The sequence below is a fragment of the Bombella pluederhausensis genome (genome assembly GCF_026385525.1).
Lineage (GTDB): Bacteria > Pseudomonadota > Alphaproteobacteria > Acetobacterales > Acetobacteraceae > Bombella > Bombella pluederhausensis.
The window spans coordinates 342,786-573,471 of sequence record NZ_JANIDY010000001.1; the positions used below are offsets into that span (position 1 = coordinate 342,786).

Annotated in this window: 200 protein-coding genes and 5 tRNA genes (1 of these 205 running past the window's edge); 122 read left to right on the forward strand and 83 right to left on the reverse strand. The window is 57.4% G+C overall.

Features of this window, described 5'->3' with window-relative positions:
- Together NQF86_RS01500 and cysS are read right to left on the reverse strand one after the other, a co-directional pair.
- Positions 1–604 carry the 5' portion of an RNA methyltransferase gene (locus tag NQF86_RS01500; RefSeq protein WP_266116429.1) on the reverse strand. Its footprint begins 182 nt before the window's first position, so 604 of the gene's 786 nt are visible here — the first part of the coding sequence; the start codon lies at positions 602–604; its stop codon lies beyond the left edge, outside the window.
- 8 nt (positions 605–612) lie between these two features.
- Complete coding sequence (gene cysS, locus NQF86_RS01505) at positions 613–2,001, reverse strand: cysteine--tRNA ligase (protein ID WP_266115848.1); 1,389 nt, start codon at positions 1,999–2,001, stop codon at positions 613–615.
- 93 nt (positions 2,002–2,094) lie between these two features.
- On the opposite strand from cysS, the gene NQF86_RS01510 reads away from it, so the two are divergent.
- The 5 genes from NQF86_RS01510 to NQF86_RS01530 all read left to right on the forward strand — a co-directional run bounded on the left by NQF86_RS01510 (position 2,095) and on the right by NQF86_RS01530 (position 8,723).
- Positions 2,095–3,492, forward strand: coding sequence for an MATE family efflux transporter (locus tag NQF86_RS01510; RefSeq protein ID WP_266115849.1), 1,398 nt, complete (start codon positions 2,095–2,097; stop codon positions 3,490–3,492).
- Between the two features lie 247 nt (positions 3,493–3,739).
- Complete coding sequence (locus NQF86_RS01515) at positions 3,740–4,039, forward strand: YtcA family lipoprotein (RefSeq protein WP_266115850.1); 300 nt, start codon at positions 3,740–3,742, stop codon at positions 4,037–4,039.
- A gap of 10 nt (positions 4,040–4,049) precedes the next feature.
- Positions 4,050–5,102 (forward strand): multidrug transporter subunit MdtN, encoded by a 1,053-nt coding sequence (gene mdtN / locus NQF86_RS01520; protein ID WP_266115851.1) that lies wholly within the window; start codon positions 4,050–4,052, stop codon positions 5,100–5,102.
- Positions 5,095–6,951: an FUSC family protein gene (locus NQF86_RS01525; protein ID WP_266115852.1), complete on the forward strand. Its 1,857-nt coding sequence runs from the start codon at positions 5,095–5,097 to the stop codon at positions 6,949–6,951. The genes mdtN and NQF86_RS01525 overlap by 8 nt, the downstream gene beginning before the upstream one ends.
- Positions 6,951–8,723 carry a TolC family protein gene (locus tag NQF86_RS01530; protein ID WP_266115853.1) on the forward strand — a complete coding sequence of 591 codons (1,773 nt, stop codon included), beginning with the start codon at positions 6,951–6,953 and terminating at the stop codon, positions 8,721–8,723. The genes NQF86_RS01525 and NQF86_RS01530 overlap by 1 nt, the downstream gene beginning before the upstream one ends.
- Before the next feature lie 26 nt (positions 8,724–8,749).
- Here NQF86_RS01530 and NQF86_RS01535 read toward each other — a convergent pair whose 3' ends face one another.
- Positions 8,750–9,952: an MFS transporter gene (locus NQF86_RS01535; protein ID WP_266116430.1), complete on the reverse strand. Its 1,203-nt coding sequence runs from the start codon at positions 9,950–9,952 to the stop codon at positions 8,750–8,752.
- A 333-nt stretch (positions 9,953–10,285) separates the two neighbouring features.
- Here NQF86_RS01535 and rpsD point away from each other — a divergent pair, with 333 nt between their 5' ends.
- Positions 10,286–10,903: a 30S ribosomal protein S4 gene (gene rpsD, locus NQF86_RS01540; protein ID WP_266115854.1), complete on the forward strand. Its 618-nt coding sequence runs from the start codon at positions 10,286–10,288 to the stop codon at positions 10,901–10,903.
- Between the two features lie 90 nt (positions 10,904–10,993).
- The gene (locus NQF86_RS01545) at positions 10,994–12,535 is read left to right on the forward strand and encodes a peptide chain release factor 3 (protein ID WP_266115855.1); all 1,542 of its coding nucleotides are present in this window, start codon (positions 10,994–10,996) and stop codon (positions 12,533–12,535) included.
- A gap of 51 nt (positions 12,536–12,586) precedes the next feature.
- Here NQF86_RS01545 and NQF86_RS01550 read toward each other — a convergent pair whose 3' ends face one another.
- From NQF86_RS01550 to NQF86_RS01570, 5 genes are all read right to left on the reverse strand, one after another.
- A complete protein-coding gene (locus NQF86_RS01550; protein WP_266115856.1) occupies positions 12,587–13,543 on the reverse strand; it encodes an endonuclease/exonuclease/phosphatase family protein in 957 nt (318 codons plus the stop codon).
- Positions 13,536–14,228 carry a carbonic anhydrase gene (locus NQF86_RS01555; RefSeq protein WP_266115857.1) on the reverse strand — a complete coding sequence of 231 codons (693 nt, stop codon included), beginning with the start codon at positions 14,226–14,228 and terminating at the stop codon, positions 13,536–13,538. The genes NQF86_RS01550 and NQF86_RS01555 overlap by 8 nt, the downstream gene beginning before the upstream one ends.
- A 304-nt stretch (positions 14,229–14,532) precedes the next feature.
- On the reverse strand, positions 14,533–17,172 hold the full coding sequence (gene alaS, locus NQF86_RS01560) for an alanine--tRNA ligase (RefSeq protein ID WP_266115858.1): 2,640 nt from the start codon (positions 17,170–17,172) through the stop codon (positions 14,533–14,535).
- 103 nt (positions 17,173–17,275) lie between these two features.
- A complete protein-coding gene (locus tag NQF86_RS01565) occupies positions 17,276–17,719 on the reverse strand; it encodes a GtrA family protein (RefSeq protein ID WP_266115859.1) in 444 nt (147 codons plus the stop codon).
- Positions 17,720–17,899: 180 nt separating this feature from the next.
- Positions 17,900–19,060: an OmpA family protein gene (locus NQF86_RS01570; protein WP_266115860.1), complete on the reverse strand. Its 1,161-nt coding sequence runs from the start codon at positions 19,058–19,060 to the stop codon at positions 17,900–17,902.
- Positions 19,061–19,175: 115 nt separating this feature from the next.
- Between NQF86_RS01570 and NQF86_RS01575 the strand changes: the two genes are divergently transcribed.
- A complete protein-coding gene (locus NQF86_RS01575; protein WP_266115861.1) occupies positions 19,176–19,334 on the forward strand; it encodes a hypothetical protein in 159 nt (52 codons plus the stop codon).
- 2 nt (positions 19,335–19,336) lie between these two features.
- Here the strand turns inward: NQF86_RS01575 and aroB are convergent, their stop codons facing one another.
- The gene (gene aroB / locus NQF86_RS01580) at positions 19,337–21,016 is read right to left on the reverse strand and encodes a 3-dehydroquinate synthase (protein ID WP_266115862.1); all 1,680 of its coding nucleotides are present in this window, start codon (positions 21,014–21,016) and stop codon (positions 19,337–19,339) included.
- A 135-nt stretch (positions 21,017–21,151) separates the two neighbouring features.
- On the opposite strand from aroB, the gene NQF86_RS01585 reads away from it, so the two are divergent.
- Genes NQF86_RS01585 through NQF86_RS01595 form a run of 3 tightly spaced genes read left to right on the forward strand, consistent with a single transcriptional unit; the run spans position 21,152 to position 23,382 of the window.
- Positions 21,152–21,355, forward strand: coding sequence for a hypothetical protein (locus tag NQF86_RS01585; protein ID WP_266115863.1), 204 nt, complete (start codon positions 21,152–21,154; stop codon positions 21,353–21,355).
- A 14-nt stretch (positions 21,356–21,369) separates the two neighbouring features.
- Complete coding sequence (locus NQF86_RS01590) at positions 21,370–22,374, forward strand: tyrosine recombinase (RefSeq protein WP_266115864.1); 1,005 nt, start codon at positions 21,370–21,372, stop codon at positions 22,372–22,374.
- 39 nt (positions 22,375–22,413) lie between these two features.
- Entirely contained in the window at positions 22,414–23,382 is a 969-nt protein-coding gene (locus NQF86_RS01595; RefSeq protein WP_266115865.1) for an acetyl-CoA carboxylase carboxyltransferase subunit alpha, read from the forward strand.
- Positions 23,383–23,458: 76 nt separating this feature from the next.
- Here the strand turns inward: NQF86_RS01595 and NQF86_RS01600 are convergent, their stop codons facing one another.
- Entirely contained in the window at positions 23,459–24,226 is a 768-nt protein-coding gene (locus NQF86_RS01600) for a competence/damage-inducible protein A (RefSeq protein WP_266115866.1), read from the reverse strand.
- 111 nt (positions 24,227–24,337) lie between these two features.
- Here NQF86_RS01600 and NQF86_RS01605 point away from each other — a divergent pair, with 111 nt between their 5' ends.
- A complete protein-coding gene (locus tag NQF86_RS01605; protein ID WP_266115867.1) occupies positions 24,338–25,237 on the forward strand; it encodes an SMP-30/gluconolactonase/LRE family protein in 900 nt (299 codons plus the stop codon).
- 50 nt (positions 25,238–25,287) lie between these two features.
- On the opposite strand, the gene mutT is transcribed toward NQF86_RS01605, so the two are convergent.
- Positions 25,288–25,707 (reverse strand): 8-oxo-dGTP diphosphatase MutT, encoded by a 420-nt coding sequence (mutT, locus tag NQF86_RS01610; RefSeq protein WP_266115868.1) that lies wholly within the window; start codon positions 25,705–25,707, stop codon positions 25,288–25,290.
- Positions 25,708–25,925: 218 nt separating this feature from the next.
- On the opposite strand from mutT, the gene NQF86_RS01615 reads away from it, so the two are divergent.
- Positions 25,926–28,481, forward strand: a complete 2,556-nt coding sequence (locus NQF86_RS01615) for a TonB-dependent receptor (RefSeq protein WP_266115869.1) — start codon at positions 25,926–25,928, stop codon at positions 28,479–28,481.
- A 57-nt stretch (positions 28,482–28,538) separates the two neighbouring features.
- Here NQF86_RS01615 and NQF86_RS01620 read toward each other — a convergent pair whose 3' ends face one another.
- On the reverse strand, positions 28,539–29,414 hold the full coding sequence (locus tag NQF86_RS01620; protein WP_266115870.1) for an ATP-binding protein: 876 nt from the start codon (positions 29,412–29,414) through the stop codon (positions 28,539–28,541).
- Positions 29,415–29,499: 85 nt separating this feature from the next.
- Between NQF86_RS01620 and yajC the strand changes: the two genes are divergently transcribed.
- Positions 29,500–29,856 (forward strand): preprotein translocase subunit YajC, encoded by a 357-nt coding sequence (yajC, locus tag NQF86_RS01625; protein ID WP_266116431.1) that lies wholly within the window; start codon positions 29,500–29,502, stop codon positions 29,854–29,856.
- 105 nt (positions 29,857–29,961) lie between these two features.
- On the opposite strand, the gene NQF86_RS01630 is transcribed toward yajC, so the two are convergent.
- The 3 genes from NQF86_RS01630 to NQF86_RS01640 form a co-directional block, all read right to left on the reverse strand.
- The gene (locus tag NQF86_RS01630) at positions 29,962–30,570 is read right to left on the reverse strand and encodes a superoxide dismutase (RefSeq protein ID WP_266115871.1); all 609 of its coding nucleotides are present in this window, start codon (positions 30,568–30,570) and stop codon (positions 29,962–29,964) included.
- 146 nt (positions 30,571–30,716) lie between these two features.
- Positions 30,717–31,592, reverse strand: a complete 876-nt coding sequence (locus tag NQF86_RS01635) for an NAD(P)-dependent oxidoreductase (protein WP_266115872.1) — start codon at positions 31,590–31,592, stop codon at positions 30,717–30,719.
- 141 nt (positions 31,593–31,733) lie between these two features.
- A complete protein-coding gene (locus NQF86_RS01640) occupies positions 31,734–32,339 on the reverse strand; it encodes a LabA-like NYN domain-containing protein (RefSeq protein ID WP_182040291.1) in 606 nt (201 codons plus the stop codon).
- Positions 32,340–32,636: 297 nt separating this feature from the next.
- Between NQF86_RS01640 and rpoZ the strand changes: the two genes are divergently transcribed.
- The 28 genes from rpoZ to NQF86_RS01780 all read left to right on the forward strand — a co-directional run bounded on the left by rpoZ (position 32,637) and on the right by NQF86_RS01780 (position 59,576).
- Positions 32,637–33,002 carry a DNA-directed RNA polymerase subunit omega gene (gene rpoZ, locus NQF86_RS01645; protein ID WP_266115874.1) on the forward strand — a complete coding sequence of 122 codons (366 nt, stop codon included), beginning with the start codon at positions 32,637–32,639 and terminating at the stop codon, positions 33,000–33,002.
- 96 nt (positions 33,003–33,098) lie between these two features.
- On the forward strand, positions 33,099–35,420 hold the full coding sequence (locus tag NQF86_RS01650) for a RelA/SpoT family protein (protein ID WP_407652836.1): 2,322 nt from the start codon (positions 33,099–33,101) through the stop codon (positions 35,418–35,420).
- A gap of 5 nt (positions 35,421–35,425) precedes the next feature.
- Complete coding sequence (acpS, locus tag NQF86_RS01655; protein ID WP_266115875.1) at positions 35,426–35,830, forward strand: holo-ACP synthase; 405 nt, start codon at positions 35,426–35,428, stop codon at positions 35,828–35,830.
- A gap of 125 nt (positions 35,831–35,955) precedes the next feature.
- Positions 35,956–36,795, forward strand: a complete 840-nt coding sequence (lepB, locus tag NQF86_RS01660) for a signal peptidase I (RefSeq protein WP_266115876.1) — start codon at positions 35,956–35,958, stop codon at positions 36,793–36,795.
- Positions 36,795–37,553: a ribonuclease III gene (gene rnc, locus NQF86_RS01665; protein ID WP_266115877.1), complete on the forward strand. Its 759-nt coding sequence runs from the start codon at positions 36,795–36,797 to the stop codon at positions 37,551–37,553. Before lepB ends, rnc begins: the two co-directional genes overlap by 1 nt.
- A complete protein-coding gene (era, locus tag NQF86_RS01670) occupies positions 37,546–38,472 on the forward strand; it encodes a GTPase Era (RefSeq protein ID WP_266115878.1) in 927 nt (308 codons plus the stop codon). Before rnc ends, era begins: the two co-directional genes overlap by 8 nt.
- A 93-nt stretch (positions 38,473–38,565) precedes the next feature.
- Complete coding sequence (gene pyrH, locus NQF86_RS01675; protein WP_266115879.1) at positions 38,566–39,303, forward strand: UMP kinase; 738 nt, start codon at positions 38,566–38,568, stop codon at positions 39,301–39,303.
- A 71-nt stretch (positions 39,304–39,374) separates the two neighbouring features.
- Positions 39,375–39,941 (forward strand): ribosome recycling factor, encoded by a 567-nt coding sequence (frr, locus tag NQF86_RS01680; RefSeq protein WP_266115880.1) that lies wholly within the window; start codon positions 39,375–39,377, stop codon positions 39,939–39,941.
- 50 nt (positions 39,942–39,991) lie between these two features.
- Positions 39,992–40,705 (forward strand): polyprenyl diphosphate synthase, encoded by a 714-nt coding sequence (gene uppS / locus NQF86_RS01685; RefSeq protein ID WP_266116433.1) that lies wholly within the window; start codon positions 39,992–39,994, stop codon positions 40,703–40,705.
- Entirely contained in the window at positions 40,702–41,472 is a 771-nt protein-coding gene (locus NQF86_RS01690) for a phosphatidate cytidylyltransferase (RefSeq protein WP_266115881.1), read from the forward strand. Before uppS ends, NQF86_RS01690 begins: the two co-directional genes overlap by 4 nt.
- 94 nt (positions 41,473–41,566) lie before the next feature.
- Complete coding sequence (gene dxr / locus NQF86_RS01695; RefSeq protein ID WP_266115882.1) at positions 41,567–42,751, forward strand: 1-deoxy-D-xylulose-5-phosphate reductoisomerase; 1,185 nt, start codon at positions 41,567–41,569, stop codon at positions 42,749–42,751.
- Positions 42,744–43,829: an RIP metalloprotease RseP gene (gene rseP / locus NQF86_RS01700; RefSeq protein ID WP_266115883.1), complete on the forward strand. Its 1,086-nt coding sequence runs from the start codon at positions 42,744–42,746 to the stop codon at positions 43,827–43,829. Before dxr ends, rseP begins: the two co-directional genes overlap by 8 nt.
- A gap of 223 nt (positions 43,830–44,052) precedes the next feature.
- The gene (gene bamA / locus NQF86_RS01705; protein WP_266115884.1) at positions 44,053–46,557 is read left to right on the forward strand and encodes an outer membrane protein assembly factor BamA; all 2,505 of its coding nucleotides are present in this window, start codon (positions 44,053–44,055) and stop codon (positions 46,555–46,557) included.
- A 77-nt stretch (positions 46,558–46,634) separates the two neighbouring features.
- Positions 46,635–47,573 (forward strand): OmpH family outer membrane protein, encoded by a 939-nt coding sequence (locus tag NQF86_RS01710; protein ID WP_407652837.1) that lies wholly within the window; start codon positions 46,635–46,637, stop codon positions 47,571–47,573.
- 12 nt (positions 47,574–47,585) lie between these two features.
- Positions 47,586–48,629 carry a UDP-3-O-(3-hydroxymyristoyl)glucosamine N-acyltransferase gene (gene lpxD / locus NQF86_RS01715; protein ID WP_266115885.1) on the forward strand — a complete coding sequence of 348 codons (1,044 nt, stop codon included), beginning with the start codon at positions 47,586–47,588 and terminating at the stop codon, positions 48,627–48,629.
- Positions 48,630–48,799: 170 nt separating this feature from the next.
- Entirely contained in the window at positions 48,800–49,219 is a 420-nt protein-coding gene (gene fabZ, locus NQF86_RS01720) for a 3-hydroxyacyl-ACP dehydratase FabZ (protein WP_266116435.1), read from the forward strand.
- A gap of 5 nt (positions 49,220–49,224) precedes the next feature.
- Positions 49,225–50,082 (forward strand): acyl-ACP--UDP-N-acetylglucosamine O-acyltransferase, encoded by an 858-nt coding sequence (gene lpxA, locus NQF86_RS01725; protein WP_266115886.1) that lies wholly within the window; start codon positions 49,225–49,227, stop codon positions 50,080–50,082.
- Complete coding sequence (locus tag NQF86_RS01730) at positions 50,079–50,936, forward strand: LpxI family protein (protein WP_266115887.1); 858 nt, start codon at positions 50,079–50,081, stop codon at positions 50,934–50,936. Before lpxA ends, NQF86_RS01730 begins: the two co-directional genes overlap by 4 nt.
- Positions 50,933–51,328 (forward strand): lactoylglutathione lyase, encoded by a 396-nt coding sequence (gloA, locus tag NQF86_RS01735; protein ID WP_266115888.1) that lies wholly within the window; start codon positions 50,933–50,935, stop codon positions 51,326–51,328. The genes NQF86_RS01730 and gloA overlap by 4 nt, the downstream gene beginning before the upstream one ends.
- 173 nt (positions 51,329–51,501) lie before the next feature.
- Positions 51,502–51,636 carry a 50S ribosomal protein L34 gene (rpmH, locus tag NQF86_RS01740; protein ID WP_018979184.1) on the forward strand — a complete coding sequence of 45 codons (135 nt, stop codon included), beginning with the start codon at positions 51,502–51,504 and terminating at the stop codon, positions 51,634–51,636.
- A 2-nt stretch (positions 51,637–51,638) separates the two neighbouring features.
- A complete protein-coding gene (gene rnpA, locus NQF86_RS01745) occupies positions 51,639–51,986 on the forward strand; it encodes a ribonuclease P protein component (RefSeq protein ID WP_266115889.1) in 348 nt (115 codons plus the stop codon).
- A 14-nt stretch (positions 51,987–52,000) separates the two neighbouring features.
- Positions 52,001–52,213, forward strand: a complete 213-nt coding sequence (yidD, locus tag NQF86_RS01750) for a membrane protein insertion efficiency factor YidD (protein WP_457851393.1) — start codon at positions 52,001–52,003, stop codon at positions 52,211–52,213.
- A gap of 123 nt (positions 52,214–52,336) precedes the next feature.
- Positions 52,337–54,115 carry a membrane protein insertase YidC gene (yidC, locus tag NQF86_RS01755; RefSeq protein WP_266115891.1) on the forward strand — a complete coding sequence of 593 codons (1,779 nt, stop codon included), beginning with the start codon at positions 52,337–52,339 and terminating at the stop codon, positions 54,113–54,115.
- A complete protein-coding gene (yihA, locus tag NQF86_RS01760; RefSeq protein WP_407652838.1) occupies positions 54,112–54,780 on the forward strand; it encodes a ribosome biogenesis GTP-binding protein YihA/YsxC in 669 nt (222 codons plus the stop codon). The genes yidC and yihA overlap by 4 nt, the downstream gene beginning before the upstream one ends.
- Before the next feature lie 26 nt (positions 54,781–54,806).
- Positions 54,807–55,745 carry an acetylglutamate kinase gene (argB, locus tag NQF86_RS01765; RefSeq protein WP_407652839.1) on the forward strand — a complete coding sequence of 313 codons (939 nt, stop codon included), beginning with the start codon at positions 54,807–54,809 and terminating at the stop codon, positions 55,743–55,745.
- A 55-nt stretch (positions 55,746–55,800) separates the two neighbouring features.
- Positions 55,801–56,631: a 2,3,4,5-tetrahydropyridine-2,6-dicarboxylate N-succinyltransferase gene (gene dapD, locus NQF86_RS01770; protein ID WP_266115892.1), complete on the forward strand. Its 831-nt coding sequence runs from the start codon at positions 55,801–55,803 to the stop codon at positions 56,629–56,631.
- An 8-nt stretch (positions 56,632–56,639) separates the two neighbouring features.
- Positions 56,640–57,785: a succinyl-diaminopimelate desuccinylase gene (dapE, locus tag NQF86_RS01775; RefSeq protein ID WP_266115893.1), complete on the forward strand. Its 1,146-nt coding sequence runs from the start codon at positions 56,640–56,642 to the stop codon at positions 57,783–57,785.
- Between the two features lie 9 nt (positions 57,786–57,794).
- Positions 57,795–59,576, forward strand: a complete 1,782-nt coding sequence (locus NQF86_RS01780) for a chloride channel protein (RefSeq protein ID WP_266115894.1) — start codon at positions 57,795–57,797, stop codon at positions 59,574–59,576.
- 12 nt (positions 59,577–59,588) lie between these two features.
- Here NQF86_RS01780 and NQF86_RS01785 read toward each other — a convergent pair whose 3' ends face one another.
- Entirely contained in the window at positions 59,589–60,725 is a 1,137-nt protein-coding gene (locus tag NQF86_RS01785) for an AGE family epimerase/isomerase (RefSeq protein ID WP_266115895.1), read from the reverse strand.
- Positions 60,722–62,212, reverse strand: a complete 1,491-nt coding sequence (gene rfaE2, locus NQF86_RS01790) for a D-glycero-beta-D-manno-heptose 1-phosphate adenylyltransferase (protein WP_266115896.1) — start codon at positions 62,210–62,212, stop codon at positions 60,722–60,724. The genes NQF86_RS01785 and rfaE2 overlap by 4 nt, the downstream gene beginning before the upstream one ends.
- 217 nt (positions 62,213–62,429) lie before the next feature.
- Between rfaE2 and NQF86_RS01795 the strand changes: the two genes are divergently transcribed.
- Entirely contained in the window at positions 62,430–63,248 is an 819-nt protein-coding gene (locus NQF86_RS01795; RefSeq protein ID WP_266115897.1) for a sulfotransferase family protein, read from the forward strand.
- Between the two features lie 12 nt (positions 63,249–63,260).
- Here the strand turns inward: NQF86_RS01795 and truA are convergent, their stop codons facing one another.
- From truA to def, 3 genes are read right to left on the reverse strand one after another with little or no spacing between them, the layout of a single operon-like run.
- Entirely contained in the window at positions 63,261–64,052 is a 792-nt protein-coding gene (truA, locus tag NQF86_RS01800; protein ID WP_266115898.1) for a tRNA pseudouridine(38-40) synthase TruA, read from the reverse strand.
- Positions 64,045–64,977: a methionyl-tRNA formyltransferase gene (fmt, locus tag NQF86_RS01805; protein ID WP_266115899.1), complete on the reverse strand. Its 933-nt coding sequence runs from the start codon at positions 64,975–64,977 to the stop codon at positions 64,045–64,047. The genes truA and fmt overlap by 8 nt, the downstream gene beginning before the upstream one ends.
- Positions 64,978–64,981: 4 nt before the next feature.
- Positions 64,982–65,542 (reverse strand): peptide deformylase, encoded by a 561-nt coding sequence (gene def, locus NQF86_RS01810; RefSeq protein ID WP_407652840.1) that lies wholly within the window; start codon positions 65,540–65,542, stop codon positions 64,982–64,984.
- Between the two features lie 138 nt (positions 65,543–65,680).
- On the opposite strand from def, the gene NQF86_RS01815 reads away from it, so the two are divergent.
- On the forward strand, positions 65,681–66,199 hold the full coding sequence (locus NQF86_RS01815) for an Hsp20 family protein (RefSeq protein WP_266115901.1): 519 nt from the start codon (positions 65,681–65,683) through the stop codon (positions 66,197–66,199).
- Entirely contained in the window at positions 66,186–66,449 is a 264-nt protein-coding gene (locus NQF86_RS01820; RefSeq protein WP_266115902.1) for a DUF1150 family protein, read from the forward strand. Before NQF86_RS01815 ends, NQF86_RS01820 begins: the two co-directional genes overlap by 14 nt.
- Positions 66,450–66,773: 324 nt before the next feature.
- Here the strand turns inward: NQF86_RS01820 and lptB are convergent, their stop codons facing one another.
- The 6 genes from lptB to NQF86_RS01850 all read right to left on the reverse strand — a co-directional run bounded on the left by lptB (position 66,774) and on the right by NQF86_RS01850 (position 70,976).
- Positions 66,774–67,514 (reverse strand): LPS export ABC transporter ATP-binding protein, encoded by a 741-nt coding sequence (lptB, locus tag NQF86_RS01825; RefSeq protein WP_266115903.1) that lies wholly within the window; start codon positions 67,512–67,514, stop codon positions 66,774–66,776.
- A gap of 2 nt (positions 67,515–67,516) precedes the next feature.
- Complete coding sequence (locus tag NQF86_RS01830) at positions 67,517–68,446, reverse strand: LptA/OstA family protein (RefSeq protein ID WP_266115904.1); 930 nt, start codon at positions 68,444–68,446, stop codon at positions 67,517–67,519.
- Positions 68,447–68,453: 7 nt separating this feature from the next.
- Positions 68,454–69,194 (reverse strand): LPS export ABC transporter periplasmic protein LptC, encoded by a 741-nt coding sequence (lptC, locus tag NQF86_RS01835; protein WP_266115905.1) that lies wholly within the window; start codon positions 69,192–69,194, stop codon positions 68,454–68,456.
- Positions 69,191–70,168, reverse strand: coding sequence for a KpsF/GutQ family sugar-phosphate isomerase (locus NQF86_RS01840; RefSeq protein ID WP_266115906.1), 978 nt, complete (start codon positions 70,166–70,168; stop codon positions 69,191–69,193). The genes lptC and NQF86_RS01840 overlap by 4 nt, the downstream gene beginning before the upstream one ends.
- Before the next feature lie 12 nt (positions 70,169–70,180).
- Positions 70,181–70,831, reverse strand: a complete 651-nt coding sequence (locus tag NQF86_RS01845; RefSeq protein WP_266115907.1) for a ribonuclease D — start codon at positions 70,829–70,831, stop codon at positions 70,181–70,183.
- Between the two features lie 58 nt (positions 70,832–70,889).
- Positions 70,890–70,976 (reverse strand) — tRNA-Leu (locus NQF86_RS01850).
- Positions 70,977–71,345: 369 nt separating this feature from the next.
- On the opposite strand from NQF86_RS01850, the gene NQF86_RS01855 reads away from it, so the two are divergent.
- The 4 genes from NQF86_RS01855 (at position 71,346) to NQF86_RS01870 (ending at position 80,700) form a co-directional block, all read left to right on the forward strand.
- Positions 71,346–72,776, forward strand: coding sequence for an NAD(P)-dependent oxidoreductase (locus NQF86_RS01855; protein WP_266115908.1), 1,431 nt, complete (start codon positions 71,346–71,348; stop codon positions 72,774–72,776).
- Positions 72,776–77,335, forward strand: coding sequence for a glutamate synthase large subunit (gltB, locus tag NQF86_RS01860; protein WP_407652841.1), 4,560 nt, complete (start codon positions 72,776–72,778; stop codon positions 77,333–77,335). Before NQF86_RS01855 ends, gltB begins: the two co-directional genes overlap by 1 nt.
- A gap of 79 nt (positions 77,336–77,414) precedes the next feature.
- Positions 77,415–79,271: a M3 family oligoendopeptidase gene (locus NQF86_RS01865; RefSeq protein WP_407652861.1), complete on the forward strand. Its 1,857-nt coding sequence runs from the start codon at positions 77,415–77,417 to the stop codon at positions 79,269–79,271.
- Positions 79,272–79,341: 70 nt separating this feature from the next.
- Positions 79,342–80,700: an ABC1 kinase family protein gene (locus tag NQF86_RS01870; protein WP_266116439.1), complete on the forward strand. Its 1,359-nt coding sequence runs from the start codon at positions 79,342–79,344 to the stop codon at positions 80,698–80,700.
- Positions 80,701–80,755: 55 nt separating this feature from the next.
- Here NQF86_RS01870 and NQF86_RS01875 read toward each other — a convergent pair whose 3' ends face one another.
- Positions 80,756–81,112, reverse strand: a complete 357-nt coding sequence (locus NQF86_RS01875) for a hypothetical protein (RefSeq protein WP_266115910.1) — start codon at positions 81,110–81,112, stop codon at positions 80,756–80,758.
- A gap of 164 nt (positions 81,113–81,276) precedes the next feature.
- On the opposite strand from NQF86_RS01875, the gene uvrB reads away from it, so the two are divergent.
- From uvrB to gshB, 4 genes are read left to right on the forward strand one after another with little or no spacing between them, the layout of a single operon-like run.
- Positions 81,277–83,394: an excinuclease ABC subunit UvrB gene (uvrB, locus tag NQF86_RS01880; protein WP_266115911.1), complete on the forward strand. Its 2,118-nt coding sequence runs from the start codon at positions 81,277–81,279 to the stop codon at positions 83,392–83,394.
- A gap of 2 nt (positions 83,395–83,396) precedes the next feature.
- Positions 83,397–84,302 carry an aldose 1-epimerase gene (locus tag NQF86_RS01885; RefSeq protein WP_266115912.1) on the forward strand — a complete coding sequence of 302 codons (906 nt, stop codon included), beginning with the start codon at positions 83,397–83,399 and terminating at the stop codon, positions 84,300–84,302.
- 5 nt (positions 84,303–84,307) lie between these two features.
- Positions 84,308–84,808 (forward strand): transcription elongation factor GreB, encoded by a 501-nt coding sequence (gene greB, locus NQF86_RS01890; RefSeq protein ID WP_266115913.1) that lies wholly within the window; start codon positions 84,308–84,310, stop codon positions 84,806–84,808.
- A gap of 59 nt (positions 84,809–84,867) precedes the next feature.
- Complete coding sequence (gene gshB / locus NQF86_RS01895; protein ID WP_266115914.1) at positions 84,868–85,854, forward strand: glutathione synthase; 987 nt, start codon at positions 84,868–84,870, stop codon at positions 85,852–85,854.
- Positions 85,855–85,888: 34 nt separating this feature from the next.
- Here gshB and NQF86_RS01900 read toward each other — a convergent pair whose 3' ends face one another.
- Positions 85,889–86,014 (reverse strand): hypothetical protein, encoded by a 126-nt coding sequence (locus NQF86_RS01900; RefSeq protein WP_266115915.1) that lies wholly within the window; start codon positions 86,012–86,014, stop codon positions 85,889–85,891.
- A gap of 348 nt (positions 86,015–86,362) precedes the next feature.
- On the opposite strand from NQF86_RS01900, the gene NQF86_RS01905 reads away from it, so the two are divergent.
- The 3 genes from NQF86_RS01905 (at position 86,363) to NQF86_RS01915 (ending at position 89,306) form a co-directional block, all read left to right on the forward strand.
- Complete coding sequence (locus tag NQF86_RS01905; protein WP_266115916.1) at positions 86,363–87,019, forward strand: class I SAM-dependent methyltransferase; 657 nt, start codon at positions 86,363–86,365, stop codon at positions 87,017–87,019.
- Between the two features lie 64 nt (positions 87,020–87,083).
- Positions 87,084–88,328 (forward strand): hypothetical protein, encoded by a 1,245-nt coding sequence (locus NQF86_RS01910; RefSeq protein WP_266115917.1) that lies wholly within the window; start codon positions 87,084–87,086, stop codon positions 88,326–88,328.
- A gap of 72 nt (positions 88,329–88,400) precedes the next feature.
- Positions 88,401–89,306 (forward strand): heme o synthase, encoded by a 906-nt coding sequence (locus tag NQF86_RS01915; protein WP_266116440.1) that lies wholly within the window; start codon positions 88,401–88,403, stop codon positions 89,304–89,306.
- 204 nt (positions 89,307–89,510) lie between these two features.
- Here the strand turns inward: NQF86_RS01915 and NQF86_RS01920 are convergent, their stop codons facing one another.
- The 7 genes from NQF86_RS01920 to NQF86_RS01950 form a co-directional block, all read right to left on the reverse strand.
- Positions 89,511–90,497, reverse strand: a complete 987-nt coding sequence (locus NQF86_RS01920) for a Tim44 domain-containing protein (RefSeq protein ID WP_266115918.1) — start codon at positions 90,495–90,497, stop codon at positions 89,511–89,513.
- 7 nt (positions 90,498–90,504) lie between these two features.
- The gene (locus NQF86_RS01925) at positions 90,505–91,854 is read right to left on the reverse strand and encodes a TldD/PmbA family protein (RefSeq protein WP_266115919.1); all 1,350 of its coding nucleotides are present in this window, start codon (positions 91,852–91,854) and stop codon (positions 90,505–90,507) included.
- Positions 91,851–93,119 carry a M16 family metallopeptidase gene (locus NQF86_RS01930; protein WP_266116441.1) on the reverse strand — a complete coding sequence of 423 codons (1,269 nt, stop codon included), beginning with the start codon at positions 93,117–93,119 and terminating at the stop codon, positions 91,851–91,853. The genes NQF86_RS01925 and NQF86_RS01930 overlap by 4 nt, the downstream gene beginning before the upstream one ends.
- Before the next feature lie 158 nt (positions 93,120–93,277).
- On the reverse strand, positions 93,278–94,675 hold the full coding sequence (gene thrC, locus NQF86_RS01935) for a threonine synthase (RefSeq protein WP_266115920.1): 1,398 nt from the start codon (positions 94,673–94,675) through the stop codon (positions 93,278–93,280).
- 27 nt (positions 94,676–94,702) lie between these two features.
- Entirely contained in the window at positions 94,703–95,740 is a 1,038-nt protein-coding gene (locus NQF86_RS01940; RefSeq protein WP_266115921.1) for a hypothetical protein, read from the reverse strand.
- 31 nt (positions 95,741–95,771) lie between these two features.
- Positions 95,772–96,053, reverse strand: coding sequence for a hypothetical protein (locus NQF86_RS01945; RefSeq protein WP_266115922.1), 282 nt, complete (start codon positions 96,051–96,053; stop codon positions 95,772–95,774).
- Positions 96,050–97,501, reverse strand: a complete 1,452-nt coding sequence (locus tag NQF86_RS01950) for a PepSY-associated TM helix domain-containing protein (protein WP_266115923.1) — start codon at positions 97,499–97,501, stop codon at positions 96,050–96,052. The genes NQF86_RS01945 and NQF86_RS01950 overlap by 4 nt, the downstream gene beginning before the upstream one ends.
- A gap of 205 nt (positions 97,502–97,706) precedes the next feature.
- Between NQF86_RS01950 and NQF86_RS01955 the strand changes: the two genes are divergently transcribed.
- A complete protein-coding gene (locus NQF86_RS01955; RefSeq protein ID WP_266115924.1) occupies positions 97,707–99,968 on the forward strand; it encodes a TonB-dependent receptor in 2,262 nt (753 codons plus the stop codon).
- A gap of 60 nt (positions 99,969–100,028) precedes the next feature.
- On the opposite strand, the gene NQF86_RS01960 is transcribed toward NQF86_RS01955, so the two are convergent.
- The 3 genes from NQF86_RS01960 to NQF86_RS01970 form a co-directional block, all read right to left on the reverse strand.
- Positions 100,029–102,836 carry a [protein-PII] uridylyltransferase gene (locus tag NQF86_RS01960; protein ID WP_266115925.1) on the reverse strand — a complete coding sequence of 936 codons (2,808 nt, stop codon included), beginning with the start codon at positions 102,834–102,836 and terminating at the stop codon, positions 100,029–100,031.
- Between the two features lie 54 nt (positions 102,837–102,890).
- Positions 102,891–105,620, reverse strand: coding sequence for a DNA mismatch repair protein MutS (mutS, locus tag NQF86_RS01965; protein ID WP_266115926.1), 2,730 nt, complete (start codon positions 105,618–105,620; stop codon positions 102,891–102,893).
- 270 nt (positions 105,621–105,890) lie between these two features.
- Entirely contained in the window at positions 105,891–106,730 is an 840-nt protein-coding gene (locus NQF86_RS01970; RefSeq protein WP_266115927.1) for a hypothetical protein, read from the reverse strand.
- 14 nt (positions 106,731–106,744) lie between these two features.
- Here NQF86_RS01970 and NQF86_RS01975 point away from each other — a divergent pair, with 14 nt between their 5' ends.
- Entirely contained in the window at positions 106,745–107,188 is a 444-nt protein-coding gene (locus tag NQF86_RS01975; protein WP_266115928.1) for a hypothetical protein, read from the forward strand.
- Positions 107,189–107,288: 100 nt separating this feature from the next.
- Positions 107,289–107,756, forward strand: coding sequence for a GAF domain-containing protein (locus NQF86_RS01980; protein ID WP_266115929.1), 468 nt, complete (start codon positions 107,289–107,291; stop codon positions 107,754–107,756).
- Here NQF86_RS01980 and murJ read toward each other — a convergent pair.
- From murJ to tsaD, 4 genes are read right to left on the reverse strand one after another with little or no spacing between them, the layout of a single operon-like run.
- Entirely contained in the window at positions 107,753–109,309 is a 1,557-nt protein-coding gene (gene murJ, locus NQF86_RS01985) for a murein biosynthesis integral membrane protein MurJ (protein WP_266115930.1), read from the reverse strand. The genes NQF86_RS01980 and murJ overlap by 4 nt on opposite strands.
- A gap of 2 nt (positions 109,310–109,311) precedes the next feature.
- Positions 109,312–109,809 carry a glutathione peroxidase gene (locus NQF86_RS01990; RefSeq protein WP_266115931.1) on the reverse strand — a complete coding sequence of 166 codons (498 nt, stop codon included), beginning with the start codon at positions 109,807–109,809 and terminating at the stop codon, positions 109,312–109,314.
- An 11-nt stretch (positions 109,810–109,820) separates the two neighbouring features.
- Positions 109,821–110,792 carry an NAD(P)H-dependent glycerol-3-phosphate dehydrogenase gene (locus NQF86_RS01995; protein WP_266115932.1) on the reverse strand — a complete coding sequence of 324 codons (972 nt, stop codon included), beginning with the start codon at positions 110,790–110,792 and terminating at the stop codon, positions 109,821–109,823.
- The gene (tsaD, locus tag NQF86_RS02000; RefSeq protein WP_266115933.1) at positions 110,789–111,916 is read right to left on the reverse strand and encodes a tRNA (adenosine(37)-N6)-threonylcarbamoyltransferase complex transferase subunit TsaD; all 1,128 of its coding nucleotides are present in this window, start codon (positions 111,914–111,916) and stop codon (positions 110,789–110,791) included. Before tsaD ends, NQF86_RS01995 begins: the two co-directional genes overlap by 4 nt.
- Positions 111,917–111,985: 69 nt before the next feature.
- Between tsaD and hemC the strand changes: the two genes are divergently transcribed.
- Both hemC and NQF86_RS02010 read left to right on the forward strand, forming a co-directional pair.
- Positions 111,986–113,035: a hydroxymethylbilane synthase gene (gene hemC, locus NQF86_RS02005; protein WP_266115934.1), complete on the forward strand. Its 1,050-nt coding sequence runs from the start codon at positions 111,986–111,988 to the stop codon at positions 113,033–113,035.
- A gap of 5 nt (positions 113,036–113,040) precedes the next feature.
- A complete protein-coding gene (locus NQF86_RS02010; protein ID WP_266115935.1) occupies positions 113,041–113,724 on the forward strand; it encodes a uroporphyrinogen-III synthase in 684 nt (227 codons plus the stop codon).
- A gap of 70 nt (positions 113,725–113,794) precedes the next feature.
- On the opposite strand, the gene secB is transcribed toward NQF86_RS02010, so the two are convergent.
- A complete protein-coding gene (secB, locus tag NQF86_RS02015; protein ID WP_266115936.1) occupies positions 113,795–114,313 on the reverse strand; it encodes a protein-export chaperone SecB in 519 nt (172 codons plus the stop codon).
- A gap of 320 nt (positions 114,314–114,633) precedes the next feature.
- On the opposite strand from secB, the gene NQF86_RS02020 reads away from it, so the two are divergent.
- From NQF86_RS02020 to NQF86_RS02050, 7 genes are all read left to right on the forward strand, one after another.
- Positions 114,634–115,317: a Tim44/TimA family putative adaptor protein gene (locus NQF86_RS02020; protein ID WP_266115937.1), complete on the forward strand. Its 684-nt coding sequence runs from the start codon at positions 114,634–114,636 to the stop codon at positions 115,315–115,317.
- Positions 115,298–116,656, forward strand: coding sequence for a murein transglycosylase A (gene mltA, locus NQF86_RS02025; RefSeq protein ID WP_266115938.1), 1,359 nt, complete (start codon positions 115,298–115,300; stop codon positions 116,654–116,656). The genes NQF86_RS02020 and mltA overlap by 20 nt, the downstream gene beginning before the upstream one ends.
- A complete protein-coding gene (locus NQF86_RS02030; protein WP_266115939.1) occupies positions 116,653–117,477 on the forward strand; it encodes a DNA-methyltransferase in 825 nt (274 codons plus the stop codon). Before mltA ends, NQF86_RS02030 begins: the two co-directional genes overlap by 4 nt.
- Before the next feature lie 21 nt (positions 117,478–117,498).
- Positions 117,499–118,068 (forward strand): Smr/MutS family protein, encoded by a 570-nt coding sequence (locus NQF86_RS02035; RefSeq protein WP_266115940.1) that lies wholly within the window; start codon positions 117,499–117,501, stop codon positions 118,066–118,068.
- 152 nt (positions 118,069–118,220) lie between these two features.
- Positions 118,221–119,360: an ABC transporter substrate-binding protein gene (locus NQF86_RS02040; RefSeq protein WP_266115941.1), complete on the forward strand. Its 1,140-nt coding sequence runs from the start codon at positions 118,221–118,223 to the stop codon at positions 119,358–119,360.
- A complete protein-coding gene (locus tag NQF86_RS02045; RefSeq protein WP_266115942.1) occupies positions 119,350–120,444 on the forward strand; it encodes a FecCD family ABC transporter permease in 1,095 nt (364 codons plus the stop codon). The genes NQF86_RS02040 and NQF86_RS02045 overlap by 11 nt, the downstream gene beginning before the upstream one ends.
- A 1-nt stretch (position 120,445) precedes the next feature.
- Entirely contained in the window at positions 120,446–121,243 is a 798-nt protein-coding gene (locus NQF86_RS02050; protein ID WP_266115943.1) for an ABC transporter ATP-binding protein, read from the forward strand.
- A gap of 64 nt (positions 121,244–121,307) precedes the next feature.
- Here the strand turns inward: NQF86_RS02050 and hemF are convergent, their stop codons facing one another.
- Positions 121,308–122,219 carry an oxygen-dependent coproporphyrinogen oxidase gene (gene hemF / locus NQF86_RS02055; protein WP_407652842.1) on the reverse strand — a complete coding sequence of 304 codons (912 nt, stop codon included), beginning with the start codon at positions 122,217–122,219 and terminating at the stop codon, positions 121,308–121,310.
- 258 nt (positions 122,220–122,477) lie between these two features.
- Between hemF and NQF86_RS02060 the strand changes: the two genes are divergently transcribed.
- On the forward strand, positions 122,478–123,377 hold the full coding sequence (locus NQF86_RS02060) for an S-methyl-5'-thioadenosine phosphorylase (protein WP_266115945.1): 900 nt from the start codon (positions 122,478–122,480) through the stop codon (positions 123,375–123,377).
- Between the two features lie 72 nt (positions 123,378–123,449).
- On the opposite strand, the gene NQF86_RS02065 is transcribed toward NQF86_RS02060, so the two are convergent.
- On the reverse strand, positions 123,450–124,238 hold the full coding sequence (locus tag NQF86_RS02065; protein WP_266115946.1) for an SDR family oxidoreductase: 789 nt from the start codon (positions 124,236–124,238) through the stop codon (positions 123,450–123,452).
- 322 nt (positions 124,239–124,560) lie between these two features.
- Here NQF86_RS02065 and groES point away from each other — a divergent pair, with 322 nt between their 5' ends.
- A complete protein-coding gene (gene groES, locus NQF86_RS02070; protein WP_266115947.1) occupies positions 124,561–124,851 on the forward strand; it encodes a co-chaperone GroES in 291 nt (96 codons plus the stop codon).
- Positions 124,852–124,901: 50 nt separating this feature from the next.
- Positions 124,902–126,563 (forward strand): chaperonin GroEL, encoded by a 1,662-nt coding sequence (gene groL / locus NQF86_RS02075; RefSeq protein ID WP_182081194.1) that lies wholly within the window; start codon positions 124,902–124,904, stop codon positions 126,561–126,563.
- 102 nt (positions 126,564–126,665) lie between these two features.
- Here groL and NQF86_RS02080 read toward each other — a convergent pair whose 3' ends face one another.
- Complete coding sequence (locus tag NQF86_RS02080; RefSeq protein WP_266115948.1) at positions 126,666–129,653, reverse strand: ATP-dependent DNA helicase; 2,988 nt, start codon at positions 129,651–129,653, stop codon at positions 126,666–126,668.
- Between the two features lie 106 nt (positions 129,654–129,759).
- Here NQF86_RS02080 and NQF86_RS02085 point away from each other — a divergent pair, with 106 nt between their 5' ends.
- Together NQF86_RS02085 and NQF86_RS02090 are read left to right on the forward strand one after the other, a co-directional pair.
- Complete coding sequence (locus tag NQF86_RS02085) at positions 129,760–131,388, forward strand: lysine--tRNA ligase (protein WP_266115949.1); 1,629 nt, start codon at positions 129,760–129,762, stop codon at positions 131,386–131,388.
- Between the two features lie 3 nt (positions 131,389–131,391).
- Positions 131,392–133,413, forward strand: coding sequence for a lysylphosphatidylglycerol synthase domain-containing protein (locus tag NQF86_RS02090; RefSeq protein ID WP_266115950.1), 2,022 nt, complete (start codon positions 131,392–131,394; stop codon positions 133,411–133,413).
- Here the strand turns inward: NQF86_RS02090 and NQF86_RS02095 are convergent.
- Positions 133,410–134,003, reverse strand: coding sequence for a 2'-5' RNA ligase family protein (locus tag NQF86_RS02095; protein WP_266115951.1), 594 nt, complete (start codon positions 134,001–134,003; stop codon positions 133,410–133,412). The genes NQF86_RS02090 and NQF86_RS02095 overlap by 4 nt on opposite strands.
- Positions 134,004–134,164: 161 nt before the next feature.
- On the opposite strand from NQF86_RS02095, the gene NQF86_RS02100 reads away from it, so the two are divergent.
- The 5 genes from NQF86_RS02100 (at position 134,165) to cyoD (ending at position 139,338) form a co-directional block, all read left to right on the forward strand.
- Complete coding sequence (locus NQF86_RS02100) at positions 134,165–134,932, forward strand: Bax inhibitor-1/YccA family protein (protein ID WP_266115952.1); 768 nt, start codon at positions 134,165–134,167, stop codon at positions 134,930–134,932.
- A gap of 430 nt (positions 134,933–135,362) precedes the next feature.
- Entirely contained in the window at positions 135,363–136,355 is a 993-nt protein-coding gene (cyoA, locus tag NQF86_RS02105) for a ubiquinol oxidase subunit II (RefSeq protein WP_266115953.1), read from the forward strand.
- Positions 136,356–136,369: 14 nt separating this feature from the next.
- The gene (locus NQF86_RS02110; protein WP_266115954.1) at positions 136,370–138,367 is read left to right on the forward strand and encodes a cbb3-type cytochrome c oxidase subunit I; all 1,998 of its coding nucleotides are present in this window, start codon (positions 136,370–136,372) and stop codon (positions 138,365–138,367) included.
- Positions 138,368–138,385: 18 nt separating this feature from the next.
- Positions 138,386–139,000 (forward strand): cytochrome o ubiquinol oxidase subunit III, encoded by a 615-nt coding sequence (gene cyoC, locus NQF86_RS02115; RefSeq protein ID WP_266115955.1) that lies wholly within the window; start codon positions 138,386–138,388, stop codon positions 138,998–139,000.
- On the forward strand, positions 139,000–139,338 hold the full coding sequence (gene cyoD / locus NQF86_RS02120; protein ID WP_266115956.1) for a cytochrome o ubiquinol oxidase subunit IV: 339 nt from the start codon (positions 139,000–139,002) through the stop codon (positions 139,336–139,338). Before cyoC ends, cyoD begins: the two co-directional genes overlap by 1 nt.
- A gap of 166 nt (positions 139,339–139,504) precedes the next feature.
- Here cyoD and fdxA read toward each other — a convergent pair whose 3' ends face one another.
- The 3 genes from fdxA to NQF86_RS02135 all read right to left on the reverse strand — a co-directional run bounded on the left by fdxA (position 139,505) and on the right by NQF86_RS02135 (position 142,806).
- Positions 139,505–139,837, reverse strand: a complete 333-nt coding sequence (fdxA, locus tag NQF86_RS02125; protein WP_266116442.1) for a ferredoxin FdxA — start codon at positions 139,835–139,837, stop codon at positions 139,505–139,507.
- Between the two features lie 102 nt (positions 139,838–139,939).
- Positions 139,940–140,227 (reverse strand): RNA-binding S4 domain-containing protein, encoded by a 288-nt coding sequence (locus tag NQF86_RS02130; protein WP_266115957.1) that lies wholly within the window; start codon positions 140,225–140,227, stop codon positions 139,940–139,942.
- Positions 140,227–142,806 carry a helicase-related protein gene (locus NQF86_RS02135; protein WP_266115958.1) on the reverse strand — a complete coding sequence of 860 codons (2,580 nt, stop codon included), beginning with the start codon at positions 142,804–142,806 and terminating at the stop codon, positions 140,227–140,229. The genes NQF86_RS02130 and NQF86_RS02135 overlap by 1 nt, the downstream gene beginning before the upstream one ends.
- A 99-nt stretch (positions 142,807–142,905) precedes the next feature.
- Between NQF86_RS02135 and NQF86_RS02140 the strand changes: the two genes are divergently transcribed.
- From NQF86_RS02140 to NQF86_RS02155, 4 genes are all read left to right on the forward strand, one after another.
- Complete coding sequence (locus tag NQF86_RS02140) at positions 142,906–144,297, forward strand: leucyl aminopeptidase family protein (RefSeq protein WP_266115959.1); 1,392 nt, start codon at positions 142,906–142,908, stop codon at positions 144,295–144,297.
- Positions 144,298–144,539: 242 nt separating this feature from the next.
- Entirely contained in the window at positions 144,540–144,941 is a 402-nt protein-coding gene (locus tag NQF86_RS02145) for a MarR family transcriptional regulator (RefSeq protein WP_266115960.1), read from the forward strand.
- A gap of 4 nt (positions 144,942–144,945) precedes the next feature.
- Positions 144,946–146,094: a DegT/DnrJ/EryC1/StrS family aminotransferase gene (locus NQF86_RS02150; protein WP_266115961.1), complete on the forward strand. Its 1,149-nt coding sequence runs from the start codon at positions 144,946–144,948 to the stop codon at positions 146,092–146,094.
- Positions 146,084–146,494, forward strand: a complete 411-nt coding sequence (locus NQF86_RS02155; protein ID WP_266115962.1) for a hypothetical protein — start codon at positions 146,084–146,086, stop codon at positions 146,492–146,494. The genes NQF86_RS02150 and NQF86_RS02155 overlap by 11 nt, the downstream gene beginning before the upstream one ends.
- 16 nt (positions 146,495–146,510) lie before the next feature.
- Here NQF86_RS02155 and NQF86_RS02160 read toward each other — a convergent pair whose 3' ends face one another.
- Together NQF86_RS02160 and NQF86_RS02165 are read right to left on the reverse strand one after the other, a co-directional pair.
- The gene (locus NQF86_RS02160; RefSeq protein WP_266115963.1) at positions 146,511–147,722 is read right to left on the reverse strand and encodes an AI-2E family transporter; all 1,212 of its coding nucleotides are present in this window, start codon (positions 147,720–147,722) and stop codon (positions 146,511–146,513) included.
- Positions 147,723–147,789: 67 nt separating this feature from the next.
- Complete coding sequence (locus NQF86_RS02165) at positions 147,790–149,706, reverse strand: ABC-F family ATP-binding cassette domain-containing protein (protein ID WP_266115964.1); 1,917 nt, start codon at positions 149,704–149,706, stop codon at positions 147,790–147,792.
- A 112-nt stretch (positions 149,707–149,818) separates the two neighbouring features.
- Here NQF86_RS02165 and ndk point away from each other — a divergent pair, with 112 nt between their 5' ends.
- Positions 149,819–150,241: a nucleoside-diphosphate kinase gene (gene ndk, locus NQF86_RS02170; RefSeq protein ID WP_043560494.1), complete on the forward strand. Its 423-nt coding sequence runs from the start codon at positions 149,819–149,821 to the stop codon at positions 150,239–150,241.
- An 83-nt stretch (positions 150,242–150,324) separates the two neighbouring features.
- Here the strand turns inward: ndk and purN are convergent, their stop codons facing one another.
- Together purN and purM are read right to left on the reverse strand one after the other, a co-directional pair.
- Entirely contained in the window at positions 150,325–150,909 is a 585-nt protein-coding gene (gene purN, locus NQF86_RS02175) for a phosphoribosylglycinamide formyltransferase (RefSeq protein ID WP_266115965.1), read from the reverse strand.
- Between the two features lie 8 nt (positions 150,910–150,917).
- The gene (purM, locus tag NQF86_RS02180; protein ID WP_266115966.1) at positions 150,918–151,976 is read right to left on the reverse strand and encodes a phosphoribosylformylglycinamidine cyclo-ligase; all 1,059 of its coding nucleotides are present in this window, start codon (positions 151,974–151,976) and stop codon (positions 150,918–150,920) included.
- Positions 151,977–152,110: 134 nt separating this feature from the next.
- Here purM and NQF86_RS02185 point away from each other — a divergent pair, with 134 nt between their 5' ends.
- From NQF86_RS02185 to NQF86_RS02200, 4 genes are all read left to right on the forward strand, one after another.
- Positions 152,111–152,830 (forward strand): DnaA/Hda family protein, encoded by a 720-nt coding sequence (locus tag NQF86_RS02185; RefSeq protein ID WP_266115967.1) that lies wholly within the window; start codon positions 152,111–152,113, stop codon positions 152,828–152,830.
- A gap of 237 nt (positions 152,831–153,067) precedes the next feature.
- Positions 153,068–155,266, forward strand: coding sequence for an RNA degradosome polyphosphate kinase (locus NQF86_RS02190; RefSeq protein WP_266116443.1), 2,199 nt, complete (start codon positions 153,068–153,070; stop codon positions 155,264–155,266).
- A gap of 2 nt (positions 155,267–155,268) precedes the next feature.
- A complete protein-coding gene (locus tag NQF86_RS02195) occupies positions 155,269–156,780 on the forward strand; it encodes a Ppx/GppA family phosphatase (RefSeq protein ID WP_266115968.1) in 1,512 nt (503 codons plus the stop codon).
- Between the two features lie 5 nt (positions 156,781–156,785).
- Entirely contained in the window at positions 156,786–157,535 is a 750-nt protein-coding gene (locus NQF86_RS02200) for a CDP-diacylglycerol diphosphatase (RefSeq protein WP_266115969.1), read from the forward strand.
- A gap of 14 nt (positions 157,536–157,549) precedes the next feature.
- Here the strand turns inward: NQF86_RS02200 and NQF86_RS02205 are convergent, their stop codons facing one another.
- The 5 genes from NQF86_RS02205 to NQF86_RS02225 all read right to left on the reverse strand — a co-directional run bounded on the left by NQF86_RS02205 (position 157,550) and on the right by NQF86_RS02225 (position 162,368).
- A complete protein-coding gene (locus NQF86_RS02205; RefSeq protein WP_266115970.1) occupies positions 157,550–160,279 on the reverse strand; it encodes a DUF4175 family protein in 2,730 nt (909 codons plus the stop codon).
- Positions 160,230–161,555 carry a diaminopimelate decarboxylase gene (gene lysA / locus NQF86_RS02210; RefSeq protein WP_266115971.1) on the reverse strand — a complete coding sequence of 442 codons (1,326 nt, stop codon included), beginning with the start codon at positions 161,553–161,555 and terminating at the stop codon, positions 160,230–160,232. Before lysA ends, NQF86_RS02205 begins: the two co-directional genes overlap by 50 nt.
- Before the next feature lie 151 nt (positions 161,556–161,706).
- Positions 161,707–161,783, reverse strand: a tRNA-Arg gene (locus NQF86_RS02215).
- A 29-nt stretch (positions 161,784–161,812) separates the two neighbouring features.
- Positions 161,813–161,889: transfer RNA gene (locus NQF86_RS02220), tRNA-Arg, on the reverse strand.
- A gap of 101 nt (positions 161,890–161,990) precedes the next feature.
- Positions 161,991–162,368, reverse strand: coding sequence for a hypothetical protein (locus NQF86_RS02225; protein WP_266115972.1), 378 nt, complete (start codon positions 162,366–162,368; stop codon positions 161,991–161,993).
- Between the two features lie 162 nt (positions 162,369–162,530).
- Between NQF86_RS02225 and guaA the strand changes: the two genes are divergently transcribed.
- Entirely contained in the window at positions 162,531–164,126 is a 1,596-nt protein-coding gene (guaA, locus tag NQF86_RS02230; RefSeq protein ID WP_266115973.1) for a glutamine-hydrolyzing GMP synthase, read from the forward strand.
- Positions 164,127–164,369: 243 nt separating this feature from the next.
- Here the strand turns inward: guaA and NQF86_RS02235 are convergent, their stop codons facing one another.
- From NQF86_RS02235 to NQF86_RS02260, 6 genes are all read right to left on the reverse strand, one after another.
- Complete coding sequence (locus tag NQF86_RS02235; protein WP_266115974.1) at positions 164,370–166,976, reverse strand: DEAD/DEAH box helicase; 2,607 nt, start codon at positions 166,974–166,976, stop codon at positions 164,370–164,372.
- Positions 166,977–166,981: 5 nt separating this feature from the next.
- Positions 166,982–168,697: a site-specific DNA-methyltransferase gene (locus tag NQF86_RS02240; RefSeq protein WP_266115975.1), complete on the reverse strand. Its 1,716-nt coding sequence runs from the start codon at positions 168,695–168,697 to the stop codon at positions 166,982–166,984.
- Positions 168,690–168,899, reverse strand: coding sequence for a type II toxin-antitoxin system Phd/YefM family antitoxin (locus NQF86_RS02245; RefSeq protein WP_266115976.1), 210 nt, complete (start codon positions 168,897–168,899; stop codon positions 168,690–168,692). Before NQF86_RS02245 ends, NQF86_RS02240 begins: the two co-directional genes overlap by 8 nt.
- 182 nt (positions 168,900–169,081) lie before the next feature.
- Positions 169,082–169,471 carry a hypothetical protein gene (locus NQF86_RS02250; protein ID WP_266115977.1) on the reverse strand — a complete coding sequence of 130 codons (390 nt, stop codon included), beginning with the start codon at positions 169,469–169,471 and terminating at the stop codon, positions 169,082–169,084.
- Positions 169,472–169,840: 369 nt separating this feature from the next.
- A complete protein-coding gene (locus NQF86_RS02255; RefSeq protein WP_266115978.1) occupies positions 169,841–170,158 on the reverse strand; it encodes a hypothetical protein in 318 nt (105 codons plus the stop codon).
- A complete protein-coding gene (locus NQF86_RS02260) occupies positions 170,155–171,363 on the reverse strand; it encodes an MFS transporter (RefSeq protein WP_266115979.1) in 1,209 nt (402 codons plus the stop codon). The genes NQF86_RS02255 and NQF86_RS02260 overlap by 4 nt, the downstream gene beginning before the upstream one ends.
- A gap of 197 nt (positions 171,364–171,560) precedes the next feature.
- Between NQF86_RS02260 and NQF86_RS02265 the strand changes: the two genes are divergently transcribed.
- Positions 171,561–172,409, forward strand: a complete 849-nt coding sequence (locus tag NQF86_RS02265; protein ID WP_266115980.1) for an SH3 domain-containing protein — start codon at positions 171,561–171,563, stop codon at positions 172,407–172,409.
- 24 nt (positions 172,410–172,433) lie between these two features.
- Positions 172,434–173,798, forward strand: a complete 1,365-nt coding sequence (gene pyk, locus NQF86_RS02270) for a pyruvate kinase (protein ID WP_266115981.1) — start codon at positions 172,434–172,436, stop codon at positions 173,796–173,798.
- Between the two features lie 118 nt (positions 173,799–173,916).
- On the opposite strand, the gene NQF86_RS02275 is transcribed toward pyk, so the two are convergent.
- Positions 173,917–174,798, reverse strand: a complete 882-nt coding sequence (locus NQF86_RS02275) for a prephenate dehydrogenase/arogenate dehydrogenase family protein (protein WP_266115982.1) — start codon at positions 174,796–174,798, stop codon at positions 173,917–173,919.
- A gap of 35 nt (positions 174,799–174,833) precedes the next feature.
- Positions 174,834–175,844 carry a lysylphosphatidylglycerol synthase domain-containing protein gene (locus NQF86_RS02280; RefSeq protein ID WP_266115983.1) on the reverse strand — a complete coding sequence of 337 codons (1,011 nt, stop codon included), beginning with the start codon at positions 175,842–175,844 and terminating at the stop codon, positions 174,834–174,836.
- Positions 175,845–175,974: 130 nt separating this feature from the next.
- Between NQF86_RS02280 and hpnA the strand changes: the two genes are divergently transcribed.
- The 11 genes from hpnA to cls all read left to right on the forward strand — a co-directional run bounded on the left by hpnA (position 175,975) and on the right by cls (position 189,514).
- Positions 175,975–176,982, forward strand: a complete 1,008-nt coding sequence (gene hpnA, locus NQF86_RS02285; RefSeq protein ID WP_266115984.1) for a hopanoid-associated sugar epimerase — start codon at positions 175,975–175,977, stop codon at positions 176,980–176,982.
- A gap of 91 nt (positions 176,983–177,073) precedes the next feature.
- A complete protein-coding gene (gene hpnC, locus NQF86_RS02290) occupies positions 177,074–177,937 on the forward strand; it encodes a squalene synthase HpnC (protein ID WP_266116444.1) in 864 nt (287 codons plus the stop codon).
- Between the two features lie 118 nt (positions 177,938–178,055).
- Positions 178,056–178,940 (forward strand): presqualene diphosphate synthase HpnD, encoded by an 885-nt coding sequence (gene hpnD, locus NQF86_RS02295; protein WP_266115985.1) that lies wholly within the window; start codon positions 178,056–178,058, stop codon positions 178,938–178,940.
- Positions 178,937–180,229, forward strand: coding sequence for a hydroxysqualene dehydroxylase HpnE (gene hpnE, locus NQF86_RS02300; protein ID WP_266115986.1), 1,293 nt, complete (start codon positions 178,937–178,939; stop codon positions 180,227–180,229). The genes hpnD and hpnE overlap by 4 nt, the downstream gene beginning before the upstream one ends.
- A gap of 61 nt (positions 180,230–180,290) precedes the next feature.
- Entirely contained in the window at positions 180,291–182,264 is a 1,974-nt protein-coding gene (gene shc / locus NQF86_RS02305; RefSeq protein WP_266115987.1) for a squalene--hopene cyclase, read from the forward strand.
- Positions 182,264–182,902 (forward strand): nucleoside phosphorylase-I family protein, encoded by a 639-nt coding sequence (locus tag NQF86_RS02310; RefSeq protein WP_266115988.1) that lies wholly within the window; start codon positions 182,264–182,266, stop codon positions 182,900–182,902. Before shc ends, NQF86_RS02310 begins: the two co-directional genes overlap by 1 nt.
- A gap of 178 nt (positions 182,903–183,080) precedes the next feature.
- Complete coding sequence (gene rpsB / locus NQF86_RS02315) at positions 183,081–183,848, forward strand: 30S ribosomal protein S2 (RefSeq protein ID WP_266115989.1); 768 nt, start codon at positions 183,081–183,083, stop codon at positions 183,846–183,848.
- Between the two features lie 148 nt (positions 183,849–183,996).
- Entirely contained in the window at positions 183,997–184,908 is a 912-nt protein-coding gene (gene tsf / locus NQF86_RS02320) for a translation elongation factor Ts (RefSeq protein WP_266115990.1), read from the forward strand.
- A 41-nt stretch (positions 184,909–184,949) separates the two neighbouring features.
- Positions 184,950–185,756, forward strand: coding sequence for a DNA repair protein RecO (gene recO / locus NQF86_RS02325; protein WP_266115991.1), 807 nt, complete (start codon positions 184,950–184,952; stop codon positions 185,754–185,756).
- 39 nt (positions 185,757–185,795) lie between these two features.
- The gene (gene parC / locus NQF86_RS02330) at positions 185,796–188,006 is read left to right on the forward strand and encodes a DNA topoisomerase IV subunit A (RefSeq protein ID WP_266115992.1); all 2,211 of its coding nucleotides are present in this window, start codon (positions 185,796–185,798) and stop codon (positions 188,004–188,006) included.
- 89 nt (positions 188,007–188,095) lie between these two features.
- Positions 188,096–189,514, forward strand: coding sequence for a cardiolipin synthase (gene cls, locus NQF86_RS02335; protein ID WP_266115993.1), 1,419 nt, complete (start codon positions 188,096–188,098; stop codon positions 189,512–189,514).
- A gap of 3 nt (positions 189,515–189,517) precedes the next feature.
- On the opposite strand, the gene NQF86_RS02340 is transcribed toward cls, so the two are convergent.
- A complete protein-coding gene (locus NQF86_RS02340; RefSeq protein ID WP_266115994.1) occupies positions 189,518–190,309 on the reverse strand; it encodes an endonuclease/exonuclease/phosphatase family protein in 792 nt (263 codons plus the stop codon).
- 163 nt (positions 190,310–190,472) lie between these two features.
- Between NQF86_RS02340 and metC the strand changes: the two genes are divergently transcribed.
- Complete coding sequence (metC, locus tag NQF86_RS02345) at positions 190,473–191,699, forward strand: cystathionine beta-lyase (RefSeq protein ID WP_266115995.1); 1,227 nt, start codon at positions 190,473–190,475, stop codon at positions 191,697–191,699.
- 2 nt (positions 191,700–191,701) lie between these two features.
- On the opposite strand, the gene NQF86_RS02350 is transcribed toward metC, so the two are convergent.
- The 3 genes from NQF86_RS02350 to NQF86_RS02360 form a co-directional block, all read right to left on the reverse strand.
- Positions 191,702–193,198 (reverse strand): YifB family Mg chelatase-like AAA ATPase, encoded by a 1,497-nt coding sequence (locus NQF86_RS02350; protein ID WP_266115996.1) that lies wholly within the window; start codon positions 193,196–193,198, stop codon positions 191,702–191,704.
- Positions 193,199–193,292: 94 nt separating this feature from the next.
- Positions 193,293–194,558, reverse strand: coding sequence for a phosphoglycerate dehydrogenase (gene serA, locus NQF86_RS02355; RefSeq protein ID WP_266115997.1), 1,266 nt, complete (start codon positions 194,556–194,558; stop codon positions 193,293–193,295).
- An 80-nt stretch (positions 194,559–194,638) separates the two neighbouring features.
- On the reverse strand, positions 194,639–195,433 hold the full coding sequence (locus NQF86_RS02360) for an inositol monophosphatase family protein (protein ID WP_266115998.1): 795 nt from the start codon (positions 195,431–195,433) through the stop codon (positions 194,639–194,641).
- 65 nt (positions 195,434–195,498) lie between these two features.
- On the opposite strand from NQF86_RS02360, the gene NQF86_RS02365 reads away from it, so the two are divergent.
- From NQF86_RS02365 to smpB, 4 genes are all read left to right on the forward strand, one after another.
- Positions 195,499–196,248, forward strand: a complete 750-nt coding sequence (locus NQF86_RS02365) for a 3-deoxy-manno-octulosonate cytidylyltransferase (RefSeq protein WP_266115999.1) — start codon at positions 195,499–195,501, stop codon at positions 196,246–196,248.
- Entirely contained in the window at positions 196,239–197,078 is an 840-nt protein-coding gene (locus NQF86_RS02370; RefSeq protein ID WP_266116000.1) for a prephenate dehydratase, read from the forward strand. Before NQF86_RS02365 ends, NQF86_RS02370 begins: the two co-directional genes overlap by 10 nt.
- Before the next feature lie 96 nt (positions 197,079–197,174).
- On the forward strand, positions 197,175–198,074 hold the full coding sequence (gene dapA, locus NQF86_RS02375; RefSeq protein ID WP_266116001.1) for a 4-hydroxy-tetrahydrodipicolinate synthase: 900 nt from the start codon (positions 197,175–197,177) through the stop codon (positions 198,072–198,074).
- A 10-nt stretch (positions 198,075–198,084) separates the two neighbouring features.
- The gene (gene smpB / locus NQF86_RS02380) at positions 198,085–198,588 is read left to right on the forward strand and encodes an SsrA-binding protein SmpB (RefSeq protein WP_266116002.1); all 504 of its coding nucleotides are present in this window, start codon (positions 198,085–198,087) and stop codon (positions 198,586–198,588) included.
- A gap of 125 nt (positions 198,589–198,713) precedes the next feature.
- Here the strand turns inward: smpB and NQF86_RS09125 are convergent, their stop codons facing one another.
- Entirely contained in the window at positions 198,714–199,406 is a 693-nt protein-coding gene (locus tag NQF86_RS09125; RefSeq protein WP_323670739.1) for a cold-shock protein, read from the reverse strand.
- A gap of 281 nt (positions 199,407–199,687) precedes the next feature.
- The gene (recG, locus tag NQF86_RS02395; RefSeq protein ID WP_266116003.1) at positions 199,688–201,790 is read right to left on the reverse strand and encodes an ATP-dependent DNA helicase RecG; all 2,103 of its coding nucleotides are present in this window, start codon (positions 201,788–201,790) and stop codon (positions 199,688–199,690) included.
- A 114-nt stretch (positions 201,791–201,904) separates the two neighbouring features.
- Between recG and mfd the strand changes: the two genes are divergently transcribed.
- Positions 201,905–205,399 carry a transcription-repair coupling factor gene (mfd, locus tag NQF86_RS02400; RefSeq protein WP_266116004.1) on the forward strand — a complete coding sequence of 1,165 codons (3,495 nt, stop codon included), beginning with the start codon at positions 201,905–201,907 and terminating at the stop codon, positions 205,397–205,399.
- A 12-nt stretch (positions 205,400–205,411) separates the two neighbouring features.
- Here mfd and hmpA read toward each other — a convergent pair whose 3' ends face one another.
- A complete protein-coding gene (hmpA, locus tag NQF86_RS02405; protein WP_266116005.1) occupies positions 205,412–206,620 on the reverse strand; it encodes an NO-inducible flavohemoprotein in 1,209 nt (402 codons plus the stop codon).
- Positions 206,621–206,838: 218 nt separating this feature from the next.
- Between hmpA and NQF86_RS02410 the strand changes: the two genes are divergently transcribed.
- Positions 206,839–207,303, forward strand: a complete 465-nt coding sequence (locus NQF86_RS02410; RefSeq protein WP_266116006.1) for an RrF2 family transcriptional regulator — start codon at positions 206,839–206,841, stop codon at positions 207,301–207,303.
- Between the two features lie 6 nt (positions 207,304–207,309).
- On the opposite strand, the gene NQF86_RS02415 is transcribed toward NQF86_RS02410, so the two are convergent.
- Positions 207,310–208,185, reverse strand: coding sequence for a glycosyltransferase family 32 protein (locus NQF86_RS02415; RefSeq protein ID WP_266116007.1), 876 nt, complete (start codon positions 208,183–208,185; stop codon positions 207,310–207,312).
- Complete coding sequence (locus NQF86_RS02420; protein WP_266116008.1) at positions 208,151–208,942, reverse strand: RlmE family RNA methyltransferase; 792 nt, start codon at positions 208,940–208,942, stop codon at positions 208,151–208,153. The genes NQF86_RS02415 and NQF86_RS02420 overlap by 35 nt, the downstream gene beginning before the upstream one ends.
- Before the next feature lie 124 nt (positions 208,943–209,066).
- Here NQF86_RS02420 and NQF86_RS02425 point away from each other — a divergent pair, with 124 nt between their 5' ends.
- The 8 genes from NQF86_RS02425 (at position 209,067) to NQF86_RS02460 (ending at position 217,737) form a co-directional block, all read left to right on the forward strand.
- Positions 209,067–210,122 (forward strand): DUF475 domain-containing protein, encoded by a 1,056-nt coding sequence (locus NQF86_RS02425; RefSeq protein ID WP_266116009.1) that lies wholly within the window; start codon positions 209,067–209,069, stop codon positions 210,120–210,122.
- A gap of 69 nt (positions 210,123–210,191) precedes the next feature.
- A tRNA-Gln gene (locus NQF86_RS02430) sits at positions 210,192–210,265 on the forward strand.
- Between the two features lie 40 nt (positions 210,266–210,305).
- A tRNA-Gln gene (locus NQF86_RS02435) sits at positions 210,306–210,379 on the forward strand.
- A gap of 115 nt (positions 210,380–210,494) precedes the next feature.
- A complete protein-coding gene (gene hemN, locus NQF86_RS02440) occupies positions 210,495–211,883 on the forward strand; it encodes an oxygen-independent coproporphyrinogen III oxidase (protein WP_266116010.1) in 1,389 nt (462 codons plus the stop codon).
- 149 nt (positions 211,884–212,032) lie between these two features.
- Entirely contained in the window at positions 212,033–213,517 is a 1,485-nt protein-coding gene (gene guaB, locus NQF86_RS02445; RefSeq protein WP_266116011.1) for an IMP dehydrogenase, read from the forward strand.
- Between the two features lie 60 nt (positions 213,518–213,577).
- Positions 213,578–214,891 (forward strand): RsmB/NOP family class I SAM-dependent RNA methyltransferase, encoded by a 1,314-nt coding sequence (locus NQF86_RS02450; protein ID WP_266116012.1) that lies wholly within the window; start codon positions 213,578–213,580, stop codon positions 214,889–214,891.
- A gap of 167 nt (positions 214,892–215,058) precedes the next feature.
- Entirely contained in the window at positions 215,059–216,909 is a 1,851-nt protein-coding gene (locus NQF86_RS02455) for a cation:proton antiporter (protein WP_266116013.1), read from the forward strand.
- A gap of 126 nt (positions 216,910–217,035) precedes the next feature.
- Entirely contained in the window at positions 217,036–217,737 is a 702-nt protein-coding gene (locus NQF86_RS02460) for a response regulator transcription factor (protein ID WP_266116014.1), read from the forward strand.
- Between the two features lie 67 nt (positions 217,738–217,804).
- Here the strand turns inward: NQF86_RS02460 and NQF86_RS02465 are convergent, their stop codons facing one another.
- Positions 217,805–218,599 carry an exodeoxyribonuclease III gene (locus NQF86_RS02465; RefSeq protein WP_266116015.1) on the reverse strand — a complete coding sequence of 265 codons (795 nt, stop codon included), beginning with the start codon at positions 218,597–218,599 and terminating at the stop codon, positions 217,805–217,807.
- A gap of 102 nt (positions 218,600–218,701) precedes the next feature.
- Here NQF86_RS02465 and NQF86_RS02470 point away from each other — a divergent pair, with 102 nt between their 5' ends.
- From NQF86_RS02470 to rpmG, 5 genes are all read left to right on the forward strand, one after another.
- The gene (locus tag NQF86_RS02470; protein ID WP_266116016.1) at positions 218,702–219,730 is read left to right on the forward strand and encodes a dipeptidase; all 1,029 of its coding nucleotides are present in this window, start codon (positions 218,702–218,704) and stop codon (positions 219,728–219,730) included.
- 306 nt (positions 219,731–220,036) lie between these two features.
- Positions 220,037–221,914, forward strand: coding sequence for an excinuclease ABC subunit UvrC (gene uvrC / locus NQF86_RS02475; protein WP_266116017.1), 1,878 nt, complete (start codon positions 220,037–220,039; stop codon positions 221,912–221,914).
- Positions 221,915–221,958: 44 nt separating this feature from the next.
- Positions 221,959–222,522 (forward strand): CDP-diacylglycerol--glycerol-3-phosphate 3-phosphatidyltransferase, encoded by a 564-nt coding sequence (gene pgsA, locus NQF86_RS02480; protein WP_266116018.1) that lies wholly within the window; start codon positions 221,959–221,961, stop codon positions 222,520–222,522.
- 140 nt (positions 222,523–222,662) lie between these two features.
- Positions 222,663–224,036, forward strand: coding sequence for a hypothetical protein (locus NQF86_RS02485; RefSeq protein WP_266116019.1), 1,374 nt, complete (start codon positions 222,663–222,665; stop codon positions 224,034–224,036).
- Positions 224,037–224,210: 174 nt separating this feature from the next.
- Positions 224,211–224,378, forward strand: a complete 168-nt coding sequence (rpmG, locus tag NQF86_RS02490) for a 50S ribosomal protein L33 (protein ID WP_043561310.1) — start codon at positions 224,211–224,213, stop codon at positions 224,376–224,378.
- A 138-nt stretch (positions 224,379–224,516) separates the two neighbouring features.
- On the opposite strand, the gene NQF86_RS02495 is transcribed toward rpmG, so the two are convergent.
- Positions 224,517–224,840: an FtsB family cell division protein gene (locus NQF86_RS02495; protein WP_266116020.1), complete on the reverse strand. Its 324-nt coding sequence runs from the start codon at positions 224,838–224,840 to the stop codon at positions 224,517–224,519.
- Positions 224,841–225,037: 197 nt separating this feature from the next.
- On the reverse strand, positions 225,038–226,321 hold the full coding sequence (eno, locus tag NQF86_RS02500; protein WP_266116021.1) for a phosphopyruvate hydratase: 1,284 nt from the start codon (positions 226,319–226,321) through the stop codon (positions 225,038–225,040).
- Between the two features lie 113 nt (positions 226,322–226,434).
- Between eno and NQF86_RS02505 the strand changes: the two genes are divergently transcribed.
- Positions 226,435–226,917, forward strand: coding sequence for a DUF3429 domain-containing protein (locus NQF86_RS02505; RefSeq protein ID WP_266116022.1), 483 nt, complete (start codon positions 226,435–226,437; stop codon positions 226,915–226,917).
- Positions 226,918–226,939: 22 nt separating this feature from the next.
- Here the strand turns inward: NQF86_RS02505 and kdsA are convergent, their stop codons facing one another.
- The 4 genes from kdsA to tpiA all read right to left on the reverse strand — a co-directional run bounded on the left by kdsA (position 226,940) and on the right by tpiA (position 230,621).
- Positions 226,940–227,764 (reverse strand): 3-deoxy-8-phosphooctulonate synthase, encoded by an 825-nt coding sequence (kdsA, locus tag NQF86_RS02510; protein ID WP_266116023.1) that lies wholly within the window; start codon positions 227,762–227,764, stop codon positions 226,940–226,942.
- On the reverse strand, positions 227,761–229,404 hold the full coding sequence (locus NQF86_RS02515; protein ID WP_266116024.1) for a CTP synthase: 1,644 nt from the start codon (positions 229,402–229,404) through the stop codon (positions 227,761–227,763). Before NQF86_RS02515 ends, kdsA begins: the two co-directional genes overlap by 4 nt.
- 74 nt (positions 229,405–229,478) lie before the next feature.
- Positions 229,479–229,808: a preprotein translocase subunit SecG gene (gene secG / locus NQF86_RS02520; RefSeq protein ID WP_266116025.1), complete on the reverse strand. Its 330-nt coding sequence runs from the start codon at positions 229,806–229,808 to the stop codon at positions 229,479–229,481.
- A gap of 18 nt (positions 229,809–229,826) precedes the next feature.
- Positions 229,827–230,621, reverse strand: coding sequence for a triose-phosphate isomerase (gene tpiA, locus NQF86_RS02525; RefSeq protein ID WP_266116026.1), 795 nt, complete (start codon positions 230,619–230,621; stop codon positions 229,827–229,829).
- Between the last annotated feature and the right edge of the window lie 65 nt (positions 230,622–230,686).

Genomic DNA, 230,686 nt, shown 5'->3' on the forward strand with positions numbered 1-230,686 from the left:
GGGTCATGAAGTTCTCAACCTCGCCCTTGGTGGCCACATGCGTCTCATTGGTCATGAGATACTGTTCCGGCACGGTATCTTCGGTCAGATACCATTCATAAGCCATAACAAGCACGGCCTGCGCCAGATTGAGCGACATGAAGCGGGGGTTGAGCGGATAACGGATGAGCGTGTCGGCTCGGGCCATATCCTCATTATCCAGCCCAGCCCGTTCTGGGCCGAACAGGATGCCGCTTTTCAGCTTCCGGCTGCTGGTGGCCCGTAGTTCGGCGGCTGCACCACGGGCTGTCATGACCGGCTTGATGACATGGCGGGGGCGGGGGCAGGTGGCAAAAACACGGTGAAGATCGGCGATGGCATCATCAACCGTTTCAAAGACCGTGGCTTCTTCCAGAATACGGTCCGCACCGGAAGACGCATACCAAGCACGGGGCTGAGGCCAGCCATCCCGTGGCGCTACCAGGCGGAGATGAAACAGCCCACCATTTGCCATAGCCCGGGCTGTGGTCCCGATATTTTCAGCCAGCTGGGGGCGGACAAGAATGACAACAGGGTCAAAAGGAGCGGGTGGGGCCAGATCAGCCCCGCCATTACGGCCTGTCATGAGTGGTGTTATCCTTTCCGCCATGTTGTGCCTGCTGGGCCATCTTCCAGCAGAATGCCTTTTTCGGCCAAATCATTGCGTATCTGGTCGGCTAGAGCAAAGTCACGGGCCTTGCGGGCGGCCAGACGTTTTTCAATCAGGGCTTCAATGGCGGCAGGGTCAAGTTCCGTTCCCCCTTGAAACCAGTCTGCCGGACTCATGCTGAACAGCCCCAGAAGCTGCCCCCCTGCCAGAAGCAGGTTCGCAGCCTCTTGCTGGCCTTCGAGGGCAGCATCGGCATGGCGGTGCAGAACGCTGAGAGCCAGCGGCGTGTTGAGATCGTCACAGAGGGCATCCAGCATATCAGCCGGGACGGTTTCCGCTCCGGTGGGTGGGGTTTTCTCCAGTGCCCGGTAGAAGCGGTCCATGATGCGGCGGGCTTCGTCCAGCTTCTCCCATGTGAAGTCCAGAGTGGAGCGGTAATGCGAGCCGAGGAAAAGTAGGCGCAGGGCCTCGGCGGGGGTGCGTTCCAGCACTTCATGGATGGTGTGAAAATTGCCCAGAGATTTGGACATTTTTTCACCGCCGGAAAGCAGCATCCCGGTATGAACCCAGTGGCGGGCAAAATGGCTGTGCGGATAGCAGCAGAGAGACTGTGCCCGCTCATTCTCATGGTGGGGGAACAGCAGGTCATTCCCGCCGCCGTGAATGTCGAAGCTTTCCCCAAGATAACGCTCGGCCATGGCGGAGCATTCAATATGCCAGCCGGGGCGGCCACGGCCATAGGGGCTATCCCAGCCCGGTTCATCCTCGTTGGAGGGCTTCCAGAGAACGAAATCGCCGGGATTGCGCTTATAACCGGCGACTTCCACACGGGCACCGGCCAGCATGTCTTCTAAAGACCGGCCAGACAGGGCTCCGTAGCCGGGGAAGGATGTGACATCAAAAAGCACATGCCCGTCTGCTTCATAAGCGTGGCCCTGTGCGATGAGGCGGCCAATCATCTCCAGCATGGCCGGGATATGCTGTGTGGCTTTGGGTTCGATGGTCGGGGGGAGGATGTTCAGAGCCGCAAGATCGTCATGGAAGTCCTGCGTGGTGCGTCCCGTCAGGTTGGCGATGTCTTCGCCATTTTCCTGTGCCCGCTGAATAATTTTGTCATCAATATCTGTGATGTTGCGAACATAGGTGACCCGTGGGTAGAGCGCACGGAGCAGCCGGACCAGTATGTCCGCACTCAGCATGGAGCGCAGATTACCGAGATGCACCCGGTCATACACGGTAGGCCCGCAGAAATAGATGCGGACATTGGCGGCGTCATCAGGGGTAAAGGGGACAGTCGTGCGCTGGTGGCTGTTATGAAGCCTCAGGCCGTGCTGGGCGGAAGAAAGGTCTGTAGTGCTCTGCTGCGTGCTCATGCCTGTTCAATGCGACAGAGATGCGTCTGGTGCAACAGGGAATTCATTCTTTAACACTTGCACTTTGCGTTATATGCGATAGAGACGAAACTTATGTCCACATCAAGAATGAAACACTCTGCCCCTGTCGTGGGTATGTCCGCTCACATCCGCACTCTGATTCAGGTTGGTTTGCCCCTTGCGCTCTCCCAACTTTCGGAGATGGCCATGGGGGTGACGGATACCATCCTGCTGGGCAGCCTTGGCGTGGATGCTGTGGCGATTGGAGGAATTTCCAACAATTTCTTCTTCACGACCATGATTTCCTTTCAGGCGGTACTGGGTGGAGTCGGTGTTCTGCTCTCCCATGCTCGTGGTGGCGTGGAACATGGCCATGAAGGCGGGCATGACCGGCGTAGCATCATCAGTGCGGGCACGGTTCTGGGGGTGCTGTTCTTCATCCCGTGTCTGATCCTGTTGCTCTGTTCCAGCCAGATTTTCGGTCTGATGGGGGAGCCGATCATGGTGATTGAGCAGGGCGGGCGGTTCATTGATGTCCTGCTTTATGCCCTGCTGCCCAATTTGGTGTTTCTGGGGCTCTGCCGTGTGGCTCTGCCATCTCTGGGGGCTGAATCCCTGCTGCTCTGGACCATGCCCATCATGGCCCTGTGCAATGGCGTGCTGAATGCGGCTTTGATTCATGGCTGGTTTGGCCTGCCAGCCTACGGGCTGTTCGGCTCGGCTCATGCCACGATGCTGACAGGCTGGGGCATGAGCTTTGTCCTGCTGCTTCTTATTCTCTGCCGTGCCAATCTGAGAGACCTGTTGAAGCCTGTGAAAGTGCACTGGCCTCTCCTGAAGGAACTGATGATCCTTGGCCTGCCCATGATGGTCACGGCGGCTTCTGAGTTGCTTTTATTTCAGATCACCACGCTCAATGCGGGTCGTTTGGGGACACGCAGCCTTGCGGCGCATCAGGTGGCGCTGAATACGATTTCCCTGCTTTTCATGGTCTGTCTGGCAATCGGGCAGGCGGCTAATGTGCGGGTGGCCTATTGGCGAGGGGCAAAGCGGCGGGAGGAAGCCTGCCGGGCCTCCAGCGGAGCACTGCTGCTTGTATTGGCATGGACGGTCCTGACAGGGCTGGTCCTGATGCTTCTGCCGGATTGGATCGCCCGACTGTACTATACCGGTACTCCACCAGATGCTGGAACATTCGGTACGACCGTTCTTCTGCTGAAGATTGCAGGGATTTTCCAGATTGTGGATGGTGTGCAGGCTGTGTGTAACGGTGCCTTGCGGGGCTGTGGTGATACGTTTGTGCCGATGATGATCAGCATCGTGAGCTATGGGCTGATCGGCATTGGTCTGGGGTACTGGCTGGCTTTCTGGCGGGGCTATGGTGTGGAAGGTCTGTGGATCGGGCTTGCGGCGGGATTGGGCGTGACGGCTCTGGCGCTTGGTGCACGGCTCTATCTGCTGCTTTATCGCCGGAAGGATGTGCGGTCTTAAAAAGGCCACGCATGATGACTATTTGCCTGTCGGGCCGCCGTGGAAGGCACTGTGGGAGAGGAGTTGGATGGTTTCAATTCATTTGAAAAATAGAATGCGATTTCGTATGATTGGGCATTCCAACTCATTAAAATACATATATGATCCGATCGTTCAGAAGCTTTGCGATGGCAGCATCGACCTCGTGCCATGTGGGAGCGTGCTCCGCAGGGTCATATATTCCCCAGTAGCCGGAACAGGAGCATGCATGAAACTGCTTAGGGCGATCTTTCTTCGGGGTGGCGGAACACCGTGGTGGGTCGTATCTCTGCTTCTTGGCCCTTCGGAATGTTGGGCTGGGATCGGTGCACCGAGCTTCCCATTGGCGGGGGCGTATTTTCCGGCGTGGCTCATCTGCCTTTTCATCGGTGGCATAGGGGCGGCGTTGTTTCGGACGCTCTTTCTGGTACTGCATATCGATAGTCTGCTGCGGTTTCATCTGGTGACCTATCTCTCTTTGGGGACACTGCTGGGGCTGGCAGGTTGGCTTATCCTTTTCGGGCAATAAGGGCGGTTTCATGAAAACAGAACGGATCAAAGGCCGCTTCCCGGTAGGGAGCGTCATGGCTATGGCAGCGCTGCTTTGTGCGTTGCTGGGTGTTCTCTATGTGGATCATGAGTCAGGGCAGCATCCTAATAGTGATAGTGCCGTCATCTATACGGAGAGTGTGCATGTGGCTGCCCTCGTTGGTGGGCGGTTGCAGACTCTGGCCGTTAAGGAAAACCAGCTGGTCCATAAGGGTGATCTTCTCTACCAGATTGACCCGGAGCCTTATGAAATTGCTTTGCATAGAGCCGAAGCGAGCCAGACTCAGGCACAGGCAGATCTGAATGATGCCCGTCGTGCTTTGGCTGTTCGTATGGCGAATGCCGCTACGAGTGAGCGCAGGCAGCATCAGGCTGAGGATGAGAAGGACTTGGCATGGCGTACGGTGGTGCGTCTCAAGCCGCTTGCCCAGCAGCATTATGTCTCATGGCAGGCTTACGATCAGGCCGTGACGAAGTTCAATTCTGCCGTTGATGCATTGGCAGAGGCCCAGCACGAGCAGCAGGCTAGTCAGGTCGCCGTTGGTGACGTGAAGCACGCCGAAGCTGTGCTGCAGGAAGCGTCCGTTGCGGTGGAACATGCCCGTTATGAGCTGAGACAGACGCGTGTTTCGGCAAATATTGACGGTTATGTGACCAGTCTGAGCGTGAAGGAAGGTGAGGTACTTGGGGCGAACCAGGAGCTGTTTACGCTGGTTTCCAGTGATGAATGGTACGCTTTGGCACCAATCCGTGAGATCAATCTGGCGCCTGTCCGTCCGGGTTCCTGTGCAACTGTGTATTCCATGATCGACCGCAGCCATCCTATTCACGGTGTTGTGGAAAGTGTGGGCTGGGGTGTGCTGACCGACTATATGAAGGAAAACTCCCGTGGCGTGCCTTATGTCGAGCGGCAGATGGACTGGGTGCATATTGCCCAGCGTTTCCCGGTGCGTATCAAGATCGATCACGCTCCTGATTATCTTCTGAGACTGGGGGCAACGGCCAACGTGGAAATTCTCCATGGTGCGGCCTGCCATGGTTAAACCCTATATAGACGCTTTCATGCGTATATGGTGGTTGGCTGTAAGGCCAACCCGTGGTCGTACGGCGCTGGCCTTGCGTACGGCCATTATCTCCATGGTGGCCGTGCTGATTGGTGAAATCTGGCAGCTGCCCATGGTCAGCCTGCTGACCTTGACACTGGCGGCCCTGTGGCAGGGGAACCGGGTTGCCAATATGAAAGTGTCGGTGCTGTTCGTTGTTTTCTTTACGATTGTGACAGCGGCGCTTTATCTTGGCCTCAAGACAACCATAAATAATTTTCTTGCCACGCTCATCTTCAATCTCTGTCTTAGTTTTATATTCTTTTTCTTAAGCACGACCAGTATTCTCGGCATGATTAGTGTCATTGGTGGGCTTGTTCTTTCCTACATGCTGGTCTCGTTGGATAACATGCAGGTAGGGGACAGCATCATGCGCATGGTCCTCTCTGCATGGCGTGTGTTCTTGACCGTGGCGGGTTTGCTGGCTTTTGTTGGCAGCTGGCTTGCCCCATCTCCAGAACATACGCTTGTCGATCAGATTGTTGAGAGGTTGAATCTGGCGGCAAAATGTCTGGCACGGCGTGGCAGTGGGCAGCCTATTCCACAGGCATGGCAGGATGCTGTCATGGATACTGTGGGTGAGGGTGTCAGCGGCATGTTCGGGGCTCTTGGGCTGGCAGGCATGGAGCATCGCTGGAATGCTGATGATCTTTCCGCTCTGCGCCGGGCCGCTCTGAATAGCTTTGGCATATTGCAGCTGGTGGAGCAGTGCCTGAAACCGAGTGGTCGCATTTCCGAAGAAGACTGCACTTATCTGGCCGGACGTCTGGAGGAAATGGCTGAATGCTTTGTCTCAGACAGACGGCCAACCTCCATTGAGGAAACGCATGTCTGTTCTGGTGCCATTTCGCAGGAGATGGAGCGTCTGCTATGCGATTTTGCTCAGCCCATGACGGCGGAGGAGGCACAGCTTCCTTCCAGCAAGCCAGCAGCCCCGGCTAAGAAGCCGGGTTTCTTTCTGCCGGGAGCGTTTACGGATAAGGAACATATCCGTTACGCCGTTAAGGGAACGGTTTCTGTCTGTCTGGCTATCATAACGTATAAGATGCTGAACTGGCAGGGTGTGCATACCTGCATCATCACCTGCTTCATCGTGTCATTGCCGACCATGGGGGCCGTGCTGGATAAGCAAAGGCTGCGTATTTGCGGTGCCTTGATTGGGTGTAGCATGGCCATGGGGATCATCACATGGATCATGCCGCATATGACAAATATTGCACAGCTTCTTCTGGCTGTTGGTATTGTCATCTTCTTTGGGGCGTGGGTGAAAGCCGGGGATCAGCGGATTTCCTATATGGGGCTTCAGATTATCGTGGCGTTCTCTCTGTCCGATCTGGCCAAGTTCGTACCGACAACGGACCTGACAGTGCCTCGTGACCGTATCATCGGTATTCTGATTGGTCTGGGGATTTCCTTTGTTGTGCATACGGTGTTCTGGCCACGGAGCGCGATGACAGGGGCCCTTCAGAAGTTGAAGGCGCTGGATGGGTTGCTGGCAGAGGATGTGACGGGCTGGAATCACGATCAGCGTATGCTTCAGGCGGCTAAGGTGCAGGAAGCTGCAAGCGGGGCTATGAGTCAGCTGCGGCAGGCCATGATCGAGCCAGCCTATATGAGGCCGACACAGCACAGGATGAGACAATATATTCTGTTTCTGCGGCGTGCGGCCATGAATGCGAGCTGCCTGTTTGGCACCGTGGCAGCAAGCCATCAGAAAAAGGTGATCCGGTTAGGGCATATTCTGAAGGGAGAAGAAACAGCCTCTCTCAAGGAAGGGGGAAGTCTCTGATGAATGGCCCGTTGGGAAAAGATGTCATGGCGCAGGTGAAAAGGCAGGTACAGGGCATGGAGACTGGTTTGTCCCGGAAAAATGGAAGTTCTTTTGCTGTGTGTCTGTCTGATGGAGAAAGAGGGGCATATGGGCCGAGATGGCGCAGAGTTGCTCTGGTTTGTGCCGTATTGCTTGGCAGCAGTGCTCTGAGTGGCTGCCAGACAACAGCCATGCGGAATATGCCGCCTGCACCAAACCAGCCATGGAATGCGCCGGTTGATGGAAATGGCCATATCATAGAAGGGCATGAAAAGGGCGCTCCGGGTCAGAAGGGCGGGCGTGTCCTGAAAATGCCCGCCGGGTACCGTCTTTCATCAGACCGTGTCCTGCCTCAGCCTGCTGCGCTGGGGAACGTGCAGGTGGATCATTCCTATAACCTGGCTGACCTGATTGATATGGCCCAGTCCATCAATCCCTCCACACGTCAGGCATGGGATGCTGCACGGGCGAGTGCCGCCGAGACAGGTATTGCCCGTTCAGCCTACCTTCCACATCTGACGGCAACAGCCATGGGTGGATACGGGATTCTGGAACCTCATAACCGTTTTCGGGGTGGGGGGCTGAGAGCTAACACGGATAGCCGTCTTCATGGCACGTTGGAACGGCAGCAGGTGGGGCTGGAATGGCTCCTGTTTGACTTCGGTAAGCGCCGGGCCACCATGGAGGAGGCCACCCAGAAAAGCATCGGGCAGAATATCCTGTTCACGGGTGAGCATCAGAAGGTCATCCATCAGGTGGCGCTGGCCTATTACCGCTATTCAGCAGCTCTGAATAACGTATCGCTCGTGCGGCAATCTCTTGAGAATGCTCATGCGATTGCACGGGCAGCTGCCGCTAACCTGAAGAATGGAGAGGGCACGGTCGTTGACACGTCACAGGCCGAACAGGCCGTTGCCGAGGCAGAGCTGGTTCTGGCCCGGACAGAAGGGGACGTAGAAACATACCGGCTGGAGCTGTTGACAGCCGTTGGTCTGAATCCCTCCCAGCCGCTGCATATTCAGATTGATAACGGGCGTAATATCCGTGTCGATGACATTCGCCTGAGTGATGAAATGGTACATGAGGCCGTAGCCCGCCGGCCGGATGTTCTGGCAGCCTATACGAGCCTGCGGGCTGCCCAGAGTGCCGTGGAAGGGGCACGGGCCAGCTACAGGCCGCAGGTCTTCATGAATGGTAATGTGGGTTATAATTTTGATGACCTTCATTTCCGCAATCTGCCGCTGGTCAATGTAAACTCGATCAATGACCGGGTTCATACATTTGGAAGCCTGATTACGGCGGGTATTTCTGTGCCGATTTATGATGGTGGGCTGCGCCGCAATCGTTTGCGTCAGGCGCATGAGCGGGAAGATAGTGCCCGTGCTGCCTTGCAGGACACGCAGAACAATGCCGTCCGTACGATCGTGACGGCAGAGGCTATGCTGCATACGGGTATCACAGCCTATCAGGCCGCACTGAGCCTTCAGAAGGCCAGTCAGACCGGCTTTGATGCTGCTCTGACAGCCTATCGTTCTGGCGATGGCACAATGACCCGCATGTTGGAGCTTCAGAATACCCTGCTCAATGCTCGCCTGTCCGTGTCAGATAGTTATTACGGCATGCTGAGTGCAGCGGCCTCTCTGGCCTATGCTGCCGGGACGCTGGGCAGCAGCAGCGTGCTCTCTGATATTGAAGGATCACTGGAGGAAGCCCCGGCTCCCGTGCCAGTGTCCAGCCGTCAGATTCCCTGACGGCCAGACTGTTTATGATGCCCGTCTCACTGTGGGTGACGGCGGGCAACGTGAAGTGTGACAAGATAGATCAGCAGGCCACCTGCGGATAGAATAGCCCCGCCCCAGCCTACTGCACTGATACCCAGCCCGTTTTCCACCAGCAGGGCCCCTATGGAGGCCCCCAGAGCATTGGCGATGTTGAAGGCTGAGTGATTCAGCGAGGCAGAGAGTGTCTGGGCATCGCCTGCTACATCCATGAGACGGGCCTGCATGGCTGGGCTGAGAATGACGGTTGCGGCAGGTAGGAAGAAACAGACGACCAGCATGGCCCCGCTGAAGGGCAGGAGCAGCCAGAAGGCGAGCATGAAGATGATGCTGGCGATCAGGCTGAAGATGGTGGTGCGGTCCAGACTTTTGTCAATCATGGCACCCCCGAAGGAATTACCGGCAACCATCCCGCATCCCCAGATCACCTGATAGGCTGTAACCATCCAGTGATTAAGATGCGTTACCTGTCCCAGCCCGGAGGTGAGGAAGGTATAGACGGCAAACATCCCGCCAAAGCCAATGGCTCCCGTCAGCAGGGTCAGTAGCACATGGGGGTTTTTGAACGCTGTCAGTTCCGAACGGGCATTGACGTTGTTTTGAGGACGGTCTGCCGGGATGAGAATCCCGACCCCGGCGACACAGATCAGCCCCAGAACAGATAGGGCTCCGTAGATCACTTCCCACGGCACATATTGGGAGAGGAATGTGCTGAGCGGTGCTCCAATGACGGTAGAAATCATGATGCCAGAGAGCACCATACTGATGGCCCGTCCTCTCCGGGCTCGTTCGACCATGGAGGCCCCGGTCAGGGCCGCAATACCGAAATAAGCCCCATGCGGCAGCCCCGTGATGAAACGCATGATCTCAATGGGCAGGAGGGAGGAGAACAGAACTGTGCCGGTATTACCGATGCAGAACAGGGTCAGCAGCAGGAGCAGGATGGTACGGCGGGGCAGATGGGCGCCAGCAATGGCCATGACGGGCGCACCAACCACAACACCCAGCGCATAGGCTGTGATGACGGAGCTGGCCTGCCCGACTGATATGCCCAGAGCGTGCGAGAAAGCGGGTAGGATACCCATCATGCCAAACTCCCCCGTGCCAATGGTGAAGGTGCCCAGCATGAGGGCCGCAATGGCGGGGGCAACACCATGAGGTGGGGTCAGGCGTGGGCCTGTAACCGTTTCGGTCTGCTCCATAAGGGGGAGTGCTCCAGTCTGATTGGGAATGCTGGCGGTATAGGGGATAATGGCTGTTTTTTCCAAGATGTTCTGAATGTAAAGCATGTGGCCTGTTTTGTCGTGGCGCTGCCTCGTTTTCTTGACAGAGGTGGAAGCCTCGTGTAACGGCAGTTCCATTGCCGGGAATGTCGGATGGTCTGGCCGGGATGGTGCGTGCTGTGGCGCAGTGTTCCATGAGGTTAGCAGGCTGTTCCGTTCTTTCAGCTCCGTCTGGGGCGGGGAGGGCCTACCGGCGCAACAAAGGGCTGTCGCACAGGGCCGGTAGCCTGAGAGAGAATGCGGGTTTAACCGATGTCAAAACGTCTTGAGAGCAAGTACAAGATTAACCGCCGCCTCGGCGTCAACCTGTGGGGCCGTGCCAAGTCCCCGGTGAACCGCCGTGAGTACGGCCCGGGTCAGCATGGTCAGCGTCGTCGCCAGAAGCCGTCTGACTACTCCATCCAGCTGATGGCTAAGCAGAAGCTGAAGGGTTACTATGGTAACATCAGCGAGAAGCAGTTCCGCCGCTACTACGATGAGGCTGTGCGCCGCAAGGGTGATACCTCCGAGAACCTGATCGGTCTGCTGGAGCGCCGTCTGGATGCCGTCATCTACCGTCTGAAATTCGCCATGACCCCGTTTGCTGCACGTCAGTTCGTCAGCCACGGTCATGTGCTCGTGAACGGCAAGCGCGTCAACATCCCGTCCTACCTCGTGAAGGAAGGCGATGTGATCGAGGTGCGTGAGAAGTCCAAGCAGCTCGCTATCGTTCTGGATGCTGTCCAGAGCGGCGAACGTGACGTGCCGGAATATATCGAAGTGGATCATCGCCAGATGAAGGGCACCTTCATCCGTGTTCCGCAGCTTTCCGATGTGCCTTATCCGGTGCAGATGGAACCGAATCTGGTGGTCGAGTTCTACTCCCGCTAAGATACGGCTCTTGGCTGTATATGGGGACGCCGGGCGGTTTTACCGTCCGGCGTTTGCCGTTTCTTACGCTCTCTTTGCAGGAAAGCTGATATGTCCGACCCTACCATTGCTGCGGAAATCCCCCGGCGGCGTACCTTTGCCATCATTTCTCACCCTGACGCCGGTAAGACCACACTGACAGAACGCATCCTGCGGGCTGGTGGGGCCATCCAGATGGCTGGGAATGTTCGTGCCAAAGGAGAGCGGCGGCGCACCCGGTCGGACTGGATGAGCATCGAGAAGGACCGTGGCATTTCGGTCGTCACCTCGGTGATGACCTTCAATTATGGTGGCTGTGTTTTCAACCTGCTGGACACGCCGGGCCATGAGGACTTCTCTGAAGATACCTACCGCACGCTGACCGCCGTGGACTGTGCCGTGATGGTGATTGATGCCGCCAAGGGCATCGAGGCCCGGACACGCAAGCTCTTTGAAATCTGCCGCCTGCGGGATATTCCCATCGTCACCTTCATCAATAAGATGGACCGTGAGGCGCAGGACTGTTTTGCCCTGCTGGATGAGATTTCCAATGCTCTGGCTCTGGATGTGTCTCCGGCAACATGGCCGGTCGGACGGGCGGCGAAATTTGCCGGTATCTATGACATCCGCACGAAATCCCTGCATCTCAAGGAGGAGCTGGCGGAAGACGATGAGCGTCTGGCTCTGATGCGAGAGGAGGTGGAGCTGGCCGAGATGGCTCTGCCACCTTTCGAGAAAGAATTTTTTGATGAAGGCCATCTGACACCTGTTTTCTTCGGTTCCGCCATGAAGGAAATTGGCGTGACGGATCTTCTGGATGCTCTGGCTGCCTATGGGCCGCCGCCCCGTGCCCAGTCTTCCGAAACACGGGAGGTTCAGGCGACAGAGGAGAATGTCACGGCTCTGATCTTCAAGATTCAGGCGAACATGGACCCCAACCATCGGGACCGTATGGCCTTTGCTCGTGTCTGCTCTGGCAAGCTCAGTCGTGGGATGCGCCTGAAACATGTACGGACAGGCAAGCAGTTTGCACTTCATACGCCACAGTTCTTCTTCGCACAGGACCGTCAGCTGGTAGAGGAAGCCTTTGCCGGGGATGTGGTGGGGATTCCCAATCACGGGACCCTGCGTATCGGTGATACGCTGACGGACGGTGAAGACCTGCGCTTTACAGGGGTGCCTCACTTTGCGCCGGAAATCCTGCGCCGTGTACGGCTGGATGATGCCATGAAGGCCAAGAAGCTGCGTCAGGCTCTTGTCGAGCTGGCAGAGGAAGGCGTGGTGCAGCTTTTCCGTCCGCAGGATGGTGCTCCGCCGATTGTTGGCGTGGTTGGTACCCTTCAGCTGGACGTGCTGCAATCCCGTCTTCAGGCTGAATATAACGTGCCGGTTGGGTTCGAGAGTACGCCCTTCACACTGGCTCGCTGGGTGACAGGGGACAAGGCGGCGCTGGAGCAGTTTGAGGCTCTCAACCGGAGTTCCATGGCGGATGATCTGGATGGTGACCCGGTCTTCCTCGCTGGTTCAGGTTTCATGATGAACCGGGCCATCGAAATGAATGAAGCTCTGAGCTTCCATGACATTAAACAGATCGGCATGGCAGGCACAGCCTGAGAGGTTCTGAAAGCAAGGCCCGGGCGGGAAACCGTTCCGGGCCTTCCTTGTTTATGGAAGCTGCATCTGAATGGAGACGGGGCAGTGATCCGACAGGGTCAGCCCTTTCTCGGCATCACGGAAGGTCATGACCCGCAGGCTCCCCGGAATGAACCAGTCTCGGGCACGGTTGCCGAGCAGTATATGGTCGATGAACAGTTCTCCGTGACGGCGGCAGGGGCTGGTGTAGCCTGCCGTGGTCAGGGTCAGACGGGCATCAGACTGTAGAGCCTGCATGAGAGGATCAGCCGGTGTCAGGCGGCGGTTGAAATCGCCCAGAATGGCAAAGGGGATGCCGTCATCAAGCCGGTCCAGAATCCAGTTTTCAATGACATGAAACTGCTCATAGAGCAGGGTGCAGGCCCGTTTTTTGGCCGTGAGCGGTTGTGCCCAGCATCCGGTCTTGAGATGGACAACCAGAAGCCTCAGGCTGGACGATCTCTTCTGCAAGGTGACATCCATCCCACCCCGGAGAGGATAGTGACGGCCATGCTGGGGGATATTGAGGGCCGTGACCTCCGGGTTGATGGTCACAGTCAGGCCAGCATCACGGCGGACAGCGAGACCAACCCGTTGGGTGATGTGGTCGGGCGTGATGTAGAGGTCATAATCCTCGGCTGGGAAGACCTGCTGTGCGGCTTCCAGACTGTCCACTTCCTCAAAAGCAAGGACATCGCTGTGTAGCTTGGCGGCATAGTGGCGCAGAGCGGCGAAGTCGGCTGCTGTGCGTGTGGGAGCATCGGCTGGCAGGGCGTGGTCATTAGCAGGGCGGAGTGTCAGCCAGTCCATGTTCCAACTTGTCAGCTTGAGGCTCTCCGATGCCTGAGCCGTGGAGACCAGAAGCATGAGGCTGAGGAATGACAGGCCAAGCCGTATGAATCCGTTGGCAGAGAGCAGATGGCACAAAAAACCGCCTGCCACGAAGGGCAGGCGGTCCTTAGAGGCCAGACATGATGGTCTGTTAGTCATTGCTGGGTGAGTTGTTCTTTCTGAGAATGGCAATGGCGTCCTTAACGGAATGCTCCGTCTTGGTTTCCTCGCTGAGGATATGAATACGACCCTTTTTGATGTCGTAATACCAGCCTTGTACGTTCAGCTCGTTGCGGGAGAGGGCTTTGGCGACAATGGGGTGTGTCTTCAGATGGGTGATCTGTAGGCGCACATTGGCTTCGGCAAGGTCACGAACATCTTTGGGGCCGACATCTTCGGCACGAAGATCGCCAATGGTGGCAGCGGCGGCTTCGGCATTATGCAGCCAGCGGCGGACGGTCGGCATATCGGCCAGCTTGTCCGGGTTCGTGGCCAGATTAATGAGGGCAGACATGGCCCCGCAGTTGGAATGACCACAGATGATGATGTTTTTCACACCCAGGCCACCAACGGCATACTCAATGGCAGAGGCTACGGCGCCCACCATGTTGCCATAGGCTGGAACGATATTGCCCACATTGCGAATGAGGAACAGCTCGCCCGGTTCTGTCTGGGTAATCAGGCTGGGGCTGATGCGGCTATCGGCGCAGGTGATGAACAGGGTTGGCGGGGTCTGATCGTAAGCCAGACTCTGGAACAGATCCTTTTTCTGCGGATACACTTTTTCTTCAAAAGTGTGGACGCCATCGAGGAGCTCCAGCAGAGTGTTACGGTGGAAGACCATAGCGTTATGTTTCCTGACTTAAAGACGCATCATATGGAGTGGTAAAAGAACTCCGAGAAACCACTATGGGCGAGACGGGATAGTCTGCCCATAAGCAGAACACTAAAAATTTTTTTAATAACCGTCCAGCTTAAAGGGACTTTTGATTTATGAAATGTCTTTCATGAAGCCAGCCTATAAGGCCAAAGCAGGCATACTCCATTAGTCATAACGCATGATAGACAGGAAAAAAGCGCCAGACCTGTGGAATGGGTCTGGCGCTTTTTACTAAGGCTATTCTGTCATAAAGGCAGATGCAGGAGGCTTAACCTTCTGCCAGTGTTTTGCGGATCATGGCGAAGACGGCATCAGCTGCCGGTTCGGAACCACCGGCCTGAGCCATGTCCGGGCGTCCGCCGCCACCTTTGCCGCCCATCAGGGCGGAAGCCTCACGGGCCAGTTTCACGGCATCGAAACGGTCTGTCAGGTCTTTGCTGACGGCGATGACGATACTGCCTCGGTCATTGGCACCGGAGATCAGAGCCACCACACCAGAGGAGATCTGCTTCAGCAGGCCATCGGCCAGCCCTTTGAGGTCTTTGGGGTTTACGTCCTCAAGGAACCGGGCAGCCAGCGTGACGCCGTTGACGGTTTCGCTGGAGGCGGCGCCTTCACCTGTGGCCAGCTTGTGCTGGAGGGAAGAAATCTGGGCATTGAGGGCCTTGCGTTCTTCCAGCAGGGCGGCCAGACGGGCAGGGGCCTCGGCAGGTGTTACCTTCAGCAGGGCGGCCATTTCGGCCAGACGGTCCTCGCTGGTCTGGATGGTCTGCTCAGCGGCAGCGCCACAGACGGCCTCAATACGGCGGACACCAGAAGACACGCCCGTCTCGGAAACGATGCGGAACAGGCCGATCTCACCAAGACGGTTTACATGTGTACCGCCACAGAGTTCGATGGAATAGGCCTGACGGTTCTTCTCATCCTCATTGCCCATAAAGACAACACGAACTTCATCGCCATATTTCTCACCAAAGAGAGCCATGGCACCGCTTTCAATGGCCTGTTCCTGCGTCATCAGACGGGTTTCGACCGGGCTGTTCTGGCGGATGCGGGCATTCACCTCGGTTTCAATGGCCTTCAGCTCCTCATCCGTCAGCGGGCGGGGCTGGCTGATGTCGAAGCGCAGACGGTCCGGCGTGTTCAGGCTGCCCTTCTGGGTGACATGCTCACCAATATGGCGGCGTAGAGCTTCATGCAGCAGATGGGTCGCAGAGTGATGGCCCCGCACGGCGGTGCGGCGGGCATGGTCGATCTCGGCATGAACATCCATACCCGGCTTGAGTGTCCCTTCCACGATGCGGCCATAATGGACGATCAGGGAGCCGTTCTTCTTTTGTGTATCGGTGATGTCAATACGCAGGCCGGGGCCTGTCAGCGTACCGTGATCGCCGACCTGACCACCGCTCTCCCCGTAGAAAGGAGACTGGTTGAGCAGGATGGCAACTTCATCGCCAGCCTTGGCTTCAGCTAGCTCGTCACTGCCCCGGAAGATGGCTTGAACCTGAGCATCGGCTGCTTCGCTGACATAGCCAAGGAACTCTGTCCCGCCGAAACGGTCACGGGCATCGAACCAGACGGTTTCCACGGCGCTGTCACCAGACCCGACCCATGCGGCACGGGCACGCTGACGCTGCTCGGCCATGGCGCTCTCGAAACCGGCTTCATCGACCTTATGGCCCCGTTCACGCAGCACATCCTGCGTCAGGTCCAGCGGGAAGCCGAACGTGTCATAGAGTTTGAAGGCCACATCACCGGGCAGATGCCCGTTGCTGGAGAGACGGCCCATTTCGTCTTCCAGCAGAGCCATGCCACGCCCCAGAAGGGCGGAGAAGCGTTCTTCCTCGCCTTTCATGGTCTCGGTGATGAGGGCTTTATGCTGGTTCAGTTCGGGATAGGCATGGCCCATCTGCTGGATGAGGGCAGGGAGCAGACGGTAGAAGACAGGCTCTTTCGCCCCCATCAGGTGAAGGTGACGCATGGCACGGCGCATAATGCGGCGCAGCACATAGCCCCGGCCCTCACGGGAAGGAAGCACACCATCGGAGATGAGGAAGGCTGTGGAGCGCAGATGATCGGCCACGACACGGTGGCTTGTCTTGAAGCGCCCATTAGCATCCTGCTTCAGCAGGTCGGCAGAGGCTTCGATCAGGGCACGGATTGTATCTGTGTCGTAATTGTCCTTCTTCCCCTGCATGACGGCAGCGAACCGTTCCAGCCCCATGCCGGTATCAATGGAAGGGTGAGGCAGGTTAGTCCGCTTGCCTTCGCCTTCTTCAAAGAACTGCATGAAGACGAGGTTCCAGATTTCAACAAAACGGTCACCATCTTCGTCCGGGCTGCCGGGAGGGCCACCGGCTACGGACGGGCCATGATCGTAGAAGATTTCGGAGGATGGACCACAGGGGCCCGTGTCGCCCATGCGCCAGAAATTGTCAGAGGTCGCAATGGGGATGATTTTGTCATCCGAAAGACCTGCAATCTTCTTCCAGAGGGAAGCGGCCTCGTGGTCGTCTGCATAAACGGTGACAAGCAGCTTCTCGGCAGGGATGTTGAAGCCCTTGGTGAGCAGGTTCCACGCAAATTCAATGACTTCAGCTTTGAAGTAATCGCCAAAGCTGAAATTACCCATCATTTCGAAGAAGGTATGATGACGGGCCGTATAGCCGACATTGTCCAGATCGTTATGTTTACCGCCAGCCCGGACAACCTTCTGCGCTGTCGTGGCCCGCTTGAAAGGCAGTGTCTCCTGCCCGGTAAAGACATTCTTGAAAGGCACCATCCCCGCATTGGTAAAGAGCAGGGACGGATCATTCTGCGGAACCAGAGAGGCTGACGGGAGAATACGGTGCCCGTGAGATTCAAAATATTGGAGGAATTGCGCGCGGATATCGTTAGTACTGATCATGAGCCTGTTAGTCCGGGTTCCGGAGAAAGAAAGGATAGTTCCTGCTTTCTAGCTGATTTTCCAGTCATTGGGAATGGAAGACGCCAGCAGGCTCTGCCCGGTCTCAGGGAAGGGGCTTCTTCTTATGGAAAACGAAATGGTGGCAGAGGGCAAAGTTGATGAACATGCCACCAGCCGTCCCAAAGAGGAGCGCAATGACAGTATAATGGCGTGTCAGTGGCCAAAGGCTGAACAGGGCAAGGACGATTCCACGGTTGATGACAAAGCCCGGCACATTGGCAAGGATGAAGCGCCCCCATTGATGATGAACCTTATGGCTCTGGCGGCAGCGGTCCCGGAATGTCCAGTATCTATTGAGAATCCAGTTATTGCTGGAGGCCATGACATAAGCCAGCAGGGCGGCAACCCGTAATCCTACGACATGTCGAAAAAGGGACAGGCTTGTCCAGTCCACCAGAAATCCCACAGCCCCTACTGCACCGAAGTAAAAAAAGCGCTGTAGAAGCGGAAAGAATTTCATGAGGTTCTGAGAGCAAATCTGTTTCATATGACCTGATGACTGTGGATCGATCACCGTTGTGCAGCGTCTAACACAGCTTTGTATTCATGGGGTAAGATTTTCATCAGGAAGTTGTTACCATGGAATGAATGGAACAAAAAAAGGGTGCCCGGAGGCACCCTTTTTTCCGTAACCTCAGAGGGTCCGGGTTGTAATCAGCACTGAAGATTACTTCAGGATGATTTCAACGCGGCGGTTCTGCGGCTCACGGGTGTTCTTAGCTGTTGCCACCAGCGGGTTGGCATCGCCGTAACCGTGGATGTCGATGGCAGTAGCCGGGACGCCCAGACGGACCAGCTCAGCCTTGACGCTGTTAGCACGCTTGATGGACAGACCCATGTTGTACTTCTCACCGCGCGGACCCGGATGAGCAGCGGAGTTATCGGTGTAACCGTTAACTTCGATGCGTGTTGTCTGTACGTGTGTGGAAGCCTGAGCAGCCTGAGCAACGATCTCGCGAGCGCGGCCTGTCAGAGTAGCCTTGTCCCAGTCGAAGAAGACGAGGTAGGTACGAGCAGCCTGAGCCGGCGGCGGAACGACAACATGCGGAGCCGGCGGCGGCGGCGGCGGAGCATTGTTGAAGGCATAACGCAGGCCAAGCAGGAACTGGTGCGTGTAACGCGTGTTGAAGCTGACGCGGTCACCCTTACCGTGGTTCTCGTTGTTGTTATGCAGGTACTGACGGCCACTGGTCACGCCGGACATGGAGCCCGTCTGGCCCATGAAGCGGTACTGTGTTGTCAGAGCCAGACCCGGAACGCCCGGGATGTCGTAAGCAGCACCAGCGATGAACTGTGCAGCGAAACCGCCCTGCGTGTTGTTGAAGTTCGGGTCCGGACGACCTGTGCTGCGGTTGTACACCTTGCGGTAACGCTGCCACATGTAACCAGCACCGATACCAACGAACGGTGTGATCGGCACATCGTTCAGGCCGAACATGCCGAGATCGATGTCATACAGCACGTTGGTGAAAGCGCCCCAGCCTTCGCTCTTGCCGTGAGCCTTACGGCTGTCACCGCCAGCAGCAAAAGCACCGCCCAGACGGGTGATGTGTGTCTGGTTGTATGTACCTTCGATCTCAACGCGCAGGCCGTTACCGAAGCCATAACCGGAGGAGAGGTAGCCATTGAAGCCGGTGCCGGAGTGGGCGTTACCACCGATGCCACGACCGTGGGAGGTGCCGGGGTTACCCTGACGGAACTGCTGATGCTGAACCAGGTTGTAACCGCCTGCCATGTCAACATACGGGCCGGTGATCGTGCTGGCCATGGCGAATGACGGCAGAGCCACCATTGATGTCATGGCGAGAAGTGCATTACGAATACGCATTTACTTCCTCAGTCCTTAATTCTGTATACTTACGGCCATTACGGTTGGCGGGCGTCGGAACGATCACCGTATGGAGCCAGCGCGGCCGATAGCTGAGATGTAGTAGAAAGCTGCTATGAAGTTAAGTGCTTTTGCGTCTCCTGCCTGCAAAGGGCAGAGCACTGTGACCAATAAAGCACATATGCCTATTCTGGCAGAGCGTGGAGATTTCTTCTTTTCAACCCTGACCAGCGGAATCAGCAGGGAGATTCCGCTGGTTGGGGGTATGGGGTAGCCTCAGGGGGCAAATCCTTCTACCAGAAGGAGGGCACGGACATCATCCATTGAAACATCACGGCAGGTGAAAGCCTTACCGATCCCTTTCAGGAGGACGAATGTGATCCGGCCATCACGCAGTTTCTTGTCCCGTCCCATATGAGCCAGAAGCGTTTCCGTGCTGAGCATATGGGGCAGGTCTGCAACGGTGGCGGGCATACCCAGCGCATGAAGATGAGCATCCAGCCGGGTGAGGTCTTCTGCTGGTGCGAGGCCCATTTTCACGGAAAGGGCCAACGCCATGTGAAGACCGATGGATACAGCCTCGCCATGTAAGAGGCGACCATCGTAATGGAACTCGGCTTCAAAGGCGTGGGCAAATGTATGGCCAAGGTTGAGCAGTGCCCGCCCGCCAGAACTGGCCTGTTCCCGTTCATCTTTCTGGACGACTCCGGCCTTGAAAGTACAGGCCTGTCTGACGGCTTCGCCCAGTGCGGAGGCGTCTCCATCCAGCACCGCCTTGCCGTTGGCTTCGCACCACGCAAAGAGTGCAGCATCGGCAATGAGCCCGGACTTCACGATTTCGGCATAGCCCGCTACGAGCTGGCGGCGGGGAAGCGTGCCCAATGCCGCCGTATCCGCCAGAACAAGGCGAGGCTGCCAGAAGGCGCCAATGAGGTTTTTCCCGGCCTTGGCATTAATACCCGTTTTCCCGCCGACAGAACTGTCCACCTGAGCCAGTAAGGTCGTTGGAATCTGGATGAACGGGACACCGCGCAGAGCCGTTGCGGCTACAAAGCCAGCGAGATCGCCAATCACACCACCACCGAGAGCGATGATGGTGGTTCCTCGTTCAATGCCATGGGCCAGAATATTTTCCATAACCTCGCCAAAGCGGGAGAGGGATTTGCTGCCCTCGCCAGCAGGGACGGTGATGGAATGAAAACGGATATCAGCCTGTCGGAGGCTGTCTTCCAGTGTTTTCAAGTGGAGTGCGGCGACAGCTTCGTCTGTCAGGATGATGGCCTGACCGTTCGGGAGGTGAGGTTTCACCCTTAGGCCCGCATCTTTCAGCAAGTCGCTGCCAATGAGCACTTCGTAGCTGTGCCCTGCAAGGGCGACCGGAACGTGATGGGGAAGAACTGTCTTTTCGAGTGTTTCGGTAATGTTCCGGGCGCCTTGTTCCACGCTTTCATCTCCGCAGTTGATGATGATGTCTGCTTCAGCATAGCGTGGATAACGCTCAGTAGCGAGACGGTGCAGGGTTGCTGCTGGATCGCCCTGTGCGAGCAAAGGGCGGCTGCCACGGTTACCGAGTAGCCTGCCCAGCAGAACAGGCATGGGAACATGCAACCAGATGGTGCAGATGTCGGTCCGTTTGTGGATGAGCGCCCGTGTCTGTGGATGCATCCATGCGCCGCCTCCCGTGGCCAGAATGCACGGCCCACCATTGAGCAGTCGGCGGATGACACGGTGCTCACCGGCCCGGAAATGGGCCTCTCCATGATTGGCAAAAATCTCAGGAATAGTCTGACGGCAGGCTTTCTCGATTTCCGTATCCGTATCGATGAAGGGCAGGCCATAATGTTGGGCGAGCTGCCGACCAAGTGTGGTCTTTCCGGCCCCCATGAGACCGATGAGAACGATGATGCGGAAAGGCGGCGTGACGGAAGATACCGTGGTGGATGAGGAACGGGACATGTCCCCTTTATTATCACGGGCAAGGGAGTGGGGGTAGGTCTTCTGTTGGCATGATTATACCGGATGATAAGAGGGCTTTCAAAACCGGATGATGTCTTTATAAGTGTGGCGTATCCTTTGGTATGGAGCCGTTTTATGAAAACCGTTGCCCGTCTGGTACTGGTCTTGCTGGTTCTTATTGTGCTGGCTGGCGGGGGGTATCTTCTGACTGCCCATGGTGAGCAGCCGCCAGCGCCGGTAATGGTGCATCATGACCTCACGCCGCAGGTGGCTCCTGCCGGACCGGCGCAGGGCGGTGGCGCAAGCCTGCCAGACCTGCCGCCTGTTGGGGGGCACTGAAAGGCCCGTCTGCCATGACTGAGCGTCCATCTCATATCCGTCCCCCCATTGATCCTGAGTCTGAGGGGCTGATTGATGCGTTCCTCGAGACATTGCTGGCAGAGCGTGGTGCAGCGCAAAGAACGAGGCTGGCCTACAGGGCTGATCTTGAGGATTTTGCCCGTTGGTGTTCGCCTACGGCGCTGGCGGATGTAGGGAGCAGCCGGGTTCATACCTATCTGGCCGATCTGGGGCGGGCGGGTATTACGCCCCGCACGCAGGCACGGCGTCTTTCATGCCTTAGGCAGTTTGCCCGCTTCATGCTCCAGATGGGCGTGCGGGATGATGAGATGACAGCCGGGCAGATCACACCTCATTATCAGAGTGGGTTGCCGCATCCCCTGAGTGAGGAGGAGGTTAAGCGCCTTCTGGAAAAAGGAACTTGTGGCCATCCCGATTTACGGCGGGACCTGCTTTCTCGTGTGGCGCTGGAGCTGCTCTACACGACAGGTCTGCGCATCAGCGAACTTCTCAGCCTGCCTGCCACCTGTGTGCGGCATCGGGGTGGGATGCTTCCTGTGAGGGGGAAAGGCGGGCGAGAGCGGCTCGTGCCTTTCTCCAGTACGGCACGGGAGGCCGCCGAAGCTCTGCTGGCCTATGATGCCGTGCTGGACAGCCCGTGGCTCTTTCCGGGGCGCAACCCCAAGAAGCCGCTGACACGTCAGGGTTTTGATAAGATACTCTATGCCTGTGCCCTCAAGGCGGGGCTGGACCCGCAGCGTGTGAGCCCGCATGTGCTGCGTCATTCTTTTGCAACGCATCTGCTGAACAGGGGGGCGGACCTGCGGGCGCTCCAGATGCTGCTGGGTCATGCCGACATCACCACGACACAGATTTACACGCAGGTGATGACAGAACGGTTGAAAGAGGCTGTTAAGCAGCATCATCCGCTAGGGCAGGAGGCGGATGCGTCAGAAAAGCAGAATGATGGTGAACAGCCGGATACAGATGAGGTTTTTCTGGCAGGAAGCCAAAAATAGGACTGTCTTGCACTCCGTTTGCATGCTATCGGGCAGACTATGCGCCAGTTCCTAGATTTCGAAAAATCGGTTGCCGAGCTTGAGACCAAGATCGGTGAACTTCGTCAGGTTGGTCGCCAGGATGATGGCGCTGGTCTGGATGGTCTGAACATTGATGACGAGATGGCCCGCCTCTCGGAGAAAGCGGACAAGCAGCTCCGCAGTCTCTACAGCAAGCTGACACCGTTGCAGAAGGTGCAGGTGGCCCGTCATGCCCAGCGGCCTCATGCCTTGGACTATATCGAGTCCCTGATGACGGATTACACGCCGCTTGCAGGTGACCGTGTGTTCGGTGACGATCAGGCCCTCATCGGGGGGCTGGCCCGTTTCCGTGGTCAGCCGGTGATGGTGATCGGGACGGAACGAGGGTCTGATACGGAGAGCCGTCTGCGTCATAATTTCGGTATGGCCCGTCCGGAAGGGTATCGTAAGGCGCAGCGTTTGATGCGTATGGCTGAGCGTTTCGGTCTGCCAATCCTGACATTCGTGGATACAGCCGGTGCGTGGCCGGGGATTGATGCCGAGGCCCGTGGGCAGGCAGAAGCGATTGCCAGAGCGATTGATACCTGCCTTCAGGTCAAGGTGCCTCTGATTGCCACAGTGATCGGTGAAGGTGGGTCCGGTGGGGCTATTGCCATTGCAGCCGGTGACCGTGTGCTGATGCTGGAACACGCCATCTATTCCGTCATTTCTCCAGAAGCAGCGGCCTCCATTCTCTGGCGTGACCCGAAAATGTCCCCCGCCTCTGCCGAAGCTCTGAAGCTGACGGCACAGGACCTGAAAAAACTGGGCCTGATTGACCGCATCATTGATGAGCCCGTGGGTGGTGCCCAGCGTATGCCTGCCGAGGCTATTAACCGTGTTGGTGAGGCTATTGCGGCAGAACTGGCCAGCGTACAGGCCTTGCCGAAAGATAGCCTCCTGCTGCGCCGCCGGGAGCGTTATCTGGAGATGACCCGTGCCAGCTGATGGCCTGCGGTAAAATCCGGAGTTTCTGAAAAAGGCCGTTCCTGTATGGGAGCGGCCTTTTTCTGTTGGGGGGTGTTCAGTCCCGGCTGTGATGTGGTGGGTCGCCTTCCAGCGGGGTGAATCCCAGATCATGAAGCAGGGCCTTCAGGGCAGAGCCAGCATAGGCAACGGCAGCAGCGTCATAGCCTTTGGCGACCAGCGCTACGCCCCGCTTTTTGCCATCTTCAAACGGGTATGAGCCGAGATCAAGCATGGGGAAATTCTGCTGGATGGCTGTGAGTTTTTCGGCAAGGTCCCCTTCATAGATGTCGTAGCTGTACCAGCTGGCACTTGTCAGAGGGGCACCGGCCTCCAGACGGGGCATCAGCCATGCAACCATGGCTTGGAAGATGCGGGGCACGCCAGCCATGACATGCACGTTCCCCAAGGAGAAGCCGGGGGCCGTGGAGACACTGTTTTCGATGGGCGTGGCACCTTCTGGCAGCCATGCCATGCGTTGACGGGCCTTGTTGAACTCTCCAGCCGGAAAGAGTGCCTCTAGCTGGCGGAAGCTGTCTTCATGGCATTTCAGCGGGACATTGAAGGCTTCTGCCACGCAGGCAGCGGTGATGTCATCATGTGTCGGGCCGATTCCGCCACTGGTAAAGAGCAGGTCGAACCGGGCCCGGCAGTCATTGACGGTGGATATGATGTGCTCCGCTATGTCGGGGATCACCCGGACCTCCATAAGCCGGATACCTCGGCCATTGAGCGCTTGGGCAAGCACGCGGATATTGGCATCCTGTGTACGTCCGGAAAGGATTTCGTTACCAATGACAAGAAAACATGCCGTGCGGGGAGCCATGAGCCTGTAATTACCTTATGATGGCCGCAGCGCTGTCCGATGCGGGCGGTGAAAACTGAATGTATCGTCCCTGTACTATAGGGGAGGGTGCGGTCTTTAATAAAGGGAGAGATGCCTGTGACGCTGGAGCACCATAAGCCTGTATGTCTGTCGGATTTCCGGGCTGTGCTTGGGGAAGGGCCCGTCTGGATTGCGGCAGAAAACTCCTTCTATTTCGTGGATATTGTTGGTCGTCATGTGCACCGTTACAGCCTGACGGATGGTAAGCTGTGCAGTTGGGCAGCCCCCAATCGTGCGGGGTTCCTGCTACCCGTGAGTGACGGTACGTTTCTTGCCGGTCTGCCGGATGGTCTGCACCGTTTTGATGTAAAGACAGGCTATTTTGAACATGCCTGCACGATTGAGCCGGAAGATGAGGGTAACCGCCTGAATGATGGCTGCGTGGATCATAAGGGCCGTATCTGGTTCGGCACGATGGATGACGGAGAAAGCCGGGATAGTGGCTCTCTCTACCGGGTCGAGCATAAGAAGGGGCAGCTCAGTGTCTCTCATTGGGACAGTGGCTATACGGTGTCCAACGGCCCGGCCATCTCTCCCTGTGGCAAAGTGCTTTACGCCTGCGATAGCCCGCAGCAGCGTATCTATGCGTTCGACATTGCCGATGATGGCAGTCTGACCAACAAGCGTATCTTTGCCACCCTGACCAAAGGTTATCCTGATGGTGTGGTGACGGATAGCGAGGGGAACCTCTGGTGTGGGACATGGGCCGGTGGGCAGATCACCCGTTTCCGCCCGGATGGGACCATGATGGAGCCGATTGCCCTGCCTGTTGCGAATGTCACGAAAGTGGCTTTCGGGGGGGATGATTATCGGACGGTATTCGTCACGACAGCCCGCAAGGGGCTGAGTGAGGAGGAACTGGCAGCACAGCCACAGGCAGGGGGCGTTTTCGCTTTCCGTACGGATGTGCCGGGTAATCCGCAGCACAGCTTTGTGCTGGAACCAGTCTGATCTGAAAATGAGGAAGGAGCCTTTTTCAGGGCCCCTTCCTGACGGGCTTATCAGCCCAGAAGTGCCTGAATGCGTGGTACGAGAGGCGCATCGGCTTTAGGCATGGGGTAATTGCCCAGTTCGGAGGCTGGAACCCATGCCAGTGTCTGGCCTTCCCGGCCAATCGGGTCATGCTCCCAGTCCCGCACAAGATAGAGTGCCATGAGCAGATGGAATGTGGCACAGTCCTCGCTGACGAATGTAAAAGGTTCCAGCTTTTCCGGCTGGACAGTGATGCCAAGCTCCTCATTCAGCTCCCGGACAAGCGCAGCCTCCGGTGATTCCGGTACCTCTACTTTCCCACCGGGGAATTCCCACAATCCGGCAAATGTCTTGCCTTCGGGGCGTTGTGCCAGCAGGACGGTATTGTCTTTCTTGATGAGAATAGCCGCCGTGACGAGCAGCGTATGGGGTCGGAATGGTGTGGTCATGAAATGCTCCGCACGATGGGCAGGATGTTTTGTAGGATATGGACCAGAGATGCGCTTTTTATGCCACAGGGAAAAGAGGAAAAGTTAAAAAACCCGTACAGACCTTTGCGACAGGCGATGCGCCCGGTAGGAAGTCTGGCATACCGTGAATGGATAGCTGCCCTGACAGGAACACATCCTGCCATGGGCTTTTTCTTGTGTGCCGAGATTCCATAGGAGTGCCAGACGCATTGCGCCGCCATCTTCTTCTGTCCTCCGCTGCCATTTTTTTGGGAATAGGTAGCGGGGCTGCTTTTGCTCAGACCAGATCATCAGATTCGACCGTAACCTCTACGTCGGTAGCCAGTAAATCTACCGCATCGCATGGCAGTACGGTGGCCAAGCATCGCCATGTTGCCCGTAAAGGAACAACGGGTAAGGCAGCCGGGGCAGCGGGCAGGAGCACCGGCACTACTGGTATGGCTGCGGCCAGTACGGGACAGGTGAAGAAGGTTAGCCATCACAGGCCGAAATATGTGTCTGCCCATGGTGTGCAGAGCCTGTCCGTTCATGCCTCCCATGTCAGCCGGTCTTCGGAACTGGTCGTGCCAAAAAGCGTGATGAAGGAATACGTGCCGGGTACCAGCCCTTATAAAGCGCTGGACCGGATGCCGGGCGTGAGCTTTACCTCCACAGACCCGTTTGGTGTGGATAGCTTCGGGGCTAATCTGTACGTCCGTGGTTTCTTCATGAACCAGTTGGGCGTAACATTGGATGGCATTCCGCTGAATGACCAGACCTATCAGTCCGTCAATGGTCTGAGCCTCGCTTCAGCCATCATCCCCGATGATATTGGCAGCATGACCATGTCGCAGGGTGGGGGTGGCGTGGATGTGCCTTCTACCAACACGCTAGGCGGAACCATCCGGGTTACATCCAGCGATCCTTCCGACAGGATGGGCGGCAAGGTCAGTCAGGCCTTTGGCAGTTATGGCTCATATCGCACCTATGCCCGTCTTGATTCCGGCCGCCTGAATGAATCCGGCACGAAGTTTTACACCTCCTATGCCCGGACGGATGAAGGCATGTGGGAAGGTAAGGGGGACCAGTTCCTTCAGCAGGTGAATGCCAAGCTGGTGCAGCCTGTCGGGGAGCGTAGCAAGATTTCAGCCTTCTTTGACTGGACGGACCTTCAGCAGCAGAATTATCCGGACCTTTCACTGGGGATGATTAATAATCTGGGGTGGCGTGTGCCGCATCTCTACCCGGATTATAAGAAGGCTTATCAGTGGGCGCAGCAATGTAACAGCAGCCCGAATAATTTCATGGCCTATCCGGGGTCCAACGGGCAGGTGAATGCCTGCCAGATGCCCTATTATGATGGTGGCCAGCATGAGACCAACTTCCTCGGTGGGTTGAATCTTGATTTCGCCCTTACGGATCGTCTGACATGGCATACGACTGCCTACGGCCATGCGCAGTCTGGTAATTACAGCTATACAGCCGCGGCCTCTGCGGCTTCGACCGACCCTGACCTTCAGGTAGCTACGCCGAATGGTGTGCCGCTTTATCAGGAAGTCTGGAAGAACAGTCAGCAGCGCTTCGGTATCAATAGCAGCCTGAATTATCGCTGGGGGCACCATAAGATTGATACAGGCGTCTGGTACGAGAACAACAATCAGACCGCCGGACTGTATAATTATCTGGAGCCGGAGCTGGGTGCAGGCGCTCCCGTCAAGGCTGTTGGACCTTATGATGTCTATGGGCCAGCAGACCGGGTCTATAATTTCAGGTGGCGCACCAATGTGGTGCAGACCCATCTTCAGGACATCTACACCATTGTGAGGGGGCTGACCCTCACGGCGGGTTTCCGGTCCCTGATTTCCCAGACATCCGGTGGCGGTCATGAAAATGACAATTCATGGGCGGCTCTGGATGCTGGTGGGCTGCCTTCCGGGTCGTTGCACGCTACTGGTGCTTTCCTGCCTCATTTCAATCTGGACTGGCGCCTGAACCGGCAGCATGAGTTCTATATTGATATTTCCAAGAACATGCGGGCTTATGAGGTCTCTGGCACGGGTGTGGCCAACTCGCTGTTCTCTGTGCCCAATCAGCAGGAGTTCCTGCGGCAGAAGGCTCAGTCCAAGCCGGCCCGTGCATGGACCTATATGGGCGGGTACCGCTTTACGTCTTCCATCGTGCAGCTGGATGCCACGGTCTATCACTCCACCCTGATGCATGAGCTTCTGGCTGGGGCACGGGGAACGATGTTCAACCCGATCTCCGAGGAGTTTGATTTTGGGCGTATTTCCATGACAGGGGCTAATGGCAGCGTGTCTGTTCGTCCGCTGCCGGGATTGGTCATTACCAATACGCTCAGCTACAATAAGGGGACGTATGACCGTGATGTGACCTCCAGTGCCGGGAATTATTACCCGCTGAAGGGCAAGCACATCGTCAACTATCCATCATGGATGTATAAGACATCCATTGCTTATACATGGCATGGGATTAATGCGCATTTTGATGCCAATTACTTTGGCAAGCGTTATTACAGCTTCATGAATGATACATCCGTGGGCAGTTATTGGCTGGCCAATACGGGAGTGAATTATACCTTCAAGAAGCTGGCCGGTGTGCGGGACCTGACGGTCAGCTTCAATGTCTATAACCTGTTCAACAACAAATATATCGCCATGATGGGCGAGAACAACAACCCGCCCGTGGGGGATTATCAGTCTCTGGAACGGGGGGCGACACGGGAATATTTCGGGACGGTCAGTGCAGCGTTTTGATGGTCTGACAGGATGAGAAGACGGCCCGCTCTGGTTTCAGGCGGGCCGTTTTTTGTTTCAGCGAGCTTCTTCGGCCAGTTCAGCGCTGAGGGCGGTGATGAACTGGGCGGCGACCCGGCCGGAGCGGCTGCCCCGCTGGATAGACCATTGCAGCGCACGGCGGTGCAGCTCATCCTTGGCGATGGGCAGTTTTCTGTCTGCCGCATAGGCATCAATGATGCTCAGATAATGAGGCTGGGAGGCCCCATAAAGGCCGATCCATAGGCCGAAACGGTCGGAGAGGGAGACTTTTTCTTCAATGGCCTCACCCGGATTGATGGCATCTCCCGCTTCATTCTCAATCATGTTCTGGGGCATGAGATGACGGCGGTTGGAGGTGGCATAGACCAGAACATTATCCGGTCGCCCGGCAATGCCGCCATCAAGGACGGATTTCAGCGATTTGTAATCGGCATCCTGTGTTTCGAAAGAAAGATCATCACAGAACAGGATGACCCGGCGGGTGCTACGGCGCAGCAGGGCCAGAAGCTGCGGCAGAGTGCTGAGATCATCCCGTGGAATCTCGATCAATGCCAGAGGAGGCTGGCCGTTCCTGCGCTGTTCTTCATTGACAGCCAGCAGGCAGGCTTTGACCAGTGAAGACTTGCCCATACCTCTGGCGCCCCAGAGCATGACATTATTGGCTGTCAGCCCGTGGGCAAAGAAGCGTGTATTGCCCATGACCTGCCTTATCTGCCGGTCAATGCCTTTCAGCAGTTCCAGCGGGACAGCCTGCATCTGGGGAATGGGCAGCAAATGGCCATTACTCCCCTGCCAGAGGAAGGTATCCTGCGTGAGGTCATCCAGTATGGCGGGGTCTGCGGGAGGAGGCGCCATGCGCTCCAGACTTTCGGCAATGCGGGTCAGGAGGGGAAGAAGGGCAGTTGTGGGCATGGGCTTCCTGTATAATGAGCTTGACGTGACACCCCGGCACGATATGGTCCGGGAGTATCCCATAAAGATGGAACCAAAATCACCTATGAACAATATTCTTTTCTCTACAGCTTATGCTGCTGATGCCGGTGCCGCTGGTGGTGCTTTCAACTCGGCAGCGCTGATGCAGTATGCGCCGATCGTTCTGGTTTTTATCGTATTCTACTTTCTGCTCATCCGTCCGCAGCAGAAGCGTCAGCGTGAACTGCGTGAGCAGCAGGGTAATCTGCGCCGCGGCGACCGGATCCTGACGGCTGGTGGCATTCTGGGCACCGTGCAGAATACCCGTGAGGATTCGCAGGAAGTGGATGTGGAGATTGCACCGGGCGTGAAGGTGAAGGTTATTCGCAGCACCATCACGAACGTGCTGTCCCGTGAAGGCAAGGCTGCCAACGATTCATGAGGTAATGGTGGGGCAGGCCCTGTGTCTGCCTTTCCTGTTGAAAAAGAAAAACCCTGCCACGGTCTCACATGGCAGGGTTTTTTCATGAAAGGATGATCGGAAAGATCAGGCGCCCTTCAGGCAGCTCTCGGCATACTCATAGTTGGCAAGCCGGTCGAGGAAGTTGGTGACATAATCCGGACGGCGGTTGCGGAAGTCCAGATAGTAGGAGTGTTCCCACACATCCAGACCCAGAAGGGCACGGCCTTCATCTTCGGAGAGCGGGTTGGCGGCGTTGGCGGTCTTGGTGACCTTCAGCTTGCCGTCAGAACCCAGAACCAGCCATGCCCAGCCAGAACCGAACTGTGTCGTGGCAGCCTGCTTGAAAGCGGCCTTGAAGGCATCCACGGAACCGAAATCTTCAATCAGTTTCTTTTCCAGCGTGCCGGGGATGTTGCCACCCTTGGGGGAGAGGCAGTTCCAGAAAATGCAGTGGTTCCAGTGCTGGCCTGCATTATTGAAAACTGGCGCCATGGAAGACACGGCATGAGAATGGGCAATGATTTCTTCGAGAGACTTGCCTGCCAGCTCCGGCTTGCTTTCCACGAAGCCATTCAGAGCCGTGACATAAGCCTGATGGTGCTTACCGTGGTGAAGCTCCAGCGTTTCCTGGCACATGCCTGCATCGGCCAGTGCGCTCTCGGCATAGGGGAGTTTTGGGAGTTCAAAAGCCATGTGAATCTTCCTTGACATATGAGGGAAGGGCAGAAGCAGAAAGTACCCTTCTGCCCCTTCATGACACCCCTTTAGCTATGGTTGCGGAGCGGCAACGTCAAGGTGCCTGAAGGGCAGGGGCTTAAAAAAAGAGTAGGGCAGTCCTCTTACCGGTTGGCGATATTCTTTTCCATCTGGGCGATCAGGGCGGAGTAGTCATCATCAGCGTGATGGCGATTGGAGAAAGCCAGATTCTGGGAGGCTGCTGCCATGCCATGCAGTGGGACACCACAACGGCGGCCAGCATCCAACAGAAGGCCCATATCCTTGCTCATCAGGCGGGTAGGGAACTGGGACGGGAAATCACCGGCTTTGCCCATGCCAATCTTGCGCTTGTGATGGGGGCTGATGACAGCCAGCTCCTGCAAGGCATCAAAAAGGACGTTCCGTTCCACGCCAGAGGCCAGACCGTAGGCGATGCCCTCGGCAATGATGTTCAGTGTGCCGCCCATAATGCCATTGACGACCAGCTTCAGTCGGGCCGCACTGCCAGCCGGGCCAGCATGAATGGTGATACGGCCGATGCAGTCCAGTATAGGGCGGGCCCGTTCCAGAGTGGTTTCAGGGCCGCCTGCCAGCATGATGAGAGCACCTTTTTCGGCCTCCGGTGTGCTGCCTGACATGGGGGCGTCCATGACATCAACATTGCGTGCTTTTAGGAGAGAGGCGAGATGATCGGCCTGTTCCGGGGAAACGGTGGACGTATCCAGTACAAGCTGTCCGGCCCGTACTCCAGCTAGTAGGCCATCCGGGCCATGTAGCGCCTTGTTCTCGGCCTCATCATTCGGGACGCAAAGAATGATGGCGTCACTTTTCTCCGCCACAAGACGGGGCGAGGCAAGCATGGGCACATCTGCCTGTGCTCCATTGCTTTTGCCAGAAGGCGTATAGGCCACGATGCTGAAACCGGCTTGTGACAGGTTCTTTCCCATGAGGGAGGCCATGGCCCCGTAACCGATAAAACCGATGGTCTTGATGGACATGGGCAGATTCCTTTTGCAGTTCAGTGTGCTCTGTCAGGGAGATGGGCCAGCATGGCTTAGGATTAAAGAGACATGGCAGAACTGTGATGAGGCTCAGATAATAAAAAACCCCGCCGGAGCGGGGTTGAAAAGTGGAGACGATTATTCTTCGTCATCATAGTCATCGGCATCAGCCGGGTGACGGATGGGCGGCCGAGAACGGTTATCTGCATTGCGGCGGGTGAAGTGATGGGCAATGTCAGCCAGTTCCACAAAGTGATCCGTCTGGCGGCGCAGGTCATCACCAATCATTGGCGGGGTTGTCTTGACGGATGAGATCACCGTTACACGGACACCACGGGACTGGACAGCTTCCACCGCACGGCGCAGGTCTGAATCCCCGCTGATGATGACGATGTGGTCCAGCCGGGGGGCCTGTTCAATCAGATCAACAGCCAGCTCGACATTCATGTTGCCTTTTACGCGTCGCTGACCAGACTGGTTGGTGAACTCCCGTGCCGTCTTGGTGACCAGATGGTACCCGTTATAGGCCAGCCAGTCCGTCAGCGGGCGCAGCGGGGAGTAATCTTCTGTCTCCGGCATGGCCGCATAATAGAAGGCACGCTGGAAAGAGCATTGCTGCTCGAAAAGATCCCGGAGGGCGAGGAAGTCCACCTCGAACCCTAGATTGCGTGCGGCGTGATGGAGGCTGGCACCATTGATGAAAAGTGACGTACGATCGTTTTTGCGTAGAAGAAGATTGGACATATAACTCACATTATATTCTTGGATGCTGGGGTCGAGAACGTCCTGTTATGTTCCTGTTCCGTATAAAGTGGTAAGCGCTTACCAGATTTGAGGATGGAAGGCGTGTCAGGTAGAGAAGACAGGACAGCCTCTTTACAGTTCTTCTTACAGCTTTGCGTTGCGTCAATAAAGAGCTTTGTGATAGTTATCAGGAAGATTGTGCGATATGAGGGGATGGGCCTTTCCTACCTGTGTAGGGGCCAGTTCCCGCCCGATGGTGACGGGTATTACAGTATTGAAGTGGGGAGAGCCGGTTTTATGGCACGTGTGACCGTAGAGGACTGCATCGAGAAGGTTCCGAACCGTTTTGACCTGGTGCTGCTGGCTGCCCAGCGTGCCCGTGGTCTGTCTCGCGGGGAGGAGATGCAGGTTCCGCGGGATAACGACAAGAACACGGTTGTCGCCCTGCGTGAGATCGCCGAGGAGCATGTCAGCCTCGAAGGGCTGAAGAATGGCATTGTCCGTTCCATGGGGCATCAGCCTGAGGTTGAGCCTTCCGATGAGGAAGTCATGGACCTGATCCCGACAGACCAGAATATTTTCGGTCTTCAGGATGTCTCCGCTGAGGAAGAAGCTGCCAACATGGCCGCTGATGAAGCCGGCTCCGGCCGGGGACGCCGCTAAGCCTTACGAGGCATACGCCCTGAGGAAGGGCCGGATAATCTGTCAGTCCCGGCTGGCAGGGCAGGCCCTTCCATCAGAAGAATGGGGGGCATAGCCATGGCCGATGAAATGCTGCTTTCCACCACTCCCTCCGGGGATGTGGTGGCGCCTGTCGTGGAGGCATCCGGTCAGGATTTCCATCCCTCCATCAGCGGGTTGCTGGAGCGGATCAGACGATACGATTCCCACGCCGATCTGGCCAAGATAGAGGAAGCCTACGATCTGGCAGCCAAGGCCCATGAAGGCCAATGCCGTGACAATGGCGACCCTTACATTACCCACCCGATTGCCGTTGCCAATATTCTGGCAGGGTTCCGTATGGACCCGGTATCCATCATGGTGGGGTTTCTGCATGATACCGTAGAAGATACCAGTATCTCGCTGGAGATGCTGGGGCAGCGTTTCGGCAAAGATGTGGCTGCCATTGTGGATGGCGTCACCAAGCTGACCCGGCTGGAGCTTCAGTCGGACAGAACCAAACAGGCTGAAAACTTCCGCAAGCTAGTGTTGGCAATGTCACGGGACATCCGTGTGCTGATCGTCAAGCTGGCGGACCGTCTCCATAATATGAGGACGCTTCATTACGTTCAGCGGACAGATCGCCGTCAGCGTATTGCACGAGAAACACTGGATATTTACGCTCCGCTGGCCGAGCGTATCGGTATGGACCGGGTGAAGACGGAGTTGCAGGATATTGCCTTCGTCAATCTCGAGCCCGATGCCGATGCCACCATCCGAGCCCGCCTGAACTATCTGCGTGGTCAGGGTGCGGATATGATCGAGCAGATACGCTGCGAGCTGACCACACTCTGCAAGGAAGCCGGGCTGGAAGGTGTAACCGTCATCGGGCGGGAGAAGTCGCCTTACTCCATCTGGGAAAAGATGAAGCGGCGTAATGTCGCTTTCGAGCAGCTTTCAGACATCATGGCATTCCGCATTCTCGTGCCAACACGGGAGGCCTGCTATGCGGCGCTGGGGGCAGTGCATGGGGCTTACCCCATGATTGCCGGGCGCTTTAAGGATTACATTTCTACCCCCAAAACAAACGGTTATCAGTCCCTGCATACAGGGGTGACGCTTTATCGCCCGCATAGTCAGAAGATTGAGGTGCAGATACGCACGCCGGAAATGCACGATCTGGCCGAGAATGGCGTGGCCTCGCACTGGAGCTACAAGGACGGCACGAGCCCCAGCGAGCAGGAAACGGCTGTTCTTTCCGAAACATTCGGGGCCTATACGCGTAAGCTGCGCTGGGTACAGGACCTGCTGGATATTCTGGAAGACAGTCAGGGGCCGGACGAGTTCCTTGAGAACACCAAGCTGGAGCTCTATCAGGATCAGGTCTTCTGCTTCACGCCGAAGGGGCAGCTTATCTCCCTGCCTCGTGGCGCTACGCCGGTGGATTTTGCCTATGCCGTGCATAGTCAGGTCGGTGACCGTTGCGTGGGGGCCAAGGTCAATGGCCGTCTCGTTCCCCTGAAGCACGTTCTGGAAAATGGCGACCAGATCGACATCATGACGTCACGGGGCGGCACGCCGTCCCCCTCATGGGAGCGGTTTGTCGTCACCGGCAAGGCCCGCGCTCGTGTGCGGCGCTTCGTGGCCCTTCAACAGCGTCAGAACAATGTCGAGAATGGCCGTGGAGCCGTGGCTCGTGCCTTCCGCCAGAAAGGCGTGGATGGTTCGGAGAAGGTGCTGGAATCCATTCTTGGCACGCTGAAGCAGAACAGTCTTGATGATCTGTATGGCAGTGTCGGGGCTGGGCAGCTGGACCCACGGGATGTTGTGGGTGCCGCCTATCCTGAACTGTCCCGGCAGGGGCAGGTGCCTCGGATCGTCCCCGGCCTTTCGCCCCGGTTGGAGGAACGCCTTGACCAGAAGCCCCAGCCGGCCAAGCGGACCCTCAGCTATGAGGGGTCACTGGTCAATGGTGTTGGCCGGGGTATTGAACTGCATTTTGCTGGCTGCTGCCGCCCACTTCCGGGGGATCGGATTGTGGGGATCATTGCTCAGGGCAAGGGTGTGACCGTGCACCGGCGCAAGTGCCACAATCTCAGCATGTTTGCGGATATGCCCGAACGGTTCCTTGAAATCTCATGGACTGAGGAAGCCATGGGACGGACAGGCCGTGATGCTCCCCGTTATACGGCCCGTCTCTCTGTCGTGGCAGGGAATGACCCTGCTGTGCTGGCATCCCTGACCAACCTTGCGACACGGCATGAGGCATGTGTGGTCAATCTGCGTATTGTTAACCGCCAACTGGATTTCATGGAGATTCTGGTGGATATGGAGGTACGCAGTAAGGGCCATCTGGCAACGGTTCTCGCTGGGTTCCGGGCGGAGAAGGGTGTGCTTCAGGCGGAGCGGACAAAAGGGTGACCTGCATGATTCTGGGGATCGGGGTTGATCTCTGTTCCATAGAGCGGATCGGGCGGGCACTTTCCCGGCATGGGGATGCGTTTCTGGAACGGGTTTTCACGCCAGAAGAACAGGATTATGTGCAGAGCCTCCGAGGGGCTGTCCGTGTGGGGGCGTGCGCTAAACGGTGGGCCGCAAAGGAGGCCTGTGCCAAAGCTTTGGGGACCGGCTTTGCCCATGGGGTGCAGCTTCGGGATATTTCCGTGGGGCGTAATCCTTTGGGGGCGCCGGTGCTTAGCCTGTCTGGTGAAGCAGCCTCCGTTCTGGCAAGGCGCCTGCCAGAAGGATACAGGGCGGAGCTGCTGCTGAGCATGAGCGATGACCCGCCTCTTGCCATGGCACAGGTGTTGATACAGGCCATTTCTCTTTAAGAGAGTGTTCTAAAATCTCATCCGAAACAGAATTAACGCATGACCCGGCGGGCTAGGCAGGCTATGGCAGGGGCGATAGACAGGTGCTTCCTCCAGAGAGGTGCCAGAACAGGATTACAGGGATCATGAGCGAAGACAGACAGCCAGAACAGACAGATAAACAGGAAAGTCTTGGAGCATCCATACGGCAGATTCTTCTGTGGCTCATTCTGGTTGTTGCCGTGCGCTCACTGCTTGTTGAGCCGTTCAACATTCCTTCGGCATCCATGATCCCGACCCTGCAGGTTGGGGATTTCGTGGCTGTTTCCAAAATGAGCTACGGCTATTCCCGCTATTCTTTCCCGTTTTCTCCTTCTTTCATGTCGGGGCGTGTTTTTGCCACCATGCCGCACCGTGGTGATGTGGCGGTGTTCCGTTTCACTAAGGATACATCAGTCGATTACATCAAGCGGATTGTCGGTCTGCCGGGCGATCGCATCCGCATGGAGCAGGGGCGTCTGTTCATTAATGGTAAGGAAGTACCACGGGAGGATAAGGGTCATTACAGTGTGGTCGATGAGCGTGGTTATACGCTTTCCGGCACACGGTACCGTGAGATGCTGCCTCGTGAGGATGGCCAGACTGTTGCCCACGATATTCTGAAAATGCGGGATGATGATCTGGCCAACAACACGCCTGAATATACCGTGCCAGAGGGCTGTCTGTTTGCCATGGGTGATGACCGTGACGACAGTTCGGACAGCCGGTTTCAGGGAGGGCATGAGAGCGGAAGCTGTGCCGTACCTGCCGGTAATGATTATCTGACAGATAGCAGCGGGCATGATCTCGGGTTTGTGCCGGTTAATAATCTGGTGGGGCGGGCGAAGATCGTCCTGTTCTCTGTCGACATGCGCCATCCGACATGGCAGTTCTGGTACTGGCCGGCAGAAATCCGCTGGGGCCGTTTCCTGCATGGTATCGACTGATGATGACACGTGATGAAGCCGTTCGCCATGTTGAGGCGAAGCTGGAACACCGCTTTTCCGACCCCGCACTGCTCCATGAGGCACTGACGCACCGTTCCGCTGTCCCCAGACGACAGGGAGGGCGCAGCCGTGGCAAGCAGAAGGGGCGCCCGGCAACGAAGACGCCACGAGGGCAGGGGTCCAACGAGCGTCTGGAGTTCGTGGGGGACCGTGTGCTTGGTCTGCTGATGGCAGAATGGCTTTTCGAGCGTTACCCGGAGGAACAGGAAGGCGCCCTTGGTGCTCGTCATGCTCATCTGGTGTCCCGCCCCGTGCTGGCCCGCATTGCGGAAGGCATAGACCTTTCCGAGGCAATACAGATTGCCCAGCATGAGGAGAGTGCAGGCATCCGGGCATTGGCCAGTGTCATGGCGGATGCGATGGAGGCTCTGCTTGGGGCGCTCTATCTGGATGCCGGGCTGGACCCTGCCCGGCATGTGGTTCGCCGCCTCTGGGATCAGGACATCGAAAAGAGTGGACAGCCTCACAAGGAACCGAAAACGCTGCTTCAGGAGTTTCTGCTGGGGCGGGGTGAAGCACTTCCCCAATATGAGCTGACATCTGCTGATGGTCCATCGCATGCGCCGGTCTTCTGTGTGGAGGTCCGGGCGCTGGGTGAGACGGGCATTGGCCGTGCAGGCAGCAAGCGGCTTGCTGAGAGCGCTGCCGCCACGGATTTATTGAAGAAGATAGGGCAGGAGAAGACAGAACGTGCCTGAGGATACAGAGAAGACCGCCACAGGCGGCGAGACACGCTGCGGCTTTGTTGCTCTTGTCGGTGCGCCCAATGCGGGTAAGTCCACCCTGCTGAATCGTATGGCTGGGGCCAAGCTTTCCATCGTCAGCCCCAAGGCGCAGACGACCCGTTTTCGCACGCTCGGCATTGTCATGCGGGATACGGCACAACTTGTCTTCGTGGACTTGCCGGGTATCTTCAAGCCACGCCGCCGTCTGGATCGGGCGATGGTCAATGCGGCATGGAGTGGCTCACAGGATGCCGACCTGACCCTTCTTCTGGTCGATAGCCGCATCGGCCTGACGGATGAGATTAAGGAAATCATCGAGAAGCTGAAGGAAGGGAAGCGTCCCGTCTGGCTGGTGCTGAACAAGACGGACCTCATCCAGCGGGATCAGCTTCTTCCCCTGACAAAGGCCATCACAGACCTTCTCCCCGTGGAGGAAGTCTATATGGTCAGCGCTCGTTCTGGTGAAGGAGTGGATGGTCTGCTGGACGGGCTGGCCAAGGCTGTGCCTGTTGGGCCGTATCACTACCCTGAGGATGATCTTACGGACCTGCCGGACCGGCTTCTGGCGGCGGAAATCGTGCGGGAGCAGGTCTTCCTGCAAACGCATGAGGAAATTCCTTACCATGCCACGGTGGAGACGGAATCTTTCAAGACCCGCAAGGATGGTTCCATCCGCATTGATGTGACGATTTATGTGTCCAGAGCAGGGCATAAGGCCATTCTCATCGGGGAGCGGGGCCAGCGCATCCGGGAAATCGGGATGCGGGCACGGAAGCAGCTTGAAGACCTTTTGGATGCTCCCTGCCATCTTTTCCTGAATGTGAAAGAGCGGGCCGCGTGGGACAAGGAAACGGCCCGGCTGCGTGCCCTTGGCCTTGCGGATTATGGCTGAGGCACACGAGTTTCGCTTGTTCATGCAGGGCTGGCTCTGTATGAGAGAGCAGACAGATTTCAGGACATCATTAACCAGAGAGCCGGTACGACCATGAGCACCGCCCCCCAAGAACCAAACTTCCCTTATAAACGGGTCCTCCTCAAAGTGTCCGGTGAGGCACTGATGGGCAAGGGAACGGCGGGTGTCGACCCGGAGATGGTAGATATGGTGGCGGCTGATATTGCAGACGTAGCCTCCATGGGGGGGCAGGTCTGCCTTGTCGTGGGTGGCGGCAATATCTTCCGTGGTCTGGCAGCGGCTGCCAAGGGCATGGACCGTGTGCAGGGTGACTATGCCGGGATGCTGGCCACGGTCATCAATGCGTTGATGCTTCAGAATGCGCTGGAGAAGCGCAATGTGGAAACCCGTGTGATGACGGCCATCCATATGGCATCCATCGCCGAGCCCTACATTCGCCGCCGTGCTGTCCGGCATATGGAGAAGGGGCGTGTGGTCATTTTCGCTGCCGGTACGGGCAATCCTTTCTTCACGACCGATACAGCAGCCGCCCTACGGGCCAATGAGATGGAATGTGATGCGCTCTTTAAGGGCACGCAGGTTGATGGTGTCTATTCTGATGACCCACGCCTGAATCCCAATGCCGAGCGTTATGAACAGTTGACCTACATGGATGCGCTCGCCCGTAACCTGAAGGTTATGGATGCGGCGGCTGTCAGCCTTGCACGGGAAAATGCATTGCCGATCATCGTGTTCAACATGCATGCGCCGGGTGCTTTTGCCGCAGCGATGAAGGGTGAGGGACGTTTCACCCGGATTGTTGAGGACTGAGGATCACCGGATTATCATACCAGACCATAAGGGCTGGTAAGCAGAACTGATTATCGAGGAAATGACTTGTCATGAGCACAGAACTGAACGAACTGCTTGATGATCTCAAACGCCGCATGGAAGGCGCTCTGGAGAGCCTGCGCCGTGACCTTTCCGGTCTGCGCTCTGGCCGTGCCAGCCCGAACCTGCTGGAGCCGGTGCGTGTGGAGGCCTATGGCTCCGTTGTGCCGCTGTCTCAGGTTGGCTCCGTGGCCGTGCCAGAGGCCCGGATGCTGACAGTGTCCGTTTGGGATGCCAGTGTTGTTTCCTCCGTGGAGAAAGCCATCCGTGAGAGTGGGCTGGGCCTGAACCCGGCGACCGAAGGGCAGACCATTCGTGTGCCCATTCCGCAGCTGACGGAGGAACGCCGTAACGAGATGGCCAAGGCAGCCGCCCGTTATGCCGAAGGTGGTCGTGTGGCCGTGCGTGGTGTCCGCCGTGACGGTATGGACAAGACCAAGGCGCTGGAAAAGAGCAGCGATATCAGTCAGGACGACATGAAGGTCTGGACAGCTGCCATCCAGAAGCTGACGGATGACTATATTGGCCGGGTGGATACGATGCTGGCTGATAAAGAACGCGACATCAAACAGGTCTGATAGCAAGAACGTTGTCGGATTTTTCTTCTTCCACCATCCCGGCGGGGGAGATGCCGCCCGAGGCTCTCCCCCGGCATGTGGCTGTCATTATGGATGGTAACGGACGCTGGGCGCAGGCCCGTGGCGTTCCGGTCGTGCAGGGGCATCGTGAGGGTGGTGAGGCCGTGCAGCGCTGTGTTCGGGCAGCGATAGAGCACGGGATAACCTATCTGACACTCTATGCGTTTTCTTCGGAGAATTGGCGGCGCTCTGGCGAGGAGATCAGTGACCTGACGGGGCTGATGCAGTTCTATCTTCGTCATCGCCTCAAGGAGCTGGACGAGCAGGGCGTCCGGTTGCGGATCATTGGTGAGCCGGAGCGTTTTGGCGCTTCCTTCTGTCGTGAGCTGCGCCGTGCGGAGGAAAAGACGCGTGGAAACACGCGGCTGGTCCTCTCTCTGGCGCTTTCTTATGGGAGCCGTGCAGAAATTGCCGGTAGTGCCCGTATATTGGCAGAGCGGGTGCGGGCCGGCACACTGGCCCCGCAGGACATTGATGAAGACATGTTTGCCAGTGCTCTCCAGACGCATGATGTGCCGGACCCTGATCTTGTCATGCGGACAAGCGGGGAGAGCCGCCTGTCTAATTTCCTGCTCTGGCAGTCCGCCTATGCGGAGCTGATTTTTCTGGATGTACTCTGGCCGGATTTCAGTGAAAAAGATTTTGCCGAGGCCATTCAGCGTTACATGCGCCGTCAGCGGCGTTTTGGAGGGCGGCCCGAATGACAGAGTTACAGAAGCGCATTCTTTCCAGTCTTGTGATCGTACCAGTGGTTGTCCTCTGCCTCTGGTATGGAGGCTGGGCCTATAGGGCGCTTGTGCTTCTTGTCATGGTCGGGATTGTCTGGGAAGGGGAGACCCTGCTGGGTCAGCCTATGAAAGGCTTGCGGGGGCTTCTGCTTCTGCTCTGGCCTCTCTGTGGTGGACTGATTGCCATTAAGGGGCAGTGGTATGCTGCCTTTTACTTGCTCTCCACCAGTGTCTTGTTTGGCAAACGGGCTTTTGGCCCGGTTATGGTTGCCATGTTTGGCGGTTTTTCCCTTCTCTGGTTGCGGGAGCGGCCGGAAGGGTTTTATGAAACCTTCTTTGTTATTTTTGCCGTCATTGCGAGTGATAGCTGTGCCTATGCAACGGGGCGCCTGATTGGTGGACCAAAGCTGGCCCCGGCCATTTCTCCGGGTAAGACCATTTCCGGCTCAGTGGGCGGTATTGTAGGAGCGGTGATCCTCGGCGGTCTTGTCGGTCATTGGGCGGGGCAGGGCTGGTCTGTGTCTGCCTGCGTGACAGGGGGGCTCATTGCGGTGGCGGCCCAGATTGGCGACCTGCTGGAAAGTGCCTTCAAGCGGCAGCTTGGTGTGAAGGATTCCGGGCGTCTCATTCCCGGCCATGGCGGGCTTCTGGATAGGTTGGATGCGCTTCTTCTGGCGGCACCTGTTGCTGCCATTCTGGCTTTGATGGCTGGAAACGAGCCGTTCTGGCAGCTCTTTCGTTAATCGTTATTCTGGAGCAGCAGTCTCTGCTATAGGTCTGTCATGAGGCAGACCTGCCATTTCGTATCATGTTGAAATCATCAGGGAGAGGTAGTTCATGGGAGGAGGTTCTGAGCGGCGGCGTATCAGTGTGCTCGGCAGTACGGGCAGTATCGGTGTTTCGACAGTCGATCTTCTGAAAGAGCAGGCAGACTCCATCCAGGTGCGGGCCCTTGTGGGGGGAAAGAATGCCGCCCTGCTGGCAGAGCAGGCTCGTGAGCTGAATGCTGAACTGGCTGTTCTGAATGATGAAGATCAGTATGCGGAGCTGAAAGAACGTCTGGCCGGAACGAACGTGAAGGTTGCTGCTGGTCGGCAGGCTGTCATCGAGGCCGGTGCGCTGGAGGCTGACTGGACAATGGCGGCCATTACCGGGGCTGCCGGTCTGGCGCCTACGCTGGAGGCTGTCCGCAACGGGCATCAGGTGGCACTGGCTAACAAGGAAGCGCTTGTCTGTGCTGGTAACGTGATGCTGGAAGCCGTGCGTGACGCTGGGGCTGAACTTCTTCCCGTGGATTCCGAGCATAATGCGATCGTGCAGTCCCTTGGCGGGGCGGATATGTCTCTCGTGGAGAAGATCGTGCTGACGGCTTCCGGTGGGCCGTTCCGCTGCTCTACGAAGGAAGAGATGGCGAAAGCCACCCCGGAGCAGGCGCTGAAGCATCCTACGTGGTCCATGGGGGCCAAGATCACGATTGATTCAGCTTCCATGGCGAATAAGGGGCTGGAAGTCATCGAGGCAGCCCGTTTGTTCGACCTGCCGGAACATCAGATAGACGTGTTGGTGCATCCGCAGTCTGTCGTGCATGGGATGGTCTGTTTCCGGGATGGTAGCTTCGTGGCCCAGATGGGGACGGCGGATATGCGGATTCCCATCGCTCATACGCTGGCTTCTCCGACCCGGATGCAGACGAAATGTGAGCGTCTGGACTTCGTGAAGCTGGGGCAGATGAGCTTTGAAGCCGTGGATGAGGAACGCTTTGTTCCGCTGCGTCTGGCCCGTCAGGTTTTGCGGGCTGGCGGCGTGGCACCGACCGTGTTTTCTGCGGCTAATGAGATTGCTGTGGAGGCTTTCCTTGCCGGAAAGATCCGCTTCCTTGGCATTGGTGAACTGATTGATGCCAGCCTTCAGGCCATGCCGGAAAATCCGGTACCGACCTCTCTGGAGGATGTCTATCACTGGGATGAAATGGGCCGTGAACTGGCCCGGGCTCAGATAAAGCGGATGGCTGGCCATGCATAGTCTTCAGAGTATCATCGCCGGTCTGGTCGTTTTCGGGATTGTCGTTTTCATTCACGAGCTGGGGCACTATCTGGCTGCCCGCTGGCGTGGCGTGCAGGTCACGGTCTTTTCCATCGGGTTTGGACCAGCCCTGACATCATGGAAGGACAAGGCCGGGACACGGTGGCAGATCAGCCTTCTGCCGCTGGGTGGGTATGTCAAACTTCACGGGTTTGAAAATCGCCCCGATGCTCCACGAGAAGAAGGTGATGAGAATGCCTTCAATCGTAAATCTGTCCTGTCCCGGGCGATCGTGACAGTGGCGGGGCCTGTCTTCAATTTTCTGCTGACTATTCTGCTGTTCGTGGTGCTGCTTTCCTGTTTTGGGAAGCCGGAGGCACGGCCTGATATCGGCACGCTGGCCCCGGATGGCGCTGCCATGAAGGCCGGTTTGCAGGTGGGTGATGAAATCCAGCGTCTGAATGGCCATCATATTCTCAGTATCGGCGATATTCAGGCACAGATTGCCGCTCATCCGGGCGAGGTCATTAAGGTCGGTTTCCTGCGGAAGGGGCAGGCTCAGGAAGTGCCGGTTACGCTGGATCGCATTCAGCAGGGCGGGCATGATGTGGGTCGTCTGGGTGTCGGGTTTGCTGTCAGCCATACTGCGCCGCTGCCTGTCTATAAGGCTGTTCCGGCTGCCATCGGGCAGACATGGGACATGTGCGGCAATATGCTGGAAGGCATCTGGCAGATCATCAGCGGGCAGCGGAGTGCCCGTCAGCTTTCCGGGACCATTGGTATCATTCATATGTCCGGTCAGGCTGTGGATTATGGCGTGGCCAGTGCGCTGGGATTTGTAGCCCTGCTGTCACTCAATCTTGGCCTGCTGAATCTGTTCCCTGTGCCTATGCTGGATGGTGGGCATCTTCTTTTCTATGCCTGTGAGGCCATTCGAGGGAAGCCGCTTTCGGAGCGGACGCAGGGTTATGCGCTTCAGGTTGGGCTGTTTCTGGTAGCGGCGCTTTTCATCTTTTCAACAGTGAACGATCTCAGAGGGTTGGGAGTTTTTCACTGGTTGTTTGCACATGGGGGTTGATCTTTCCCCCTGCAATGATGGAAAAGACCTTCTAGGGTAGAGTATATGACTGAGACAGGTAGCTTCTTTGATTGTGACATTACAATCGGGAGCTGCCTGATGCGCTTGTGCGTATGGGACTGTCTGGGTGTCCCGCACGGGGTACGGCGTGATGGTTGTTCGTGGAATTTTGGGACGAGGAATACCGGTTTTGTCAGGATTGCGTACGAAAAGGTTCCGGCCTATGGCCGTTCGACTGGCTCTGCTGGCTTCTGTCTGTACGGCACCGGCCCTGCTCTGTGCGGCGGAGGCAGCATCACAGCAGGGGCAGGGCCGGTCTCGTCTTCAGCATGCTCATCCTGCGGGTGAGGGAGCGTATGCGCCAGCGGGCGGGGTGATCCAGTCCATTGAGGTGCAGGGTAATACAAGAATCGAAACTAGCACCGTTCTTTCCTATATGGTGGTGCAGCCTGGCGACAGTTTCAACCGTGACGCCCTGAATCGTTCACTGAAAACGCTTTATGCTACGGGTCTTTTCCGGGACGTGACGCTGAAACGTGAAGGTGGCACGCTGCTGGTGAACCTGACGGAAAATCCGGTAGTGAACCGTATTGTCTTTGAGGGCAATCATGCTCTTAAAGACAAGGACCTGATGAAGGAAATCAGCCTGCGGACCCGTGCTGTGTTCTCGGCTCAGACCGTGGCTGTGGACCGGCAGAAAATCCTGAACATGTATGCTGCCCGTGCCCGTTATGGGGCGACTGTGGTGCCGCAGGTGATCCGCCTTTCCCATAACCGTGTGGATGTGATCTTCAATATTAATGAATCACAGCAGACGCTGGTGCGGAAGATTGCATTCGTTGGTAATGAGAGTTTCAGCGAGGCGGCTCTGTCTCATGTGGTGTCCTCTAAGGAACATGCATGGTACCGTTTCTTCTCCTCATCGGATGAGTATAATCCGGAACGTATCCGGTATGATGCGGAGCTGCTGAGACGTTTCTATCTGCATAGCGGCTTTGTGGATTTCCACATGGTCGATGCAACGGGTGAGCTGTCTCCTGACCATAAGAGTTTCTACATCACCTATACCCTTCATGAGGGGCCACGCTATCGTCTGGGTAAGATTGGCGTGCGCTCCAATGTTCATCATGTCACGGCGGATATGATGAAGAAGCATCTGGAAGTGTATAAGGGCCAGTATTACGATGGTACGGCCATTCAGGATAACGCTACGGACATGCAGGAGTGGTTGCAGGCCAATGGGCACCCCTTCGCTATGGTGCGCCCTGAGATCGCCCGTAATCCTGAAAAGAAGGTCGTTGACCTTCTGTTCGATATTGTCGAAGGCCCACATGTCTATGTGGAGCGCATCGATATTAATGGCAACACGATCACACGTGACCATGTGATCCGCCGTAACCTGCCGATGGTTGAAGGGGACGCTTATACGCCTTTCAATCGTAAATATTCCAAGCTGGCCCTTCAGGATATGGGGTATTTCAGCAGCACGAATGTGGATCAGACGCAGGGGTCTGCGCCGGATAAGGTTAATGTCAGCGCCAACGTGGTGGAGAAGCCAACTGGTGAGTTCTCCCTCGGTGGTGGTTACTCGACTGACGCCGGTATCATGGGTAACGTGGGTCTGAAACAGCATAACCTGCTTGGTACGGGGATTGATGCCGGGTTCTCCGGTACGGTTGCTTACTATGAGAAGCAGGCCGATCTGTCCGTGACGGACCCGTACTTCCTTGGCCGTAACTTCGTGGCCGGGTTCGATATCTATACGATCCAGAACAATTATCAGACCTACCAGAGCTATAATGAAGGCCAGTACGGTGCGTCTGTCCGTCTGGGTTATGCCTATAACCGCTATCTGTCGCAGTCATGGACTTACACGGTTGTGGACCGCCACGTTGGTAACGGTGTGCCGGGAACGCAGTATCCGGGCTGGGAAGATGATACGCCGTCTGTCTATGTGCGTGATGCAGCTGGTTGGTCTCTGCTGTCGCAGATCGGCACGAATATCACCTATGACCGCCGAGATAACCGCATGAACCCACGTTCTGGTTATGTTCTCAGCGCTGGGGGTGATTTTGCCGGTCTGGGCGGTAATGAGAAATATTATCGTGTTAAAGCCAATGGTAGCTATTACCTTCCGCTGGATGATCTGACGGGTAACCATAGCTGGGGATTCCAGTTCAAGGGCGGCGTGGGCTACATGCATGACTGGAGTTCCAGCGGCGACCGCAACATCGTGGATAACTTCTATCTCGGTGGGCAGAATCTGCGAGGCTTCCTTCAGGGTGGTGTTGGGCCACGCAGCAGCCACTACAAAGCCCCCTGTCATAGTGGCGCTGCCAATACACCGCTGGGTCAGGCTCGTAACGGGTACTGTCCGGGGGCCGGTCAGGAAGACTTGCTGGGTGGTACCTTCATGTATACGGCATCCATCCAGCTGAATTTCCCGCTGCCCATGGGGGATAGTCTGGGTATTTCTGGGCGTGGCTTCATCGATGCCGGTAGCCTTTCCGGCAAGCGTGTGAAGGATCGTAACCACTACCGTAACTGGAACGACCCGTACTATACGCCGATTGGGGGAAGCACCATGACGCCGCGTGTCTCTGGTGGTCTTGGTATTTCGTGGAAGAGCCCGTTCGGTCTGGTTAATATTGATGGTGCTGTGCCGATCCATCGTGAGCATGGTGACCGTCTGTATCCGGTTCGCTTCGGGTTTGGTCAGCAGTTCTAAGAGAGTTTTGGGTCATCATCCGCCGGTCCTTTGGGCCGGCCTGCATGAGCCGGTTTCATTTTCATAAAGAGGTTTTCATGTCACGCTTTTCACTGCCTTTGACCCTGATGGCTGTAAGTGCTCTGGCATTCATGCCGGTGAGCCACTCTTTTGCCGCAGATAGCAACGATGGTAACGGGGCGTGGTTTGTGCCCAAGACGGCCCAGCCATCGGCTCCAGCTGCATCGCATCATCGTGCGGCACCCGTGGCGGCTCCTGCTCCGGCGGCTATGCCCGATATGGGAGGCATGGATGATGGTGATGGTGCTCCTGAAGGGGAAGGGCAGCTGGTTCCGCCTGTCCTGCCTCTGCCGCCTGTTCCGGCGTCTCCTGCCGTGCCGAAGGGCAATGCGCCGCCGCCTGTGACGGTTGGGCTGATTAGTGTGCAGGGTGTGATGCAGCTTTCCACCGCTGCACAGGAGATGCAGCAGGTTCTCGGTGAGCGGCGTGATCGTCTGGCCCATGCTGTGCAGAAGGAAGAAGCTGACTGGCGTGCTGAACAGCAGAAGCTTCAGGTACAGGCTCGGACTCTGACATCCGATCAGCTTCAGCTGCGTGTTCGTCATCTTCAGGAGAGACGGGCTAAGGATCAGCGTGATTTCAGCAATCAGGCCCGGATCATTCAGGAAGCCTATCAGGTGGCTTTCCATCAGATCGAGCGTGTGCTGGAGCAGCGTGATGGTATTATTGCCAAGGTTGCGGCTGCACATGGCATGAATCTCGTTCTTCATGCCGAGCAGGCTGTTCTGCATGTGGATGGACAGGACATCACGGAAGAAGTGGCAGATCTGCTTAATAAGGCTCTCCCGCATGTGTTCATTCCCGGTGATGGTGTGGACCCTGAAGTGCTGGCAAAGTCCGGCAAGATGCCGACAACAGCTGATGAGGAACGCCTGATGAATCAGGCAGCCGGGGCCCAGCCTGCGGCAGCTGCACCGGCTCCGGAGAAGGGGTCAATTCTGCGGCGCCAGCAGTAAGGGCGCCGGAGCATGTCGGCAGATCAGCAGCAGGACCAGCTTCCCGGAGATTCCCGCTTCTTTAAGCGTTCAGGGCCATTTGCTCTGAAGCGGCTTCTGGAGGCAACGGGTGCGGAGGCGGTCGGGAATGCGGATGCAGAGACCCTGTTTGAGGGTGTCGCTCCGCTCCACGCTGCTGGTCCCCGGCATGTGTCTTTTCTGGATAACCGCCGCTACCTGTCGTTGTTGCAGGAAACGGGAGCAGGGGCGGTCATTCTAGGGCCTGCCTTTGCGGATAAGGTGCCGGAAGGATGTACGGCACTGGTGAGCCGGGAGCCTTATCTGGCGTGGTCCCGTGTGGCTCGTCTTTTCCATCCGCTTTCACCGGCGCAGGAAAAACGCCACCCGACAGCCGTTATTGGTGAGAATGTCACAATTGGCCGTCAGGTGGAGATCGGGCCGTTTGCCGTCATTGGTGATGGAGCTCAGATTGGCGATGGCTGCGTGATTGGCGCTCACGCCATGCTGGGCGATCATGTTGTGCTGGGCGCCGGGTGCCGGATTGGTGCGCATGTAACCTTGAGCCATGCGCTGCTGGGGGAACGTGTCGTCCTGTATCCGGGGGCCCGGATCGGGCAGGATGGTTTCGGTTTTGCCGTTGGCTCAGAAGGATTTGAAACGGTTCCTCAACTTGGGCGTGTCATTCTGGAAGATGGCGTGGAGATCGGTGCCAATTCGACAATTGATCGTGGTTCCATGCGGGATACGGTGATCGGGGCCGGGACACGCATCGATAATCTGGTGCAGATTGGTCACAATGCCCGTTTGGGGCGGTGCTGTATCGTGGTGTCTCAGGCCGGAGTTTCTGGCTCCACGGAGATTGAGGATTTCGTGACGATCGCTGCTCAGGCAGGGTTGATCGGCCATATTCATATCGGCAGAAAGGCCCGCATCGGGGCTCAATGTGGTGTGATGAATGATGTGGAGGCTGGGGCGGATGTGATTGGCAGCCCGGCCATGCCGTTCCGTGAATTTTTCAGGAATGTGGCGACATTGAGAAAGCTTTCTCGCAAATAAGACTATGAGATTGGTCTTTCGGGATTTTTTTTGGTAATAAGGTGCGAACATTGACCGCTTTTCCTACCGGGATAGGCGGACGGTTGCATTTTGTCTAAAAAAGCCGGGAGATGAGATAAGTGGGAGATGCTGCTGAGCAGACACATCAGGTGCCTGAGAGCGTAGATGTGATGCAGATTATGAAGGCGATTCCGCATCGCTATCCTTTCCTTCTGCTGGACCGGATGGAAGAAATCAAGGCAGCGGAATCCGCTGTCGGCATCAAGAATGTCACGGTCAATGAGCCATTCTTTCAGGGCCATTTTCCGGCACGGCCTGTCATGCCGGGGGTTCTCATTGTCGAGGCCATGGCGCAGACAGCCGCAACGCTGGTTGTGCTGACGCTGGGTAAGGCGTTTGAGGGCAAGCTGGTCTATTTCATGACGGTAGAAAATGCCAAGTTCCGCCGCCCTGTCGGACCGGGTGACCAGCTGCGCATTCATGTGAGCAAGGAGCGTGCCCGTGGGACGGTCTGGCGCTTCCGTGGTGTTGCCAAGGTGGATGGTACGACAGTGGCCGAGGCTTCTTTCAGCGCCATGATCGTGGACTGATCCTGATGCCAGAACCGGGACAGCCCCCTGGAAAAACCGAGATTCATCCAACGGCTCTTGTGGACCCACGGGCGTCTCTTGGTGAGGGTGTGCGTATTGGCCCATGGTGCATGGTGGGGCCGGATGTTCAGCTGGGCAGAGATGTCCAGCTGCATGCGTCTGTCATGATTGAGGGGCATACGGTCCTTGAAGATGGCGTGGAAATCTACCCTTTTTCGACCGTAGGCTATCCACCGCAGGACCTTAAATATGCAGGGGAACCGACCCGGTGCCGCATTGGTGCCGGTACGGTTGTACGGGAGAATGTCACCATCCATCGGGGCACGGCTCAGGGTGCGGGGGAAACCCGCATCGGGCGGGATTGTCTCATCATGGCAAATGCTCATGTTGCTCATGACTGCGTGTTGGGGGATGGTGTTATCATCGTCAATAATGTGGTGATGGGCGGCCATGTGTTGATTGGTGATCATGCAAGGATCATGGGGTCGGCAGCGCTGCATCAGTTTGTCCGCATTGGTCATGGGGCCGTTGTGGGCGGTCTCTGTGGCGTGGAGATGGATGTCATTCCTTATGGCAGTGTTCTGGGGAACAGGGCCCGACTGGTCGGGCTGAATTGGATTGGCCTCAGGCGTGCCGGTGTGGATGCTGGTGAAATGCAGCAGATGCGTCTCGCCTTTCGGGAGCTCTATCCTCGCTCTGGTGGCGGTGGCCCATTGCTTGGGGAGCGTATGGAAAAAGTCCGTCAGCGTTACGGGCATATTGGCCGTGTGGTGGAGATGCTCCGTTTTATGGAAGAACCCAGCCGCCGTGGCCTGACCCGGCCGGGGAAAGGCGGTGCCTCCAGCAAGGATATGGAGGGGTGAGCCTGCCAGCACGGGTTGGGATTCTGGCGGGTGGTGGCCCGCTGCCTGCCCAGTTGGCTGAGACGCTTCGGCAGAAGGGGCAGGAGCCCTTTCTTGTGGGGTTCGAAGGGTTTGCTGATGAAACCCGTCTGGCCCCTTATCCTCATGAAATCATTCGTCTGGCGGCAGCAGGGGCCATACTCAAGGCGCTGCGAGCACATGGATGTCGTGAGCTTGTGCTCATCGGCCCTGTCCGGCGCCCGTCATGGCGGGCCCTGAGGCCGGATGCTGAGGGCGTGCGCCTGCTTGCTCGTCTTGGTCGTGCCATTTTTGCCGGGGATGATGGCCTTCTTGCTGCTATTGTGCGCCTTCTGGAGGAAGAAGGTTTTCGTGTTCGAGGGGCGCATGAGTTTCTCTTGGCAGATGAAAACCGTTATGGCCCATGGGGCCGGGTAAGGCCGGACAGGCAAGCTCTGGCGGATATTCAGAGGGCCGTGCATATTCTCTCGGTTATGGGGCCGCTGGATATAGGGCAGGGCTGTGTCGTGCAAAATGGCCTGACACTGGCCGTTGAAGCGTTGGAAGGCACAGATGCCATGCTGCGGCGTTGTGGTGACCTGAAGCAGGAAGGGGCGGGCGGTGTGCTCGTCAAGATGCCCAAGGCAGGGCAGGAGCTGAGGGCCGACATGCCGGCCATTGGCCCGGTCACGGTGTTGAAGGCGGCGGAAGCTGGTGTGAGAGGTATAGCCTTTCCATCACAGCTCACCTTGGTCATGGATGCGGATCGCTGTATAAAAGAGGCGGACCGTCTGGGGCTGTTTCTCTATGGGCTGAAGCCGGATTCCATTTCTGATAAAAGGAAGAAAGACATATGAGCATCTATCTTCATACGATGGTTCGTGTGCGGGACCTTGATCGTAGCCTGACATTTTATCGTCTGCTGGGAATGCGTGAGCTGCGCCGTCTGGAAGTGCCGGAAGGGCGTTTCACGCTGGTTTATATTGGCTATGAAGGCAATGCCCGGGGTGAGGGTGAGATCGAACTCACCTATAACTGGGACCAGACCGAGGATTACACGCACGGGACAGGCTTTGGCCATTTTGCCGTGGGTGTGCGGGACGTTGCCGCTGCGGTTGATACGGTCCGTCAGGGTGGCGGGCGTGTCACGCGTGAGGCCGGGCCGATGGGCAATACGGGGATTGTCATTGCCTTCGTACAGGACCCTGATGGCTATAAGATTGAGTTGATTGAAAAGAAAGACGCCTGAACGGTACGCAGGCGGAACCCCCATGTCCTGCGCCATTCGGATGGAATTGCAGGATTGACAGGACAGGGCCATCCCCTTAAAAGCCACTCCCTAAGTGGAGGGGCGTTACTGGGTGCGTCCTGTTCTGATACATGCTCTGCGGGGCGTGTTGTTAAGATTAGAGGATTGAAAAGATGAAGCGCACATATCAGCCTTCCCGTCTGGTTCGTAAGCGTCGCCACGGCTTCCGCACACGTTCCGCTACTGTTGGTGGCCGCCGCGTGCTGGCAAACCGCCGTGCCAAGGGCCGTAAGAAGCTCTCCGCCTGAGCATGAAACAGCCTGACCGCCTGCAGAAGCGGTCGCAGTTTCTGCGTGTGGCCCGCAAGGGCCATAAGGTTGTGTCTCCCGGGCTGATCGGTCAGGTATTGCTGGAGCAGGGGGACATGACAGTACGGGCCGGTTTTACCGTGACCAAAAAGGTTGGTAATTCCGTCATACGCAACCGTACACGCCGCCGCCTGCGGGAAGCCCTCCGGCTGGTGGTGAAGGAGGAAGGATGCCCTTCCTCGGGTGATCTCGTCCTGATAGGACGTGCCGCGACCAGAAAGCGGCCTTTCCCCCTTCTGAAAAATGACGTGCGCAAAGTTTTGCATGCCCTTGAGAAGGGGGCAGAGTGAAAGCGGCAGAAGCGCTGCTTTCCTTATGTCTGCTGGGGCTCATCAAGCTCTATCGTCTATGTCTCAGTCCACTCATGGGGCGGCAGTGCCGGTTTCATCCTAGCTGTAGTGCCTATGGTGAGGAAGCGATCCGCCGACATGGCCCGTTTCGGGGAGGGTGGCTGACGCTTTGCCGGATTTGCAGATGCCATCCTTTTAACCCGGGAGGGGTGGATTATCCCCCCTGATCTCCGCCTGATTCATCGGGTGAAACGTAAAAAAAATGGCGTGGCTATTGTTTTGGGAATGATTTTACGCCACTGAAGGGGCAAACTACCCTTCCAGAATGAAGAAAGAGCGGCTCCAGCCCGATGGAAAGTAGCAAACGTATTATTCTGGCCGTCGCCCTGTCGGCCCTGATCCTGATCGGCTTCAATTTCTTTCTGCCTCCCGACAGGCACAAACCTGTAGAGGCGCAGAATCCAGCTCCAGCGGCTGTTACGCAGGCGGCTCCGGCTGCTGCGCCTGTTTCTGCGGGGGCTGCTGAGGAAGCTGACGATCATGCGGAGCATCGACTGAAGGTTGCATCTGCTGATGTTCAGGGCTCTTTCAATCTTCGTGGGGCACGGCTGGATGATCTGGAGCTGACCCGCTACCGTGAGACCATCGCCAAGGATAGTCCGTTAGTCCGTCTGCTGGACAAAGCTGGCAGTGAAAAGCCGAACTATCTGGTTCTGGGCTGGGAAAATGCATCCGGTTTCACGACCCGCCTGCCGAATGAACGCTCACTTTGGCAGGTGGAAGGCGATCAGGCCGGCCTGACACCGGAAACACCCGTGACCCTGCATTGGGATAACGGGGCCGGTGTCCGCTTCATCATCCATCTGGCGCAGGATCACCATTATATGGTGACGGTGCGGCAGGAGGTGGAAAACCATTCTGGCCAGCCTGTGTCTCTCTATCCATTCCAGCGTGTGCAGCGTGATTACCTGCCGGAGGATACCGGGTCTTTCACGGCGTATGAGGGGCCGATTGGTGTCATCAACGGCAAGCTGGCGGACAAGGGGTACAAGTCCCTGCGGACGGACGGCAACGGGCCGGATCATGTATCATGGACCGACAGCGGCAAAGGCGGCTGGGGCGGTATTACGGACAAATACTGGCTTACAGCCGTTGGCGCTGATGCTGCTTCTGATGTCCGTATCCGTTACAGCTATGTGCCAGAGGGTGGCGGGTCTTACCGTGTGACCTTCACATCGCAGGAGCCGCAGGTCATTCAGGATGGCGCTCGTCTAGGACAGGGGAGCTACCTGTTTGCTGGGGCCAAGGAGCCGGGTCTGCTGCGTTATTATGGCCGCAAGCTGGGTCTGCCCCGTTTTGATGATAGCATTGACTTCGGTTGGTTCAGCTTCCTGACGAAGCCGATCCTGTTCCTGCTGCACTGGCTCTATGCGCATATCGGCAATTTCGGCCTTGGGCTGATGGCCATGACGCTGATCGTCAAGATTCTTCTGTTTCCGCTGGCTTCCAAGGCGGCGCAGTCTGCGGCTCGTATGCGCATGATCGCCCCGAAAGTGACGGAGATTCGGGAGCGGTTCAAAGATGATCCGATGACCATGAACCAGAAGGTCATGGCTCTTTATAAGGAAGAACAGATCAACCCGGCAGGGGGATGCCTGCCGATGCTCATTCAGGCACCGATCTTCTTCTGCCTGTATAAGATGCTCAATCTCAGCATTGATGAGCGTCATGCGCCTTTCTTCGGCTGGATCAGGGACCTGTCCGTGCCGGACCCGACAAACCTGTTTAACCTGTTCGGGCTGCTGCCGTTTGACCCCACGCATATCTTCTCCTTCCTGCATCTCAGCATCTGGGGGGCGGCGCTGGGTATCACCTTCTGGCTGCTTCAGAAGCACAGCATGGTCAACATGGACCCGGCTCAGGCCCGCATCATGCAGTTCATGCCAATCGTGTATGTCTTCGTGATGTCCAGCTTCCCGGCCGGTCTGCTGGTTTATTACACATGGAACAACGTGCTGACCTTCCTTCAGCAGCATTACATTGAGCGCCGTACCAGCCTGCCCGTGCCGCTGATGGGCCGTAAGGGTAAGTCCCCTCGCAAGACGGCCCCCAAGAAGAAAGGTTCATGATGCAGCTGATGCAGACAGTCCTCCCCAGTGAGGATGAGCTGGAGGAAGGCCGTAAGCTTTTTGCTGGCCCCTGTGACTTCTTTTTCGGGGCGCAGGCCATCGAGCAGCTTCCACCGCCGGATCGGGCAGAGATTGCGTTTGCAGGGCGCTCTAATGTGGGCAAGTCCAGCATCATCAATGCGCTGACGGGCCGTAAGGCACTGGCCCGTGCGTCTTCCGAGCCGGGGCGGACCAAGCAGCTCAATTTCTTCAATCTGGGCGGGCGGCTCTCCCTTGTGGATATGCCGGGTTATGGCTTCGCCAAAGCCTCTAAGGCCGTGAAGGAAGACTGGCAGCGGACAATGTTCGCCTATCTGCGGGGGCGTCCCAATCTGGCCCGTGTGATCTTGCTGATTGATGGGCGGGTTGGTCTCAAAGCATCTGATAAGGAAGTCTGCGACCTGCTGGATAAAGCAGCCGTTGTGTTCCAGATCGTGCTGACAAAATGTGATGCCCTGTCGGCGTCCGCTCTGGGCGGTCGTCAGAAGGAAGTGGAAGCGCTGGCGAGGACCCATGCGGCCGCTTTCCCGCACATTGTGGCAACAAGTAGCACGACCTCATTGGGTATTGCCGAGCTGCGTGGCATAATGGCGCGCTTCGCTGAGCCTGCCAGTGATCGGTCCTGAAAAGTTTTTCTGTAGAGTGAATGGCCATGTCTTCTCCTAAGTCTCCCTCCATGCCCCTTCCAGAAGACTTTCTGGCCCCTGACAGTCTGAGCGATCAGCAGCAGGCCGCTGTTCTGGCGGGTGCACTGCCTTATCTGCGCCGCTATGCCGGTGATACCATCGTGGTGAAGTACGGTGGTCATGCGATGGTCGAGAACAGCCTTGCTGCGACATTCGGTCGTGACATTGCTCTGCTCAAACTGGTGGGCATCAACCCGATCGTGGTGCATGGTGGTGGCCCGCAGATCAACAGCATGATGAAGCGGCTGGGTGTTGAATCCCGTTTCATTGACGGGCTGCGTGTCACGGACCGTGAAATGATCGATGTGATCGAGATGGTCCTGTCCGGTACGGTCAACAAGCAGGTAGCGGACCTCATCAGTCATGCTGGTGCTCTGGCTGTGGGGATTTCCGGCCGTGACGGGCGTCTGATTCAGGCGAGCCGTCTCGTTCATTACCATCGGACAGATGAGAATGAGAGCGAAGCGGTTGATCTCGGCTTTGTCGGCAAGCCGGAGCGGGTTGATCCCCGTGTGCTCTATGCGCTTCTTGGGGCTGGCCTGATCCCGGTCGTGGCACCGCTGGGTGCCGGGGATGAAGGCGAGATTTACAACATCAATGCTGATACCGCTGCCGGTGCCGTTGCCGGGGCCGTGCGGGCCTCCCGCCTGCTGATGCTGACGGATGTTCCCGGTGTGCTGGACGAGAACGGCCAGCGCATTGAGGAACTGACGGCAGAAGAAGCCCGCCGTCTCATCCGGGAAGGACACATCACGGGCGGTATGATCCCCAAGGTGGAAACATGCCTCAAGGCCGTGCAGGCCGGAGCCAAGGCGGCCGTCATTCTGGATGGCCGGGTGCCTCATACTTGCCTGCTGGAGCTGTTTACCAAGGCAGGGCAGGGTACGCTCATCAAAGCGGACTGAGTTGTAGGGCAGGCTCGCCTGCCCAGATTGTGGTTTAAGAATTAAGGAGCGTTTTATGGATCACGCAGAGCTTCGCAAGCAGATTGAAACCCTTTGGGAAGATCGTGCCAGCCTTTCCCCGCAGACGCAGGGTCAGGCTCGTGATGTTGTGGAAGCGGCTCTGGCTGGGCTGGATAACGGGACATTCCGTGTTGCCGAGCAGAAGGAAGATGGCCGTGTGGTATATGAATGGCTGAAGAAGGCCGTTCTGATGTCCTTCCGTCTGTATGAGTCTGAGCCAATGGCCAATGGCTGCGGTGGGGCTCCGGGCTTTGATAAGGTGCCGCTGAAATTTGCTGGCTGGGGCAAGGCCGAGTTCGACAAGGCTGGTTTCCGGGCCGTTCCGGGGGCTGTTGTCCGCCGTTCCGCTTACATCGCACCGGGTGTTGTGCTGATGCCGAGCTTCGTCAATTTGGGTGCCCGTGTCGAAAGCGGTACCATGATTGATACATGGGCCACGGTTGGCTCCTGTGCGCAGATCGGCAAGAACTGCCATATCAGCGGTGGCGCCGGGATTGGTGGCGTGCTGGAGCCGCTTCAGGCTGCTCCTGTCATCATCGGGGATGACTGCTTCATCGGTGCTCGTTCTGAAGTGGCTGAAGGCGTGGTCGTGGAGCGTGGTTCTGTCCTTTCCATGGGTGTGTTCCTTGGGGCTTCCACCAAGATCGTGGATCGCACGACGGGTGAAATCCATATGGGCCGTGTGCCGGCCTATTCCGTGGTTGTGCCGGGTACTCTGCCGCCGAAGACACCGGGCGGGCCGTCTCTGGCCTGCGCTGTGATCGTCAAGCGTGTTGATGAGCGTACACGCTCCAAGACGTCCATTAACGAGCTGCTGCGTGACTGAGTGACCTCATGACCAATCCATCATTTCCATCTGATCCGGTTGCCCTGTTGCAGGACCTTCTGCGGTGCCGTTCCGTTACCCCAGCGGATGATGGGGCCCTGAGCGTTGTGGCCCGGTCGCTGGAAATGATGGGTTTTGAGGTGACACGCCTTGCCTTTGGCCCGGAGGGTGAACAGACGCCCAATCTGTACGCCCGTCTGGGGCAGGGCAGTCCCTGTCTCTGTTTTGCAGGTCATACGGACGTTGTCCCCCCCGGTGAGGGCTGGAGCTGCGACCCGTTTGCCGGTGAAATTCGGGATGGGCATATTTACGGGCGTGGTACGGCAGATATGAAGGGCGGTGTCGCCGCTGCTCTGGCTGCCGTAGCCCGCCGACTGGAGGCCGGACCGCTGAAGGGCAGTCTGGCCTTTCTCATCACGGGTGATGAAGAAGGTCCAGCCCGTTACGGCACGAAGTCCGTGCTGGAATGGATGAAGGAACGGGGTGAAGCCCCTGATTTCTGCCTTTTGGGCGAGCCGACAAACCCGGCCGAAATGGGCGATGTCATCAAGATTGGCCGCCGGGGCAGCATGAATGTGGTGATTACCGTCAAAGGGGTACAGGGGCATGTGGCCTATCCCCATCTGGCAGATAATCCCATCCATCGCCTTGTACCAATCCTGCATGACCTGACAGCCCGCACGCTGGATCAGGGCAGCGAGTGGTTTGCGCCATCATCCCTACAGATCACAAGTGTGGATGTCGGGAATCCGGCCACCAACGTGATTCCGGCAACGGCACAGGCACGGGTGAATATCCGTTTCAATGATCTCCATACAAGCGACAGCCTGCGTAACTGGATTGAAGATGTCGTGGCCTGCCACGCACCTGATGCCGACATGGATGTTGCCGTCAGTGGGGAATCTTTCCTGACAGAACCGGGCACTGAGGTGGAGCAGCTGTCTCAGGCCGTGGAGGCTGTGACAGGACGGAAGCCGAAGCTGGATACAGGCGGCGGTACGTCTGATGCCCGCTTTATCACTCATTGCTGCCCTGTGGCTGAGTTCGGGCTTGTGGGGGCTACCATGCACAAGCGTGATGAGCATGTTTCCCTGACCTCCGTGGAACAGCTGACGCAGGTCTATCAGGATTTCATGCAGCGTTTTGGTGTCTGAGCCATCGGCTTGAGAGACACGTTTTCCGAGACAAAACGAACAACATGGCTCGCACCTTCAGGGTTGCGGGCTTTTGTCCGCCGTGATGGGCTGGGGCTGTTCCTTCTGGCTCTTGTGACGGGAGGGCTGGCAGGGTGCTGCGTCCTTCTGATCAATACCGTTACCCTTGCCCTGCATGTCTTGTTCTATGGCCTGTATAATGGCGGACACCTGTCGGAACTGCCTGCCTTGCCGCTATGGCGGTGCCTGCTGGTGCTGGGTGGTGGTGGTCTGGCTGTGGGGCTGCTGGGAGCCTTTCTGCGGCGCTGGATGAAACGCCGCCCGGTAGACCCGGTGGAGGCTAACGCCCTGCATGGGGGCCGCATGTCTGTGCGGGATAGTATTAGCCTTGCCTTACAGACGGTTCTTTCCAACGGGGTAGGGGCTTCCATCGGGTTGGAGGCAGGCTATGTGCAGATATCTGCGGCGTTCGGCTCATGGCTGGGGAGGGTCTTCCATGTCCGGCGGGAGGATATGCGGATTCTGGTGGGAGCCGGAGCCGCAGGGGCTGTCAGTGCCGGGTTTGATGCGCCCATAGCTGGGGCGTTCTATGCGTTTGAGCTGGTGTTGGGAACGTACAGCCTCGCCAATCTGTTTCCCATTGCTCTGGCGGCCATGGCGGGGCTGGGGGTGCGGCATCTTACGCAGATGGATGGCGGTCTGCCATCCCTGATGACGGGCTGGCATATGGGTTGGAGTGCTGTGCCGGGTGTTGGTTTACTGGCTATTCTGTGCGCTCTTACGGCCATCGTCATCATGTATTGTGTGACGCAGACGCAGGCTGTGTTTCAGAAGCTGCCTGTGCCTGTCTGGTTGCGGCCTGTTCTGGGAGGCTTGCTCGTGGCCTGTCTGGCGGCGTCCTTCCCTTCAGTGCTGTCGGCGGGGCATGGTGGGGTTGGGTTGGTGCTGACGGGGCAGGTTGTGCCTTCTGTGGCTCTGCTGCTCCTTTTGCTCAAGGCTGTGGCTTCCTGCCTTTCCATCGGGTCGGGATTCCGAGGAGGTCTGTTTTTTGCCTCGTTGTTTCTGGGTGTTCTGGCGGGTGAGGGCTTCGGGGCTTTGCTGGCTCCTTATGGGCTGGCCCCGGCAGACCTGTATATCTGTTCGATATTGGGCATGGTGGCGATGGCAACGGCCATCATTGGCGGTCCCATGACCATGATCTGCATGGTGTTGGAAATGACGGGCATTATGACACTGAGTAGTGCCGTGGTGTTGTCCGCTACTCTATCTTTGCTGACGGTCAGGCGACTGTTTGGCTATAATTTTGCGACATGGCGTTTCCACTTGCGGGGTGAGACGATCCGGTCCGCAGTGGATGTGGGTGGCCTCCGTGCTCTGACCGTGCAGAAATTGATGCGGGCGCAGGTACGCAGTTTCCCGGCAGACATGACCATTCGGCAGGCCCAAGGGCAGCTCACGCTAGGTATTGAGGAACGCCTCGTACTGGTGGATGAGGAAGGCCGCTATCAGGGGATTGCTCTGGTTTCCGAGATCACGGCAGCCTCTGCGAGTGACCGGCCTGTCTCCAGTCTGGCCTGTTATCGGGATGTCATGCTGGAGCCACAGATGACCATTCGTGAAGCAGCCGATTTGTTCGCCGAGGCAGAGGCTGATGTGTTGGCCGTGGTGGAAGATCGACAGTCCCGGCAGCTCGTTGGGCAGTTGAGCGAGCGGCACACGCTGCGCTGCTATGCTGTGGAGCTGGAGCGCAGTCGCCGGGACCTCGCCGGGGATGGCCGCTTTTCTGTGTGATGGTAGAACGCCTTATGAGGGCGCTCCCAGAATGACCTGTCCAGCACTATAGATGTGATAGAGGCTGCTGGCGGGCATGTGGTCCGTAGCTGTTTTTCCCTGATCGTCCAGCCGGTCGATCCAGCCGCCCTTGAGCGAGGTTGGGGTGTAATGGGTGAAGAAAAGCTGGCTCATCGTTGCAAGCTGTTCCTGTCGGGGCTGATGATTGGCCGGGGCGTGTTGGGCAAGCAGGCGCATCATTTCTGTCTGGGGCCAGATGCGTGTTGAGGCTTCCAGTATTGACCCATCATCCAGCAGGGCATCAGGCAGGAGCGGGTAGGGAGCGGTGGTTTCCTGAAGGCGGGCATAAAGGTCGCTTTGTGCTTTGCGAGCAGCGGTAGCGTGTTGTCCCTCTGGTGCCAGACGGAGATATTCGCCCAGAAGCCAGCACCATTCCGCCTGATGGCCGGGTTCGACACGATTCTGCCCCGCAGGCTGTTCCGGTTGCCAGTCTGGCGTGAAGAATTCTAGCAGGGCATTTGTTCCGGCTGGGATGAATGAATGCAGGGCCAGATTCAGGATAGAGTCCGCATGGCTGAGAAAAACCTCCCGGCCAGAAACTTCAAAAAGTGTCAGGCAGGCTTCCAGCAGATGCATGTGTGGGTTCTGGGAATGCCGGTCTGACGTGGTCGGGATGGCATCCCGGTATCCGCCATGGGTGGAGGGGAAGATGGTGTCAATTTCGGCCAGTGTTTCTTCAGCCTTATGGAGCAGGTCCGGATTGCTGGAAAGCCGATAGGCCCATCCATGAGCAAAGAGGATGAAAGCGTGGCCATACAGGTCCCGCTTTGTGTCGGAAGGCTTCTGGTCTGGCCCAAGGGCAAAAACCCAGCCCGGACTGTCATCAGCCTGATGATAGAACCGTGTGACATGGTCCAGCACCGTCAGGGCCTGTTCCCCAGCATCATAATGGCCGTTCAGAGCTGCCTGACAGTATGTGGCAATCTGCCGGGCCTGCACCATCAGGCGGCGGTGTGGCAGGGCGATGGGAGTGGCTTCAAAGGTCAGTCGTTCGTGATAGAGACCAGCCTCTTTATCAAACCCGGCCTGAGCCCAGAGGGGGAGAGCCCTCTGGAGAAGCCAGTCCTGCCATGTTTGTCTGTATGTCATTGCGAGGCGTCCTTTTCGGGGTGGCTGTCATCCATGGTCTGCACGATGCGGCTCGTGGAATGCCCGTTCAGTAGAGGCGCAAGGCAGACCCGCCCGCCATGCTCCCTGACGATGTCCCCACCAACTACTTCATCCTCTCGGTAATCGGCTCCTTTGACGAGAACATGCGGTTTCAGAGCGGAAATGATGTTCAGTGGCGTGTCTTCATCGAATAAGACAACCAGATCAACATGGCGCAGGGCACGGATGACCGTGGCACGGGCCTGTTCACTCTGGAGAGGGCGGCGTGGACCTTTCAGGCGTTTGATGGAAGCATCGGTATTGAGGGCTACGATCAACTTGTCTCCCTGACTGGCCGCAAACTGGATGAGCGAGACATGGCCGGGATGGAGCAGGTCGAAGCAGCCATTGGTCAGCACGACAGAGGCTCCATGCCGTTTCCAGTTCTCCACAATGGCGCAGGCATCGGGCAGGGGAAGGCAGGCTCCATTATCGGCAATTTCTTCCAATAACTTCTGGTGCAGTTCGTCACGAGTGACAAAGGCTGTACCCAGCTTGCTGACAGCAATGGCGGCGGCTGTGGTGGCCATGGTTACGGCGCTGGCCAGTGAGCGGCCACTGGCCAACGCACAGGCGATCGTGGCGATGACGGTATCGCCTGCCCCAGACACGTCATAAACCTCGGAAGGATGAGCCCGGCAATGCAGTGGGGCGGCTTTCTGCTGCCAGAGGGTCATTCCTTTTTCAGAGCGGGTCAGAAGAATATCGCTGCCAGTGAGGGGAGCGATGGCTGTGCAGGCCTGTTCCACTTCGGCATCATCCGTCAGGGTCCATGAAGTGCCAGTGGGATTGGCAAGGCCGGCAGCGGTAAGGGCCTTGCTGAGCTCCTGCCGGTTGGGCGTCAGCAGGCTGGCTCCCCGATAGGCGGAAAGGTCAGCCCGTTTAGGGTCCACCAGAACGGGAATGTTACGGGCACGGGCGGCCTTAATGACGGTTTTCAGCACCCGGTCAGACAGGACACCTTTGGCATAGTCGGAACAGATGAGGATGTGGCTCGTTTCCAGCGCCCTGATGGTGGAAGCGATGAGGGCGTCTTCAGTGATCTGGGAGAAGGGGGTGAGTTTCTCATTATCCAGCCGGACAATCTGCTGCCGCCCGCTGAGGACACGGGTTTTTGTGATGGTCGTCCAACCAGAGTCTTCGACCAGACCATCAAGCCGGATGTCCTTCCAGATGGACAGAGTTTGCCGGAGTGTATCGGCGGCCTGATCGGCGCCGACCACACCAATCAGATGGACTGGATGACCGAGGGCGGCGACATTCACGGCGACATTGGCGGCTCCGCCGGGCGTGGAACGCTGATGGCTGCTCAACAGGACAGGAACGGGAGCTTCCGGCGAGATACGGGTGACGTCTCCGGTGATGTACTGGTCCAGCAGCAGATCACCCAGAATCGTGATGGCACCGTCATTCAGCGTGTCAGTCAAAAAACGTCCCTCCCTCTAGGAGACAGCATGGCCCGAGGGGAAAGTTTAGGATGTTTTTACTGCTCTGTCGTCAGGGAAAGGGCATGTTCCGGGCGAGAAGGGGAATGAGGAGATAATAAATAATTTTTTACAATCTTTTTAAGTTGACAGTGGCAATAATGACACATACTCATGAAATTCAAATTGAAATCTCTGAATAGGGTCGGGAAGCGTGTAAATGTCTCGAAATTTTCATTTCATATCCGGCCTGCCTCGATCAGGAAGCACCCTTCTTAGTGTCTTGTTAGGGCAACATCCTGATATTTACTGCGATCCATATTCGACACCCGTCTGTTCTCTTATGACAAAGATGCTTTCTGTTATTTCAGAGGGTGAGTATAAAACAGAATTTACTGATGATAAGGTTGTCAATCTTCTTAAAAAGACGATGGATACTTATCATGACATATCATCAAGGCCGAATCTGATTATTGACAATAACCGGGCATGGTGCAGCAAACTTCAGTTGCTGGATTATCTCTATCCTGATGCAAAAGTGATCTGCTGCGTGCGTGACCCTGTCTGGGTCATTAATTCCTTTGAACGCATCATTGGCCGTGACCCGACCCTGTCTTCCTATCTCGTGCCCATAGAACATCGGGCTACGCTCCATCTGCGGGTGAATTACCTGCTCTCTCCTGCCGGGGCTTTCGGTTTTGCGTATCAGGCGTTGCAGGAGGCGTTTTTTGGGCAGTTTTCATCCAAGCTCGTGCTGGTTGATTATGACAGTCTGGTGACCAGGCCTTTGTCCGTCATGCGTCTGCTGGAGAAAGAGCTGAATGTTCCGTCCGCTACCTATGATATGGATAATGTCCGTTATGAGCCGCCAACCGCTTATGACGGGGCATTGGAAACGCCGGGATTGCACGAGATCGCCCCGAAAGTGGAGCCCCAGAGGCACCCGCTCATTTTGCCCCCTGACATCGTGAACCGTCTGGCGGGCTGTGCGTTCTGGAAAAACAGTAACATGAATCCGAAGTCAGTCCGGATCATATAATTTCAGTGGCGATTATGACCGGAAAGGATCATCCGGGTAGCCGACATCCATCAGGCATAGTCCATCGGGGGGAGCAGTGGGGCCAGCTTTGCAGCGGTCACGGGCTTCCAGTGCGTCTTTCACACGGTCGGGGTGCCATTGGTGATGGCCGACCAGTGCCAGCGTCCCGACCATGTTGCGGACCTGATGATGCAGGAAAGACCGGGCCTGCACATCCACATACACATACTCACCGGAGCGGGTGATGGTGAGTTCATCCAGTGTCCGCAGGGCATCACGGGCCTGACAGGCTGCCGCCCGGAAGGAGGTGAAGTCATGCCCGCCCAGCAGATGGTTGGCGCCTTTTTGCATGGCCTCAATATCCAGTGGGGCACGGATATGCCAGACGAACCCTTCCTGCATGGCCGGACGGGCCGGGCGGTTGAGGATGGTATAGCGGTAGCGCCGCCATGTGGCGGAGAAGCGGGCATTCCAGCCTTCAGGAGCCGGGGCGGCTTCCAGAATGGAAATGGGATGGGGCTTCAGGTGATAGCCGATGGCATCCCGCACGGCCTTGCGGGTCAGAGGGGCATCGTCCGGGAAGTCCAGATGGGCCACCAGCCCGGCAGCATGAACGCCTGAATCGGTCCGCCCCGCTGTCACGCTGCTGACCTTGCGCCCCTGCGTGAGATGTTCAGCGGCTTCTTCAATAAGCTGCTGGACGGAGAGGCCACTTTTCTGGCGTTGCCAGCCGACATAAGGACGCCCGTCAAACTCGATGCGAATGGCCCAGCGGCTGATTCCGGGTGGGGCGGCGTCAGTCAAGGCGCATCCCTTCGGTCAGTTTCGTCCCACGGAGGAAGGCATCCCGTTCCATCATGGCCCGGCCCGGTTTCTGGATGTACTCAATCCGCAGGCAGCCCGTGCCGCAGGCAATGGTCAGCCTGTCATCCAGCACGGTACCCGGAGCCGGTGACTCTGCCATGAGGGCGGTGGTGTTTGCGTCATCAGGAAGGCTGACAGCACCGATGCGGTAGGTCTGTCCATCCAGCAGGGTGTAACTTCCCGGCCATGGAATGAAGGCCCGTATCTGACGTTCGATCTCCACGGCAGAACGGGTCCAGTCGATTTGCCCATCCTTGCGCTCCAGCCGAGGGGCGTAGCAGCTTTGGGAATCATCCTGTGGCACGGGAGTGGGTTGTTCTTTCAGGGCACGGGCGACCAGACGGGCACCGATCTCTGCGAGCCTGTCATGCAGGCTGCCTGCCGTGTCGGAGGGTGTGATGGGCGTAGCCTCGGAGAGGATGACGGCACCCGTATCAAGCCCCTTATCCATCTGCATGATGCAGACGCCACTTTCCGCATCGCCCGCCCGGATGGCGGACTGGATGGGGGAGGCGCCCCGCCAGCGGGGGAGGAGGCTGGCATGAATGTTCAGGCAGCCAAGCCGTGGGGCTTTCAAAATGGTTTCGGGCAGGATGAGGCCATAAGCGGCGACAACGGCAGCATCGGCCTGCAAGCCCTGAAAGAATGCCAGTTCTTCGTCATTATGACGGAGTTTTTCCGGTGTTCGCACGGGGATGCCAAGCGCATCAGCGGCCTCATGCACGGGCTGCCGCCGCAGGGCCTTGCCCCGGCCTGCCGGGCGGGGAGGCTGGGTATAAACGGCAACAACTTCATGACCGGCTTCAATCAGGCCATGAAGGGCCGGAACGGAAAAGTCCGGCGAACCCATGAAAATGAGGCGCATGTACTTACCGTCTCCGCTTCTGTTCCTTGGCAAGACGCCGCATGATCATGTTGCGCTTCAGGGATGAGAGATGATCAACAAACAGGATGCCATCAAGATGGTCGATCTCATGCTGAATGCAGGTTGCCAGAAGGTCGGAGGCTTCCTGCTCAATGGTTTGGCCATCCAGATCACGATAGCGAACACGGATGGATTCTGGTCGGATAACCTCGGCGTACTGGTTGGGCAGGGAGAGACAGCCTTCCTCCCGCGCGGCCAGTGTCTCGGAGGAATCGATGATCTCCGGGTTGATGAGCACCATCGGGTTGCGGGGCTCATCCTCACGAGCAACATCGACCAGTACGAAACGCTGGCTGAGCCCTACCTGCGGGGCGGCCAGCCCAATGCCAGGGGCCTTGTACATGGCGGAGAACATGCCCGGTAGGGCCTCACGGATGGCGGCCATGTCTTCCGGGCGGACTTCGTGAGCCACCTGGCTCAGTACGGGCTGGGGAGCGACAAGGATTGATGTCGGGGCGATGTCATCAAGCCGGTCGAGAAACTCTAAATTTTTCATGGCAGACATGTTAGCGGCTGGTGATGGGTAATTCCAGCCCCTTGTATCGGGGGGATGGTGCCCTCATATCTCCCGGTGCGGGCGATGCCTTATGAGGGTCGCCTGCCTGTATTCACGTCTCGCTCCCGGAGGAGGCATTGTAACGTCATGTCGTCATCTGGACGCCTTTTTACATCCCCTATGTTTCTGGGGTTCGATCATCTGGAACAAATGCTTGAACGGGCATCAAAAACAGCATCAGACGGGTACCCACCCTACAATATTGAACAGCTGAGCCGCACGGCTCTGCGCATCACGCTGGCCGTGGCCGGGTTTGTCATGGATGACCTCCAGATCACGCAGGAGGACAACCAGCTTGTGATCCGTGGTCGGCAGGCGGACGATACGCAGGGGCGTGTCTTCCTGCATCGTGGGATTGCTGCACGGCAGTTTCATAAGGCTTTCGTGCTGGCGGAAGGGATCGAGATTGCCGGAGCATGGCTGGATAATGGCCTGCTGCATATTGACCTCCATCGCCCGGAACCGGAGGTGCGTGTGAAGCATATCGCCATCCAGCAGGGCAGCTCTGGCGGTGCCATGCGGCCACCCGCTCCACCAGCTCGTGATGTGGAACTGGCCCGTGATCTTTCTCCCGTTACCGAGGAGGAGCCTTTTGGCCGGGAATAATGAACGCAACCTCTCTGCCCGTCATGAGCGGGCAGAGGACGTGCAGAGCCGTGCCCGCTCCATGACAGGGGCGGAGCTGCGGGACTGGGGCATGAAGGAAGTGGCCTATTTCCGGACCATCACGCATGAGGGGGCTACGCTGGTGGCCATTCATGCGGCGGATGGGACTCCTGTTGGCATTGCCGAGGATGAGGATAGTGCCGTGGATGCCATCCTTGAGCAGGATATGGTGCCGACTTTCCTGCAATAAGCGGGGCCTCTCCTGTTATGAAGGGTTTTGCAGACTGGCGGGAGTGCGTGACCGGTGGTTCCGTCCGTAGCATCTGTCAATCCAGACCACAGGTATCAGCAGAAAACCGACAACCACGCCCACGCAGAGGGATTCGGGTAGGCTACTGAGCTGGATGCTGAAACAGTTTTCCAGTTCATTGACGATAGGCCGTGCGGGCAGAACCGAGGTGAAATACAGGCAGAACCGGGAGAGCTGATACAGCACCTTTTTCACGCAGTTCCTCCCATCCTTCAGTTCTTCATGAAGGATGGATAGCTGTAGATTGTGGCGAATGTTCTCCCGTTACAGGGAGAAGTTTTCTCCCAGATAGACCCGGCGTACGTCCTCATTGGCCACAATCGCTTCTGGCGTGCCTTCCATGAGGACACGACCACTATGAAGGATGTAGGCCCGGTCGATGACTTCCAGCGTTTCACGGACATTATGGTCCGTAATCAGCACACCGATGCCACGATCTTTCAGATGGGAGACGAGGTCACGAATTTCGCTGACGGCGATGGGGTCGATACCGGCTAGAGGTTCATCAAGCAGGATGTAGTTTGGCTGGCTTGCCAGAGCACGGGCAATTTCAAGACGGCGCCGTTCACCGCCTGAAAGAGCCAGAGCCGGGGAATGGCGCAGGCGGGTGATGCCAAACTCGGCAAGCAGGCCATCCAGCATGGCCTGACGTTTATCCCGGTTCTTCTCGACTGCTTCCAGCGCTACGAGGATATTCTGCTCAACATTCAGCCCACGGAAGATGCTGGCCTCCTGCGGCAGATAGCCAACTCCCAGCCGTGCCCGGCGATACATGGGCAGGGGAGTGATGTCGGCACCATCCAGTGTAATGCTGCCCATGTCGGCCTGTACGAGACCGACAATCATATAGAAGCTTGTCGTTTTCCCTGCACCGTTTGGCCCCAGAAGGCCAACAGCTTCCCCACGCTGCACATGCAGGGACACATCATGAACGACCGTCCGCTTTTTGTAGCTTTTTGCAATGCCATGGGCTGCCAGCCCTTGCGTGACCTGACTGTCTGCCATGATTATTTGCCTGTCTCGTTGGGAACGATCAGCCCCTGCACAGGGTCGCTTGAACCTGAAAGCATATGAGACACGCCGGTCTTCATATTTACGATGGCCTGAGACCCATTATTCTGGTTCTGCCCCTGTGTGACACGCACATGGCCGATCAGCCGTGCCAGCTCTGGCCCGGCCAGATAGACGCCACGGTCGCCTGTCGCAGTCTGCCGTTCCGTACGGATGACGAGGTGTCCCCACCCATAGGCACGGTCCAGATTGCCGCTTTTGGATTTTCCGGCCTCTGCCGTCTGGCTGGCCCTGTTAGCGGCCTTCTGAGCATCGGAGAGCTCAATGGCCTGAAGAATGTCAGCCGTGATGCGCTTGCCGTCACTGGTATTGACGGTGGCATCGCCCCAGCCAACAGAGACCCGTGTGTGCGGGTGATATTCCACAAGATCACGGGCTGTCATGAGCTGACGGGGGGTGGTGAATTTCATGGCCTTGCCAGTCATGAGTACAACGTCCTTATCAACGTCATACAGACCGTGATCGCCCCAGCCCTGATTTTGAAGATTGTAGATATGGACATGGCCGAAGGCCTCGACCCGGTAGAGCTCCATATCATCACCACCGCCAGTGGCTCCGCCGTCATCTGTGGTGGTGGCACCGGCTGGTTTCTTTTTGGGACGTAGATAGCCGACCAGCCTGTCCGCATCGACCGTCATGTCGCCCCGCTGGGCACGGGCGCCGCCTGTCAGAGTGACTGTCTGGCGGTTATGATCGTAAATTTCCTCTTTCTTCCAGAACAGACGGACGACCTGCCCGTGGGACTGGTCCAGAGTCGTGCTTTCAGCAGAAACAGCCTCTGAGGACGGTGTCAGGGCACTGGCCAGCAGACATCCGGTAGCAACGAGGAGAGCATGAGGGCGGAAAGAAACAGGGAGACGCATCATGCTTCCTTTATGGGCTTTTCGGCGCCGTGGGAGAAGAGGGGGAGGGTGATAAATCCTCAAAATGATTCGTTCGGCCTGCACCGACAAACTGGAGCGTGTTTGTCTGCTGGTCCATGAAGGCCCCTTCGGCATCCTGTGTTCCGAATGGTCCTTCAGCATGCACCCAGTCATGCGTGGCTATGACCTGTTGGGGGAGATCAATATCAGCGGAAGGGCTGTTCAGAAGGACGCCGTCACTGCGATAGATTACGACATGGCCATTCAGTGTCAGCGTTTGCTCATGCTGGAGATACATGCCGTTATCGGCTCTGGCATGAACCCATTGGTGGTTATGCAGCATGATGTCCGCTTCCGGCTCGATCATGTCGATGCGATTGTGCTCATTCTGTTGGGCGATGCGGGCCGTGATGGTGTAGGGGCGGTCATGGGCATCAATGTCGTGATAGGCGGCATGTTCCATCATGCCGCTATCGGTATGGGCACGCCGCATGATGGCCAGAATAGCACTGTTCTGATGGATGAGATGATTAATCTCCGGCCATGCTGCCACGGAGACCAGCAGGAGGGCTGCAAAACCGGGCAGAGCCCATTTGGCGCGTTTGAGGAGACGCCGCCGCCGGGCCATGGCCTCGGCAGAAGGAGGTGTCCGCCGCCGTGACATGGCTTCCTGCCGCATGGCGTCCAGCTGGCGGGTTTTCTCCAGACGGTCGGAATCGAAATCATCCCGTTTGGGCTGGGAGCCGTTCATGAAAGACCCGCCCGCAGAAGATCATGAAGATGGAGAATACCGACCGGATGCCGTGCTTCATCAATGATGAACAGGCTGGTCACAGGGACGGGACGGTCATTCATGAGATGCCGGACATCCTGTGCCCGCATGTCTGCTGTGCCTGTCAGCGGCGTGCGGTTCATGATTTCCACGGCTGTGGTGTTGTCGAGATCACGATCCAGAGCTGGACGGAGATCGCCATCGCTGATGAGCCCTGCGAGACGGCCTTCATCATCAAGAATACCGATACAGCCGAAGCTCTTGCGGGTGATTTCCAGAATTACAGCCCGTAGGGACATGTCTTCACGCCCGAGTGGCATGTCGGTGCCTGTATGCATGAAGTTGCTGACAGGGCGCAGCTGTGCCCCTAATGTCCCCGCCGGATGTAACAAGCCGAAATCATGGGCATTGAAGCCCCGCCGCTCCAGCAGAGCGATGGCTAGTGCATCTCCCAGTGCAAGCTGGAGCAGACAGGATGTTGTCGGTGCCAGTCCCATCGGGCACGCCTCTGGCGCAGCCGGAATGATGAGTGGAATCTGAACAGACTGCGCGAGGGTGGAGGTCGCCTTGGTTGTGAAGGCGATCTGCATCAGGTTCAGGCGGGCAGCGTGAAGCAGGACCGGCGCCAGTTCGTTCGTCTCGCCGGAATTGGAGAGGTAGAGGATGACGTCATCTGCCTCCACCATGCCGAGATCGCCATGGGCTGCTTCGGCAGGATGCAGAAAGAGGGATGGCGTACCCGTGGACGCCAGTGTCGCATTGATCTTGCGCCCGATATGACCGGACTTTCCCATTCCAGTCAGGATGAGGCGGCCTTTCATGCCCAATATGGCATTCAGTGCGGCTTCAAACCCTTGTTGCATGGGGCCACGCAGGGCGTCCTCAAGCTGCTCAAGCCCCTGCCGTTCTGTCTGGAGGGCACGGCAGGCGATTGAAAGGGATTGTGAGGTCATGGAGCGACTTTATCAGGCACGATGGGCGAAGATATCCGACACATCATAGCCGAGAAGGTCCAGCTTTGCACGGGCTGGGAGGAAATCATAGCAGCTCTGGGCGAGGTCACGCCGTCCTTCCCGGATGAGCATGGCTTCCAGCTTGTTCCAGAGAGCATGAAGATGCAGCACGTCAGACGCAGCATACTGAAGCTGGTCCTCTGTCAGGGTCGGACTGCCCCAGTCGGAGCTCTGCTGCTGCTTGGACATGTCAATTCCCAGCAGCTCCCGGCTGAGATAGGCAAGGCCGTGCTTGTCTGTAAATGTATAGACAAGACGGGCTGCAATTTTCGTGCAGATGATGGAATTGAGCGTGATGCCCAGATAATGCTGGAGCACGGCGACATCAAAGCGTGCAAAATGCATCAGTTTGGTGACGGAACTATCCTGAAGCAGGGCCTTGAGGTTGGGGCAGTGGCCATAGCCACGACCACCTAGATGTTCCGGCACAAACTGCACAAGATGAGCCTGACCATCCCCGGAAGAAATCTGCACGAGGCAGAGTCGGTCCCGGTGCGGGTTGAGACCCATGGTCTCGGTATCAATGGCGATGGTGGAGCCCAGCTCAAGATTGTCCGGGAGGTCGCCCTCATAAAGATGAATGGCGTTGCGCGGAGTGCTCATAATTTCACCGGATTTTCTGAGGGGGACACTTCTCCTTAACCTCGTAAGGAGAAAGCCTTGGTGCCCAGAAGAAGACTCGAACTTCCACGTCCTTGCGGACACAGGCACCTGAAGCCTGCGCGTCTACCAATTCCGCCATCTGGGCATAAAGCTATGAGAGGAAGCTGTTTTCCGTTTCGGAAGGCCGCCTCAGCTCTGTGAGGATGCTTCTACGGTGTAGGGGGCTCCCCGTCAACAGAGAAAATGCATTTTTCTTAAAAAACACAGAGAAGAAGGATATTTCTCATAAATGGTCCGTTTCGGTCTTAATTATACAGTTGTGACTGATAATCAGTCGCAATTTTGGAATGATTGGTGAGATATTTGGTAAATGATGCTGTCTATTTTTTTATAGGCAAGCTGGTATCTGTAATAAGGATTATCAGAGCGATCCAGCCACAGAGCTGCGGCTTCTGCCCATTATTCAGGGCAGGTGCATGTATATGGTGTGGGCAATTCAAGGATATATTTCGTAATGGCTGAACAGATGTTGCGGTTCGTAAACTGCTCTCAGAAACTTCCAGACAAACGCACGGCTGCCGAGAGACGGGAAGATTTTGGGGAGATTTACGCCGGGTTCAGTCCACAGCGAGCGCAGGAGCAGTCATCACGCTGCTCCCAGTGCGGCATCCCATATTGTACGGTTCATTGTCCGCTGGGTAATGTCATCCCCGAATGGCTGCGCCTGACAACGGAAGGACGGCTGAAGGAAGCCTATGAACTGTCCTCCAGCACCAACAGCTTTCCTGAAATCTGTGGCCGCATCTGCCCGCAGGACCGTCTCTGCGAAGGAAACTGCGTCATCCGTCCGGGCTTCAAGAGTGTGACCATCGGGGCGGTGGAACGCTACATCACCGAGACGGCCTTTTCGGAAGGCTGGGTGCTGCCCCGTCTGCCTGCCGAGGAAACGGGGCAGAGCGTGGGGATTGTCGGGTCTGGTCCGGCTGGTTTGGCTTGTGCCGAACGGCTGCGGGCCGCAGGGCATGAAGTGCATGTCTATGAGCGGCAGGAGAAGCCCGGTGGGCTGCTGATGTACGGTATTCCGGGTTTCAAGCTGGATAAGAGTGTCGTGGAACGCCGCTGGAAGCTGCTGGAAGAACAGGGGATCATCTTCCATCTGGGGCAGTCTGTCGGTCATGGTGAGGGTGCCCTGTCTCTGGAGGCACTGCGCCAGAAGCATGATGCTGTTTTTCTGGCTACGGGTGTCTATCGGGCCAGACAGGTGAAGGGACCGGGGGCCGGGCTGGCCAATGTTGTGGAGGCCTTGCCTTACCTCAAATCTTCCCAGACGGAAGAAGACGCCGGGGCCCTGACGGCGAAAGGCAAGCGTGTCGTGGTGCTGGGAGGTGGTGATACCGCCATGGACTGCGTCCGTACGGCCATCCGGCAGGGGGCGAAGGATGTCGTCTGTGCGTATCGGCGTGACCGTGACAACATGCCCGGTTCCCGTCAGGAAGTCCTCAATGCCGAGGAGGAAGGGGCCCGTTTTGAGTGGATGGTCACGCCGGAAGCCTTTCTGGGGGATGATAGTGTGAAATCTGTCCGTCTGCGGGAGATGCGTCTCGGTGCCGTTGATGCGGAAGGCCGCCGTGCCGTGGAGCAGACAGACACCGTACGGGAGCTGAAAGCCGATCTGGTCATCTGCGCACTGGGTTTTGAACCGGAAAACCTGCCGGAACTCTGGCAGCAGCCAGACCTTGCCGTGACACGGTGGGGGACGCTGGATGTGTCCAGCAACGGCTATGAAACCAGCCTGCCGGGCGTGTTTGCCGGTGGGGATATTGTCCGGGGGGCGAGCCTTGTCGTCTGGGCCATCCGTGATGGGCGTGAAGCGGCCGATGCCATCATGAATCATCTGTCTGCCGGGGCTGCCCGGTCTGCAACATCCGCTGAGGAGCGTGTCTGATGTCCACCATGAATGAAACTACGAACATGACATCCGCTCCGGAGACGGCACAGGACTTCGTGAAAAACTATCAGGCCAATGTTGAGCGGCTGGAAGGGCTGTATGACCCAACGCAGGAGCATGATGCCTGCGGTGTGGGGCTTGTGGCGGCGATGGATGGCAAACCCAGCCGTGCGGTTGTGCAGGCGGGTATCGAGGCTCTGGGGAATATCTGGCACCGTGGTGCCGTTGATGCCGATGGCAAGACGGGTGACGGGGCAGGTATCCATGTCGAAATCCCGCAGAACTTCTTTGAGGATGCGATCCATAATGCGGGTGATTTGAGGATTGAGGGGCGCATCTCTGTCGGGATGGTCTTCCTGCCCCGCACGGACCTTGCCGCACAGGAACGCTGCCGCCAGATCATTGAGACGGAAATCCTGCGCTTTGGCTATGGCATTTATGGCTGGCGTCAGGTGCCGATCGATACGGCCTGCATTGGCGAGAAGGCCAATGAGACCCGCCCCGAGATCGAACAGATCATGATCCGCAACACGCTGGGGAGTGACGAGGAAACGCTGGAGCGTGACTTGTATGTCATCCGTCGGCGTATCGAACAGGAAGCCACACGGGCGCAGGTGGAGCTGTATATTTGCTCCCTGTCCTGCCGGTCCCTCATTTATAAGGGCATGTTTCTGGCCGAGAACCTGACGGATTTCTATCCTGATTTGCTGGATGAGCGGTTTGTTTCCCGCTTTGCCATCTATCACCAGCGTTATTCCACCAACACCTTCCCGAAATGGAAGCTTGCCCAGCCTTTCCGCAAGATCGCCCATAACGGGGAGATCAACACGCTTTCCGGTAACGTCAACTGGATGCGGGCGCATGAGACACGGCTGAGCAGCCCGGCTCTGGATGCGCATATGGAGTCTCTCAAGCCTGTCGTGCAGGTGGCGGGGTCCGATACGGCGGCACTGGATAATGTGTTCGAGCTTCTGACCTTCGCCGGGCGGAATGCTCCCTTCGCCAAGGCTCTCCTGATTCCCGCAGCGGCGGGGGCGAATTCCTCTCTGTCTGACCGGGCCAAGGCGTTTTATCGTTACTGCAATGCCGTCATTGAGCCGTGGGATGGTCCGGCAGCCCTCTGCGGGACGGATGGGCGCTGGGTCATTGCCGGTCTGGACCGTGCCGGTCTGCGCCCCCTGCGCTACAGCATCACGAAGGACGGGCTGCTGATTGTGGGGTCCGAGACAGGCATGGTGCGTGTGCCCGATGAAGCCATTGCCCTGCGTGGGCGGCTCGGGCCGGGGCAGACCCTTGCGCTGGACCTTGATGAAGGCCGTTTCTACACGCCTCATGACGTGCTGGACATGCTGATCAATCGGCAGGATTACGAAGGCTGGATCAATGACGGCATTGAGGATGTCGGGCCCATGATGGCGCAGGTGACGGAACCGGAAGGGATTGACCCGGAATCCCTGCGCCGCCGTCAGTTGGCTGTCAATCTGACCTATGAGGATATGGAAGCCACCCTTCAGCCGATGGTGCAGAATGGCAGTGAGGCTCTGGCTTCCATGGGGGATGATACGCCCCTACAGGTGCTGTCACGCCATTACCGGGGGCTGTCCCATTATTTCCGGCAGGGTTTCAGTCAGGTGACCAACCCGCCGATTGACAGCCTGCGGGAAACACGGGCCATGAGCCTCGTGACGAGGCTGGGCAATCTGGGCAATATCCTTGCCGAGGAGGCCAGCCAGTGCCAGCTTCTCCAGCTTGCCAGCCCCATCCTGACTAATGGTGAGTTCAACCGTCTTCAGGAGATGTGTGGTCGGCAGGGTGAAACCATCGACTGCACCTTCCCGGTTGAAGCCGGAGAAGAAGGGATGCGGGCGGCCCTGACACAGCTCTGCCAGAAGGCGGAAGACGCCGTGCGGGGTGGCTGTACCCATCTTTTCCTGACGGATGAGCGGAGTACGGTTGACCGTGCTGCCGTGCCGATGGTTCTGGCCGTGGCAGCGGTGCATGTCCATCTCATCAACCACAGCCTGCGGACCTTCACCTCCGTGAATGTCCGGGCTTCGGATGTGCTGGATGTGCACAGTCTGGCCGTGATGGTCGGTGTGGGAGCGTCCACGGTCAATCCGTGGCTGGCCCAGCAGAGCATTGCAGACCGTCTCCATCGGGGGCTGTTCGGTAAAATGACGCTGCGTCAGGCCATGGAACAGTATCGTAAGGCCGTGGATAAGGGCCTGCTCAAGATCATGTCCAAGGCTGGCATTTCGGTCGTTTCGGCCTATCGTGGTGGTTATAATTTCGAGGCGATTGGTCTGTCCCGCGCACTTGTGGCGGAGTTTTTCCCTGGCATGGCCTCCCGTATTTCCGGTATCGGCCTGCCCGGTATCGCCCGGAATGTCATCAAGGCGCATAAGCGGGCATGGCAGCCGGCCAATGTGTCCCCGCTGCCCATCGGGGGGCGGTACAAGATTCGTCCGGGTGGGGAAGCGCACTCTTTCTCGGCCAGTGCGGTGCATATGTTGCAGACGGCCGTACAGGCCAACAGCTACAAACTGTTCCGCCGTTATGCGGACGCTCTGGAAGCACAGGAGCCGGTTGCCTTGCGTGACCTGCTGGATTTCCGCTCCAGCGCACGGTCAATCGATGTGGATGATGTGGAAGGCATCACCCAGATTCGCCGCAGGCTGGTCGCTCCGGGCATTTCTCTCGGTGCATTGAGCCCGGAAGCACATGAGACGCTGGCCATCGCCATGAACCGTATCGGGGCAAAGTCCGATTCCGGTGAGGGCGGTGAAGACCCGGCCCGTGCCACGCCACGGCCTAACGGGGATAATGCGTCTTCGGCCATCAAGCAGGTGGCGTCTGGCCGCTTCGGTGTGACGGCGGAATATCTGAATAACTGTCGTGAGCTGGAGATCAAGGTCGCACAGGGGGCCAAGCCGGGTGAGGGTGGCCAGCTTCCGGGCTTCAAGGTCACGGAGCTGATTGCTCGTCTGCGTCACGCCACACCGGGCGTTACACTGATCTCGCCGCCGCCGCATCATGACATCTACTCCATCGAAGACCTTGCCCAGTTGATCTACGACCTCAAGCAGATCAACCCGGATGCGACCGTGACGGTGAAGCTCGTGGCCCGGACGGGCATCGGCACCATTGCCGCCGGTGTGGCCAAGGCCAAGGCCGATGCCATCCTGATCTCCGGTCATTCCGGCGGGACGGGGGCCAGTGCCCAGTCCTCCATCTATTATGCCGGTCTGCCGTGGGAAATGGGGCTGAGCGAGACCCATCAGGTGCTGATGCTCAACCGTCTGCGTCACCGGCTGAAGCTGCGTGTTGATGGTGGAATCAAGACCGGGCGTGATGTGGTGATCGCCGCCATGCTGGGGGCCGAGGAGTTTGGCATCGGAACGGCGGCCCTCGTGGCGATGGGCTGCATCATGGTGCGGCAGTGCCATACCAATACCTGCCCTGTTGGTGTCTGCGTGCAGGATGAGGAACTGCGGAAGAAGTTTGATGGCACGCCAGAGAAGGTCATCAACCTCTTTACGCTGATCGCCGAGGATGTCCGCAACATTCTGGCCCGTCTGGGGTACCGCTCCCTTGAAGAAATCATCGGGCGGACGGACCTGCTTCATCAGGTCTATCGTGGCTCGGACTATCTGGATGATCTGGACCTCAATGCGCTGCTGGTGCAGGCCGATACGGGCGGTTTTGCCCGTCACTGCACGCTGGAAGGTCGCAATGAGGTGCCGGACACGCTGGATGCGCAGATCATCGCTGATGCCCAGCCGCTGTTTGAACGGCGGGAGAAGCTGCATCTGCATTATATCGTTCGCAATACGCACCGTGCCGTAGGGACGAGGCTGTCTTCGCTCATCACACGCCGCTTTGGCATGGCCAGCCTGCCGGAAGGGCATCTGACGCTCTCCCTGCGTGGGTCTGCCGGTCAGTCTCTTGGAGCCTTTGCCGTGCAGGGGCTGCGCATCGAGGTGGAAGGCGATGCCAACGATTATGTTGGTAAGGGGCTTTCCGGCGCTACGCTGGTATTGCGGCCCAGTAGTGCGACACCCTGTGCGACAGAAAAGAACTCCATCATCGGCAATACGGTGCTCTATGGGGCTACGGCAGGTGCCCTGTTCGCTGCGGGGCAGGCCGGAGAACGGTTTGCCGTGCGCAACTCTGGTGCCGTGGCGGTGGTGGAAGGCTGTGGCTCCAATGGCTGTGAATATATGACAGGCGGCACGGTTGTCGTTCTGGGTAAGGCTGGGGACAATTTCGGGGCAGGCTTTACGGGCGGCACGGCCTATGTGCTGGATCGTGACGGTGATTTCCCGAAACGGGTGAATCACGACACGGTCATGTGCCAGCCTGTTACGGCCCAGCGGTGGAAGGATGAGCTGCGTGGCCTTGTGGAGCGTCATGAACGTGAGACAGGCAGTGCCTATGCGGCTGACCTTCTGCATCACTGGGATGATGTCCTGCCGAAGTTCTGGCATGTCGTGCCCAAGGATTATGCCCGCATCATTGGCTATGAGGAGGCTGACCTTCGGAGCCTCTCTGCCTGAGCCTGCCGGAACGGATGATAAGGCTGTGAAAGAAAAGAGAGTTTTCACAGCCTTCCGGCTTGGCTAGTCTGAAGGGATGATGACATCTTTTCTCAAGACACAGTCCTATGCCCGCCTGCCAGAAGGCGGGCCGGTTTTTGCTCCAGAAGGTGAGGCCGCTGCGCCAGTAGCGGCGCCCCGCTGGGACCTTTCCGATCTCTATGCTTCCCCGGAAGACCCGGCCATTGAGTCGGACTTCATCCGGCTGGAAGATGAGGCCAAGACGTTTGAAGCCCGCTGGAAAGGTAAACTGGGCAAGGCGTCTCCGGCTGATCTGGCTCATGCACTTCAGGGGTATGAGGTTATCGAGGAGGGGCTGGGCAAGATCGGCTCTTACTCCCAGCTTCTGTTTGCCGCTCATACGACTGACCCTGCCTGTGGCCGCTTTGCCCAGAGTGTACGGGAGCGTCTGACAGCCATTTCCGCCTATCTGCTGTTCTTCCCGCTGGAACTGAACCGGCTGGATGATGCAGCCCTTGAAAAAGGTTTCAGCGAGAATGAAGCTCTGGCTGCATGGCGGCCTTATCTGCGTGACCTGCGGGTGTTCCGTCCTTATCAGCTCTCCGATGAGGTCGAGCGTGTCCTGATGGACATGGCTGTTTCTGGTCGGAATGCGTGGGTCCGTCTGTTTGATGAAACCATGGCCGGGTTGATGGTCTCTTTCGAGGGGAAAGAGCAGCCACTGGGCGATGTCTTCAATTACATGACAGACAGTGACCGGACGAAGCGGGAAGATGCTGCCAAGGCCATCAGCGCCACTCTGGCAGCGAGCAACAAGCTGCTCGTAGGTATCACCAACACGCTGGCCAAGGACAAGGCCACGGTTGATGCCATGCGGGGCTATCCTCGCCCTGTGAGTAGCCGCAACCGGGCCAATATGGTGGAAGATGAGGTGGTGGATGCACTGGTGGATGCCGTGCAGTCATCTTTCTCCCGCCTGTCTCATCGTTATTACAGCCTGAAGGCCCGCTGGCTGGGGCTGGAAAAGCTGGAACACTGGGACCGTAACGCTCCGCTGCCGGATGTGCAGGACAAGCGGCTGAGCTGGGATGAGGGCAAGGCCATCGTCCAGCGGGCCTATCAGAACTTTGATGAGGAAATGGGGCGTCATGCCAGCACCTTCCTCAATAATCCGTGGATTGATGCGGCTGCCGTACCGGGCAAGTCTTCCGGGGCCTTTGCGCATCCGGTCGTGCCGTCCGCACATCCTTACCTGCTGATGAATTATCATGGCCGTCCCCGTGACGTCATGACGCTGGCGCACGAAATGGGGCATGGTATTCATCAGATGCTGGCCGGGAAGAAGCAGGGCTATCTCCGCTCCGATACACCGCTGACACTGGCTGAAACAGCCTCTGTCTTCGGTGAGATGCTGACCTTCCAGTCCCTGCTGGATGCGGAGAGCGATGCAAAGCGCCGTCACCATCTGCTGGCCTCCAAGGTGGAGGACATGCTGAACACGGTCGTGCGGCAGATCGCCTTCTATCAGTTCGAGGTGCAGGTGCATGATGAACGCCGCAGCGGCGAAATCTCTGCCGAACGTCTCGGTGAAATCTGGCGGGATGTGCAGACACGCAGCCTTGGCCCGGCCTTCAATTTCACTCCGGATTATGACCTGTACTGGTCATATATTCCGCATTTCATCCATTCGCCCTTCTATGTGTATGCCTATGCCTTTGGTGACTGTCTGGTGAATGCGCTTTATGGTGTGTATCAGGACAGCCCGGCAGGTTTTGCCGGTAAATACAAGGAGATGCTTGCTGCTGGTGGCACATTGCGCCATCAGGAGCTGCTGGCTCCGTTCGGGCTGAATGCCGGTGATCCGTCCTTCTGGAACCGTGGTCTGGATGTCATTTCCGGGCTGATCGACCAGCTTGAGGCTGAACCGGCAGCGTGAGGATGAAAGCCAGCCTGCACTCCGTGGGCTGGCACACTGCCTGACAGGGCAACAGGTAAGGGTTGAGACTATGGCACGTGAACGTGACATCGACAGGACGGGTTTTGTCGATAACATGCAGCGTATGTTCCGGGCCTCCAGCATGGTTGGGGGCGTGGCGGCACGTATGGCGGGCCATAAGCTGGGGCTGCGCAGCAATGCGAACAGCCACGCCGAGGAGCTGCGCCACGTTCTGGGGTCCCTGAAAGGCCCGATGATGAAGGCGGCTCAGCTTCTTTCAACCATTCCCGGCGCCCTGCCGGATGAATACGCCGAGGAACTGGCCCATCTTCAGGCCAATGCGCCGCCCATGGGCTGGAGTTTCGTCCAGCGGCGCATGAGGGCTGAACTGGGGGCGGGCTGGGAATCCCGTTTCCGGTCATTCAGTCACGAGGCTGTGGCGGCGGCGTCACTGGGGCAGGTGCATCGTGCCGCTCTGGCTGATGGGCGGGAGGTGGCCTGCAAGCTGCAATATCCCGGCATGGCCGGGGCCATGGAGCAGGACCTCCGGCAGCTGAAGCGGGGTCTGGGCGTGTTCAGTCTCGTAGGCAATGCTATCAGGCAGGATGAGGTCTATACCGAGCTTGCCGAGCGGATGCGGGAGGAGCTGGATTACACACGGGAAGCCAGCCATCTGCGGCTCTACAGGCTCATGCTGGCAGACGTGCCGGAAGTGACGGTGCCTGCTCCGGTCACGGAGCTGGTCACGGGCCGCCTGCTGACGATGGACTGGGTGGGCGGTCGCTCCATGAAGTCCGTTCTGGAAGAACAGCTGCCGCAGGAGGAACGCAATGCCATCGCGATTGCGTTGTTTAAGGCATGGTACAAGCCTGTCTATCATTATGGTGTCGTGCATGGTGACCCGCATATGGGCAATTTCACCGTGCGACCGGATGGTGGGCTGAACCTGCTTGATTTTGGTGCGGTGCGTATTTTCTCGCCTCGTTTTGTAGGAGGTGTTTTGTCCCTCTTTGCTGCCTTGCGGGATAATGATGAGGAACGGGCTTACGAGGCCTATCACGACTGGGGCTTCAAAGATATTTCACGGGAGCGGGCTGCCGTTCTGAATGAATGGGCACGCTTCTTCTATCGGCCTCTCATGACGGATGAAATCTGTGATGTGGAGGAGAGCAACAATCCGCAGGAAGCCCGGAAAGTTCTGGAAAATGTCTATGACGGGCTGAAGCGCACGGGCGGTATCACCCTGCCACGGGAATTCGTCATGCTGGACCGCTCTGCTATCGGGCTGGGCAGTGCTTTCCTGCGGCTGGGGGCACGGGTGAACTGGCACCGGCTTTTCATGGAGCTGACGCAGGATTTCAATGTGGATGTTCTGGCGGCCCGCCAGAAAGAGGCCTTACGAAAGGCTCAGGTTCAACCCGCCAGATAATAAAAAGGCCGGACGGAAGTGTCTTCCCTCCGGCCTTTCTGCTTGAGAAGGGTGATTAACGGAAGAATTTGCTCAGAAGGCCGCCGCCAATTTCCTGAATGACATCCTGCTGAAGGGCCTTCCCAAAGCTGGCGAAACCGCTGCTCTGTTCGCTGGAGCCTTCACCGCCGGTTTTCTCACCAAGATGGCTGACAAGCCCGGCAAGCTGCCCTACGAGATCCCCCGCATGGCCCTGACCATTCTGGAAGATGGAAGCCACTTTCTGGAGGCTCTCTGCCCATTCACCAGCCTGCGGGTTGCCATTCTGTGACGCATCCTGCATCTGGCCGATGAGCTGGTCAATCAGCTGAAAAGCTTCCTGTGCAGTGTTGCGGAACTGCGTGTAGCTCTGCTCGATCTTTTCGATATCCATAGGGTTCTGACCTTTTGTGGAAGTGATAGAAGGCAGGGTAATGGTAAACGACCTCCCAAAAACTGCCAGTCTTTTTCTGTTGAATGCACCGTGAGGTGCGGTAGCATCATTTATTCCCGTGTGGGCATCTTGTGGCAGCGGGGAAATGTGCCCATTTAGGGGCCATGGCAGCTTCTTCGTCTTCCCGCAAAAAGAAAAAACCTGTCGCACCCCGTCAGACGGATTTTTTCCCTGAAAAACAGCCCGCCAAACCGAAGATCAACCGGTTTGTCGTCCAGTCGGATTATGAACCTTCCGGGGATCAGCCGCAGGCGATTGCGACCCTGCTTGCAGGGCTGGAAGCCGGGGAGCGGGATCAGGTGCTGATGGGCGTGACGGGGTCCGGCAAGACCTTCACCATGGCCAAGGTGATCGAGGCGGCGCAGCGTCCCACGCTCATCATGGCCCCCAACAAGACACTGGCAGCCCAGCTCTATAGTGAGATGAAACAGTTCTTCCCCGATAATGCGGTGGAATATTTTGTTTCCTACTACGATTATTACCAGCCGGAAGCCTACGTCCCTCGGTCCGATACCTTCATTGAGAAGGACAGCCAGCGCAATGAGCGCATAGACCGGATGCGTCATGCCGCCACTCAGGCTCTGCTGGAGCGCAACGATGTCATCATCGTGGCATCCGTCTCCTGCATTTACGGTATTGGCTCGCCGGAATCCTATGCCCGCATGAAAATCCGTCTCGTGCCGGGGGAGATCATCGACCGGGATGATCTGATCCGCCATCTGGTGGAGCTGCAATATCAGCGGAATGATCTGGCTTTTGAACGTGGGTCATTCCGGGTGCGGGGGGAGCAGGTGGATATTTTCCCCATCCAGAACGAGGACAGGGCATGGCGTGTCATACTCTTTGGGGATGAGGTGGAAAGCATCACCGAGTTCGACCCGCTGACAGGCGAGAAGACGGCTGATCTGGAAGAAGTCAGCCTCTATGCCAGCTCCCATTATGTGACGCCCCGGCCTACGCTCAATCAGGCGATGGTCAGCATCAAGGATGAGTTGCAGGAGCGCATTCAGTATTTCAGGGATAAGGGCAAACCGCTGGAGGAAGAACGCATCATCCAGCGGACCAATTTTGATCTGGAGATGCTGGAGACAACAGGCGTCTGCAAAGGAATTGAAAATTATTCCCGCTATCTTTCCGGCCGCCGCCCCGGTGATCCACCGCCAACCCTGTTTGAATATCTGCCGGAAGATGCCCTGCTGATCGTGGATGAAAGTCATGTCGGCGTGCCGCAGATTGGCGGGATGGAGCGGGGAGACCGTGCCCGTAAGGAAACGCTGGCCGATTTCGGGTTCCGTCTGCCGTCCTGTCTGGATAACCGGCCTTTGTCCTTTTCAGAATGGGATGCCTTCCGGCCGCAGAGCATCTTCGTGTCCGCCACGCCGGGACCGTGGGAGATGGAACAGACAGAGGGTGTTTTTGCCGAGCAGATCATCCGTCCGACTGGCCTGACAGACCCCATCACCATTATTCGCCCCGTGGAGGGGCAGGTGGATGACCTGCTGCATGAGGCCAAAGCGACCATTGCGGAGAATGGCCGTGTTCTCGTCACGACTCTGACCAAGCGTATGGCCGAAGATTTGACAGAATATCTCTCCGAACATGGCGTGAAGGTGCGGTATCTCCATTCTGACATTGATACGCTGGAGCGTATGGAGATCATCCGGGACCTGCGTCTGGGGGCGTTTGATGTCCTCGTGGGCATCAACCTGTTGCGGGAAGGGCTGGATATTCCCGAATGTGCGCTTGTCGCCATTCTGGATGCGGACAAGGAGGGTTTCCTACGTTCCCGGACCTCTCTGGTGCAGACGATTGGCCGTGCCGCTCGTAACGTGAATGGCCGTGTCCTGCTTTATGCGGATAAGGAGACGGACAGCTTGCGTTACGCCATTGAGGAGACGGCCCGCCGCCGGGAAAAGCAGATGGCGTGGAACGAAGCACACGGCATCATGCCGCAGACGGTCCGCAGCCGCATCAGCGACACGCTCTTTCAGGAGGAGTTGGCTGGCAAGGACGCTCCACCAGAGGCGGACCCGCAGCTCACTATTGACGAATTGCGCAAGAAAATGCGTGAAGCAGCTGCTGAACTGGATTTTGAGCAGGCTGCGGCTCTGCGGGACGAGATTCACCGGCGGGAGGCCAGTGACATCGGCCTCATTGCTCCAGCCCCGGCGGCTCCGCCGACCAAGACACGCAAGACGACCAGACGAAAGAAGAAGGACTGACCATGCTGGAACTCAAGAGAGACGGGCAGAGCCTGACCATTCTGCCAGAGACAGGGGCCGCCCTTGGGCAGTGGCAGGTACAGGGTCATGACATGCTCCGTCCGGTCGCTAATCCTGCCCTGCGGAATCAGAAGGGCGTGGCCGTGGGGGCCTATCCTCTGCTGCCTTACGTCAATCGAATTGCTGACGGGCATTTTGCTTTTGGTGGAGAGGAGCACAGGCTTACCCCCAATATGGAAGGCTGCCCGCATCCCATCCATGGCAATAGCTGGGAACATGAGTGGCAGGTGACGCATAAGGCGGACAGTCACGCCATCCTGACATTCGATCATACGCCCGCTGATGATATTGCCAGAGGGGAATGGCCCTATGCCTATCGGGTGGTCATGTCCTATGAGCTGCGGGCCGATGGGCTGTATGTCTCCCTCGTGATCCGAAACAGCGATAAGGTCGATCAGCCGGTCGGTCTGGGGTTTCATCCTTTCTTCCATTCAGAGACAGGGTCTCGCCTGAAATTCAGAACGGACTTGGTCTGGTTGACGGATGACCATGGTCTTCCGGTCGAAAAGAAAGCTTGTGAGGGGGAGTGGGATTTTGCCAGAGGGCAGGCCCTTGAGGGACGGGTGCTGGATAACGGCTTCATGGGGTTTGATGGCCATGCCCTGCTGGAACAGCCCGGTGGTCTGCCGAACCTGACCGTGGAAGCTGATCCTGTTTTCTCGCATCTGGTCGTGTTTTCTCAGCCAAAGGATGGCTATGTGGCCATTGAGCCGGTCACGAGCATGACGGATGCCATCAACAGGCCGGAAATTGCTGGTCGTGGCGTGCATGTGCTGGCACCGGGGCAGAGTTTTGGCGGGATTATCCGTTTCCGTGCCGAGGCCTCACGCCGCCCGGCAGAAGGCTAAGCCTGATGGCCGCAGAAAAGATCGCCCTGCATCGCTATCTCTCACCACAGGGAGCCGCCCGGATGCGGGCAGAGCTGAAAGAACTGACCCAGAAGGAACGCCCGCAGGTCGTGGAGATCGTTTCATGGGCGGCGAGCAATGGCGATCGTTCGGAGAATGCGGATTATCAGTATGGTAAACGTCGCCTGCGGGAAATTGACCGGCGCATCCGTTTCCTGACGAAGCGGCTGGATCAGGCCGTGATCGTGGACCCGGCGGCCCAGACCAACCGGAAGCGTGTCTTCTTCGGGGCGACCGTCTGTTATGCAGATGAGGAGGACCGTCATTACACCGTGACGATCCTTGGCGTGGATGAGGCACGGTTGGAGCATGGAGAAGTCAGCCTTCAGGCGCCCGTGGCCCGTGCCCTCATGAAAGCCGCCGTGCATGATGAGGTCACCATGCAGACACCATCCGGCCCCGTGCTTGTAGAAGTGCTTTCCATCGCCTATCCAGACCCGGCCTGATATGATGGGCTCGTGAAGAAGCCCATTCGGTCCTGAACTGCTTTTGCGGAGTTATTCTTATGGTTCAGTCATCTCCCTCCCGGCGGCGTGTTGCCGTGCAGATGGACCCGCTGGAAGACATTAATATTGATGGTGATTCCACCTTTGCCATGATGCTGGAAGCGCAGCGCCGTGGGCACGAGCTGTATGTCTATCACCCCACCACCCTGTCCTTGCTGGAAGGGAAGGGCACGTCAGGCCGCCTTCAGGCCCGGGGCCGCAAGGTGAGCGTGCAGCGCAAGAAGGGTGATCACGCTGCCTTTGGCCCGGAGGAGGTGCTGGACCTTGGCTCCTTTGATGTCGTGCTGATGCGGCAGGACCCGCCTTTCGACATGGGGTACATCACAGCAACCCACATGCTGGAACATATTCACGGCACGGGCGAAGGTCAGGCCCTCGTGGTGAATGACCCGGTTTCCGTGCGGAATGCGCCGGAGAAGCTGTTGGTCACGCATTTCCCCCAGCTCATGCCGCCTACTCTGGTGACGTGGGACAGGGAGGCGATTGCGGCTTTCCGGCAGAAGCATAAGGATATCATTCTGAAGCCGCTCTATGGCAATGGCGGAGCCGGCATCTTCCGGGTGAAGGAGGATGATGAGAATTTTTCATCTCTGCTGGAAATGCACTTTTCCCAGTCCCGTGAGCCGCTGATGGTGCAGCGTTATGAACCTGCCGTGCGGCTGGGGGACAAGCGCATCATTCTTGTAGATGGCGAGCCGATCGGGGCGATCAACCGTGTTCCGGCGCAGGGTGATGCCCGCTCTAACATGCATGTGGGTGGCCGTGCCGAGCGTGTGGAGCTGACGGAGCGGGATAAGGAAATCTGCAAGACCATTGGCCCTTATCTGAAAGAGCATGACCTCATCTTCACGGGGATTGACGTGATCGGGAACTGGCTGACGGAAATCAACGTCACATCCCCGACTGGTCTTCAGGAGCTGGACCGTTTTGATGGCATCAACAGTGCCGGGATGATCTGGGATTGCATCGAGGCCCGTCTGTCCTGACAGGCCTTTCCCGTTTCACAGCTCATGAGCCGGATCAGTCCTTGGTGGGACTGTCCGGCTTTTTGCTGTCATGGGGGGTATCATCTGGCTGGGTGGGGTCTTCTTCCTGTTCCTGCTCAGGGGGAGGGGGATAGAGATTTTCCCGGAAGGGAATGGGCACTCCGTCCTGAAAATAACCATTTTCGATCTTTCCCTTTTTAGGGGGCTTATCTCGCGTAAAACGGTTTATAAGCCAGGGTATTAGATCGTCTTTGAAATAGATGACGTAGAGCGCTATCCAGATGAACAGGCAGAGAAGGGCCAGTATGATATCAAGGGTCTTCATCACATAATCCTGATATGAGTTCTGGTTCTGTATATGACAGGTAAACCAAATTTTTTCGCATAATATCGTCTCGATACCTTGTCAGCCAAGGGCGTTGGAAGGCAAGAAAGGGGCGGACTGATTGGTATCAGTGGCGATAATGCTCCCCGCTTGTTGGGGGCAGACAGTTGAGGCTGCGTTTTCATGGTGTCTTCCCTTAAACCCCGTTCTTCTCTTGATGCTGATAGCGTGCGTGAGGCGTACCGCCGCTGGGCGCGCATGTATGATAAGGTTTTTGGTGGTGTATCCGCCTTCGGGCGGCGGCGGGCTGTAGCAGCAGTTAATGCTCTGCCGGGGGAACGTGTGCTGGAGGTCGGGGTCGGTACGGGGCTCGCTCTGCCGTCCTACGCAGCTAATAAGCGCATCACTGGAATCGATCTTTCGGAAGATATGCTGGCCCTTGCACGGGAGCGTGTAAAGCGTGATGGCCTGCGTAACATAGATGAACTTATGGTGATGGACGCCGAGAATACGAGCTTTGCCGATAACAGTTTCGACATTGCTGTCGGCATGTTCGTGGCGTCTGTTGTGCCGCACCCAGACCTGTTGCTGGCGGAGCTGAAGCGGGTGGTCAAACCGGGCGGGCACATTCTTTTCGTCAACCATTTCCTTGCTCCCGGCGGTATCCGCCTGAAGGTGGAGAAGGTCATGGCCCGTGCCTCCCGTGCTCTGGGCTGGCACCCTGACTTCGCTATTGAATCCCTTCTGCCCCCCGAAGATATGGCCCGTGCGACCATCACACCCGTGCCGCCTGCCGGGCTGTTCACCCTCGTGACATTGCCGCACGAGAAGACTAAGTAAGAAGGACTGTTTGCCCGCCTATGGGGCAGATGTTTCATGACTGTAACAGGCTGGCGGAATAAGAGTGACTTCAGGGCCGTTATTTCAGACAGTATCCTCATCACACCGTGGTGGTAGTGGTGGGGCGTTTTTTCTGCTGGCATTGTTTGCCGGTATGCTGGGCGGCGTCATGGGGCTGCCTTTCCTGCATGTGCATCCCTCTGCGGGTGTTATAGTCTCTCATGCCGTGCTGATGACGTTTTATGTCGTCTGCCCTGCTTTTCTGGGAGGGATGGCGCAGTGGTTCCTGCCGGAATTGCTGAAAGGCGAGGGCATGGCCCTGCCGTCTGCGGCCCGCATCGGTTTCGGCGTACTGGCAGTTGGGGCGTTTCTTCTGCCGGTTATGCCGTTTATCGGTCTGGCTCTCTGGAGTGTCGGCGTACTGGCTCTGGCTTTTAACGTGCTGGCCACGGTGCTGGAGATGCGGACCATTCCATTCCGTGAGTTTCCGCCGCTGGTCTGGGCCTTTTTGGCCAATGCCCTTTCCATGCTCGTCATTGCGCCGGTTCTTCTGGCTTTTCTGCTGCGGAGCGGGATGGCTGGTGGTGGTGCGGAAGCCCTGCTGACGGTTCTGCGTGGCAGCGTGGAAATGACCCTGCTAAGCGTGCCGTCACTCGGTATTATCATGGCGGCTCTCCTGCCACGGCAGACGGGGCAGGGATGGGTGTCCCGTTGTGCTCCTTATGCCTTTGGTCTCATGGGGCTGGTGCCCGTCCTGTTCTGGGCTGATCATCTGTTTGGTGAGCTGTCTTCATCTGCTTATAAGGCTGGGCTGACGGTAGGGCTGGTTCTGCCCTGTCTGGCTCTGTTGGTGGCTTTTGCCAGAGACCTCTGGCGTGCGGCTCTGCCATCCGGCCCTGCGGCGGGCTGGGCGTCTGGTGGGCTGGTTCTGCTGCTCTCTGGCTGGGCGGCCATGCTGACGGAACCGCTCTGGGCACCGCAGTCTGCACAGCCGGGCGCCTTCATGCTGGGAGCAGCAGGGCATCAGCTCGTGATGTTTGGCAGTCTCCTTGCCCTGAGTGCGGCCTTCTATGGCTGGTGTGGCAGTCGGCTGGTTTCGCAGGGGCGTGCTTTTGCCCTGTTCAGCATGGCTCATGCGCTGGTGACATTTGCGGGGGCGCTCTGTTCCGTCCTGCCGCAGCTGGTTCTGCCTGCCGCCCTGTTGATGGGCACCAGCCTGCTCATGTTTGCCCTGCCAGCCGGGTTGGTGTGGTATGGTATGCTCGTTGAACGGACCCAAGGGGTAACGGGACTTCTTCGTAAACAGTAAGGCGTTTTTTCCATGCAGGCATCATCTGGTCTTTCAGCGTCTCCACTGGCACGATTCCTCGGTACGCTGCGTATGGAAGGGCATGATGGTGATGCTGCTCTGCAGGACTGGATCGCCCTGCTGAAGCCACGGGTGATCTCACTGGTGGTCTTTACCGGACTTGCTGGCATGGCTGTGGCCCCGAAATGGCCGTCTGTTCCAGTCGGGCTGGTCATCATTGCCTGTATCTGTGTTGGAGCTGGTGCGGCGGGTGCCATCAATATGTGGTACGACCGTGACATCGATGCGATCATGAAGCGTACTCGTGTCCGCCCCGTACCCGGTGGACGGGTGGAGCCGATCAGTGCGCTGGTTTATGCGGTCGTGTTGTCTGTGGCGTCCGTCATTCTGCTCTGGCTGGCGACCAATCTGCTGGCAGCGGGTATTCTGGCTTTTTCGATCTTCTTTTATGGTGTGATCTACACCATGTGGCTCAAGCGCAGCACACCGCAGAATATCGTGATTGGCGGGGCTGCCGGGGCTTTCCCTCCCATGATTGGCTGGGCAGCAACGATGGGGTCGCTGGATGTGCTGCCGGTCGTGATGTTCGCCATCGTCTTTCTGTGGACGCCCCCGCATTTCTGGTCGCTCTCACTCTATGCCTGCAAGGATTATGAGAGCGCCGGTATCCCCATGCTGCCGGTCGTGAAGGGGGCACGCCATACACGCTGGCAGATTGTTATTTACACCTTCATTCTGGGGGCTGTGTCTCTCGTGCCGAGCATGGTGGGGCAGTGCGGCTGGTTCTATACGGTCTGCGCCAGCCTGCTGGACCTTGGCTTCATCTATTACGGGCTGCGGGTTCTGTTCGACAAACAGGATGAAAAAGGGAACAGCCTGACGAAGGACAAACCGGCCCGTCATGCGTTCCGCTATTCACTGGCCTATCTGTTCTTCCTTTTCTGCGGCCTTCTGATTGACAGGGTTCTTCTGGCATGAGCGATCATAATATTCCGTCCCGCCGTCAGGGCCGTCTTCTGGGCATTGTCTTCGGCCTGTCTTTCTTCACGCTGGCCCTGTTCGTGGTGGCCTTGTACCGGCTCTGATGTGTATCAGGTATGATAAAGAAAAACCCCGCTTTCCTAATGGAGAGCGGGGTTTTTTGTCTGGAGGAGAGGCCGAAGCCTCCCCTTGAGGAATGTCTCACCCTGCCTGCTGGATGGCGGAGAGGATCCAGTTGCCCCGGCCATCGGCACGGAGGAAGGTCCAGAGTTCCGTGATAGTCTGGCGTTCGGTCTTGCTGCCGTCCAGAACATTGCCCATGCTGTCGGTCGTGACATCAATGGCGGAATATTGCAACGCCACCGTAGCATAGGTGATGGTGCCTTCCCGCCATGCCTCGGAGAGGTCACCCCGCAGGAACTGGACATCAGACACGATGTTCCGGGCACCACGGCTTGTCAGCTCGGAAAGCTGGTTATTGAAGTAGCTGACCATCTCTGGCGTGGCCATGCGCTGGAGAGACATCATGTCCTGTGAGCTCCACGCAGCCTGCACGTTTACCAGAAGCTGCTGGAAGGCGCTGTAATCATCGCCAGTCAGGGTAACCTCCTGTGAAGGGCTCTGCTGTGGCTGGCTGGAGAAAGGAGAGGCACCAGCGCCTGCACCCGCACTGAACAGGCCAGAACCACCAGAATTGCCGGAAGACCGCTTCCGCCAGAACTTGATGATCAGATTGATGATGAAGGCAACCACCAGCACCTGAATGATGAAGCCGAAGAAGGAGCCACCGCCTCCACCGGCACCACTGAACCCGCTGAAGAAGCCGTGCCCGCTCAGCATCCCGAACAGCCCGGCCCCGAGGAAGCCACCAGCCAGCCCTGTCAGGAAGGGATGACGCATGGCAAAGGGCGGGCGAGCATTGTTAAAGGCCGGACGGTTAAAGCTGTTTCCGGCAGAGGGAGCCGCATAGGAAGGCGAGGAATAAGACGGCGTGCGAGGCGTCATGCTGCGGTCCATGGGGCGGGTCCAGCTAGGTGTGATGCTGGTACGAGGCGGTGGCTCATAGGTGCGGGAGCCACGGCTGCCCATGGAGGACCCCATGCCCGCTCTGGCATCGGCTGCCGGAGCGAGGGCAAAGAGAGGCAGGCACAGAGCCGCCGTTGCGAGAGGAAGAAGACGGATACGCATAATCTGGTCAGTCTCCAGCAAGACTCATCTGGTCAATACGGATGGTTGGGGCATGATGGCCCGCCATCAGGTTGAGGTCATTGGCGGGGATGAGCCGCGCAAACATGTCAAGCAGATTGCCCGCCACGGTGATTCCTGAAACAGGCTCGGCAATCTCGCCATTGCGGATCATGAAACCTGACCCGCCCCGGCTGTAATCCCCTGTCAGCATGTTGATGGCATTGCCCATCAGTTCGGTGACTAGCACGCCTTCCTTAATATCATGTCTCAGCTCCTCAGGGGAATGGGGGCCTGCATGAAGAAAAAGATTGGAAGTTCCGGGCCGGACACTGCCGCTACCGCTGCGGCTGGCACGGCCATTGCTGGCCGGAAAGCCCAGTTTTCTGGCGCAGCGGCTGTCCAGCAGCCAGTGGAGGAGCTGCCCGTCTTCCACAAGGTTCAGCGGCTGTCCAGCCGTGCCTTCGCCATCGAAGGGACGGGAGCCGGCAAGACGGGGCAGGGTCGGGTCATCGGTAATGGTGATGCCCTTGCCGAAAACAGCTCTGTTCAGCCTGTCCTTGAGGAAGGAGGCTTCCTGCACGATGGCGGCCCCATTGATGGCCCCGGCAAGATGGCCCAGCAGGGAACCAGACACACGGGGATCGAACAGGACAGGGTAAAGGCCTGTTTTGGGGCGGGTCGGGTTCAGGCGGGCGAGGGCACGGCGGGCCGCCTCGTGGCCCAGACTGGCCGGGGCTTCGAGGTCCGCCTGATGTACGGCATTATGAAAGGCATAGTCACGCTGCATCTGCGTGCCTGTTCCTGCCAGAACGCTGATACCATAGCCGTGGCCGCTGCGTTGGTAGCGCCCAGCAAAACCGGCGCTTGTGGCAAGAGCAATATCATGCAAGCCTGTGCTGGCAGAAGCCCCGCTACTGTTGGTGATGCCCTCGTGTGATAGAGCGGCATCTTCCATCTCCCGAGCTCTGTCCAGCAGAGTATTCATGTCGGGCGGGGTAGCCGGATCAAGGAGATCAAGCTTCGCTACCGTGCTGGCCGGAATCGGAATGAGAGGCTGCTCTGCCAGACCATCATCGGGTGAGGGCGGCACGACTTTCGCCATGGCGCAGGCACGCTCTGCGAGCTGGTTGAGCGCTTCCGGGCTGAGTTCATTGCCGGAGACCGTGGCTACACGCCCTTCATGGAAGACACGCAGCCCCAGAGAGAGGCTTTCTGCATGGCGGATGCCTTCCGATTGTCCCTGCCGGATCATGGCCGAGCGGCTCTGACCACGGATCACTACGGCATCAGCCTGATCGGCCCCATGCTGGCGGGCATAGGTCAGGGCGGCATCAAGATGGGTAAGAAGGTCGGTCATGCGGCGCACAATGCTGCGTGGAGGGCGTCCGGCGTAGGGATGTTCCGGGCCGGGCCCATGGTGGTCAGGGTCGGTGCCCCGTTGAAGATGGTACGGGCCATGGCCAGCACGTCATTTTCCGTCACGGCATCAATCTTGCGGATCATGTCTTCCGTGGAGATGATGCGATCATGAACCTGAATCTGGCGGGCGATCTGGGCGCAGCGGCTGCCTGTGCTTTCCAGCGACATGAGCAGGGAGGCTTTGAGCTGTGTGCGGGCACGATCCAGCTCCTCTTTGCTGATGCCGTGCTGAAGATTGCGGAGTTCATTCAGGGCGGCGGGGATCAGCTCAGCCGTCTTGTCGGGGCCGGTGCCTGCATAGAGGCCGAACATGCCGCTATCTGCAAAGGGGCTCGCGAACGTATAGACACTATAGACCAGCCCACGCCGTTCCCGGATTTCCTGAAACAGGCGGGAGGACATGCCGCCACCCAGCAGGGTGGAGAGAATCATGGCGCTGTAATAGCCTTTGTCCCGGTAGCCGGGAGCGGGGAACCCCATCAGGAGATGGACCTGATCCAGCTTGCGTTCGGTCTGTTTCAGCCCGCCGACATACTGGCCCGGTACGGCCTGTGGAGGCGTGTGGGTTGGCAGGTCGGCAAAATGGGTGCGGACGAGATCAACCACCTCATCATGGTGCAGATTGCCTGCAGCAGCGATGACCATGTTCTGCGTGCTGTAATGCTCGTGCATGTAAGCCATCAGCGTTTCCCGGCTCATGCTGGCGATGCCGCTTTCCGTGCCGAGAATGGGCCGCCCCATGGGCTGGTTGGGATAGGCACATTCCTGAAAATGGTCAAAGACGATGTCATCCGGCGTGTCATTGGCCTGACCGATTTCCTGAAGGATGACGCCCCGTTCCCGTTCCACTTCTTCCGGCAGGAAGGTGCTGTGGGTAAGGATGTCGCCGATCAGGTCCACGCCGAGGGGCAGATCATTTTTCAGCAGCTTGACGTAATAGGCCGTATTTTCCCGTGCCGTATAGGCATTGAGATAACCGCCTACATTCTCGATTTCCTCGGCAATGCGGATGGCAGAGCGGCGTTTTGTCCCTTTAAAGGCCATATGTTCCAGAAAATGGGCCGCCCCGTTGGTGGCTTCACTCTCATGGCGGGTGCCGGCAGCCACATAAGCCCCGAACGAGACGGTTTCGACACGGTCCATCCGTTCCGTCACGATGTTGAGGCCATTTTCAAGGGTCGTACGTCTGATCTGTTCGCTCATGAAGCTGTGCGTATCCATGTCTGATGAAGAAGCGGAGAGTGTCTGCAATATGGGGTGCCGGATGCTTTTTTCCAGTCCCCCATAGATGGGCATAGAAAAGGGGATAACCTGACGAGGCTATCCCCTTTTCCTGTTATGGGCCGGTATCAGGCAAGAGGTCAGCGGCCCCGATGTGTCCGCACGGCGGCTTTGATCTTCTCAATGTCGTTCGGAAGCACGTCATAGCGCTCCTTGCGGGAAAAGAGGTCAGCCAGATGAGGCGGAAGTTCAGGATGGATGCCTGTTGCTTTCTTTACGGCATCGGGGAACTTGGCCGGATGAGCCGTGGCGGCGGCGATCATTGGTACGCCTGCCTCATGGAAGCGCCGCCCGGCAGCCAGCCCAATGGCTGAATGCGGGTCTGCCAGATAATGGCTTTCAGCGTATAGCGCCTTCATGGTGTCTGTCGTCTGCTCATCACTCAGGGCGATACCATGGAAGGTCTCACGGATCTGTTCCCATGCATCATGCGGCACAGCCATGCAGCCCGTCTGACGGAATTCTTCCATGATGGCCCGGCAGCGGTTGGGGTCACGCCCCAGCATCTCAAACAGAAGACGCTCGAAGTTGGAGGAGACCTGAATATCCATGGAAGGCGACAGGCTGGGCTCGACCTGACGCTTGGTCATGTCATTATTCAGCAGGAAGCGGGTGAGGATATCGTTCCTATTGGAGCCAACGCAGAGACGGTCGATCGGCAGGCCCATCTGGCTGGCGACCCATGCGGCGAGAATATTACCGAAGTTCCCAGTCGGCACGGCGAAAGAGACCGGGCGGTCCGGCCCGCCAAGGGCAAGGGCAGAGCGCACATAATAGGGAATCTGTGCAGCGATGCGTGCCCAGTTGATGGAGTTGACGGCAGAGAGGGAGCAGTCCGTGCGGAAGGCTTCATCAGCGAACATGGCCTTGACCATGTCCTGACAGTCATCGAAGTCGCCTTCCACGGCAATGTTCAGGACGTTATCTTCCAGAACAGTGGTCATCTGCCGCCGCTGGACCTCTGATGTCCGGTTATGCGGGTGCAGGATGACGATGGAAACATGTTCACGGCCACGGAATGCCTCAATGGCGGCAGACCCTGTATCACCCGATGTTGCGCCAACGATGGTCACATGGTGGTTGCGCTGCTTCAGCACATGCTCGAAAAGCCGGCCAAGCATCTGCATGGCCATGTCCTTGAAGGCCAATGTCGGGCCGTGGAACAGCTCCAGCGAGAAAAGACCATCTTCCACCTCGACCAGCGGGGCAACAGCGGCATGGTCAAACCGGCCATACACGTCATGCGCCATGGTGCGGAGCGTGTCACGGTCTATGCTGCCTTCGGTGAACAGGCCAATGACCTCGGCCGCAAGGTCGGCATAGGACAGGCTGCGCCAGCTTGTCAGTGTCTCACGGGGGATGTGCGGCCAGTGATCGGGCATGTACAGCCCGCCATCACCAGCCAGACCGCTGAGCAGGATATCGGAGAAATCAGGGGCAGCGGCATCCAGTGTGCCGCGGGTAGATCGATAACGCATAGGCTTCACTATAACACCGAAATGCCATCAGGGCAGGGTAATTTCCAGCAGGTGCTGGTGATTGTCTTTCCCTGTCGGAGTCGTGTCCTTTTCGGAGGATGGTGGTGTGAGCAGAACCGCCAGGCGGCGCTGTGGCCCTGCCCGGCCTTTGAGCAGTGTGATGGCCTGTGCATCATAGAGCTTGTCATCATGCATAAGGCGCCATGGCAGACGGTCCGCCCCAAAGGAGAGCAGGTCTCCGTGATCAATGTCGATCATGTAGAGCGTGTCATTCCGGTCTATGGTCAGGCCGCCAAGGCTGGGCGTCCGGCGCCAGTTCGTCATGGCTTCAATGCGTTCAGCAGGGCCAAGGCTGGAATCGGTCAGGATGTTCGTGCCGATTCGATAGAGGGGACCCGTGGCTGTCTGATAGAACAGCCAGTCTTTACTATGATCCAGTAGCAGGAAGTGGACGTTCCCTCCGGTTTTCTCCTGTCCGGTCGCCGTGGTGACGGGCTGGCCGTGGCGCATGAGGGGGGCATGGCCGCTCAGAGAAGGAACGCCTTCCAGCAGGCGCTGTGACTGGCCGCTTTTGAGGTCAATCACGATAAAAGCGGGAACGCCATCATCAACCAGAAAAGCCGTGCTGTCCGTTACCTGAAGGGCTGAAATATGGCTGCCCGCCGCCAGTGCCTTGGTGAAGCCGATATGGTTCAGGATGACACCTGTATCTGGTGCGATGTTGAGCAAGGCAGGCCGTGGGGCCTGCGTGACGGCCCAGAGTCCTTGGGCTGTTGCCGTTACAGCCGTGAGCGGGGGAAGCTCGTCCATCAGGGTGCTGAGGCGTCCGTCAATTGGGTCCAGCCGGTACAGCTTGCCAGTCGTCCCCAGAGCAAAGGGAGAGCCATCTGGCAGGGAGGTCAGTGAGGTTGCCAGAGGCTGGGCGAGATCATGCTCGCTGACAATCTGTGCCGGTGTCTCGGCATCTTTCCACGGGCGGTCTGCCAGTGCTGGGGGGCTTAGCCCCAGAAAAGAGGCAGAAAGGATAAAGGCCGAGGTCAGGAATGAGGACAGACGTGGTTTCATATCAGCTATCTTGGGGCTCGCTGGATATTTTTCAAGTTTTGGCTTTGGAGGACGGCAGGCAGAGGGGCAGGACTATGCCCAGCAGAATTCCCGTAACCGGCGCCGTGAAGGCCCAGAGGAACAGACCATCCAGCCCATTCATCAGATAGGCAGATGCCAGCCCAATGCTAGGGATTGTAACGAGGAGAGAGCGTTGCACTTTGCTGGCAGGCGGAAGATGGCAGGGATTCTGACGTCTATAGGCGGGTAGGTTGTTGAGGTGGAGCAGCCAGGCTAGTGTCCACAGGATTATGAGGATGACGAAGGTGATCATGTCGTGGCCTGTTTGCGGCGGAAAAGACTGACCAGACTGATAAGCCCGATACACGTTGCCATCCCATCCATGGCACCAAAAAGGCAAGGCCGCCCTGTATGAAAGGGCCGTGTAAGCAGGTCCAGCCCTGTCGTGCTTAAGCCCAGTAGGGCCAGAAGGCCAAGTTGCTGGCGTGCCGCCTGCCGGGTGATGAAGCCGTGAAGCAGCGACAGGCACCAGAGAACGAAGAAAAGATTTTCCTCCCAGAGGACGGGAGACAGTCTGCCCGGTGTGGGTAGTCTGGTGCTCCAGAAAAGGGCCAGCGTGGCAAGGGGGAGGCCAAGCAGCGTAGCTGTCGTGAAGGCCTCATAAAGGCGATGGAGGCTGTGTTGGGCCAGCGACAGGTTCGTTGCATGAGTACGGTTATTTCGTTCCGATTGGAGGAACAGCACCATACCGGAGCCAATGATGGCGCAGCCTAACAGGCCGCTGAGGCAGTAAAGCCAGCGTGTCATCAGCCCTGCCCAGCGCAGATTGTGAAGCCCGAGAAAGAAGCTATGGATAGTCGGGCAGAGGCTTGGGGGAAGCGTATCGGGCTGGGTAGCTGTCAGACTATGGCGCTGGAGGCAGAAATGCAGACTATCAGGGGCGTATAAGCCGAGTTCTTTGCCTGTCTGCATGAAGAAGCCATCAGCAACTGTACCCCATTGATGCATGCCATGTTCGACCAGAGTGGTGATGATGGTGGGGGATATAGGCGGTACGGTGGTGGCATGGAGCTGATGACGGCTGAGATGGCCGGGAGGGTGATGCGGTGGGCTCATGATGTGAAGGAGCTTCTGGGATTGCAGCACTACGCCAGATAGCCCGATGATGAACAGAACAGGCAGGCACAGCGTGCCACCTAAAAGGTGAAGGTCCAGCCAGCGTCTCTGACGGGCGGCATGAGGGCGGAATAGCAGCAAGTCCGGCAAAAAACGGCGGAGCTGAAGCCAGAGGCCCGTGAGCAGGGTAATAAGCAGAGCAATGCCTGCCAGTGTGATGATGATCTGCCCCCACGGGCTGGGGAGGTGAAGGCTGGCATGGAGGGTGACGAAGAATGTGCCCCCTGTGACGTCATGGTCCTTCAGGGGAAGGCCGGTATCAGGCGCTAGCGCTGGGCCAAGGAAGATATGACCATCATAGTGCCAGAGACGGAAGACAGGGTCTCGTGGCGAAGGAATTTTCAGAAAGGCAAAGCTGCCCCTGTCGAGCTGAGTTTTCAGCTGCTGGCCAGCCTGTAGAAGGCCCGTCTGTGTCATGTGTGGCAGGGGGGCCTGAAGGGCCGTGCCGGGTTGCATCCAGCCCTGAATCTCCGGGGAGAAGCAGGCCAGAGAGCCGGTAAAGCAGAGGATGAAAAGAAAGATTCCTGCCGGGAAGCCAATCCAGCGATGGAAAACACGCAGTGCGGTGCGGAGCCTTGGAGACATATGGACGCAACACGGCAAGAATGAGAATGATTCTCATTCCACTAACGAACATTGCTGGCCCTGTAAATGGCAGAGGCAGCGAAAATGACAAAGATGTAGAAAAAATGACGTAAAATTGCTTTTTTTGTGAAAACCAGTTGAGAATAATTTTCATTCCCATATAAGCCATCGCTCAATTCAGTCTTACACATCAGGATGGGCATGCATGGCTATTCGTTTCCGTTTTTCTCGTAGAACCGCCGGTCTTTGGTTCCTGCTGGCAGGCAGCTCGCTAGCTGGGCATCCTGTCTGGGCTGCAGGGGATGAAGGAGCACATCATGTCGTGAAAGGTCAGGCGGAACAGTCTGATCGGTCCGGTGGGAAGACGGGGGCCGGGCAGAAGGGGACGAAAAAGGTTCGCCAGAAAGAGGAAGCACATCCGCAGGAAACCATCATCGTCAAAGCCCGGCGGCGGGAACAGATGGAGGTGAAGCTGGGCGGTCAGGCCGGTGTGCTGGGCAATAAGAAGGGGCTGGACCTGCCTTTCAATCTGCGCAGCTATACCTCCAGTATGATCCTGAACCAGCAATCCCAGACATTGGGGCAGGTGCTCCAGAATGATCCTTCTGTGCGGACGACTTATGGCTTTGGCAATTTCTCGGAGACGTTCATCATCCGTGGCCTGCCGATTTATGGGGATGATGTGGCCATCAACGGGCTGTACGGGATCAGCCCCCGGCAGTTGATTTCTCCCCAGCTCTACGATTCAGTGCAGGTGCTGAACGGGGCAAGTGCATTCATCAACGGGGCGGCACCCGGTGGGACTTCTGTGGGTGGGAACATCAACCTTCAGTTCAAACATGCCGGGAGCGAGCCGATCACACGCCTGACAGGTGATTACACCAGTAAGGGACAAGGCGGGGGCAACTTGGATGTCGGTCGGCGTTTTGGGAAGGACGATCAGTTCGGTATTCGCTTCAATGCGGCGGGGATGGACGGGCAGACCTCCATTTCTGGCGAGCGGCGCCATTCTGTTGCGCTGGGGCTGGATACGGACTGGCACAATGACGATACCCGCATCAATCTCGACATCAACTACCAGAACCAGAATGTTCAGCAGGGCCGTGGTTCTGTCGTTCTGACCTCCGGCCTGACATCCATCCCTCGCCCCACAAGGCCGGGCCGCAATTGGAGTCAGGGCTGGAGCTATGAGGACATGCATTATGTGTTCGGCCTGCTGAATGTCGAGCATGATTTGAACAGCCATGTCATGCTGTACGGCACGTTTGGCGGCCTGACGGGGCATGAAGAAGGCAATTACGATACGCTCTATGTCTCGGACGGGCTGACAGGGTCTGGTTTTGGATATGGGTCTTACACGCCGTATCAGCAGACCAATGAAAGTACTCGTGGCGGCGTGCGTGCCCATTTCAGAACAGGCTTCCTGAAGCATGAGGTCAATGCGGGTGGATCAGCCTTATGGTCGGAGGCTTCTACCGGCTATGCGGGTGGGTATCTCGGCAGTACGAGTATTTATGATCCCGGTATTCAGGCAAAGCCGGATTCAGTCCACCATGTGTCCGCAACACCAAGTGCGAAGACGCAGCTTTACAGTCTGTTTTTTTCAGACACGATGCCTTTCTGGCATGACCGTATCGCTGTGACGAGTGGCTTCCGCTACCAGCATATTCTTCAGAACAGCTACCAGTACACACCGACCCATTACAGTCGGGATGCCATCACGCCTGTGGTAGGGCTGGTTGTGCATGTGGCCCGTCATGCATCCCTTTATTTCAACCGGGTGGAGGGGCTGAATCAGGGGCTTCAGGCCCCGGCAAAGAGTTCCCTCTATCCCAATCTGGTGAATGCCCAGCAGTTTCTCTCACCAACCCGGACCGTCCAGTATGAGGTGGGTGGGAAATATGACATTGGCCGCTTCAGTGCCTCTCTGGCGTTCTATCGTCTGGACCGTCCTACGGGGCTTGTACAGGATTATGGGAATGAGCAGATTTTCAAGGCCAGCGGGCGGCAGCGCAATCAGGGAATTGAGCTGAATGTGAATGGCGAGATCATCAAGGGGCTGCGCTTCAATGGTGGTAGCGCCCTGATTCAGGCCAAGCAGGTGAAGGGGGATTATGTCGGCAACAAGGCTGTCGGCATTCCGGGTTATACCATTAATGGAAATCTGGAATATGACATCCCCTTCGTGAAGGGGCTGACGCTGACAGGCCGTGTCACCCATACGGGCCATCAGTGGGTCAATGTCCAGAACTCCTTGAAAATCCCGAATTGGACGACCTACGATCTGGGGGCGCGTTATACCTTCATGATGACGCCGAAGCGTCCGATGACGTTCCGCTTCGGTGTGGAGAACCTGACGAACAGCCATTACTGGGCTTCATCCTACACGGCCTTCAGCAGTGTGAACGGCTATCTGACGCAAGGGCTGCCAAGAACCTTCAAGGCATCCTTCACGACAGACATGTAAGACAGGTTGAGGAGAATGGAAAAGGGCCATGCCGTCATCAGGTATGGCCCTTTTCCTGTTTCAGGTGATGTCGGCTTCTGTATGGCGGAGTGTTTCCAGCAGGGCCGTCTGAAGGGCGTCTTCCTGTTCTGGTGTGGTCAGTTTATGGCCTTCTGCATCGGTCACGTAGAATACATCCACGGCCCGCAGCCCATATGTCATGATGTGGGCTGAAGAAATATGCAGCTTCAGGCGGCTGAGTGTTGCTGTAATGTTGTGCAGCAGGGCGGGTCTGTCCCGTCCGTTGACTTCCACAATGCTGTGATTCTCCGAAGCATCATTGTCAATGAGCACCCGGGAGGGGATGGGTAAGGCTTCCAGTCGCCGGGTGAGAGGGAAGCTGGCGGCGCTGAGCGTTTCGTCCAGATTAATCGTCCCTTCCATGACCTGCATGATGGTGTCACGCAGGCGTTCCACATGTTCCGGCTCCATGAAGACCTCGCCGTGCGGGTCCTGAAACCAGAATGTGTCCAGCACCATGCCATTATGAAGTGTATGGATGCGGGCATCGGCAATAGTGGCCCCGCAGAGTGCCAGCGCTCCGGTAATGCGGGAAAAGAGTCCCGGCTGGTCCTTACAGAAGACGGTAAGCTCCGTAATGCCTCGGTTGGGTAGGGGAGCAATGTCTATTGTGATGGCATCATCACGCTGTCCAGCCAGATGTTGGCTGACAAGTCTGGCATGGCGGATGTGGCTCTGCTCATCAAAGCTCAGCCAGTAACCGGCTCGTCCCAGCTTCATGAAATAGGCGATATCTGCGGCAGGCATGTCTTCATCCACAAGGGCATTCTGGACGATATGCCGGTTATGCTCCACTCGCTCGTCATCTTCCTGTGCCTGTAATCCGCCTTCCAGCACATCGGCAATGCGGGTGTAGAGACGGCCCAGCAGTGTGGCTTTCCAGGCGTTCCAGGCACGGGGGCCAACGGCACGGATATCAGCGATGCTCAGCAGCAGCAGGAGCCGCAGCCGTTTGGGGGACTGGATGGTATCGGCCAGATCAAGAATGGTCTGCGGGTCATCAATATCCCGGCCAAACGCCGTACGGGAGAGCAGCAGATGGTGAAGGACCAGCCATGAAACTGTATCCGTATCGCTGGCAGAAAGGCCGAGCTGTTGGCAGATGCGTGTAGCAATTTCTGCGCCCAGCTCGGAATGGTCACCGCCACGACCCTTGCCAATATCGTGTAGCAGCGTGGCCAGATAGAGGAGCGGCCGCTGGGTGACAGTGCGGGCCAGCCGGTAGGCGAGCGGCAGCTCATCGGCCATGCGGCCCTGTTCAATCATCCGCAGGACACGGACGGACTCGATCGTGTGAGCATCCACGCTGTGAATGTGATAGCCGTCAAACTGTGTGCGGCCGAGGATACGGGACCAGCCGGGCAGAAGATGGGAGAGAATCCCGGTTTCATTCAGTAGCGGCAGCCAGAAGATGCGGTCTGGTTCTTCCATACCGGGGGAGGTGCTGGCTGTATCGGGGGATGGTGGAAGACGTGCAGGGTCGCAGAGCAGTCGGATGAAAAAAGCGGAAGCTTCTGCATTATGGCGGAGTGAAGCGCTGTGCCGCTCGAAGCGGATGATGTGCTGTATGGCGGCTGGATGCAGGGCAAGCTGATGGCGGCGGGCGCTGTCCAGAAACTGGAAGACCGTGATCGGTTCCCGCACGAGGGCCAGCGGGTTGGGTAGGCTCAGGCAACCATCAACACGCTGGAAACTATCCGGCCCTGCTTCGACACGAGGCGGACGGTGCAGGAGCTGGTTGCGGAGATGGAGCAGGATGGCGGGCTGGAAAACATGTGTCAGCCGCATTACGGCCCGGGCCATGAGGAAATGGTGCCGCATGAAGCGTTCCACACCCCGCTGATGCCCGTGATTGCCATAGCGCATCCGGGCTCCGATGATGGGCTGGACATCAAAGGTCAGTCGTTCTTCAGGGCGGCCAGTGACGTAGTGAAGATTGAGCCGGACCGTCCAGAGGAAGTTCCAAAGGCTGCGTGTCCGGGAGATTTCGCGTCTGGTCAACAGGCCGAGGAGGGCACAGGCTGGTGCCAGCCCTTGGTCCTGTTTAGGGCGGGAATGGCCCGGCAGGCCGTTGCCCAACACGGCATGACCAATCCAGTTTAAGACCTGAAGGTCCCGTAGGCCGCCTTTGCCTTCTTTGATGTGAGGTTCCACAAGATAGGGTGTTTCACCGAACTTGCGATGTCGTTCCTCCCTCTGGGTAATCGCACCGAGGACAAACTGTTCCAGCGCTGGGCCTTCAAGATGCTGTTTCAGCTTCTCCTGTAGGGTAAGAACGAGTGATGTCTGACCATAGAGGGGGCGGATATCCAGAAGGGTCGTGCAGGAGGTCTGATCTGTCCCAGCCATTTCAAGGGCGCTGGCGATAGTACGGGTGGCGTGGCCGACCCGTAAGCCGAGGTCCCAGAGCGTATAAAGGACGTATTCAATAGCCTTGACCAGCCCTTCGGAGGGCTGGTCTTCCGTCAGGAAAAGGAGGTCCACATCGCTGAAAGGAGCCAGCAGACCCGCCCCATACCCCCCTGTTGCGCAGAGGCAGAAAGCCTCTCCGTCTTTTGTACTGCGGGGGCCATGGGGCAGACCGGCATAGCGGGCCAGCTCCTCAATGACGTGATCCATTAGAAGCGCCAGATTACGGGCGGTTTCTACGCCGTTTGTTTCACGTTGTTCGAACTTCTGGCGGATACGGTCCCGCTGGAGGCTCAGCTCTGTTCGCAACCGTTCCAGAGCATCCTGACGGGAAAGTGTGGGGTGGCAGCTTGAGGCAGCCTTGTGAGAGGAAGCAATGGAGGAGGCGGGAGCAGGCATGAAGGCTCTCTTTTTAGCAGCGGGGTTTGAGGGCTTACCTTAACTTTATAAAAATCATTTTTCGTCCGAAACGTCCACCCTGCAATGGCCTTCAATCACGCTTTTCAGCCGATAGAGGGCCGCATGGGCTTCCCGGGGGGAGAGGGAGTCGGGGTCCAGCTTATCCAGCTCTGTATGGAGCATGTTCAGGGCCTCTACTGTATCGGGGGAAGGACAATCTGATGGTGCAGGGCATGGCAAGTCATCAGAGGGACAGGATGATGCTACGCCGGCCTGCTCGAACAGGGGCAGGCTTGCAGGCTGGCTGTCCCGGCCCCGTTCATTTTCAAGACGGGTCAGTAGAATACGGGCCCGCTGGAGGACGGATGCCGGAATGCCCGCCAGCTTGGCGACATGCAGGCCCCAGCTTTTCTGGGCCAGTCCGGGCCGGACTTCGTGCTGGAAGATGACGTGGCCCTTCCATTCTTTCACGGCCATGGTGCAGGCTGCCAGCCGGGGTAGCGTTTCCAGCAAGGCACCGAGTTCATGAAAATGCGTGGCGAAAATGGTGCGGCAGCGTAGCTGGGAGTGCAGGGCCTCCAGCGTGGCCCATGCGATGGAGAGACCATCAAGCGTTGATGTACCCCGCCCGATTTCATCCACCACGACAAGGGAGCGTGGCCCGGCCTGATTGAGAATGGCGGCTGTCTCGGTCATTTCCACCATGAAGGTGGAACGGCCACGGGCCAGATCATCCGCAGCCCCGACACGGGAGAAGAGACGGTCCACTATGCCGATGGTGGCGGCCTTGGCAGGGACAGGGAGCCCCGCCTGCGCCAGAATGGCGGCTAGAGCGTTCTGACGCAGGAAGGTCGATTTCCCGGCCATGTTGGGGCCTGTCAGCAGGATGGCGTGTTTCTCTGGCGGCAGGGCGCAGTCATTGGCGATGAAGGCCGTATCATGGGCGGCCTGCTCATGCAGGGCGGCTTCCACTACGGGATGACGGCAGGCATGGAGGGTAAACTCTTGCCCATCGGTCATGGTGGGGCGGCACCATGTGCCTCGGTCCATGATGCGGGCGCAGGAGATCAGCGCATCCAGTTCAGCCAGAGCGAGGCCGATATCATCAAGGGCTGGTGTGTTTAGGCAGTGTTTTGCAAGGTCTGCAAAAAGATGACGTTCCAGCTGGTCGGCTTTTTCCGAGGCTTCCAGAATGGCCTGATTGAGGGATGTCAGTTCTTCGTTGGAGAAACGGGCGAGGTTGGCCGTGCCCTGCCGTAGGCTCAGCCCTTCATGCTGGCGCAGTTTGCGGCCTGCCGCTGTGGGAACCTCAATGACATAGCCCAGCTGGTTGTGATGGCGGATGCGGAGATTGGAAATCTCATAGTCTTCCGCCAGTCGGACCTGTAGCTGGGCGATCAGGCGGCGGCTGTTGTCCCGCAGGTCCCGCTGACGGTCCAGTTCGGCATCAAAGCCGGGGGCAATGACGCCACCATCTTCAATCTTGACGGGCAGTTCGGTGTTCAGGGCGGCTTCCAGCCGTTCCAGCAGGGCATCGGCCCGTCCGTACAGGTTGGCCCCGATATAGCGGATACGCTCTGGCATGTCAGTTTTGACGAGTGTGCCGAGTGTTTCCGTAATCTGGTTGGCAGCCCGGAGCGTATCACGGATGGCGGCAAGATCACGCGGCAGGGGGCGCCCGCTGGAGATACGGCCGAGGGCACGGGCGGAATCTGGAGCCTGTTTGAGAATATCCCGTAACGTAGCTGTAGGTTGTGGGTGCTGGTGCAGCCAGCTCCATCCTTCCTGCCGCCCAGTGATGAGGGCGAGGTCCGTGCTGGGTGTGCCGAGCCAGTGAGCCAGAAGGCGCGTTCCAGCTGCTGTGGCTGTCTGGTTGACGCTGCTGAAAAGCGTATGTTTGCTGCCACCATCACGGGATTGGAGAATATCAAGGCTGCTGCGGGTAGCGGGGTCCAGCCCCATGATGCTGTCCAACCCGTGATCTACGGGGGGAGTTAATCGAGGCAGCTTGCCCGCCTGACTGCGGCGGACATAATCCAGTAGCACGGCGCAGGCGATGATCTGTTCATCGTTGAAATCTCCCAGAGCATCCATCTGGGCGACCTGATAGGCGCCTGTAACGGTGCGTTCTGCGGCATCCCGGCTGGGGCGGGCGGTGGAAGGGGTGATGATGCCTGCATGTTCGGCAGGGATCAGTGCCGGGTCGGACAGGATTTCCGAAGGGGCAAGACGGGCGAGGAGTTCGGCCAGCGTGTCTGTGCCCAGACGGAGCAGTTCCAGCGTGCCGGTGGAAATGTCGATCCATGCCGCACCGAGGCGGTCTCTGCGGCGTTTATCCGGGGCCACGATGGCAAGGAGTGTGTTGGCTCGTCCAGCTTCCAGCAGTTCATCTTCCGTCAGTGTGCCGGGGGTGATGACACGGACGATCTCCCGGCGGAGCGGGCCTTTCTGGCCTTTGCGGGGGATTTCCGTCTGTTCGGCCACGGCAACCCGGAAGCCGCGGCGGATGAGGCGGGAGAGATAGATCTGCGCTGTCCCCACAGGAACGCCACACATGGGGATGGGTTCTTCATCATGCGTGCCCCGATGGGTCAGGGTGATATCCAGCGCAAGGGCAGCGGCATGGGCATCGCCAAAGAACAGTTCGTAGAAGTCCCCCATACGGAAGAAAAGCAGGGCGTCAGGTTCCTGATTCTTCAGGCTGAACCATTGTTCCATGGTCGGGGTGACCTTCCCCGTTGTCTGTGGGGGAATGGGAGGGACGGATGGTTTCTGATCGACCATGCAGGGAAAAAGACCTCACCGCTAGATTGGGACCGGGTATGCCCCCTGAAGTTAACAGGGATTTAAACGGAAATGCGACTGTTTTCTCATTAGGAGATGGTGGGCAGTTTTTTTAGTGTTCTGTCACGGAAGGGGAGAAGACTAACCGTCTCTATTCTTGTGAGGTAACGCTTCTTTGTGTCCGTGTTTTTCGGATGGAAGGTTTGTGTATTATTAATTTCCACCTTCACTCCTAGATTGTTTGTCCATAAGCGTGATGGATTTGCAAAATTACTGAGGAATCCCTTCAGGTATTGCTGAATATAATTTATCTAAAGCGAGTTCTGGTGAAGAAGTTTGCATTCTTATTTTATCAAGGGTGTTAAAATAAATATTTGGAATATTTTTCATGTCGATAGGAAAAGAAGTTCTTGGCAGAGAATCGCCAACTATGTCCCGCTGGTAAGACTCGTGGCTTGCATGAAGGCTTATTGTCTCTCCTCGTGGTTTTTTGATTCTTAGTGTGCTCATTGCCATATGCTCTGCGTATATCCAGACGGATGTCGTATGCAAATTTGATTTATCAACGTATTCTCTTCCAATATTTTCTATGACACTGTTTTGAGACCCAATAAAAAGTGTACATTCTATTTGATCCATAATTTTTTGGAGAGATGTAACTAGAGAGACTGACATCAATGATGTTGTGATGTTTCTTGTGTTATAACAATATGTGTTCTCTTTTTTATTTTTGCAGTATTTGTTATCTATTATTTTTAGAAGTCTTGTATAATATCCCCATTGCCAAGAGTCTACAAAACAATCAATTCCAAGATGAATTTTCAAGAAACCCACTAGTGCCAAAACTTCTTTTTCGTCTTTGTGAGAATGGGAGATGAAAACATGGGGAATCTTTTCTGGAATGGGAAACCATGTATCGTTTAACATTTCCATATCTAGTGACCCTCCAGGAGGAGGAAGAATACCTTCTATGTATGCTAAATGTTTATTCTCATTGAAGCATTCTCCTTTTATGTCTTTTCCTTTTTCCTCTAGATATCTGCCTCCTATACTGGGATGTTTTTTAATCTCATTGATTACATTGTTTGTTATACAGTAGCGAGCGTACATGAAAGGACTCATCAATGGTCGACGTAAAAGACAAGGTACCTTACCTTAATCTCATACAGGGTGTCATCACTCGTTTGGCGAATCACAACACGACTGTAAGAAATTGGACAGTCATTTCTTTGTCAGCTCTTTTAACATTGGAGGCAGCTCATCCATTCAATCCAATTTTTGAGGATTTGATCAATGTATGTCTGATAGGTGTTTTTTTATGGATGAGCCTTTTTTATCATCATCAAGAACAACGTTATATTTTTCTCTATAATGAAGTTATAAAAAATGACTGCTCATCATATATGTTTAACCTTGATCCATCATCTGTTTCTTCAATAAAAGACCGGTTGCCGTGCTTTTGTTCTACATTTTCGTCATCAAAATTTAATAAAATATTTTGTTTCACTATTCTGTGTGCTGCATTGGGTTTGCCATGGGTTTTTTCATTTGTGACGCCTGTAAGGTGATGGCTCATCCTTGAGTAGGAATGGTCTTGTCATATGACGTTGGGGATCATTTTGCTTTGTTCCCTTGTCATAACCCGCTCTGGAGCGGCATGGTAGCTTCATGAGTAATGCACCAGAAAATCACATTATCTTTGAAGACGTTCTGCCGATGGCACAGGGCCTGCTGGAAGCTGAGCGGGATGAAATTGCCAATCTGGCCAACATTGCTGCCCTGCTGTTCGAGGCGATGGCGCAGGTCAACTGGGTCGGCTTTTACCTGATGAAAGAGGGTGAGCTTGTGCTTGGTCCTTTTCAGGGCAGGGTAGCCTGTACGAGGATTGCTGTGGGTAAGGGCGTCTGCGGGGCAGCCGTGGCAGAACGGGCCGTGCAGCGTGTGGCGGATGTTCATGCCTTCCCGGGTCATATTGCCTGCGATGGGGCGTCAGAATCTGAAATCGTCCTGCCCATCATGAAGAATGGTGAGGTTCACGGGGTTCTGGATATCGACAGCCCCGTGAAGAACCGTTTTTCAGCAGAGGATCAGGAAAAGCTGGAAGCTCTTGTCCGGCTTCTGGAGGCGCATCTTTAACGCTTCAACCGCCGGAGCAGGCGGGTGCGGAGTTCATCCAGACTCAGTACCCGCAGGGCGATGAGCAGCCCGCCATAGAGGGCCGCACTACTGCCTACCAGCGTGAGGAGCATGAGGAGCCGGGGCAGAACATGCCAGACGGGCAATCCGGTTGCCAGAAGATGGGCCCCACTCCATGCCCAGCCGCCCATAATGAAGGCGGCAAGCATGATGCGGATTGTTCGTGTCAGGCTCCCGAAGGTGGGACGGAAAGAGTCCCGCCGCCAGAGCAGCCATCCGAGCGCTCCCATATTGACGATAGCTGCCAGAGTACTGGCCAGAGGCGGAGCCAGATGGGCCAGTGTGCGGTAGAGTAGCAGGTTGAGCGCCAGATTGATTCCCATCGTGACGAAACCGATGCGGACGGGTGTTGTCGTGTCGCCTTCGGCAAAGAAGGCCGGGGCCAGCAGCTTGACGATGATGAAGGCAGGCAGCCCCAGCGCATACATGCGGAGAGCGGCTGCAGAGTTCTGAACATCATGAGGCGTGAAATGCCCATAACCGAACAGGGTCGCCATGATTTCTGGTGCCAGACTGAACAGGCCGATCATGGCCGGAAGGCTGAGCAGCAGGGCGTAATTCAGGGCCTGATTCAGGCTGGTCTGTAAAGCGGGGCGATCATCGGCGGCAATATGGCGGGTGAAAAGCGGCAAGAGGGTCGTGCCAAGGGCAGCACCCAGCACGCCGAGGGGAAGCTGGTTGACCCTGTCTGCAAAATAGAGCCATGAGATGGAGCCTGTCGGCAGCAAAGTGGCGATGATGGTGTCGATGGTCAGGTTGATCTGCGTAACGCCGGACCCGACCAGCCCCGGCAGCATCCGGCGGAGCAGAAGCCTGATGTCTGTTGAAAGTGTGGGGCGCACAAGCGGCACTATCAGTCCGGCTTTTCGGGCGGACCAGAGCAGCCCGCCGAGCTGGACGATGCCGGAAAGAGTAATGCCCCATGCGCTGGTTGGTGCTACATAGGGGCGTCCCCAGTACGCCCCGGCAAGAATGGCGGCAATCCCGACAATATTGAAGGAAATATAGGCCGCCGAAGCAGCGGCAAAATGGTTGCGGGCATTAAGGATACCGGCAATCAGGGCCGCCCCACAGATCAGCACCGTATAGGGCATGGTGATGCGGGTGAGCTGCACGGCGATGGTAAAACGCTCAGTGCCATGAGAGCGGAAGCCGGGGGCGATGAGGTCAATCACCCATGGCATGAAGATTTCGGCCAGAATGGTCAGCAGGCTCAGCCAGAGCAGCAGCAGGGAGAAGGCCTGCCCTGCCAGCAGCAGGGCTTTTTCCGGCCCTTCCTTTTCGTAGCGTGACGTAAAGAGCGGGACGAAGGCGGCGTTGAGGGCACCTTCCCCAAAGAGGCGGCGGAACATGTTGGGCAGGCGGAAAGCGATTTGATACGCATCCTGAACCGGCCCAGCACCCAGAAACATGGCCAGAAGCTGATCCCGGACAAGCCCCAGCAGGCGGGAGAGCATGGTCCAGCCGCCAACAGTGAGAAGATGACGGAGCATGTCTAGCGGGGCTGCTCGTTGACTTGATGAATGGCCTTCAGCAGGCGGGGAGCCTGCGGGTCAGTCAGCGGGGTAAACCAGCTGTGGAGTTTTCCCTGACGGTCGATGAGATATTTATAGAAATTCCAGCGGGGCAGGGAGAGGAAGCCGCCTTCCTTTGCCAGCCAGCGGAATAGCGGAATGGCCTCCGTGCCCCGTACAACAGAACGGGCCGCCATGGGAAAACTTACCCCGTAACGGAGCTGGCAGAACTGCCTGATCTGCTCGGAAGTGCCCGGCTCCTGTTTTCCGAAATCATTGCTGGGCACACCAAGAATGATGAGGCCATCCAGCGTGGCATGGCCTGTTTCGAGCCAGAGTTTCTGAAGCCCCTCATATTGCTTTGTAAAGCCACATTCGGAGGCCGTGTTGACGATCAGGACGGGGCGGCCCTTCCAGCGGGAAATGTCAATTTCGCCACCATCAAGGGCGGGGAGCCGGAAATCATAAAAGCTGGTCATGGTGCTATGGCCTATTCAAAACGGGTCGGGCGGTCCAGCAGCTCATCACGGGCCTGATGGGGGGTCAGCTCTCCGGAAAGCAGGCGGGTGATGACATTGATGATGGGGGTCTCGATGCCGAAACGCTGGCCAAGTTCTTTAAGGGTCGGGGCTGTCAGCACGCCTTCGGCTACCGTATCACGCTGGGCCAGAATATCCTCGATGTTCTCGCCCCGCCCCATGGCCACGCCAAGGCTGTAATTGCGGGACCCGGCTCCCGTTGCCGTCAGGATCAGATCGCCCATACCGGCCAGACCGTACATGGTGCGTCCCTGTCCACCCATTGCATCGACAAGGCGGGCCGTTTCTGCCAGCGCACGGGTGATGATGGCCGCTCTGGCATTTTCCCCCATGCCCGCTCCGACACTGATGCCAGCCCCGATGGCAATGACATTCTTGGCGGCACCGGCAAGCTGTACGCCCAGAGGGTCCGTACTGGCATAGAGGCGCAGGGTGGGGGTGGTGAGGCGTTCGGTCAGCTTCGTGACAAAAGCGAGGTCCAAGGCGGCCAGCGTAGCGGCAGCGGGCATTCCCTGTGCGACTTCAATGGCGAAGTTGGGACCGGAGAGCACGGCAGCCGGACGGCCCGGCATGGTCTGCCCCACAACCTGAAGCGGCAGCAGGAAGGTACCCCGTTCCATGCCCTTGCAGCATGTGACGACCGGCACGTCAGGCTTCAGCCGTTCATGCAGGGCTAGCGTGACATCCCGTAATCCTTGTGTGGGGACGACAAGCAGAACGATGTCGGCTTCTGTAGGCAGGTCGCTGGTGACTGTAATGGTCTCTGGCAGGGTGATCTGCGGCAGATGGTGCAGGTTGCGTGTACCTGCCGGTACGGGCGTGCGGGACCAGAGGGTCACACGGGCGGTCTGGGACAGGGTGCAGGCCAGAGCGATACCCCACGCTCCGGCCCCGATGACGGCAATATGTGGCTGGACGGTCATGCAGATGGCTCCATCAGGGAAGCGTGCCCGCTGGAGGGCATGTCTGGTGAGGGCTGTGGCTGGTAGGGCTGGCGTTCATTCAGGGGCCAGCGGGGACGGGGGGCAAGGGCAATGTCATTCGGGATTTCACCCTGTTTCAGCCGCTCCAGAGCGGCCCAGCCAATCATGGCGGCGTTGTCGGTGCAGAGCCGCAGCGGAGGAGCTAGAAAGGTGATGCCGTGCTGGTGGGCAATGTCTTCCAGACGCTGGCGTAGCACCGTGTTGGCTGCCACACCACCGGCCACCACGAGAGAGGTGACCTGCGGCACCATTGCCAGAGCATTGAGGATACGGTCAGCCATCACGTCCGTCACAGCCTGCTGGAAGGAGGCGGCGAGGTCGGCAGCGACCTGCCGGGGCAGGGCATCCCGCCCATAAGGTTCGATATGGCGGGAGACGGCTGTCTTGAGGCCGGAGAAGGAGAAGTCGCAGCCGGGACGGCCTTTCAGCGGGCGGGGCAGGCTGTAAGCCTGTGGATTGCCCTCTTGTGCGAGTTTTTCCAGTGCCGGGCCACCGGGCCAGCCCAGCCCCAGCATCTTGGCGACCTTGTCGAAAGCTTCCCCGGCAGAATCGTCAATCGTGCCACCAAGGCGGCGATACTGGCCCGTATCTTCCACGGCGATGCACTGGCAATGCCCGCCAGAGACCAGCAGGGCCAGATAGGGGAAAGAAGGGGCTGTCTCGTCAGGTCGCAGAGCAGCGGGCAGGCGGGGTGTGAGGATGTGCCCCTCAATATGGTTGATGCCCATGAAAGGCTTCCCACAAGCCATGGCCAGACCCTTGGCGTAGGAGCTGCCGACAATCAGCCCGCCAATCAGTCCGGGGCCGGTCGTGGCGGCGAAAAGGGCAATGTCCTTTAGTTCCAGCCCTGCCCGCTGGAGGGTCAGCTCCACCAGTTCCGGCAGGGCTTTCAGGTGGGCACGGGCGGCCAGTTCCGGCACGACACCGCCCAGCGCAGCGTGATCTTCCTGCGAGAGAACACTCTCCCCAAGGAGGGCACCGTGAGCGTCCAGAATGGCGCAGGCTGTGTCATCGCATGAGGTCTCGATGGCGAGAATGGGGGTGAGGCGGGCAATGTCAGACATGATGAGCCATTATGACGGATTCTTCTGAAGCATGACACCCCTTCCAGAATCGGTTATGGAGGAAGCACCATGAATGCATCACATTTTTCCTCCGCAGCCCTTCAGAAGATCGCTGCCGAAGCGTCCCGCCGCTCTCATGCGCAGTCCCCGCCAGACCGCCGCAAGCTTCCCTTGCGGGTGGGAACACGAGCCTCCCCGCTGGCTCTGGTGCAGACACGGCACTTCCTGACCCGGCTGACCCGTTTCTGTCCCGTCCTGCGAGATATGGGGGCCTTCAAGGAGGAGCAGATGCAGACCTCCGGGGACCTGAACCTCAAGGACCGTCTGGCAGAGATCGGCGGGAAGGGGCTGTTCTCCAAGGAGATTCATGAGCTTCTGGCCGTGGGGGGCATTGATTTTGCCGTTCACAGTCTCAAGGACCTTGAGACGCATCTGCCACCGGGGCTGGTACTGGCCTGCACGATGAAGCGTGAAGATGCCCGTGATGTGCTGATGCTGCGCAAGCGTGGCGTGACGGTCGATCCTGAAAGGCCGTTCGACTGCCTGCCAGAGGGGGCACTGGTGGGGTGTGCGTCTGTCCGCCGTCAGGCGCAGATGCTTCATGTCCGACCCGATCTGCGTTTCACCCTTCTGCGGGGGAATGTTCAGACCCGTCTGGACAAGCTGGGGGCTGGTAAATGTGATGCGACCCTGCTGGCCTATGCCGGACTGAAACGGCTCGGCATGGAAGACCGTATTGATGTGCCGCTCTCTCCTGATGTGATGCTCCCGGCATCCGGGCAGGGGATCGTGGGTGTGACGGTACGTGAGAGCGACCATGAGCTGCGGGAACTTCTGTCTGCCATTGAGGACCCGGAAGCCCGTGCCGTAGCCACGGCAGAACGTGCCCTTCTGGCGGAGCTTGATGGGTCCTGCCGGACACCGATCGGCGGCTATGCCCAACTGAAGGATGGGCGGCTGCATCTTTCTGGTCTGGTGGCCAGTGAGGATGGTACCTTTCTGCTGCGCCGGGAAACGGAAGGTCTGCCGGAAGACGCAGCCCGTCTGGGCTATGAGCTGGCCTGTGAGCTGCGGCGGGACACACCGCCCGCCATCTTTGCAAAGATCGTCCAGCCCTGAAAGCTATGCGTCGGGTGGTACTGGTTACCCGACCTGAGCCGGGGTTGAGCGAGACGGTTCAGGCTGTGCGGGAGCAGGGCTGGCAGGCGGTGGCTTGCCCTGTCATGCAGATGGTGCATATGCCGCCTGTGACTGACCATGCCTGTCGGGCCATGCTGGTGACGAGCAGTCAGGCCCTGCCTTTTCTGGTGAATCAGGACCGTGACCGGCTTCTCCTGACGGTCGGCAGCCGTACGGCGCAGCGGGCCGAGGCGATGGGCTTCCGACAGGTTGAGGCAGCTTCGGGGACACAGGAAAGTCTGGAAGCGCTCTGCCGTCAGAAGGGCGTCAGTGGCCCGGATGTTATGCTGGCCTGTGGGCGGGGACGGCGTGGCCAGCCTTACGGGGCTGATCTGGCGGAGGCTCTGGGGGCACAGCGTTTTGAGGCTTATCAGGTTCAGCCCATGTCCGGCCTTTCCGGGGAGGCGTTAGCTGCTTTGAAGGCGGGGCGGACTGCTACCGTTCTTTTCTATTCCGGTGAGACCGTTGCCTTATTCATGGAGCTATGTCCGCCGGAGCTGTACGAGATGCTGGCACAATGTCGGGCCATCTGCCTGTCGCAGGCTATTGCCGGGCGCGCAGAGGAGTTCGGTGTCTGGGGTCAGATAGAAGTGGGTGATCCCTTATCTCTGCTAGGGGATGGCCCGTGACTGAAAAAGGCGTACCCCTAAGAGGTACGCCTTTTTCATAATCAGAAAGAACCCGGAGGGGCTATCTGGATCAGGCTTCGCCTTCTGGCTCCGGGAAGTTCTGGGCCTGCTTGGCGTGCCACAGGGCCGTGAAGTCAATCGGCTGAAGCACGACCGGCGGGAAGCCGCCATCCCGTGTCACATCGCTGATGATGGCGCGGGCAAAGGGGAAGATCAGGCGGGGCACTTCCACCAGAAGAATCGGTTCGATCACTTCCTGCGGCGGGTTATCCAGCGTGACAACGGCAGCATAGGACAGCTCGGCAATGAAGACGACCGGCCCCGGCTTGTCGCTGCCCTCAGCAGGGGCTTCAGTGGCCTCGGTGCGGACGATCAGAGTTACTTCGTAGATGTCCTGATCTTTTTCGATGCGGTTAGCCTGCACGTCAATATTCACGCCAACCTGCGGCGGGGCCTGAAGGGTCGTGAAGGTTGCGGCGCCACGGGGTACCTCGAAGGAGAGGTCCTTTGTGTATTGCAGGTTGATGGCGAGCGGCAGGGTCGGAGGCGTGTTGTCCTGTGCGGCTTCGGAGGTTGTGGAATCAGACATCAGGATCATCCTTGCATGAATGGTGGAGGGCGGGGTGCTTGCAGGGGCGCTTGCCTGTTACTGGGAGAAGCCAGTGTCTGGCGGCCTGCATATGCACGTCTTTCATGCCGGTAGCATGTCTTGCAGACAGGGCCAAGCGAGGGGGGCATCTTTGTGGCACAGCTGTGCGACATGGATGCAGGGATCGGGGAGGCGTGGCATATGGACCCAGCCAAGGCAGAACCCTTGAGATTAGGGCGGGAGAGTCCTACCTTTATGGCAATATGCGGAGCTGTGGCCATGCAGCCCTGTCTCCTCAATGTGATGATTTAGGACGTAAGATGGCGGAATTCCCTTGGGATATCGTTTTTTGGGCTGTGCTGGCTGTCGTAGCTGGCAGTGCCCTGTTTTTTGTTCTGGGGCGGCGTGTGGGCGCACAGGCGCTGCGGCAGGAGCATATTCCCGCTGTCCGGGGGGCTGGACTGCAAAAGGGGGGTGTGGCGGATGCCCCTAAACCGCCGCCCTTGCCCAGCCGTGCAGGGACGGAGCAGAAGGCAACAGAGTACGGTGTACCGGCAGCTGATTCCTCATTGGGGCAGGCACTGGCCCGAGTCGGTATGGTCGTTAATGGCTTTTCCGCCGAGTATTTCCTCAAGAATGCAGAAGATGCCTTTGCTCGAACTATCAAAGCTTTTGCCTGTGCGGATAGGGACATGCTGGGGAAAACACTCAGCCCGGCTGTCTTGGACGCCTTCGGCAAGATTCTGGATGAGCGTGAGCGGCGTCAGGAACAGGTCTATCTGGAACTCAGACGGATAGAGCGACTGGATTATGTGTCTGCCTTCGTGGAAGGTGGGGTCTGCCGTCTGGAAGTTCGGATCGTGTCATGGCAGATCAGCAATTGCCGGGACGAACAAGGCACGATCATTGAAGGAACGGAGGCTTTGACAGAGTTTCGGGACCGCTGGACGTTTGAACATGAGGTAAACGGTCAGTGGAAGGTGGTTGCAACGGACGCTGACTGAGGCTACCCCGCTTGAAGAAGATGCAGTCTCCTCTATGCAGGGGCTGGGTGTGGTGTTGCAAAGCCCGGCGGTTTGTCCGCGCCGGGAAACTGGTGTGTTCGATATGATGAAACGTCGTGTTCCTTTTGCTGGCCTGATGATGGCTCCTCTGATGCTTGCTCTGGCAGGCTGTATGCCCGGTACGCCAACGGGTAAGATGGATGTCACACCCGCCAGTTTCAGTCAGCTCTCTGGCTGGGAGAAAGAGGATCATACGGCGCTTATGAGCATGATGAAGCTGGAATGCCAGCGTATCGCTCATCTGCCAGAAGGAACATCATTAGGGGGAGCTCTTACCCTGCCTTATGGTCGTCAGGTGAAGGACTGGCAGGGTGTTTGTACGGCAGCCTCGACCATACAGGGCAGTGATGAAGTACAGTCCCGGCGCTTTTTCGAGAACTGGTTCCAGCCTTACCTTGTTGAGAAACAGGCCTTCTATACAGGTTATTATGATCCAGAGGTTCCGGCGTCTCTTACCAAGGGAGAGGAGTATCAGACTCCCGTTTACGGTCGCCCTAAGGACCTGCTGAGAGGCAGCAATGATAAGGGTGAGCTGGAATATGGCCACTGGGTCAATTCCGTTTTCCGCCCTTATGATGACCGTGCAACCATCGATAAAGGCTCTCTGAAAGGGAAAGGGCTGGAAGTCGCTTGGCTGAAAAGCCCTGTCGATCTGCTCTTTCTACAGACACAGGGCTCTGGCCGCCTGCGCCTGCCAGATGGGCAGCAGGTCTTTCTTGGCTATGACGGCCGGAATGGTCAGCCCTATGTGCCGATTGGGCGGGTTCTGGTCCAGCGTAAGCTGATGCGTGCCGAGGATGTGAATGTGCAGAGTATCCGTGAATGGCTTGCCGCGCATCCGGATCAGGTGAAGTCGGTTCTGGAGGCGAACCCGAGCTATGTGTTCTTCCGCCGTGTGGACCGCACGGCAGATGAGGGACCAACTGGCGGTTTCGGCCTGCCTCTGACACCACAGCGGTCTTTGGCTGTGGATAGGCGTTTTGTTGGCTATGCGATGCCTGTCTGGGTGGATATTAGTGGGCAGGATGCACAAGGGCGTTATGTGTCATGGTCCCGGATGGCCTTTGCGCAGGATACGGGCAGCGACATACGGGGGGCAGGGCGTGGTGATCTGTTCCTTGGTTGGGGCGATAAGGCGGCCAAGATCGCTGGTGACATGAAGAATTACGGCCGGATGATGGTTCTTGTTCCGCTACCGGCCCCTAAGGACACTGGGGTTACACAGTCTGCCGGCGCTACTGGTGTCGATCCGGCTGGGGGAGCGCAGGCGGCCAGATGATACGGGCGCGTCGTGAGACGCTGGGGAGACATGCACTCATCCGTGGTGACTGCCTGAGCGTCATGCGGCGTATGCCCGCAGGCAGTGTGGATGTAGTCGTGACCTCCCCGCCTTATAATCTTGGCTTGGCCTATCGCAGCTATAAAGACAGTCTCTCCGAGGAAAGTTATCTCGACTGGATGGAGCTTGTCTGCATTAAGATCGCCCGTGTCATGCGGGATGATGGGTCTTTCTTTCTGAATATTGCCGGGTCATCAGCTCAGCCATGGTTGCCTTTTGAGCTGATGGTCCGGCTGCGGAAAACATTCACGCTTCAGAATCATATTTCATGGATCAAATCCGTGGCGGTGGGAGAGGTGACGCATGGGCATTTCAAGCCCGTGAATTCACCCCGTTACGTTAATCGTAATCACGAGCATATTTTTCATCTGACAAAACAGGGTGATGTGGAGCTGGATCGGCTCGGTGCGGGAGTGCCCTTTACCGATAAGAGCAATATCCATCGCCGTCAGCATCAGGAAGACCGCCGTTGCCGGGGAGATACATGGTTTATCCCTTATGAGACGGTGCGAAGCCGGTCTGCCCGGTACAGCCATCCGGGGACGTTTCCTGTTGCCTTGCCGGAGCGCTGTATCCGCCTGCATGGGCTGAAACCGGACATGATGGTGCTGGACCCTTTCATGGGAACGGGGACCAGTCTTATAGCCGCAGAGTCCCTGAAGGTGCGTTCCATCGGGATTGAGGCTGATACGACATATGTCCGGTTTGCACGCAAGCGACTGCGTGCCATGATAGCACAGGGCAATGATGCAGAGCTGTGATGAGAGACGGGGCGCAATAAGGTGGCAAAACGGGTTCTGGGCGATGATGAGGCGGCGTTATGGCGTGCCTTTGTGCATGATGTAGCCCCGTTGCGGACGGGGCGGCGCTCTGCACTGGCACCAGCGAAACCGGCCTGCAAAGCGGAGACATCGGCACCTGTTAGCCGTCCCGTTGGGGGTAAGGCCTCGGCCATGATGACGGTACGTCTGGTAGAGATGCCTACCGTGCAGCGGCCTCGTGTGCGCCCAGCGCCACATGTAGGCGTCCGTGCGCCCGGTCTTGATGATACGCAGTGGCGGCGTCTGTCCCGTGGCCAGATGAGGGTGGATGCAAAGCTCGATCTGCATGGCTACATCGTGCAGGAGGCGTTTGAGGAGTTTCACCGTTTCATGCAGCGCAGCCGTGTCATGGGCTGGCGATGTGTGGAGATCGTCACGGGGTTGGGCAGTGGCGTGCGGGGGGGCAGTATTCGCCGGGAACTGCCGCATTGGCTGCATCGTGCCGATATAGCCCCCATGGTGTTGGGGGTCGTGCACAGCCATCAGGGGAATCAGGGAGCGTTACGGCTTCTTTTACGGAAAAAGCGTTAGAGGTTGAGGGAGAGGACTATTCTGCCCTTGGAGAAGGGAAGAAGGTTTTCTATAACATTAATATCGAGAATGATTATCAATTGAGGTAGGAGATCGCGAGGCAGGGGATGCTCCCTTTGCGGGATGATTTTCCAGAAAGAAGGCGTAGGAACATGGTTTCACTGAAGACCCTGCTGGGTTCCGCCAGTGTCATGCTGGCCGCTCTGGCTGTTGGCGTTCTGCCGGTTCATCAGGCGCAGGCAAAGGATGTCCGGGACATTACGGGAGAGGTCGTCTCCGTCCCTGATCATCCACAGCGGATCATTCTGGGTGAAGGGCGGCTGATTTACGCTCTGGAGCCTCTGGAAGGGAAGCACCTGTTCGATCACGTCGTGGGCTGGCAGGGCGAGTTCCGTGAGGCGGATAAGCAGAATTATGAGCAGATGCTCAAGACCTTTCCGGAAGCCGACAAGGTGGCCGTGATCGGTCGCACGACCGCCGATACGATCAGCCCGGAGAAAGTGCTGGACCTTCATCCTGATCTCGCCATTTTCAGCACAACAGGCCATGGGCCGGGGCAGTCCGGTGATGTGACAGCCCGCCTGAAGGCGGCTCATATTCCTGTCCTGTTTGTGGATTTCCGTCAGGACCCGGTGAAGACGACCGTGCCCAGCATGCTCATTCTCGGTCAGGCCCTTGGTCGTGAGGACGAGGCCAAGGCCTATACGGATTTCTATAACAGCCGCCTGAATGTCATCCGTTCGGTCGTGGATACCATTCCAGAGGCCCAGCGCCCCAGCGTGTTCATCAACATGCTGGCCGGAGCACGGCAGAGCTGCTGCCATACGGCAGGGCGAGGCAATATGGGGGCCTTCATTGAGGCTGCCGGTGGCCGTAATATCGCTGCTGACCTCCTGCCGGGCTATATCGGGGATGTGTCAGCCGAGATGGTCATTGCCAAGGACCCGGACGTGCTGATTCTGGATGGGACACGAGGGCCGGGCAATAGCGGGCCGGGGCTGAAAATGGGGTCGCAGGTCATGCCAGAACTGGCACAGGCCTCCCTCAATGCCTTGCTGAAAGCTCCGGAGCTTGCAGGGTTGAGTGCTGTCCGCAACGGGCGGGCTTACGGCATCTGGCATACCTTCTATGACAGCCCCTTCAACATTCTGGCCATTGAGGTCATGGCAAAATGGTTCTACCCAGAGCGTTTCAAGGATCTGGACCCGGATGCTGACCGCAGCCTGATACAGAGCCGCTTTACAGTCATGCCGAACAGCGGGACATATTGGATCAAGGCGAATGCCCATTAAAGAAACAGGAACGGAAGCGGACGGGTCATCAGCCGAAATGGCCCGTCTTGCGGCACGACTTACAGGAATACAGACTTCTTATGTAAAACTGACCCGTCACCGGGTCGGTCTTCTTTGTCTGCTGGCAGGGCTGATTGTTCTTTCACTTCTGCTGGATTTTTCGCTTGGTCCGGCAGGGCTTGGGCCTAAAGCTCTGATGCATGCACTCCTCAACCCTTCATCAGGTACAAATGCGGTTATTGTATGGCATATCCGCCTGCCTTACGCTCTGATGGCGGCCTTGGTGGGGATTGCTCTGGGGATTTCCGGCGGGGAGATGCAGACGGTTCTGGATAACCCGCTGGCCAGTCCTTACACGTTGGGCGTGTCTGCCGCTGCGGCCTTTGGGGCGTCACTGGCCATCGTGCTGCACTGGCATATTCCCTATGTGCCGGATAACTGGATGGTGCCGCTGGATGCCTTCGTTTTTGCCGTTGGTTCAGCCGGTCTGCTGGAGCTGGTGGCCCGGGCACGGGGTCATTCCACGGCCATGGTGGTGCTGTTCGGTATTGCGCTGGTTTTCACCTTTCATGCCTTCGTGGCCCTGATGCAGTTCATTGCGGATGAGGATGCCTTGCAGGACCTCGTCTTCTGGACAATGGGCAGTCTGACACGGGCGGACTGGGGCAAGATTTCCGTGATGAGCCTTGGCTGCCTGCTGGTTCTGCCATTTTGCTTCCGGGCGGCTCCGGCTCTGACAGCCTTGCGGCTGGGTGAGGACAGGGCGGCCAGCTATGGCGTGGATACCCGACGCCTGCGGATGATGTCCCTTTTGCGGATCAGTATCCTTTCCGCTCTGGCGGTGTCCTTCGTGGGAACGATCGGTTTTGTGGGGCTTGTGGCCCCGCATATTGCACGCCGCCTGCTGGGGGAGGATCATCGTTTCTACCTGCCCGGTGCGGCTTTGTGTGGAGGCCTCATCATGTCTCTGGCCTCCATTGCCGCCAAGAACATCCTGCCGGGTGTCGTGATTCCGGTGGGGATCGTTACGTCACTGGTCGGGATTCCGTTCTTCCTTACTGTGGTTCTGAAAAAGGGGGCCTGACATGGATGAATGTCCGACAGATCAGCTTGAGGTCGAGAAGTTCAGCGTCCATTACGGGCGGCGGCAGGTTCTGCATGATATGACGCTTGCTCCCATGCGGGCAGGACGTGTGACGGCCCTGCTGGGGCCGAACGGATCGGGGAAATCTACCTTCATGCGGGGGATTGCTGGCCTGACCCGTGCGGAAGGTAGTGTCCGTCTGGCCGGGCAGGACCTTGCAAAGCTTGGTGTGGGTGAGAGAGCCAGACTGGCCGCCTATCTGCCCCAGAGTCTTCCGCCAGCCGTACATCTTCAGGTGATTGAGGCTGTGATGGTGGCCCGCCGGGCTGGAGAGGCCGTTTCCGCCGAGATGGCCTTGCGCGAAAGCACTGATGTTCTGGAGGAGCTGGGTATCGGTCATCTGGCTCTGCGTTACATGGATGAGCTTTCTGGTGGCCAGCGGCAGATGGTGGGTCTGGCGCAGGCGCTGGTGCGCCGTCCGGCCATGCTGCTGCTGGATGAGCCGCTGAGTGCGCTGGATTTACGCTACCAGTTTGCCGTCATGGATGTTGTCCGCCGTGAGACACGCAAGCGCAACATCGTGACGCTGCTTGTCGTGCATGACCTGAACATCGCCCTGCAACGGGCGCATGATGTCGTCTATATGCGGGATGGTCAGCTTGTGGCGCAGGGGGCCGTTATGGCCGTGACAACGCCGGAGGTTCTAGGGAAGGTCTATGGTGTTCAGACCCGTCTTGAGGTCTGCCCCCGTGGTCTGCCTCATGTGCTGGTGGATGGCATTTTTGAGGAAAGTGCCTGACACGGTTCTGATGTATCAGGAATGAAAAAGGCGGGGTCATCATGCCCCGCCTTTTTTTATGGCTTCACGGCCAGATGACTTCCGGCGGCATGGACATCAGGATGGCATCGGTGTTGCCACCTGTTTTCAGGCCAAACAGGGTGCCCCGGTCATAGAGGAGGTTGAACTCGACATAACGTCCCCGCCGCTGGAGCTGGGCCAGACGGTCTTCATCTGTCCACGGGGTGAACATCCGTTTGCGGACGATACCTGCATAGCTGTTCAGGAAGGCTTCCCCGACATCACGGGTGAAGGTGAAGTCATTGGTGAGGTTCTGGCTGTCCAGCCAGTCATAGAAGATGCCGCCAAGCCCACGAGGCTCATTGCGGTGCTTCAGGAAGAAATACTCGTCACACCATTTCTTGAAGCGGGGGTAATAATCCGGGTCGTGTTTATCGCAGGCTTCCTGAAAGGCCCGGTGGAACTCTGCGGCATCTTCACGGGCTTCTGCACTTTTGGGGAACATGGGGGTGATGTCCCCGCCGCCGCCAAACCACCCCTTGGAGGTGATGATCATGCGGGTGTTGAAATGAGCCGCACTGACATGGGGATTGCAGGGATGGGCCACCAGCGAGATGCCCGTGGCGAAGAAGCGGGGGTCTTCCTCCGCTCCGGGAATAGTTTTGCGGAACTCTGGTGAAAACTCACCCCAGACTGTGGAGACATTCACGCCGACCTTCTCGAAGACACGCCCCTTCATGACAGACATGACACCGCCGCCGCCTTCCGGCCGGTCCCATGATGTGCGCTGGAAACGCCCCGGCTGTTCATGGCCTTTCAGGACAGGCGCATCTTTGCTGGCGGCTTCGTCTTCCAGAGCTTCATAGGCGGCGCATATCCTGTCCCGCAGGCTTTCAAACCAATTTCGGGCTTCGTCCGTCAGGCTGGCATGGGGGAGGTCAGGCAGGGCGAAAGGCGTTGAGGCAGACATGAGCATCTCCTGATCTGTGAAAGCAGAAACGGACAGTGTGTCACTCTGATGGTGTCATGATTGTCCTTCATAGGCGAAAATTCCTTGTCTGGCTTACTGACTTTTCCGGATGCTGTGAAAAGGGCGAACAGCTTTACCTGTTGATTTTTGGGTTGGTCTTCTTAAACACTCTCCGCTATCTGATGAGAGACTGCCAGAAGGGTTGTGCGGGATTGTGTAACCTGCGAGCGGCGACCGGGTCGGGGCAGGATGAAGTGAGGATTTATGGTTGCAGACAAGATGATTGAGCCCGTCATTGGTGTCATCGGGGGTTCCGGCCTTTATGAGATCGATGGGCTGGAAAATCGGGAATGGCGTCGTTGTGAGTCCCCCTGGGGTTCCCCTTCTGATGAACTGCTGTTTGGCACGTTGGAGGGCGTAAAGTGCGTGTTCCTGCCCCGTCACGGCCGTGGGCATCCCATTCCGCCATCCCGTCTGAATTACCGTGCGAATATTGATGCCCTCAAACGGGCTGGCGTGACGGACATCATTTCTCTCTCCGCTGTAGGGTCTTTGAAGGAGGAGCTGGCACCGGGCCATTTCGTGCTGGTGGACCAGTTCATCGACTTGACGCAGGGTCGCCCTCGCACCTTCTTTGAGGAAGGCTGCGTGGCGCATGTCAGCATGGGTGAGCCGGTTTCAGCCCGTATGGCTGGTGTACTGGCTGATGAGGCCGAGAAGCTGGGCATTACCGTGGCACGGGGCGGCAGCTATGTCGTGATCGAAGGACCACAATTCTCCACTCGTGCCGAAAGTGAGCTGTACCGTTCATGGGGTGCCTCTGTCATCGGCATGACGAACATGCCAGAGGCCCGTTTGGCCCGTGAGGCCGAGATGAATTACGCCACGGTCGCCATGGTGACAGATTATGACTGCTGGCATGAGGAGCATGAGAACGTCACGGTGGAAGCTGTGGTCCGCACCATGAAAAGCAATTCCAAACATGCACGGGAGCTTGTCCGCCGGGCTATTCCAGCTCTTGGCAAGGCTCGTCCCCTTTGCACGGGGCCCGGTGCGGCAGAGCGTGCGCTGGATAACGCCATCATCACCCCGCCAGAAGCCAGAGACTTTTCCGTTCTGGCCCGTCTGGATGCCGTGGCAGGGCGTGTGCTGTTCAATAGCTGAACAGAACGTCTGATAATGTCGTGAGAAGGGCCTCCCTGCCAGTGCAGGGAGGCCTTTTTCATGCCATCCGTTTCAGAAACCGTGCAGCAGACCACCATCAACCGGGATGCAGGTGCCGGTGATGTAAGAGGCGAGAGGACTGGCGAGGAAGGCAGCCATATGGCCCAGCTCCTCTGGCTGACCGTAACGGCCAACGGGCACCCCATCTTCTTTCTGTTTGCGGAACTCATCAAGGGGAATGCCCGCTTTTTCAGCCCGTATCTTGTTGAGGGAGGCGATGCGGTCCGTCTCGAACCGTCCCGGCAGGAGTGTGTTGACGGTTACACCATCACGGGCCACCTCTCTGGCGAGGGTTTTCCCCCAGCTTGCCAATGCTGACCGTAAGGCACTGGAGAGAACGAGATTGGGAATAGGCTCTGCCACACTGGTGGAAGATACCATAATGACCCGACCAAACTGCCGCTGCCTCATACCGGGCAGATACTGGCTGACGAGCTGCATGGTGGGAAGGAGCATGGTGGCAGCTTCTTTCTGCCAGAGAGCTGGATCGCATGTTGTGGCAGGCCCTAAAGGCGGGCCGCCACCATTGCTGATGATGATGTCGGTTTCCGGGACACTGTCCTGCAACGCTTTCAGGCAGGACTGGACACTGTCGGTCTCCGAGAAATCTACGACATGCCAGAGGGGTGTGATGCCGGTTTCCACCGTAAGAGCTTGAGCGGCCTTCTTCAGTTTGTCCTCACTGCGGGCAAGAAGGCAGGGCTGGACGCCCTCCTGTGCCAGCGCACGGGCAATGCCCAGCCCAAGCCCCTGACTCCCGCCCATGATGATGGCGGAACGTCCTTTCAGATGTAGCTCCATGCTGGTCTCCTTCGTCTCTATCCTGATGCCTCTTTATGAGGTGGATGAGGAGCAGATTCACGCTTCACGAAGCATCAGGCAAGGGGAAGAAGGCGGTGATCAGGAATGATAAGAATTGTCTGTTTTCAAAAGGAAATTCAAAAGCAATAACGATTAAAAAATCCTGCCGCCTTGATGGGTATCCTTCTTGACGCTGCACGGGGCCATACCTATCTCTCACTCGCCCCGTGAAATCGGGGAGTTTACTGGTGCGCTGCTAGAATGAGCGCAATAACCCGGCTGCGCTGCTTCAAAGAAGGGCCAGCCTAAAATGGAGTGATCCATGACGAAGTTTCGTCCCCTTCACGACCGTGTAGTGGTCCGCCGTCTGGACGGTGAAGAAAAAACCGCCGGTGGTATCATCATTCCTGAGACCGCCAAGGAAAAGCCGATGGAAGGCGAAGTCCTGGCTGTTGGTTCCGGTGTCCGCAATGAGCAGGGTCAGATCGTGCCGCTGGATGTTAAGGCTGGCGACCGTGTCCTGTTCGGCAAATGGTCCGGTACTGAGGTGAAGATTGGCGGTGAAGACCTGCTGATCATGAAAGAGAGCGACATTCTGGGGATCGTTGGCTGAAGCCACTTTCCGGATTTTCTTTCTGACCATCTTTAAAGGAATTAGATATTATGGCTGCTAAAGACGTAAAATTTGGTGCTGATGCCCGTGAGCGTATGCTCCGTGGTGTTGATATTCTCGCCAATGCCGTGAAGGTGACACTCGGTCCGAAGGGCCGTAATGTCGTTCTGGACAAGAGCTACGGTGCTCCCCGCATCACCAAGGACGGCGTTTCCGTCGCCAAGGAAATCGAGCTGGCTGACAAGTTCGAGAACATGGGCGCACAGATGGTGCGTGAAGTGTCCTCCAAGACCAACGATGTGGCTGGTGACGGCACCACGACCGCTACCGTTCTGGCTCAGGCTATCATCCGTGAGGGTGCCAAGGCTGTGGCCGCTGGCATGAACCCGATGGACCTGAAGCGTGGCATCGACAAGGCTGTTCTGCGTGTCGTGGATGAGCTGAAGACCCGCACAAAGAAGATTTCGTCTCAGGATGAGATTTCTCAGGTTGGTACGATCTCTGCCAACGGTGAGTCCGAAGTTGGCAAGATGATCTCCGAAGCCATGGAGAAGGTCGGCCATGAGGGCGTCATTACGGTGGAAGAAGCCAAGGGCCTGCACACCGAGCTGGATGTCGTGGAAGGCATGCAGTTTGACCGTGGTTACATCTCCCCGTACTTCGTGACGAATACGGAGAAGATGACCGCCGATCTGGAAAACCCCTACATCCTGATCCACGAGAAGAAGATTTCTTCTCTCCAGCCGATGCTGCCGCTGCTGGAAAGCGTTGTGCAGTCCGGTCGTCCGCTGCTGATCATCGCTGAGGAAGTCGATGGTGAAGCTCTGGCAACGCTGGTCGTCAACAAGCTGCGTGGTGGCCTGAAGATCGCTGCCGTGAAGGCTCCGGGCTTCGGTGATCGCCGCAAGGCCATGCTGGAAGATATCGCCATCGTGACAGGCGGTCAGGTTGTGTCCGAAGATATCGGCATCAAGCTGGAATCCGTCACGCTGGATATGCTTGGCACGGCCAAGAAGGTGCATATCGACAAAGAGAATACCACAATCGTTGAAGGTGCCGGTGCTGCTGAGGGCATCAAGGGCCGTTGCGCTCAGATCCGCTCCCAGATTGAAGCCACGACATCTGACTACGACCGTGAGAAGCTTCAGGAACGTCTGGCCAAGCTGGCTGGTGGCGTTGCCGTGATCCGCGTTGGTGGCAGCACCGAAGTCGAGGTGAAGGAGCGTAAGGACCGCGTTGATGACGCCCTGCACGCAACTCGCGCCGCTGTTGAGGAAGGTATCGTCCCGGGTGGTGGTACGGCTCTGGCCCGTGCAAGCCTGCTGTTCGATGACCTGACCTTCGAGAACGATGACCAGCGTGCTGGTGCCCAGATCGTCCGCAAGGCCCTTCAGGCTCCGCTGCGTCAGATCGCTCACAATGCTGGTGAAGATGGTGCCGTGATTGCTGGCAAGGTGCTGGAACTGAGCAACTACAACGAAGGCTTTGACGCCCAGAAGGGTGAGTACAAGGACCTCGTGGCTGCCGGTATCATCGACCCGACAAAGGTTGTCCGCACAGCCCTTCAGGATGCCGCTTCTGTTGCTGGCCTGCTGATCACCACCGAAGCCATGGTTGCCGAGCGTCCGGAGAAGAAGTCCGACGATGCTGCTGGTGCCGGTATGGGTGGCATGGGCGGAATGGGTGGCATGGGAGGTATGGGCGGCTTCTGATCGCTCATTCCTCTCCATCCCGGTCGTTCGGCCGGGATGGCCTCCTGTTACGACAGGTCAAAAGAAAAGCCTCGCTCGAAAGAGCGGGGCTTTTTTTGTGGGTTACTGGTTCAGAAATCCGTCAATATCCTTCAGCGCCTCGCTTAATGGCAGCCGTTGGATGGGTACGCCGTTCGGGAAGGCCGAGAGCAGGCGGGAGGGCATACGGCTGTCCAGAATGACGAACACGCCTCGGTCATCAGCACGGCGGATGAGGCGCCCGAAGGCCTGTTGCAGGCGCATCCGTGTGATGAGGTCATCATAATCACCCGGTCTGCCACCAGAGAGATGGCGGCGGCGTTCCCGGTGGAGAATGTCGGGCCGGGGCCATGGGGTGCGTTCCATCACCACCATGCGGAGGGCATCACCGGGTACATCCACACCATCCCGCATGGCATCTGTTCCCAGCAGGCAGCTATTGATTTCGGTACGGAAGACATCCACCAGCGTGGCGTTGTTCATGGCATCAATATGCTGGGCATAAAGGGGGATGTTCTTCATTCCCAGTTTCTCATGAATGCGGCGGTGAACCTCTTTCAGGCGGTGGATGGCCGTGAACAGCCCCAGGGCGCCGCCATTGGCGACTTCAAACAGGGCCTGAAAAGCCTGTGCCTGTATTGAAGGCTCTCTGGAAACATCCGTGATGATGTAAGCCCGTGTCTGATGAGCATAATCGAACGGACTCATCAGGGCCGCCCGCATGGGGGGATTGAGAAAATGCGCTGTGCCTAGTCGCCGCTCGGCTTTTTCCCATCCGGCTTCCCCGTCTTCATCTGGGCTGCGGTCCCGCAATGTGGCGGAAGTGATGAGCAGCCCGTGCGTGGTGCTTTGCAGGGCACTGGCAAAAGGAATGGTCGGGTCCAGCCAGTGGCGGTTGAGCGCAATATCGTGTCCTTCCTGCAAGAGCCGTGTGGCAGGCAGAGGTTCACGCTGAATGAAGTCCACATAGGTGGGCAGTCCCCGCTGAGCGATCGGCTGCTCCATGATGGCACGCAACATGCTGATCCAACCTTGGAGGCGGGAGAGGGCACGGCGATACAGGCTGCGGATTGTACCTTCCAGCCGTTGCTGAAAGCTGGTGTCCGGGTCTTCATCCTGATTTTCAAGGGCTTCCTGAAGGTGCTTGATGATCCTGTCCAGCGGGGTCACGATGTCCTGAAGGGCCGTCAGAAGCACTTCCGCCTGCTCCCGCAGAGGGCCGGGGATGGGGTGCAGGTCACATTCCTGCCGTGCGTAATGGCCCTGTTCGCCCCGTGTCTGCATCTGTATCTCAGTGATGCGGGCATCCAGATGCATGTCCAGCATCTGGAGGAAATCCTCGGCAGGCTGGGCCGGTGGCGTTTCCTCTACGGCGCTGAGGATGACGGTGCCGTCTTCCTTGGGGGTAGGGGCGAGAGGAGTGTCTTCGTCTGATGGTTCCGTTTCGGAGGGCTGTGGGGTCAGGCGGGCCTGTCGGGCCTCGTGCAGGCGGCCACTCCAGCCGGGACGTGGAAGTCCCTTCTGCGTGGCATGGACGAGGTTCTGAAGCATGTCCTTGAGGGCCGGAAGACGGTCCATCAGGTCTTCCATGCGGCGCATCAGCCCACGGGCACGGGAGCGTCCCCCTTCGGCCCCTAATATCCAGCGGCGCAGATCGGCCGCTTCCAGACCGGAAAAGACCAGAGAGAAGGCGCTGTCGGCGGCATCGGGGATATGGTGTCCTTCATCAAAGACGTAACGGGTGGGGACACCATTTTCATCGGCCAGATTGCCGGGAGCGAGCTCCTGCGGCAGCATGGCGTTCCATGCCGCCTGAGACAGGACAAGCGCATGATTGGCAATGACGAACTGGGCATGCTGGGCACGGCGTATCCCATGCTCGATGAAGCAGCTTTGATAATGCGGGCAGGCGGAATGAATGCACTCGCCCCGCCGGTCGGCAATCATGTTCAGCAGGCCGGGTTGAAAGAGGTCGCCAAACCAGCCGGGAAGGTCCCCGCCCATCAGGTCGCCATCTTCTGTGGTCTCAGCCCAGAGTGTGAGAAAAACTAATGGAATGAAGCCATGCTGCCCCTGCGGTGGGCGGTTGAGCAGGGTGATGGTGATGTCTTTGAGATTGAGAAGACAGAGATAATTTTCCCGCCCCTTGCGGATGACCGCCATCTCATGCCGCTTTGTCGGGTCGGGATAGAGGCGGGTCAGTTCCTGTTCAATCTGCCGTTGCAGATGGCGTGTATAAGTGCTGACCCACACAGCACTATCATTCTTTTCAGCCCAGAGGCTGGCAGGGGCGATGTACCCCATTGTCTTGCCGGTGCCTGTTCCGGCTTCAGCCAGCATGATGTTCGGGGTGTTGGCGACATCACGGGGCGTGAAGGCATAGCTGGTCGCCGAGGCAAAATCAGCCTGACCGGGGCGGGGTTCGGCCTGTCGTCCCAGCAGGGCGGAGAGACGCCTGCGGGCTTCCTGCTGGCTGACGGGATGACTGCCAGCGGGAGGGCGAGGTGCCCGTTCTTCCCATTGCGGCAGACGGTCCCAAATTTTCAGGACGTCCACTTCTTTGGCTCTGTTGGCGCCTGTGCCGCTTTCAGGAGGAGGCAGGGCGTTTTTCACGATGTCATGCCAGCTCCACCCGGCCTGCCGTAAGGTTGGCAGCAGAAGATGAAGCGTAGCGTGTTTCTGTGGGGGCTGTTCTGCCAGATCGTTCAGGAGATTCTGGGCGATTTCATACAGGACGTCAGCCTGTAAAGGTGTCGTATCATCCGGGTCGATGAGGTTCAGCGCCAGCGCAAGGCCTCGGGCGGTCGGGGGAACAGTGCGGGCTGGGTAAACAAGAAGGAAAAGTTCCAGCAGGTCCAGCCACGGTGCAGGAGGAGGCTCCGGCGGAAGGTCCAGCAGGCGGAGCGTGGCAGGGCCATGAATGAGCAGCGGCGGCGGAAGCTGGCGCAGCGTGTTCCGCAGCTCGGAGAGGGGAATGTCCAGTACCTCGCCATCGGGGGTAATGAGGGAGGACAGGCCATGCCGTGCGATCAGGGCTGGCGCATCAAGGAAGGAACGGAACAGGCTGGACATCCCCTTTCTCATACACAGGAAGTCTTTTTTCTGCGAGGAGAAAGCGGCAGCCCCGACTCCTGAATACTTGACCAGAGGGGGGAGGGTTCATAATTAACGTAGTCTTATGCAGAAAAAAACGCCTTCTTCTCAGAATGATTCGTCCTTCCCCAAGCTCTGGCCGTTTGAGGAAGCCCGTAAACTGGCCGCCCGTGTGGCAGACAGGGACCCCAGCAAACCGGTTCTGATGGAGACAGGCTATGGTCCTTCCGGCCTGCCGCATATCGGTACGTTCGGCGAGGTTGCCCGGACAACATGGGTCCGTCAGGCTTTTGAGGAGCTGACAGGCCGCAAGACACGGCTGCTTGCTTTTTCTGATGACATGGATGCCCTGCGTAAGGTGCCGGGCAATGTGCCTCAGCAGGAGATGCTGACAGAGCATCTTGGCCTGCCGCTTTCCCGTATTCCTGATCCGTTCGGCACGCATGAGAGCTTTGCCGCCCATAACAATGCCCGCTTGCGGCAGTTCCTTGACGCTTTTGGTTTTGACTACGAATTCGCCTCTGCGACCGATTACTACACATCCGGCATTTTCGATGCGGCCCTGAAGCGTGTTCTGGAAGAACATGACCGCATCATTGAGGTGATCGCTCCCACGCTGGGCAAAGAGCGCCGTGCAACCTATTCCCCCGTTCTGCCGATCCATCCCGAGACGGGCCGTGTCATGCAGGTGCCTATCATCAGCGTGAACCCGGATGCCGGAACGGTCGTCTGGAAGGACGAGGAGGGCAAGAGCTTCGAGACGTCCGTTTATGGTGGTCGAGCCAAGATGCAGTGGAAGGCCGACTGGGCCATGCGCTGGTATGCTCTGGGCGTTGATTATGAGATGTCCGGTAAGGACCTCATCGACAGCGTGAAGCTTTCTTCCAAAATCTGCCGCATCCTCGGCAATGAGCCGCCGCTGAACCTGACCTATGAGCTGTTCCTTGATGCGAACGGTCAGAAGATCAGCAAGTCCAAGGGGAATGGTCTTTCCGTGGAGGAATGGCTGCGTTACGGCCCTGCGGAAAGTCTGGCGCATTACATGTTCCAGCAGCCGACCCGTGCCAAGCGGCTCTATACGGACATGATCCCCAGAGCTGCGGATGAGTATCTTGCCCTCGTGCAGAAGGGTGAGCAGCAGAGTGCGGAAGAATTCCTCTCCAATCCCGTATGGTTCATTCATGAAGGCAAGTTGCGCCCGCAGGATACCAGTCCGGTTTCCTTCACGGCCCTTCTGAATCTGGCCAGTGTGGCAAATGCTCGTGAAGTGGAAACACTCTGGAAGTTCCTGCGGCGTTACGATGCCAGCCTGTCCCCGGAGACACATCCCTATGTGGCACGACTGGTCCAGCACGCTCTGGATTATTTCAACGAGCGTGTTCGCCCGACCAAGGTGTTCCGTGCCCCAACGGAGACGGAGCGTAAGGGGCTGGAAGACCTTGCCGCAACATTGAAGACCGTACCGGAGAATGCCAGCCCGGATGATGTGCAGAATGTCGTCTTTGAGGTGGGCAAGCGTTACTTTGCCAAGCCGGAACTGCGGTCATGGTTCGGGTGCCTGTATGAGGTACTGCTTGGCCAGAAGGAAGGCCCCCGTTTCGGCATTTTTGCGGCCCTGTTCGGGCTGAAGGAGACTGTGGCCCTGATTGATGAGGCACTGGCTCGCCCTGTTGAGACGACTGACGGGGCTGTGGCAGAGGAGAGCAAGGGCTAAGGCATGGCGGATCACTCCGGTGTTCCGTCTGGTGAGGCTCAGTCTTCATCATTTACTGGCGCTGGGCGGGTACGGCTATTGCTGACCCGCCTTCCGGCGCTTGTTGGGCTTGTGCTGCTTGTCTGCGCCATTCTGGTGATCTGGCGGGAGATTCAGCACCTCTCATTACAGCAGGTTATGGGGGGGCTCCATGCGATCCCAAATGCTGCTTTGTGGAAGGGAGCAGGGGCGACCGTCCTTTCCTACGCCATTTTGTCTTTTTATGACGGGCTGGCTTGCCGCCATGTGCAGGCGGGTGTCTCTTGGGGGCGCTCGGCCTTTGTGGCGTTCTGTTCCTATGTTCTGTCGCATAATCTGGGGTGCGCTGCCATTTCTGGCCCGGCTGTGCGATACAGGCTGTACCGTAACTGGGGTGTGCCGGGTGTAAAGATCGCCTCCATCGTGGCGTTCTGTTCCATCACTTACTGGTTGGGTATGCTGGGGTTGGTAGGTTTCATCCTGATGACCCAGCCTGCCATCATCCCTTATGTCCGTCAGATGCCACACTGGATGACAGTGGCGAGTGGGGGCGGTTGCTTTGCGTTGCTTCTCGCCTACGTGCTGCTCCCCTGCTGGAAGCAGAACATACGCCTGCATAAATGGACGCTGACATTTCCAAGCTGGAAGATCGGGCTGGGGCAGATCATCTCCAGTATGGCGGACATGTCTGCCACGGCCCTGATCGCATGGTGCGTGTTGGATACTCTGCCTAATGGCAGCAGCTTAACCTTTGGTGGTTTTCTGGCCATCTATATAGGGGCTTATACGGCAGGACTTCTGGCGAATGTGCCGGGTGGGCTGGGTGTGTTCGACAGCACCATGCTGCTGGCGCTTTCGCCGTGGTTCTCCGTACCGCATATCATGGCGGGTATTCTGGTGTTCCGGCTGTTTTATTACATCATTCCTCTGTTGTTGGCAGGGATGATGTTTGCCGGGCATGAGTTACTTGCCCGCTTTGGAAAGACAGAAGACCATAGCCAGAGCCTGCGCTCCTCTGAGGCCGATTTCTCCACGGTTGTAGCAACGGGTAGTCAGGCCATGCTGGGCGTGGTCATTGTGGTCTATGCCTTGTTGGCCCGGCTGCCTCGGTTCCATTCCTTTCTGGAAGGGACCATTTTACAGGGGGCGTCTTTTCTTCTGACGCTCATAGGTGTGATGCTGGTCGGCCTGTCATTCGGGCTGTCCCAGCGGGTGGTACTGGCATGGCGTTTGTCGGTCGGAGCGCTTTGCACCACTCTGGTCATATTGGCGGTGAGGCAGGCGCATTGGGTGGCGTTTGTTGTGGTGCTGGCAGTTCTGCTGGTGCTTCTGCCTTTCCGGAAAAATTATTACAGGCAGGCCTATTGGCGGGTGGAGCCATTGTCTCCGTTCATTCTGGCTCCGTTCTCGCTCTGGCTGTGCGGATTGGCGGGTGTCAGCTGGATTGTCCAACAGCGCCGTTTGGGGGATGTCTGGTGGAAGCCTCTGGTTCATGATGCGCATACGGCTGTTGGCCGTTGGTTTCTGGGTGGAGCGGCTTTGTGCTGTGTTCTGGGGCTGTGGCTGGCGCTACGCAAAACACGGATACATATCATGCCGTGGAATATGGAAAATCGTGTTCAGTATGCTTGCCTGAAAGAGTCAGCTCTTGCTCTGGATTTGCCATGTGAGCGCCTGTTTGTCCCGGATGGTATGTTACCTGATGCGACAGGTAAGGCCGCTTGTGCGGTTATTCGGTTGAAGCCTTTCCTTCTTGCGGAGCCGGTTCTGCTTTGTCTGGGCGGGGCCGTAGGCTCCAGAGGGCGGCGAGCCGGTGCTGTATGGCGGCTGCGTGATTATGCCGTGCAGGAAGGGTGCCGGCTGGCCGTGCTTCAGTACGGTGCACGACAGGCCGACATCTACGCCTCGTTCGGGCTCGGCATCTTCTCTTTGGACCATGATGAAGGGTGGTTTCTCATCTGCCGCCCTGAAGATGTTTATGCTCTCAAGGATGTTCTGGGGCTTTAGAGCAGGTCGTCTTCATCTTCAGCTAGTGGGGAGAGGAGGCTGGGTATGGCGTATTCCGGGCTGGCTGGGTAGTCCTCAAGCGATCGCCAGCATGTGCTTCCATCAGTGTGTAACTGTTCCAGCAGGGTGATGTGATCCACCATCATCTCAGAACTATGAAACAGGTTGTGGCGCTGTATCCATGGGACGAGATCGGTCGGTGATGCCGGGGCAAGGCGGGCAATGGTTAGCTCTGGCACAAGAAGGCGGCGTGGTGGTGGGAAACCGGCTTGTCTCAGGGTTGAAGAAAGGCGTTTCTGAAAGGCAATGATCGGCTGCCGTGGCGTGAGCCCGATAGTCAAACGATCTTCCGTTTCACCCATCTGATGGGCGACCTGATGGAGGGAGAGCGGAAATGGCTCCCAGCGGAAATGGGAGAGGGCCATGTCCAGCTCCTCCATCTGATGGCGACTGGTGATTTGGCCAAGGTTCTGGAGAGGAATCAGACATTGTTCGGCCTGCATCCAGTGAACGTCATCCAGACTGCCCCGCAGCAGGCCCAGTTCGGCCTGAATGGAGGCGGGAAGTGTGAGAGCAAGAGATAGGAACATGATACGGCCTCCCGGACGTGGGGAGATGAATAAAAAGAAAGTTGGGGAAGTGATGACCCCGTCTTGACTTGGTGGAAAACTACCCCACATTCTACCCGAACGATAGGGGGCGGGGTGACAGGTACCGTCTCTGCGGTTTTTCTCCAGAATAAGCAGGTATCATGGCTTTCCATTCCAATTTTGGGGCAACACAGGGGCGCACGGCAGCTGAAGCATTTGATGCCGGGCTGCGTGCCTATATGCTGCGTATCTATAACTGGATGGCGTTTGCCCTGTTTTTGACGGCAGTAACGGCCTACGCTGTTGTGAATACATCGCTGCGTGCGCTGTTTTTCTATATTGTGCAGCGTGGTGATATGTTCGTGGTAGCGCCTACGGCATTGGGGATGGTGGGTGTGTTCGCGCCGCTGGCCTTTGTTCTGGTGCTGTCTTTCGGTGTGAACCGTCTTTCCCGCTCTGCGGCGCAGACACTGTTCCTGCTCTATAGCGTTGTCATGGGGATCAGCATGGCTTCCTTGCTGATGGCCTATACGGGGGCTTCAGTCGCACGAACCTTCTTTATTACGGGCGCTCTATATGCAGTCATGTCTCTTTATGGGTATGTGACGAAGCGTTCTTTAATGGGGTTTGGGTCCTTTCTGACCATGGGGTTGTTCGGGCTGATAATTGCTTCTCTGGTCAACATGTTCCTGCCGGCCCACGGTATGACCGTTCTCATTTCTTTCCTTGGCGTTCTGCTGTTCACGGGTTTCACGGCGTATGATACGCAGCGCATCAAGCTGACGTATCAGCAGTATGCGGCTGCCCTGCCGGCTGAGGAGCTGGGCAAGATGAGTGTTTATGAAGCGCTCACGATGTACCTGAACTTCGTTAATCTGTTCCAGTTTCTGCTTCAGTTTACAGGTAGTCGGTCTGGTGGACGTGACTGAGACTGAATGAGTCGAATGATGAACGAAAGAGAAAGGGGCCTTTGAGCCCCTTTCTTGTTGCGATTTTTTGCGATTGAAAAGAAAATGAAAAATTAAGTGACGCTCTCCTTGTTTTTGATAAAATTATGGTGTTTTCTTGGGAATGGCGGATAACTGGTCTTTTTTAAAAAAGACTGGAGGGGTTCTTTTTTTTTATCAAGCTTGCCCCCTTGTAATCTCCGCTGTTCGGGAAGATTAAAGTGAACGGCACTGGAGCCTCAAGGCTCCATATTTCATTTTGAGTACGGAGGGGTATACCCCTCTGTTGTCAGGATACGAACGGGAAAGGCACGTATAAGATGACAACGTTCGGTGGCGAACGCGCTATCCTGACTGTGTCAGAAAGTGTTCTGGCCCTTTTGTGGCAGAACAACAGATAGAGGCAGGATCCATGAAAAGACTCTGGCGATTTTTCCCGGCGTTGCCTGCATTGATGCTGTCGGGCTGTACGGTTGATCTTCTTCAGCCGGCCGGCCCGATCGGGGAAGGTAATCGCGACATGATGGTGCTTGAATGGGCCGTCATGATGTGCGTTGTGGTTCCAGTAATTATTGCGACACTTGTATTTGCTTGGAAATACCGGGCTTCTAATACAAATGCGGAATATTTGCGGAACTGGTCACATTCTAACAAGATTGAAGTATTCATCTGGGGCGTACCCATTCTCATCATTCTTGTTCTGAGTGGCTTCAACTACTGGAGCACGCATTACTACGACCCGTATAAGCCAATCTCCAAGGAGATGCAGGCAAAGGTCGGTGCGCCTAATGCAAAACCGCTCCATGTGGAAGTGATTTCTCTGGACTGGAAATGGCTGTTCATTTACCCAGACCTCGGAATTGCAACCATCAACGAGCTGGATGTTCCCACAAAGACACCTCTGGATTTCCGGATTACGTCTGACAGTGTGATGACATCCTTCTTCATTCCTCAGCTGGGATCCCAGATCTACAGCATGGCCGGGATGGAGACACAGCTCCACCTGATGGCAAGCCGTCCGGGTAACTTCCAGGGTGAGGCCGCTCAGTACACAGGGCCGGGCTTCTCCGACATGCGCTTCCGCACCATTGCTATGCCGCAGGAGCAGTTTGACGCATGGGTGCAGAACGTACGCAGCGGTGGTAACTCACTCGTTGTTAAGGAAGCTCTGGACGCACAGACCTATCAGAAATATCACGCTCCGCCGGCTGCCCCGCATGACGAGGCACCAAAACCGGCTCCGGTCGTGTATTTCTCCAGCGTACAGGCTGGGCTGTTTGAGAGCATTGTTGCGAAATACAATGTCGGTATGACCCATGATCATCATGGGAAGGACATGGATGACAAATCTATGGACATGCATTCCGAATCTCATGCGGCAGCACCTTCCAATACCGGCATGTGAGGACTGATCTAAAGATGCTCGGAAAACTTACCCTTTCCGCCATACCGTATGATGTGCCGATCCTTGTCGGTACGTTTATCGGTGTGGCCGTAATCGGGATTGCCGTTCTTGCGGCGGTCACCTATTTCAAAAAATGGGGTTATCTGTGGCGCGAGTGGTTGACGACCGTTGACCACAAGAAACTCGCCATCATGTACGTCATTCTTGGTCTGGTCATGCTTGTGCGTGGCTTTGCCGATGCGTTGATGATGCGTACACAGCTTGCCCTTGCCTATGCAGGTAACCCCGGTTATCTGCCGCCGCACCATTATGACCAGGTCTTCTCGGCCCATGGTACGATCATGATCTTCTTCATGGCCATGGTGATGATGCAGGCCCTGTTCAACTTCGTGGTGCCTCTGCAGATTGGTGCACGAGACGTTGCGTTCCCGCTGATCAACTCGATCAGCTTCTACATGACGCTCGTCAGTGCCATTCTCATCAACGTATCTCTTTTCGTTGGTGAGTTCTCCAATGTCGGCTGGCTCGGCTATCCGCCGATCTCCGAACTGCAGTTTAACCCCGGCGTTGGTGTGGATTACTACATCTGGTCCGTGCAGATCTCCGGTATCGGTACGCTGCTGACCGGGATGAACTTCCTGACAACGATCATCAAGCTCCGTGCCCCTGGCATGAAGTGGATGCACATCCCTGTCTTTACATGGACAGCATTCTTTGCCTGCATCATGATCCTGACGACCTTCCCGGTTCTGACGGTTTCCATGGCTCTGCTGGCTCTGGATCGTTATGTTGGTATGCACTTCTTTACCAATGATGGCGGCGGTAGCGTTATGCTCTACCTGAACCTGATCTGGTCCTGGGGTCATCCGGAAGTTTACATCCTTATCCTGCCTGCTTTTGGTGTGTTCTCCGAAATTGCAGCGACCTTCTCCGGCAAGCCGCTCTTTGGCTATGCCACGATGGTCATCGCAACGGGTATCATCACCTTCCTGGGCAGCATCGTGTGGGTTCACCACTTCTTCACGATGGGTTCCGGTGCAGATGTGAACACCTTCTTCGGTATTATGACGATGTTCATCGCCGTGCCGACAGGTGTGAAGATCTTCAACTGGCTCTTTACCATGTATAAGGGGCGTGTCCGCTTCGAAGGCCCGATGCACTGGATCGTTGGTTTCATGATCACCTTCTCCATCGGTGGTATGACGGGTGTGATGATGGCCATGCCGGCAGCAGACTGGGTTATTCATAACTCTCTGTTCCTGGTGGCTCACTTCCATAACGTGATCATCGGCGGTGTGTTCTTCGGTTATGTTGCTGGTCTGAGCTACTGGTTCCCGAAGGCTTTCGGCTTCAAGATGCGTGATGTTTGGGGTAAATGGGCGTTCCGTTTCTGGTTCGTTGGTTTCTACCTCTCCTTCATCCCGCTCTATGCTGTTGGTCTGGAGGGTATGACCCGCCGTATGAACCACTATGACAACCCGAACTGGCACCCTTGGCTGCTGGTGGCTTGCGTAGGTGTGTTCGTTCTGGCTGCCGGTGTGGCCTGCCAGGTCATCCAGTTCGTGTTTGCAGCGTTTGACGCCATCAACAAGAAGCCGGATGCAATGGATCTGACAGGGGACAACTGGGGTTCTGGGCGTACGCTGGAGTGGTCAATTCCGTCTCCGGTTCCGCACTATAACTTCGCACGTCTGCCGGTCATTCGTGGTCTGGATACTTTCCACATTGAGAAGGAGCTGGGTCGTCCGGCACCGCTCACCGAGCTGGAACCGATCCACATGCCGAAATATTCGGCTGTTGGCCCTGTGCTGGGTGCCTGCGGGCTGGTCATCGGCTTTGCGCTGGTCTGGCATATCTGGTGGGCCGTGGTCGTGGGTCTCGTTGTAGCGTTCATCACTGTGGTGCACCGCAGTGCGAACCTGGACGTTGACTTCTACGTGCCTGTGGAGGAGATCCGCGCTGATGAAGAAGCCTTTGCCAAGCGGCTTGCCGCTGCCAAGGCAGCAGAGTAAAGGGAGGCGATGAACACCATGTCTTACGACACAACTCACGCGCCCTCTGCTCATCACGATGAGCATGAGCATCATCAGCAGGAAACCACGATTTTTGGTTTCTGGATCTACCTGATGACAGACTGTATCATTTTCGGCACGCTGTTTGCCGTCTTTGCTACACTCTGCCATCACTTTGCTGGTGGGCCGACAGGCAAGCAGCTGTTCGATATCAAGAATGTTGAGATTGAAACGGCTATCCTGCTTTTCTCCTCCATCACTTATGGCTTTGCTTCCATCAATGCCCATAAGAAGAACAAGGGTGCCGTGCTGGGTTGGTTGCTGCTGACCTTCCTGCTTGGTGTCTCCTTCGTTGCTCTCGAGATCAACGAGTTCCATGAACTCGTGGCTCGTGGCGCAGGTCCGGACAAGTCCGCTTTCCTGTCTTCTTTCTTCACGCTGGTGGGGACGCACGGGCTGCACGTCACGATTGGCCTGATCTGGATGCTCGTCCTGTTCTTCCAGATCATGGGCAAGCAGGGGCTGAGCACCCGGATGCAGACGAAACTGACATGCCTGAGCCTGTTCTGGCATTTCCTTGATATCGTCTGGATCTGCGTCTTTTCCTTCGTTTACCTGGGGAGTGTTGTCTAATGAGCGAGAATCATACGACATCGCACGAAGGTGAGAATCACGGGTCTTACGGTTCCTACATTGTAGGGTTCGTTCTGGCCGTGATCCTGACAGTGGCGTCCTTCGCTGCTGTGCTCAGCAAGGCCTTCTCCTTCTGGCAGACGATTGCCGTCCTCGGTGTGCTGGCAGCTGTTCAGATGGTCGTCCATCTGATCTTCTTCCTGCATATGGGGGTAAAGAGCGCATCACAGCGTCAGAATCTGTACGCCTTTATCGTGACGGCTCTGATGGTTGCGATTGTGATTATTGGCTACCTGTTCGTCCTGTGGGATGCTCAGGCAAACATGATGCCCGGCTAATAGGCTGAGCAGCATGTCAGCGACATGAAGAAACCGGCGAGGGGAAACCTTCGCCGGTTTCTTTTATCTCTTGCCGTTTCTGCCCATCAGCGGGCTGATGATAAAGAAAAACCCCACAAGGCTGGTCCTTGTGGGGCTCCAACATTCGGCGGAAGGAAGGGGCCGATCAGTCTTTGTGAGGCTCCTCGGAGAGCATCTCACGCTTGCCTTCCTTGCCGTTCCATTCTTCACGGTCGGCAGGCGGGGTGCCTTTCTGGCTCATGTTCGGCCAGATAGTGGAGAATTTGGCGTTGATTTCCATCCAGTCAGCGGCACGGGCATCGCTATCGGGGAAGATGGCTTCTGCCGGGCATTCAGGCTCGCACACGCCGCAGTCAATGCACTCATCAGGATTGATGACGAGGAAGTTCTCACCAGCGTAGAAGCAGTCAACGGGGCAGACTTCCACGCAGTCCATGAATTTGCAGCGAACGCAGTTTTCTGTGACCACATAGGCCATTATTGCCGTCTCCGGTTTGGTGTTGCAGGCCAGCCAAACGGCCCATTTCAAAGATTCCAGCACTGATATGCCGAAAGCAGAGGGTATATTGCAAGTCCATTGTCAGAAATTGGCCGTCTTTTCCTCTATCCGTTCATAAAGGAGCGCTGCCTCTCTGGCAGGGCCACGGCGTTCTCCAAGCTGCATGACACGCCATATGCAGACCTCTCCCTGATGGTGAGGGGAAGCAAAACTGACTATGTCGCCCAGTCGGAGGCGGGCATGAGTCTTGTGGGTTCTCTGCCCGTTGATCCGGACCCGTCCTTTACGGATGAAGGCGGCACAAAGGCTGCGGGTCTTGGCCAGACGTGTGTAATAGAGCCAGAGATCAAGACGCTGTTCCTCCATCATCACCGGCCAGAGGACCAGTTCTGAAGGGCAGCAAAGGGGGAGTCGGCTCGTTTACGGGCAGTTTTCTGGTCTCGGCGTGCGGGCTTTGGTTTCCGCTGCGTGTTTCGGGGGAGACCTGCCCTGTTACCGGTGCGCCCTGTTCGCCCCAGAATGATGAGCGGAGAGGCGGGACCATACTGTCCGGCTATCAGAGGCTGTGGCGCATGATGGGGAATGCCTAGGCTTTTCAGAAGGGCAGGCAGAAGGGTCGCTTTTATGCCCAGGGACGATGAAAGCGTATTTGGGGCTACAAAGTTGCGGTTGGGCTGCCTTCCATGAGGGCGCAGGATGGAGAGGAGGGCATCCAGCTTGTCCAGTCGGATATGGACAGGTCCAGCCTGTTCCCAGCCCGGTGGTGGCGTGGGATGATCCTCGGTAGAGAGGCAGATACGGGCGGCGTTTGGTGTTGTCTGCTGCCGGTCATGCCAGACATTATGAAGCAGCACCATCATGGGCAGGCTGGCCGGGCGGAAAAGCTGCGGGCAGTAAATCTGTCGCCACCCGATGCGCACGCCGCTGCGATGGAGGCGCTTTCTGTCCGCCGGGGAGAGGGTGCGGTCTTCGGGCAGGGTTGGTGTGGTGCCACCATCTTCCCGCAAGCGGTAATAGAGGCCACGCAGGGTTGGGCTATCCTGTAGCTGGTCCGCCATTTTAAAGAAGGGGGCCAGTACGGTATTGATCTGCTCCGTAATCAGAGCCTGCAGATGCGTCTGCACCTGTCGGCTCTGGTGATTGTCCTGAAACTCACCCGGCAGAAGCTGGATGAGGGGATGGAACAGATCATCGCCACGGGTGAGGGTGGCAATGGGAGCACCATCCCAGTGAATCTGCCGGTCATCAGTCAGTGTGAGATGGCTGGCATCCTGTTTCAGGAAATGGCGTATCCGGGCGGGCATGGCTTGCCGCAAGGCCCTTTTGCCAGCCCGGAGCAGAAGCTCGCCTTCCCGGTTATCCGTGGGCGTATCAATCTGCATGTTAAAGCCCACGATCTGCCCGATCTCGTGGCCTTCCACGATGATGCGGTTCTGGGGCGTGACGGCATAGAGCGCATCAGAGGATGAACCGGGTTCAGGGCGGCGGAGAAGGGCTGTAGCCCGTTTATTGACGAACCGTTCCTTCAGCCGTTCATGCAGAGTGTCGGAGAGACGATCTTCCACGGCACGGCAGCGGTCTTGCCACTGGCGGCTCTGATGCATCCAGCCCGTCCGGGCGGCCACATAGGCACAGACCCGCACACCGGAGAGGCGATGCATCAGCGTGTCCATGTCGCCATCCAGTCGGTCCAGTCCCCGCAGCTGGCCTTCCATCCATGCCGGAGGGATACGACGGTGTTTCAGAAGGTCAAGGAAAAGACGGGCGCAGAGTCGTGTATGGCTGCCATCACCCAGCTTGCGGAAGTCGGGAATCTGGCAGACATCCCAGAGCAGTTCCGTTGCCTTGTGGCCACGGGCAACCTCCCGGATATCCTCCATCTGCATGAGGCCGGTCAGCACATCCAGATCAGAGGCCGTGCGCCCGGTAATCAGGCCGGGGCGGGGCGGCTTGCTCATCAGGCTATGGAGGAGCCTTTCAGGGGAGCTGTAATCAAGGTTGGTCTGTCGCCAATAGATGGCCTTGATGGCCTCGAAATGATGGTCCTCTACTGCCTTGATGAGTTCCTGACTCATGGGTGGGCAGGAGGCCGTAGTGCCGAACGTACCGTCTCTCATGCCTCGGCCCGCCCTTCCGGTGATCTGGGCGACTTCCTGTGGTGTGAGGGCCCGGGAGTTCTGGCCATCAAACTTGTGCAGGGAGGCAAGGGCGACATGGTCCACATCCATGTTCAGCCCCATGCCGATGGCATCGGTTGCCACGAGATAGTCCACATCCCGGTTCTGGTAGAGAGCCACCTGAGCATTGCGTGTGCGGGGGCTGAGACGCCCCATGATGATGGCACAGCCCCCCCGTTTCTGGCGTATGGCCTCGGCAATGGCGTACACCTCCGTGGCGGAGAAAGCCACGATGGCAGAACGTGGCGGCAGACGGGTGAGATTGACGGGTCCGATATTCGTCAGCTGGGAGAGGCGGGCACGGGTCTCGATCGTGATGCCGGGGACGAGCTGACGGAGCAGCCCACGGATGGTTTCGGCTCCCAGAAAGAGCGTCTCGCCCTTGCCACGGGCATGGAGGATACGGTCGGTGAAGATGTGTCCCCGGTCGGGGTCGGCAGCGAGCTGTATCTCGTCAACACCGACAAAATCCACCTTCCGGTCCAGCGGCATGGCTTCCACCGTGCAGGAGAACCAGCGGGCACCGGGGGGAATGATCTTTTCCTCACCTGTCAGCAGGGCAACGTGACGCTCGCCTTTCAGTTTCACCAGCCGCTCATAATTTTCCCGGGCCAGAAGGCGGAGGGGAAAGCCGATGATGCCACTCTGATGCGCCATCATGCGGGTCAGGGCGTAATGTGTCTTGCCGGTATTGGTGGGGCCGAGTACGGCATGGATCGGTCCCGGCGGCTGGGAGGCGGCCGTGGTAAAGGATGGATATGGTCCCGTCATGGCTGGAATGATCTTGCCTGAATGGGATAAAAGCAAGACATTCCATGCAGTTTTTCAGGAAGGCCAGAGTCACGCTCTGGATGATGGGACGAGATTTATATGTCTGAAGCACCGTTTTTACCGCTCTGCACACTCAATGATGATGGGCACGCTCTGCCGCTCTATCTGGTGAAAGCTGGTGATGAGGCAACGCTGTCCCGCCTGTTGGGAGCGCATGAAGCTTTTCTGAAGAAACAGGGTTTTGAAGGCCGTGCAGGGGATTTCACTCTGCTGCCGGGTGAGCAGGGTGTTGCTGGTGCCGTCTTCTGCGTGGAGGCGGGAAAAGGTCCCATGCCGTATGGCGCTTTGCCTGCCCATCTGAAGGAAGGGCATTGGGCACCTCGGCCTGAAGGGCTGGATGAGGCTATTTTTGAGGAGCTGATTCTAGGCTTCTGCCTTGGAGCGTATGAGTACCAGCTTAAAGGTGAGACCAAAGCGGGCAAGCCAAGTGCGCAGCTCTGTGTCCCGGCAGGGCTGGGGCGTGAGGCCCGGATTCTGGCCCGTGCTGCATGGTTGGGGCGGGACCTCATCAACACGCCTGCCAACATCATGGGACCGGCAGAGTTGGCAGAGGCCGCCCGTAAGATGCTGGAAGAACGGGGCGCCACGGTTGAATTCGTGAAAGGTGAGGCGCTGGAAAAAGCCTATCCCTGTCTGGCCGCTGTGGGGGCTGGGTCTGACAGACCTTCCGTTGTCGTGATCGGTCGCAAGGCAGGGCGGACACAGGATGCGCCACGCCTGTCCCTCGTAGGGAAGGGGGTCTGCTTCGATACGGGTGGGTATGACCTGAAACCCGGTTCCTCCATGGCGAAGATGAAGAAGGATATGGGCGGAGCGACCCTGATGCTCGCACTGGCCTGTGCTTTGATGGATGCTGAAACCGATATTGCGTTGGAAATCCGCCTTGGCTGTGTGGAAAACAGTGTTTCCGGCCATGCCATGAGGCCGGGTGATGTGTTGACAACCCGCAAAGGGCTGCGTGTCGAAGTCGGCAATACAGATGCAGAAGGACGTCTCGTTCTGGCAGACTTGCTGACAGAAGCGGCAGAAAGCCAGCCGAACATCATTCTGGATGCTGCTACTCTGACAGGTGCTGCCCGTGTGGCTCTGGGGCCTGATCTGCCAGCCCTGTTCAGTAATGATGATGAGCTGGCAGAGCATATAGTGGCTTCTGGCAAGGAGGTTCATGATCCTCTCTGGCGGCTTCCTCTCTGGGCGGATTATGATGACTGGATGAACAGCCCGATTGCCGACTGTAACAACCTGTCTTCCCGCCCGATGGCAGGAGCGATTACGGCCGCTCTGTTCCTTCAGCGTTTCGTGCCATCAGGCCAGACATGGGCGCATGTGGACACCTATGCATGGAACGACACGGCCCGGCCCGGACGCCCCGCAGGGGGAGAGGTTCTGGCCCTGAGGGCACTTTTCCGTGCGTTCTCGGAAAGTTTCTAAAAAGTAACAATCTCTGACAAGGACTGTAGAAACCTGTTTTTCCTGCAAATATAAGGGAAAACGGGTTTCGGAATGGCAGACCTGCATTGAGAGTGCTTGTTATTTCGATGCAAAACCGTCACAAATCACGGCAGAAACTGAGTACTTCTCTAAATATCATGATTCGGCATCGCACCGTCTGAAGGATGCGTGCCGGTGATGAATGGGGGAAGTCCGAAACTGGGAGCTGTGGGGTTTTTATTATGAGTCGGAATGCTGATAACCGCATGCTTCAGCTGCTGCGTGATACGATTGTTTCCACAGTACGGGGTGAGGGGCCGGACCTTTCCGCCCGTCAGCTTGCCGTGTTCCTGAGCTGCTATCTGGAAGACGGTGCCCATACGGTACGGGGCCTTGCCCAGTCTCTCAACGTGTCCAAGCCGGCCATCACCCGGGCGCTGGACCGTCTGAGCGAGCTGGACCTTGCCCGCCGTAAGGTGGACCCGCTGGACCGCCGTTCCATCCTTGTGCAGCGTACCCTGAAGGGGTCTGCCTATCTGCGTGGCCTGCGTGGCGTGATGGAAGAAGCCTGCGGTGACGATATTTCCGTTCGTGCCCCGGTTCTGTCTTCTGTAGCGTCTTTCCAGACACGCCGGGCTGGTTGATCTCTTGCCGGAGCCCGTTCCTTTTCTGGACCTTGCGGCCCAGCAGAAGCGTCTCGGTCCTGCATTGCGGGAGCGGCTGGACCGGGTTCTGGCGCATTGCCGCTTCGTCATGGGGCCGGAAGTAACGGAGCTGGAAGATCGTCTGGCCCGGTATGGAGGAGCCCGCCATGCGGTTGGTGTTTCCTCCGGTACGGATGCTTTGCTGGCCGTGCTCATGGGGGAGGAAATAGGCCCCGGCATGGCTGTATTCCTGCCTGCCTTTACATACACCGCTACGGCAGAGGTTGTGCTTCTGCTGGGGGCGGTGCCTGTATTTGTGGATGTGGACCCGCAGACATTTCAGATCAGCCTTTCCTCTCTGGCGCAGAGGCTGGCGGATGTCAGACAGGTCGGGCAGCTGATACCGAAAGCCATCATTGGCGTGGACCTGTTCGGGCAGCCTGCCCCATGGGATGAGCTTAATGATTTTGCCCTGAATGAAGGGCTGACCCTGATTGCGGACTGTGCCCAGTCTTTTGGAGCATCCTATAAGGGGCGGAAGCTGGGGCATGAGGCAAAGGCGACCACACTGTCCTTTTTCCCGTCCAAACCGCTGGGAGGTTATGGTGATGGTGGCGCCATACTGACGGATGATGATGAGAAAGCGGCGCTTTACCGTTCCCTGAGAAGCCATGGAGAAGGGCGTCAACGGTACGAGGTGCAGCGCATTGGTCTCAATGCTCGGCTGGATAGCCTTCAGGCGGCGGTGCTGCTCAGCAAGATGGATGTGTTTGAGGAAGAACTGAAACGGCGTGAGGCTGTGGCCTGTGCCTATGATGCCGGTCTGCCTTCTTTGATCCGTCCCCCCGTGCGGGTGTTGGACAGTCAAAGTGCGTGGGCTGTGTATTGCGTGACCCTGCCGTCTCGCACTTTGCGGGATAGCCTGCGGGATTGTCTTTCTGAAGCTGATATTGCTACGGCTATTTATTATCCCAAACCGTTGCATCACCAGCCAGCCTATCAGGCGCAGCATGATGGCGTTGCCTTACCCGTGGCCGAGGCGCTAGGGGAACAGGTGCTGGCCCTGCCGATTCACCCTGATCTTTCTGATGAGGCTGTTGGGCGGGTTCTGGCAGTCACTGGTCAATGGGCGGAGAGGCAGGATGAGCCGTAACAACAAGTTTCTTCTGGTATTTGCAGTGGCCGTGATTGTGCCAGTCGTTCTGATCTGGACAGTCGCATGGCCTATTCTCCGCCCGTGGAGCTTGCCGGATGTGACCCGTGGTGTGCTGCATGAAGCCGGAGATGAGCGGAATCTCATGGCTGATGAGATCAGCACCATGAATCAGTGGCTGCATCAGCATCAGACAGGCTGGGGAGTTTCTGGCGAAGTGCCGCCGAAGGATACGCCAGCGGAAGCTGTCTATACGTTGTTCAGTGCCGATGGAAAGCCGATTATTCTTTCAACATGGCATTTCCGGCATGGGGCTGATGTGGTCGGTATCCAGACCAAAACGGGTGGAGAGTACCGTATGCGCTCGTTCGAGCGTGGTACGCTCCACCTGCCAGATTGATGTCTGGCTTTAAGGGTTACTGTTTTTTATCAGAGGAAGGCGCTGCGCTTTCCTCTGTTTTTTTGGCGGCGGCAGCGGCTTTGTCCTGCTTGTTTTTAGCGATTTCCTGTTGTGTCAGCTCGTTGGTCTCAAGCTGTGTCTTGGTGGCATCAGCGAGGGGTGGCATGGCTTTGTCAAACATGGCCAGAAGCGCCGCCGTAATGGGGGAAGCCAGTACCAGTCCCGGTACGCCCAGAATGGAGCCAAACACGCTCTGAGACAGAATTGCCAGTGCGGGCGGCATATGTACGGCTCGACGCTGGATGAGGGGTGCCAGAATATTACCCTCGCAGAACTGAATAACGCTGTAGAGGATGGCCACAAAAAGGGCCTCTCGTGTGCCGAGGGAAAGGCTGATGAGCAGGGCGGGTACGGCCCCCAGAATGGCCCCGATATAGGGAATGAAGTTGCAGAGACCGGCAACAACGCCCAGAGCAAGGGCTAGAGGAATCCCGATCAGATACAGCCCGATGCCGGAGAAAATGCCAACGGCGAGCATGTCCAGCGCCTGTCCGGCTGTCCATGCCCAGAGAGTGTTACCTGCACTATAGAGAAGGCTGCGTGCCGCTTCACGCTGATAAGGTGGAACAAGACGGAGAAAGCCATTGATGTAAAGGGACGGTGAGACGGCAAAATAGAAGGCCGCAATCAGCACGACAAAGAGCGTCCCAACCAGACCAAACGCACTGCCCAGCAGGCCCGTAACGGACCCTGCCAGACCGAAGCCGAAGCTGGTGAGTGGTGTGGTCTTGTCATTTCCGCCCAGAGAGGAAGGCAGGTGGTCTAGCACCATTTGCCCGATGGTTGTCTGGGACAGGTGATAGCGTACATCACCGGACTGCACGACCAGTGCATTTTTCAGGCCGATGAACTGTTCCCCAATGGCAGGGCCGTTGCTCCAGACGAGTGCCGTAATGAGGCCAATGACGCACAGGGCCACGAGGCTGACGGCAATCGGGTAGGGGATAAACTTCATGTGTCGCCGTAGAATGCGGGCCAGACCATGGAGAACGATGGCCATCAGCGTGGCAGCAAACAGAACAGCCAGAACTTCCCCCATGAGCCAGACGGCCAGCATGATGAGCGACAGGCAGAGCGTCAGGCGGATAATTCCATAAATCTTATCCAGCGCATTGGCGGGAGTCTGCTGTGCCGCAGGAACGGGCGGGCGGCTGAAGAAGAAAGACATCGGGTTGGCAGGTCCTGTAAGAGGCGGCAGAAGTAAAAAAGGATAATGTGGGTTATTTCGCCCGTGGTCAATTTATGGCGTTCTCAAGTTCGTCTTGTGCTTCAAGCCAGTGCATTTCCGTTTCTTCCTGTTTCTGGCTGACAAGGGCAAGGTCACTGTTCAGCGTGGCAATATCCTCGGCTCGGCTGGACTGATAGAGGTCTGGGTCGGCCAGCTTGGCTTCAAGCTGTGCCTTGGCTTTTTCCAGCCGTTCCAGTCGAGTTTCCAGATCACGGATTTTGCGGCGGAGGGGCGCCAGCTGGCGGGTCTGCTCTTTGCGCTGGGCACGCTGCTGATTCTTGTCTGGTTGCTGTGTGGCATCAGCACCACCATTCTGGGAGCGGGCTGCCTGACGCTGATTTTCCTGCGTGGCCTGTCTGGCCCGTTCATCGAGCCATGAGCGGTAATCATCCATGTCGCCATCAAAGGGCGTGATTGTGCCGTTCTCGGCAATCCAGAGCTGATCCGCAACGGATTCCACCAGATGGCTATCATGACTGATGAGGATGACGGCCCCTTCAAACTCACCAAGGGCACGAATGAGCGCATCACGGGCATCGAGGTCCAGATGGTTGGTTGGCTCATCCAGCAGCAGAAGGTGAGGCGCATGGCGGGTCGCCAGAGCCAGCAGCAGGCGGGCCTTTTCGCCGCCGGAAAGGCTGCGGACGGGCGTTTCTGCCCGGTCGGCATCCAGACCGAAACGGGCAAGCTGGGCACGGACCTGCGGCGGTGTGGCGTCCTTCAGGGTGCGGGCCATGTGCTGGACGGGTGTTTCATCCAACACCAGCTCATCCGTCTGGTGCTGGGCGAAATAACCGACCCGCAGACGGGATGAGGCTTGCACCTCGCCAGACATGGGAGATAGATGCCCTGCCAGAAGTTTGGCGAAGGTGGATTTACCATGCCCGTTCCGTCCCAGAAGGGCGATGCGGTTGTCGCTGTCCAGCCGGAGGGAGAGACGGCGCAGAATGGCCCTGTCGCCATAGCCGACAGATACGTCATCCAGCTTCAGCATGGGCGGGGGCAGGGCACCGGGATCGGGGAAAGAGAAATGGGTGGGGGTATCTTCCACCACCGCATCAATCTGGGGGAGGCGGGCCAGAGCCTTCAGACGGGACTGGGCCTGCTTTGCTTTTGTGGCCTTGGCCCGGAAGCGGGCCACGAAGGCTTCCATTTTTGCCCGCTGGTCGGCCAACTTCTCGGCCTGCCGGTTCTGCTGAAGCCGCTGTTCCGTGCGTATCTGCACGAAGCGTTCATAACCGCCGGGGGTGAGGGACAGCTTTTTCTGATCCAGATGAGCGATGGCCTGCACGCAGTTATCCAGCAGGGAGCGATCATGGCTGACGATCAAAGCAGCGCCGGGGAAGCGGGCGAGCCAGTTTTCCAGCCAGAGCGTGGCTTCAATATCCAGATGGTTGGTTGGCTCATCCAGCAATAGCAGGTCGGGTGCCAGAAAGAGCGCACTGGCCAGAGCCACACGCATCCGCCAGCCGCCAGAGAAGTCGTTAACCGGGCGCTGCTGGGCTTCCTGATCGAACCCTAGACCCGCCAGAATGGTGCTGGCTCTGGCAGGGGCACTATGGGCATCAATGGCAAGCAGGCGTTCATGCACGTCCGCCAGACGGGTCGGGTCTGTCGTGCTGTCGGCCTCTGTCAGAAGGCGGGTGCGTTCCTCATGGCTGTTCAGGACCGTTTCCAGCAGTGAGAGATCGCCAGAAGGAGTTTCCTGCTTCACGCGTCCCATCGTGGCCCGGCCGGAGAAGGTGATGCTGCCGCCATCAGGTGCAATATCACCGGCAATAGCGGCCAGAAGGGTGGATTTCCCCGCACCATTATGACCGATCAGCCCGATGCGCCGCCCGGGTTCTATGGTGAGAGAGGCCTGATCCAGCAGGGTACGGCCTGCGATGCGTAAGGTAAGATCGGTAATGGAAAGCAGACTCACGCAGGCCCTCGGACGATGAAAATACGAAAAAAGATGACTGTAACACTACCAGAAGCAGCTTTTTTCCTCTAGGGGAGGCTGATTATAGACGTCTATTACTGAGGAGGGTCTTATGGCTCTGGAACGTACACTGTCCATCATCAAGCCTGATGCCACACGCCGCAACCTGACCGGCAAGGTGAATACTGTATTTGAGAATGCTGGTCTGCGCATCGTGGCCCAGAAGCGCATCCAGCTGACAGAGAAGCAGGCTGGTGCTTTCTACGAAGTGCACAAGGACCGTCCGTTCTTTGGTGAGCTGGTCTCCTTCATGTGCTCCGCTCCGGTGGTCGTGCAGGTTTTGGAAGGCGAAAACGCTGTTGCTCACCATCGTGATGTGATGGGTGCCACAAACCCGGCTGAAGCTGCTGAAGGTACAGTGCGTAAGCTCTATGCCCAGAGCATTGGCGAGAACTCCGTCCACGGTTCTGACAGCCTTGAAAACGCCAAGCGTGAGATTTCTTTCTTCTTCGCCGAGACAGAAATCCTGCCCTGATCCATTCCTGAATGGAAACAGGCATGGGGATCATACCCCATGAAAAAAGGGAGCCAGAAATGGCTCCCTTTTTTTATTGCCGGTCAGAAGTGTTCTTCAATGAACCGACGTAGCGTCTCCGGGTAGAGGCGGTGTTCCTGTTCCAGAACACGGGCGGCCAGTGTATCCGCATCATCGCCGGGCAGGACGGGGACACGGGCCTGCGCCAGAATGGGCCCTTCGTCCACACCATCCGTGACGAGATGGATGGTGCAGCCATGCTCCTTGGCTCCAGCCTTCAGGGCAGCCTCATGTGTATGAAGGCCGGGGAAGGAGGGAAGAAGGCTGGGATGAATGTTGATCATCTTCCCTTCCCATTGCTGGACCAGCCAGGGGGTCAGCACCCGCATATAGCCTGCAAGGCAGATCAGCTCTGCCCCGGAAGCTCGAACGGCTTCGTCCAGTGCCCGCTCATGGGCCTCACGGTCCTTGCCATACTCTTTATGCGGGATGCAGAGCGTCTTGATGCCTGCCTTACGGGCTGTTTCCAGCCCGGCAGCATCGGCCCGGTTGCTGAGAACGAGGACGATCTCGGCAGGGAAATCCGGGTGGGCGCAGGCCTCCATCAGGGCAACCATGTTGCTGCCACGGCCACTGATGAAAACGGCGATGGGAGTCTTCTTCACCATAATCCGGCTCAGCCCAGATTCAGCGGGGAGGTGAGGCGGAACGGCGTGCTGCTGCGGACGACACGGCCAATCAGCATGGCTTCTTCATCACGCTGCTCCAGCTCGGCCATGACCTTTTCCGGTTCACTGGTGATGAGGACCATGCCGATGCCACAGTTGAAGACCTTCAGCATTTCATCTTCGCTGACAGGCCCCTGCTCGGCCAGCCATGAGAAGATGCCGGGGATTGGCCAGCTCTGACCATCCACTTCCACACCCAGACCTTCCGGCAGGACACGGGGGAGGTTGCCCGGCAGACCGCCGCCCGTGATATGGGCGCAGCCATTGATCAGTTTCTTCTCATGCAGGGCCAGAACAGTGCTGACATAAAGGCGTGTGGGTGTCAGGAAAGCTTCAGCCAGCGTCTGTTTCGGTGAGAACGGGGCCGGGTCTTTCCAGCTCAGACCGGCAGCATCCACGATGTGACGGACGAGGGAGAAGCCGTTGGAATGCACGCCAGAAGACGGCAGAGCGATGAGGCTGTCGCCTTCATGGATGGTGGCCGGCAGCATGGCATCGCGCTCCACAGCACCAACGCTGAAGCCTGCAAGGTCATAATGGCCCTTGCCATACAGCCCCGGCATTTCAGCCGTTTCACCACCTACGAGGGCACAGCCGCTTTCCTTACAGGCGGCGGCGATGCCTTTGATGATCCGCTGAGCCACGGAGACGGAGAGGCTGCCCGTGGCCATGTAATCAAGGAAGAACAGCGGCTGGGCACCCTGCACGATGAGGTCATTCACGCACATGGCGACCAGATCAATGCCGATCTCGTCATGCAGGCCGCTTTCGATGGCGAGCAGGAGCTTCGTGCCTACGCCATCCGTGCAGCTGACGAGGACAGGGTCCTTCAGGCCAGCGGCTTTGGGGTCGAACAGGGCACCAAAGCCTCCCAGACCGCCCATGACGCCGGGGCGGGATGTGGCCTTGGCAGCGGGCTTGATGGCATCGACCAAGGCATCTCCGGCTTCGATGTCCACACCGGCTGCGGCATAACTGGCACTGGGGGAGGAGGATGTCTTGGTCATGGGGGTATGATATCCCTGCTGGTTGATGCTGGCCTCTTTATAGAGCATCCTGCACAAAGACGGAATGTGCAGGACTGTCAAATCATTTCGGTATCGTGAAAAAACAGTAAAGTGTGCCGGGCAGGGCATGGGGAATGGGTGAGAGTGCGATGACAGGCATACAGGCACAGCTGGCACTGGACCTGCAACAGGATCGCCCCTTCTCGGCAGAGCGCTTCATTGCGGGGTCGTCCAATGCTGCGGTGAGGGCATGGCTGGCTCGGCCACGCTGGCCAGAGAGTCGGCTTTGGGTCTGGGGGCCGTCAGGGACAGGCAAAAGCCATCTACTGCATGTCTGGGCACGCCAGAACAGGGCTGTGCATTTCGAGGCTGCTGCTCTTGCTTGCGATAGTGATGGGGCTCTGCTCGTGGAAGGGCAGATGCTGAAGCCGGGAACAACGCCTTTTGTCATCGATCATCTGGAAGGGCTGACGAGTGAAGTGGCCCTGCTGCATTTGCTCAACCGTGCTCATGCGGTCGGGCGGCGCGTGCTTATGGCGGCCCGGCATCCACCGGCTCGTAAGGATTTTCATCTACCTGATCTTGCGAGTCGTCTCCGGGCCACGGTCACGGCGGGGCTGGAGGAGCCAGAGGATGAGCTGAGGGCGACCTTGTTGCTGTCTTTACTGGCGGAGCGTCAGCTTGTCGTGCCACAGTCGGTTACGGACTGGCTCTGGCGGCGCCTTCCACGAACAGGCGATGCGCTCGTGCAGGCCGTCCAGAGACTGGATGAAGCGGCCATGGAGCGAGGCAGTGCCATTAGCCGTTCTCTAGCAACTGACGTGCTGTGTGATCTCTTTGATGAAGAAGAATGACAGGGCAGCCATGACAATAGAGCATAATCATGCTGAAGTTCGCCTTTGTATAGGCGCAGAGGCTACCTAAGGTGGACCTTAGCATCTGGAGAGGAGATGAAATAGTCTATTAAGAATCATTATGTTGTCGTAGAAATCATTTATGTGTGATGACGGGCAGGATATTAGCCCGCCAGCAAGTTGGTTGAGGAGAGTATCGTGTCTGAAACGGGTAGTTCTGAGTTTATTGAGACAACGATGGCAAGCGGCGCGCTGCATAAGAAGCATCACGCCCGCTACATAAACCGGGAACTTGGATGGCTGGACTTCAACCAGCGTGTTCTTGATGAGGCCGAGAATCCGGCAACCCCACTGCTGGAGCGTCTGCGTTTTCTGTCCATCAGTGCCGGGAACATGGATGAGTTTTATGCTGTTCGTGTTGCTGGTCTGGTCGATCAGCTGCGTGATGGCACTGGGAAGAAAAGCCCCGAAGGTTTGACGCCCGCTCAGCAGCTGGATACGGTGCGGCGTCAGGCATGGCATCTTCAGCAGGAACAGCAGCGCATCTGGGGCGCTATGCTGGACGAGTTGGAAGAGTCTGACATTCTGCTGAAGAATGTCGAGAAGCTACACCATCACGATCAGGAATGGCTGACGACTTATTTCGAAAAGCAGCTTTTCCCCGTCCTCACCCCGCTGACGCTGAATCCGACTCATCCGCTGCCGTTCATTTTCAGTGGTGGACAGGCTCTGGTGCTCCGCTTGCGGGAGCCGAAGACGAGCCATCACGTTATGGATGGTATGGTGGTTCTGCCCGCACAGCTGCCCCGTTTCATCCGTCTGCCTGACAAACATGACACAATCCGTTTTGTCATGCTGGAAGATGTCATTGCTCATTTTGCAAAGCGTCTTTATCCGGGGCTTCATGCGACCCGTGTGAGCGTGCTGCGCATCGTTCGGGATCTGGATGTTGAGCTTGAGGAAGAAGCCGAAGACCTGCTGAACACCTTCGAGAAGGCCGTGAAGGAACGCCGGCGTGGCGCCTGCATCCATCTGGAAGTGGATGGTCACCTGCCGAAGCATCTTCTTCGCAAGCTGGGTGTCGCCAAGGATGAGGTGGTTCACCTCTCAACCATGGTTGGCGTTGGCGATGTGAAGCAGCTTATCGTTTCTGACAAGCCGGAACTTCTGTTCAAGCCATATCATGCCAGCATTCCGCAGCGTGTGCTGAAGCATGATGGTGACTATTTTGCTACGATTCGTGAGCAGGATCTGGTCGTTCATCATCCGTATGAAAGCTTCGACACGGTCGTTCACTTCCTCCAGCAGGCTGCTCGTGACCCGGATGTTCTGTCCATCAAGCAGTCCATCTACCGTACGTCACATGACAGTCCGATTGTGGATGCACTGATTGAAGCTGTTGAAGCTGGTAAGTCTGTCACGGTTGAGGTTGAGCTGCGTGCCCGCTTTGACGAAGAAGCCAATATTCGTCTGGCTCGTGCTCTGGAGACCAGAGGCGTGCAGGTCGTGTACGGTCTGGCGGCCTATAAGACGCATGCCAAGATGATTCTCGTTGTGCGCCGGGAAGGGGACCATCTTCAGTCCTACGCCCATTATGGTACGGGTAACTATCATCCCAGCACCGCCAAGATTTATACCGATATTTCCTACTTCACCTGCAATCCCGTCCTTGTTGACGACTGCGCCCGGCTATTCAACTGCATCACGGGTGCGGCCGTGCCGGAACTTCATGCGGTGGCTTTCTCCCCGCTTACCATCCGTCCAACGCTGGAAAAACTGGTGCGGAACGAGATGGATCATGTCCGTGCTGGGCGCCCGGGGCAGATCTGGCTGAAGATGAACAGCCTTGTGGACAGGAAGCTGATCGATCTGCTCTATGAAGCCTCACAGGCTGGTGTGCAGATTACGGTTGTGGTGCGTGGCATCTGCAGCCTGCGCCCCGGTGTTCCGGGTCTTTCCGAGAGAATTGAAGTACGCTCCATCGTAGGACGTTATCTGGAACATGCCCGCGTCTTCGCCTTTGGTGATGGTCATGAACTGCCGTCCGATAACGCCAAGCTGTTCATTGCTTCGGCTGACTGGATGAAGCGGAACATGGACCGCCGCATCGAGGCCATGGTGCCGATTACCGATAAGGACGCCCACGCTCGTATCCTTGGGGAAATCCTGTTCACGAACGTTCATGATACGCTTCAGACATGGACAATGCTGCCAAATGGTGGCTGGAAACGTGTCGAACCGGGTCCCACTCCGCTTTCTGCACATAATTATTTTATGGAAAAAGCATCTGCTTCAGATAAAGAGGCAGGAGTTCCGGCGAATCCCCAGCCGGACCCCGCAGAAGCTCCGGCGAATCATCAGCCGGTCTCTGAAGATGCTCCGGCAATTCCTCAGCCGGACTCCCATGAAGGGGAAGGGCCTGTGAAGGAGGCGTAAGAATGGTGCATACGGCAGCGAAGTGGGAGGGACGGCAGTCCCGTCGTGCTGCGATCGTAGACCTTGGCTCAAACTCTGTGAGGATGGTGGTGTATGAGGGCGTAGCCCGTAATCCTGTCCCCATCTTCAATGAGAAAGCTACCCTGCGCCTTGGCGCAGGGCTTGAGGCCACGGGAATGCTGAGTGAAGAAGGCATAGCCCGTGCTTTGGAGGTGCTCGCCCGCTATCAGGCGATCGGCCAGGCCATGAAGGTGGAACCTTTTGACGTTCTGGCGACTGCTGCCGTAAGGGATGCTCATAATGGGGCGGACTTTGTTAAGGAGGCCGTAGCCCGTATGCCAGAGGCCCGCTTTCGTGTGCTGAATGGTGAGGAGGAAGCGGATTATTCTGCTGCTGGTGTGCTCTGTGCCCTGCCCGATGCAGATGGCGTGGTGGCCGATATTGGCGGTGGCTCGCTTGAGCTGATCCGTGTGAAGAACGGTTCCTATTTTGAGGCTGGAACAACACCGCTTGGGGTTATCCGCCTCAGGGAGCGTTCGGAAGAAGACCTGGGCAATGCTGGCAAGATTGCCAGAAAGACGCTAGCAGATGTGTCATGGCTGGAGACGGTGGCAGGTAAGCCGCTTTATCTGGTCGGAGGGGCCTTCCGTGCTCTGGCACGTCTCCACATAGCTCGTATGAATTACCCCCTGAACATGGTTCATCTGTTCCGGCTTAGCCGGGCAGAGGCTGAGGAGATGGTGGAGTGGATCATCGGGGCTAGCCGCAAGCAGATGGAAAAGGTCGGCAATGTGCCTCGTAAGAGGATGGTCGATGCTCCTTTTGCTGCTCAGGTTCTTCTGGCCCTTCTTGAACAGACCGATGCGCAGGAGGTTGTCTTCAGTGCGGAAGGTCTGCGGGAAGGCTGGTACATGCGGGAAGTTGCTGCCTCGGTAGCTGATGAGAACCCCATGGAAGCTTTGGCTCGAGAGATGGCCGGGCGACTTGGTCGTAACGCCTCTCTGGCAGAACCATTGATTACATGGGTGGCTCCAGTCTTCCTGACTGGGCTGGACTGGGTAGAGGATTCATTTCTGGCGGCACAGCTTCGGCTGGCCTGCATCATTTCTGATATTGGGTCATATGATCATCCACAATATCGGGCTGAGCAGACCTACCGGCGTGTTCTGTACTGTCATGGTGTGGGATTCTCGCATGAATCACGGGCCTTCCTCGCTCTCGTGCTGGCCGTGCGGTATGAGGTGAACCGGGATGACCTCGTGCTTGAGCCATCCCGCTGCCTGCTGAGCAAGGAACGGTTTGAAGCCGCCGTTCAATTAGGGTTGGCTTTGCGTCTGGTCTATACGCTGTGTGCCGGTACAGAAGTTCTTCTGGAAGGTACGCATCTGGCCATGAAGGATGATAAGCTGGTGCTCAGCCTGCATGGCAGCCGCTTGCGGTCTGGTGGCAGTGCCATCTCACGTCAGCTTGAGCGTCTGTCTGAAGCGCTCGGTCTTAAACCTTCATTGAGGTAACGGGCGTGTCATCTGGGTGGAAGCAGCACCGTCATGGGAGCTGCTTCCATGCACGGCCTGTTATCTTTTCTCTGGTGAGCTGTGTGTTTCTGTTGGCGGTTATCGTGCCGCCTGTCCTATCCAGCTTGCATCATCAGAGCGGCGCATTATGGCGGGTTGTGGAGCGTTGTGCTCGTACGCCGGATCATAAGCCCTGCAAGATTTATAATCCGCAGAAAGGTTTTGTCCTGTACAAGGTCAAGGCTGGTAAGGGGCAGTATCTTTTGCTGCCCACTCGGCGGTTGCTGGGCATTGAGGAAGATGCCCTGCTGGAAGCGGACACTCCTAATTATCTTCAGGCTGCATGGGCTCATCGGGCGCTTGTCGGTGAGGCTTATGGCCGGTTCATCCCGGATGATCGCCTTTCTTTGTCCATCAATTCCCGCACGATACGGAGTCAGGAACAGTTGCATGTTCATATTGACTGTCTGCGGGCGGATATACGCCAGATACTGAATGGTCTGGAGGGTAAGGGCGAGCAGGGTGAGGTGCTGCTACGAGGGCACCAGTATCACTGGCGACTTGTACCATCCCTGACGCCATCGCCGCTTCTGGGAGATTCTTTCTTCCCTGCTGGAGCAGATAGAGCAGAACGTGGCTATTATGGTCTGGTTGTTGCCCCGTTGCATGGGCACTTCCTGCTGTTGCGTAGTCGTGCTTATGGGTTGAACTGGGGCTTTACTGAGGAATTGCAGGACCATCGCTGCACCCTCTGACGCTGGAAGCCACGTCAGTGTGGTTGGCGGAGCGGAGCAAGAAGGCGGTTGAGATAGTCCAGCTCACTTTGGGGGCGGGTACGGTCAGATGCACGGCGTTGCAGCTCACGCTCAATATCATGGGCACGATTACGCTCATGATCCGGGATATGGGCATCAGAGTCAGGGCTATCATCCATTTTCCGGCCTAGCGGGTCCTGATTGTCCGGCTGCTTTTCATCTTCATCCTGACTGTCATCATCCTGTCCACTATTCGGGTCATCATCTGGCGAGGCGGAGCTGGCCCCGTTCTGTTCATCTGGAGAGCTGGAGGAGGATGGGGGTGGAATGAAACCAAGCTTTCCCTTGCTCCCTTTACTGGCCTCAGACTGGTTCTGGCTCATCTCATGGCGGGACTGGGATAGGTCGTTCAGAACTGTTTGAATGTCTTTGACGCTCTTGTCATCTTGGCGGGTGGCGAGGCTTTTCAGAACCTGCCCCATATCTTTCTCTGCTTTCAGAAGGTTGGGCATCTTCTTTTTTGTCAGCGTTTCGCCACGATGGTTGAGCGTTTTGGCTAGAAGGCGCAGAGCATATTGCGTTGCATGATCCTGCTGGCGATCATCGGCGTGGCGCAGGAGAGCGGTTTGATCAAGCGTTGCGGCCTCGGAGGGCGTATTATTATTCGTGGAGGGAGCAATTCCTAGCTGGCTGAGTAGCTCCGCTGTGGACATCTGAGAAACGTCTTTGTGCTGGGTCGTGCTATCCGGGCTGGGCAGTTCGGAGGAGAGGCGTTTTTGTGCTCTGTTCAGAAGGTCCGTTTCCTGTCGAATAAGGTCCCGCAGGGCGAGGCGCTGCGTGCGGGCTTCTGCCTGTGCCTGCATGGAAGCAGCCAGAGCCTGCATGTCGGGTAGAGTAGCCTGCCGGAGCTGTTCGGCTGGTTCTACCATATTGCGGAGATGTTCCAGCGCCTGAGCCGTGTGCCCAGCCAGAGCATCAGACTGAACCTGCCCGGCAAGGTGAATCCACGGCATGCCTTTCCCGCCCGGCATGGGCATGACCAGCCCGTTCTGGCTCGCCTTCTGGAAGATGAAGGCCATGTGTCCATCCAGAGCAGTCTTCAGACTTTCGAGCTCGTCATGTAGCGTCTGTTGTTCCGCCGAAGGAGGAGGAGCTGGCTGCTGCCCCAGCGCCAGAAGATGCAGCCTGATTGCATTCTGCAAGGCCCGTATATGCAGCATGGAGGCTGCAATTTCCTGACCAGACTGTGAACGGTCTTCTGCATAGAGCGCCATGAACCAGAGTTGTTCACTCAGGGTGCTGGCTGACATGCCGTTATGGGCGGCTCTCTGGAGAAGAACAAGTGGCAGAGAAAGATCGGTGGGGAGAGGCAGTTCCGTCAGAAGGCTGAGGCGGTGGGCAATTTGTTGCGGGGTTACCCGCTTCGTAGCGATGTCCAGACGCAGGTCAAGCAAGGCACGGCTAAGCGGCTCGTGGAAAGGGCGATGGCCAAGCCGGAATGTCTGAGGCTGGGAGCAGCTCTGTTTGCCGGAACCGCTACGGGCACAGAGCGTGCCGACAGCATTAAGGCCAGCAAATGGGCTATCCGAGAGGTCCAGTCGTGTTTCCCCCTTGGCCTTGGAGGGCTGCTTCTCAAGAGGGAGAGGGACGGTCAGGGTATATGCAGGATCAGGTTGGTGAGCAGGGGGAATGATAGGCTGTAGCTGGACTTCCAGTGTTGCTACGCCATGTGGTTGGGTAACGGACCATGGGAAGCTGGTGTACCAGCTTTGTGCCTGTGCACCGGCCTTGCCTGTCCAGTGGACATCCGGTGGTGTGTCGGCGCTGATCTGGAGAGTCCAGCGTCCTAATCTGCGCCCCCTGATGGAAAGGCTTATGGTACCGCTCTGTTGCAGCGTGCTTTCAAGCTGCCAGTTCCCATTTTGCAGATGGATCCGTTTGGCATGGGCGGGGCCATGAAGGGAAGGACGCCCCGCAGGCGCTTCCACAATTACATGAAGCTGGGCACCTTCCGGTAGGGAAAGCGGCGCTTCAGCGCGGGATGTGAGAAAAAGCGGCGGGCCGGGTGCATAGGCTGGCCGGTCAATCCATGCCTGCATGGCGGGTATGGGCGTGGCGTCATCATCCGTGCCGGGAATGAAACCTGCCTTCAGCCGGAGGCCGGTGTGAGGCCCGGCGAAACAGCCAAGAATAAAGAGGCAGAGCACGACCAGAATGCCCGTTATCCGGCCTGGCCAGTGCGGGAAAAGGTGCGGAGGATGAAGCTTGAGCGTCTCCAGCGAAGCAAGAAGTCTTTGCCGGTGGATGGTCCAGAGCTGATTTTCCCGGTTTTGCTGTGCTTCGGAGAGACCTTCAGGAAGGGCTGGATTGTCTGTCAGGGTAGCCAATGGAGGGAAACCAAGGCCGGAATCTCGTTCAATCCGTTGGTCGATCTGTTTCAGGGAGGGGCGCTGGAGGTGGTAGATGCGCCGGATCACCCAGCCGGAGAGGATTCCGAAGCTGGCAAGTTCCAGCAGAACATGAAGCCAGTCTGGTAGAGATTGGGGCAGGTGAAGAAGGGCTGCACATCCCCATAGCCCCGCCAGCAGAACAGGCCAGCGGACAAAGTGCCAGCATTGTTCCATCCGTAACCGGCGGTAAGCCTGCCGTTTGATACGGGTAAAACGGGGAGGGAGAAGGGCAGCCTTCACGGTATCAGGTGTGGAGCAGCCAGTCGGGGACGGCTTCCTGTGCGAGGAGCTCATCGAGAGTCTGGCGTTTGCGGATGACTGCCTGTTTCCCGCCGCCAATCATGACCTGCGCAGCAAGAGGGCGTGAGTTGTAGGTGGAACTCATGACCGTGCCATAGGCTCCCGCATCCAGTAGGGCCACCAGATCGCCCTTTTTCAGCGGGGGTAGGTGGCGCTGACGGGCGAAGATGTCGCTGCTTTCGCAGATAGGGCCAACCACATCCACGACATCCCCGGCCTCCATGTTTTCAGGCGTGTGGAGGGGGAGGATACCGTGCCATGAATCATACATAGCGGGGCGGACGAGGTCATTCATTCCAGCATCAATGATGATAAAGCGGCGGGCAGCGTCTTTCACGTCAATGACACGGGCCAGAAGGACGCCGGAAGGCGCAGCCAACCAGCGGCCCGGCTCGATATGCAGCTGCACATCCAGATCACCCAGCGTCTCGGCAATGACCTCTGCCAGCATGGAAGGAGGCGGGGCCGTTTCGTCACGATAGGGGATGCCCAGCCCGCCGCCGCAATCAATGTCGCTGATACGCAGCCCATCTGCCCGGAGGGTATGGACCAGAGAAGCAATGCGTTCATAGCCTTTGCGGAATGGGCCATCCGTTACCATCTGGCTGCCCAGATGCACGGCGAGGCCGACCAGCTCCACACCGCTCATTTCCGTCTGAGTTTTGCGGTAAAGGGCAGGGATGACATCATGAGCGATGCCGAATTTGTCTTCTGCCCGCCCGGTCGTGATCTTGCTGTGGGTCTTGGCGTCAATATCTGGATTGACCCGGAAGGCAATGCGGGCACGGCGCTGCATTTTGCGGGCAAGCGCATCAAGACGATGTAGCTCCTCCACGCTTTCAACATTGATCTGACCGATCTGGTGCTGAACAGCCAGCTCGAGCTCCTCATCCGTCTTGCCGATGCCTGAAAAGACGATGTCCTGTGCTTTGATACCTGCTGCAAGAGCACGACGCAGCTCACCACCGCTGACGACATCAGCCCCGAAGCCGCACTGTGCCAGAACAGTCAGGCAGGCCTGATGATCCTGTGCTTTAACAGCAAAATGGCAGTGAACGGGCAGGTTCCGTGCCTTGAAAGCGTCTTTCAGGGTGTTAGCACGGTGGCGTAGCGTATCCGCACTGATGACCCAGCAGGGGGTACCGTGCTGGCTGGCGATGTCTGTCAGGGAAGTGCCATCCATGACCAGTCCCTTGCTGCCTTCGTAAGACAGATTGGGGTGGTTTTTCAGGAGGGGCTGGAGGGTCGGATCGGGACGTGTCGAAGTCATGAGCGCATGATTACAGATCGGCAGCAGAAATGGAAAGGTGCAACCCGCAGGAAACAGCGCTGGGCCACCAAACATTTATGACAAAAATCGCTCACCATGTCATAGCCGGAATTGGCTTGTGCAAGGCGGTATAAATTTTCGGGAAGGAGTATGGTGCACCCGAGAGGACTCGAACCTCTAACCCCCAGATTCGTAGTCTGGTGCTCTATCCAATTGAGCTACGGGTGCAGTACCGGATAACCGGCTATGAAACACTGTGGTGCACCCGAGAGGACTCGAACCTCTAACCCCCAGATTCGTAGTCTGGTGCTCTATCCAATTGAGCTACGGGTGCGCCGTGTTGAGGAGGCTTCTATCCGGAATGGGCAGGGGGCGCAACCCCGCTGAAGAAGTTTTTTTTAAATATTTTCCAGCGGGATGCGTTCACAGGGCTGCTCAGCGGCGTGTGAGCGAGACATGAGCACGGCAGCGGGGAGAGGTGTAGGTACCGCCAATAGCCGTACCGACCGGATAGCCGCTGAATGTCTGCCGGTATGGTTTGCCGTTCATGCCTTTATCGACCAGCTCTGCGAGATAATGCTGCTGGCCCTTCTCATAGGTGCCCTTTAGCGTGGAGGAGCTCATGCCGGGATTGAAGACAATCTCATGCCCACGGATGCGCAGGGAGGATACATCACTGGTTGGGCAGATGCCCTGCTCGGTGACGAGCTTGCCCATCCACAGGCCATAGGGATCAGTCGCTGGGTCTGAAACCGAGGAACAGGCCCCCAGAGTGCAGAGACCGATGAGACAGGTGAGAAAAGCGGGACGCATGCGCGGTTCCTGAATGTAGGTTTGAGAGTGCAGTCCACCACAGAAATATTTTCCAAAGGGTAAAAACCAGTGGAGAATAAGGATGACGTTGGCGGTCTATCGTCCTATAGAGACTAGCACGAATTGAACATTGTGCCATATCCAGCAGGCGAGGCCCGGAACTTGACGCAGAAACACGCAGACACCCTTCAGCAGCTTGATGAAACCCTCCATGAAGACCGTATCCTGATTCTGGATTTCGGTAGTCAGGTAACCCAGCTGATTGCCCGCCGTGTGCGGGAAAGCGGGGTTTATTGTGAGATCTGGCCGTTTACGTCTTCACTGGAGAAAATTCGCAGTTTCAATCCTCGTGGCATTATTCTGTCTGGCAGCCCGGCCAGTGTGCATGACGATAATGCCCCGACCCTGCCGGAAGGGCTTCTGGAGCTGCATCGCCCTATTCTGGGTATCTGCTACGGCCAGCAGGTTCTCTGCCATACGCTGGGTGGCCGTGTGGAAACACATGAGCATCGTGAGTTTGGTCGTGCCTATATTGATGTGGCCGAGGAATGTGCGCTGTTCCATGGCCTTTGGGCACAGGGCGGGCGTGAACAGGTATGGATGAGCCACGGCGACCGTGTGACGGCATTGCCGCCGGGCTTTAAGGCCGTGGCTTATTCTGAAGGCGCTCCATTCGCCATCATCGCTAATGAGGAACGCCGCATCTATGGGGTGCAGTTTCACCCGGAAGTGGTGCATACGCCGCATGGTGCCGAGTTGATCCGTAACTTCACGCATGACGTGGCTGGCTGTTCTGGCACGTGGACGATGGCCGGTTTCCGTGATTTGGAAATTGCCCGCATCCGTAAGCAGGTGGGTGATGGCAAGGTGATCTGTGGTCTTTCCGGTGGTGTGGATAGTTCCGTGGCCGCCAAGCTGATTCATGATGCCATTGGGGACCAGCTGACCTGCATTTTCGTTGATCCGGGCATCCTGCGTGCTGGTGAAGCCGATGAGGTGGTAAAGACCTTCCGTGATCGCTTCAATATCCGTCTGGTCCATCGCGATGCGTCCGACCTGTTCCTTGGCGAGCTGGCTGGCGTGACGGACCCGGAAGTGAAGCGCAAGACCATTGGTCGCTTGTTTATTGAGGTTTTCGAGCAGGAAGCTGCCAAGCTGGGCGGGGCGCAGTTCCTTGCACAGGGGACGCTGTACCCGGATGTGATTGAGAGTGTCAGCTTCAATGGCGGGCCGTCCGTGACCATCAAGTCCCATCATAATGTGGGCGGTCTGCCGGAGCGTATGAACATGGAGCTGGTCGAGCCGCTGCGTGAGCTCTTTAAGGACGAGGTCCGTGCGCTGGGTCGTGAAATTGGTGTGCCGGAGCATATTGTCGGGCGTCATCCGTTCCCCGGGCCGGGGCTGGCCATCCGTATTCCCGGTGACATCACCCGGGAGAAGCTGGACCTCCTGCGGAAGGTGGACAGCATCTATCTGGAGGAAATCCGCAAGGCTGGCCTGTATGACGAAATCTGGCAGGCTTTTGCCGTTCTTCTGCCGGTCCGCACGGTCGGCGTGATGGGCGATGGCCGTACTTACGATCAGGCCTGCGCTTTGCGTGCCGTTACCAGCACGGATGGCATGACCGCCGAGGTCTATCCCTTCACCTTCGAGTTCCTCAACCGTGTTGCTGGCCGCATCGTGAATGAGGTGCGTGGCATCAACCGTGTCACTTATGACATTACCTCCAAGCCGCCGGGCACGATTGAGTGGGAGTAATCTCGCGTCTGGCATAGGGTGGCATTACCCGGCATGAAAGTGCCTTAAAGCCCGTATTTCTGCGGGCTTTTTTGTTTTTGGTCCGGTATTGTCTGGCACCGGATGGTGTTGCTCAGTGGTGGTTTTCCGACGCCTTCCATACCTTGCGATATAGATAGTCTGTTTATAGTTTTAGCGGCAGGACTTGCGCCAATTTTTCATTGGTGCTACTGAGCAAAACCCTCAATTCGTATTAGGTAATGATTATAGGTGAGTAGGCAATTGTGCCCGCCACTCGCTCATCAGGATCAGCGTGCCTTCGACAGTCTCACCATTATTGACTAGCTTCAGCTCGCCTTCTGGTGTGGTTTCGTCCCATTGGAAATGTTCAGAGAGAAACGATAGTGCTTCGCGCTTATAAGCCGTATCGAGATTGTCGAGCTGATCGCCCTTGGTTTCCAGCACCGTGATCCGATTGGCTTCTTGATCCTTCCGTACGGCGAAGATGAAATCGGGATAGATTTTTGCTTTCTTCCATCCTTGGATGCCGTATTGTGTCCGGGCGACGTTGCGGTGCCACCAGGTCAGTGTTTTTTCTCCATCGAGATATACGGCCACATCCTGCTCGTCTCTGTTCAGTTCATTTTCGTAGACAGGCGCAAACAGGCTTTTTTCTAGTGGACCGCCAGCCCGGTTCAGAAGCTGGCGAGTATTTTCCGGTTCGGTGGTTTCGATGTTGAATGGCATCCGCCAGTTGCGACCATCGAGCCGCAGTCGGAACTGGATGCTGCCTGCCGTCACTTTAGTTTTGAACAGGGCTTCGGCACGTTTATCTCGCGCGGTATCGAGGCCCTTTCGTAGTTCTTCCACAATCAGGCTGGAGAGGAGGCCAAGCCGTGCATGGTCGAAACCCCTTGCCCGTAGGGCGGCTATCATTGCGCCAACAATCTCGCGGCCGACGAAGGGATTCGGTACGATGTCCGAGATCATTCGGACAGTGTGGGCCGGATCGAAGGCAAGTATTTCCGTGTTTGCGGCGACCATCTCGCCGACGAGCAGTTCATCGCCGTCATCGGCAAGCCTGATCCGCTGAAGCTGGCTCTCCGCCGCTTGCGCATTTTCAGGCACCCGTTCCGCAATGGCTTGTGGATCGAAGCCGCGCCAGTCAATAGCCGAGAGAATGTCGGTTTCGCAATCCAGCTCGCGCGCTTGTCCGCCTTCCACGATCATCACTTTGGGCAGATAGATGTCTGTTTTGGCAAATTCGGGACGACGTGTGATCAAACGGGTAGCCTTGTCTGTACTGCTCTTGTCGTCCTGCGTCACGCGAAGCACCAGATCGCCAAGGCCGTCCTGTTCCAGGCCTTCTTTGATTGCGCCGACAACCGAGGCCGTGTCGGCATGATGAGTGATGATGTGACATTCATCGAGCGCTTCTATGCCGGTCTTGAGCGCACCGGGCTGACGTAGGACGCGACCGACAAGCTGCGTCATAGCCTTCAGGTTGGAACTGGCCGCTAGGCTGCACAGTACATAAGCGAACGGGCAATCCCAGCCCTCTTGCAGCGCCTGTTTCGTGATGATGGCACGGACACGGTTGGTTGGCGACAAAAGGTCCTGATTCTCAGGATCACTCAGATCGTTCTGTTGCGCTGTCTTGATGGCGATTTCGGCCTCATCGAAGCCCGTTGTCAGGAGCCACTCCTTCACGTCTTCGGCGTGGATATGGCTGCTTTCCCGCTGATCCGCGCCTGTGCGCTCGACCTGAATCAGCATGATGGGCCGAATATAGCGGCCCGTCTCAGCACATAGCTTTCGGGCCTCGGCATCAAGCGCGCTCAGCTTGGCGACCGCCGCGTTCAGCGTCGCCTTCCAGTCATTGCCCTGCCGGGGGTCAAGGTTGAGCGGCATTTTGATCATACCTTCCCGGTCCAGCTCGCGCCCGGTCACTTCCACAAGCACATTGGCATAGCGAGCGTCACGCGGGTTGCGACCACCGCGCGGCTGCACATCCTGCGGCGTGGCCGTCAGTTCCAGAACGAAGCAGGGGTTGAAGCCATAGAGCGTGCTGAAGGCGAGGTCCGATACCGCCCGGTGTCCTTCATCCATCACGACGACGGGCCGGATGATGCGCAGTGCGTTGCCTAGAGAGTCTTTGATCATCAGCCATGCCGGGCCGCCATCAGCCAGATCATAGACGGACAGGTTGGGGATAGCGTTTTTCAGTACGTCATGTGCTTCCTGTTCGCCTTCGTCCGGCGTGAACCCACACACGTCGCCCCGATCCTGAAACATCTTCAGCGAATCTTGCGTCTCACGGTTCGCAGACTGCAGCATCAGCAGCATGACGCAGAGATTGTTTTCCACGTCTCGCGCATCGAGACGGTCGGTTTTTTCCATGATCATCACGCGCCCCGCCGCTGCACGGTCGAGTGCCTGGCGATAGGGGTGCTGGCGATCTTTCAGGCACTTGAGCGTCTGCGTGTAGATCGCCTCGTTTGGCACGATCCACAGCACGAAGCCGGTGTTGCGGTCGAGATAGCGGCCCATCACCCGTGACACGGCAGAGATGGCGAGCCACGTCTTGCCGCCGCCAGTTGGTACTTTCAGCACGGCATTGGGTATGGGCCGGTTGCAGCCGTCCATGCGCGGCGAGAATGGAATCGCCGTGCGGGAAGCGGGTAGCTTACCCGCCCCCTTCAGGGCTTCCCAAGCCTCCTTGGTGAAATCCGGCACGGGGATCTTGAGATGCGGCTTGCTGGCCGCCAGTTCCGCAACCTCGTCGGCCTCCTTCTTCCGGTTTTTTAGACGGTCTAGATAGGCGTCGAGAATGGAAAGCACGCGTTCCTGGTAATCGAGCTGTCGAAACATGATGATCAGCTCCGGTCAATCTGGTAGAGTGCGAAGGGCAACGGTACGAACTCCACGGGAATATTCTGTTCTGCAAGCATCTTCTGGCTTACGAAGCGCGCCGGGGCGAAGACTAGGTGCCGCATGGTCGGATCGGTAGTGGCGAACGTCTTGGCACGCGCCAGCGTTAGTGCTGCTTCTGGTGACTTTAGCCAGTCGAGGTCGGGCTTGTAGATCAGCCAAACATGCTGCCCCTCGGTTGCACCGAGATAGAAGTCGTCCTCTCGCACAGCGGTGGGGACGAGAGCGTGATTGGTTGCCATGTGGAATAGCACTGCGCCAAGACCGGTGTACGAGGGCAGGGTTTCGCCACTCAATACCTTGTCCAGTTCAACCGGATCGCCAAGCGTGCAGTATGTGAAGGTGCCACCAAGGCCAGAGTGGGATGGTTCCTGATCTGCGCCCGGAATCCCACTTTGCACGCGCGCGACGCGCTCTCGGGTCAGCTCATCCGCGTAGTGTTCTCCCTCAACTAGAATGAAACGGCGTTGACCACCATCCTTCGCATTGAGTTTCATAACTGAATGCGCTGTCGTTCCCGATCCTGCAAAACTGTCTAAGACAAGGGAATCTTTTCTTGTCGCATACGAGAGAATCTTATCCACCAATTGAGTCGGTTTGGGATTGTCGAATGCTTTTGCTCGCTCGGGGAATAACTGCCGAAGCTCGTAGGCCGCCGTGCGCCCATCCAACTCAATCACACTCGGAAGCTTATCTAGAAAATCTTTCGCATAAACCTTTATTTCAATGATCTTCTCATGGTTGTCACCAAACAAAATTTTGTCATTGGCGAGTAAGTCTCGCATCGTTTCTTCGGAAAAGCGATATCCCATTAGTGGTTGCTTGCACGGCTTTCCGGTCTTTGGGTGCATCACGTCATAGCGATAGCCCTCTCTGCCCGGGTTGTGCACGCTCTGACTTCCCGTGTAGATCCCATCGGCATCAATATACTTGTATCGGTCAAGCGGCCAAAGCTCGCTTTTATGTTCGCGAAACCATGCAGTATATGCCGCCTGCATTTCTTCCGGGGTCGGATGTTCAGCCGCAAACTCGGAGCCTACACGGACAAGCAGGTCTTTTACGTCAGAGAACTGAGACTTCCATACTTTTTCGACAGAGTCCTTATCCTTGGAGAAACACACGATATATTCGTGTTCAACGGCGATCCGCGTGGGATTGTTATCGGTCACGTTTTTCCAGACGATAGTGCCGATCCAGTTTGATGGGTTTCTGGAAAGCTCGTCGAGCATGAGCTTCATGTTGTATAGTTCGTTGTCATCTATGCAGATGAAAATGACCCCATCATCGGAAAGCAGATCGAAAAGTAGTCGCAGACGCGGCCACATCATGGCGCACCATTTGTCGTGGCGCAGGCCATCTTCGATGTTGATAGGATTGGATGCCAGCCATTCTCGGATCATCGGAGCATTGACGTTATCATTGTAGCACCAGCCCTCGTTTCCGGTATTATAGGGCGGGTCGATAAAGATGCAGTCCACCTTCCCCGCATAGAGCGGTAGAAGCGCCTTCAGTGCGTGCAGGTTGTCGCCCTGAATAATGAGATTGCCGTCAAGGGCAACCGGTCCGATCCCCTTTTTGGGATGTGGCACGAGCGGGCGGAAGGGCACGGCGAGGTGGTGGTTGTAAACGAACTCTTTGCCCTTGAAGCTCAGCTCAGTCATGATGATTCCCAGATGTATGCATGGTAATATTGCCGACCGGGGCACGGGATGCCTCGATTGCAACAAGCCGCTGATATTCCTCGACGGCGAGGACAACGACAACCGGGCGACCGTGTTTTTCGATTACTACGGGTTCAGCCCGAGCGGTGTCGATCAGCCGTCCAAAATTGTATTTTGCGTCCTTGGCAGATTGCGTTTGCATGGCGGCCCTTGCCAGTTAGTTATTTGTGGCCATTTTGGCTAGAATGGTCATTTTTGACAAGGTCTATGTTGCTTAATATTTTTATCCAGCATGGAGTTTTTCATGGCATTACCAATTTAAAAAATAACAACTTTTTGATTTATAACATATCAATAATGGAGCGGGAGTTATGCGGGCCTTTTTCAGGTGTAGGGGTTTTTGTCCAGATAGCCCATTGTCCGGCCCATAGCATCTGCAAGACGGATGACATTGGGGCGGGACGCTGCAAACAGTTCCGGTTCTATGAGCATGATGTGATGGCCGTCATGTCGGAGTTTCTGGAACAGTGCAATCCCGTGATAGGGGAGCCATCTGGAACGTCGTTTGTACTCAGGGTAAAGCCTCAGCCCCAGTACAGGAAGCTTTTTGGTATGGATGGTGGCCCGGATGCTCCGGGGGAAGAAGTGTCGTTCCCATTGCAGTTCCGCAGCAGCGGCCTTTACGGCCCTGTATTCAGCCAGAGCGCATCTGGCTTCATGCTGGAAGTGATCAGGCATGACGGTGGTGTAGATGGACGTTCCTGGAAGGTACACCGCCACCTGTCATAGAAGCGTCCGAATTCTTCCGCTTTTGGGGCCAGGACCTGAGACATGTCGTGCAGGTGCAGGGTGTCATCAGCCTTCATGCATCTGATTTCGGCCTGCAGGGCGTTGAGATAGGCAATAGCTTCCACGTTGGTGTTGGCAAAGGGCATGGCATAGAATGTTGAATTGGCAATGATATGGAGGATCAGGCCGGGGGCCTAATGGGCAGAAACCAGTCTGGACAGATCGGCCAGATTGGAAAGGGTGACCATCTCTCCCAGTGTGCAGGTCGTGGCCTTGAACCGTTTCACGGGATCGGCGATGATGCAGAAAATGGGGAGAATGATTTCAATGGGCGTCCTGCCTGACAGCAGTTGGTTACAGCCTGTTCTCAATGAGGTGACGTGGCACAAAAGACCGGCGGGAATTGAACTGGAAGCCCCCGTGCTTGAGAATGTGCGGAATGCCCTTTACGGTGCCCGCTGCGTTGGCCTCAGCAAGCAGCCTAGTTTCATCAAGTTCTCTTTTTGTTACGTATTCCTGTCTCAGCCGCTCCTGAAAAACAGGATCGGTATTTACGGGGATTGAAGAAAGGTCTGGTGCCTGTTCTGGCCATGGATGGTTATTCAGGGCAGAGGGGCTGAGTCCCTCACCGTTACGACCGATGTCAATATAATGGGACGATTTTGTCATCATGCGTCTTCCCTGTCTGGAGAGTGACGGAATATGGCCTGGAATAATGCCACCATGAACAGGACCACCATTCCCACAGCGGCATAATTAATCCATTCCCACCCAACGCCCTTTAACGTCACCCCGCCAGCAAAACAGCCGATGGCAGTACATAGAGCCGTGACGAACTCACTGAGCCCCTGCGCACCTGGCCTATATTCTGTATGTGGAATTGCCGCCACCAGCAGCGTAGAGCCTGAAACGAACAGGATATTCCAAGCCAGCCCTAACAGGAAAAGAGAGAAAAACAGCTCGTAAGCGTTATTGAACATCACGTTGAGCAATGCCACACCCAGTATGAGAACCAGTCCCACCATGATGGCAATAGAGCTTCCTGCACGATTATAAAGCCAGCCGGAGAGGGGCGAGCTGCTGAACATGGCAAACAGATGCGCCATCATCATTTCCGAGACGAAGTCTACATCATGCCCTTGCTGGAGGATGTGAATGGGCGTGATGCTCATGAGAACCATCATGACGCTATAGGACAGGGCATTCGTGGCTATGGCAAGCAGATAAGAGCGCCGTTCCCTCGGGGGGATCTGACGGAGAAAATGCAGGCTGATTTTCCGTCTGCCCTGAAGATGAACCTGCCGAGGCCTATCTTTCAGTCCGAACATAAGGACGACCGAAAGCAGCGCCAGAGCGGCGACGATGAGATAAGCCCCAGAGTGGGGAAGGCCGGGGATGAGGTCATCCCCCAGATAGGCAAGAAAAGGCCCCAGAAGGCTGGCGATGACGCCACCAGAGAGAACCGTGGCGATGCTTCTGGCTCGTGCCGTATCAGTCGTAGTATCATCAGCCGCAGCGAGGCGGTAATATTGGGCGAAAGCTTGAAACACGCCTACCGCTGCCGTCCCGCAGCAGAAAAGAGGAAAGCTATGTGTTGCCAGAGCTTGGAAAGAAGTCAGCCCGCCTATCGCTCCAGCTAAGGCCCCCAGTATGAAGCCTGCCCTGCGGCCCAGTCTGCCCATGAGGATCGAGGCAAAAAAGGTCGTCAGACAGGCCACAAGAGTGATGAGCGAATAAGGTAGCGTGGCAAATGTCTTGTCCGGGGTGAGCTGGTAGCCCACAACACCCGTCAGCGTCAGGTCAATGGAGAACGCCGCCGTGAAAAGTAGCTGCCCCAGAAACAGGATTGCGAGGCGGTATCGACTGGTTCGAAACATGACCATGTCTCCCTCTGGCCCCATTGTTGCCCTTGGTTGTGGTATAAATATGGTCTGGCCCGTAGGGGATGAGATGACGGAATGATGGTGTCACGCTTTTCTGGCAGGGCAGGGTTGCTGCCCATGAGCGTATTTTTTGAACATAAGAGGGGGAATACGGCTTGCTCAAATGGCTATCCCTTGGCAGGGATAAGGGGATGAGAGTACCTGTTTCCTTTTCCCATATGCGGCTTGTGCAGGGGGTGTTGCCTGTCATGGCAGTGGCCCTTCTTGCAGCCATGCCCGCCCATGGGAGCGCAGCGGAACGGGATGACACTCATAAATCCCATCATCCCCATCATCATGGAAAATCGCATGAGCACGCTCGTGCGGCAGGCAAGGCCCGTACTCACGAAGCAGCGCCCCGGCATGAAAGAGCTGCCCAGCACAAAGCCGCTGCTGCCGCTACGGCAGCCGGAGCAGCGAAAGCGGCGCAGCCAGCTCAGCCGCCCGTGCCCGACAATGTCGGAACGGAGACGAAGCTCCCTCTGCCACGCTATGCTTCCATGCGGGCGGACCGCGTTTATATGCGGCGGGGTCCGGGCGAGCGTTACCCGATCGATTGGGTCTATCATCGCCGTGGATATCCCGTGTTGATTGAACGGGAATTTGGCGTCTGGCGTCTTGTGGAAGATCAGGATGGCCAGAAAGGCTGGGTACATCAGGTGACGCTGCATGGCAGCCGTTCCTTTATCATACCCGGTTCCGTGTCCTATGATGGGGATGCGTCTAAAGTTTCGACCACGGGTCATGCTGATTCCCGCATTGTGGCATATATGCCAGTGGGAGAGGTGGCACGGGGCCAGAATCATGACGTCCCTCTGATGAGTTCGGACAAGCCGGACCAGACGATCGTTGCCCTGCTGGAGCCGGGTGCGATCGGTAAGATCAAGGCTTGTCCACAGGGCTCATCATGGTGTCATGTCACAGTCAGGGGCTATGACGGGTGGATTGAACGCCGCCTGTTATGGGGGGTTCAACCCGGTGAAATCATTCAGCCTGACTGAACAAATGAAAAGTCGAGGAATGTTATGACAGCCAACATCCATCATCGCCGCACTCGGATTGTTGCGACCCTCGGGCCGGCATCAGAAACCGCTGAGCAGATCCTTAATCTTGCCAAGATTGGCGTGAATGTTTTCCGCCTGAACTTCTCCCATGGTGCTCATGATGAACACGCTGCCCGTCACAAGGCCGTGCGTGAAGCTGAAGCAAAGCTGGGTCGCCCGCTGGCCGTTCTGGCTGACTTCCAGGGCCCGAAGCTGCGTGTTGGTGTCTTCAAGGATGGTCCTGTCCAGCTGAAGGTCGGTCAGAAGTTCACTCTGGACCTGGACAAGACCCCCGGTGATGCTCACCGTGTCAACCTGCCGCACCCGGAAATCATCGGGGCTGTTGATGTCGGTCACCGCCTGCTGCTGGATGACGGCAAGCTGGCTCTGCGTGTCGTCAAGAAGCACAAAGAAGCGCTGGAGACGGAAGTTCTCGTAGGCGGCAAGCTCTCCGAGCGTAAGGGCGTGAACGTTCCTGACGTTGCCCTGCCGATCCCGGCCCTTACAGAGAAGGATCATAAGGACCTTCAGTTCGCCCTTTCTATCGGTGTGGACCTGATCGCCCTTTCCTTCGTGCAGCGTCCGGCTGACATTCAGGAAGCCCGTGACATCGTCAAGGGCCGTGCATGGATCGTCACGAAGCTGGAGAAGCCGCAGGCTGTTGAGTGCCTCGATGAGATCATCCGTCTCTCCGATGCGCTGATGGTTGCCCGTGGTGACCTCGGTGTCGAGCTGCCGGCTGAGGATGTGCCGGTCATTCAGAAGCGTGCCATCAACGAAGCCCGCCGTCAGGGCCGTCCGGTCATCGTGGCAACGCAGATGATGGAAAGCATGATCAGCAGCCCGGTTGCGACCCGTGCTGAAGTCTCCGATGTGGCCAATGCCGTTTATGATGGCGCCGATGCCGTCATGCTCTCCGCTGAGAGTGCTGCCGGTTCCTTCGGTCCGGAAGCTGTGGCAACCATGGCCCGCGTGACCTCCCGTGTGGAGCAGGACCCGGAATGGCGTGCCCGTATGGACCGTATGCGCCCGGTTTCCGAGCACACGATTCAGGGTGCACAGGCCAAGTCTGCGTTTGATGTGGCTCGTAATGCCCGTGCGTCTGCTCTGGCCGTGCATACAGAGAATGGCCGTAGCGCTGTTCTGGTCTCCCGTGAGCGTCCGCATGAGCCGATTGTGGCCCTGACGAACGAAACCATTTCCCGCCGCCTGTGTGTGGTCTGGGGTGTGTTCCCGAAGGTTGTGTCCAGCAAGGATGACGTGAAGGCCGTTGGCGAATTCGCCAAGGATGGCGAGCATGTGGTTCTGCTCGACAGCTCCAAGAACCTGCGCATCGTCAAGGCCTGATCTTTGGTGATGCTTTCTCTGTCCCTTTGATGGGTTTTCCATCAGGGGGATAGGGGACAAGAAAAAGCCCGGCAGCCTGATCACCTGCCGGGCTTTTTTTGTGCTCTGTCAGGGGTTGTTATTGCTTGGTGAGGCCCTGTCTCACATGCCGTCCTCTGTGAAGCCTATCCATGATGGTTTCCACATCCTCATTCTGGATGGCCTCTGCCATGCGGTGGGCATCTTCCTCAAATCGCTTGAAGGTAGCGAGGAGGATCTCCTTGTTTGTCAGGAAAATATCCCGCCACATGATCGGGTCAGACGCTGCAACGCGTGTGAAGTCCCGGAAGCCGGAGGCTGCGTATTCCAGCACATCGGTCTGAAGATCAGTTGAAAGCCGGTCTGCCGTATTGCAGATGCTGAAGGCCAGTAGATGGGGCAGGTGGCTGACAATGGCGCAGACCTGATCGTGATAACGGTCTGTCATCTGCCGGGTGCGGGCACCGCAGCGCTGCCAGAATTTTTCCATCGTGGCGATGGCTTCGGGTGCCGTGCCTTCCGGGGGAACGAGCAGTGTCCAGCGGTCTTCAAACAGGGTGGGGAACCCGGCATCGGGGCCAGAATATTCCGTTCCGGCCATGGGGTGAGCCGGAACATAGCTGACACCATCTGGCAGCAGGGCGCTGATGTCCGGCCCCAGCGTGCTACGGACAGAGGCCACATCACTGAGGATGCTGCCTGCCTTCATGTGGGGCAGAATGGCTTCGGCCACCGGCCTGATGGCCCCTGTCGGAATGCAGAGGATGACAGCATCGGATTTTGCTGCCGCTTCTGTCAGCGAGGCTGTGACCTCATCAGCAATACCGAGTTCTTCCACACGGTTCAGGACATCGGCTGAACAATCGGCGGCAATGAGATGGCGGGCCAGCGTGCCCGTCTGTCGAGCGCGGCGGAGAATGGACGAGCCGATCAGTCCGGGGCCGACAATGGTCAGGGTATCGAAAAGAGGGGCATCAGCCATGAGGGTGTCATCTCATCAGGTGAAAGGTGGAACGGTCAGGAGCGGCGGAGCTGCCGAAATTCGTAGAATTGCCAGAGCAGCAGGACAGGAATGCCGATGACAATATCCCGGCCCCGTCTCAGTAGGGAAATGCTGATGGAAATATCAGCGCTGATTCCGAAAAGGTGTCCCAGAGCCACATAACCCGCTTCCTGCACGCCCAGCGCACCCGGCACCAGAAAGCCGGCGGACATGATGCCGCAGACAGCGCCTTCAATGGCCAGTGCGTTGAAGAAGGAGCAGTGTGCTCCCAGCAGAATGAGGGACAGCCATGTCAGCAGCGCACTCCCGATCCAGCAGAGAAGGTGCAGCCCCGCGCCCAGACCGATGCGGGCGGGCTGGTCCCAGAGGCTTTCAATATAGACCTGAAAATTTTCGCTATTATCAGCTAGCGCATCGTGCCAGTCGGCGGAGATATGCTTGGCCAGAAAGCGGGCGAGGGCTTGCAGGGCATTGCCGCTACGCTGCTGTGTCCAGATGAACCCGGCCATGCCGATGCTCAGCAGGACGATGCCCACGGCCAGAGGCCAGATGAAACGTCCTGCGTCAGCCTGCCCGATGAGGCAGAGAAGGGCGATGATGATGAAGGCAAGCTGCCCCAGAACTTCCGTGGTGATGTCCACGATGTTGGCGGCAATGCCCTCCGTCCAGCTTATGGGCTGCCCGTTGGTGGTATGGCGTGCATTACCGGCTGTCGTGGCCCGTATGCCAATCAGCATCCCTCCAAGCTGGGAGAAAGGCAGGCAGGCTGCGGCGGCATCTCGCACGAAACGGGAGAAAGTCAGGCGGAGGAAGCCGATATCGGCGATACTGCTTTTCCATGCAACACCCAGCAGGATATTGACGGCAAGCTGACTGGCGATCAGCAGGATGAAACCATCAATGCCAATTTTGGCAAGTGAGAGCAGAATCGGCTCTATGCCTGTGCGGAGGGTCAGAAAACAGAAAAGGACGACACCTGTCAGCGAAAGGATGAAGGGGAGGAGTTTTTTCAAGAGTGCCGCCATATGTCAGTTCTGGTTCCTGCCCTTCTAGGCTACTCTGGGGAGGACGTCCAACCGTCTGGGGCTTTACCCCCTGCGGCAAGGACGATTATACCCGGCAGGTTCATGCAACAGGGCAGAAAAGAGGCGGAACATGGCAGAAGACATAACCCTGGTTACCGGCGCAACCGGCTTTGTGGGCTCGGCTGTGGCACGCATCCTGTTGGAACGAGGGCATCGCCTGCGTCTGCTGGTCCGTCAGACTTCGGATCGCAGTAATGTGTCCGGCTTGCCTGTCGAGTTTGTGGTTGGTGATCTCGCTGATCCGCAGAGCATGGAGAAGGCGTTGGAGGGCGTGACCTATCTTTTCCATGTCGCTGCCGATTATCGTCTCTGGGTGCCGGACCCTGACGTGATGATGAAGGCGAATGTCGAAGGGACACGCATCCTGATGCAGGCCGCTATGAAGGCCGGTGTGAAGCGGGTTGTGTATTGTTCGTCCGTTGCGGCTTTAGCTACGGCTCGTGACGGTATTCCAGCAACGGAATCATCCCCCGTGACGGAAGATCAGATCGTGGGTGTCTATAAACGCTCGAAATACCGTGCGGAGCAGGAGGTTCTGCGCCTTGTGAGGGAGGAAGGGCTTCCGGCTGTTATTGTCAATCCGTCAACGCCTGTGGGGCCACGGGACATCAAACCGACCCCGACCGGCCAGATGATTCTGGACTGTGCCACAGGCCGGATGCCTGCATATGTGGAGACGGGCCTGAACATCGTCCATGTGGATGATGTAGCGGAAGGTCATGTTCTGGCCTTCGAGCGTGGCGTTATTGGTGAGAAATATATTCTCGGTGGGGAAAACCTTATGCTGGGCGAACTGTTCCGCATGGTGGCCGAGATTGTCCATCGCAAGCCGCCGCGTATCCAGCTGAAGCAGTCATGGCTGTATCCTGTGGCGTCTGTTTCAGAGATGCTGGCGCGGCGCTTCGGCATTCAGCCCCGTGTGACACGGGAGATGCTGGATATGTCCAAGAAACTGATGTTCTTTTCGTCAGCAAAAGCGGAGCGGGAGCTTGACTATCGCCCCCGTGCCGCACGACATGCCCTGATAGATGCCGTGGCGTGGTTCCGTGAGCATAAGCGTGGCGGTTTCGGGGCGTAAGTACCGGGTTGACAGGATGCGGTTATGCCCATGGTTGGGGCAGGCTTAGTGAAGGAGCGGGAGCATGGTGGCACAGTCTGGTAAAATCGACATGAAGGATGATGCTCAGGTCTGGGGCGAGCGGGATGTGTCTTCCAGCAAGGGGATGAATGATGAGAACTTCCCCGTTGGTTCCTTCCTGATTTCCGCAGAGCAACGCCCTGCCGTTCATGCTTATTATCGTTTTGCCCGTGTGGCGGATGATATGGTGGATAATGGCCAGCTCTCTCCTGCACAGAAAATTGCCCGACTCACAGCCCTGCGGGACGTTCTGCATGGCCAGCGGAAACCACCGGCAGGGCGGGCAGATGCGTGGAGCGGGGTTATCCTCCGCACTGTTCTTCAGGAGCGTGGCCTGCCGTTGGAGCTGGGAAGTGATCTGATCACGGCCTTCATCATGGATGCCGAAAAGACACGCTATGAACACTGGTCCGAGCTGCTGCATTATTGCCGCTATTCCGCCAATCCTGTCGGGCGGTTCCTGCTCATGCTGCATGGTGAAGGTGAGGAGACATTCGGGCCATCGGATGCGCTCTGCACGGCCTTACAGATTGTCAATCACATGCAGGATGTCAGCAGTGACCTGAAACAGCTGAATCGCTGTTATGTGCCGCTTCCTTGGCTGGCAGCTGAAAATGTCAGGCTGAAGGACCTCATTCTGGCCCGTAGTAAGCCGGGCGTGCGGCGTGTTTTCGACCATATGCTGGCCCATGTTGATGCGCTGAATGAGGAAGCTGCCCGTCTGCCGGGTCTGGTAAAGGACCGCCGGATGCGGCTGGAAGCTGCCGTGATTGTGGCGCTTTGCCGCCGCTTGACAGAACGCCTGCATCAGCAGGACCCGATTGCGGAGCGGGTGGCTCTGACCCGTCTGGATGGCCTCCGTGCGCTGGGCTGGGCCATGCGGTATATACGCTGAGCTCTCTCCGGGATAGTTTTTTGCCCCCTGCGGGCTTTAGGGGTAGAAGCAGGGCAGGCTAGGATGTGGCCTGTAATGTTAATGTGGCCAAGGCCACTGAATGGATGTGAGGAAGGTTATGGTCTCTGCTCGTCGCAAGGTGCCTCAGGGTCTGCTGTGCGCGCCGTCTGATCTGAGGCATGTGGAGGAGATCGTTACCCGTTCCGGAACATCGTTTGGAAAGGGGATGAAAATCCTCCCTCCGGCCCGCCGTGATGGCATGTTTGCCATTTATGCGTTCTGTCGGGTCGTGGATGATATTGCCGATGGTGATGTGCCTTTGCCGGACCCGGCTGCAGCACTGGTGGCGTGGAAAGAACGCATCGCCGCCCTATATGCAGGGAAGGCAGAAGATGCGCTGGATCGTGTTTTGCTGGCTGCCATAGAGAAGTTTGATCTGAAGCAGGATGACTTCATCGCCATCATTGAGGGTATGGAGATGGATTGCGGGGAGCCCATTGTGGCCCCGGATGAAGCCACTCTGGACCTGTATTGCGACCGTGTAGCCTCTGCGGTGGGGCGTCTGTCCGTCCGTATTTTCGGTACGCCAGAGGCTCATGGGGAGAAGCTGGCCCATCATCTGGGGCGTGCTCTCCAGTTGACGAACATTCTGCGGGATATTGCTGAGGATGCTGCTCGTGGGCGTCTTTATCTGCCTGCGGAACTTCTGCGGCGCTACAGTGTTCCGGCTGACCCGGCAGAGGCGCTTTATGCGCAGGGGCTGGATGGTGTGTGCCAGATTTTGGCAGGCCGGGCAGCTGACCATTTCCGCCGTGCTGATGAGGTCATGCGGCAATGCCCCGCTGCCACGGTGCGGCCCGCCCGTATCATGGCCGCTTCTTACCGGGTGACGCTTGCCGCCCTGCGGCGGCGTGGCTGGCGTAATCCGGAGGCATCGCTGTGCATCTGTGCCGCCCGTAAAAAACTGGCTATGGCCCTTGCGGCTGTCGGGGTTGTGCTGTGAGCCATGTGCATATCATCGGGGGCGGGTTGGCAGGGCTCTCTGCGGCGGTAGAGCTCGCCCCTCAGGCACAGGTGACATTATATGAGGCTGGCCCGGCCTGTGGAGGGCGTGCACGTTCCTTTCACGACAAGGCGCTGGATACGGTCATTGATAACGGGAATCATCTCCTGCTTTCGGCCAATCCTTACACGTTCCGGTATCTCGACCTGCTGGGGGCCCGTGAGACGCTCAGGGGACCGGGTAAGCCGATCTTCCCTTGGTATGACGTGGAGAAGTATCTCTCATGGACGCTGCGCCTGTCATCAGGGCGTATTCCGTTCTGGCTGCTGGGGCGGGGTACCCGTGTACCGGGGATGACACTGAAGGAAGTTATGGCTCTGTCTCGCCTCATGAAGGCAGATGAACAGGCCTGTGTGGCGGACTGTCTCCTGCCGGGCGAGTTTTCCCGCCGTCTTCTGGAGCCTCTGGCTATTTCCGCTTTGAATACGGATATCAAGCGGGGAAGTGCCCGTCTGTTGGGGAACATCGTGCGCCAGACCCTTGCCAAAGGGGGGAGTGCCTGCTGCCCGTGGATGGCCGCTCATGGTCTCTCCGAAAGTTTCGTGACGCCCGCCATGCGGTATCTGGAAAGCTGTCACGCTGAGGTTCTGACGGGCACCAGAGTGTCCTCCCTACGGTATGAAGGCGGGCGGGTTATAGCTCTGGAAACGCCAAGCCGAACGGTAGCGCTGGGAGCAGAAGATGCTGTCATTATGGCGGTGCCGTCTCCTGTAGCGGTTGGGCTTGTACCGGGGCTGGAAGGGCCGGATGAGTTCGAGAGTATTGCCAATGCTCATTATCGCCTTCATCAGCCTTTGCAGCCTAGGGGAGCCCTGAGGGAAGCTGGCTTTATGGGGCTCGTTGGGGGTGTGGCAGAATGGGTCTTCCTGCATGATGAAGTGCTGTCTGTGACGGTCAGTGCTGCCAATCGCTATGCGGACTGGCGGAATGAGGACATGCTGGAACGCATATGGGCAGAGCTGCATCAGGCTCTGGACCCTCTGCTGGAGTATCCCCTGCCGGAAGCCGTACCAGAGGCACGTTTGATCCGTGAAAAACGGGCCACCTTTGCAGCCACACCGGAACAGGATAAAAAGCGCCCGGGGGCGAGAACCGCCTACGCCAACCTTGCACTTGCCGGGGACTGGACGGATACTGGCCTGCCTTCCACGATTGAAGGCGCCATACAGTCCGGACTGGTGGCGGTTGGGGCGCTTGGTTTTCGCACGGCCTTCGCCGGAGCGGAGTGAGCCTGAAACTGGTTTATGACCTCTGCACATGCTGGAGGGGCGATAGCCCTGACGTGCGAAAATGTTGAAGGAGAGTTCAGTGAGCAAGACGTTGTCCCGTCATGGTATTGATGTCACTGTGGTGGAGCAGGCCGTTAAGGCATCGCATGCCGCTTTGGGCAGGCGTCAGAAGGGTGACGGTCATTGGGTCTTCGAGCTGGAAGCCGATGCAACCATTCCTTCAGAATATGTTCTTCTGGGGCATTTTCTGGATCGTATTGATACGGCCCTTGAGCAGAAGATTGGGGTCTATCTGCGCCGCATTCAGGGTGATCATGGCGGCTGGCCACTCTATCAGGATGGCCGGTTTGACCTTTCAGCCAGTGTGAAAGCCTATTTCGCCCTGAAGATGATTGGTGATGACGTGGACGCCCCGCATATGCGCCGTGCCCGTGCGGCCATCCTTCAACATGGTGGGGCGGAGCGGAGTAATGTTTTTACCCGTATCCAGCTGGCTCTGTATGGGGAAGTGCCATGGGATGCCGTGCCCGTCATGCCGGTGGAGCTCATGTTGCTGCCCCGTAAGGCATTTTTCTCCATCTGGAATATGTCATACTGGTCCCGCACTGTCATTGCGCCGCTGCTCATTCTGGCTGCGTATAAGCCACTTGCCCTGAATCCTCGTGGCGTGCATGTGCAGGAACTGTTCAAGCGTCCGCCAGCACGTATTAAGGACTGGATCCGTGGCCCTTATCGTTCGGTATGGGGGCGGGTCTTTACTTATCTGGATAAGGCACTGCGGCCCATCGTGCCTCATATCCCCCGTTCCCTGCATGAGAAGGCTATTCGGGAGGCAGTTCGCTTCATTGAGAAACGGCTGAGTGGGGGCGGTTTGGGGGCGATTTATCCCTCTATGGCCAATGTGCTCATGATGTATCGTGTGCTTGGCGTGCCAGATGATGACCCTCGTGTGGTGCAGGCATGGGAGGCTGTACAGGGGCTTCTGGTAGAAAAAGAGGATGAGGCCTATTGCCAGCCTTGCGTGTCGCCTGTCTGGGATACGGCGCTTTCTGGCCTTGCCATGCTGGAGGCCTCATCAGGTGCCGGTGCTGTGCAGCCAGCCGAGACAAAGGCCGCGCTGGAAAAGGCGGCGGCATGGTTGCGGGACCGTCAGATTCTGGATGTCAAAGGCGACTGGGCCATCAACGCACCGGACCTTCGCCCGGGGGGCTGGGCCTTCCAGTACGAGAATGACTATTACCCGGATGTTGATGATACAGCCGTTGTTGGAATGCTGTTGCATCGGATTGATCCTGAGAAAAATCGTGTCGCTATTGAGCGTGCCCGGGAATGGATCATCGGGATGCAGAGCAGTAATGGCGGCTGGGGTGCCTTTGACATTGATAATGACCTTGAGGCCCTGAATCACATTCCTTTCTCGGATCATGGTGCCCTGCTGGACCCGCCAACGGTGGACGTCTCGGCCCGCTGCATTTCCTTCCTGTCCCAGCTGGGGCACCCGGAGGATATTGGCGTGATCCGTAAGGGGCTGGATTATATCCGCTCCGAGCAGGAGGAAAGCGGTAGCTGGTTTGGCCGTTGGGGCACGAACTATATTTACGGCACATGGTCGGTTTTATGTGCTCTGAATATCGCTGGCGTGAGCCATGATGACCCCATGGTACAGCGTGCTGTGGCATGGCTGGAAAGCGTGCAGAATGAGGATGGTGGCTGGGGTGAAGACTGCGCCAGCTATGAGGGAGCCCCGCAGGGTGTCTACAAAACCAGCCTGCCAACCCAGACAGCTTGGGCTACGCTGGGGCTGATGGCCGTTGGTCGCCGGGATAGTGAGGCTGTCCAACGTGGTATGGCTTATCTGGCACAGCAGCAGGATGAGCAGGGTGAATGGCACGAAGCACCCTATAATGCTGTTGGTTTCCCCAAGGTCTTCTATCTGCGTTATCATGGCTATAAGCAGTTCTTCCCGCTTATGGCTCTGTCCCGCTATCGCAATCTGACAAGCAGCAATTCCGGGCAGGTGGAGTTCGGTTTCTGATGCTCGGCATTCTGGCAGGGCTGAAGCAGGAAGCACATCTGGCGAGGCAATTCTTTCCTGAGGCGAGGATTGCGCTCAGCCATGCCTGTGAGGCCGGAGCGCAGCGTGCCCTGTCAGCCCTGCTGGATGCCGGCGTGACGGAGCTTCTGTCTTTTGGCTGCTCCGGTGCGCTGGATGCCGTTTTGCCACCGGGAAGCGTGCAGGTGGCCGAATATGTGCAGTGTGAGGACGAGATTTACAGGTCAGACCCGGCTCTGAGTGCCCGCTTTGGTGCGGCGCAGGCTGCTGTGCGGGGTGGCATTCTGCATAGCCCGGTCATGATCGGTACTGCGGCTGAAAAGGCAACGCTTTTTGATCAGACAGGCTGTCATGCCGTGGATATGGAGAGTGGTCTGGTCGCCCGTTCTGGCCTGCCCTTTGCCGTGTTGAGGGTGATCTGTGATGATGCGGGGCGGGACTTGCCTCCCGCAGCTATAGAAGGGTTGAAAGACGGGCAGATTCATGTTCCGGCCCTTCTGGGGTCTATTCTGCGTCATCCGTCCCAGATTGGTGCCCTGATGGGACTGGGGCGTGATGCTGCCCGTGCCCGTCAGGCAATGGCGCATTTTTTGCAAGGTCTTCCCGTCGCACAAGGGTGAGGGTAGGGGAAATACTTGCCTTTCCCGTCAGCTTCTTTTAGAGAGGAGCGGTATTTTTTAGCTCCATAGAGGGGCTGAGGGATATATTTCGCACGCATGGCCCGGATTACCTGGTGTCCCGTATCATGAAGGGGCGTTGCCATGCGGAGGATAAACCAGAGAAAGAAAGTTTCAGACTATGGCAATGCCACAGTTCACGATGCGTCAGCTGCTGGAAGCTGGTGTTCACTTCGGTCACCACACACGCCGCTGGAATCCGGCAATGGCACCGTATCTGTTCGGTGTCCGTAATCAGGTTCACATCATCGACCTTCAGCAGACTGTTCCGCTGCTGGACCGTGCCCTGAAGCAGGTGCGTGACACCGTGGCTTCCGGTGGTCGCGTTCTGTTCGTTGGTACGAAGCGTTCCGCTGCTGATCTGGTTGCCGAAGCGGCACAGCGTTGCGGCCAGTACTATGTCAACCATCGCTGGCTCGGCGGTATGCTGACAAACTGGAAGACCATCACAGGTTCCATCAAGCGTCTGCGTGGCATTGATGAGATGCTGGCTGGCGACACGGCTGGTCTGACCAAGAAGGAAGTCCTCGACATCACCCGTGACCGTGAGAAGCTGGAACGCTCCCTCGGCGGGATCAAGGACATGGGCGGTCTGCCGGACCTGCTGTTCGTGATCGACACGAACAAGGAAAAGCTGGCTGTTGAGGAAGCCAACAAGCTGGGCATCCCCGTGATCGCCGTGCTGGACAGCAACTCTGATCCGAAGGGTGTCACCTTCCCGATCCCGGGTAATGATGATGCCATCCGCGCCATCGCCACTTATTGCGAGCTGGTTTCTGGCGCTGTTCTGGACGGTATTTCTGCTGAGCTGGCTGCTTCCGGTCAGGATATCGGTGCTTCTGCTGAGCTGCCGGTTGAAGAAACCGTTGTGGCAGAGAAGGCTGAGTAAGCTTCTCCATCTGGCCCTTCAGGGCCGTGCCAGACATCCGGTCTGCCCCGCATGGTAAGGGCTGGATGATGGAAATATGACATGAACAGCTCATGCAGCCGTGGATGCGTCCCGGCTGCATGGGTGTTTTATCAGGGATGATAGAGATATGGCAGGAATTACTGCTGCAATGGTGCGCGAGCTGCGCGATGCAACAAGCGCAGGCATGATGGACTGCAAAAAGGCCCTGACGGAAGCCAATGGCGACATGCAGGCCGCTATCGACTGGCTGCGCAAGAAGGGCCTGTCTCAGGCTGCCAAGAAGTCCGGTCGTGTTGCTGCTGAAGGTCTGGTGGCTGTTGCCGTTGATGGCAAGAAGGCCGCCATGGTCGAAGTCAACGCCGAGACAGACTTCGTTGCCCGTAACGATGCCTTCCAGCAGGCTGTGGAAGACATCGCCAAGGTGGCTCTGACGGTTGGTGGTGATCTGGAGGCCGTCAAGGCTGCCAAGATGCCGTCCGGTCGTACGGTTGCTGATGAGCTGACCCATCTGGTTGCTACCATCGGTGAAAACATGAGCCTGCGCCGTGTTGAGGTCCTGAGCGTACCGTCTGGTGTTGTGGCCAGCTACGTTCACGGTGCTCTGCGTCCGGGCGTTGGCCGCATCGGCGTGCTGGCTGCTATTGAAGCACCTTCCGAGAGCGAAGCTCTGCTGACGCTGGGCCGTCAGATCGGTATGCATGTTGCTGCTACAAGCCCGACCGCTCTGGATGTGGATAGCGTTGACGCTGCCGCTGTTGCTCATGAGCGTAAGGTTCTGGAAGATCAGGCTCGTAGCTCCGGTAAGCCGGAAGCCATCATCGAGAAGATGGTGGAAGGCCGCATCCGTAAGTTCTACGAAGAAGTCGTTCTTCTGGAGCAGGTCTGGGTGCATGACGGTGAAAGCCGCGTGAAGGAAGTCGTCAAGAAGGCTGGCGCCAAGCTGGTTGGCTTCGCCCGTTACAAGCTGGGTGAAGGCATCGAGAAGGCTGAGACAGACTTCGCTGCCGAAGTGGCTGCGGCTTCTGGCCAGAAGAAATAAGCCTTTAACGGTTTATTGCTAGGAAGGGGGTCTTCGTCATTGTGACGGAGGCCCTTTTTCTGTTCCAAGGGGGCGTTATGGAGTGGGAAGAACCGGCCATCATTCTGCGACTGTCCCCCCACGGGGAGAGCAGCCTGCTTGTCCGGGTGCTGACACAAAAGCGGGGCGTCTATCATGCGCTTGTAAAGGGGGGGCGATCCCGCCGTCAGGCTGGGTTATGGCAGGAAGGCAGCCTTATCATGGCCCGCTGGAAGGCCCGTCTGCCAGAACAGTTGGGGCATATGACGGCAGAGCTGGTGCGGCCGACAGCATCTTTTCTGCTGGATCATCCTCTGGCCCTGTCCTTGCTTAGCAGTGCCTGTAGTCTGTGCAGTGAGGCGCTTGCTGAAAGGGAGCCGCATGAGCCGCTTTTTGCCTCTTTGGCGCATTTCATGGGAGTTTTGAGTGTGTCTGCCGCTGAGCCCCCCGTGGCGCTCTATTTCCGGTGGGAGCTGATCCTGTTGCAGGAACTGGGCTATGGGCTGACGCTGGATCGCTGTGCCGTGACGGATGTGCGGGAAGGGCTGGCTTATGTGTCACCTCGCACGGGCCGGGCTGTAAGTGAGGAAGGTGCCGGGGACTGGAAGGATCGTCTTTTGCCGCTTCCCTCATGTTTGCTGAATGATGACGATGAAGGGGAGCCGTTCGGGTGGCTAAGTGCTGCACGGCTGAGCGGACATTTCTTGCAACGGGCTGTTTTTGCAGCGCATCACCGGCCTCTGCCTGCGGCACGGGATCGGCTGGTGACGGCTCTTTACGGGCTTGTTGAAGACGGGGCCTCTGGACAGGAGGAAAAAGAGCGTGTCTAACCTGTTCTCCCAAAGGCCAAACAGGAAGCAGGAGACCTTATGACGGGCGATCTCGCCGGGCATATCGAAGATACACGGCTGGCTGAAGCATTAAGCGAGCGTTATCTGGCCTATGCCATGTCCACCATCACGTCACGGTCCCTGCCAGATGTCCGGGATGGTCTCAAACCTGTGCATCGGCGCCTGCTTTACGCCATGCAGCAGCTCAAGCTGGACCCGACTTCCGGCTTCAAGAAGTGCGCTCGTGTGGTGGGTGATGTCATCGGTAAGTTCCATCCGCATGGTGATGCGTCTGTTTATGATGCGCTGGTGCGTCTGGCGCAGGATTTTGCTGTGCGTTACCCGCTGGTGGAGGGGCAGGGCAATTTCGGGTCCATTGATGGCGATGGTGCTGCCGCTATGCGGTACACCGAAAGCCGCATGACCGAAACAGCCCGTATCATGCTGGAAGGCATCAGCGATGATGCGGTTGATTTCCGCCCGACCTATGACAATGAGGATCAGGAGCCGGTCGTTCTGCCGGGTCTGTTCCCCAATCTTCTGGCCAATGGAGCGGCGGGGATTGCCGTGGGTATGGCCACCAGCATTCCACCGCATAATGCTGCTGAACTTTATCAGGCTGCTCGTCTTCTGATTGAAAAGCCGGAATGCAGCACGGAAGACCTTCTGAATATCGTTCCGGGGCCGGACTTCCCTACGGGAGGGCTGCTGGTGGAAGACCGCCAGACGCTCGTTCAGGCTTACGAGACAGGGCGGGGCAGCTTCCGCATCCGGGCTCGCTGGGCGGTCGAGAAAGGGCGGAGTGGTCTCTGGACCATTATCGTGTCGGAAATTCCCTATCAGGTGCAGAAGGGCAAGCTGATTGAAGACATTGCCAAGAAGATGGAGGAGAAGAAGCTTCCCCTTCTGGCGGATGTACGGGATGAAAGCACAACGGATATCCGACTGGTTCTGGAGCCGAAAACCCGCAACTGCGACCCTGAAGTGTTGATGGAAACGCTTTTTAAGCACACCATGCTGGAGAGCCGTTTCAGCCTGAACATGAATGTGCTCAGTCAGGGGAAAATCCCCGGTGTGCTGTCCCTTCGGGAGGTGCTGAAGGCGTGGCTGGAGCATGTGCATGATGTGCTCGTCCGCCGCACACAGCATCGTTTGGATGCCGTCCTGAAACGGCTTGAGATTTTGGAAGGCTTCCTGAAGGTCTATCTGAATCTTGATGAAGTTATTCGCATTATCCGGGAGGAGGATGAACCCAAGCCTGCCCTGATGAAGGCTTTCTCTCTGAGCGAACTTCAGGCGGACTATGTGCTGAACATGCGTCTGCGCTCCCTGCGGCGTCTGGAAGAAATGGAAATCCGCAAGGAATGGGATGGTCTGGGCAAGGAACAGGCGTCACTGGAGGCCCTGCTGGGCTCCGAGAAGCGCCGTTGGACCCGGATTGGTAAAGACCTCCAGAAGATGCAGGCCCTCTTTGAGGGCGGTCCTTATGGTCAGCGGCGTACGACTATGGCGGAGGCCCCTGCCAATATTGATACATCTGCCGCTCTGGCTGTGGAGCGTGAACCTGTCACGGTTCTGCTCTCTCAGGAAGGCTGGGTCCGTGCTGTTAAAGGGCATGGACATGATGCGGAGAATCATCGCTTCAAGGAAGGGGACGGGCTGGCATGGCAGGTGGAGTGTCAGAGTACGGACCGTCTCTGCCTTATGGCCGCAGGAGGTCGTGCCTTCACGCTGAAGGTGGCGGACCTGCCCCGTGGGCGTGGCTTTGGCCAGCCCGTGCGGACGCTGGCTGATCTGGCGCAGGAAGATCAGGTTGTGGCCTTCTTTGCGCTGGGTGATGATGATACCCGGTATCTCCTGACCAGCAGTGACGGCAGAGGGATGCAGGTTGCTGCCAGCAATCTGTCTGCCGAGAAGCGGACAGGACGGCAGGTTTTCAATCTGCGTGAGGGTGCCTGTATTCAGTTCGTTTACCCTGCCGAGGGGACGCATGTGCTCTGCCTGACAACCGCAAAACGGGCGCTCGTTTTCCCATTGGAGCAGGTGGCCGAGGTGGCGAAAGGTGGCGGTGTCAGCCTTCAGAAGCTGACGGCTGGGGTGGGCATACAGCATGTCCGTCTGTTCACTCTGGCGGAAGGGCTGGTCTGGAAGGAAGGGCAGAAAGTTCGTTCCGCCGATGACCTTGCACCTCTGGAAGGGCGGCGTGGTGCTGTCGGCAAGGTGGCACCGCAATGGATGCTGCGGAAATAACAGGCATATGGGTTAGTGTATTTTTTCCATGTTGTGGTGCATGGAGGGAGTAACACCACACCAATCATCATCTGGTAAAAGAGGGGGCCATGGCAGAAACGCTTACCTTCCTGTTCGGAATGCTGCATGTGTGCCTCTCCCTGTGGGTGACGGTCCATATATTGCTGACCAAGCGAGATACGGCGTCTGCCACGGGCTGGATCGGTTTCTGTTGGGTGATGCCCTATCTGGGATCGGTCCTGTATCTGTGTCTGGGTATTAACCGGGTGCGCCGCCGGGCGCAGAAGCTGCGTGAGGATGTGGACCCGGAAGAAACGGCCTTTCTAGCCAAATGGTCCCATGATGCAGCGGATAGCTTCATGTATCCTCTTGTCCGGATGCTGGATGAGCTGACGGGTTTGCCTCTGCTCAAAGGCAACAGGGTGGAGTGCCTTCATAATGGGGATCATGCCTATCCGAGAATGCTGGAAAGTATCGGTCAGGCGCAGCGGTCCATTCTGCTTTGTTCCTATATTTTCCGCTGCGATCGGATCGGCCAGCAGTTCGTGGCAGCCCTTGTCGAGGCCCGGAAAAGAGGGGTCGAGGTTCGTGTGCTGGTGGATGGGGTCGGCAGTGGGTATCTCTATAGCCCCATCATTCAGACATTGAGGCAGCAGGGCATACGCTGTGCCCGTTTCATGCATTCTCTCTGGCCGTGGCGTATGCCCTTCGTCAATCTGCGGGATCATCGCAAGATATTGGTGGTGGATGGTCACGTGGGCTTCATGGGAGGGCTGAATATCGGGGATGAGAACATGCTCAGCCAACCCTCTAGCGGGCGGCGTATTCCAGTGGCGGATACACATTTCCGGCTGGAAGGGCCCGTTGTGCAGCAGCTTTCGGAGGTGTTCGTACGGGACTGGGGCTTTACGACTGGGGAAACGCTGGATGGCGACTGCTACTTTCCGCCACCTGTTTCGGCAGGGACCATACCAGCCCGTGTTGTGACGTCAGGTCCGGATACGGATATCGAGCAGATCGAATATACCATCCTTCAGGCTGTTATTCTGGCCCGCAGCCATGTGTGCTTCATGACACCCTATTTCATTCCTGATAACCGCTTTGCAACGGAGCTGGGGCTGGCGGCCCTGCGTGGGGTGACGGTGGATATTCTTGTGCCACGGCGCAGCAATCATCCAGTGACGGATTACGCACGGGATGCCTGTTTGCGGGAGCTGGTTCAGGCAGGGTGCCGGGTATGGCTGGGGGATCCGCCCTTCAATCATTCCAAGCTGATGACGGTTGATCAGGCATGGAGCTTCGTGGGGAGCGCCAATCTGGACCGGCGTTCTCTGCGTCTCAATTTCGAATGTAACCTGACCCTGCATGACCAGCAGACAGCGGCGCATTTGGAGGAGTTCATCCGTGCGAAGTGTCATCATCGGCTGGACCTTGCCGAGATTGATACATGGTCGCTGCCTGTCAGGCTCAGGAATGCCGCCTGCCGTCTTTTCCTGCCCTATCTCTGAAGGTCAGAGGGAGATGGCCATCGTGTTGTCTTCGTGCCGTTCCTGATGTGGCGCGGCAGTGGATGGCTTGATGGGCAGGTCCGGTTGCAGCGTGACAGAGATGGGCCGGTGATCAGATCCGAAGCGGGGATAGACCCGTCTGTCCAGCAGTGAGAAGCCACGGACAAGGCAGCGGTCCAGACGCAGGGGCACTTTGTCGAGCATACGGTGTGTCTGCTCCCGTGGTCCTACATCTTCAAAGCCCCGCAGCATGGCAGGCCCCACCTGATTGAAATCCCCGATGATGATGGCTCGTTCTGGCAGTTCCTGCCGGATGAGGCGGAGCTGGCGGCGGTTGAGGATGGGGCCGTGGGACAGATGCACATTGGCGATACTGAAAGGGCCGAAGCCTGTATCAAATGTCAGAAGCTGGGCAGAACGGTGTGCGGCCAGCCCGGGGGGGAGCATGTGCAGCCGGGGCGGATTTAGAAAGGGGAAGCGGCTCCAGCAGGCCGTACCGTGGACACGTCCTTCCGAAGCCAGACGGCTGAAATGACCTTCCACCAGATCAGGCAGCCTGTTGGTGAATAGACGGCATTCCTGCATGAGCAGAATATCGGCCTTGGTTACTCGGAGGAGAAGCCGGATATCTTCCAGCGTGGCCCCATCTTCATGAAAGAGGTTCCAGCTGACGAGCCGCAGGGCATGGGGTGTGGCGGAAGATGATGTCGGGTCCTGCATGAGCGTAACGGCCTGAAAATCAATGACATGAAGACCCGTAGGGACAGGCCTGTAGAAACGGTGTTCAGTGTACACTGCCCCGTAAGAAAAGAATATTGTGGCGTAAGTGTGGCGTGGCCATTTCGTAGGTCGGAGGGCGCATTCAATGTATGATAGGGCTTGCGTCCCCTTTGCGAAGCAGGGAAAATTATGCCTGACAGTTTAAAATAATCCGCATGATAGATCGGGAGTGGCAGGCATGAGGAACGGAACGAAGCATATGGAAACAGGGCCTGTCATTGGTGAGGGGTGGCAGAAATTTGCCACATTCTTGACGCACGCCGGTCGGCAGGCCCCGGACCAGAGCGGCAGCTTCGTTAACATGCCAGTCGAACGGGGTTCGACAGTGGTGTTCCCCAGTGTGGAGGCTATGGAGGCTCAGGGGGAACATGCTTACGGGCACCGTCTGGTTTACGGCGCCATGGGCAATCCGGTTCAGCATCGGCTGGAACAGGTGATTGCGGCGCTGGAAGGCGGGGCTCATACGCAGGTTGTCAATTCCGGTCTGGCAGCCTGTAGCGTTGCCTTACTGGCTTTTCTGAAGGCAGGGGATCATCTGCTGCTGCCCGATTCGGTTTATGGTCCGACACGGCGTTTTGCGCTTGGCATGCTGGCCCGGTTTGGCGTGGAAACCAGCTTCTATCCCCCGCACGCTGATGAAGCTACGTTGAGGGCGCATATCAAGCCCAATACAGCCGTGATTTTTGCGGAAAGCCCCGGAAGCCATACGTTCGAGGTGCAGGATATTCCGCTGATCGCCAGGATGGCCCATGGAGCAGGGGCACGGCTTCTGCTGGATAATACATGGGGGATTGGGGCATTTCAGCCTTTCACTCATGGGGTGGATGTCTCCATTCAGGCCCTGACGAAATATCCCAGCGGCCATGCGGATGTTATTCTGGGATCAATCACAGTCCAGCGGCCAGAGCATTGGCAGGCTCTGAGGCGTGCAGCGATCGAACTGGGGGCCTGCGGTGCCCCGGATGATTGCTGGCTGACTCTCAGGGGACTGAAAACCATGGCGGTTCGTCTCTCTCAGCAAGCCCGCTCTGCCTATGAGCTGGCTCTCTGGCTGGAGAGCCGACCAGAGGTGGCATATGTGCGTCATCCGGCCCTGCCGGGCTGTCCGGGTTATGCGCTTTGGAAGCGTGATTTCACCGATGCCAGCGGCCTGTTTGGTGTGGAGCTGGTTGAAGGGATCACGCAGGACGCCATGATCGCCATGCTGAATGGGCTGAACCTGTTCGGTATCGGGGTAAGCTGGGGCGGGTATGAAAGCCTTGTCCTGCCGACTTCCGGTGGCCTGACACGCAGTCATAAAGATGGCCTGCCGAAAGGGGCTGCCTTCCGTATTCAGGTCGGGCTGGAAAATGTAGCGGATCTGAAGGCCGACCTGACCCGTGGGCTGGATGGGCTGAAACGCTGAGATCAGAGAGGCGTGCGGTAGGAGAGAGCTTCTGCCGCATGGTGTTTCTGTACGGTTTCTGTTCCATCCAGATCAGCAATCGTGCGGGCGATACGGAACATGCGGGTAATGCCACGGTGTGAGAGCTTCATCCGTAAGGCAGCCTGTTCGGCGAGGGTCAGGGCATCGGCTTCAAACTGGAAGCCTTCGGGAGGCATCACGGCATTGCAGGCGCCCTGCCGTTCCATCTGCCGGTCATAGGCTTTCTGCACTCTGGCCCGGACTTCCGCACTGCTTTCCCCCGTCGGGGCACGGCTGATGGCCAGTGGAGATAAGGAATGGATATGCACGCATAAATCCATACGGTCCAGCATCGGGCCGGAGATGCGGGCCGTGTATTCCTGAGCACAGCGTGGGGCCCGGTTACAGGCCCGTTCCCTGTCATGGATGTATCCGCAGCGGCAGGGATTCATGGCGGCAATGAGCTGGAAGCGGGCCGGGTAATGGGTATGGCGTGCCGCACGGGAAATCGTGACCTCGCCTGATTCAACAGGCTGGCGCAGACCTTCAAGGCAGTTGCGGGGAAATTCGGGGAATTCATCCAGAAACAGAACGCCATTATGGGCAAGGCTGACCTCGCCGGGCATGGCTTTCGGGCCACCACCGACCAGAGCGGGTAATGTCGTATTATGGTGGGGGGCACGGTAGGGTGGACGGTTCACAAGCTGTCCAGCCGGTAGAAGGCCGCCGATACTGTGGATGCGGCTGGTTTCCAGTATTTCGGCAGCGGTGAGGTCGGGCAGGATGCCGGGCAGGCGGCTGGCGAGCATGGATTTACCAGACCCCGGCGGGCCGGACATGAGCAGGGAGTGACGTCCCGCAGCGGCGATTTCCAGTACACGGCGGGCCTGCATCATGCCCTTCACATCCCGCAGGTCAGGGCCGTAATCGGGCGGCTGAGGGGCTGGTGGTGGTTCATCTGGCAGGGGTTGCTCCTTGCGGAGATGGCCGATCAGGGCCTTGAGGGACGGCGTGGCAACGACTTCCAGATCAGGATGGCCCCAGCGTGCTTCTGCGCCCTGTGAAGCAGGGCAGATCAGCCCCTGTTCCTGTGCAGAGGCTGTCAGGGCGGCACAGAGAATGCCGTTTACGGGGTTGATTGTCCCATCAAGGGCGATTTCACCCAGAGCGGCCAAACGGGTCACGGCTTCTGCCGGAATGACGCCCATGGCGACCAGCACGCCAAGGGCGATGGGGAGGTCGAAATGCGCCCCTTCCTTGGGCAGGTCAGCTGGTGTGAGATTGACGAGAATCCGCTTGGGCGGAAGGGCCAGCCCCATGGCTGAGAGGGCCGCCCGGACACGCTCCCGTGATTCAGCAATGGCACGGGCGGGCATTCCGACAATGATGAAGGAGGGAAGCCCGCTGGAAATCTGTACTTCCACCATGACAGGCAATGCATCGATTCCAGAAAAGGTGAAACTCTGGATGCGGGCAAGGGAAGGCGGTATGGCCGACATGGCGGGAACTTTCCTTATGGGCCGGATATGAAACCGCCCGACAGAGGGACTGCCGGGCGGTTATCAGAGCTAGACCGGACGGAACCGTGGAGGCTCAGTCTTCGGCAGGGAGAGGACGGATGGAGCGGGCACGCAGGGTACCCTTCAGGCTGCGCAGCTGTTCCAGCAGGCTTTTTTCAAGCTCGGGAACATTCTGGCCTTCCTGTGCTTCGGCTTCCGTCACGACATAGCCAAGCTCGCCATCCGTCTGAAGGAACTGGGCTGTCAGGTTACAGGCGGCCTTGGCGAAAATGTCGTTGATCTGGCCAAGGATGCCCGGCTGGTTGGAATGAACATGCATGAAGCGCATTCCGCCGGGGCGTTCGCCAAGCTGGACCTGCGGGAAGTTGACCGCCCCGATGGTGGAGCCGACATCAGAATAATCCACCAGCTTTTGGGCGACTTCCACACCGATGCGTTCCTGCGCTTCCATGGTGGAACCGCCGATATGCGGGGTCAGCAGTACATTCTCCAGCCCCTGAAGCGGTGTGGTGAAGCGTTCCTGACTGCTCTTTGGTTCTACGGGGAAGACGTCAATGGCGGCACCCATCAGATGGCCGTCCTTCAGGGCACGGGCCAGAGCTTCAAGGTCCACAACGGTGCCACGGGCATTATTGAGCAGAATGGAGTTCGGCTTCATGGCTCGGATTTCGGCCTCGCCAATCATGTTCTGTGTTTCCGGTGTTTCGGGAACATGCAGCGTCACGATGTCGGACTGGCCCAGCAGTTCTTCCAGAGAGCTGACGGCAATGGCATTACCATGAGGCAGGCGGGGGGCGATGTCGTAATAGAGAACCCGTAGCCCGAAGGATTCGGCCAGAACGGAAAGCTGGGACCCGATGGAGCCATAGCCGACAATACCGACCGTCTTGCCACGGACTTCCCACGCATTGTTGGCGGATTTTTCCCAGCCACCCTTGTGGCAGGCATCGGAACGAGACGGGATGCGGCGCAGCAGCATCACGATCTCACCCATCACCAGCTCGGCAACGGAACGGGTGTTGCTGAAGGGCGCATTAAAGACCGGGATACCGGCCATCCGGGCGGCCTTGAGGTCCACCTGATTGGTCCCGATGCAGAAGCAGCCAATGGCCATAAGGCGATTGGCGGAGTTGATGACATCGGCTGTCAGCTGCGTCCGGCTGCGGATGCCGACCATATGGACACCCTCAAGGGCTTCTTTGAGGGCATCACCCTCCAGTGCGCCTTTCAGCCGGGTGACAGAGGCATAGCCCTGCTGTTCCAGATAATTGACGGCACTGTCGTGGATGCCTTCCAGCAGGAGAATCTTGATTCTGTTCTTGGCGAGGGAGAGGGGCATGCGGGTAACCTCATCGTGGTAACCGGGTCAGCAGATGTGACCTCATGAAGAATCGTTATCTATCTGTAATGGACAGATCGTTAAGAGGAAAGGGCCTGTATGGCCTCATCACGGAGGGACGCACTGGCACAGGCCAGAACGGCCCCTTCACTTTCCAGTGTCAGGGGGGCACCAGCCCAGTCTGTCAGGCTGCCACCGGCCCCGGTGATGATGGGGGAAAGTGGCCCCCAGTCCCACGGTTTGAGCGTATCTTCCGCAATGATGTCGATTTGGCCGAGAGCCAGAAGCCCATAAGCATAGGCATCACCCCCCCATGAAGTCCGGCGGACTTTCGTCTGGAGTGTCTGGAACTGTCGGAATTGTGTGGGGCGGAAGATTTCCGGGGCCGTGCAGGAGAGTTCAGCCTCCCGGAGGGCAATAGCCTGCCGGGTGCCGATGGTGCCGGGCAGATGGGGGGCGATGTAGCGGCTGGCTTTGCCTTCCAGTCCCAGCCAGCGCTCATTGGTGACGGGCTGGTCAATCAGCCCCAGTACGGGGCGGCCTTCATGAAAGAGGGATACCAGTGTCGTGAAGCTGGGCCGCCCGGTGACAAAGGAGCGTGTGCCATCTATGGGGTCCAGCACCCAGAGCCAGTCTTTTGATAATGCACCGGAGGTTCCGGCTTCCTCGCCCAGAATGGCATGATGGGGAACGTGCTTTTCCAGAATGGCCCGCATGGCGGCTTCGGCCTCCCGGTCAGCCTTCGTGACCGGACTGTCATCCTCCTTGGAGATGATAGCCAGTGACTGACGGAAATAGGGCAGGATGACCTGCCGGGCAGCATCAGCGCATTTTTGGGCGAGGGCCAGATAGGAGGAAAGATCAGACTGACTCATGAGGATTACGCCTTTTTCCGGGTGGGCTGATTGACGCCGGCGGGACTGCACGGCAATCAGGGGTCATGCAACCGATTATTGTCATTCCCTCCAGAATTGCCTCCACACGGCTTCCACGCAAGGCTTTGGCCGAGATTGATGGTGAGGCCATGATTGTTCATGTGGCCCGCCGGGCTGTTGCGGCCGGGCTGGGGCCTGTTCTCGTGGCCGCAGGCGATGAGGAAATCCGGGCCGCCGTGGCGGGCATGGACGGTGTGGAAGCCCTTCTGACCGACCCCGCCCTGCCGAGTGGTTCGGACAGGGTACAGGCCGCATTGGAAGCCTATGACCCGATGGGGCGGCATGACTGTGTCATCAATCTTCAGGGTGATTTGCCGCTTGTGGAGCCGGATACGCTTCGGCAGGCCTTACGCCCGTTAGAAGATGGGCGGTTTGATATCGGGACGCTGGTGGCCCCGGTGGAGAGTGCTGAAGAACGTGATGCCGATTCGGTCGTGAAAGTGGCCTGTACCTTTCAGGGTGATGATGACGTGGCCCGTGCCCTTTATTTTTCCCGCTCTGTGATTCCATGGGGGGAGGGCGTGTACTGGCACCATGTGGGTGTCTATGCGTGGCGCCGGGATGCTCTGGCCCGGTTTGTTACATTGCCACCTTCCGGACTGGAAGTGCGGGAGAAGCTGGAGCAGCTCCGTGCGCTGGAAGCTGGTATGACAATTGGTTGTGCCCGGATTGATACGGCCCCGCTGGGCGTGGATACGGCGGAAGATCTTGCAAGGGTCAGGGCCAGAGTTGGGGAGAGGGCATCATGCCGGTAATTGCATTTCAGGGAAGACCGGGAGCCTATTCTGACCTTGCCTGCCGGGCGACACGTCCGGGCTGGGAGACGCTGCCCTGCCGCAGTTTTGCCGAGACGATTGAGGCCGTGCGGGACGGTCAGGCTGATGAAGCCCTGCTTCCGTGCGAAAATTCCCTTGCCGGGCGTGTGGCGGAGATTCATGCCCTTCTGCCGGAAGCGGGCCTGAAGATTGTGGGGGAGCATTTTCAGCGGGTGGAACATTGTCTGCTGGCTGTGAAGGGCGCACGGATTGAGGATATAAAGCGTGTCCATACCCACCCGGTCGCTATGGCGCAGGTGCGGGGCCTTCTGGCCCAGCATGATCTGGAGCCGGTGACGGAGTTTGATACGGCAGGTGCTGCCGAGCTGGTCGCTGGCTGGGGCCGGAAAGAAGATGCAGCTATTGCATCGTCTCTTGCCGGGGAGCTGAACGGGCTTGAGATTCTCTGCCGCAATGTGGAGGACGCCGCTCATAACACGACCCGTTTCTATCGTGTTGCACCGCCCGATGCTGTTGTGGAGCATGAGGCTGGGCACCCCATGATGACGACCCTGATCGTTCATATCCGGCATGTTCCCGGGGCGTTGTGGGAGGTTCTTGGCTGCTTTGCACGTCATGGGGTCAACATGACACGCATTGAGAGCTATATGCTGGGAGGCTCTTTTGAGGCGTCCCGCTTCCTGATGGATATTGAAGGCTCGCCAGATGAGCAGAAGGTGCATGATGCCCTTCTGGAGCTGGCCAAGGCCAGTCAGGATCATCACGTTCTGGGCAGTTATTCCCGGAGTTCTTTCCGTGATGAGATGTGACCTTTCTCCAGAGGAGAGGTCTCACTATAATGAAACGCTGAGCTGGCTGGACCAGCAATGATACTGATGAGCAGGGATAGGGCGGAGATACGAGATATGACAAAGACAATTAACGAACGGTATCACGGTTCACTGACCGCCCTGATAACCCCGATGAAGAAGGATGGCACTCTTGATGAACAGGCCGCTACCCGGCTGATTGAGCGTCAGATCAAGGGTGGCACGACGGGCCTGATTCCGTCAGGTACAACAGGGGAGAGCCCGACCCTTTCTCACGAGGAACATGGTCGTGTCGTGGAGCATTGTGTTGAGGTGGCGGCTGGCCGTGCGCTGGTGATGGCCGGTGCTGGCTCCAACAGCACGCATGAGGCGGTTGGTATGGCCCGTCATGCTCACAAGGTGGGAGCTGATGCTCTGCTGGTGGTGGTGCCTTACTACAATAAACCGACACAGGAAGGGCTGTACCGTCACTTCATGACGGTAGCAGATGCAACACCGCTGCCGCTCTGGCTGTACTGCATTCCGGGCCGTTCCGTTGTGGACCTGACACCGGAGACGCTGGGTCGTCTGGCAAAGCATCCGAACATTGTCGGCACGAAGGATGCCACAGCCAACCTGACACGCCCGATTGCCGTGCGCCGGGAAGCTGGTGCTGAGTTCAACCAGCTTTCTGGTGAAGATGGGACGATTCTGTCCTTTCTGGCAGCGGGCGGGCATGGCTGCATCAGCGTGACCTCCAATGTGGTTCCAGACCTTTGCTCCCAGCTGCATCGCCTGTGGCGGGAAGGAAAGGTTCAGGAGGCCATTGCGCTTCAGGACAAGCTGACGCCGCTGCATGATGCGCTTTTTGCTGAGACAAGCCCGGCCCCGGCCAAATACGCCATGTCCCGTCTTGGCCTATGCGAGTCTACGCTGCGCCTGCCCATGGTGGAGATTACCGAAGCGACAAAGAAGCGTGTGGATGCAGCTCTGCATTCACTTGGGCTTTTGGATTAAGACGGTCATTATGGCTGCCAGCAAGAAAAAGACAAAAGGCGGGCTGATTTCTCACGGCATTGCCGCACAGAATCGCAAGGCCCGCTTCAACTACTCCATTTTGGAGACGGTAGAGGCTGGGCTCGTGCTTAAGGGGCCTGAGGTTAAGAGTCTCCGCATGGGCCGTGCGACTTTGAGCGAGGCCTACGCTATCGAACGAGATGGCGAGCTGTGGCTTCTGAACTCTTACATCCCTGAATATCAGGGGGGTGTTCTATCCCGCTTTGATACACGGGCCCCTCGTAAGCTTCTGCTGCATCGCAAGCAGTTGGCCAAATATATCGGGGAAATCACGAAGGCAGGGGCTTCCCTTGTACCGCTGGACATTCATTTCAATGCCCGTGGTGTGGCCAAAGTAACGCTCGGTCTTGGTAAGGGGCGTAAGAAAGAAGATAAGCGGCACGCTATTGCAGATCGTGACTGGCAGCGTGACAAGGCTCGTCTGCTTCGTAATAAAGGGCGTGGCGATTATTAAGTCGTGAGGAAGGCGGGGGCTTTCTGTAGTCTCCTGCTTCAGCTTGGAACGGTACATTCATGAAAAACCCCCATGATCCGGAAAAGATCATGGGGGTTTTTCGTCAGATAGGACTGAAGCCTATCTTATTCGGCGGTGATTTCCACAGCCTCAGGTCCTTTGTGACCCTGAACGACCTTCATGCCGATGGGCTGACCATCAGACAGGCCATGCAGGCCAGAACGCTCCAGAGCAGAAGCGTGGACGAACACGTCCTTGCCGCCATTCTCCGGCGTGACAAAGCCAAAACCCTTGGTGGTGTTGTACCACTTGACGATACCACGCACGTCTTCGGCCTGAGACAGGTCTGGAGCTGGATGGAAGCGTTCCTGGCGCATGGGAGCAGCAGGGCGGCGGGGAGCTTCTGCCGTGGCTGTGCTGGCATCGACAGAAAGCACTTCAGCAACCTGGCGGCCCTTAGGGCCCTGACCAACACGGACGACAACAGTCGTACCCGGAGCAGGCTCAGTATGGCCAAGGGTGCTCAGCGTATTAGCGTGCAGGAACACATCACCGCTACCATCGCTCAGGCCCACGAAGCCGAAGCCACGTTCGGTATTGAACCATTTGACGGTCCCGGTGATTTCCGGGCCGGTAGGGGTGATCTGCGGGCCACCACGGCCACCACCACGGCGGGGGGCGCCACCACCAAAGCCGCCACCACGCGGGGCATCGTAACTGCCGCGATCATCGAAGTAAGAAGGCTGGGTCATGAAATCGCGGTCAAAGCCGCCGCGGCGGGAGGAAAAGGAGCTGCGGTCGGATCTATTATTTCTCAAGGGTCTCGTCCCGTACTGGGGTCATCAGGGAGGAGGACGGGCACAGCCGCCTCCTCAGAGTCGTAAAACTGGAATCATGCTCTGCATGTTCCGTTTCCAACGGTAGCATGTTTTTTCAGTTTCACCACAAGGAAAAAAACAAAAACCCAATTATTTTTTTCAATCGTTATTAGAAATGCTTTTTTAGAAAAGGGTTACCTCATATTTAAGAGTGTCCTGAATATAATAAAGGTTTTCCAGTTAATTTATCTTAACAAATAATTCATTTCCTTCGCCACTACTCAGCCAGAGGCAAGCAGCCTGCCGGGCGTGGCACGGTCAAACAAATGGAGAAGGTCCTGAAGGGCCAGCCCCCTTGGGCTTTGCAGGTCCGGGTCCCGGGTCAGTTCCCGTTGACTGTCCTGTCGCATGGCCGTCAGGAGCAGGGACAGGCGGGTCGGGTCGGCCAGACGGAATCCCGGCAGGCCAGACTGACGGTTGCCCGTAAGATCGCCTCCCCCACGGATGCGGAAATCTTCATCGGCAATCAGGAAGCCATCCTCCGTATCCCGCAGAAGATGAAGGCGCCGTTGGGCTGTGAAGCTGGTCCCTTCACTATGCAGCAGCAGGCAGAAGGATTTCTGCGCCCCCCGGCCGACACGGCCACGAAGCTGGTGCAGCTGGGCAAGGCCGAAGCGTTCAGCCTGCTCGATGACCATGATGGTGGCGTTAGGAATATCCACCCCCACCTCAATCACGGTCGTGGCGACCAGCAGGCGGGTCTGGCCTTTCTGGAAGGCCGTCAGGGCATTTTGTCTCGTGTCGATGTCCTGCCTGCCGTGGGCGAGGCCGATGATGGGGCCGAAACGCTTCGTCAGCTCGGCCCAGCGTTCTTCTGCCGCCGCGGTACTCTGGGTCTCGCTTTCTTCAATGAGCGGGCAGACCCAGAATATCTGTTTTCCCTGATCCAGTGCCCGTTTTATCCCGGCGAAAATGTCATCCAGCTTGCCCATATTATGCACGGTTGTATGAATCGGCTGGCGTCCGGCTGGTTTGCTGTCCAGCCGACTGACACCCATTTCGCCCCATTCTGTCAGTTGCAGGGTGCGGGGGATGGGCGTGGCCGTCATGACGAGGAGGTCCGTGGAATGGCCTTTGCTGGCCAGCCTCATGCGCTGTTCCACACCAAAACGGTGCTGTTCATCAATGACAGCAAGCCCAAGATCAGCAAAGGTGACACCATCCTGAAAGAGCGCATGGGTGCCGATGGCGATTTTTGCATGGCCGTCCGCCAGCTTTGCCAGCGCAATCCGCCGTGCTTTTCCCTTGACGGAACCGCTGAGGAAAATAAACGGTACGGGGCAGAGGGCCTCGAACGTGCTGGCGTGCTGCTGGGCAAGGATTTCCGTGGGGGCCATGAAGGCGGCCTGCGTGCCAGCCTCCACCGCCTGAAGCATGGCCATCATGGCGACGAGGGTTTTCCCGGCTCCGACATCTCCTTGTAGCAGGCGCATCATGGGGGCGGGACGTTCCATATCTGCGGCTATTTCAGCCATGACACGCTGTTGCGCCGGGGTGGGTGTATGGCCGAAACGTTCAAGCAGGGTGCGGCGCAGGGAACCATCACCTTTCAGGGGGCGTCCCGTGCGGGTTCTGGCCTGCATCCGGGCCAGCCCGAGGCAGAGCTGATCGGCCAGCACTTCATCCGCCGCCAGTCGGGCACGGGCACGTTCCAGAACAGGGGTAGGGTCCTTATCTGCGGGCAGGCTTTCGGGGGAATGCATCAGTCCCAGTGCGGTGGCGAAGTCGGGCCAGTCCCGCTGCTTCACAAGGGGCGGGTCCAGCCATTCCGGGAGATCAGAAGGGATGAGCGACATGGCCGTCCGTATGGCCCGCCGTACGGTGGAGGGAAACAGGCCTGCCGTAAGGGGCCATACCGGTTCCAGCCACGGGAAGTTTTCTTTTTTCTCCCATGCCATGATGTGATCGGGACGGGAGAGGATCAGTCGGTCATGATAATGGCCAACTTTGCCCGATACGAGAATTTCCGCCCCTTCTGGTGGAAGATAGAGCCGTCCCTTCTGGAAGAAGGTGATTTCCAGCGTGCCCGTGCTGTCTCTGGTGGTCAGGATGGTGGGCTGGGAGGAGCGGGTCGGGCGGCGTATGCCGGTGACCCGGACATGGCTTGTCAGGATATCACCTGCCAGCAGTTTCCGCCCCTCGGCAATGGTCATGAGCTGGCGGCGGTCGATCAGCTTTTCTGGTAAGGTAAAGAGCAGATCAATGACCCGTTTTCCCCCGCTGATTTTGCCCAGCATGCTCGCATGGCGTGTGCCTATCCCCGGCAGGCTGCTGATGGGGGCCAGAAGCGGGGCAATCCGTGCAGAAGGGGGAGCTAGGGGCATGGCATCAGGGGCGGGGAGGCTTCCGGGCTGACAGGGGGCTTAGGGAGAGGTATAGGGTAGCAGAACCGGCTGATAATAAAAATGTCCTTATCATTGAGTGGAGAGCCTGCGCTGATGCCTGCTGATCGTCCCGCCATTGCGTCCTTTGGTCCGACAGTCTGGGGGGTGCCCGATGGTGCTGTGGCGTTTCTGCTTCGTCAGAGGCTGTCCGAACATAAAGGCACGCTCGTGCATGTGGCGCATGATGATGCCGCCCTTGCGTCTTTGGCAGACATGCTGGGCTGGCTGGTGCCGGAAGTCTCCGTCCTGCGCTTCCCGGCATGGGACTGCCTGCCTTATGACCGTATTTCCCCCAACCCTTCCATCGTGGCCGAGCGGGCTGCCACGCTGAGCCATCTTCTGGAGCCACGGCCTGAAACGGGGCGCATCGTCCTGACGACCGTTCATGCCATGCTTCAGCGTGTGCCGCCCCGTAAGGCTTTTGCAGGCCAGACCATTCATGTGAAGGTCGGTGACACGCTGGATGCGGCAAAGCTGGCAGAGCGGCTCATCAGCAATGGGTACAGCCGTGTGGATACGGTGATGGAACGTGGCGAATTCGCCATGCGGGGCAGCATTTTCGATCTCTATCCCGCTGATGCCGGTGAGCCTGTCCGGTTGGACCTGTTCGGGGATGAGGTGGACAATATCCGCAGTTTTGATGCCGCTACCCAGCGTTCCACGGATAAGCGGGCCGGGTTCAGCCTGACACCGGTTTCGGAATATGCGCTGGATCAGTCCAGTCTGAGCCGTTTCCAGGCGGGATGGCGGGATGTATTCGGTGTCGGGGCGATGGAGGATGTACTCTACCGTCAGCTTCTGGAAGGGCGCAGGGCCAGCGGAGCGGAACATTACCTTCCGCTGTTCCATGATGGTGACGGACAGCATATGGAGACCCTGCTGGATTATCTGCCGGATGCCGCCCTGAGTTTTGAGCGGGATACGCCGGACATCCTGACGGCACGGCTGGACATGATCGCCGATCATTATCAGGCTCGCTGCGCTGCGGGGCATGAGGGAGAGCTGCCCTATCGACCTCTGCCACCGCACAGGCTCTATCTGAACCGTCATGGCTGGGATGGGATGTTGAAAGGCCATCCGACAGTTCTTCTCTCTCCTTTTGCTCAGCCTGACGGTGCGGAAGGCGTGGATGCCGGGTACAGGCCGGGGCCGGTCTTTGCCAGCATGGGCGGTGCAGGGCGGGAAGGGGTCTTCCAGCAGTTTTCCACTCATGTGCAGGACTGGGCGAAGCAGGGGCGGCGGACGTATCTGACGGCTTGGAGCAATGGCTCCCGGGAGCGTATCAGTACCCTGCTGCGGGATCATGACATTCCCTGCGAAAGCTTCGATGACTGGGCACAGGCGGCGGGCATGGCCCGTGGGGCTGTCGGGCTTGTCGTGCTGGGTATGGAGCGGGGCTTCACCGGGGAGCGTCTGGCCTTTGTGTCCGAGCAGGATTTGCTGGGGGAACGTCTGGCCCGTCCGCCCCGGCGCAGGCGCAAGGGAAATGATTTCATCACGCAGATTGGCGAGATTTCCGAGGGTGATCTTGTCGTGCATGAGGAATATGGCATTGGTCGTTATGTCGGGTTGGAGACCGTGCGGGAAGGGCGTGTGGCTCATGACTACCTCTCCATCCTTTATGATGGGGAGCAGCGTCTTCTCCTGCCCGTGGAGAATATTGATCTGCTAAGCCGTTTCGGGTCCGAGCAGGGAACCGTGCCGCTGGACCGTCTTGGTGGCAGCTCGTGGCAGGCCCGCAAGGCGAAGATGAAGACCCGCCTGCGGGAAATGGCGGGTGAGCTGATCCGCACGGCAGCTGCCCGTGCCATGAAGGAAGCTCCCATCATGGCTCCGGCAGAAGGGATGTGGGATGAATTCTGCGCCCGTTTCCCCTTCATGGAGACAGAAGACCAGTCACGGGCCATTGCGGACGTTCTGGAGGACCTGAGCAGCGGGAAACCGATGGATCGGCTCGTCTGTGGGGATGTGGGTTTCGGCAAGACGGAGGTGGCCCTGCGGGCGGCCTTCGTAGCAGCCCTGTCCGGGATGCAGGTGGCAGTCGTGGTTCCTACGACCCTGCTGGCCCGGCAGCATTACATTGGCTTCAAAAAGCGGTTTGAGGGGCTGCCCGTGAAGGTGGAGCAGCTTTCCCGCATGGTCACGGCCAAGGAAGCCACGAAGGTGCGGGACGGTCTGGCCGATGGAACGGTGGATATTGTCATCGGGACCCATGCGCTGCTTTCCAAAGCCGTATCGTTCGAGCGACTGGGAATGCTCATCATTGATGAGGAACAGCATTTTGGTGTCTCTCATAAGGAGAAGCTGAAGGCCCTGCGGGAAGACGTGCATGTGCTGACGCTCTCCGCCACGCCTCTGCCACGGACGCTCCAGCTTTCTCTTTCCGGCGTGCGGGAAATGAGCCTGATTGCTACCCCGCCAACGGATCGTCTGTCCGTACGCACCTTCATCACGCCTTTTGATCGGGTGATGATTCATGAGGCCATCCAGCGGGAACGCTTCCGGGGTGGGCAGGTCTTCTGCGTGGTGCCCCGACTGACGGACATGCGGCATATGGCCGACCGGCTGCGGGAGATCGTGCCTGATGCCCGCATTACTGAGGCTCATGGCCGTCTCACCCCTACCGAGCTGGAAACGGTGATGACGGAGTTCTCGGAAGGGAAATATGACATTCTGCTTTCCACCAACATCGTGGAGAGCGGGCTGGACATGCCCCGGGTCAATACGATCATCATTCATCGGGCGGACATGTTTGGTCTTGGGCAGCTTTACCAGCTGCGGGGCCGTGTGGGGCGGGCCAAGCAGCGGGGCTATGCCTATCTGACATGGCCGCAGACGCATGTTCTGTCCGCTTCTTCCGTCAAGCGTCTGGAGATCATGCAGACTCTGGATTCCCTTGGGGCGGGCTTCACGCTGGCATCCCATGACCTTGACCTGCGAGGGGCTGGGAATCTTCTGGGTGATGAGCAGTCCGGTCATATCAAGGAAGTCGGCATCGAGCTGTATCAGCAGATGCTTCAGGATGCCGTGACGGACCTGCGCCGGATGCGGAATGAGAGCGAGGAGGAAGATACAGGATGGACACCGAACATCATTCTCGGTCTGCCCGTTCTGGTTCCAGAGGATTATGTGAAGGACCTTCCTGTCCGTCTTGGTCTGTATCGCCGCATTGCCGCCCTGAAGGATGAGGCGGACGTGGACGCCATGCGGGTCGAGCTGGTGGATCGTTTCGGGCCCTTGCCGCAGGAAGTGAGCAACCTTCTGGATGTGGTGATGATCAAGAAGCTCTGTCGTGAGACGGGCGTGGAACGGCTGGAAGCTGGCCCGAAAGGCATGGTGCTTCAGTTCCGCAAGAACAGGTTCGGCAATCCGGATGGCCTGATCCGCTGGGCCGCCCGGAATGAAAAAGCCGGTGTAAAGATACGGCCTGACCACAAGCTGGCCATGGTGCGGGAAATGACCAATGCCGTGCGGATCAGCATGGCCCGGAAGATTCTGGCCTCCCTGACCAAACTGCTGGATAAGGTCCGCACGGCAGAAACAGCCTGAGCCTGTAGGGGATTAGGCCTGTGTGACAAGGAACGGATCGGAGGCTGAGCCGAACAGCTCATAGTGGATCTGTTCCTTGGGGATGCCCTGATCTCGTAAGGCCTGAATCACGGTGGTCATGAACTCTGTCGGGCCACAGATGTAGAAATCGGCTTCCCTATCATCATGGTTTTTCAGCCACGAGGAGGTAAGGCGCCCGGTATGGAAGTTGATGCCCTGTGTGCGGGGCGGCAAGGTGTTCATCTGGCTGTAAAAGATGTCGGCCGTGATGAGACCTCTGGCAGCGAGGTCATGGGTTCTGATGGCGAATATTTCGCTCTCTGGCGTTTTCGTATTGTGGATGAGATGGATGGACGGGCGGGAGCTGTCTGCCGTCACGGTGTCCAACATGGACATGATAGGCGTGATGCCGGAACCTGCCGTAATGAAGACCAGTGGTCGCCGGGCCGGGGTATGCAGTGTGAAATCACCTGCTGGAGCGGAAACATCCAGCACATCACCTTCCCGAGCATGGTCGTGGAACCAGTTGGAAACAACACCTTTATCCTGGCGTCTGATGGTAATGCGGTACTGAGCATCAGACGGAGCAGAGGAAATGCTGTAATTGCGCCGTTCTGTTCCTGTGCCGGGAATGGTCAGTTTGAAGCTGAGATACTGGCCCGGATGGTGCTTCATAACGGACTGGCCATCTACGGGGCTGAGGGTGAAAGATACCGTATCAGCCGTTTCTTCATGGCGATTGCTGATGCGAAAAGCCCGCCAGCCTGTCCAGCCGCCTTTTTCTGCGGCATGGGCACTGTAAATCTGCTGTTCCCGGTTGATAAGCACATCAGCGAGAAAGCCATAGGCTTCCTTCCATGCGTTCATGATGTCGGGTGTGGCCTGATCGCCCAGAACGTGCGCAATGGCGCCAAGCAGGGCCGTGCCGACATGGGGATAATGTTCTGGCAGGATGTTCAGCCCGACATGTTTTTCCGCAATACGTTCGATCATGTCCTTCAGAGCTGTGGGGTCGTCAATATGACGGGCATAGGCGAGGACAGCAAACGCCAGCGCCTTGGGCTGATCGCCATTTTTCTGATGGGACATGTTGAAAAGGTCACGAATATTTTCGTTATCCAGAAGGCGGCGATACATCTCTTTGGTGATGTCGAGACCGTGCGCCTCCAGAGCGGGAATACAGGCTTTGACAATGCTGCGTGTTTGAGGGGAGAGGGGCATGGGATGTATCCTTAAAAGATATATAAAAAATACATCTTTAAAATAGACCCACATATCTTCCTGTCAAGGCGGAGACCGTGTGCACGGAAAAGAGTTGGCAGCTGTCATCTTTCTGTTAGGTTTGATGCAGGAGCCACTGCCATCATTTCTTCTGCTTTTCATGCAGTCTCGGAGTGACGCCGGAACATGGAAAAACACGCCCGGAAGGAGCTCCCAGAATGCGGCTGACCCTTTATACCGATTACGCTTTCAGGTCCCTGATCTATCTGGAAACCCAGAAGGAGCGTCTGGTCTCCATTGGCGAGATTGCCCGTGTTTATGGGATTTCAGAGAATCATCTGGTCAAGGTGGTGCATCGGCTGGGGCGGCATGGCTTTATCAAGACGCTGCGTGGCCGTAATGGCGGGCTGCGTCTGGGGCGGAATGCCGAGGACATCTATCTGGGGGATATTGTCCGTTGCACGGAGGATGACCTCGCCCTTGTGGGCTGCATGCGCAAGGATGAGGGGGCTTCAGGCTGCATTCTGGTAGGAGGCTGCCGCCTGAAGCAGACCCTGCTGAAGGCCCGTTTTGCTTTCATGAACGTGCTGGATGAAGTCACGCTGGCTGATGTCACCGCCCCGCATGAACGGAAAGTTCTGATGCAGGCGGTGCAGGAGCTTATGAGCGAGACGGATCAGTAGGCTGCTTCAGCCGGGCCAGTGCCTGAATTTTCGCCAGTTGGCGTCTGTCTGCTGGTAGGCGAAACCGGCGCATGTATCCAGAATCTGCTCGACATGCAGATGAGGGATGAACATCACGCCTGAATCAGACAGGAACGTGCTGATCCCGCTGAAAGGAATGGCCTGTTCTTTCAGCTGCCGGGCAATCCAGCTCATTGTACCGACAACCATGGCACCGGGGCCGGTCGAGACCCAGACATTTTCAAAATAGCCGGTTTCCAGAACATGCCGGACCCGCTGGAACATGGTCTGCATGATGTGCTGCATGAGCGGATTGCCCGCCTCATAGATGAGCACATCATTATCAAGACACCATGGTTGCCCGACAGAATAGGGCAGAAGGGTTCTGAAATGGCTCCCTCTGGTAATGTCCGTCAGCGGAGCACGGCTTACCACATCGGCATCAATATAGATGCCGCCTTTGACATGCAGATAGCAGAGCCGCCAGAAGTCCGACCGCATGGCCGGGTGCGGGCAGGCATCATAAAGGGCAGTAATCTCCTGTCCGTAATGCGCATTGATGAATGCTCTGGCAGATTCATCACATTCCAGATGATAAGAAAAACCGGGATTATCCCGCTGGATACCCGCCATGGCCGTACGGATATCCTCTGGCGGGGTAGGATTGTCCCAGAACTGCACGATGTGCCTCGGAATGCCACGAGGGAAATCCTGCGGAACACAGCGGGACAGGAGAGGGAACAGGCGCTTCTCTATCCCAAGGGTGAGCAGGTTGAAGCAGGCATCCTGACGGCCTGTCAGCGCATCACTGAACAGTTCCTGAAAGGGAGCCGGATAATCGGCGAAGTCACGATTCACCACGGAACCCCGTAGCGATGACATAGAGCTCGCTCGATTCCTTGCGGGATGCCGGTGGCTTGACGTGTTTGACGACCGTAAAATTGCGCTTCATCAGGTCCAGCATGTCTTTCTCGGAGCCCCCCTGAAAGACCTTGGCAATGAAGGCACCGTCCTCGGCGAGAATTTTCAGGGCGAAATCAAGGGCATTCTCGGCAAGGGCCATGATGCGGATATGGTCCGTTGCGGCATGGCCGGTCGTGTTCGGTGCCATGTCGGACATGACGAGGTCTGCCTTGCCGCCCAGCATGGACTCAAGCCGTTCAGGCATGTCGGCTTCCATGAAGTCGCCTTCAATAATTTCTGCCCCCGGCACCGGGTCCACGGGCAGAAGGTCCACGCCGATTACTGTAGCGGCACCACGCTTGACGGCAATCTGCGCCCATCCTCCCGGTGCGGCGCCAAGGTCCACGACCCTGCTGCCGGGTTTGATGAAGTGGAAGCGGTCATCCATCTCCAGCAGCTTGAAGGCAGCCCGTGACCGCCACCCCTGTTGCCGTGCGGCAGAGACATAGGGGTCATTGAGCTGCCTATTGAGCCAGCGCTGCTGCGCTGGTGTACGTCCCCGTGCCTTGCGGAGCTTGACGGTCTGTGTTCGCAGGGTCTGCGATGTGGCGGCATCATCGGCTGTGTCCCGTGTACCGGGCGTGCGGGAATGACGCAGCGGCTTGCCGGGAATGCGTGGGGCCGTTGTACCGCTTTTGGAACGGCGGGAGGAAGGAGGCGTGTGTTTCGGACTCATGGCGCAAAAGATAAGCGTTAACCAGCCGTCTGCAAAGCCTGTCTTTTGTCTGGATGTGGCTGTTTGGTGCGTTTCTGTTGCTGTCTGGTCTTCTTTCCTTGTAAGGGGCGGGAAAGAGATGAGCATGAAGGCTCAGTTTAGACGAACGGGACAGCTTTTGAGACAGTTTTACGCAGCTTTTGTTTTGGCCGCTCTGGCCCTGTGTGTCGGTGCCGCTCTGGGATATGGGCATACGCCCAGCCTGTATGGTGCCCTTATGGGGCTGGAAAGTGTGGCTATCCTGGCCCTGATGGAAACGGCTGAATCCATGGATAATGCCATTGTTGACTATGGCATTCTCAAGACCATGTCGCCCCGCTGGCAGAAGCGTTACATCAGCTGGGGGATGCCGGTTTCCGTGCTGGGGATGCGGTTCCTGTTCCCTGTGCTGCTGGTGGCTCTGGTGGCGGGGCTGTCGCCATGGCAGGCGGCTCGGCTCGCCATTATGGAGCCGCAGCGTTATGCCGCCATCATGCTGGGTGCAAAAGACATGATCTCTGCCTTTGGTGGGGCGTTTCTTCTGCTGATTGCGCTGAATTATTTTCTGGATGATGACAAGACTCATCATTGGCTCTCATGGCTGGAGCGACCGGCGGCCCGTCTGGGGGGCGTGTCGGCCCTGCCAGTTGGGCTGACGCTGGCCGTCCTCATGTTTGTCAGCCGCCTGATGGGGAAGGGCCATGACCCGATGGCCTTCCTGTTCTGGGGCTGTGGTGGGGTGGCGGCCTATATTCTGGGTAAGGAAACGCTGGTCTGGCTGATCGGTGAGCCGGGCGCCTCCCGCATGGCCGCAGGTGGCGGGCTTTTGACCTTCCTGTATCTGGAGTTCATTGATGCCAGCTTCTCATTTGATGGCGTCATTTCGGCCTTTGCCATCACGACTGATCCGGTTGTCATTGCGCTTGGGCTGGGCGTAGGGGCGATGTTTGTCCGTTCCATGACGCTTTCCATGCTGAAGACCAATGCTCTGGCTGAATATGTCTATGTGGAACATGGGGCATTTTACACCATCTTCATCCTGTCCCTGCTGATGCTGGTCAGTGTGCTGGTAGAGGTACCGGAGTGGGTAACGGGGCTTGTTGGTATCCTGCTGATTGGTGGGGCGTTTCTGGCCAGTGCGCTCCGGCGTCCAGTAAAATAAGGAAAAATTTCTTTATTCCCCTTGCGCTGTAAGGGGAATGAGGCTAGAACCCCCTCAGCAAACGCCGCTTGGGAGATAGTTTAGCGGTAGAACTACCGGCTCTGACCCGGTCAGCCCTGGTTCGAATCCAGGTCTCCCAGCCATTTTCATGGTGAGTTTGCACAAGGGGGAAGCCCCACCGCTTGGGAGATAGTTTAGCGGTAGAACTACCGGCTCTGACCCGGTCAGCCCTGGTTCGAATCCAGGTCTCCCAGCCATTTTCTAAACAAAATATTAAGCTACTGCCCGCATATGTTCGGCATGGATTTGCGTGGTTCGCTGCATCGCTGTAAGCAGGGAACTCCCTGACCAAGGCTGAAATGTGGTGAGACTGTGGCTGTAAAAATTTCTTCCGATCTGATCGCACGTTATGGCGGCAACCTGCCACGCTATACCAGCTATCCAACAGCGGTCAGCTTTTCGGAAGCCATAGGGCCGCAGGAGGTAGCAGGCTGGTTGAAAGCGCTGCCACCGGAGCAGTCCGTTTCACTCTATTTCCATATTCCTTTCTGTGATGAGCTGTGCCGCTTTTGTGCCTGCAATACGGCTGTCATGAGGCAGGAGGAGGGGCGGGAAGCCTATGGTGAGCTGCTTCTGGATGAAATGCGTCGTATCGTGGCTCTGGTCGGGCGGGGGCGCGTGGTTCGGCATCTTCATTTTGGGGGTGGTACGCCGACAACATTGCCAGAATTTGCCCTGCGGAAGGTGATGGCTGCCGTGCGGGAACAGTTCCAACTTTCCGATGATGCGGAAGTGGCGATGGAAATGGACCCTCGCCATGTGCCGGATGGTATGCTGCCCCTTCTGGCAGAGCTTGGTTTTAACCGCATCAGCTTCGGTGTGCAGGATTTGAACCCTATCGTGCAGGAGACATGTGGGCGTGTTCAGTCTTATGAGCAGACCTTGTCCTGCGTTCAGCAGGCTCATGCGGCGGGTGTGCATGGGGTGAATATCGACCTTATCTACGGCCTTCCTTATCAGACGGTTGAGAGTGTTCAGGACACGGCTCGGCGCATTGCGGGGATGAGGCCGGATCGTCTGGCTGTCTTTGGCTATGCTCACGTGCCGTGGAAGCAGAAACGCCAGCAGCTTATTCCGCAGGATTCCCTGCCTTCATCCGAGGAGCGGGTGCAACAAGCTGCCATGATCGATCAGGTGCTGGTGGAGGCGGGCTATAAGCCCATCGGGCTGGATCACTACGCCCATTCCGAAGATGCTATGACCCATGCCTATGAGGCTGGTACGCTGCATCGTAATTTTCAGGGCTATACGATTGATTCATCACCCGTTCTGATAGGGATGGGGGCTTCGGCTATTTCCATGACGCCTGATGGTTTTTATCAGAATATCCCTTCCACAGCGGCCTATATCCGGGCCTTGAAGGAGCAGGATGGTCTTCCCATTGCGCGTGGCGTGTTCCGAACAGAGGATGACCGTTGGCGGGGGAAGGTGATTGAGATCATCATGTGTCAGTCTGGCGTGGATCTGACGCCTTATATTCCAGAAGGGCAGAGTCTGAGAGAGGCTTTTGCTGAGGAACTGGAAGCTTTGCGATCTTTTGAAGAAGATGGGTTGCTCCAGTGGAATGGTAACAGGGTGAGTCTGACAGAGAAGGGGAAGCCTTTCCTGCGGCATCTGGCGGCTGTGTTCGATACACGGCGTAAGGAGCTGGCTGCCGGAAGTAATGGCAAGCCTGCGCCCCGTTTCTCGTCATCCCTGTAAGAGGACGCACCACGGGTCTGATTTCCTTTGCCTATATATGCAGAGTGCGTTATGAAACCCTGCCAACAGCTTAATGATCCGGTTATCGGGGATTAGGCTGACCTAGTTGTATAATGACACAGGGACGCACGAGCGAGGGCGTAGGCATCATGACCAATTTCCATAATGATAAACTTTATAGCCGTGTGCGTGATGCCCTGGCATTTGATGACGTACTGATCGAGCCGGTTGAATCATCTGTTCTTCCCGGCCAGGTCAGCACGAAGACACGTCTGACCCGCAAGCTGGAGCTGAACATTCCGCTGCTTTCTTCCGCCATGGATACGGTGACGGAAGAAGAAATGGCTATCTCCATGGCGCAACAGGGTGGCATGGGTGTCATCCATAAAAATCTGACGCTGGAAGGGCAGGCCGAGCAGGTCCGCCGTGTGAAGCGTTTTGAGGCTGGCATGGTGGTCAATCCGGTCACGGTTGGGCCGGAACAGACGCTGAGCGAAGTTCACGAAATCATGGCCCGTCATGGCATCTCTGGCCTTCCGGTCGTGGAAAAGAATGGCAAGTTGGTCGGTATCCTGACCAATCGTGACATGCGCTTTACCGAGGACAAGAACACCCGTGTGCGGGACCTGATGACCCATGAAGGGCTGGTGACGGTCAAGCATGGCGCTTCTCCCGAGCAGGCCCGTCAGCTTCTGCATGATCATCGAATCGAAAAACTGCTTGTCGTGGATGAGGCGGACCGCTGCATTGGCCTGATTACCGTCAAGGATATGGACAAGGCCATGACGCATCCGCTGGCCGTGAAGGATGCGGAGGGTCGTCTGCTCTGCGCTGCGGCTATCGGTGTGGGTGAAGATGGCCTGCGCCGTGGGGCAGCTCTTGTTGAGGCCGGTGTGGATGTGCTGGTGGTCGATACGGCTCACGGTCATTCCCGTGGCGTGCTGGAGACCGTGGCCCGTCTGCGTGATAAATATGCGGATGTGCAGCTGATTGCCGGTAACGTTGCCACACCGGAAGCCGCCAAGGCCCTGATTGAATCCGGTGCGGACTGCGTGAAGATCGGCATTGGTCCGGGGTCCATCTGTACGACCCGTGTCGTAGCTGGTGTGGGTGTGCCGCAGTTCTCCGCTGTTCTGGAAACGGCAGCAGCTTGTCATGAGCACGATATTCCGGCCATTGCTGATGGTGGCATCCGGACATCCGGTGATATCGTCAAGGCCATTGGGGCTGGGGCTGATGTCGTGATGGTCGGGTCCATGCTGGCTGGCTGTGAGGAAAGCCCCGGTGAGAGCTTCCTGTATCAGGGGCGGACTTATAAGGCTTACCGTGGCATGGGCTCCATGGGGGCTATGGCCCGTGGCTCGGCTGACCGCTACTTCCAGGGTGAAGTACGGGATACGCTGAAGCTGGTACCGGAAGGGATCGAAGGGCAGGTGCCGTATAAGGGGCCGATGGCTGCCGTGGTGCATCAGTTGATTGGCGGTCTGCGGGCCGGTATGGGTTATACTGGTTCTGCCACTATCGCTGATCTTCAGGCTCGTGCTCGCTTCCGTAAGATCACCAATGCGGGTCTGCGGGAAAGCCACGTGCATGATGTGACAATCACCCGTGAAGCTCCTAACTATCGGCTCTAATTGGCTTTAAAAGGTCATTTTTTCCTTTCCTGATGAAAGGAAACAGAGTAGGCGGGGGCCATGACCCCCGCTGCTCGTCTTTCTGGTGCGATTGATCTGCTTTGTGCGATCCAGAACGCACCACATCGTCCGGCTGATGCCGTAGCTAATAATTTCTTTCGTGAACGCCGTTATATTGGTGGTGGTGATCGCAGGGCCATCTCCACGTTAGCGTGGGATGTTCTGCGGGCATGGCGGCGGCTGCACTGGCATCTGCGGGCGGATTTGCGTTACCGGGCTGAAGATGTGTCGCCTCGGCTGCTTTGTGCGGCCATGCTGCATTTTGTCGGGCAGCCTTTGTCTTCCATTCAGGCTTTGTTCAGTGGTGAGCGCTACGCACCAGCTCCTTTAAGCGAGCGTGAGATGATCATGCTGGAAGCTCTTGAAGGTCAGGATATCAGCAGCGAGAAACAGTCTCTCCCTGTTCGGCTGGAATATCCTGATTGGCTGCATCCTTACCTTGAAGAAGATTTCGGCGATCGGCTGGAAGATGAAATGCGTGCCCTCATGGGAGCGCCTTCACTGGACTTGCGTGTGAACCTGCTTAAGGCCACGCGGGAGGAGGCCTTACGCCGCCTCAAGAGGGAAGGGCTGCATGGTGAAGCCACCTCCCTTTCACCATGGGGCATCCGTCTGGAAGGGCGTCAGCCTGTCACAGCAGCGGCTGTGTTTCAGGAAGGCATGGTGGAGATTCAGGATGAAGGCAGCCAGCTGATTGCGGCAGCCGTTGATGCCCGACCGGGACAGAGACTTCTGGATTATTGCGCCGGAGCCGCTGGAAAGACGCTGGCTCTTGCCATGACGATGGAGAATAAAGGGCAGATCGTTGCCTGTGATGTCTCCCGTGTGCGGCTGGATGGCGCTACGAAACGTCTGCGCCGGGCGGGCGTGCATAATGTGACCCGTCATCTGCTGAGCGAAGGCGATAAATGGGCCAAGCGGCGGGAAGGGCAGTTTGAGACGGTTCTGGTGGATGCGCCCTGTTCTGGTACGGGGACATGGCGGCGTAATCCAGATGCCCGCCTGCGTTTGACGGAAGACGATATTCGGGAGCTCTGCGTCAAGCAGGCGGCCATTCTTGATATTGCGGCCCGTCTGGTCCGTCCGGGTGGGAAGCTGGTTTATGCGACCTGCTCTCTATTGGGTGTTGAGAACCAGAAACAGATTGAAGCCTTCCTGAAAAGACAGGAGCAGTACAGCCTGCTGCCTGCCGAAAAACGGTCAGCCCTTCTGCCGGAGGCTCTGCGTCAGGAAGCCATGTTCTCTCTGACCCCTCATGGTTTTGGAACGGATGGTTTCTTCGTGGCGACTATGGAAAAAGCATCACAGGGCTGACCCTGTAACATTCTGAAAATGAATATCCCCGTTTGGTGGAATGAAATGTCTGCCAGACGGGGATTTGTGCATTTATCATAAAAATGACTAATATTTGATCGAAGCCTGCCGCCTTCATGATGTCGGAGCAGGCATGTCCTGGTTTGGATGGAGGAAATACGCCCCTTATGGCCTATGATGTTCTCTTTGGTCTCGTGCTGACATTTGGGGCTGGCATGCTGGCGCAGTGGGTTGCTTGGCGCCTGCGTCTGCCGGCCATCGTGCTGCTTTTTGCCATGGGGCTGCTGTTTGGCCCCGTGCTGGGGTGGCTCCATCCATCAGAAACATTAGGTCATGCGTTTCGTCCTCTGGTCTCCATGCTGGTGGCGCTGATCGTCTTCGAGGGCGGTATGGTGCTGGATATCCGGCAGCTTCGGGAGGCAGGGCAGGGCGTTGCCCGCCTGACAATGGTTGCCCTGCCGATCAACTGGCTGCTGGGGTCTCTGGCGGCTCATTATGTTGCCAGATTGGAATGGGGAACATCCTTTCTCTTTGGGGCGATCATTGTGGTGACGGGGCCAACGGTGATTCTGCCGCTTCTGCGGAGCTCCAAACTACGCCCCCGTGTAGCGGCCTTCCTACGATGGGAAGCCATTGTTAATGACCCGCTGGGGGCCATTCTGGCGGCCGTGGTCATGCAGGCCATGCTGCTGCATGTGGACCTTCACAAGCAGTTTTTCTTTGCCCATACCCTGCCGGATATGATGGTCGCCGGAGCGGTTTCCATTGCAGCGGGGATTTTGCCTGCCTATTTGCTGCGCTACCTTTTCACACGGGACCTGATGCCAGAGCTGCTGAAGGTGCCTGTGATGGTGACGCTGGCTCTCATCATCTTCGCTGCCTGCACGATGGAGATGGAAGGGGCTGGCCTGATTGCCGTAACGGTCTTCGGTATGATGCTGACCAACCTGCATCCTCCCGGTATGAATGAGCTGAAGCGGACCAAGGAATCCCTTGTCACCCTGATGGTGTCTGTCCTGTTCATTCTGTTGACGGCGGACCTGCATCGTGCGGCTCTGGCCAGACTCTCGGTGCCCATTCTGTTGCTGACGCTGGTGGTGCTGTTTGTGGTGCGCCCTGTGGGGATTTTCCTCTCCACATTAGGTACGACCATGAGTTGGCAGGAGCGTCTTTTTGTCGGCTGGATCGCTCCACGTGGGATTGTGGCGGCGGCTGTGGCTGGAGCGGCTGGGATTAAGCTTTCCGAGGCGGGTTATGCCTCGGCAGACCTTGTCATGCCGGCTGTTTTTGCCGTGATTGCTGTGACCATGATCTGCCACGGCTTTTCTCTTGGTCCGCTGGCCCGGAAGCTGCATCTGACATTGTCCAATGAGCCAGCCCTCGTCATTCTGGGAGGGAGTGCGTGGTCGTCTGATCTGGCTGTTTGTCTGAATGAGGAAAAAGTACCCGTGCTGGTGGTGGATACAACAGCGCAGGACCTTATGACGGCAGCCAGAAGGGGCGTGCCGGTTCTTAAGACTGAACTGCTCTCTGCGGCAGGACAGGAAGCGCTGGAGGAACGCCCTGCCGACTATCTGATCGCTACGACAGGGGACGCTATCTATAATGGAATGGTGTGCGGACATCTGGCGCCTCATATGGGGCGGGAGCGTGTCTATCAGGTTAGCCCCGGCGTAGCCCGGCTGGACCTCTATCGTGGCCTGTCTCGGGATGCCCGTGGCAAGGTGCTGGGTGAACCGGGTTGGAATTATACGTTCTTTGACACGCTGTTCAGTCGTGGCTGGCGTTTTTTCAGTTCTACTGTAACAGAAGCGACAATCGAATCGTTCGAGAAGGAAGAAAACCGGATAGACATTATGATTATCCGGCGGGGGACAGGTATTTTCATTCGTTCCGCAGAGGATAGAGCACGGACAATGCCTGTCGTGGGAGACCTTGTTATTTCCATGAAGGCACCAGAAACGCGTGATGTGGAGTTAGACCCAAAAGAGGACACAGAAATGCGTGAGGGGAATTAGTCTTTTGTAATGGATAGGGCTAGTATGGTCCTGTTTTGTAACAATGATCCCCTAGTCTCGTCCTGAGATGGTGCTGGTGGGATAGGTGAGATTTTAACATACTGCTACGGACAGGATTTCTGAAACATGAATGCTCATCACTCAATACTGATTGTTGACGATGATGATGCCTTGCGTCCTCTACTTGCTGAGCAGCTGGGGGATGATGGAGTGTACCGGGTTGAACAGGCCGCCACTCTGACAGTCGCAAAAGAAGTCATGGAACGGCCCGGTGGACGGATTGATGTTATTCTGCTGGACGTGAATCTGCCTGATGGGGATGGGCGTGACTTTTGTGCTGAGCTGAGGCGCAAGGGTGTCCATATTCCCATCATCATGATGACGGGGTCTCATGATGAGGATGATGTCATTCGTGGGTTGGATGCCGGGGCAAATGATTATGTTGCCAAGCCGTTCCGTGTGGGCGAGCTGAAGGCACGTGTTCGGGCGCAGCTCCGTCTGTTTGAGAATAGCGAAGATGTCGTGTTCGATATTGGGCCTTATGTTTTCCACCCGGCCAGAAAACAGCTGACGGACCAGAAAAAAGGGTACCGCATCCATCTGACGGAAAAAGAGACAGCTATCCTCAAATATCTCTATCGTGCCGGCGGTCAGCCTGTGGAACGGGACGTGCTGCTCCATGAGGTCTGGGGATATCATGCCTCGGTAACAACCCACACGCTGGAAACCCACATCTATCGCCTGCGCCAGAAGATTGAACCCGATCATGGTCGGGCTGGGATTTTGCTGACGGAAGGGGGTGGATACTGCCTCAATCCGGAGATGTAAGTCTTCAGATCAGTGGGTCAGAATAACGAAGGCTGACAGGATGATCCCTGTCAGCCTTTTCGTTTTTTTAAAGTGCTATATCCATCAGGACAGGCACATGATCGGATGGTGATGTCCAGTCACGCACGGGGCTGAGGACCTCGATGGTGTTCAGGCCGGGGAGTATGTCCGGTGTTGTCCAGATATGGTCCAGACGGCGGCCCCGGTTGGATTTCTTCCAGTCCCGATTACGGTATGACCACCATGTGAAAAGCTTTTCGGGTTCTGGAATGGCCTTACGCATGGCGTCTTCAAATCCGGCCTTCATCCAGTCTATGAGGCGGGATGTTTCCGGCGGCGTATGGCTGACGATCTTCAGAAGCTGGCGGTGGCTCCAGACATCATGCTCCAGCGGGGCAATGTTGAGATCACCGACCAGAATACTCCGCTTGGGTGGATTGGCTTTGAACCACGCCGTTGCTTCCTCAAGGAAGGCGAGCTTATGGGCGAATTTATCGTTTTCCTGAGGGTCAGGAATATCGCCCCCGGCGGGAACATAGAAATTATGGATGGTCACCGGCCCGGACTTTGTCTGGATAGTCGCAGCTACATGGCGGCAGTCTGTTTTGCCGCACCAGTCTGGCGTGTCAGCTACGGCTTCCAGCGGTGTGCGGGACAGAATGGTGACTCCATTATAGCTTTTCATGCCACGATAGAGCTGATGGGGGAAACCCAGCTCAGCCAGAGCATCCTGAGGATAGAGCGGGTCCGGCACCTTGGTTTCCTGAAGGCAGATGACGTCAGGGGCCTGTTCTTCAATCAGACGCTGAAGCAGAGGCAGCCGGAGGCGGAGCGAATTGATATTCCATGTAATAAGGCGCATGCCTTCTGATCCCCTCTTGAGCAGGAAATTTCAAGGGATGATCTTGCGATTGACAGGTTTTACGCCAATCTGGAGGGGATGAATAAGGAGAGAACCCCACCCATGTCCGTCCTGATGATCGATACTCATATTGATATTCCGTGGGAAGAAAAGACCGCTGAAGGTCTGCCCAGCTGGGAGAAGCGGGATCAGACGGATATTGCCATGAGGGAGGCGGAGCGCCGTTTCACCATTCCCAAAGCGGAGGCTGGTGGGCTGGGAGCGGCCTGTCTGGCGGCCTATACGCCACAGGGCCCTCTTGATGGGGTAGGGCATGATGCTGCATGGCGGCGGGCTCAGGCTATGCTGGAGGCTATGGAGGAGATGGTGCCCCTCTATGTGCCGGGGCGGGCTGTCTTGTGCCGGACGGCGCAGGAGGTGCGTCAGACAGCGGAAGCTGGGAAGGTGGCCCTGGTGCCGGTCATGGAGAATGGCTACCCGCTGGCAGATGATCCGTCCCGGATTGCTCACTTCGCCCGGCGTTATGGCGTGCGCTACATGACCCTGACTCATAATGGTCATAACCTGTTGGCGGATTCAGCAGTTACCCGGCAGGGGCCTGAAGAAGCCTATGGTGGGCTGTCTGCTCTGGGGCGAGAGGTTATCGGAGAGATGAACCGGCATGGCGTGCTCGTGGATGTCTCTCATGCGTCTCGCAAGACCATGATGCAGGCGGTGGAGTGTTCCACGGTGCCGGTTTTTGCCAGTCATTCCTGTGTGCGTGCCCTGTGCGATCATCCCCGGAATCTGGATGACGGGCAGCTTGATGCCCTGCAGGCCAGTGGCGGGTTGATCCAGATCACGGCGATGGGGCCGTTCCTGCGCCGTGGTGGCGGGGGGACTTTGGCCGATTTTGTGGAGCATGTGCTGTATGTCATCCGCCGGATTGGTGTGGAGCATGTTGGCATTTCCTCTGACTTTGATGGCGGCGGTGGGATAGAGGGCTGGCAGGATGCCAGCGAGACCCATCATCTGCTTGCCGCCTTGCAGCGAACAGGGCTGGATGATGCTGAGATTCAGGCTGTCTGCGGTGGGAATATGCTCCGTTTGATGGAAAAGGCAGAACAGAAAATGTCAGAATGTCAATTGTAAATTACGGTTTCTGGCAATAATTTCTGCATTTTTGTCTTCATTATTTTTCACGAAACGGCATTGACAGAGCTTTTCCCCCTCAGCCGAAGATGTAGAGGCGGTTGGGGAGGAAAAATCTTTCAGAAATCGTTATTTTTCAGATGGTTGCTATGTATGCCTAAAAAATGGGCAATCTATGAAAAAAGAAGATAAACCCTATGCTGCGTGCTTTTACCCTTGGAGTATTCACAGCTTTTTCCACAGGAATGGTGGATGAGTGTAAAAGAACTGTCATGACATCAGGAAAGCGGCGGAAAACAGGGAAAAATGGCTGAAACACCCCAAGGCGTTGCTGCGATTCGCAAGGCGCTGAAGACGATTCCCGATAGCCCCGGTGTGTATCGGATGCTCAGTACAAAAGGAGAGGTGCTGTATGTCGGTAAGGCACTGAACCTGAAGAAGCGTGTCACCTCATACACGCATGTAGCCCGCCTGCCGGAGCGGCTCCGCCTCATGGTCTCCCTGACGGTCAGTATGGAGATTGTCGTTACCCGCACCGAGGCAGAAGCCTTGTTGCTGGAGGCTAATTACATCAAGCGGATGAAGCCCCGCTTCAATATTCTTCTGCGGGATGACAAGAGCTATCCGTGGCTTCTGCTCAGTGGTGACCATACTTTTCCCCGTCTGATGCGGCAGCGAGGCAAACCCCTGAAGGGGGCGACCTACTGGGGGCCCTTTGCTTCATCTCGTGCGGTGGATCAGACCATTCAGGTCATTCAGCGGACATTCATGCTGCGGACCTGTACGGATAGTGTTCTGGAATCCCGAACACGTCCTTGTCTGCTCTATCAGATCAAGCGCTGTTCAGCGCCCTGTGTGGACCGGATTAGCCATGCGGAATATCAGGGGCTTGTGGAGCAGACGAAGGAGTTCCTGAGTGGTGGCGGACGGGAGTTGCAACAGCGCCTGACCAGAGAGATGGAGCAGGCTGCCGAAGAAATGGCGTTTGAGCGGGCGGCTCTGATCCGTGACCGTATCCGGGGTTTTGCCAATTTGCGGGCCTCCGGGGCAATCAACCCGGCCAGCATTCAGGAGGCGGATGTGGTGGCGTTGTGGCAGCAGGCAGGGCAGAGCTGCATACAGGTCTTCTTCATTCGTGGGGGGCGCAATAACGGGAACAGGGCGTTCTATCCCCGCCATGCGGCTGATGAACCTGCCGAAGATGTCCTTTCGGCTTTTCTGCTCCAGTTCTATGAGGACAAGCAGCCGCCCTCTCAGGTGCTGACCAATATCGAGCCTGCTGAACAGGCCCTTCTTGGTGAGGCATTAACATTGCAGAGAGGGCAGAAAGTGCAGCTTCTTCAGCCTCAGCGGGGCGAGAAGAAGGCTGTGCTGGATCATGCGGTTCTCAATGCTCGTGAAGCTCTGGAGCGTCGCCTTGCTGAAACGGCTGGTCAGGCCGTTCTGTTGAAGAAGGTGGCTGAACTTTTTGATCTGCCAGCACCACCCAAGCGGATTGAGGTCTATGACAACTCTCATCTCATGGGGCAGGCGCCTTATGGGGCCATGATTGTCGGAGGGCCGGAAGGTTTTGTGAAGCGGGCTTACAGGAAGTTTTCCATTCGTGGCCCTGTAGCTCCCGGTGATGATTTCGGCATGATGAAGGAAGTGATGAGCCGTCGTTTTGCCCAGCTCAGCGAGGCTGATGTAGGGAGCGAAAACTGGCCGGACCTGCTGCTTATTGATGGCGGCAAGGGGCAGGTGCGAGTCGTGCGGGAGATGCTGGTGGAGCAGGGGTTGTCTTCCATTCCTGTAGTGGGGATCGCCAAGGGTGTGGACAGGAACGCCGGGCGGGAATGGTTCTTTGTGGAAGGGAAGGAGCCGTTTCAGTTGCCGGTGAATGATGCCGTCCTTTATTATCTCCAAAGGTTGCGGGATGAGGCGCATCGCTTTGTTATTACAACACACAGGGCTGGCCGCTCTCGGGCGCTGACCCATTCCGGGCTGGATGATATTCCCGGCATTGGCCCGGCCCGTAAGAAAGCATTATTGACCCGGTTCGGGTCGTTACGGCACGTTCGTCAGGCTGCATTGGAAGAACTGGAGACTGTACCGGGAATTAATCGTGAAATGGCGCAGGTCATTTATGGATATTTCCATCCAGAATGGGTAAGAGAGCAAAGTGACGTCTTCAGAAACCCCTGACTGAGCATTGTTGTTGGGGAAGGCATGCCAAATAGGGATATACGGTGATCAATCTCCCCAACCTTCTCACGCTGTTCCGTATCCTTGTCATTCCCGTGCTTGTCGGGTTTTTGGCAGTGGGTGGGCTGTGGGCGGACCTGGCCTTCCTGTTCTATGTCGGGGCGTGTGTGACGGACTATCTGGATGGTGCGCTGGCCCGTAAACAGGGGCTGACATCGGATCTAGGTCGCATGATGGACCCTATTGCAGATAAGCTGCTTGTGGGTGGGCTTCTTCTGGCTCTTGCCGGTATGGGGGGATTGCGTTTTGGGTCTCTCTACGCAGCTATTCTTATTATGCTGCGGGAAATACTGATAAGTGGATTGCGGGAGTATATGGCCTCCCATAATGAGATGATCCCTTCTACTCGTCTGGCCAAGTGGAAGACAGGCGTGCAGATGGTGGCGATTGGTTTCCTCATTATTGGGCAGGGGGATGCAGGGCCCTTCCATGAGGTGGCCCGTTATTCTGGAATGGTCGGTGCGGTGCTGCTCTGGCTGTCTGTCGTCCCGACACTTCTGACGGGGACGGGTTATCTCAGGGCGACCGTGGCACGGATGCGGGGATAGGACTGCTTGAAGTATCAGGTGGATCAATATAGTGGTAGCGGGAGTCCGGGCGACGTTCTCCCAGTGCCGGGGCATGATGTGACAGAGGGTATGGAATGAAGACCAAAGAAGGGAGAATGAAGAGGGCAGGCGTCGTCATAATGTCCTTTCTTGCGGTCAGCTGTACCGGGCTGGACCGGCACATTCATGATACCGTAAACCCTTATGGCACCCCGAATACGCCGGATTCACAGAGCGAAACGGCGCAGCGTGTCCGTGGTGCGAAGCTCAGCACCGTGCCGATCCTGCCAGAGACAGGCGATGTCTGGCCCGGTCAGCCGGAGCCTGTTCCCAGCCTGCAGGATGTGAGCCGCTCCAACGCTCATTTCATCGAAAAATGGCGGAAGGCCCAGCCTCAGCTGGAAGAAGACCTGAAACAGCAGCTTGCTGATGGGCAAGGCATGGCTGTCGGGGAAGATGTTGGCAAGCAATACGGGGCCGGCAAGGAAGTGGTGCCTATTGGCAAGCCCATTACATCCCACGTGCAGGATAATGCGCCTCCTTATCTTGAGCCTGTGAACAGCGGGACTGTGGCCATTCCGAATGGAGACGGCACGGATACGCTGATCGCACCTGATGGCAGCGTGAAGATTGTCAGCAAGGACAAGGCCGCTCTTTTCGAGAAAGCAAAGACGTTCCAGCCTGGTGGTTCTGATACGGGAAGCCGTGCTGCACCGTCTCATAGTCGAGAGGACGGAGAGCCCGCAGTGCAAGCACAACCGCAGGCTCGAAAGGATGTGATGGTTGTGCCGCCTGTGCCTTCACAGCCTAAGGATGATGTGGCTGTTGCTCATCCCCGCCCTCAGCCTGAGGCGCCAGTGGTTGCGGAGCCGCCGCATCGGCAGGCTCGGAGAGATGTGGCTGTTCCACCGCCGCCGCCAATGCCTAAAGATGACGTGGTCGTGGCTCATCCCCGCCCTCAGCCTGAGGCACCAGCGGTTGCGGAGCCGCCGCATCGGCAGGTTCAGAGAGATGTGGCGATTGCACCGCCGCCGCCGATGCCTAAGAATGATGTGGCTGTGGCTCATCCACGTCCTCAGCCTCAGAAAGAGGTGGCTGTTGAGGCACCGCATTCTCGGGATGACGTGGTCGTAAAACTGCCCCGTTCTCAGTCTGAGGAGGCTGTGACAGTCAAGCCGTCTCGGCATCACAAGCATAAGGAAGACGTTGTCGTAGAGGTTCCTGAGAATGCGACTGTTTCCGTAAAGTCTCGGAAGGATAAGACGGAGCATAAACATGCTCATAAACGGCATGAGGAGGCTGAGAAGCATCCGGCTGTCGTTTCTGAAAAGCATAAGACTGTCCCTGAAAAACATCGGGCTCGGCCGGAGAAGGCTCCAGAGAAGAAGCATCATTCTCATGAGCAGCAGGGCGATGATTTCGTTGATATGATGGGCTATAGCAGTCCGAAGTCTCACAAGCGGTCCCATCATCATGATGATGGTGGCGTGTATCAGTTTGACTGGGATAAGTAAGAGAGGTTTCTGGGAAAAAAGAACATTAATCTTTCTTATGGAGGGGATACCGTGCCTGAAAGGGCTTGACCTGAAAGGCACAAGGTATCATTGTTCCGTCCAGATATAGGGGGATGTGCTGCTCCGATAATGATGAAGCGGCGCCCCATCACGCGGCAGCAGTCCGAGGGTAATATGGCCAAGACAAACGTAATCATGATCCGTCTCGTTTCTTCCGCAGATACGGGCTATTTCTATGTCACGAAGAAGAATGCTCGTACAGCAACGGGCAAGATGGAAGTGCGCAAGTACGACCCGGTCGTGCGTAAGCACGTTGTCTTCCGTGAAGCAAAGATCAAGTAAGCATCAGGATTTTCCGATGCTATGAAAGAAGCGGCCTTCTGGGCCGCTTTTTTTATGAGAGAAAAATGTTGCTGCTCTAAGTGCAGGTTGCTGATGTCATGCGTGTGATGGCATCAGCATAAACTGCCGGTGAGGGGATCAGTAGAGCTGGTTCTTGTCACCATAGGGGATGACCAGATCCCCTTTGTGGCTGCTATTGAGCATGACCCGACTGCGTTCATCCAGCATATCTGGGTCCAGCGCATTCTCATTCAGGGCCATGACCCGGCGGTGCCAAATATCCAGCTCTTGATGGGCATCACGCAGGGCAGCTTGTGCCTCGGCCTGTAATTTCTTCTGGTGTTGATAGGCTTCAATACCGAGATTGCCGTGCAGGGCATTCCACATGAAATAGGCTGTCAGCACAAGGAACAGGAGAGGAGCAAAAACGGCACCCACTCCACGCCGTAGCATAGCGGTCATATGAAAGGCTCCTCCACGCTCATTACGAAGCAGAACAGTCTGTCATTTATAGGTTGTTTAATAGAATAGGCAAGAAGCGTCTTTTCTTTTCAGGAGGAGCAGCGTTTCATTACACATGAAAAAAGCCCCCACCCGAAGGGGTAGGGGCTTTTTCAGTCAGTGGTCAGGTGACCCGACCAGTGACTGTTTTTGCAGACTTACTTACGAGCCTTCAGGATGCTGTGGCCAGCATACTTGGCGCTCTTACCCAGCTGCTGCTCGATGCGGATCAGCTGGTTGTACTTGGCCATACGGTCAGAGCGGGACAGGGAGCCTGTCTTGATCTGCCCGGTGTTCACGGCGACAGCGAGGTCAGCAATGGTGGTGTCTTCTGTCTCACCAGAGCGATGGCTCATCACAGTGGTGTAGCCAGCGCGCTGAGCCATTTCCACGGCATGCAGTGTCTCTGTCAGAGAACCGATCTGGTTCACCTTCACGAGCAGGGAGTTGGCAACGCCCTTCTCAATGCCTTCCTTCAGGCGGGCCGGGTTGGTCACGAACAGATCATCACCAACCAGCTGGACACGGTGGCCAAGGCGCTCGGTCAGCTCTTTCCAGCCTTCCCAGTCATCTTCTGCCAGACCGTCTTCGATGGAGACGATCGGGAATTTCTTGGTCAGTTCTTCCAGGTAGGAGACCATTTCGCTGGAGGAGAAGCTCTTGCCTTCGCCCTTCATCTCATAACGGCCGTTCTTGTAGAACTCGGAAGAAGCACAGTCGAGGGCAAGGGTGATGTCCTTACCGAACTTGTAGCCAGCGTCCGTAACAGCCTTTTCGATGTACTTCAGGCCTTCTTCGGTGGAGCTCAGGTTCGGAGCGAAGCCACCTTCATCACCGACGTTCGTGTTCAGGCCGTTCTTGTGCAGCTCTTTCTTCAGACAAGCGAAGATTTCAGAACCCATACGGATGGCTTCGGCAACGGAAGACGCACCGACCGGCTGGATCATGAATTCCTGGAAGTCGATGGCGTTGTCGGCATGCTCACCACCGTTGATGATGTTCATCATCGGCACGGGCAGAACGTGGGCAAATGTGCCACCAACATAGCGGTACAGCGGCAGGTCCAGCTCCTCAGCTGTAGCACGTGCCACGGCGAGGGAGACACCGAGGATAGCGTTGGCACCAAGGCGGCCCTTGTTCGGTGTGCCATCGAGATCAATCATGGCCTGGTCAATGGCGATCTGGTCTTCAGATTCCATGCCACGCAGTGCATCGGCAATTTCTGTGTTCACGGCGTTGACAGCCTTCAGGACACCCTTGCCGTGGAAGCGTTTTTTATCACCATCACGCAGCTCTACAGCTTCGTGGGCACCGGTGGAGGCACCGGAAGGAACGGCGGCGCGGCCGGTAACACCGGAGGCCAGTTCAACATCTACCTCAACAGTCGGGTTGCCACGGCTGTCCAGAATTTCGCGGGCAGTAATATTAACAATAGCGCTCAAGGGAATTCTCCTGACTCTATGCGGCGGACCCTGAAGGGCCTATCATCAGGTGCAGGCTCGGATCCGCTTTCGCTCTATTTCAGTCTCAAAATATGCACCTGAGGTCAATTAAGATGCGACAATTTCCTGTCACGGCTGCCATGCTTGTTGCGCTTGGCGGCGTTTTTCCTTTTTTTGTGGGTGGATGGCTGTTTCTGGCCGGGGTGTTGACCTCTCTGCCTCACCTTAGTGTGATCCTCTTGGCTTATGGAGGCTGCCTGCTATCGTTCTATGGAGCCGTGCAGTGGGGGCTACTAGCCAGCAAGCCGACAATCATTCTGCCCAAAGGTGAAGGGCTACGGGACAGGCGGGCGCTCCTGATGGGTGCATTTGCTTTTCTGTGGGGGTGGTTGTCCCTCTGTGTAGGACTATTGGGAAGCCTGCGAACAGGGTTCGGGCTGGAAGCAATCGGTTTTGCTGGCATGTTCGCATTGGAGCGAATCGCAAACCGTTGCGGTGATTTGCCACCGGGTTATTTCATGGTCCGGACGATTAGCACCGGGCTCTGTGTGGTGGGGTTCTTGCTGGCTCTGCTGTCCCCGCAGGGGCAATTCTGAAGGCAGGTAGAAGGTCCTCTCTTTAGAGGACCTCCTCCTTGACGAGCCGATCCAGTTTCTTGAGCGAAGCGAGCAGGCTGCGCATCTCCGAAAGCGGAATCATAGTGGGGCCATCACTGGGGGCCGTGTCTGGCTCCTGATGGGTCTCGATAAAGAGGGCGCTGACGCCTGTGGCAATAGCAGCACGGGCGAGAGGGGCAACGAACTCTCTCTGTCCCCCTGTAGCCGTTCCTAGTCCACCGGGCTGCTGGACGGAGTGTGTGGCATCGAACACGACAGGGAAACCTGTCCGGGCCATGATGGGTAGCCCACGCATATCATTGATGAGCGTGTTATAGCCAAAGCAGGTGCCACGTTCGCAGAGCAGAATGCGCTCATTGCCTGTGGATTTCAGCTTGTCCACCACGTTCTGCATGTCTTGCGGGGCCAGAAACTGCCCTTTTTTGACATTGATGGCCTTACCCGTTCGACCTGCGGCAAGCAGCAGGTCCGTCTGACGACAGAGGAAAGCCGGAATCTGGAGGACATCAACAGCCTCTGCTGCTGGTGCACACTGTTCCGGTGCATGAACATCTGTCAGGACAGGAATGTCGAAATGGGCACGGATATCAGAAAGGATTTTCAGCCCTTCTTCCATCCCGACCCCACGGGCCGCTTTTACAGAACTACGGTTGGCCTTGTCGAAGCTGCTTTTATAGATCAGCCCGATATCCAGTTCCTGACACAACTCACGCAGTGATTCGGCCATGAAGAACGCATGGTCACGGGATTCAATCTGGCAGGGACCAGCGATCAGCCGAAAAGGCTGATCCTGACCAATGACGAAGTTTCCAACCGGAACATTCATGCATCCTGTTCCCGTGACAGATGTTCTTTCTTCGCGGCCCCAACGAAGCCGGTAAAGAGCGGATGGGGGTCAAACGGCTTGGAAAGCAGTTCCGGATGATACTGAACACCAATGAACCACGGGTGATCAGGATATTCCACCACTTCCGGCAATACGCCGTCCGGGGACATGCCGGAGAAACGGAGAGACGTCTTTTCCAGTACCTCACGGTAATGGACATTGACTTCCCAGCGGTGACGGTGGCGCTCACGAATTTCCGTCTTCCCGTACACTTCTGCCACACGGGACCCTTCGACCAGCTTAGCCGGATAGGCGCCCACACGCATGGTACCGCCAAGGTCTCCGCCTTCACGGCGGCGCAGAAGCTCCGTACCACGGGCCCATTCGGTCATGAGGCCAACCAGAGGTTCATCTGTGGGACCGAACTCCGTGGAGGAGGCTTTCTTCAGGCCAGCGAGTGAGCGGGCACATTCAATCACCGCCATCTGCATACCGAAGCAGATGCCGAGGAAAGGAATCTTATTCTCACGGGCGTAGCGTACGGCATTGATCTTGCCTTCGGAGCCACGTTCACCGAAACCGCCGGGAACGAGAATACCATCCATACCCTGCAGGAGTTCTTCAAGGTTGTTTGGATTCTCCAGTTCTTCGGCGTCAATCCAGTTCATATGAACACGGACATCCTGGGCAATGCCGCCATGCAGCAGCGCTTCTGCCAGAGATTTATAGCTGTCCAGCAGGGCGGTATATTTACCGACAATCCCGATACGGACTTCCCCTTTGGGCTCCCGCACACCACGGACGATCTTTTCCCAACGGGAGAGGTCAGGAGCTGTTTCATGCGGCAGGCCGAAATAGCGCAGGACTTCACGGTCCATACCCTGCTCGTGATAGGCGATCGGGCAGGCATAGATAGTGTCAACATCCAGAGCGGCAATCACGGCCTCGGGGCGCACATTACAGAAGCTGGCAATTTTCTGCCGTTCTGTCTGCGGAATGGGGCGGTCGGACCGGCAGAGCAGAATCTGCGGCTGAAGCCCAACATTCTGGAGTTCTTTGACGGAATGCTGGGTCGGTTTCGTTTTCAGCTCACCAGCGGAGGGAATGTAGGGCAGGAGGGTCAGGTGAACACACATCGTGTTCTCATGACCGAGGTCATTGCGGAGTTGGCGGATGGCTTCCAGAAAGGGAAGGCTTTCAATATCGCCGACTGTGCCGCCAATCTCGACCAGCACGAAATCATAACCATCCGTATCGGAAACTACGGCTTCCTTGATGGCATCGGTGATGTGCGGAATGACCTGAACGGTTGCCCCGAGGTAATCGCCACGGCGTTCACGGGCGATGACGTTGGAGTAGATGCGGCCTGTCGTGGTGTTGTCTGAGCGGCGGGCGTGAACACCCGTAAAACGCTCATAATGACCGAGATCAAGATCAGTCTCGGCGCCGTCATCAGTGATGAACACCTCACCATGCTGATAGGGGCTCATCGTGCCCGGATCAACATTCAGATAAGGGTCCAGTTTCCTGATGCGGACCTTATGCCCACGGGCCTGGAGGAGGGCAGCCAGAGCCGCCGAAGCAATACCTTTACCGAGGGAGGATACAACCCCACCCGTCACAAAAACAAAGCGCGTCATGGGAGGCCCTTATATAGTGGAGATGGGGGTGAGGGAAAGCAGATTATGTGTTCTGCTTCCCCTAAAATGCACGGTCAGGGATGCTGTGGTGCCTGAGGCTGCGCCGGAGCGGCAGGAGCAGCAGGCTGGCTGACAGGCGGATGGGCCAGAATGTCATGAGTCACGCCGCCGTTGGAGGCCCCACGGTTCAGTACGGCCAGGCAGAGGCAGAGAATCATGAAGATGGCAGCCAGAACGGCGGTGCTGCGGGTCAGCAGCGTTGCCGTACCCCGGCCGGACATGAAGGAGCCAAGCCCCTGACTGCTGCCAACGCCAAGACCACCGCCTTCGCTACGCTGGATCAGGATAACGCCAATGAGGGCCAGGGCAACCAGAACAGTGAGGATAAGCAGTAATGTGGTCATGCAGTCAGGTCCAACAGGTTATGAGGAGGGCTGAGGCGTTGTTGCTTCAGCCGCAGCGCCGATGATGTCCAGAAAGCTCTGTGCTTCAAGGCTGGCACTGCCGACCAGAACACCATCCACGGCCTCTATGGACATGATGGACGGTGCCTGAACGGAAGTTACAGACCCGCCATACAGGACCGGGACGCGAATGTCATCCGTCATGAGCCTCATTGGCAACAAGGCGCGGATCAGTGTCAGCTTTCTCTGAAGTTCTTCAGTGGAGGGTGTAATGCCGCTACCAATGGCCCAGACAGGTTCATAAGCCAGGATTCCACGGAAGCCCCTGGTCAGCGATCCTTCAATCTGGGTGGCAAGCACGCTTGCGGCCCGTCCCTCGTTTCGTTCGGCCAGATGCTCGCCGATACAGACGATTGGCGTAATACCGGCAGCCGTGGCTGCTTTGACTTTCTGGCGAATGATGGCATCGGTCTCACCGTGGTTCTGGCGGCGTTCCGAATGGCCCAGAATGACATAACGGGCCCCAAGATCTTTTATCATCGGGGCAGAAATATCTCCGGTGAAGGGGCCGGAGGAGGCGGGGTAACAATCCTGTGCCCCCATGCTGAGCTGTTCATAGGGAAGTCCTTCATCTTCCAGAGCTTGATGGACACCATCAAGCTGCGTGAAAGGAGGACAGATGATGGTGTGGAGGTGCTCCGGTAGTGGAGTGTCCTTTATGCCGCGGGCAACGTCTCGTGCGAGCTTCAGGCCGTGCTCGTGGCGAGCCTGCATTTTCCAGTTCCCAATGACGAATTTGGGTACGATGGCCATTCTGCTCTCCCCGGTCGGCACGAAGTATCCACGATCATGGATCAAAGAAGGGACACGCCGTGCTG

What these genes read in the sequence shown, in the direction of transcription:
- cysS (WP_266115848.1), bottom strand. Translation starts at nt 2,001, where the DNA reads ATGAGCACGCAGCAGAGCACTACAGACCTTTCTTCCGCCCAGCACGGC.
- NQF86_RS01510 (WP_266115849.1), top strand. Translation starts at nt 2,095, where the DNA reads ATGTCCACATCAAGAATGAAACACTCTGCCCCTGTCGTGGGTATGTCC.
- NQF86_RS01515 (WP_266115850.1), top strand. Translation starts at nt 3,740, where the DNA reads ATGAAACTGCTTAGGGCGATCTTTCTTCGGGGTGGCGGAACACCGTGG.
- mdtN (WP_266115851.1), top strand. Translation starts at nt 4,050, where the DNA reads ATGAAAACAGAACGGATCAAAGGCCGCTTCCCGGTAGGGAGCGTCATG.
- NQF86_RS01525 (WP_266115852.1), top strand. Translation starts at nt 5,095, where the DNA reads ATGGTTAAACCCTATATAGACGCTTTCATGCGTATATGGTGGTTGGCT.
- NQF86_RS01530 (WP_266115853.1), top strand. Translation starts at nt 6,951, where the DNA reads ATGAATGGCCCGTTGGGAAAAGATGTCATGGCGCAGGTGAAAAGGCAG.
- NQF86_RS01535 (WP_266116430.1), bottom strand. Translation starts at nt 9,952, where the DNA reads ATGGAGCAGACCGAAACGGTTACAGGCCCACGCCTGACCCCACCTCAT.
- rpsD (WP_266115854.1), top strand. Translation starts at nt 10,286, where the DNA reads ATGTCAAAACGTCTTGAGAGCAAGTACAAGATTAACCGCCGCCTCGGC.
- NQF86_RS01545 (WP_266115855.1), top strand. Translation starts at nt 10,994, where the DNA reads ATGTCCGACCCTACCATTGCTGCGGAAATCCCCCGGCGGCGTACCTTT.
- NQF86_RS01550 (WP_266115856.1), bottom strand. Translation starts at nt 13,543, where the DNA reads ATGACTAACAGACCATCATGTCTGGCCTCTAAGGACCGCCTGCCCTTC.
- NQF86_RS01555 (WP_266115857.1), bottom strand. Translation starts at nt 14,228, where the DNA reads ATGGTCTTCCACCGTAACACTCTGCTGGAGCTCCTCGATGGCGTCCAC.
- alaS (WP_266115858.1), bottom strand. Translation starts at nt 17,172, where the DNA reads ATGATCAGTACTAACGATATCCGCGCGCAATTCCTCCAATATTTTGAA.
- NQF86_RS01565 (WP_266115859.1), bottom strand. Translation starts at nt 17,719, where the DNA reads ATGAAACAGATTTGCTCTCAGAACCTCATGAAATTCTTTCCGCTTCTA.
- NQF86_RS01570 (WP_266115860.1), bottom strand. Translation starts at nt 19,060, where the DNA reads ATGCGTATTCGTAATGCACTTCTCGCCATGACATCAATGGTGGCTCTG.
- NQF86_RS01575 (WP_266115861.1), top strand. Translation starts at nt 19,176, where the DNA reads ATGAAGTTAAGTGCTTTTGCGTCTCCTGCCTGCAAAGGGCAGAGCACT.
- aroB (WP_266115862.1), bottom strand. Translation starts at nt 21,016, where the DNA reads ATGTCCCGTTCCTCATCCACCACGGTATCTTCCGTCACGCCGCCTTTC.
- NQF86_RS01585 (WP_266115863.1), top strand. Translation starts at nt 21,152, where the DNA reads ATGAAAACCGTTGCCCGTCTGGTACTGGTCTTGCTGGTTCTTATTGTG.
- NQF86_RS01590 (WP_266115864.1), top strand. Translation starts at nt 21,370, where the DNA reads ATGACTGAGCGTCCATCTCATATCCGTCCCCCCATTGATCCTGAGTCT.
- NQF86_RS01595 (WP_266115865.1), top strand. Translation starts at nt 22,414, where the DNA reads ATGCGCCAGTTCCTAGATTTCGAAAAATCGGTTGCCGAGCTTGAGACC.
- NQF86_RS01600 (WP_266115866.1), bottom strand. Translation starts at nt 24,226, where the DNA reads ATGGCTCCCCGCACGGCATGTTTTCTTGTCATTGGTAACGAAATCCTT.
- NQF86_RS01605 (WP_266115867.1), top strand. Translation starts at nt 24,338, where the DNA reads ATGCCTGTGACGCTGGAGCACCATAAGCCTGTATGTCTGTCGGATTTC.
- mutT (WP_266115868.1), bottom strand. Translation starts at nt 25,707, where the DNA reads ATGACCACACCATTCCGACCCCATACGCTGCTCGTCACGGCGGCTATT.
- NQF86_RS01620 (WP_266115870.1), bottom strand. Translation starts at nt 29,414, where the DNA reads ATGCCCACAACTGCCCTTCTTCCCCTCCTGACCCGCATTGCCGAAAGT.
- yajC (WP_266116431.1), top strand. Translation starts at nt 29,500, where the DNA reads ATGAACAATATTCTTTTCTCTACAGCTTATGCTGCTGATGCCGGTGCC.
- NQF86_RS01630 (WP_266115871.1), bottom strand. Translation starts at nt 30,570, where the DNA reads ATGGCTTTTGAACTCCCAAAACTCCCCTATGCCGAGAGCGCACTGGCC.
- NQF86_RS01635 (WP_266115872.1), bottom strand. Translation starts at nt 31,592, where the DNA reads ATGTCCATCAAGACCATCGGTTTTATCGGTTACGGGGCCATGGCCTCC.
- NQF86_RS01640 (WP_182040291.1), bottom strand. Translation starts at nt 32,339, where the DNA reads ATGTCCAATCTTCTTCTACGCAAAAACGATCGTACGTCACTTTTCATC.
- rpoZ (WP_266115874.1), top strand. Translation starts at nt 32,637, where the DNA reads ATGGCACGTGTGACCGTAGAGGACTGCATCGAGAAGGTTCCGAACCGT.
- NQF86_RS01650 (WP_407652836.1), top strand. Translation starts at nt 33,099, where the DNA reads ATGGCCGATGAAATGCTGCTTTCCACCACTCCCTCCGGGGATGTGGTG.
- acpS (WP_266115875.1), top strand. Translation starts at nt 35,426, where the DNA reads ATGATTCTGGGGATCGGGGTTGATCTCTGTTCCATAGAGCGGATCGGG.
- lepB (WP_266115876.1), top strand. Translation starts at nt 35,956, where the DNA reads ATGAGCGAAGACAGACAGCCAGAACAGACAGATAAACAGGAAAGTCTT.
- rnc (WP_266115877.1), top strand. Translation starts at nt 36,795, where the DNA reads ATGATGACACGTGATGAAGCCGTTCGCCATGTTGAGGCGAAGCTGGAA.
- pyrH (WP_266115879.1), top strand. Translation starts at nt 38,566, where the DNA reads ATGAGCACCGCCCCCCAAGAACCAAACTTCCCTTATAAACGGGTCCTC.
- frr (WP_266115880.1), top strand. Translation starts at nt 39,375, where the DNA reads ATGAGCACAGAACTGAACGAACTGCTTGATGATCTCAAACGCCGCATG.
- uppS (WP_266116433.1), top strand. Translation starts at nt 39,992, where the DNA reads ATGCCGCCCGAGGCTCTCCCCCGGCATGTGGCTGTCATTATGGATGGT.
- NQF86_RS01690 (WP_266115881.1), top strand. Translation starts at nt 40,702, where the DNA reads ATGACAGAGTTACAGAAGCGCATTCTTTCCAGTCTTGTGATCGTACCA.
- dxr (WP_266115882.1), top strand. Translation starts at nt 41,567, where the DNA reads ATGGGAGGAGGTTCTGAGCGGCGGCGTATCAGTGTGCTCGGCAGTACG.
- rseP (WP_266115883.1), top strand. Translation starts at nt 42,744, where the DNA reads ATGCATAGTCTTCAGAGTATCATCGCCGGTCTGGTCGTTTTCGGGATT.
- bamA (WP_266115884.1), top strand. Translation starts at nt 44,053, where the DNA reads ATGGCCGTTCGACTGGCTCTGCTGGCTTCTGTCTGTACGGCACCGGCC.
- NQF86_RS01710 (WP_407652837.1), top strand. Translation starts at nt 46,635, where the DNA reads ATGTCACGCTTTTCACTGCCTTTGACCCTGATGGCTGTAAGTGCTCTG.
- lpxD (WP_266115885.1), top strand. Translation starts at nt 47,586, where the DNA reads ATGTCGGCAGATCAGCAGCAGGACCAGCTTCCCGGAGATTCCCGCTTC.
- fabZ (WP_266116435.1), top strand. Translation starts at nt 48,800, where the DNA reads ATGCAGATTATGAAGGCGATTCCGCATCGCTATCCTTTCCTTCTGCTG.
- lpxA (WP_266115886.1), top strand. Translation starts at nt 49,225, where the DNA reads ATGCCAGAACCGGGACAGCCCCCTGGAAAAACCGAGATTCATCCAACG.
- gloA (WP_266115888.1), top strand. Translation starts at nt 50,933, where the DNA reads ATGAGCATCTATCTTCATACGATGGTTCGTGTGCGGGACCTTGATCGT.
- rpmH (WP_018979184.1), top strand. Translation starts at nt 51,502, where the DNA reads ATGAAGCGCACATATCAGCCTTCCCGTCTGGTTCGTAAGCGTCGCCAC.
- rnpA (WP_266115889.1), top strand. Translation starts at nt 51,639, where the DNA reads ATGAAACAGCCTGACCGCCTGCAGAAGCGGTCGCAGTTTCTGCGTGTG.
- yidC (WP_266115891.1), top strand. Translation starts at nt 52,337, where the DNA reads ATGGAAAGTAGCAAACGTATTATTCTGGCCGTCGCCCTGTCGGCCCTG.
- yihA (WP_407652838.1), top strand. Translation starts at nt 54,112, where the DNA reads ATGATGCAGCTGATGCAGACAGTCCTCCCCAGTGAGGATGAGCTGGAG.
- argB (WP_407652839.1), top strand. Translation starts at nt 54,807, where the DNA reads ATGTCTTCTCCTAAGTCTCCCTCCATGCCCCTTCCAGAAGACTTTCTG.
- dapD (WP_266115892.1), top strand. Translation starts at nt 55,801, where the DNA reads ATGGATCACGCAGAGCTTCGCAAGCAGATTGAAACCCTTTGGGAAGAT.
- dapE (WP_266115893.1), top strand. Translation starts at nt 56,640, where the DNA reads ATGACCAATCCATCATTTCCATCTGATCCGGTTGCCCTGTTGCAGGAC.
- NQF86_RS01785 (WP_266115895.1), bottom strand. Translation starts at nt 60,725, where the DNA reads ATGACATACAGACAAACATGGCAGGACTGGCTTCTCCAGAGGGCTCTC.
- NQF86_RS01795 (WP_266115897.1), top strand. Translation starts at nt 62,430, where the DNA reads ATGTCTCGAAATTTTCATTTCATATCCGGCCTGCCTCGATCAGGAAGC.
- fmt (WP_266115899.1), bottom strand. Translation starts at nt 64,977, where the DNA reads ATGCGCCTCATTTTCATGGGTTCGCCGGACTTTTCCGTTCCGGCCCTT.
- def (WP_407652840.1), bottom strand. Translation starts at nt 65,542, where the DNA reads ATGTCTGCCATGAAAAATTTAGAGTTTCTCGACCGGCTTGATGACATC.
- NQF86_RS01815 (WP_266115901.1), top strand. Translation starts at nt 65,681, where the DNA reads ATGTCGTCATCTGGACGCCTTTTTACATCCCCTATGTTTCTGGGGTTC.
- lptB (WP_266115903.1), bottom strand. Translation starts at nt 67,514, where the DNA reads ATGGCAGACAGTCAGGTCACGCAAGGGCTGGCAGCCCATGGCATTGCA.
- NQF86_RS01830 (WP_266115904.1), bottom strand. Translation starts at nt 68,446, where the DNA reads ATGATGCGTCTCCCTGTTTCTTTCCGCCCTCATGCTCTCCTCGTTGCT.
- lptC (WP_266115905.1), bottom strand. Translation starts at nt 69,194, where the DNA reads ATGAACGGCTCCCAGCCCAAACGGGATGATTTCGATTCCGACCGTCTG.
- NQF86_RS01840 (WP_266115906.1), bottom strand. Translation starts at nt 70,168, where the DNA reads ATGACCTCACAATCCCTTTCAATCGCCTGCCGTGCCCTCCAGACAGAA.
- NQF86_RS01845 (WP_266115907.1), bottom strand. Translation starts at nt 70,831, where the DNA reads ATGAGCACTCCGCGCAACGCCATTCATCTTTATGAGGGCGACCTCCCG.
- NQF86_RS01855 (WP_266115908.1), top strand. Translation starts at nt 71,346, where the DNA reads ATGGCTGAACAGATGTTGCGGTTCGTAAACTGCTCTCAGAAACTTCCA.
- gltB (WP_407652841.1), top strand. Translation starts at nt 72,776, where the DNA reads ATGTCCACCATGAATGAAACTACGAACATGACATCCGCTCCGGAGACG.
- NQF86_RS01865 (WP_407652861.1), top strand. Translation starts at nt 77,415, where the DNA reads ATGACATCTTTTCTCAAGACACAGTCCTATGCCCGCCTGCCAGAAGGC.
- NQF86_RS01870 (WP_266116439.1), top strand. Translation starts at nt 79,342, where the DNA reads ATGGCACGTGAACGTGACATCGACAGGACGGGTTTTGTCGATAACATG.
- NQF86_RS01875 (WP_266115910.1), bottom strand. Translation starts at nt 81,112, where the DNA reads ATGGATATCGAAAAGATCGAGCAGAGCTACACGCAGTTCCGCAACACT.
- uvrB (WP_266115911.1), top strand. Translation starts at nt 81,277, where the DNA reads ATGGCAGCTTCTTCGTCTTCCCGCAAAAAGAAAAAACCTGTCGCACCC.
- NQF86_RS01885 (WP_266115912.1), top strand. Translation starts at nt 83,397, where the DNA reads ATGCTGGAACTCAAGAGAGACGGGCAGAGCCTGACCATTCTGCCAGAG.
- greB (WP_266115913.1), top strand. Translation starts at nt 84,308, where the DNA reads ATGGCCGCAGAAAAGATCGCCCTGCATCGCTATCTCTCACCACAGGGA.
- gshB (WP_266115914.1), top strand. Translation starts at nt 84,868, where the DNA reads ATGGTTCAGTCATCTCCCTCCCGGCGGCGTGTTGCCGTGCAGATGGAC.
- NQF86_RS01905 (WP_266115916.1), top strand. Translation starts at nt 86,363, where the DNA reads ATGGTGTCTTCCCTTAAACCCCGTTCTTCTCTTGATGCTGATAGCGTG.
- NQF86_RS01915 (WP_266116440.1), top strand. Translation starts at nt 88,401, where the DNA reads ATGGAAGGGCATGATGGTGATGCTGCTCTGCAGGACTGGATCGCCCTG.
- NQF86_RS01920 (WP_266115918.1), bottom strand. Translation starts at nt 90,497, where the DNA reads ATGCGTATCCGTCTTCTTCCTCTCGCAACGGCGGCTCTGTGCCTGCCT.
- NQF86_RS01925 (WP_266115919.1), bottom strand. Translation starts at nt 91,854, where the DNA reads ATGACCGACCTTCTTACCCATCTTGATGCCGCCCTGACCTATGCCCGC.
- NQF86_RS01930 (WP_266116441.1), bottom strand. Translation starts at nt 93,119, where the DNA reads ATGAGCGAACAGATCAGACGTACGACCCTTGAAAATGGCCTCAACATC.
- thrC (WP_266115920.1), bottom strand. Translation starts at nt 94,675, where the DNA reads ATGCGTTATCGATCTACCCGCGGCACACTGGATGCCGCTGCCCCTGAT.
- NQF86_RS01940 (WP_266115921.1), bottom strand. Translation starts at nt 95,740, where the DNA reads ATGAAACCACGTCTGTCCTCATTCCTGACCTCGGCCTTTATCCTTTCT.
- NQF86_RS01945 (WP_266115922.1), bottom strand. Translation starts at nt 96,053, where the DNA reads ATGATCACCTTCGTCATCCTCATAATCCTGTGGACACTAGCCTGGCTG.
- NQF86_RS01950 (WP_266115923.1), bottom strand. Translation starts at nt 97,501, where the DNA reads ATGTCTCCAAGGCTCCGCACCGCACTGCGTGTTTTCCATCGCTGGATT.
- NQF86_RS01955 (WP_266115924.1), top strand. Translation starts at nt 97,707, where the DNA reads ATGGCTATTCGTTTCCGTTTTTCTCGTAGAACCGCCGGTCTTTGGTTC.
- NQF86_RS01960 (WP_266115925.1), bottom strand. Translation starts at nt 102,836, where the DNA reads ATGCCTGCTCCCGCCTCCTCCATTGCTTCCTCTCACAAGGCTGCCTCA.
- mutS (WP_266115926.1), bottom strand. Translation starts at nt 105,620, where the DNA reads ATGGTCGATCAGAAACCATCCGTCCCTCCCATTCCCCCACAGACAACG.
- NQF86_RS01970 (WP_266115927.1), bottom strand. Translation starts at nt 106,730, where the DNA reads ATGTACGCTCGCTACTGTATAACAAACAATGTAATCAATGAGATTAAA.
- NQF86_RS01975 (WP_266115928.1), top strand. Translation starts at nt 106,745, where the DNA reads ATGGTCGACGTAAAAGACAAGGTACCTTACCTTAATCTCATACAGGGT.
- NQF86_RS01980 (WP_266115929.1), top strand. Translation starts at nt 107,289, where the DNA reads ATGAGTAATGCACCAGAAAATCACATTATCTTTGAAGACGTTCTGCCG.
- murJ (WP_266115930.1), bottom strand. Translation starts at nt 109,309, where the DNA reads ATGCTCCGTCATCTTCTCACTGTTGGCGGCTGGACCATGCTCTCCCGC.
- NQF86_RS01990 (WP_266115931.1), bottom strand. Translation starts at nt 109,809, where the DNA reads ATGACCAGCTTTTATGATTTCCGGCTCCCCGCCCTTGATGGTGGCGAA.
- NQF86_RS01995 (WP_266115932.1), bottom strand. Translation starts at nt 110,792, where the DNA reads ATGACCGTCCAGCCACATATTGCCGTCATCGGGGCCGGAGCGTGGGGT.
- tsaD (WP_266115933.1), bottom strand. Translation starts at nt 111,916, where the DNA reads ATGTCTGACATTGCCCGCCTCACCCCCATTCTCGCCATCGAGACCTCA.
- hemC (WP_266115934.1), top strand. Translation starts at nt 111,986, where the DNA reads ATGAATGCATCACATTTTTCCTCCGCAGCCCTTCAGAAGATCGCTGCC.
- NQF86_RS02010 (WP_266115935.1), top strand. Translation starts at nt 113,041, where the DNA reads ATGCGTCGGGTGGTACTGGTTACCCGACCTGAGCCGGGGTTGAGCGAG.
- secB (WP_266115936.1), bottom strand. Translation starts at nt 114,313, where the DNA reads ATGTCTGATTCCACAACCTCCGAAGCCGCACAGGACAACACGCCTCCG.
- NQF86_RS02020 (WP_266115937.1), top strand. Translation starts at nt 114,634, where the DNA reads ATGGCGGAATTCCCTTGGGATATCGTTTTTTGGGCTGTGCTGGCTGTC.
- NQF86_RS02030 (WP_266115939.1), top strand. Translation starts at nt 116,653, where the DNA reads ATGATACGGGCGCGTCGTGAGACGCTGGGGAGACATGCACTCATCCGT.
- NQF86_RS02040 (WP_266115941.1), top strand. Translation starts at nt 118,221, where the DNA reads ATGGTTTCACTGAAGACCCTGCTGGGTTCCGCCAGTGTCATGCTGGCC.
- NQF86_RS02045 (WP_266115942.1), top strand. Translation starts at nt 119,350, where the DNA reads ATGCCCATTAAAGAAACAGGAACGGAAGCGGACGGGTCATCAGCCGAA.
- NQF86_RS02050 (WP_266115943.1), top strand. Translation starts at nt 120,446, where the DNA reads ATGGATGAATGTCCGACAGATCAGCTTGAGGTCGAGAAGTTCAGCGTC.
- hemF (WP_407652842.1), bottom strand. Translation starts at nt 122,219, where the DNA reads ATGCTCATGTCTGCCTCAACGCCTTTCGCCCTGCCTGACCTCCCCCAT.
- NQF86_RS02060 (WP_266115945.1), top strand. Translation starts at nt 122,478, where the DNA reads ATGGTTGCAGACAAGATGATTGAGCCCGTCATTGGTGTCATCGGGGGT.
- NQF86_RS02065 (WP_266115946.1), bottom strand. Translation starts at nt 124,238, where the DNA reads ATGGAGCTACATCTGAAAGGACGTTCCGCCATCATCATGGGCGGGAGT.
- groES (WP_266115947.1), top strand. Translation starts at nt 124,561, where the DNA reads ATGACGAAGTTTCGTCCCCTTCACGACCGTGTAGTGGTCCGCCGTCTG.
- groL (WP_182081194.1), top strand. Translation starts at nt 124,902, where the DNA reads ATGGCTGCTAAAGACGTAAAATTTGGTGCTGATGCCCGTGAGCGTATG.
- NQF86_RS02080 (WP_266115948.1), bottom strand. Translation starts at nt 129,653, where the DNA reads ATGTCCAGCCTGTTCCGTTCCTTCCTTGATGCGCCAGCCCTGATCGCA.
- NQF86_RS02085 (WP_266115949.1), top strand. Translation starts at nt 129,760, where the DNA reads ATGCAGAAAAAAACGCCTTCTTCTCAGAATGATTCGTCCTTCCCCAAG.
- NQF86_RS02090 (WP_266115950.1), top strand. Translation starts at nt 131,392, where the DNA reads ATGGCGGATCACTCCGGTGTTCCGTCTGGTGAGGCTCAGTCTTCATCA.
- NQF86_RS02095 (WP_266115951.1), bottom strand. Translation starts at nt 134,003, where the DNA reads ATGTTCCTATCTCTTGCTCTCACACTTCCCGCCTCCATTCAGGCCGAA.
- NQF86_RS02100 (WP_266115952.1), top strand. Translation starts at nt 134,165, where the DNA reads ATGGCTTTCCATTCCAATTTTGGGGCAACACAGGGGCGCACGGCAGCT.
- cyoA (WP_266115953.1), top strand. Translation starts at nt 135,363, where the DNA reads ATGAAAAGACTCTGGCGATTTTTCCCGGCGTTGCCTGCATTGATGCTG.
- NQF86_RS02110 (WP_266115954.1), top strand. Translation starts at nt 136,370, where the DNA reads ATGCTCGGAAAACTTACCCTTTCCGCCATACCGTATGATGTGCCGATC.
- cyoC (WP_266115955.1), top strand. Translation starts at nt 138,386, where the DNA reads ATGTCTTACGACACAACTCACGCGCCCTCTGCTCATCACGATGAGCAT.
- cyoD (WP_266115956.1), top strand. Translation starts at nt 139,000, where the DNA reads ATGAGCGAGAATCATACGACATCGCACGAAGGTGAGAATCACGGGTCT.
- fdxA (WP_266116442.1), bottom strand. Translation starts at nt 139,837, where the DNA reads ATGGCCTATGTGGTCACAGAAAACTGCGTTCGCTGCAAATTCATGGAC.
- NQF86_RS02130 (WP_266115957.1), bottom strand. Translation starts at nt 140,227, where the DNA reads ATGATGGAGGAACAGCGTCTTGATCTCTGGCTCTATTACACACGTCTG.
- NQF86_RS02135 (WP_266115958.1), bottom strand. Translation starts at nt 142,806, where the DNA reads ATGACGGGACCATATCCATCCTTTACCACGGCCGCCTCCCAGCCGCCG.
- NQF86_RS02140 (WP_266115959.1), top strand. Translation starts at nt 142,906, where the DNA reads ATGTCTGAAGCACCGTTTTTACCGCTCTGCACACTCAATGATGATGGG.
- NQF86_RS02145 (WP_266115960.1), top strand. Translation starts at nt 144,540, where the DNA reads ATGAGTCGGAATGCTGATAACCGCATGCTTCAGCTGCTGCGTGATACG.
- NQF86_RS02155 (WP_266115962.1), top strand. Translation starts at nt 146,084, where the DNA reads ATGAGCCGTAACAACAAGTTTCTTCTGGTATTTGCAGTGGCCGTGATT.
- NQF86_RS02160 (WP_266115963.1), bottom strand. Translation starts at nt 147,722, where the DNA reads ATGTCTTTCTTCTTCAGCCGCCCGCCCGTTCCTGCGGCACAGCAGACT.
- ndk (WP_043560494.1), top strand. Translation starts at nt 149,819, where the DNA reads ATGGCTCTGGAACGTACACTGTCCATCATCAAGCCTGATGCCACACGC.
- purN (WP_266115965.1), bottom strand. Translation starts at nt 150,909, where the DNA reads ATGGTGAAGAAGACTCCCATCGCCGTTTTCATCAGTGGCCGTGGCAGC.
- purM (WP_266115966.1), bottom strand. Translation starts at nt 151,976, where the DNA reads ATGACCAAGACATCCTCCTCCCCCAGTGCCAGTTATGCCGCAGCCGGT.
- NQF86_RS02185 (WP_266115967.1), top strand. Translation starts at nt 152,111, where the DNA reads ATGGGTGAGAGTGCGATGACAGGCATACAGGCACAGCTGGCACTGGAC.
- NQF86_RS02190 (WP_266116443.1), top strand. Translation starts at nt 153,068, where the DNA reads ATGGCAAGCGGCGCGCTGCATAAGAAGCATCACGCCCGCTACATAAAC.
- NQF86_RS02195 (WP_266115968.1), top strand. Translation starts at nt 155,269, where the DNA reads ATGGTGCATACGGCAGCGAAGTGGGAGGGACGGCAGTCCCGTCGTGCT.
- NQF86_RS02205 (WP_266115970.1), bottom strand. Translation starts at nt 160,279, where the DNA reads ATGAGCTCCTCGCACAGGAAGCCGTCCCCGACTGGCTGCTCCACACCT.
- lysA (WP_266115971.1), bottom strand. Translation starts at nt 161,555, where the DNA reads ATGACTTCGACACGTCCCGATCCGACCCTCCAGCCCCTCCTGAAAAAC.
- NQF86_RS02225 (WP_266115972.1), bottom strand. Translation starts at nt 162,368, where the DNA reads ATGCGTCCCGCTTTTCTCACCTGTCTCATCGGTCTCTGCACTCTGGGG.
- NQF86_RS02235 (WP_266115974.1), bottom strand. Translation starts at nt 166,976, where the DNA reads ATGTTTCGACAGCTCGATTACCAGGAACGCGTGCTTTCCATTCTCGAC.
- NQF86_RS02240 (WP_266115975.1), bottom strand. Translation starts at nt 168,697, where the DNA reads ATGACTGAGCTGAGCTTCAAGGGCAAAGAGTTCGTTTACAACCACCAC.
- NQF86_RS02245 (WP_266115976.1), bottom strand. Translation starts at nt 168,899, where the DNA reads ATGCAAACGCAATCTGCCAAGGACGCAAAATACAATTTTGGACGGCTG.
- NQF86_RS02255 (WP_266115978.1), bottom strand. Translation starts at nt 170,158, where the DNA reads ATGATGACAAAATCGTCCCATTATATTGACATCGGTCGTAACGGTGAG.
- NQF86_RS02260 (WP_266115979.1), bottom strand. Translation starts at nt 171,363, where the DNA reads ATGTTTCGAACCAGTCGATACCGCCTCGCAATCCTGTTTCTGGGGCAG.
- NQF86_RS02265 (WP_266115980.1), top strand. Translation starts at nt 171,561, where the DNA reads ATGAGAGTACCTGTTTCCTTTTCCCATATGCGGCTTGTGCAGGGGGTG.
- pyk (WP_266115981.1), top strand. Translation starts at nt 172,434, where the DNA reads ATGACAGCCAACATCCATCATCGCCGCACTCGGATTGTTGCGACCCTC.
- NQF86_RS02275 (WP_266115982.1), bottom strand. Translation starts at nt 174,798, where the DNA reads ATGGCTGATGCCCCTCTTTTCGATACCCTGACCATTGTCGGCCCCGGA.
- NQF86_RS02280 (WP_266115983.1), bottom strand. Translation starts at nt 175,844, where the DNA reads ATGGCGGCACTCTTGAAAAAACTCCTCCCCTTCATCCTTTCGCTGACA.
- hpnA (WP_266115984.1), top strand. Translation starts at nt 175,975, where the DNA reads ATGGCAGAAGACATAACCCTGGTTACCGGCGCAACCGGCTTTGTGGGC.
- hpnC (WP_266116444.1), top strand. Translation starts at nt 177,074, where the DNA reads ATGAAGGATGATGCTCAGGTCTGGGGCGAGCGGGATGTGTCTTCCAGC.
- hpnD (WP_266115985.1), top strand. Translation starts at nt 178,056, where the DNA reads ATGGTCTCTGCTCGTCGCAAGGTGCCTCAGGGTCTGCTGTGCGCGCCG.
- shc (WP_266115987.1), top strand. Translation starts at nt 180,291, where the DNA reads ATGTTGAAGGAGAGTTCAGTGAGCAAGACGTTGTCCCGTCATGGTATT.
- NQF86_RS02310 (WP_266115988.1), top strand. Translation starts at nt 182,264, where the DNA reads ATGCTCGGCATTCTGGCAGGGCTGAAGCAGGAAGCACATCTGGCGAGG.
- rpsB (WP_266115989.1), top strand. Translation starts at nt 183,081, where the DNA reads ATGGCAATGCCACAGTTCACGATGCGTCAGCTGCTGGAAGCTGGTGTT.
- tsf (WP_266115990.1), top strand. Translation starts at nt 183,997, where the DNA reads ATGGCAGGAATTACTGCTGCAATGGTGCGCGAGCTGCGCGATGCAACA.
- parC (WP_266115992.1), top strand. Translation starts at nt 185,796, where the DNA reads ATGACGGGCGATCTCGCCGGGCATATCGAAGATACACGGCTGGCTGAA.
- cls (WP_266115993.1), top strand. Translation starts at nt 188,096, where the DNA reads ATGGCAGAAACGCTTACCTTCCTGTTCGGAATGCTGCATGTGTGCCTC.
- metC (WP_266115995.1), top strand. Translation starts at nt 190,473, where the DNA reads ATGAGGAACGGAACGAAGCATATGGAAACAGGGCCTGTCATTGGTGAG.
- NQF86_RS02350 (WP_266115996.1), bottom strand. Translation starts at nt 193,198, where the DNA reads ATGTCGGCCATACCGCCTTCCCTTGCCCGCATCCAGAGTTTCACCTTT.
- serA (WP_266115997.1), bottom strand. Translation starts at nt 194,558, where the DNA reads ATGCCCCTCTCCCTCGCCAAGAACAGAATCAAGATTCTCCTGCTGGAA.
- NQF86_RS02360 (WP_266115998.1), bottom strand. Translation starts at nt 195,433, where the DNA reads ATGAGTCAGTCTGATCTTTCCTCCTATCTGGCCCTCGCCCAAAAATGC.
- NQF86_RS02365 (WP_266115999.1), top strand. Translation starts at nt 195,499, where the DNA reads ATGCAACCGATTATTGTCATTCCCTCCAGAATTGCCTCCACACGGCTT.
- NQF86_RS02370 (WP_266116000.1), top strand. Translation starts at nt 196,239, where the DNA reads ATGCCGGTAATTGCATTTCAGGGAAGACCGGGAGCCTATTCTGACCTT.
- dapA (WP_266116001.1), top strand. Translation starts at nt 197,175, where the DNA reads ATGACAAAGACAATTAACGAACGGTATCACGGTTCACTGACCGCCCTG.
- smpB (WP_266116002.1), top strand. Translation starts at nt 198,085, where the DNA reads ATGGCTGCCAGCAAGAAAAAGACAAAAGGCGGGCTGATTTCTCACGGC.
- recG (WP_266116003.1), bottom strand. Translation starts at nt 201,790, where the DNA reads ATGCCCCTAGCTCCCCCTTCTGCACGGATTGCCCCGCTTCTGGCCCCC.
- mfd (WP_266116004.1), top strand. Translation starts at nt 201,905, where the DNA reads ATGCCTGCTGATCGTCCCGCCATTGCGTCCTTTGGTCCGACAGTCTGG.
- hmpA (WP_266116005.1), bottom strand. Translation starts at nt 206,620, where the DNA reads ATGCCCCTCTCCCCTCAAACACGCAGCATTGTCAAAGCCTGTATTCCC.
- NQF86_RS02410 (WP_266116006.1), top strand. Translation starts at nt 206,839, where the DNA reads ATGCGGCTGACCCTTTATACCGATTACGCTTTCAGGTCCCTGATCTAT.
- NQF86_RS02415 (WP_266116007.1), bottom strand. Translation starts at nt 208,185, where the DNA reads ATGTCATCGCTACGGGGTTCCGTGGTGAATCGTGACTTCGCCGATTAT.
- NQF86_RS02420 (WP_266116008.1), bottom strand. Translation starts at nt 208,942, where the DNA reads ATGAGTCCGAAACACACGCCTCCTTCCTCCCGCCGTTCCAAAAGCGGT.
- NQF86_RS02425 (WP_266116009.1), top strand. Translation starts at nt 209,067, where the DNA reads ATGAAGGCTCAGTTTAGACGAACGGGACAGCTTTTGAGACAGTTTTAC.
- guaB (WP_266116011.1), top strand. Translation starts at nt 212,033, where the DNA reads ATGACCAATTTCCATAATGATAAACTTTATAGCCGTGTGCGTGATGCC.
- NQF86_RS02450 (WP_266116012.1), top strand. Translation starts at nt 213,578, where the DNA reads ATGACCCCCGCTGCTCGTCTTTCTGGTGCGATTGATCTGCTTTGTGCG.
- NQF86_RS02455 (WP_266116013.1), top strand. Translation starts at nt 215,059, where the DNA reads ATGGCCTATGATGTTCTCTTTGGTCTCGTGCTGACATTTGGGGCTGGC.
- NQF86_RS02460 (WP_266116014.1), top strand. Translation starts at nt 217,036, where the DNA reads ATGAATGCTCATCACTCAATACTGATTGTTGACGATGATGATGCCTTG.
- NQF86_RS02465 (WP_266116015.1), bottom strand. Translation starts at nt 218,599, where the DNA reads ATGCGCCTTATTACATGGAATATCAATTCGCTCCGCCTCCGGCTGCCT.
- NQF86_RS02470 (WP_266116016.1), top strand. Translation starts at nt 218,702, where the DNA reads ATGTCCGTCCTGATGATCGATACTCATATTGATATTCCGTGGGAAGAA.
- uvrC (WP_266116017.1), top strand. Translation starts at nt 220,037, where the DNA reads ATGGCTGAAACACCCCAAGGCGTTGCTGCGATTCGCAAGGCGCTGAAG.
- NQF86_RS02485 (WP_266116019.1), top strand. Translation starts at nt 222,663, where the DNA reads ATGTCCTTTCTTGCGGTCAGCTGTACCGGGCTGGACCGGCACATTCAT.
- rpmG (WP_043561310.1), top strand. Translation starts at nt 224,211, where the DNA reads ATGGCCAAGACAAACGTAATCATGATCCGTCTCGTTTCTTCCGCAGAT.
- NQF86_RS02495 (WP_266116020.1), bottom strand. Translation starts at nt 224,840, where the DNA reads ATGACCGCTATGCTACGGCGTGGAGTGGGTGCCGTTTTTGCTCCTCTC.
- NQF86_RS02505 (WP_266116022.1), top strand. Translation starts at nt 226,435, where the DNA reads ATGCGACAATTTCCTGTCACGGCTGCCATGCTTGTTGCGCTTGGCGGC.
- kdsA (WP_266116023.1), bottom strand. Translation starts at nt 227,764, where the DNA reads ATGAATGTTCCGGTTGGAAACTTCGTCATTGGTCAGGATCAGCCTTTT.
- NQF86_RS02515 (WP_266116024.1), bottom strand. Translation starts at nt 229,404, where the DNA reads ATGACGCGCTTTGTTTTTGTGACGGGTGGGGTTGTATCCTCCCTCGGT.
- secG (WP_266116025.1), bottom strand. Translation starts at nt 229,808, where the DNA reads ATGACCACATTACTGCTTATCCTCACTGTTCTGGTTGCCCTGGCCCTC.
- tpiA (WP_266116026.1), bottom strand. Translation starts at nt 230,621, where the DNA reads ATGGCCATCGTACCCAAATTCGTCATTGGGAACTGGAAAATGCAGGCT.